At 42.3% G+C, this 230,686-nt stretch carries 177 protein-coding genes, 9 tRNA genes, 2 pseudogenes, 1 CRISPR repeat array and 4 riboswitches (2 of these 193 running past the window's edge); of the genes and pseudogenes, 57 read left to right on the top strand and 131 right to left on the bottom strand.

What is annotated here, in order from left to right:
* From cas6e to HXT39_RS02710, 18 genes are all read left to right on the top strand, one after another.
* Positions 1 to 424, top strand: the 3' portion of a protein-coding gene (cas6e, locus tag HXT39_RS02795) for a type I-E CRISPR-associated protein Cas6/Cse3/CasE (RefSeq protein WP_102703113.1). It extends 221 nt beyond the left edge of the window; only the last 424 of its 645 coding nucleotides appear in the window; its start codon lies beyond the left edge, outside the window; the stop codon is at positions 422 to 424.
* A 40-nt stretch (positions 425 to 464) separates the two neighbouring features.
* Positions 465 to 1,406 carry a type I-E CRISPR-associated endonuclease Cas1e gene (gene cas1e, locus HXT39_RS02790; protein WP_102703114.1) on the top strand — a complete coding sequence of 314 codons (942 nt, stop codon included), beginning with the start codon at positions 465 to 467 and terminating at the stop codon, positions 1,404 to 1,406.
* 1 nt (position 1,407) lies between these two features.
* Complete coding sequence (cas2e, locus tag HXT39_RS02785; RefSeq protein WP_102703115.1) at positions 1,408 to 2,490, top strand: type I-E CRISPR-associated endoribonuclease Cas2e; 1,083 nt, start codon at positions 1,408 to 1,410, stop codon at positions 2,488 to 2,490.
* Between the two features lie 107 nt (positions 2,491 to 2,597).
* Positions 2,598 to 4,089: direct repeats of the CRISPR family, unit length 28 nt; unit sequence GTCTTTCCCGCATACGCGGGGGTGATCC.
* 1,401 nt (positions 4,090 to 5,490) lie between these two features.
* A complete protein-coding gene (locus tag HXT39_RS02780; RefSeq protein ID WP_102703117.1) occupies positions 5,491 to 5,760 on the top strand; it encodes a hypothetical protein in 270 nt (89 codons plus the stop codon).
* Between the two features lie 1,149 nt (positions 5,761 to 6,909).
* Positions 6,910 to 6,982, top strand: a tRNA-Gly gene (locus HXT39_RS02775).
* 28 nt (positions 6,983 to 7,010) lie between these two features.
* Positions 7,011 to 7,081, top strand: a tRNA-Cys gene (locus HXT39_RS02770).
* Between the two features lie 30 nt (positions 7,082 to 7,111).
* A tRNA-Val gene (locus HXT39_RS02765) sits at positions 7,112 to 7,183 on the top strand.
* A 39-nt stretch (positions 7,184 to 7,222) separates the two neighbouring features.
* Positions 7,223 to 7,295: transfer RNA gene (locus HXT39_RS02760), tRNA-Val, on the top strand.
* A gap of 234 nt (positions 7,296 to 7,529) precedes the next feature.
* A riboswitch (TPP riboswitch) is annotated at positions 7,530 to 7,619 on the top strand.
* 173 nt (positions 7,620 to 7,792) lie between these two features.
* A complete protein-coding gene (locus HXT39_RS02755; RefSeq protein WP_103013869.1) occupies positions 7,793 to 9,034 on the top strand; it encodes a hydantoinase/carbamoylase family amidase in 1,242 nt (413 codons plus the stop codon).
* 339 nt (positions 9,035 to 9,373) lie between these two features.
* Positions 9,374 to 10,858 carry an allantoin permease gene (gene allW, locus HXT39_RS02750; RefSeq protein ID WP_082915470.1) on the top strand — a complete coding sequence of 495 codons (1,485 nt, stop codon included), beginning with the start codon at positions 9,374 to 9,376 and terminating at the stop codon, positions 10,856 to 10,858.
* A 1-nt stretch (position 10,859) separates the two neighbouring features.
* Positions 10,860 to 12,236, top strand: a complete 1,377-nt coding sequence (gene allB / locus HXT39_RS02745) for an allantoinase AllB (RefSeq protein WP_064621699.1) — start codon at positions 10,860 to 10,862, stop codon at positions 12,234 to 12,236.
* 60 nt (positions 12,237 to 12,296) lie between these two features.
* A complete protein-coding gene (gene thiS / locus HXT39_RS02740; protein WP_004106666.1) occupies positions 12,297 to 12,494 on the top strand; it encodes a sulfur carrier protein ThiS in 198 nt (65 codons plus the stop codon).
* Positions 12,495 to 13,118 (top strand): sulfur carrier protein ThiS adenylyltransferase ThiF, encoded by a 624-nt coding sequence (gene thiF / locus HXT39_RS02735; RefSeq protein ID WP_004106663.1) that lies wholly within the window; start codon positions 12,495 to 12,497, stop codon positions 13,116 to 13,118.
* Positions 13,108 to 13,875, top strand: coding sequence for a thiazole synthase (locus HXT39_RS02730; protein WP_004108959.1), 768 nt, complete (start codon positions 13,108 to 13,110; stop codon positions 13,873 to 13,875). Before thiF ends, HXT39_RS02730 begins: the two co-directional genes overlap by 11 nt.
* Before the next feature lie 143 nt (positions 13,876 to 14,018).
* A tRNA-Gly gene (locus HXT39_RS02725) sits at positions 14,019 to 14,094 on the top strand.
* 201 nt (positions 14,095 to 14,295) lie between these two features.
* Positions 14,296 to 17,739 (top strand): tetratricopeptide repeat protein, encoded by a 3,444-nt coding sequence (locus tag HXT39_RS02720; RefSeq protein ID WP_103013883.1) that lies wholly within the window; start codon positions 14,296 to 14,298, stop codon positions 17,737 to 17,739.
* Positions 17,740 to 17,872: 133 nt separating this feature from the next.
* On the top strand, positions 17,873 to 20,761 hold the full coding sequence (gene ligA, locus HXT39_RS02715) for an NAD-dependent DNA ligase LigA (protein ID WP_064621698.1): 2,889 nt from the start codon (positions 17,873 to 17,875) through the stop codon (positions 20,759 to 20,761).
* 3 nt (positions 20,762 to 20,764) lie between these two features.
* The gene (locus tag HXT39_RS02710) at positions 20,765 to 21,892 is read left to right on the top strand and encodes an Mrp/NBP35 family ATP-binding protein (protein ID WP_004108951.1); all 1,128 of its coding nucleotides are present in this window, start codon (positions 20,765 to 20,767) and stop codon (positions 21,890 to 21,892) included.
* Between the two features lie 93 nt (positions 21,893 to 21,985).
* On the opposite strand, the gene HXT39_RS02705 is transcribed toward HXT39_RS02710, so the two are convergent.
* A complete protein-coding gene (locus tag HXT39_RS02705) occupies positions 21,986 to 23,356 on the bottom strand; it encodes a DUF349 domain-containing protein (RefSeq protein ID WP_064621586.1) in 1,371 nt (456 codons plus the stop codon).
* A gap of 96 nt (positions 23,357 to 23,452) precedes the next feature.
* Here HXT39_RS02705 and hisS point away from each other — a divergent pair, with 96 nt between their 5' ends.
* From hisS to HXT39_RS02645, 12 genes are all read left to right on the top strand, one after another.
* The gene (hisS, locus tag HXT39_RS02700; protein WP_004108947.1) at positions 23,453 to 24,853 is read left to right on the top strand and encodes a histidine--tRNA ligase; all 1,401 of its coding nucleotides are present in this window, start codon (positions 23,453 to 23,455) and stop codon (positions 24,851 to 24,853) included.
* A gap of 88 nt (positions 24,854 to 24,941) precedes the next feature.
* Positions 24,942 to 26,738: an aspartate--tRNA ligase gene (gene aspS, locus HXT39_RS02695; RefSeq protein ID WP_103013868.1), complete on the top strand. Its 1,797-nt coding sequence runs from the start codon at positions 24,942 to 24,944 to the stop codon at positions 26,736 to 26,738.
* 146 nt (positions 26,739 to 26,884) lie between these two features.
* On the top strand, positions 26,885 to 27,697 hold the full coding sequence (locus HXT39_RS02690) for an amino acid ABC transporter ATP-binding protein (protein ID WP_012914189.1): 813 nt from the start codon (positions 26,885 to 26,887) through the stop codon (positions 27,695 to 27,697).
* Between the two features lie 70 nt (positions 27,698 to 27,767).
* Positions 27,768 to 28,601 carry a glutamate ABC transporter substrate-binding protein gene (locus HXT39_RS02685; RefSeq protein ID WP_102155150.1) on the top strand — a complete coding sequence of 278 codons (834 nt, stop codon included), beginning with the start codon at positions 27,768 to 27,770 and terminating at the stop codon, positions 28,599 to 28,601.
* A 1-nt stretch (position 28,602) separates the two neighbouring features.
* Positions 28,603 to 29,280, top strand: coding sequence for an ABC transporter permease subunit (locus tag HXT39_RS02680; RefSeq protein WP_004108938.1), 678 nt, complete (start codon positions 28,603 to 28,605; stop codon positions 29,278 to 29,280).
* A gap of 5 nt (positions 29,281 to 29,285) precedes the next feature.
* Entirely contained in the window at positions 29,286 to 30,371 is a 1,086-nt protein-coding gene (locus tag HXT39_RS02675) for an amino acid ABC transporter permease (RefSeq protein WP_004108936.1), read from the top strand.
* Between the two features lie 209 nt (positions 30,372 to 30,580).
* Positions 30,581 to 32,020, top strand: a complete 1,440-nt coding sequence (locus HXT39_RS02670; protein WP_064621583.1) for a UTP--glucose-1-phosphate uridylyltransferase — start codon at positions 30,581 to 30,583, stop codon at positions 32,018 to 32,020.
* Positions 32,021 to 32,312: 292 nt separating this feature from the next.
* Positions 32,313 to 34,232 carry a helix-turn-helix transcriptional regulator gene (locus HXT39_RS02665; RefSeq protein ID WP_004108930.1) on the top strand — a complete coding sequence of 640 codons (1,920 nt, stop codon included), beginning with the start codon at positions 32,313 to 32,315 and terminating at the stop codon, positions 34,230 to 34,232.
* Between the two features lie 2 nt (positions 34,233 to 34,234).
* Positions 34,235 to 34,576: a hypothetical protein gene (locus tag HXT39_RS02660; RefSeq protein ID WP_064622067.1), complete on the top strand. Its 342-nt coding sequence runs from the start codon at positions 34,235 to 34,237 to the stop codon at positions 34,574 to 34,576.
* Between the two features lie 27 nt (positions 34,577 to 34,603).
* Complete coding sequence (locus HXT39_RS02655) at positions 34,604 to 37,237, top strand: DEAD/DEAH box helicase (protein ID WP_064622069.1); 2,634 nt, start codon at positions 34,604 to 34,606, stop codon at positions 37,235 to 37,237.
* Positions 37,238 to 37,346: 109 nt separating this feature from the next.
* Positions 37,347 to 37,694: an RNA polymerase-binding protein RbpA gene (locus tag HXT39_RS02650; protein WP_004106625.1), complete on the top strand. Its 348-nt coding sequence runs from the start codon at positions 37,347 to 37,349 to the stop codon at positions 37,692 to 37,694.
* Positions 37,687 to 38,421 carry an HAD hydrolase-like protein gene (locus HXT39_RS02645; RefSeq protein WP_012914194.1) on the top strand — a complete coding sequence of 245 codons (735 nt, stop codon included), beginning with the start codon at positions 37,687 to 37,689 and terminating at the stop codon, positions 38,419 to 38,421. Before HXT39_RS02650 ends, HXT39_RS02645 begins: the two co-directional genes overlap by 8 nt.
* Positions 38,422 to 38,678: 257 nt before the next feature.
* On the opposite strand, the gene HXT39_RS02640 is transcribed toward HXT39_RS02645, so the two are convergent.
* The 20 genes from HXT39_RS02640 to uvrA form a co-directional block, all read right to left on the bottom strand.
* A complete protein-coding gene (locus HXT39_RS02640) occupies positions 38,679 to 38,948 on the bottom strand; it encodes a hypothetical protein (protein WP_231130938.1) in 270 nt (89 codons plus the stop codon).
* A 118-nt stretch (positions 38,949 to 39,066) separates the two neighbouring features.
* The gene (locus tag HXT39_RS02635; protein ID WP_102703127.1) at positions 39,067 to 39,672 is read right to left on the bottom strand and encodes a MerR family transcriptional regulator; all 606 of its coding nucleotides are present in this window, start codon (positions 39,670 to 39,672) and stop codon (positions 39,067 to 39,069) included.
* Complete coding sequence (locus HXT39_RS02630; RefSeq protein ID WP_004108920.1) at positions 39,650 to 40,090, bottom strand: FHA domain-containing protein; 441 nt, start codon at positions 40,088 to 40,090, stop codon at positions 39,650 to 39,652. The genes HXT39_RS02635 and HXT39_RS02630 overlap by 23 nt, the downstream gene beginning before the upstream one ends.
* An 18-nt stretch (positions 40,091 to 40,108) precedes the next feature.
* A complete protein-coding gene (locus tag HXT39_RS02625) occupies positions 40,109 to 40,945 on the bottom strand; it encodes a DUF881 domain-containing protein (RefSeq protein WP_004108919.1) in 837 nt (278 codons plus the stop codon).
* A gap of 3 nt (positions 40,946 to 40,948) precedes the next feature.
* The gene (locus HXT39_RS02620; RefSeq protein ID WP_004106615.1) at positions 40,949 to 41,281 is read right to left on the bottom strand and encodes a small basic family protein; all 333 of its coding nucleotides are present in this window, start codon (positions 41,279 to 41,281) and stop codon (positions 40,949 to 40,951) included.
* A gap of 2 nt (positions 41,282 to 41,283) precedes the next feature.
* Complete coding sequence (locus HXT39_RS02615) at positions 41,284 to 42,333, bottom strand: DUF881 domain-containing protein (RefSeq protein ID WP_081378935.1); 1,050 nt, start codon at positions 42,331 to 42,333, stop codon at positions 41,284 to 41,286.
* Between the two features lie 15 nt (positions 42,334 to 42,348).
* Complete coding sequence (locus HXT39_RS02610) at positions 42,349 to 42,957, bottom strand: CDP-alcohol phosphatidyltransferase family protein (protein WP_103013867.1); 609 nt, start codon at positions 42,955 to 42,957, stop codon at positions 42,349 to 42,351.
* 123 nt (positions 42,958 to 43,080) lie between these two features.
* Positions 43,081 to 43,746 carry a ribulose-phosphate 3-epimerase gene (rpe, locus tag HXT39_RS02605; RefSeq protein WP_103013866.1) on the bottom strand — a complete coding sequence of 222 codons (666 nt, stop codon included), beginning with the start codon at positions 43,744 to 43,746 and terminating at the stop codon, positions 43,081 to 43,083.
* Positions 43,747 to 43,825: 79 nt separating this feature from the next.
* Positions 43,826 to 44,743 (bottom strand): prolipoprotein diacylglyceryl transferase, encoded by a 918-nt coding sequence (gene lgt, locus HXT39_RS02600; RefSeq protein WP_103013865.1) that lies wholly within the window; start codon positions 44,741 to 44,743, stop codon positions 43,826 to 43,828.
* Between the two features lie 42 nt (positions 44,744 to 44,785).
* Positions 44,786 to 45,817, bottom strand: coding sequence for a phosphatidate cytidylyltransferase (locus HXT39_RS02595; protein ID WP_004108908.1), 1,032 nt, complete (start codon positions 45,815 to 45,817; stop codon positions 44,786 to 44,788).
* Positions 45,818 to 45,850: 33 nt separating this feature from the next.
* Positions 45,851 to 46,405 carry a ribosome recycling factor gene (gene frr, locus HXT39_RS02590; RefSeq protein WP_004106603.1) on the bottom strand — a complete coding sequence of 185 codons (555 nt, stop codon included), beginning with the start codon at positions 46,403 to 46,405 and terminating at the stop codon, positions 45,851 to 45,853.
* A 19-nt stretch (positions 46,406 to 46,424) separates the two neighbouring features.
* Positions 46,425 to 47,174 carry a UMP kinase gene (pyrH, locus tag HXT39_RS02585; RefSeq protein WP_004108906.1) on the bottom strand — a complete coding sequence of 250 codons (750 nt, stop codon included), beginning with the start codon at positions 47,172 to 47,174 and terminating at the stop codon, positions 46,425 to 46,427.
* Positions 47,175 to 47,348: 174 nt separating this feature from the next.
* Positions 47,349 to 48,200, bottom strand: coding sequence for a translation elongation factor Ts (gene tsf / locus HXT39_RS02580; RefSeq protein ID WP_004106601.1), 852 nt, complete (start codon positions 48,198 to 48,200; stop codon positions 47,349 to 47,351).
* A 100-nt stretch (positions 48,201 to 48,300) separates the two neighbouring features.
* A complete protein-coding gene (gene rpsB / locus HXT39_RS02575; protein WP_032842488.1) occupies positions 48,301 to 49,119 on the bottom strand; it encodes a 30S ribosomal protein S2 in 819 nt (272 codons plus the stop codon).
* A gap of 309 nt (positions 49,120 to 49,428) precedes the next feature.
* Entirely contained in the window at positions 49,429 to 49,917 is a 489-nt protein-coding gene (locus tag HXT39_RS02570; RefSeq protein WP_004108893.1) for a peptide deformylase, read from the bottom strand.
* A 62-nt stretch (positions 49,918 to 49,979) separates the two neighbouring features.
* Positions 49,980 to 52,019, bottom strand: coding sequence for an AMP-dependent synthetase/ligase (locus tag HXT39_RS02565; protein ID WP_076002885.1), 2,040 nt, complete (start codon positions 52,017 to 52,019; stop codon positions 49,980 to 49,982).
* A gap of 287 nt (positions 52,020 to 52,306) precedes the next feature.
* A complete protein-coding gene (locus tag HXT39_RS02560; protein WP_004108888.1) occupies positions 52,307 to 52,897 on the bottom strand; it encodes a hypothetical protein in 591 nt (196 codons plus the stop codon).
* 365 nt (positions 52,898 to 53,262) lie between these two features.
* Entirely contained in the window at positions 53,263 to 54,393 is a 1,131-nt protein-coding gene (locus tag HXT39_RS02555; RefSeq protein ID WP_064622111.1) for a GuaB3 family IMP dehydrogenase-related protein, read from the bottom strand.
* A gap of 38 nt (positions 54,394 to 54,431) precedes the next feature.
* Entirely contained in the window at positions 54,432 to 56,771 is a 2,340-nt protein-coding gene (gene uvrC, locus HXT39_RS02550) for an excinuclease ABC subunit UvrC (RefSeq protein WP_103013864.1), read from the bottom strand.
* Positions 56,772 to 56,873: 102 nt separating this feature from the next.
* Positions 56,874 to 59,765 carry an excinuclease ABC subunit UvrA gene (gene uvrA / locus HXT39_RS02545; protein WP_233186354.1) on the bottom strand — a complete coding sequence of 964 codons (2,892 nt, stop codon included), beginning with the start codon at positions 59,763 to 59,765 and terminating at the stop codon, positions 56,874 to 56,876.
* A gap of 284 nt (positions 59,766 to 60,049) precedes the next feature.
* Between uvrA and HXT39_RS02540 the strand changes: the two genes are divergently transcribed.
* On the top strand, positions 60,050 to 61,651 hold the full coding sequence (locus HXT39_RS02540; protein ID WP_004108881.1) for an ABC-F family ATP-binding cassette domain-containing protein: 1,602 nt from the start codon (positions 60,050 to 60,052) through the stop codon (positions 61,649 to 61,651).
* A 46-nt stretch (positions 61,652 to 61,697) separates the two neighbouring features.
* Positions 61,698 to 63,914, top strand: coding sequence for a beta-carotene 15,15'-monooxygenase (locus HXT39_RS02535; RefSeq protein ID WP_103013863.1), 2,217 nt, complete (start codon positions 61,698 to 61,700; stop codon positions 63,912 to 63,914).
* Positions 63,915 to 63,933: 19 nt separating this feature from the next.
* On the opposite strand, the gene HXT39_RS02530 is transcribed toward HXT39_RS02535, so the two are convergent.
* From HXT39_RS02530 to HXT39_RS02520, 3 genes are all read right to left on the bottom strand, one after another.
* Complete coding sequence (locus HXT39_RS02530) at positions 63,934 to 65,121, bottom strand: pyridoxal phosphate-dependent aminotransferase (protein WP_004108878.1); 1,188 nt, start codon at positions 65,119 to 65,121, stop codon at positions 63,934 to 63,936.
* 93 nt (positions 65,122 to 65,214) lie between these two features.
* On the bottom strand, positions 65,215 to 65,988 hold the full coding sequence (gene ppgK, locus HXT39_RS02525; protein ID WP_004108876.1) for a polyphosphate--glucose phosphotransferase: 774 nt from the start codon (positions 65,986 to 65,988) through the stop codon (positions 65,215 to 65,217).
* Between the two features lie 93 nt (positions 65,989 to 66,081).
* Entirely contained in the window at positions 66,082 to 67,116 is a 1,035-nt protein-coding gene (locus HXT39_RS02520) for a glycosyltransferase (RefSeq protein WP_004108875.1), read from the bottom strand.
* 72 nt (positions 67,117 to 67,188) lie between these two features.
* A riboswitch (FMN riboswitch) is annotated at positions 67,189 to 67,335 on the top strand.
* Positions 67,336 to 67,341: 6 nt separating this feature from the next.
* On the opposite strand from HXT39_RS02520, the gene HXT39_RS02515 reads away from it, so the two are divergent.
* The 3 genes from HXT39_RS02515 (at position 67,342) to HXT39_RS02505 (ending at position 70,779) form a co-directional block, all read left to right on the top strand.
* Positions 67,342 to 67,911: an ECF transporter S component gene (locus HXT39_RS02515; RefSeq protein ID WP_004108872.1), complete on the top strand. Its 570-nt coding sequence runs from the start codon at positions 67,342 to 67,344 to the stop codon at positions 67,909 to 67,911.
* 47 nt (positions 67,912 to 67,958) lie between these two features.
* The gene (locus HXT39_RS02510; protein WP_103013881.1) at positions 67,959 to 70,283 is read left to right on the top strand and encodes an energy-coupling factor transporter ATPase; all 2,325 of its coding nucleotides are present in this window, start codon (positions 67,959 to 67,961) and stop codon (positions 70,281 to 70,283) included.
* Between the two features lie 190 nt (positions 70,284 to 70,473).
* On the top strand, positions 70,474 to 70,779 hold the full coding sequence (locus HXT39_RS02505) for a YhbY family RNA-binding protein (protein WP_004108863.1): 306 nt from the start codon (positions 70,474 to 70,476) through the stop codon (positions 70,777 to 70,779).
* A gap of 13 nt (positions 70,780 to 70,792) precedes the next feature.
* On the opposite strand, the gene HXT39_RS02500 is transcribed toward HXT39_RS02505, so the two are convergent.
* The 4 genes from HXT39_RS02500 to HXT39_RS02485 form a co-directional block, all read right to left on the bottom strand.
* Entirely contained in the window at positions 70,793 to 72,181 is a 1,389-nt protein-coding gene (locus HXT39_RS02500; protein ID WP_102703135.1) for a replication-associated recombination protein A, read from the bottom strand.
* Between the two features lie 87 nt (positions 72,182 to 72,268).
* Positions 72,269 to 74,797, bottom strand: a complete 2,529-nt coding sequence (locus HXT39_RS02495; RefSeq protein WP_103013862.1) for a DEAD/DEAH box helicase — start codon at positions 74,795 to 74,797, stop codon at positions 72,269 to 72,271.
* Positions 74,798 to 74,847: 50 nt separating this feature from the next.
* Positions 74,848 to 77,052 carry a bifunctional cytidylate kinase/GTPase Der gene (der, locus tag HXT39_RS02490; RefSeq protein WP_102155121.1) on the bottom strand — a complete coding sequence of 735 codons (2,205 nt, stop codon included), beginning with the start codon at positions 77,050 to 77,052 and terminating at the stop codon, positions 74,848 to 74,850.
* The gene (locus tag HXT39_RS02485; RefSeq protein WP_041160499.1) at positions 77,049 to 77,822 is read right to left on the bottom strand and encodes a pseudouridine synthase; all 774 of its coding nucleotides are present in this window, start codon (positions 77,820 to 77,822) and stop codon (positions 77,049 to 77,051) included. The genes der and HXT39_RS02485 overlap by 4 nt, the downstream gene beginning before the upstream one ends.
* Before the next feature lie 246 nt (positions 77,823 to 78,068).
* Between HXT39_RS02485 and HXT39_RS02480 the strand changes: the two genes are divergently transcribed.
* The gene (locus tag HXT39_RS02480) at positions 78,069 to 79,040 is read left to right on the top strand and encodes an MIP/aquaporin family protein (RefSeq protein ID WP_004108851.1); all 972 of its coding nucleotides are present in this window, start codon (positions 78,069 to 78,071) and stop codon (positions 79,038 to 79,040) included.
* A gap of 8 nt (positions 79,041 to 79,048) precedes the next feature.
* Here HXT39_RS02480 and HXT39_RS02475 read toward each other — a convergent pair whose 3' ends face one another.
* The 15 genes from HXT39_RS02475 to HXT39_RS02405 form a co-directional block, all read right to left on the bottom strand.
* Positions 79,049 to 79,366 (bottom strand): hypothetical protein, encoded by a 318-nt coding sequence (locus HXT39_RS02475; protein ID WP_012914210.1) that lies wholly within the window; start codon positions 79,364 to 79,366, stop codon positions 79,049 to 79,051.
* A 141-nt stretch (positions 79,367 to 79,507) separates the two neighbouring features.
* On the bottom strand, positions 79,508 to 81,178 hold the full coding sequence (purH, locus tag HXT39_RS02470) for a bifunctional phosphoribosylaminoimidazolecarboxamide formyltransferase/IMP cyclohydrolase (RefSeq protein WP_103013861.1): 1,671 nt from the start codon (positions 81,176 to 81,178) through the stop codon (positions 79,508 to 79,510).
* 33 nt (positions 81,179 to 81,211) lie between these two features.
* On the bottom strand, positions 81,212 to 82,585 hold the full coding sequence (locus HXT39_RS02465) for a DUF6350 family protein (RefSeq protein WP_102703138.1): 1,374 nt from the start codon (positions 82,583 to 82,585) through the stop codon (positions 81,212 to 81,214).
* A gap of 89 nt (positions 82,586 to 82,674) precedes the next feature.
* Positions 82,675 to 83,256, bottom strand: a complete 582-nt coding sequence (locus HXT39_RS02460) for an adenine phosphoribosyltransferase (protein ID WP_012914213.1) — start codon at positions 83,254 to 83,256, stop codon at positions 82,675 to 82,677.
* A gap of 140 nt (positions 83,257 to 83,396) precedes the next feature.
* Positions 83,397 to 83,798 (bottom strand): preprotein translocase subunit YajC, encoded by a 402-nt coding sequence (yajC, locus tag HXT39_RS02455; protein ID WP_004108823.1) that lies wholly within the window; start codon positions 83,796 to 83,798, stop codon positions 83,397 to 83,399.
* Positions 83,799 to 83,857: 59 nt separating this feature from the next.
* Complete coding sequence (gene ruvB, locus HXT39_RS02450) at positions 83,858 to 84,862, bottom strand: Holliday junction branch migration DNA helicase RuvB (protein WP_233186352.1); 1,005 nt, start codon at positions 84,860 to 84,862, stop codon at positions 83,858 to 83,860.
* Positions 84,863 to 84,956: 94 nt separating this feature from the next.
* Positions 84,957 to 85,586 carry a Holliday junction branch migration protein RuvA gene (ruvA, locus tag HXT39_RS02445; protein ID WP_004108817.1) on the bottom strand — a complete coding sequence of 210 codons (630 nt, stop codon included), beginning with the start codon at positions 85,584 to 85,586 and terminating at the stop codon, positions 84,957 to 84,959.
* 87 nt (positions 85,587 to 85,673) lie between these two features.
* Positions 85,674 to 86,255, bottom strand: coding sequence for a crossover junction endodeoxyribonuclease RuvC (ruvC, locus tag HXT39_RS02440; RefSeq protein WP_012914216.1), 582 nt, complete (start codon positions 86,253 to 86,255; stop codon positions 85,674 to 85,676).
* A 6-nt stretch (positions 86,256 to 86,261) separates the two neighbouring features.
* A complete protein-coding gene (locus HXT39_RS02435) occupies positions 86,262 to 87,020 on the bottom strand; it encodes a YebC/PmpR family DNA-binding transcriptional regulator (RefSeq protein WP_004108813.1) in 759 nt (252 codons plus the stop codon).
* 62 nt (positions 87,021 to 87,082) lie between these two features.
* Entirely contained in the window at positions 87,083 to 87,739 is a 657-nt protein-coding gene (locus tag HXT39_RS02430) for a CDP-alcohol phosphatidyltransferase family protein (protein WP_004108811.1), read from the bottom strand.
* A gap of 183 nt (positions 87,740 to 87,922) precedes the next feature.
* Positions 87,923 to 89,953, bottom strand: a complete 2,031-nt coding sequence (thrS, locus tag HXT39_RS02425) for a threonine--tRNA ligase (RefSeq protein ID WP_033888440.1) — start codon at positions 89,951 to 89,953, stop codon at positions 87,923 to 87,925.
* Positions 89,954 to 90,135: 182 nt separating this feature from the next.
* Positions 90,136 to 91,029 carry a metal ABC transporter permease gene (locus HXT39_RS02420; protein ID WP_004108805.1) on the bottom strand — a complete coding sequence of 298 codons (894 nt, stop codon included), beginning with the start codon at positions 91,027 to 91,029 and terminating at the stop codon, positions 90,136 to 90,138.
* Positions 91,030 to 91,986, bottom strand: coding sequence for a metal ABC transporter permease (locus tag HXT39_RS02415; protein ID WP_004108802.1), 957 nt, complete (start codon positions 91,984 to 91,986; stop codon positions 91,030 to 91,032).
* A gap of 6 nt (positions 91,987 to 91,992) precedes the next feature.
* Positions 91,993 to 92,715 (bottom strand): metal ABC transporter ATP-binding protein, encoded by a 723-nt coding sequence (locus HXT39_RS02410; RefSeq protein ID WP_004574322.1) that lies wholly within the window; start codon positions 92,713 to 92,715, stop codon positions 91,993 to 91,995.
* A 144-nt stretch (positions 92,716 to 92,859) separates the two neighbouring features.
* Positions 92,860 to 94,041, bottom strand: coding sequence for a metal ABC transporter substrate-binding protein (locus HXT39_RS02405; RefSeq protein ID WP_004108796.1), 1,182 nt, complete (start codon positions 94,039 to 94,041; stop codon positions 92,860 to 92,862).
* Between the two features lie 473 nt (positions 94,042 to 94,514).
* On the opposite strand from HXT39_RS02405, the gene HXT39_RS02400 reads away from it, so the two are divergent.
* From HXT39_RS02400 to HXT39_RS02385, 4 genes are all read left to right on the top strand, one after another.
* Positions 94,515 to 95,654, top strand: coding sequence for an ADP-dependent NAD(P)H-hydrate dehydratase (locus HXT39_RS02400; RefSeq protein ID WP_103013859.1), 1,140 nt, complete (start codon positions 94,515 to 94,517; stop codon positions 95,652 to 95,654).
* A 98-nt stretch (positions 95,655 to 95,752) separates the two neighbouring features.
* Entirely contained in the window at positions 95,753 to 96,403 is a 651-nt protein-coding gene (locus tag HXT39_RS02395; protein WP_012914222.1) for an HAD family hydrolase, read from the top strand.
* 180 nt (positions 96,404 to 96,583) lie between these two features.
* Positions 96,584 to 97,516 (top strand): LysR family transcriptional regulator, encoded by a 933-nt coding sequence (locus tag HXT39_RS02390; RefSeq protein WP_012914223.1) that lies wholly within the window; start codon positions 96,584 to 96,586, stop codon positions 97,514 to 97,516.
* A 215-nt stretch (positions 97,517 to 97,731) separates the two neighbouring features.
* On the top strand, positions 97,732 to 98,181 hold the full coding sequence (locus tag HXT39_RS02385) for a Panacea domain-containing protein (RefSeq protein WP_064340324.1): 450 nt from the start codon (positions 97,732 to 97,734) through the stop codon (positions 98,179 to 98,181).
* A gap of 381 nt (positions 98,182 to 98,562) precedes the next feature.
* Here HXT39_RS02385 and HXT39_RS02380 read toward each other — a convergent pair whose 3' ends face one another.
* From HXT39_RS02380 to lepA, 3 genes are read right to left on the bottom strand one after another with little or no spacing between them, the layout of a single operon-like run.
* Positions 98,563 to 99,018 (bottom strand): hypothetical protein, encoded by a 456-nt coding sequence (locus HXT39_RS02380; RefSeq protein WP_004108771.1) that lies wholly within the window; start codon positions 99,016 to 99,018, stop codon positions 98,563 to 98,565.
* A gap of 57 nt (positions 99,019 to 99,075) precedes the next feature.
* Positions 99,076 to 100,398 (bottom strand): radical SAM family heme chaperone HemW, encoded by a 1,323-nt coding sequence (hemW, locus tag HXT39_RS02375; protein ID WP_004108768.1) that lies wholly within the window; start codon positions 100,396 to 100,398, stop codon positions 99,076 to 99,078.
* Complete coding sequence (gene lepA / locus HXT39_RS02370) at positions 100,395 to 102,275, bottom strand: translation elongation factor 4 (protein WP_012914227.1); 1,881 nt, start codon at positions 102,273 to 102,275, stop codon at positions 100,395 to 100,397. Before lepA ends, hemW begins: the two co-directional genes overlap by 4 nt.
* A gap of 262 nt (positions 102,276 to 102,537) precedes the next feature.
* Here lepA and rpsT point away from each other — a divergent pair, with 262 nt between their 5' ends.
* Positions 102,538 to 102,798: a 30S ribosomal protein S20 gene (rpsT, locus tag HXT39_RS02365; protein WP_004106518.1), complete on the top strand. Its 261-nt coding sequence runs from the start codon at positions 102,538 to 102,540 to the stop codon at positions 102,796 to 102,798.
* A 97-nt stretch (positions 102,799 to 102,895) separates the two neighbouring features.
* On the opposite strand, the gene HXT39_RS02360 is transcribed toward rpsT, so the two are convergent.
* The 6 genes and pseudogenes from HXT39_RS02360 to HXT39_RS02335 form a co-directional block, all read right to left on the bottom strand.
* The gene (locus HXT39_RS02360; protein ID WP_033888441.1) at positions 102,896 to 103,174 is read right to left on the bottom strand and encodes a hypothetical protein; all 279 of its coding nucleotides are present in this window, start codon (positions 103,172 to 103,174) and stop codon (positions 102,896 to 102,898) included.
* Position 103,175: 1 nt separating this feature from the next.
* The gene (locus HXT39_RS02355) at positions 103,176 to 103,733 is read right to left on the bottom strand and encodes a hypothetical protein (protein WP_102703143.1); all 558 of its coding nucleotides are present in this window, start codon (positions 103,731 to 103,733) and stop codon (positions 103,176 to 103,178) included.
* 309 nt (positions 103,734 to 104,042) lie between these two features.
* A pseudogene (locus tag HXT39_RS02350) lies at positions 104,043 to 104,438 on the bottom strand (transposase-like zinc-binding domain-containing protein); the annotation flags it as partial.
* Between the two features lie 154 nt (positions 104,439 to 104,592).
* Positions 104,593 to 105,306: a trimeric intracellular cation channel family protein gene (locus HXT39_RS02345; protein ID WP_102703144.1), complete on the bottom strand. Its 714-nt coding sequence runs from the start codon at positions 105,304 to 105,306 to the stop codon at positions 104,593 to 104,595.
* A gap of 142 nt (positions 105,307 to 105,448) precedes the next feature.
* Positions 105,449 to 106,618 (bottom strand): branched-chain amino acid aminotransferase, encoded by a 1,170-nt coding sequence (locus HXT39_RS02340; protein ID WP_004108753.1) that lies wholly within the window; start codon positions 106,616 to 106,618, stop codon positions 105,449 to 105,451.
* 248 nt (positions 106,619 to 106,866) lie between these two features.
* Positions 106,867 to 107,490 (bottom strand): 50S ribosomal protein L25/general stress protein Ctc, encoded by a 624-nt coding sequence (locus HXT39_RS02335; protein ID WP_012914231.1) that lies wholly within the window; start codon positions 107,488 to 107,490, stop codon positions 106,867 to 106,869.
* A 326-nt stretch (positions 107,491 to 107,816) separates the two neighbouring features.
* On the opposite strand from HXT39_RS02335, the gene HXT39_RS02330 reads away from it, so the two are divergent.
* Positions 107,817 to 109,865: an AMP-dependent synthetase/ligase gene (locus tag HXT39_RS02330; RefSeq protein ID WP_012914232.1), complete on the top strand. Its 2,049-nt coding sequence runs from the start codon at positions 107,817 to 107,819 to the stop codon at positions 109,863 to 109,865.
* A gap of 180 nt (positions 109,866 to 110,045) precedes the next feature.
* Here HXT39_RS02330 and era read toward each other — a convergent pair whose 3' ends face one another.
* The 6 genes from era to HXT39_RS02300 form a co-directional block, all read right to left on the bottom strand.
* Positions 110,046 to 111,107 carry a GTPase Era gene (era, locus tag HXT39_RS02325; protein WP_004108744.1) on the bottom strand — a complete coding sequence of 354 codons (1,062 nt, stop codon included), beginning with the start codon at positions 111,105 to 111,107 and terminating at the stop codon, positions 110,046 to 110,048.
* A 22-nt stretch (positions 111,108 to 111,129) separates the two neighbouring features.
* On the bottom strand, positions 111,130 to 112,629 hold the full coding sequence (locus HXT39_RS02320; RefSeq protein ID WP_103013858.1) for a hemolysin family protein: 1,500 nt from the start codon (positions 112,627 to 112,629) through the stop codon (positions 111,130 to 111,132).
* Between the two features lie 20 nt (positions 112,630 to 112,649).
* A complete protein-coding gene (gene ybeY, locus HXT39_RS02315) occupies positions 112,650 to 113,210 on the bottom strand; it encodes an rRNA maturation RNase YbeY (RefSeq protein WP_064340645.1) in 561 nt (186 codons plus the stop codon).
* 3 nt (positions 113,211 to 113,213) lie between these two features.
* Positions 113,214 to 114,407 carry a PhoH family protein gene (locus tag HXT39_RS02310; RefSeq protein ID WP_064621624.1) on the bottom strand — a complete coding sequence of 398 codons (1,194 nt, stop codon included), beginning with the start codon at positions 114,405 to 114,407 and terminating at the stop codon, positions 113,214 to 113,216.
* A gap of 3 nt (positions 114,408 to 114,410) precedes the next feature.
* Positions 114,411 to 114,773: a histidine triad nucleotide-binding protein gene (locus tag HXT39_RS02305; protein WP_004108733.1), complete on the bottom strand. Its 363-nt coding sequence runs from the start codon at positions 114,771 to 114,773 to the stop codon at positions 114,411 to 114,413.
* 113 nt (positions 114,774 to 114,886) lie between these two features.
* On the bottom strand, positions 114,887 to 115,684 hold the full coding sequence (locus HXT39_RS02300) for a 16S rRNA (uracil(1498)-N(3))-methyltransferase (protein WP_103013857.1): 798 nt from the start codon (positions 115,682 to 115,684) through the stop codon (positions 114,887 to 114,889).
* Positions 115,685 to 115,778: 94 nt separating this feature from the next.
* Between HXT39_RS02300 and HXT39_RS02295 the strand changes: the two genes are divergently transcribed.
* Positions 115,779 to 116,873, top strand: coding sequence for a succinate dehydrogenase/fumarate reductase iron-sulfur subunit (locus HXT39_RS02295; RefSeq protein WP_103013856.1), 1,095 nt, complete (start codon positions 115,779 to 115,781; stop codon positions 116,871 to 116,873).
* A 1-nt stretch (position 116,874) separates the two neighbouring features.
* Here the strand turns inward: HXT39_RS02295 and HXT39_RS02290 are convergent, their stop codons facing one another.
* The 5 genes and pseudogenes from HXT39_RS02290 to HXT39_RS02270 form a co-directional block, all read right to left on the bottom strand.
* The gene (locus HXT39_RS02290) at positions 116,875 to 117,678 is read right to left on the bottom strand and encodes a TIGR00730 family Rossman fold protein (RefSeq protein ID WP_103013855.1); all 804 of its coding nucleotides are present in this window, start codon (positions 117,676 to 117,678) and stop codon (positions 116,875 to 116,877) included.
* A gap of 72 nt (positions 117,679 to 117,750) precedes the next feature.
* Positions 117,751 to 118,989 (bottom strand): annotated as a pseudogene (locus HXT39_RS02285) (Na+/H+ antiporter NhaA); the annotation flags it as partial.
* Positions 118,990 to 119,156: 167 nt separating this feature from the next.
* A tRNA-Arg gene (locus HXT39_RS02280) sits at positions 119,157 to 119,230 on the bottom strand.
* Positions 119,231 to 119,382: 152 nt separating this feature from the next.
* Positions 119,383 to 120,057, bottom strand: coding sequence for an ATP-dependent Clp protease proteolytic subunit (locus HXT39_RS02275; RefSeq protein ID WP_004108705.1), 675 nt, complete (start codon positions 120,055 to 120,057; stop codon positions 119,383 to 119,385).
* A gap of 2 nt (positions 120,058 to 120,059) precedes the next feature.
* Complete coding sequence (locus HXT39_RS02270) at positions 120,060 to 120,671, bottom strand: ATP-dependent Clp protease proteolytic subunit (protein ID WP_004108703.1); 612 nt, start codon at positions 120,669 to 120,671, stop codon at positions 120,060 to 120,062.
* A gap of 214 nt (positions 120,672 to 120,885) precedes the next feature.
* Between HXT39_RS02270 and HXT39_RS02265 the strand changes: the two genes are divergently transcribed.
* Entirely contained in the window at positions 120,886 to 121,674 is a 789-nt protein-coding gene (locus HXT39_RS02265; protein ID WP_004108702.1) for a hypothetical protein, read from the top strand.
* Between the two features lie 129 nt (positions 121,675 to 121,803).
* Here HXT39_RS02265 and HXT39_RS02260 read toward each other — a convergent pair whose 3' ends face one another.
* From HXT39_RS02260 to HXT39_RS02230, 7 genes are all read right to left on the bottom strand, one after another.
* On the bottom strand, positions 121,804 to 123,099 hold the full coding sequence (locus tag HXT39_RS02260; protein WP_233186345.1) for a chloride channel protein: 1,296 nt from the start codon (positions 123,097 to 123,099) through the stop codon (positions 121,804 to 121,806).
* A 257-nt stretch (positions 123,100 to 123,356) separates the two neighbouring features.
* Entirely contained in the window at positions 123,357 to 124,706 is a 1,350-nt protein-coding gene (gene tig, locus HXT39_RS02255) for a trigger factor (protein ID WP_012914242.1), read from the bottom strand.
* A gap of 53 nt (positions 124,707 to 124,759) precedes the next feature.
* The gene (locus tag HXT39_RS02250) at positions 124,760 to 126,190 is read right to left on the bottom strand and encodes an HRDC domain-containing protein (protein ID WP_102703149.1); all 1,431 of its coding nucleotides are present in this window, start codon (positions 126,188 to 126,190) and stop codon (positions 124,760 to 124,762) included.
* A gap of 191 nt (positions 126,191 to 126,381) precedes the next feature.
* Complete coding sequence (locus HXT39_RS02245) at positions 126,382 to 126,762, bottom strand: hypothetical protein (RefSeq protein WP_012914244.1); 381 nt, start codon at positions 126,760 to 126,762, stop codon at positions 126,382 to 126,384.
* A 147-nt stretch (positions 126,763 to 126,909) separates the two neighbouring features.
* On the bottom strand, positions 126,910 to 127,791 hold the full coding sequence (gene pflA / locus HXT39_RS02240) for a pyruvate formate-lyase-activating protein (RefSeq protein WP_004108692.1): 882 nt from the start codon (positions 127,789 to 127,791) through the stop codon (positions 126,910 to 126,912).
* A 110-nt stretch (positions 127,792 to 127,901) separates the two neighbouring features.
* On the bottom strand, positions 127,902 to 130,277 hold the full coding sequence (gene pflB / locus HXT39_RS02235; RefSeq protein WP_004108690.1) for a formate C-acetyltransferase: 2,376 nt from the start codon (positions 130,275 to 130,277) through the stop codon (positions 127,902 to 127,904).
* A 117-nt stretch (positions 130,278 to 130,394) separates the two neighbouring features.
* Positions 130,395 to 132,107 (bottom strand): NAD+ synthase, encoded by a 1,713-nt coding sequence (locus HXT39_RS02230; RefSeq protein WP_004108689.1) that lies wholly within the window; start codon positions 132,105 to 132,107, stop codon positions 130,395 to 130,397.
* 221 nt (positions 132,108 to 132,328) lie between these two features.
* Between HXT39_RS02230 and HXT39_RS02225 the strand changes: the two genes are divergently transcribed.
* The 4 genes from HXT39_RS02225 (at position 132,329) to thiC (ending at position 137,724) form a co-directional block, all read left to right on the top strand.
* The gene (locus HXT39_RS02225; RefSeq protein ID WP_004106340.1) at positions 132,329 to 133,162 is read left to right on the top strand and encodes a MetQ/NlpA family ABC transporter substrate-binding protein; all 834 of its coding nucleotides are present in this window, start codon (positions 132,329 to 132,331) and stop codon (positions 133,160 to 133,162) included.
* A gap of 205 nt (positions 133,163 to 133,367) precedes the next feature.
* Entirely contained in the window at positions 133,368 to 134,216 is an 849-nt protein-coding gene (locus HXT39_RS02220; RefSeq protein ID WP_004108686.1) for a methionine ABC transporter ATP-binding protein, read from the top strand.
* A 2-nt stretch (positions 134,217 to 134,218) separates the two neighbouring features.
* Positions 134,219 to 134,899 (top strand): methionine ABC transporter permease, encoded by a 681-nt coding sequence (locus HXT39_RS02215; RefSeq protein WP_004108684.1) that lies wholly within the window; start codon positions 134,219 to 134,221, stop codon positions 134,897 to 134,899.
* 64 nt (positions 134,900 to 134,963) lie between these two features.
* Positions 134,964 to 135,069, top strand: a riboswitch (TPP riboswitch).
* Positions 135,067 to 137,724: a phosphomethylpyrimidine synthase ThiC gene (thiC, locus tag HXT39_RS02210; protein WP_012914246.1), complete on the top strand. Its 2,658-nt coding sequence runs from the start codon at positions 135,067 to 135,069 to the stop codon at positions 137,722 to 137,724. Its footprint overlaps the riboswitch before it by 3 nt.
* Before the next feature lie 330 nt (positions 137,725 to 138,054).
* Here thiC and HXT39_RS02205 read toward each other — a convergent pair whose 3' ends face one another.
* The 7 genes from HXT39_RS02205 to hrcA all read right to left on the bottom strand — a co-directional run bounded on the left by HXT39_RS02205 (position 138,055) and on the right by hrcA (position 150,109).
* Positions 138,055 to 138,591 carry a peptidylprolyl isomerase gene (locus HXT39_RS02205; RefSeq protein ID WP_102703150.1) on the bottom strand — a complete coding sequence of 179 codons (537 nt, stop codon included), beginning with the start codon at positions 138,589 to 138,591 and terminating at the stop codon, positions 138,055 to 138,057.
* A 235-nt stretch (positions 138,592 to 138,826) separates the two neighbouring features.
* Positions 138,827 to 144,580 carry a GA module gene (locus HXT39_RS02200; protein ID WP_421793292.1) on the bottom strand — a complete coding sequence of 1,918 codons (5,754 nt, stop codon included), beginning with the start codon at positions 144,578 to 144,580 and terminating at the stop codon, positions 138,827 to 138,829.
* A gap of 481 nt (positions 144,581 to 145,061) precedes the next feature.
* On the bottom strand, positions 145,062 to 145,892 hold the full coding sequence (locus HXT39_RS02195) for an inositol monophosphatase family protein (protein WP_004108666.1): 831 nt from the start codon (positions 145,890 to 145,892) through the stop codon (positions 145,062 to 145,064).
* 226 nt (positions 145,893 to 146,118) lie between these two features.
* On the bottom strand, positions 146,119 to 146,772 hold the full coding sequence (gene serB / locus HXT39_RS02190; RefSeq protein WP_004108662.1) for a phosphoserine phosphatase SerB: 654 nt from the start codon (positions 146,770 to 146,772) through the stop codon (positions 146,119 to 146,121).
* A gap of 25 nt (positions 146,773 to 146,797) precedes the next feature.
* Positions 146,798 to 147,781 (bottom strand): methionyl-tRNA formyltransferase, encoded by a 984-nt coding sequence (fmt, locus tag HXT39_RS02185; RefSeq protein WP_004108659.1) that lies wholly within the window; start codon positions 147,779 to 147,781, stop codon positions 146,798 to 146,800.
* A gap of 69 nt (positions 147,782 to 147,850) precedes the next feature.
* The gene (gene dnaJ, locus HXT39_RS02180; RefSeq protein ID WP_004108655.1) at positions 147,851 to 149,002 is read right to left on the bottom strand and encodes a molecular chaperone DnaJ; all 1,152 of its coding nucleotides are present in this window, start codon (positions 149,000 to 149,002) and stop codon (positions 147,851 to 147,853) included.
* Positions 149,003 to 149,092: 90 nt separating this feature from the next.
* Complete coding sequence (gene hrcA / locus HXT39_RS02175) at positions 149,093 to 150,109, bottom strand: heat-inducible transcriptional repressor HrcA (RefSeq protein WP_165845982.1); 1,017 nt, start codon at positions 150,107 to 150,109, stop codon at positions 149,093 to 149,095.
* A gap of 219 nt (positions 150,110 to 150,328) precedes the next feature.
* On the opposite strand from hrcA, the gene tkt reads away from it, so the two are divergent.
* Together tkt and tal are read left to right on the top strand one after the other, a co-directional pair.
* Positions 150,329 to 152,428 carry a transketolase gene (tkt, locus tag HXT39_RS02170; protein ID WP_004108651.1) on the top strand — a complete coding sequence of 700 codons (2,100 nt, stop codon included), beginning with the start codon at positions 150,329 to 150,331 and terminating at the stop codon, positions 152,426 to 152,428.
* A gap of 220 nt (positions 152,429 to 152,648) precedes the next feature.
* Positions 152,649 to 153,752 carry a transaldolase gene (tal, locus tag HXT39_RS02165; protein ID WP_102703155.1) on the top strand — a complete coding sequence of 368 codons (1,104 nt, stop codon included), beginning with the start codon at positions 152,649 to 152,651 and terminating at the stop codon, positions 153,750 to 153,752.
* Positions 153,753 to 154,275: 523 nt separating this feature from the next.
* On the opposite strand, the gene HXT39_RS02160 is transcribed toward tal, so the two are convergent.
* The 17 genes from HXT39_RS02160 to efp form a co-directional block, all read right to left on the bottom strand.
* Complete coding sequence (locus HXT39_RS02160) at positions 154,276 to 155,649, bottom strand: AMP-dependent synthetase (RefSeq protein ID WP_369827456.1); 1,374 nt, start codon at positions 155,647 to 155,649, stop codon at positions 154,276 to 154,278.
* A 546-nt stretch (positions 155,650 to 156,195) separates the two neighbouring features.
* Positions 156,196 to 157,032, bottom strand: coding sequence for an HAD hydrolase family protein (locus HXT39_RS02155; protein ID WP_103013852.1), 837 nt, complete (start codon positions 157,030 to 157,032; stop codon positions 156,196 to 156,198).
* A gap of 147 nt (positions 157,033 to 157,179) precedes the next feature.
* Positions 157,180 to 157,428: a preprotein translocase subunit SecG gene (secG, locus tag HXT39_RS02150; RefSeq protein WP_004119067.1), complete on the bottom strand. Its 249-nt coding sequence runs from the start codon at positions 157,426 to 157,428 to the stop codon at positions 157,180 to 157,182.
* Positions 157,429 to 157,489: 61 nt separating this feature from the next.
* Positions 157,490 to 158,296: a triose-phosphate isomerase gene (gene tpiA, locus HXT39_RS02145; RefSeq protein WP_004108638.1), complete on the bottom strand. Its 807-nt coding sequence runs from the start codon at positions 158,294 to 158,296 to the stop codon at positions 157,490 to 157,492.
* Positions 158,297 to 158,460: 164 nt separating this feature from the next.
* A complete protein-coding gene (locus HXT39_RS02140) occupies positions 158,461 to 159,666 on the bottom strand; it encodes a phosphoglycerate kinase (protein WP_004108635.1) in 1,206 nt (401 codons plus the stop codon).
* A 684-nt stretch (positions 159,667 to 160,350) separates the two neighbouring features.
* Entirely contained in the window at positions 160,351 to 161,298 is a 948-nt protein-coding gene (gene whiA, locus HXT39_RS02135) for a DNA-binding protein WhiA (protein ID WP_012914259.1), read from the bottom strand.
* A gap of 289 nt (positions 161,299 to 161,587) precedes the next feature.
* Positions 161,588 to 162,463 (bottom strand): RNase adapter RapZ, encoded by an 876-nt coding sequence (gene rapZ, locus HXT39_RS02130; RefSeq protein ID WP_100066708.1) that lies wholly within the window; start codon positions 162,461 to 162,463, stop codon positions 161,588 to 161,590.
* 80 nt (positions 162,464 to 162,543) lie between these two features.
* Positions 162,544 to 163,737 (bottom strand): shikimate dehydrogenase family protein, encoded by a 1,194-nt coding sequence (locus tag HXT39_RS02125; RefSeq protein WP_076002916.1) that lies wholly within the window; start codon positions 163,735 to 163,737, stop codon positions 162,544 to 162,546.
* Positions 163,738 to 163,759: 22 nt separating this feature from the next.
* Complete coding sequence (locus tag HXT39_RS02120) at positions 163,760 to 166,180, bottom strand: primosomal protein N' (protein WP_103013851.1); 2,421 nt, start codon at positions 166,178 to 166,180, stop codon at positions 163,760 to 163,762.
* A gap of 72 nt (positions 166,181 to 166,252) precedes the next feature.
* Entirely contained in the window at positions 166,253 to 167,470 is a 1,218-nt protein-coding gene (metK, locus tag HXT39_RS02115; protein WP_102703158.1) for a methionine adenosyltransferase, read from the bottom strand.
* Positions 167,471 to 167,608: 138 nt separating this feature from the next.
* Positions 167,609 to 167,893: a DNA-directed RNA polymerase subunit omega gene (rpoZ, locus tag HXT39_RS02110; protein ID WP_004108619.1), complete on the bottom strand. Its 285-nt coding sequence runs from the start codon at positions 167,891 to 167,893 to the stop codon at positions 167,609 to 167,611.
* Positions 167,894 to 167,975: 82 nt separating this feature from the next.
* On the bottom strand, positions 167,976 to 168,584 hold the full coding sequence (gene gmk, locus HXT39_RS02105; protein WP_012914263.1) for a guanylate kinase: 609 nt from the start codon (positions 168,582 to 168,584) through the stop codon (positions 167,976 to 167,978).
* Between the two features lie 15 nt (positions 168,585 to 168,599).
* Positions 168,600 to 169,511 carry an orotidine-5'-phosphate decarboxylase gene (pyrF, locus tag HXT39_RS02100; protein ID WP_004106386.1) on the bottom strand — a complete coding sequence of 304 codons (912 nt, stop codon included), beginning with the start codon at positions 169,509 to 169,511 and terminating at the stop codon, positions 168,600 to 168,602.
* 3 nt (positions 169,512 to 169,514) lie between these two features.
* Positions 169,515 to 172,910 carry a carbamoyl-phosphate synthase large subunit gene (carB, locus tag HXT39_RS02095; RefSeq protein ID WP_076002918.1) on the bottom strand — a complete coding sequence of 1,132 codons (3,396 nt, stop codon included), beginning with the start codon at positions 172,908 to 172,910 and terminating at the stop codon, positions 169,515 to 169,517.
* Between the two features lie 32 nt (positions 172,911 to 172,942).
* Entirely contained in the window at positions 172,943 to 174,154 is a 1,212-nt protein-coding gene (gene carA / locus HXT39_RS02090) for a glutamine-hydrolyzing carbamoyl-phosphate synthase small subunit (RefSeq protein ID WP_102703159.1), read from the bottom strand.
* Between the two features lie 474 nt (positions 174,155 to 174,628).
* Positions 174,629 to 175,108 carry a transcription antitermination factor NusB gene (gene nusB, locus HXT39_RS02085; RefSeq protein WP_102155096.1) on the bottom strand — a complete coding sequence of 160 codons (480 nt, stop codon included), beginning with the start codon at positions 175,106 to 175,108 and terminating at the stop codon, positions 174,629 to 174,631.
* A 168-nt stretch (positions 175,109 to 175,276) separates the two neighbouring features.
* Positions 175,277 to 175,840 carry an elongation factor P gene (gene efp / locus HXT39_RS02080; protein WP_004111770.1) on the bottom strand — a complete coding sequence of 188 codons (564 nt, stop codon included), beginning with the start codon at positions 175,838 to 175,840 and terminating at the stop codon, positions 175,277 to 175,279.
* A gap of 129 nt (positions 175,841 to 175,969) precedes the next feature.
* Here efp and HXT39_RS02075 point away from each other — a divergent pair, with 129 nt between their 5' ends.
* Positions 175,970 to 176,359 carry a YccF domain-containing protein gene (locus HXT39_RS02075; RefSeq protein WP_102703160.1) on the top strand — a complete coding sequence of 130 codons (390 nt, stop codon included), beginning with the start codon at positions 175,970 to 175,972 and terminating at the stop codon, positions 176,357 to 176,359.
* Here the strand turns inward: HXT39_RS02075 and pyrE are convergent.
* The 22 genes from pyrE to leuS form a co-directional block, all read right to left on the bottom strand.
* Complete coding sequence (gene pyrE, locus HXT39_RS02070) at positions 176,335 to 177,027, bottom strand: orotate phosphoribosyltransferase (protein WP_102703161.1); 693 nt, start codon at positions 177,025 to 177,027, stop codon at positions 176,335 to 176,337. The two genes, HXT39_RS02075 and pyrE, sit on opposite strands and share 25 nt — an antisense overlap.
* 96 nt (positions 177,028 to 177,123) lie before the next feature.
* Positions 177,124 to 178,125 carry a dihydroorotate dehydrogenase gene (locus tag HXT39_RS02065; protein WP_102703162.1) on the bottom strand — a complete coding sequence of 334 codons (1,002 nt, stop codon included), beginning with the start codon at positions 178,123 to 178,125 and terminating at the stop codon, positions 177,124 to 177,126.
* Between the two features lie 5 nt (positions 178,126 to 178,130).
* Positions 178,131 to 179,027: a dihydroorotate dehydrogenase electron transfer subunit gene (locus tag HXT39_RS02060; protein ID WP_102703163.1), complete on the bottom strand. Its 897-nt coding sequence runs from the start codon at positions 179,025 to 179,027 to the stop codon at positions 178,131 to 178,133.
* A gap of 94 nt (positions 179,028 to 179,121) precedes the next feature.
* The gene (gene pyrF / locus HXT39_RS02055; protein ID WP_103013850.1) at positions 179,122 to 180,165 is read right to left on the bottom strand and encodes an orotidine-5'-phosphate decarboxylase; all 1,044 of its coding nucleotides are present in this window, start codon (positions 180,163 to 180,165) and stop codon (positions 179,122 to 179,124) included.
* 34 nt (positions 180,166 to 180,199) lie between these two features.
* The gene (locus HXT39_RS02050; RefSeq protein ID WP_103013849.1) at positions 180,200 to 181,612 is read right to left on the bottom strand and encodes a dihydroorotase; all 1,413 of its coding nucleotides are present in this window, start codon (positions 181,610 to 181,612) and stop codon (positions 180,200 to 180,202) included.
* A gap of 55 nt (positions 181,613 to 181,667) precedes the next feature.
* Entirely contained in the window at positions 181,668 to 182,903 is a 1,236-nt protein-coding gene (gene pyrB / locus HXT39_RS02045) for an aspartate carbamoyltransferase (protein WP_103013848.1), read from the bottom strand.
* A gap of 141 nt (positions 182,904 to 183,044) precedes the next feature.
* Positions 183,045 to 183,242 carry a type II toxin-antitoxin system RelE/ParE family toxin gene (locus HXT39_RS02040; protein WP_231130979.1) on the bottom strand — a complete coding sequence of 66 codons (198 nt, stop codon included), beginning with the start codon at positions 183,240 to 183,242 and terminating at the stop codon, positions 183,045 to 183,047.
* Positions 183,243 to 183,377: 135 nt separating this feature from the next.
* Positions 183,378 to 183,611, bottom strand: a complete 234-nt coding sequence (locus HXT39_RS02035; RefSeq protein WP_004108587.1) for a hypothetical protein — start codon at positions 183,609 to 183,611, stop codon at positions 183,378 to 183,380.
* An 80-nt stretch (positions 183,612 to 183,691) separates the two neighbouring features.
* Positions 183,692 to 186,880, bottom strand: coding sequence for a bifunctional [glutamine synthetase] adenylyltransferase/[glutamine synthetase]-adenylyl-L-tyrosine phosphorylase (locus HXT39_RS02030; protein ID WP_102703165.1), 3,189 nt, complete (start codon positions 186,878 to 186,880; stop codon positions 183,692 to 183,694).
* Between the two features lie 724 nt (positions 186,881 to 187,604).
* Positions 187,605 to 194,525, bottom strand: a complete 6,921-nt coding sequence (locus HXT39_RS02025) for an FIVAR domain-containing protein (RefSeq protein ID WP_103013847.1) — start codon at positions 194,523 to 194,525, stop codon at positions 187,605 to 187,607.
* Between the two features lie 870 nt (positions 194,526 to 195,395).
* Positions 195,396 to 196,250, bottom strand: coding sequence for a methylenetetrahydrofolate reductase [NAD(P)H] (gene metF, locus HXT39_RS02020; RefSeq protein WP_102703166.1), 855 nt, complete (start codon positions 196,248 to 196,250; stop codon positions 195,396 to 195,398).
* A 3-nt stretch (positions 196,251 to 196,253) separates the two neighbouring features.
* Positions 196,254 to 198,608: a 5-methyltetrahydropteroyltriglutamate--homocysteine S-methyltransferase gene (gene metE, locus HXT39_RS02015; protein ID WP_102703167.1), complete on the bottom strand. Its 2,355-nt coding sequence runs from the start codon at positions 198,606 to 198,608 to the stop codon at positions 196,254 to 196,256.
* 457 nt (positions 198,609 to 199,065) lie between these two features.
* The gene (locus HXT39_RS02010; RefSeq protein ID WP_004108244.1) at positions 199,066 to 199,623 is read right to left on the bottom strand and encodes a SixA phosphatase family protein; all 558 of its coding nucleotides are present in this window, start codon (positions 199,621 to 199,623) and stop codon (positions 199,066 to 199,068) included.
* Between the two features lie 9 nt (positions 199,624 to 199,632).
* The gene (locus HXT39_RS02005; RefSeq protein WP_076002925.1) at positions 199,633 to 200,769 is read right to left on the bottom strand and encodes a tRNA (adenine-N1)-methyltransferase; all 1,137 of its coding nucleotides are present in this window, start codon (positions 200,767 to 200,769) and stop codon (positions 199,633 to 199,635) included.
* A gap of 60 nt (positions 200,770 to 200,829) precedes the next feature.
* Positions 200,830 to 201,873: a tRNA (adenosine(37)-N6)-threonylcarbamoyltransferase complex transferase subunit TsaD gene (tsaD, locus tag HXT39_RS02000; protein WP_076002926.1), complete on the bottom strand. Its 1,044-nt coding sequence runs from the start codon at positions 201,871 to 201,873 to the stop codon at positions 200,830 to 200,832.
* A 21-nt stretch (positions 201,874 to 201,894) separates the two neighbouring features.
* The gene (gene rimI, locus HXT39_RS01995; protein ID WP_102703168.1) at positions 201,895 to 202,425 is read right to left on the bottom strand and encodes a ribosomal protein S18-alanine N-acetyltransferase; all 531 of its coding nucleotides are present in this window, start codon (positions 202,423 to 202,425) and stop codon (positions 201,895 to 201,897) included.
* 25 nt (positions 202,426 to 202,450) lie between these two features.
* Positions 202,451 to 203,278, bottom strand: a complete 828-nt coding sequence (tsaB, locus tag HXT39_RS01990) for a tRNA (adenosine(37)-N6)-threonylcarbamoyltransferase complex dimerization subunit type 1 TsaB (protein ID WP_004108251.1) — start codon at positions 203,276 to 203,278, stop codon at positions 202,451 to 202,453.
* A gap of 113 nt (positions 203,279 to 203,391) precedes the next feature.
* Positions 203,392 to 203,964 (bottom strand): tRNA (adenosine(37)-N6)-threonylcarbamoyltransferase complex ATPase subunit type 1 TsaE, encoded by a 573-nt coding sequence (gene tsaE, locus HXT39_RS01985; RefSeq protein ID WP_102703169.1) that lies wholly within the window; start codon positions 203,962 to 203,964, stop codon positions 203,392 to 203,394.
* Between the two features lie 111 nt (positions 203,965 to 204,075).
* Positions 204,076 to 205,074 carry a DNA polymerase III subunit delta gene (gene holA / locus HXT39_RS01980; RefSeq protein ID WP_102703170.1) on the bottom strand — a complete coding sequence of 333 codons (999 nt, stop codon included), beginning with the start codon at positions 205,072 to 205,074 and terminating at the stop codon, positions 204,076 to 204,078.
* Between the two features lie 66 nt (positions 205,075 to 205,140).
* Positions 205,141 to 206,850: a ComEC/Rec2 family competence protein gene (locus HXT39_RS01975; protein ID WP_233186344.1), complete on the bottom strand. Its 1,710-nt coding sequence runs from the start codon at positions 206,848 to 206,850 to the stop codon at positions 205,141 to 205,143.
* A 7-nt stretch (positions 206,851 to 206,857) separates the two neighbouring features.
* The gene (locus tag HXT39_RS01970) at positions 206,858 to 207,646 is read right to left on the bottom strand and encodes a ComEA family DNA-binding protein (protein ID WP_102703452.1); all 789 of its coding nucleotides are present in this window, start codon (positions 207,644 to 207,646) and stop codon (positions 206,858 to 206,860) included.
* Positions 207,647 to 208,239: 593 nt separating this feature from the next.
* Positions 208,240 to 211,224, bottom strand: coding sequence for a leucine--tRNA ligase (leuS, locus tag HXT39_RS01965; RefSeq protein WP_004108262.1), 2,985 nt, complete (start codon positions 211,222 to 211,224; stop codon positions 208,240 to 208,242).
* Between the two features lie 209 nt (positions 211,225 to 211,433).
* Here leuS and HXT39_RS01960 point away from each other — a divergent pair, with 209 nt between their 5' ends.
* From HXT39_RS01960 to HXT39_RS01950, 3 genes are all read left to right on the top strand, one after another.
* Positions 211,434 to 211,892 carry a hypothetical protein gene (locus tag HXT39_RS01960; protein WP_102703171.1) on the top strand — a complete coding sequence of 153 codons (459 nt, stop codon included), beginning with the start codon at positions 211,434 to 211,436 and terminating at the stop codon, positions 211,890 to 211,892.
* 82 nt (positions 211,893 to 211,974) lie between these two features.
* Positions 211,975 to 212,790 (top strand): fructosamine kinase family protein, encoded by an 816-nt coding sequence (locus tag HXT39_RS01955; protein ID WP_033888453.1) that lies wholly within the window; start codon positions 211,975 to 211,977, stop codon positions 212,788 to 212,790.
* 123 nt (positions 212,791 to 212,913) lie between these two features.
* Positions 212,914 to 214,623 carry a hypothetical protein gene (locus HXT39_RS01950; RefSeq protein WP_004108269.1) on the top strand — a complete coding sequence of 570 codons (1,710 nt, stop codon included), beginning with the start codon at positions 212,914 to 212,916 and terminating at the stop codon, positions 214,621 to 214,623.
* A 122-nt stretch (positions 214,624 to 214,745) separates the two neighbouring features.
* On the opposite strand, the gene HXT39_RS01945 is transcribed toward HXT39_RS01950, so the two are convergent.
* Positions 214,746 to 216,557 (bottom strand): AMP-dependent synthetase/ligase, encoded by a 1,812-nt coding sequence (locus HXT39_RS01945; RefSeq protein WP_102703172.1) that lies wholly within the window; start codon positions 216,555 to 216,557, stop codon positions 214,746 to 214,748.
* A gap of 142 nt (positions 216,558 to 216,699) precedes the next feature.
* Positions 216,700 to 217,317 (bottom strand): M23 family metallopeptidase, encoded by a 618-nt coding sequence (locus tag HXT39_RS01940; protein ID WP_233186343.1) that lies wholly within the window; start codon positions 217,315 to 217,317, stop codon positions 216,700 to 216,702.
* A gap of 206 nt (positions 217,318 to 217,523) precedes the next feature.
* Between HXT39_RS01940 and HXT39_RS01935 the strand changes: the two genes are divergently transcribed.
* A tRNA-Asn gene (locus HXT39_RS01935) sits at positions 217,524 to 217,599 on the top strand.
* Positions 217,600 to 217,780: 181 nt separating this feature from the next.
* On the top strand, positions 217,781 to 218,629 hold the full coding sequence (locus HXT39_RS01930) for an ATPase (RefSeq protein ID WP_102703173.1): 849 nt from the start codon (positions 217,781 to 217,783) through the stop codon (positions 218,627 to 218,629).
* A gap of 116 nt (positions 218,630 to 218,745) precedes the next feature.
* Here HXT39_RS01930 and HXT39_RS01925 read toward each other — a convergent pair whose 3' ends face one another.
* The 4 genes from HXT39_RS01925 to HXT39_RS01910 form a co-directional block, all read right to left on the bottom strand.
* A complete protein-coding gene (locus HXT39_RS01925) occupies positions 218,746 to 220,137 on the bottom strand; it encodes an amino acid permease (protein WP_162861137.1) in 1,392 nt (463 codons plus the stop codon).
* A 149-nt stretch (positions 220,138 to 220,286) separates the two neighbouring features.
* Positions 220,287 to 220,473, bottom strand: a riboswitch (Lysine riboswitch).
* A gap of 114 nt (positions 220,474 to 220,587) precedes the next feature.
* Positions 220,588 to 220,660: transfer RNA gene (locus tag HXT39_RS01920), tRNA-Ala, on the bottom strand.
* A gap of 166 nt (positions 220,661 to 220,826) precedes the next feature.
* Positions 220,827 to 221,903, bottom strand: coding sequence for an ATPase (locus HXT39_RS01915; RefSeq protein ID WP_102703174.1), 1,077 nt, complete (start codon positions 221,901 to 221,903; stop codon positions 220,827 to 220,829).
* A 190-nt stretch (positions 221,904 to 222,093) separates the two neighbouring features.
* Entirely contained in the window at positions 222,094 to 223,101 is a 1,008-nt protein-coding gene (locus HXT39_RS01910) for a DMT family transporter (protein WP_004108292.1), read from the bottom strand.
* Between the two features lie 344 nt (positions 223,102 to 223,445).
* Between HXT39_RS01910 and HXT39_RS01905 the strand changes: the two genes are divergently transcribed.
* Complete coding sequence (locus tag HXT39_RS01905; protein ID WP_004106472.1) at positions 223,446 to 223,850, top strand: pyridoxamine 5'-phosphate oxidase family protein; 405 nt, start codon at positions 223,446 to 223,448, stop codon at positions 223,848 to 223,850.
* Positions 223,851 to 224,092: 242 nt separating this feature from the next.
* Here the strand turns inward: HXT39_RS01905 and HXT39_RS01900 are convergent, their stop codons facing one another.
* The 9 genes from HXT39_RS01900 to HXT39_RS01860 form a co-directional block, all read right to left on the bottom strand.
* Complete coding sequence (locus tag HXT39_RS01900) at positions 224,093 to 224,542, bottom strand: DUF3021 family protein (protein WP_004108296.1); 450 nt, start codon at positions 224,540 to 224,542, stop codon at positions 224,093 to 224,095.
* A gap of 90 nt (positions 224,543 to 224,632) precedes the next feature.
* Complete coding sequence (locus HXT39_RS01895; RefSeq protein WP_004108298.1) at positions 224,633 to 225,142, bottom strand: LytTR family DNA-binding domain-containing protein; 510 nt, start codon at positions 225,140 to 225,142, stop codon at positions 224,633 to 224,635.
* Between the two features lie 149 nt (positions 225,143 to 225,291).
* On the bottom strand, positions 225,292 to 226,110 hold the full coding sequence (locus tag HXT39_RS01890) for a histidine phosphatase family protein (RefSeq protein WP_064621533.1): 819 nt from the start codon (positions 226,108 to 226,110) through the stop codon (positions 225,292 to 225,294).
* Positions 226,111 to 226,134: 24 nt separating this feature from the next.
* Positions 226,135 to 226,557: a ribosome silencing factor gene (gene rsfS, locus HXT39_RS01885; protein ID WP_102703175.1), complete on the bottom strand. Its 423-nt coding sequence runs from the start codon at positions 226,555 to 226,557 to the stop codon at positions 226,135 to 226,137.
* Between the two features lie 36 nt (positions 226,558 to 226,593).
* The gene (gene glmU / locus HXT39_RS01880) at positions 226,594 to 228,003 is read right to left on the bottom strand and encodes a bifunctional UDP-N-acetylglucosamine diphosphorylase/glucosamine-1-phosphate N-acetyltransferase GlmU (RefSeq protein ID WP_102703176.1); all 1,410 of its coding nucleotides are present in this window, start codon (positions 228,001 to 228,003) and stop codon (positions 226,594 to 226,596) included.
* Positions 228,004 to 228,117: 114 nt separating this feature from the next.
* Positions 228,118 to 228,188 (bottom strand) — tRNA-Gln (locus tag HXT39_RS01875).
* A 91-nt stretch (positions 228,189 to 228,279) separates the two neighbouring features.
* Positions 228,280 to 229,302, bottom strand: a complete 1,023-nt coding sequence (locus HXT39_RS01870) for a ribose-phosphate diphosphokinase (RefSeq protein WP_032837849.1) — start codon at positions 229,300 to 229,302, stop codon at positions 228,280 to 228,282.
* A gap of 96 nt (positions 229,303 to 229,398) precedes the next feature.
* Entirely contained in the window at positions 229,399 to 230,211 is an 813-nt protein-coding gene (gene nadD, locus HXT39_RS01865) for a nicotinate-nucleotide adenylyltransferase (protein WP_064621531.1), read from the bottom strand.
* On the bottom strand, positions 230,201 to 230,686 hold the 3' portion of the coding sequence (locus HXT39_RS01860) for a hypothetical protein (protein WP_004108325.1). Its footprint extends 33 nt past the window's final position; 486 of the gene's 519 nt are visible here — the last part of the coding sequence; its start codon lies off the right edge, out of view — the gene reads right to left on this strand; its stop codon occupies positions 230,201 to 230,203. Before HXT39_RS01860 ends, nadD begins: the two co-directional genes overlap by 11 nt.

Genomic DNA, 230,686 nt, shown 5'->3' with positions numbered 1-230,686 from the left:
GTATGGAGTTGCTGGAACAGCTTCAAGCAAGAATTATGATAAGTTCTTGTCGTCTTTAAAAAATGGTATGAAAATGCAATTTAGAGTAACTCTTAATCCTGTTGTTTCTATTTCTGATACTTCTGAAACTCGCACTACTAGAGGTAGGGTAGTACCACATGTTACTTATGATCAGCAGATGAATTTTTTGCTTAATCGTGCGCAAAAATTAGGTTTTTCATTGAATGAAAGTGAATTTACTATTGTTGAGCGCGGGTATAGCTTATTCACAAAGTCAAAAAAACCTATTCGTTTGAGTAAAGCTGTTTATCAAGGCGTTTTAACAATTAGTGATGAGGATGTTATGCGTAAAACTTTACTAGACGGTATCGGTAAAAAGAAAGCATATGGTTTCGGAATGATGACTGTTATTCCATTGGAATAGCTTGAGTTAATGAATCTTTTGTGTCAAAGGCTGTAGGAGTATGAAGAAGAAGTGTGGTGCTAAGAAGGCTGAAATTCAAGAGCTTCCGCGCATAAGTGATAGAGTAAGCTTTATATACATAGAGCATGCAAAAATCAATCGTCTTGATAGTGCTATTACAGTCTTTGATGCAAACGGAACTGTGAGAGTTCCCGCTGCAATGATTGGCGTTTTACTTTTAGGACCTGGCACTGAGATTACTCATAGAGCTATGGAATTACTTGGAGATGTTGGCGCAAGCATAGTTTGGGTTGGCGAGCATGGTGTTCGCAATTATGCTCATAGTAGAGCATTGTCAAGGAGCTCAAGATTGTTGGAAAAACAGGCAAAACTTGTTACTAATAGTAGATCAAGATTGAGCGTTGCAAGAAAAATGTATCAAATGCGTTTCCCTAATGAAGATGTATCCTCATATACTATGCAACAATTAAGAGGTCGAGAAGGAGCTCGCGTAAGAAGCATATATAGGGAGATGTCTAATAAATACAATGTCCAATGGAATGGTCGCGATTATAAAGTCGATGATTTTGAAAGTGGTACTGTCGTTAATCAAGCATTGTCTGTAGGCAACGTATGTCTTTACGGTTTAGTTCATAGCGTAATATCTGCCTTAGGTTTAGCACCTGGATTAGGTTTCGTGCATACTGGACATGATCTTTCTCTTGTATACGATATTGCAGACTTATATAAAGCTGAATTAACTATTCCTGCATCTTTTGAAATTGCCGCTCGGTGTGAATCCAACGATGACATTGAACAGTTAATGCGTTTGAAGATGCGCGATTGCTTCGCAAATTGCAACATAATGTCTCGTATCGTTAATGATATACAAAATCTTCTTGAAATCCCGATTGACAACCAAATTACTGTTGATGTAATACATCTTTGGGACGATAAGGAACTTCTAGTAGCTTCTGGCGTAAATTACAGTGAGGTGAATTGATATGCCGTTAACTGTGATTACGATGACTAATTGCCCATTATCTTTAAGAGGTGATTTAACCAAGTGGATGCAAGAAATCGCTACAGGCGTTTACGTCGGCAATTTCAATAGTAAAGTTCGAGAGGAATTATGGAAGCGTATAGAAGACAGTGTTGGAAATGGTGCTGTAACAATGAGTTTTTCTTCCAGAAATGAAATTGGCTATGATTTTAAGACTATACATTCGCATCGTGAGGTGGTTTATTCGGATGGATTACCTCTGGTACGTATTCCAACAGTTGATACATTAGAAAACGATATTAAACATGGATTTAGCGATGCTGCTAAGTTTCATAATGCAAGGAAATTTTCAAATGATAGTAGTAGAAAAAATATTAATACTTCTTCTAATTTAATTGAAAATGATTTAGTAAATGAAAATATTAGTTCTGTAAGTTCTGATAATTCTATGCAATCTACGATATTGTCCGTGAATGATGAAGAAATTACTTGTAATGACTATTGGAAAGATTATATAGGCAAAACAAGTAAAAAATTTGTTGTGTTAGATTGTGAAACTACAGGTTTAGATAGCAAAGTTGATAAAATTATTGAAATTGGGGCTGTCAAGTTTATAGATGGAAGAATTGAAGAATTTCAGACTTTAATAAATATTAATGATTGCAACAATAATATTTGTAGAAAAAATAATATAATTCCCAATGAAATTACCGAGTTAACTGGTATTACGTGCGACATGCTTGAGTCTAATGGCGTAAGTTTAGACTTAGCATTAAAAGAATTTATCGATTTTATAGGGAAATTACCACTATTAGGATATAACGTATCGTTTGATATTGGTTTTTTTAATTCGGCTTTATTCTCATTAGGTGAGAAGTTCAGCAGCGCTTTTTCTATTAATAAAGTTATTGATATTTCACGTTTTGTGAAGCATGATAGGAGATTTTTGAAAAATTATCAGTTGAAGACGGTTCTTCAGGAGTACAACATTTCTGAGTCAGTTCCTCATAGAGCTCTCATAGATGCTAGGCTAACGGCGCGTCTTGTTTTTCACTTGAAAGGATTGTTAAAATTTATTTCATAAAAATAAAGCACTATTGTACTACTCTATGTGATAGTTTGAATTTGAAAAGTAAATGAGATTTGACTGTTTCTGTTATAGAAATGGCCATTTTATTAGGATTTTTAAGTGTCTTTCCCGCATACGCGGGGGTGATCCTCAAAGTGCTAGACGAACAGTCACAGAAAGACAGTCTTTCCCGCATACGCGGGGGTGATCCTGCAAAGGATGCAAAGCACACAAAGGATTATGCGTCTTTCCCGCATACGCGGGGGTGATCCCCAACAAAGGGGACGGCACCAACACCGTCCCCTGTCTTTCCCGCATACGCGGGGGTGATCCCGCTTTGTGTTTCATGCGCGCATTATGCAAAAGGTCTTTCCCGCATACGCGGGGGTGATCCTGTAGCTGAGTACACCAATTGGGTTGAAAGCTGGTCTTTCCCGCATACGCGGGGGTGATCCTTAAAGAGTTTTCCAAACCACGAACAGACAGCAGTCTTTCCCGCATACGCGGGGGTGATCCCAGTCTCCTAGTCCGCAAACCAAACAAAAACAAGTCTTTCCCGCATACGCGGGGGTGATCCCGATATTCGAGGTTCCTGGGCACGCGTTAAACAGTCTTTCCCGCATACGCGGGGGTGATCCCAAGCAGTAAACAACATGCACATGCCAATAGTAGTCTTTCCCGCATACGCGGGGGTGATCCTGGGTACCGGTTAATTTTGGCTTTAGAAATGGCGTCTTTCCCGCATACGCGGGGGTGATCCTTTATGGACATATGCACCCTTGTTGCGAGAATGGTCTTTCCCGCATACGCGGGGGTGATCCCATGATTAACCGTGTGCAAGGTCAAACAGCAACGTCTTTCCCGCATACGCGGGGGTGATCCTGTTATTTCCCTTAAAAGATCCGTAAGTTTCAGGTCTTTCCCGCATACGCGGGGGTGATCCTTTCTGTATCAACATCATTATACTGTTTTAATTGTCTTTCCCGCATACGCGGGGGTGATCCTAGTCCCACAACCACAACGGTTCACCCCAAACAGTCTTTCCCGCATACGCGGGGGTGATCCCTTTTCTATTACATTATGTAGAAGATAAAGAGTGTCTTTCCCGCATACGCGGGGGTGATCCTAGCCTTTGCTTCAGGCGCGCACACTTTAGTAGGTCTTTCCCGCATACGCGGGGGTGATCCCAAAACGCAAGTGTTTTTTTAAGTAATCGCGTAGTCTTTCCCGCATACGCGGGGGTGATCCCATCTTCTACAAAATAGCAATATTTGTAAATTCGTCTTTCCCGCATACGCGGGGGTGATCCTGGAAAAATATTAACACCACTGATATTAGAAAAGTCTTTCCCGCATACGCGGGGGTGATCCCAATGTCACCTTTTTTCACACCTTGCAAACGATGTCTTTCCCGCATACGCGGGGGTGATCCCACCGGCTCGATGTGGGGTGAACTCACAGCCGCGTCTTTCCCGCATACGCGGGGGTGATCCTAATATTGCGAACACTACTAAAAATAACGCTAGGTCTTTCCCGCATACGCGGGGGTGATCCTAAACATTGCGTGCGATGAGAAGTAGCGTATCAGTCTTTCCCGCATACGCGGGGGTGATCCTAATCCTTGGTGTTGGACATCGCACGCGCTAAAACAATGGCAAGATACAGTAAATAAAAGCATCGAAGAGTACAATAAGAAGAGCATCAATAAACAGAAAGAAAGGAACAGCTCATGATGGGCACAATAATGGTAATCAGCATAATACTATTCATTGCAATGTTGATATTTGGATTTGCGGCTTGGATCTATGACTTGCTCCATTGCAAACCACACAGTGAACTCGGGCAACGTATCCTACGACTCGATGAAAACAATAATCCAATTGAAGATAAGAAAAAATAGTAAAGGAAACGAATGCACGATAGTAGCGTCTTTCCCGCATACGCGGGGGTGATCCTCACTGTTTACTTCTGCTAGTAGAGTACACAAGGTCTTTCCCGCATACGCGGGGGTGATCCCCTACACATGCAGCAAGTGCGGTTGCAGTAGTAGTCTTTCCCACATACGCGGGGTGATATCAACACCATAAGGGTTTTTATTAAAAAATTTCATTTCTACATTTTCTATGATATACTAAAGGAAAGCACAGAGCGTAGGGGCTAGCTACGCTCCATGCAATCCGCTACTTGCCTTTCTTTATGACATATAGTGCGACCATTGAAGTAATTATGACGCCAATAATTGCGAATATTTTATAAGTGACGTCAATAATTGTGAGTATGGTCTTTCACGCATTGCTGAGCGCTATGACATAACTGAATAGTTAAAGCATAGCTCGCGAAGGCAATGCGTGTCTTATAGCGAGCGTAATAAAGTGCGAACACTTTAACAATTACTGTAAAACACAACATATAAATCTCAAACACTATACGACCTGCTTGAGCGATTATTCCTCACGGCTTCGTAGCGGCTGATTTGGGAGCTTGCAATCCCATTGATTTCAAGCTCCTGCAAAGCACGCGAAAGCACTTTAGAATGCCGAGCGTGCTCAAAGTCGAAAGCACAGTGCGCTTTCAATGCAAGCGAGGACTGACTTCGTAAAACTAACAAAGTCAGTTGTTCTACACAAAGATTTATGCAAATGTGTTTACATTCGATATGTATAGTGATAGCCTAGCAAAGCCGTGACGCAAGGGCGGTTTTCCTTTTCATCCTCTTGACAATGACGCGCCATGGCACTTTAGATCCTTTCTGAATATGTGTGTGATTCCTAGAAGTTATAGCCATCTAGGTTGACTGGAATCGTCTTTTTCACCTATGGGGTGATCTTAATGCGCGTGTGATCCTCGACAACCAGCTTTTAAGACTGGAACATTAGTCTGAGGAGTACCATTTTCAATATTTTCTTCAAAGGTTGAATGAAGAAAAGAAAAAGTGTGCGTGTTAATACTGCGTTCACAGTTGTAGAAGATAAGAGAGGAGTCAAAAGCTGATGAACATGATGAAATTTGTTATGACATGGTTGAGAAACTTCGACCTTATGCTGAGCCATACATGGATAAACTTTGCAAAGAAGCTGCTAGTAATGCTACATGCGCAGGAGAGCCTTATGAAGCGTTAGCAGATTACTTAAGCTTTGCATGGGAACACCAAAATACTCCTCGCAAACTTATTATTGAAGCATACAATCTTATTGACGATGACTATCTTGATTCATATAACGAAATGGCAGATAAACTAGGGATTCCGCGTCGCCAACATTCTGCAGACTACGACGAAGATGAATAAATATTATATTAAAACGAGGGTTCCAACCAATTGTGCTGGCTAGAACCCCTAGTCCTCAATCTTTCCACACGATTATAAGCAAAGCAAGAGCATTAGTCGTTATTCCGTCAATATGCGTTATTAAAGCTGCAACAAACGCTATCCTGCAAGTAGTACCATTCACTAGTATTAGATTCACTCTAGCCACTGGCATCGCTGGCTTAACAGGCAACAGTAAGAAAAAATAAAGTAGCCTATTATGTCAGGCTAAAACAGGAAAATTAACTATTACAAAAGAGCTGGTCATTCCCCCAAACCTACCCCGTGAAGGGTCAAGGGTAGGGGGAGCCCCAGCTCTCAATTCGGTTCTATCATATATATGGGCGCCTTCCTTATACGCAAAGAGTCACCCATATTCTTGTTATTGTTTAGCTAGATTTATCATACGCAATAAGCGCGTATCAAAACTGTTTCCTTAACGCAACAATTTTGATACAAGATATAAATAAAAAAACGACTGAAATAAACTACATCTTCTATATTTATACTTATTTTTTCCATAAAAAATTATTAGTACAATTTATGTTACAGGTATAATATTTTGCAGTATTTACTATTTTGGTGAATACAAAATATGAGAGTTGGGAAGCATGACATGGAGAAATTAAAGGTTATGGCGTAAAAGTCTATCCAGAAAAGGAACCTTATTGATTGAGCGAGAATAAAAAGCAAAAAGCTCTAGGCATAACACCTAAAGCTTTCGCTGACCGAGTACTCCCAATCCATTTGTTCCATCATTGTATCATATATAATCTTATTTACTAAATTATTTAATTTAAAAATGTAGGGTAATCAGAAAGAGTCCGTAAAGATAATCTTGTGAATACTCTGGTCTATAAGCCACAATCCAAACACTGTTAAAAACTTAGTAAAGTATCGGAGAAAGTAACTGTAATCACCCAAACACTGTTAAAAACTCAGCTAACAAACTGGGAAAGTAACACTTGCGCTCGCAAATGCTCCAATACCATACGCATAACAAACTTCCAACCAACACGCGCAAACACCACAAAACGACACGCCAAATAGGCGAAGGCTTGCATTTGAGAATATTTCGGGTATAGTAGTTACTCGTGCTTCGGCGCTGACATTGTTCAGTAAAGTTGCATTGCGGACATAGCTTAGTTGGTAAAGCGCAACCTTGCCAAGGTTGAGACCGCGGGTTCGAGTCCCGTTGTCCGCTCTAGGTCCGATGAGTTATTCGACCTTACGGTGGGTTAGCCAAGCGGTTAGGCAGCGGCCTGCAAAGCCGTATAGATGAGTTCGACTCTCGTACCCACCTCGATTAAGCTTCAAGCTTAATTAACAACCTGGGCGGTTGGCGCAGTGGTAGCGCACTTCCCTGACACGGAAGGGGTCACAAGTTCGAACCTTGTATCGCCCACTCGAAAGGATTGCCTTTCACGCATAATTAAAAAATTTTGGGTGATTGGCGCAGCGGCTAGCGCACTTCCTTCACACGGAAGGGGTCATAGGTTCGATTCCTATATCACCCACAATATGTTCGCAGTGTAGAAGCACTGCGTTTTTTGTTATCTGGCTATTTTTTATTTGCTAACCTTCATATGAAAATTTTTCGCAGCCGAACACACATGCAACCACAAATGGAAGCAATATCTCATAGCAGTCAACCAATCAGTCAACCAACCAATCATTTCTTCACAGAAACACACATGATAATGTTCATTTTGAGTTCATTTAATATCGTGCTATACTCATCCGAGTACAAGTGAAAATTGCAGGGGTACTGGAAACAGTTGAGAAACACCCTTTGAACCTGTTTTGTTAAGACATGCGTAGGGAGCAATTACAGTAAGTGATTTCTTTCTATCACGATTTTCGTGATATCTTGCGTTGCCACAAAGTAGTAGCAATTACACGAGTATCAACTAAACAATTAAAAAAAAACTAAACAACCAAAACCAAAACCAAAAAATATCCGCCTGAATGTCACTTTTGGGGAAACTTGCACAAGTGAGGAGGAATACTGCAGATGATTAATAGCAGCATAAGTGCTGAAACTATAGAATCAGCCATAAGCTGGCTTGCAGGATTCACAGAAAAACCAGGAGAACAAGGAGTTACTCGACCTCTTTACACAAAATCTTGGAAACAGGCTCTTTTTGCTCTTCGTCAACGATTTGAAAAACTCGGTATGACTGTAGAATTCGACCAAGTTGGAAACCTAATTGCAACTGTTGAAGGATGCGAAAAGCCAGAAAGCATAATAGCTTGTGGATCGCATATTGACACAGTTTCAAGAGGAGGTCGTTTTGACGGTCAACTTGGAATAGTTGCAGCATATTTAGCAATTAAGAATTTACTTACTAGATATGGAAAGCCAAAGAAAAGTCTTCGCATTATCTGCTTAGCAGAAGAGGAAGGCTCACGTTTCCCATACGTATTCTGGGGTTCAAAGAATTTCTTCGGACTAGCCAAAAAAGAGGACGTAGAAAATATTTGCGACAGTGAAGGTGTTCCTTTCGAAACAGCAATGCGTGAAGCTGGGTTCAATTATCAAACAACTCAACCTAAGTTCGCAAATCTTGAAGCCTGGATTGAGCTACACATTGAGCAGGGACCAACGCTTTACAGCAATCACGAAGATTTAGGTATTATCACTAGCATTGCTGGTCAGCATCGTTGGGATATTCATCTTAAAGGCGTACAAAATCACGCTGGCACAACAATGATGTCCTACAGGCACGATGCAGTAGATTGCATGTCTCATATAATCGCCAAGAATCTTGACAAAGCTAAGCAAGCAGGCGACCCACTGGTACTTACTTTCGGTAGAATCAGCGTAGTTCCAAATCAAGTAAATATTGTTCCTGGAGAAGTTACTTTTTCAATGAACTGCCGTCATACAGATAAAGCTTTTCTTGATAAATTCTTGCAGGAACTCGACGAGGACATTCACGAAACTGCCAAGTCTTATGGCATTACAGCGCAGATTGATAAGTGGATGTCTGACGATCCTACACCACTTAGCAACGATATTATTAATCTTTTGAAAGATCAAGCTAATAAGCAAGGTTATGCGTACAGAGTCATGCATTCAGGTGCTGGTCAAGATACGCAAATTTTTGCTCCGTTTGTAAAATCCGGAATGATTTTCGTTCCTTCAAAAGATGGTATTAGTCACGCTCCAGAAGAGTACACAGATCCACAAGACGCTGTTCACGGAGTAAAGCTTTTACGAGATGCTCTGCATAGTTTGGCTTATGAGGACTAACGAAAACCAACTAAAAGATAACGGAAACCAAACGAAAACCAAACGAAAACCAAACGAAAACCAAAAAGAAATAGAAATTTAGGAAGGACGTAAAAGGCATATACGATGCAAACTTCACTGCTTAATTAATCGCAGCGAAGAAAAGTGAATATCGAATGAGAGTACAACGCTTATTCACGAATAAGAGGCTGATACGAAGGGGCGCACCACCACGGGTACGATATCCTTTCGTATCTTTTTTATTTTTGAGCAAAGTTGCGATTATTACTTTCAAAAAACTCAAAACACAAAACACAAAAAAGAATCAAATTTACAAACAAGAAAAGTAAGGAGGTGCGCATGCAAATTAGTAAACTGCTACAAGACGAGCCAGTAGCTAGTAAAAACTTGGAATGTTACCGCGAGCGCGGCTACACTAACGAAGATTTACTGCCAAAGCCGCAAGAAAAACGCACAATGAGCGCTCTTAATTTCTGCACTTTGTGGATGCAGTCTGTACACAATATTCCTAATTATGCTGCAGTTGGCGCATTCCTTTTAATGGGATACTCTCCAATTTACGTAATGATTGGTATCATGCTTGGCGCAATTCTTACAGCAATTGTCATGGTTGCTAACGGTGTTGTAGGTTCCAAATACGGCATACCGTTTTCTATGCATTTGCGCGCAACATACGGAAAAGCAGGCGCTCAACTACCAGGATTCCTTAGGGGAGTAGTTGCTGCAATATGCTGGTATGGCATTCAAACATATATAGGCGCGAAAGCTTTAGAGATTCTAGTTGGCAAAATTTGCCCTGAGTTTCTTACGCTTGGAAGCAAAATACCATTTGTAGGTTCGCACATACCTATTATTATCTCCTTCGCAATATTTTGGTTGCTTAATTTGGCGATTGGCTTAGGTGGAGGAAAGACTCTTAATAAGCTAACTGTAGTATTAAGCCCACTTATTTACGTTGTTTTTGGTTGCATGAGCGTATGGGCTATTAGCTGTGCTGGTGGATTATCTGCAATCATGCAATATCATGCTACTGTTCAAGCGCCAACTAATTGCGGTCTTGGGCTTTTCATGATGATGGTTGTAAATTCTGTACTGGGCGTTTGGGCTGCTCCTGCCGTTTCTATTGCTGATTTTACGCAAAATGCAAAGTCAACTATGGCTCAACTAAAAGGTCAAATTGCTAGCTTCTTGCTAAGTTACGCGCTTTTTGCCTTTACAAGCGTAGTTATTTTAGTGGGCGGATCGCTTTTTTACCATGAAACCATTACAGATGTTCTTGTTATCATAAACAAGTGGGATAGTCTTCCTGCAATTGCAATAGCTACTGGGTTGCTTCTACTTACTACAGTTTGTACAAATGCTACTGGCAATATTGTTCCTGCAGCATACCAGCTAACTGCTTTAGCTCCGCGATTTGTAAATTATAAGCGTGGCGTAGTTATTGCAGCTCTTGTAAGCACTGTGTTAATGCCGTGGAAGTTTATGGCTAATATTACAGGCTTCTTGAATCTTATTGGCATGCTTTTAGGCCCTATTGCAGGTGTTCTACTTGCCGACTATTACGTAGTAAAGCGCACGCATATTGATCTTGATCAAATTTATTACGATACAAATAGCTCGTCAAAATCTGCTTATTCTGGAACTAACTGGATATCTTATACTTCTACGATACTTGGGCTTTTATTTGCTCTTTCCGGGCAGATAATTCCTCTACTTTCACCACTTACTCAAATCTCATGGATTGTGGGATGCGCTGTAGGCTTCGTGTGTCAAATATTACTATCAAAAGTTTTTCAGCCAACAATGGCTAAAGAAAGGAAATAATATGAACTACAATGTAGTAATCACAAACGGTTTGGTTGTATTCGATAATGAAGCCACCAAAGCCGATATAGCAATTAAAGACGGCAAGTTTGCCGCTTTTGGAAGCAACTTTACAGCCGATAAAACTATTGATGCAACTGATTTAATAGTTGTTCCTGGAAAAGTTGATTCTCACGTTCATATTAACGCTCCAGGCGGCGGCGTTCGCGACGATTGGGAAGGTTTTGTAACAGCAACTTCTGCCGGCGCAAAAGGCGGTATTACTACAATGCTGCAAATGCCTTGCAATCAGATTCCTGCTACTACTGATGGAAAGTCATTTGAAGCAGTGCTTAAAGAAGCCGACGGAAAGCTCAAGGTTGATGTTGGTCAAACTGGTGGCTTGGAACCACAAAACCTCAATGGCGGAATATGCGAGCAAGATAAGCAGGGTGTCGTTAATTACAAAGCATTCCTTGGAACTACAGGCGACAAGGATTTGCAAGTTGATTTATACAATTGCGACGATTACTCCTTGTACACAGGTATGCAGCAGATTGCAAAAACCGGCAAAATTTTGATTATGCATTGCGAAAACGCTCCTATTACAGACCAGCTTGGAAAGAAAGCTCATCAAATGGGAGCTAGAAAGCTTTCTGAGTTCGTAGCAACCAGACCTGTTTTCACTGAAGTTGAAGCTATTGAGCGCGCTTGCCTTTTTGCTAAAGAAACTGGATGCAGAATTCATATTGTTCATGTTTCTTCACCAGAAGGTGCTCAAGCTGTTGCTGACGCTCGTAAGAATGGCGTTGACGTAAGCTGCGAAACTTGCAACCATTACCTGTATTTCGACACTTCTGAGCTTGACGAGATTGGAAATATCGCTAAGTGCACTCCGCCAATTCGTGACAAGGAAAACCAGAATGGCTTGTGGGAAAAGGTTTTTGACGGTTCTATTAACTTCATTGTTTCCGACCATTCGCCAGCTCCTTTGAGTTTGAAGCAAACTGATGATGCTTTCACAGCTTGGGGTGGTATTGGTAGCGTTCAAAACGATGTTGACGTGTTCTTTGATGAAGCTGTGCAAAAGCGCGGAATGTCATTAACTCAATTTGTGGCATTGAATTCTAGCAATTCTGCAAAACGCTTCGATCTGAAAGGAAAAGGAAGCATACGTTTGGGTTACGACGCAGATCTTGCATTCATTAAGCCAAACGCTCCTTATGTTCTTAAAGCTGAAGACCTTGAGTATCGAAACAAGTTCAGCCCATACGTTGGTCGCACTATTGGCTGCCAGGTGGTAAGAACTTTGCTTCGCGGCGAAGAAATTTACAGCCAAGAAAATGGCGTTTGCAAAGGCTTCAAGGGCAAGTTTATTCTTCATCCAGCTAAGGATTAGGTAGAATCTTTAAACGTAATATTTAAAACTTAAAGCATATTCTACAGAAAGGAGGTAAGTGTGCTGAAACTTAATCACGATACTGTGGATTATGTTGAGAACGAGAATTTACTTGAACTACTTAAGCGCGAAGGCTACGACAGTACTTTTGTTGCAATAGAAGTTGATGGTGAATTAGTAAAACGCAAAGATTTTGAAACTTTCATAGTTAAAGATAACGCAAAAATTGAAGTATTTAGCATTATGGGAGGAGGATGAATGGAAAGTGACGATATTCGCGCAAAAGTTCTTAAACGTCAGCTAAAGGAAGATAATGATTTGTTTGCTCAACAATCAGTTTCAATACTTGGCTGCGGCGGTTTGGGATCAAATATTGCGTTAATGCTTGCGCGAGCCGGCGTAAAAAAGTTGTACATTTACGATTTTGACAGTATCGAGTATTCGAATTTAAACCGTCAAAATTATACGATTAACGAAATTGGACAACACAAAGTATCTGCTACTAAAGCGCGGCTTAATGAAACTTTGCCGTACGTTGAAGTAGAAGCTTTCGTGCAAAAAGTTACGCCGGAATCGTTAGATGAGATTGCTGAGCGCTCCGACTTGTTTATTGAAGCATTCGACAATCGCGAATCGAAAGCAATGGTTCTTGACTATTTCATGAATCATCCTAACAAATATGTTATTACCGCTTCTGGCTTATCTGGACTAGGAGATATTAAGAACGTAAAAATTAAGCATCTTTCAAACGTGTGCTTAGTAGGTGATTTTAAGTCTTCTCCTGAAGAAGGCTTGTATTTGCCTTATGTTTCGATTATCGCAAGTTTAGAAGCGTTAGAAGCGTTGAAATGGATAAAAAATGGAGGAAATTATGGAGAATGAAGATTATTTAGAATTAGGTGGTAAGAAGTTTACTTCTCGATACATTTTGGGTTCTGGAAAGTATTCTGAGGAGCTTATTGATGCCGCAGTAAATAGTGCTAAAGCTGAAATGATTACTGTAGCAATTCGCTATAGCGAGAAAGCTGCAGGAATTTTAAAGCATATTCCAGAAGGCGTTACCATTTTGCCTAATACTAGCGGATGCGTAACTGTAGAGGAAGCAGTTAACACTGCACATATTGCTCGCGAAATGGGTTGCGGAAACTTCATCAAGCTTGAGATTATTCCTGATCGCAAGTATTTGTTGCCAAACAATGAAGCTACTTTGCAAGCAACAAAGATTTTGGCTGACGAAGGTTTTACTGTTCTTCCTTACATGTATCCAGATTTGTACTTTGCTAAGGCAATGCGCGACGCTGGAGCTGCCGCAATTATGCCTCTCGGCTCTTTGATTGGCTCTAACAAGGGTCTTGAAACTAAGAAGTTTATTCAGCTTATTATCGACGAAATCGATCTTCCTGTTATTGTCGATGCCGGCATTGGCGTTCCAAGCCAGGCTGCTGAAGCAATGGAAATGGGTGCTGCAGCTGTAATGGCAAATACTGGAGTTGCTACTGCAAACGATATTGTGCTTATGGCTAAAGCATTCAAGCTTGGTATTGAAGCAGGCCGCGCAGCTTATCTTGCAGGCCCTGGTCGAGTGCTTGAAAAGGGTGCAACACCATCTTCTCCAAAGCGCGATGACGAAAGCAAGTAAGCAAACAAATAAAATAAGTTTTCAACTTAAAACACTAAAAATCTGAAACAAGTAAGCCTTACAAGTGCAGCAAATACTTGTAAGGCTTGCGACATACCTAATTTGCACTTTTTATGAAAATGATATAAGGTATTCATTTGTTTGCGGACATAGCTTAGTTGGTAAAGCGCAACCTTGCCAAGGTTGAGACCGCGGGTTCGAGTCCCGTTGTCCGCTCCATTTTTTCTCAATATTCGAAGTCGTCGTATTCTCTTATTAGCAATCTATTGATGAAATAATTTCGATAAATAATGTCGCGCATTTTATAACATGCATAATTTCTTATATACTAAAATAATGTGATTAAACGCCACATTATGTGCGCTAAAAATATAAAACAAAAACTCACATGCCACAAAGCAAAGTGAAAGAATGGGGATTATGACTAACAACATGCAAACTACTGAAAATTCAGAATCTCAGGAAGATAGTATGTTGCAACTACAAGAATCTCTTAACTCGTTGTGGGCAGAAGGCAATCCAATAGATATTTCGTCGCGCGCTAAAAAGTACGTTATTAAAGATTTTCCACAAACAAATATCAACAATCAATTAGGCTGGGTTCAACTTAACAAGAAAAAAGAATACACATCAATTGGATTATTTAAAGAAGACGGAAAAAAATTCCTTCAACTAGCAGTAGCAGATTCAGAAGGGCGAATATTTCTCGGCAGCAAACTTAGCTACGAAGATATTCAAGACATGAGACCGCAACTTTCATTTGTAGAAAAAAATAATTCTTCACTGAAAGATTTACACCGTTTTTATGGAAAACAATATAAAAAAACAAAAATTACTCTAAAATGTGCATTTTTGGAAGCGTTTGACGAAACATACACCAAACATACAGACTATGACGTGGATAATATCGTAGAATCCTATTTAAATGGCGACGCAACCGTAGAAGATTTTCTCGCTTCTTTAGAAAGCAGTAAGTCTAAAAGCGCATTAAAACCAGAACAACGCTCTAAAACTTTTGCCGGAAAAATAAACCACTTTTCTAAAACTTTTTCAAAAATTAGAAAAGAAAACGTATTTTGCGTATCAAACGGAGACTTAGTTTTACAACTTTCAGAAGATAACGGTTTAATTAAAATCGGATCATGGATCTCACACGGGTTCGGAACTAAAAAAACTTATACTCTCGAAGAGTTACGAACTAAACTTCCAGAAAACTTACGATGCAATCTTACATACAGAAATGCAATAACAATAGCATTCTTTGCAGCATTATTCATTCCAGACATGCACAAGTCTTTAACTGGATTTGGTTACAGCAATGTACTTCGCAGACTAGAACACGAAGCACCTTTAGGAGCAATACGAAGAAGTGTAGAAGACATAAAAATAGCGAAAAAAGAAAATTTAAGAGTTTCAGGTTTAGAAGAATATTTCGAAAAATTAATGCGCTCAACTGGAGCTTTAGAAACAGAACGCAGCCTGGAAGCAGTGCATGGTGCAGAACGCCTACACATGCAAAAATCTCAGCAAACAGAAGCAAACTACTTACTTTGGGATGATGCTTTGGAACCAAATGCTGCACTCAAAGTACTTAAAATAGAAGGTGCTATTAACCGTTTATATTCAATTTATGATTGTCTGCAAATTAACTCCATCGTGGGAGGAAAAACTTGCGAAAATACTATAAAAGAAGAGCAGGCATCACAAATCGACATGGCAATGATTAAAGATGTTGCTTTTGCAGCAAGCGGTTCAATAGGTATGCAATTTTTTGGCAATCCTCTGATGGACGACAAAATAAGACCTATTTTGCACATGTGGAGAAGAGCAAAGCAGGTAAAAAATAACGATAAGTATTTCAATAAGATAGATAACGACAGTGAATGGTCCTATAGACAGCGTCTTTCTAATCTTATTAGAAGCGTATACTTGCCGTTCCGTTTTGACGCGGAATTTAGATCTAATTTAGAAGATGGTAACGTGGCAATAAACCTTACTACAGCTGGAGCTGCACTTATGCCATCTGTAGCTTACGTTAATGAGGATAAATCTTGGAAAAATCTGAACGACGACGATAAAGAAAAACTAGCTACAAACTACAATCTTCAAGTTGGAATGATAATGTCTACTCTAGCTTTTGGAGCAAGCGGTAAAGTAAAAAATGTTTCTATACGCTTAGATTCAATAGGCTTAGAAGAGATGGTTACAGCACAAAACAATGCTATGAACAATCTTGTAAATCGTACTCTTAATGCGCTTAACGTTATGAATAGTGACGCTGCAAATAATGATTCATCCAAGCCAAAAGGAGATCCAAAAGACGGTGACATTCATGGAGACCCGTCTAAATTGCAAGAAATGCAGCAGACTAATATTAGTAACGCAAACAAGACAAACAATAATGTCATATCAATGCATGCGAGCGCAAGCAGCCAAGAATTAAACTCAGAAACAGGCACAAACGCAGATTCTAACGAAAATCAACTGTCCGAAAACAGCATGGATAAGTCTAAAGAAGAAAATTCATTTGCAGCTTTTACTACAGCACCATCCATACGAGCTCTAACTACAGTTACGTTTAGCAGAGACAGATTTATAAAACTTATTCACCAAAACGGATTAAATAATCCTATAAAAACATACGAAAAATTTAATGCCAAATTAAACATTGATTCTCATGGAAAATTAAATACCATCGAACCAGATTTTGATGTTCACAGTAGCCGCTTTTCTCCTCATGGATCACAAGAAGAACCTGAATTTTCTGACAAAATTTTTACAGCAGATCAGGAAAGCATACTGGGAACACAATACGCACAAGGGCTTTCTATACAACGTGAAGATCTTCTGCAACAAGCTGTTGCCGACTTCCATCATATTGCTTCAGAACTTATGCCAACAACTGCACAAAAAGCTCACGAAGCTATGAGTATTATTGAAAGCATTGACGATCCTGAACTTAACGCTCAAGCAGATTCAATAACGCGAGCGCTAATTGACGAAACAGATTTACCTAATCTTTCATTTACTACAGCAAAACGTATAAGAGATATTCGTACAAAAGCTCACGAACAGTTTATGAATGGGGACCTTAGCGAGGCTTTAAAAGAGTACGAAAATTCTGTAGCACAATTCGATACTATGTTTACTAGCAGCGAAGCTGTACCAAGATACTTTAATTCCTACGCTGAGAGAGTAATTTATAATCATCTATTTGCAACTAAAGAAGAACGAACAAGACTTATTCCTGACGGTCTTTTCTACGCGCATATGGAACTTGCTGATTTACTTTCGCAATTAAACCAACATGACGAAGCTTTACGCCATTTAAATATTATGGTTTCGTACGCTCCTACTTACGCTCTTTCTCATTTAAGATTAGCTGATATACTTGCGCAAAAAGAGGATTGGTCATCTGTTATTGCAGCTTGCATTAACGCTTTGAATGTGTCTCTCGATAGGGATGATGCTGCTTTTGCTTACTATAAGCTCGCTTATGCGGAATGGATGCAGAATAATTTCCTCATTGCTGCATCTTCATATAGAATGGCACAATACTTAGCTCCAGGAAAGATTGAGCCGCTAGAAATGGAACTTGATGAGCTTCTTTCTAGAATGAGATCGCAGTGCAAGCTAATACCGAGCAATATACATGAAGCACAGATGGCTCTTCTTTCTGAAGACGTACCAGCTTGGCCTGATATTGAAGCAGAAGAGATTATTGATAAAGCAGCAAAATTAACTGTGAACGATGGAATGTTTGTAATTGCAAGAACTTTATGTGTTGCAAATATTCGAATGACTTCTAACGAAGATCTAAGTAGCACAGTACAAACACAGTTCTTAAGATCTTTAAACGCTTAAGAAATAGAGCAAGCAGTTTTAAAATTTATTAGCTTAATACTCAATACATCATTGAATAGTTTTTACTGTGCTTATACAGTCTTATTAGATACTGTTTATAGGCATTAGTAAAACGTAGCTGAAGGGAATATTCATGAGTGAAAATAGTATTCGCGAAGAGTCAACAGAGAGCGAACAGTTATCGCTTTTTTACGATTTTGACGAGCAAACTATATCTCATGAAGCGCCAAAAAACGAAACTAATAGCATAAGTACAGTTAAAACAGGGACTGTTACTCAGGCTGATAGCAAAACTGATAACAAAACTGACATGCATGAAGCGAATGAGTGGAACTCTACAATAGACACCGAAAAGTGGATTGCAAACTTGAAACCAACAGACACTGATGCGTTGACTCTTGGAAATTTGCAGCCAGCGACACTTACTATAGAGCAAGCTGCGAAGCTTTGGGCGAAATTGGCAGCTTGGGCACAATCTGATCAAATTGCTTATTATGTAGAAGATTCTCCAACTAGTTCAGACGCAGCATACGATGCAAGAATGCGAGCGCTAAGCTCTTTAGAAGCTGCCTTCCCAACTTTAGATACTCCTCAATCTCCAACACATCGCGTAGGTGGAACTTTTTCTAATGATTTTACTTCTGTAAAGCATCCGTCTCGAATGATGAGTTTGGATGACGTATTTTCAATTGAAGAATTACATGATTGGTATAACAGCGTAATTCGCGATTTACAATGGGATGAATCTCAACCTCTTCCTATGACTTGCGAAGTAAAAATTGATGGTCTTGCTTTAAATCTTATTTATCGCAACGGTACTCTTGAACAAGGTCTTACTAGAGGCGATGGCGTAACTGGCGAGGATATTACATTAAACGTAAGAACGATTGAAGCAATACCAACACAGCTTCATTCTGACAATACTGACGATATTCCTGAGTTCGTGGAAATTCGTGGCGAAGTTTTTATGAAATGGGAAGACTTTAGAAAATTAAATGATGAACAAGAAAATGCTGGACGAGTTGCTTTTGCAAACCCTCGTAACGCTGCAGCTGGCTCTTTGCGCCAAAAAGATCCACGTATCACGGCCACGCGTCGATTAAGCTTTTTTGCACACGGACTAGGTGAGCTTCGTTGGAAAGAAAATACAAGCCATAACAATAGTGAAACAAAATTTAATCAGTCTGACGCATATAAGTTCTATCAACAGTGGGGAATACCTGTTTCTCCATACACGAGAAAAGTCACAAATTTTTCTGAAATAGAAGAAATGATTGACTATTACGGAGAGCATAGAGCAAATATTTTGCACGCTTTAGACGGCATAGTTGTAAAAGTTGATGACAGAGCATTACAGCATCAACTAGGAGCTACTTCTAGAGCTCCACGATGGGCTATTGCATACAAGTATCCTCCTGAAGAAGTTAATACTTATTTGAAGGATATTATTGTCCAGGTTGGAAGAACTGGAAGAGTAACTCCTGTAGCTGTTCTTGAACCTGTTACTGTAGCAGGATCGACAATTTCGCGTACAACTCTTCATAACGCTTACGAAGTTGAACATAAAGGTGTGCTAATTGGCGATACTGTCGTAGTTCGTAAAGCTGGGGATGTTATTCCGGAATTAGTCGGACCGGTACTTAAAGCTAGGGAAGGGCGAGAAAATGAACTTAGAAAGTTTGTTATGCCAGAATACTGCCCATCTTGTGGAACTAAGCTAGCTCCTGCAAAAGAGGGAGATAAAGATATTCGTTGCCCAAATGTAGAAAACTGTCCAGCTCAACTTACAGAACGAATAATTCACTTGGCTTCCAGACAAGCTTTTGATATTGAAAATTTGGGCGATAACGCTGCGCTAGCTCTCACAAATCCTGAGGATTGCAGGCCTACAACTGCAGAAGTTTACTGCCCAGATATGGATAAAATTATAATTCAGCGAGGCGCAACTCAACAACCATATATACCTTCACCAGATTTAACGCTACCTGAACCACAAACTCCAGTACTTAGAAATGAAGCTGGATTATTTAGTATTACTGCCGACGATTTACAAAATGTAATGGTTTGGAAAGAAATTCCTCTTGTTGAAGAGTGGAAAGAAGTTAGTAAAGACGGTAGCTTTAAAAAGCGTACACGCAAAATAGGCGGATCTGGTCTTTGGCATCAAGTTAGAGCATTTTGGACTCGCACAATCGAAGCAAAGTTATCTACAAATTACGAAGCAGCAGAAACTTCCGAAAAAACTACTTCACCAAACGAACAATGGGATCCTCAATATCCTAAATTCCAAGTTCCAATTGACGCTAAAGTAGTACTTTGGAAAAATAAGCGCATTACTAGAAATGCTAAAACTAGCGACAACGCTAAAGAAACAATAAATGTGCCATGGTATACAAGACCTTCTGAAACTACTCGTAGTATGCTTGAAGAAATAACTCAAAAAGGCAAAAATGCAGCACTGTGGCGAGTTTTGGTTGCTTTATCTATTCGTAGACTAGGTCCACCAACTGCACGTCTTATAGCGGCAAATTTTGGATCTTTAGACAATATTTCCAAAGCATCTATTGAAGAACTTACACAAATTGATGGAGTTGGTCCTGAAATTGCGCAAGCAGTATACAACTGGTTCCAGCAAGCTAAAGACCCTGCTAATTGGCAATTTGAAGTATTAAAATCGTGGCAAGAAGCAGGTGTAGTAGGGAAAGTTGAAACATCATCTTTCGCTCAAACATTAGTAGGTAAAACAATAGTTGTTACAGGATCTTTGCAAGGATTTACACGAGACAGCGCAAAAGAGGCTATAGTCTCAAGAGGCGGCAAAGCATCAGGATCAGTAAGCAAGAACACATATTGCGTTATTCTAGGCGAAAATGCAGGATCCAAGGCAACTAAAGCGCAAGAACTTGGCATTCCTATGCTTAACGAACAACAGTTTAATACTCTTTTAAAAACTGGGAACTTAGAAGAAATACTACAAATTGCAAATAATACTGTGCCAAATCTCATTGCTGAGGAATCATAACGCATGAATACAAGTGAACTCGAAAAACAAGTTTACGATTTGCTGGGTAGCGTTATTGATCCAGAATTAGGTCGCTCTGTTACCGAATTAAATATGGTAACCGGAGTGCATGTGATAAAAAAAGCTGAAACCATTGATGCAACAAAGTTTGCTTATGATGTAGAAATAAATCTTGAACTTACTGTGCCAAATTGCCCTCTGGCAGAAGTGATTACAGGACGAGTTCAAGAAGCTATATCTAAATATCCTCAAGCAATACTCATACCGCACGTTAACGCTACTGCAATGAGTAAAACTAAATTAGAAAAGTTAGTTGCAGATTTAAAAGCTGAACGCAAAGAAAATCCATTTAATAAAGCTGGCACTCGCACGAGAATTTTTGCTATAGCTTCTGGAAAAGGCGGAGTGGGAAAATCTTCTATAACTGCTAATTTAGCTGCAACTTTTGCAGCATTAGGTTACGATACTGCAGCTATCGACGCCGATATTTACGGCTTTTCTTTACCGCGAATGTTTGGAGTTAATTCTCAACCAACAAATTTAAACGGAATGCTTATGCCTGTAGTTGCTTGGGGAGTAAAGCTTATTTCTATTGGAATGTTTGCTGGAACCGATCGTGCTATTTTGTGGAGAGGACCACGATTACAACGTTCTTTAGAACAGTTTCTTTCCGATGTTTGGTGGGGCAACCCCGATGTTTTACTTCTTGATTTAGCTCCAGGCACAGGAGATATGGCATTAGCTGTAGCACAATCCTTACCAAATGTAGAGCTTGTTGTAGTAACAACTCCACAGCCTAGTGCATCAGATGTGGCAGTTAGATCAGGTCTTATGGCTTTGCAAATTCCTGTAAAAGTTCGCGGAGTTGTTGAGAACATGAGCTGGTTTGAAAATAACGGCGAGCGCTTAGAATTGTTTGGTTCAGGAGGAGGAAAGAGAGTAAGCGAACAACTTTGTAACGCTCTTGACACTAATGTGCCTCTTTTAGCTCAACTTCCTTTAGATCCTGCGCTTAGAGAAACTGGTGAAGCAGGGCGACCTGCTGTTCTAACCGAAGATGGAAAATTGGCAGATTCTAATTTAGCTAATACTTTTATTCATTTAGCTAAATCTTTAATAAAAAACTCTTAAAAGCAAATAAATCTTAAAATACAGCCGAAAAATAAGTATGGGGTCGCTTGATTTTTAAGCAACCCCATACTTTTAATTAGTTATAAAACTAATTTACTTAACAGCGTTAAGCCACTGCTCTTTAGTAGCCTTTTCAGCTTCCAACTTAGCTTTACGCTTATTATCGGTTTCCTTAGCAATAGCAGCGTTAAGCTCTTCGAGTTGCGCTTCCAACTGTAAAGCAAAACTGGATTTACGAGCATTAGCTTCAGGATCAGCCTCACGCCAAGCAGCGTCTTCAACAGCCTTAATCTTTTTATCAACGTCGTTCAAGCGAGACTCAATACGACGCATATCTTCACGAGGAACGAAACCAATAGCATCCCATTCTTCCTGAATCTGAGACAAAGCCTTACGAGCCTTCTTAGCAGCTTCTTCATTTTCTACTGGCAACAAAGCCTCTGCTTTTACGAGCAAAGCTTCCTTCTTAGCAAGATTTTCGTGTTCTCCAGCATTAACCTTTTCACGGTCATTTTGACGAGCATGATAGAAAGCATCAGCAGCTTCGCGGAACTTAGCCCACAAAGCATCATCGTGCTGACGACCAGCATTGCCAGCTTTCTTCCAACGATCCATCAAAGCATTGAACTTCATAGAAGTTTCACGCCAATCTTTTGAATCTTTTAAGCTTTCAGCTTCTGCAATAATAGCTTCCTTAAGCTGCTTAGCAGTATTACGCACATGCTCACGTTCTTTAACCCAAGAATTGCGAGCCTGAGAGAACGCAGAACGAGCCTTTGAAAAACGCTGCCACAAAGCATCGGCATCAGACTTATTTAAGTGAATAGTAGTACGCTGATGCTCCTGCCATTCGTCAAATAAAGCACGTAACTTATCGTTTAATTCACGCCAGTTTGTAGATTCATTCATTTGTGCTACTAACGATTCTGCACGTTCTACAATATTTGTACGTTCTTTCAAAGCTTTTTCTAGAGCTTCTTTTCGAGCTTTAGAGATTGCTTCCTTCTTTTCATTACCTTTTGCAGCCAATTCGGCGTGTCGCGCACGTAAAGCAGCAATATCGCCTACGGCAGCAGGATTTTCCAATTCAGCTTTCAAAGTATTAAGCGTTTCGTCAATTTCTTTTGCTTTTACATTGGAAGCTTCCAAGCGCTTAGCGAAAAGATCAAGCTTAATCTTCAAATCAAGATAACGATGAATATAGAAAGTCAACGCTTCTTCAGGAGTGCCAGTGGAGTATTGACCAACCTCACGCTCAGCACCGTTTTCAGTAACGTAAACAGTGCCATTTTCATCAACACGGCCAAAGGTTTTTGCGGCTTTAATATCCTCTTCACTATAAGAAATGGTTGGTGCTTGAGCAACAACACGAGTCTTATGCGCGAAGCTTGCTGGAGATGGAGCAACTGGCTTTGGCGCGGTAGTAGTTTTAGTAGTTTCTTCAGGTTTAGTCTGTTCGGTCACGGGACGACTCCTTACAGCAGATGCACGGTAACATTGTTACGAATAAGTATGACGGTAAGCCATGATTTTTCCGCAACACCACCTATTATAGTGGACATGGTACAAGGCTCATCAATATCGGGTTTCCCTGAATGGCTTCCTAGTGAACGCGCTGTTGAACAGCAAGTAATTGACACACTAAGAGAAGTGTTTGAACTCAACGGTTTTATTGGAATTGAAACACGTGCAGTAGAACAGGGTTCAAGCTTATTAAAAAAAGGCGAAACCAGTAAAGAAATTTATTTATTGTCGCGTTTACAAGAAGTTGGTCACGAATCCGACACTCCTGTAGAAGAACGCATTGGTTTACATTTCGATTTAACAGTTCCGCTCAGCCGTTACGTCGTTGAGCATACTGGTGATTTGACGTTCCCATTTAAGCGCTGGCAAATGCAAAAAGTTTGGCGAGGGGAGCGTCCACAAGAAGGTCGTTTCCGTGAGTTTGTACAAGCTGATATCGATGTAGTAGGAAATGGCGAATTACCTTCACACTACGAAGTTGAACTTCCACTTGTTATGGTTGAAGCTCTTGAACGTTTACGTAAGTTCGGTCTTCCTAAGGCAACTGTTCATGCTAACAATCGAAAGCTTTCTGAAGGTTTTTATCGCGGTATTGGATTAAGCGATATTGAGGGAGTTCTTCGAGAAATCGATAAGCTAGACAAAATTGGTGCTGAAGAAGTATCTAAGCTTTTGGTAAAAGAATGCGGCGCTACGGCTTCTCAAGCTGATGCATGCTTAGAATTAGCTGAACTTACTGCCGAAACAGGAGATGAGTTGAAGTCTCGTTTCGACGAATTATGCGATAAGCATAATATTTCTCGAAGTGATGATAACGAGTCTTACGTTTTAGCTTCTCAAGGTGTTGAAACTCTTGCGATGATTGTAGACGAAGCAGCACGTATCCGCCCAGGCGCTGTTGTTGCTGATTTGAAGATTGCTCGTGGACTTGACTACTATACTGGTTCTGTTTACGAAACTTTCCTTGACAACGCAGAATCTCTTGGTTCAATTTGCTCTGGCGGTCGTTACGATAATTTAGTTTCACAAGGCAAGAAGAAGTATCCAGGCGTAGGACTTTCAATCGGCATGTCTCGACTGCTTTCTTATATGCTTCACACTGCAGGTGCTACTGTTTCTCGAGTTTCTCCTGCTGCAGTACTTGTTGCAGTTTGGAATGAAGAAGATCGCCCTGCATGCAATGCTATTGCTAAAACTTTACGAGATCGAGGCATTGCAGCAGATGTTGCTCCTAGCGCAGCAAAGCTTGGTAAGCAAATAAAATATGCTGACAAGCTCGGCATTCCTTATGTGTGGTTCCCTGCTGATAGCACTGAATCAGAGTCATCTCACGATGAAGTAAAAAATATTATTACTGGCGAACAGGAAACCGCGGATGCCACGTCTTGGCAACCGGATACTGTTTATGCCCGGCAGACAGTTTCTTGCGCTAAATAATGTCTTGCAAATTTGCTTGAATATTGTGCGCAAAATCATGTCAATAGAAACAAATGAATATCAATTAGATTGTAGAGGAAGTGGACTTATGAGCCAGACGGCGTATCGCACACATCATGCCGTTGAAGTGACTGAAGAATTAGTCGGGCAAAAAGTAACCATCGCTGGTTGGGTTGATCGTCGCCGCGATCATGGTGGAGTTGCCTTTGTTGATGTCCGTGATAACACAGGCTTAGTGCAAGTTGTTATTTACGATGAAGAAACTGCACGACCATTGCGTAGTGAATTCGTTGTGCAAGTGACCGGCGAAGTTCGCTTGCGCCCAGATGGCAACGAAAACGATCATTTAGCAACCGGTAAAATTGAGATTGTTGCAGAAACTGTTACTATTCTCGCAAAGTCAGACGCTTTGCCATTCCAGGTTTCAACAGCTTTGGAAAACGAGTCCGAGAACAAGCTTCCAAGCGAAGATGTTCGTTTGAAATATCGTTACCTTGATTTGCGTCGCCCATCTATGCAGCGCAATTTGAAGCTTCGCTCTGATATGGCTAAGGCTGCCCGCCATGCTTTGGAAGACATGAACTTTACTGAAGTTGAAACACCAACTTTCATTAAGTCAACTCCTGAAGGTGCTCGCGACTTCGTTGTTCCAGCACGATTGGTTCCAGGCTCTTGGTACGCACTTCCACAGTCTCCTCAGCTTCTAAAGCAGTTGCTCATGGTTTCTGGCGTCGAGCGCTACTATCAGCTTGCTCGTTGCTATCGCGACGAAGACTTCCGTGCAGATCGTCAGCCTGAGTTCACTCAGCTTGATATGGAAATGAGCTTTGCAAGTCAGGAAGACGTTATGGCTATGGCAGAGCGCGTTATTGCCGCTATTTGGAAGGAAGCCGGTCACGAGATTACTCTTCCTTTGCCTCGTATTACTTGGCAGGAAGCAATGGATAAGTATGGTTCCGATAAGCCTGATTTGCGTTTTGGAAACCCACTTATTGAGTTGACTGACTACTTTAAGAACACTCCATTCCGCGTGTTCCAAGCTTCATACGTTGGCGCTGTGCTCTTTAAGGGCGGTGCTGCAACTCCTCGTCGCCAATTTGACGCTTGGCAGGATTGGGCTAAGCAGCGCGGAGCTAAAGGTTTGGCTTACGTTGTGTTTGGTGAAGATGGCGAGTTAAAGGGTCCTGTTGCTAAGAATCTTAGTGAAGAAGAGCGCGCAGGTCTTAAGGAAGCTGTTGGAGCAGAAGATGGCGATGCAGTGTTCTTCGCAGCAGGTTCTCGCGAGTCTTCGCAGCTTTTGCTCGGCGCAGTGCGCGTTGAACTTGCTAACCGCGCAGGATTGCTTCACCCAGATGAGTTTGCTTTCACTTGGGTTGTTGACTTCCCACTATTTAAGCGCACTGATGATCCAGATGATGACGACGTCGCCGTTGGCCACTCAAAGTGGACTTCTATGCACCATCCGTTTACAATGCCATCTGCTGATTGGATCGATAAGTTTGATAAAGATCCAGAGCACGCTATGAGCGATTCTTACGATATTGTGTGCAACGGTAATGAAATGGGCGGCGGATCCGTTCGTATTCACCGCGACGATATCCAAGACCGCGTTCTTAACGTTCTTGGAATCGACAAGGCTGAAGCTGACGAAAAGTTCGGCTTCTTGCTTGAAGCTTTCAAGTACGGTGCTCCACCTCACGCTGGTATTGCTTTGGGTTGGGATCGTACTGCTGCAATTTTGGCAGGTGCAAGCTCAATCCGCGACGTAATCGCATTCCCTAAGGCTGGCGGCGGTAGAGACCCTCTAACCGGTGCTCCTGCTCCAATTTCTGACGAGCAGCGTGCTGAAACTGGTGTTGATTATGATCCAGAAGAAGACGAGTAAATAAAAATACTTGTAAAAAATGTTATTGATAAGCCGTTGATTGTTGATTTTATAATCACAATCAACGGCTTTTTTGTAACGTAAGAGTTACAAAACGTAACGATAGTGATAAATAGCTGTAACACAGATTAGCTAAACTTCTTGTTATGGATAAGCAAGTATCAAAGTCAAATCCAAACGCCGAGGATATGACTAATCGCACTATTTCAGTGCAAAAAGCGGCAAATCCCCTCGTAGAACTAAGTCATGTCGAAAAGCATTATGGAAAACTTCATGTGCTTAAAGACATCAATCTGACTGTTAACAAAGGCGAAGTACTAGTTATTATCGGTCCATCTGGTTCTGGTAAATCGACAATGTGTCGCACAATTAACCGTCTCGAAACTATTGATTCAGGTGACATACGTATTGACGGTGAGCCACTTCCTCAAGAAGGAAAAGAACTTGCAGCTTTGCGAGCAGAAGTTGGTATGGTATTCCAGTCCTTTAATCTTTTCGCTAACAAGACTATTTTGGAAAATGTTACTCTTGCTCCAATGAAAGTGCGCCATATGGATCAGCAAAGTGCTGAATCTCTTGCTATGGAATTGCTCACTCGAGTCGGAGTTGATAATCAAGCAAACAAAATGCCTTCACAACTTTCCGGCGGCCAGCAGCAGCGTGTTGCAATTGCTCGAGCTCTTGCTATGCAGCCAAAAGTTATGCTTTTTGACGAGCCTACATCTGCACTAGATCCGGAAATGGTTAATGAAGTTCTTGATGTCATGGTTGAGCTTGCAAAAGAAGGCATGACTATGATTTGTGTTACCCACGAAATGGGATTTGCACGCAAGGCAGCTGACAGAATTGTATTTATGGCAGATGGTCAAATTCTTGAACAAGGCACTCCTGAAGAATTCTTTGAACATCCAAAAACTGATCGTGCAAAAGATTTCCTTTCCAAGATTCTTACGCATTAATCTGCTTTTTTGTTTTATCTTTCAGTAAAAATTCTGAAACTTTAAAACAGTTCTTACGAAGGGAAAAGATATGAAAATATTACAAAATCGCATTTTTCGTGCGATACTAGCGATGCTTTGTACCGTATGCTGCGTTATGCCGCTTACAGCTTGCGATCGTAGCGATGGTAAAAAAGTCATACGCATTGGTATTAAATTCGATCAGCCTGGTATGGGTTTCAAAAAATCAGGAACTTACGTTGGATTCGACGTTGATGTTGCTAAGTACGTTGCCAAAAAGCTCGGCTATTCAGAAGATCAAATCGTATGGAAAGAATCACCATCTAAACAGCGTGAAACAATGCTTCAAAACGGTGATGTAGATATGATTGTTGCAACATATTCCATTACTGACGCTCGCAAGAAAATGGTTTCGTTTGCAGGACCTTACTTTATTGCCGGTCAGGATTTGCTAATTCGAAAAGATGAGCATAAAGTAAGCGGTCCAAATGATTTGGACGGAAAGCGTTTATGCTCAGTTTCAGGCTCAACATCTGCAATTGCTATTAAGGAGCGTTACTCTTCAAAAGTACAGCTTATGCAACAGCCTGGTTATGCAGAATGTGCAACTGCATTATTCTCAGGAATTGTAGATGCTGTAACTACCGACGACATTATTCTTGCTGGTTTAGCAACCGCTTCTCGAGGTCGTTTAAAGCTTGTAAACAAGCCATTTACCGCAGAATATTACGGAATTGGCATTAAAAAAGGAAATACAGGCTTAGCTAAGAAAATTAATGCAGCCTTAAAAGACATGATTCGTAACGGATCATGGAAAAGAGCTCTAGACGACAATTTACGAGGCACTGGCTTTAAGCCGAACGCAAAGTATAATCCGCCAATTCCTCAAGAAGGAGAGAAGTAATATGCAAGATTTTATGCAGCTATTTACCTCCTACAATATTCCAGGAGCATTCTTGGTTAATATTGAAATAACTTTATGGAGTGTACTTTTTTCATCAATTATTGGCGTAATTCTTGTTACTATGCGCATTTGCCCTGTTTCATCATTACGCATGATTGCTACAGTTTATGTTGAATTGTTTAAAAACATGCCACTTACCATCATTATGGTTTTCATGGTTTTAGGCGTTTACGCTCAGCTTAAGATAGGATTCTCCTCAATTTTTGAAGTGAATTTCTTCTGGCTGGCAGTTGCTGGATTGTCGCTTTATACTGCAGCATTTGTTTGCGAATCTTTGAGATCTGGTCTTAATACCGTACCTGTTGGTCAAGCAGAAGCTTGCCGCGCCCTTGGATTAAATTTCTTCCAATCTGCAACACAAGTAATTCTTCCACAAACTTTCTGCGGTTCAGTAGCACCATTAGGTAATACATTTATTGCTTTGCTTAAGAATTCTACAGTTGCTGCTGCTGCATCAGTTGCCACTGAGACTTCAACAATGATGAGCGAAATGATTGAGAAACATGCAGATTTGATTGTTCCAATCTTCTTAATTTTCGCTTGCGGATACATTATGCTCATCATTCCTATCGGCATTTTGACTACTTATTTGTCAAATAAACTTGCTGTGAGAAGGTGATAACAATGGCTAAACAACGTGAACAATCATTATTATTCGATGCTCCAGGTCCAAAAGCTCTTAAGAAAATTCGCATAGCTAATATTATTGCCGGTTGCATTTTTGTTATTTGCATTATTGCTATTCTCGTTCGTTTGAGCAATCCTCCAGAGGGAGAAAACCAACTTTCTTGGACGCTTTGGAATCCTGCACTCGAATCTGAGGCCTGGGTTGATTTTTATCTTCCTGGATTATGGATGACACTAAAAGCATCGTTACTTGCAGTAGTTGGTTCTATTGTATTTGGCTTATTCTTCGGACTTTGCCGTTTACTACCTAATTTTATTATTCGTAGTATTTCCGCAATAGTAGTAGAATTTTGCCGCGCAGTACCAGTATTGATGCTTATGATTTTCTTGTGGAGAGCATTCGCACTTTCTGGTATGAAAGAATCATCATACTGGGCTGTTGTTTTGGCACTGATTATGTATAACGGTTCTGTTGTTGCAGAACTTGTTAGATCAGGTGTTGGCAACTTGCCAAACGGTCAAAGAGAAGCTTCACTTGCATTAGGATTGAGCGAGTACCAATCATTGACACAAATTGAAATGCCTCAGGCAATTATTGCTATGATGCCTGCAGCAGTAACTCAGCTTGTAGTTGTTTTGAAGGATACTGCACTTGGTTCAATTATTATGTACACTGATTTGCTTCAGGAATCGCGCAGACTCGGATCAATGTACTTTAATATTTTGCAAACATTAAGTGTTGCAGCAGTAATATATTTCCTTATTTGCTTGGCATTGTCTTGGTTTGCACAATGGTTGCCATCGCACTTGAAGAATCGAACTGCCGCTCCAACAGAACCAGAGCCTGTTGCTCCAATTGCTATTATGGATCCTTCTAATGTGAACCAAATGGCAGTTGCTAGCGAAGTTAAAGAGCTTCCTTATGGCGGTACTCCACGTAAGTATCACGTACATCATCGCGGTACGAACGCTTCTATTCACCATTGGCGCCACACTCGTTACTTGCAAGGCTACGACGAGCATCATCTAAAAACTGGCGATGAACCGGAAGAAAATGATGACAACAATGCAGAAAATAACTAAATTTCATATTTAGTGGTGTTTAGTAGCAAATTTTCTCATAAGCGCAGTCGGTATTTATTATTGGCTGCGCTTATTATTTTCTATCTTGCAATTTCTAACTTTGGTAGAATCATAATAGTATTTCAAAATAACCGTTAAAAGCAATATTTGCGCAGCAACGCACAAATCGCTAAACTATTAAGGTCACATGCATACGAGGAGGCTTTTACATGGATGACGCGTTTGAGTTGTCCGCTGCAAAGATGCGCGAACAAGGCATGAGCGAAATTGCTATTGAACAATTTAAACACTTATATAATGCTTGGAATTTAGATAAATCAGGGGATAAGTCTGCGGAGTTTATTCGCGAGAGCACGGTTGAGCCTATTAAAAGCGTTCCAACTTTCCACGAAATTTACGAAACTATTGATCACGACAAAGCTGTTAACGCATTCGCAAAAACTGCTTTTATTAAATTAAATGGCGGTTTGGGAACATCTATGGGCTTGTCTTGCGCAAAATCTTTACTACCAGTTCGTAGGCATAAAGCTCGCCAAATGCGCTTTATTGATATTATTATTGGACAAGTTCTTACAGCTCGTCAGCGATTAGGAGTTAATCTTCCGCTTATTTTCATGAATTCTTTCCGCACGTCTCATGATACTTTGCAAGTACTAAAACGCAATCGCAAGTTTGTGCAAGACAATATTCCTGTAGAAATTATTCAACATCAAGAACCAAAATTAGCAGAGGAAACTGGAGAACCGGTTTCTCACAAGGAAGATCGATCTCTTGAATGGTGTCCTCCAGGTCACGGCGATATTTTTTCAACTCTGTGGGAATCTGATTTATTGCATACTCTTAAAGAAAATGGAATTGAGTATTTGTTTATTTCAAATTCTGACAATTTAGGTGCTAGACCGTCGCGCACTCTTGCTCAACATTTTGAAAATACTGGCGCACCTATCATGATTGAGGTTGCGAAGCGAACTCAAGCAGATCGTAAGGGCGGTCACATTGTTAGGGACGCGAAAACAGGAAGACTAATGCTACGAGAAATGACACAGGTTCATCCTGAGGATCGTAGAAGCGCACAAAGCATTAAAAAACATCCATACTTCAACACAAATAATATTTGGGTTCGTGTAGATGCTCTAGAAAAAAAGTTAAAAGAGCACAAAGGGATTTTGCCTTTGCCTGTTATTTTTAATCACAAAACTGTTGACCCAACTGACGAAAGCAGCACTCCGGTAGTGCAATTGGAAACAGCAATGGGAGCAATAGCTTCACTTTTCGATGACGCAATTTGCGTAGAAGTTGATCGCATGCGTTTCTTGCCTGTTAAAACAACCAATGACTTATTTATTATGCGATCAGATAGATTCCATCTTACTGATTCATATGAAATGGAAGATGGTAACTATATATTTCCTGATATTGATTTGGATCCACGTTATTACAAAAACATCAATGATTTCAACGAAAGATTCCCATATTCTGTTCCAGCTTTAGCTGCTGCAAAATCAGTAACTATTAGGGGAGATTGGACATTTGGAAACCAAGTTTCAATGTTTGCTGACGCTGTTTTAGAAGATACAGGAGAACCAAGTTATGTGCCAAATGGAGAATTCGTGGGACCGCAAGGAATTGAACCAGACTCTTGGGTTTAAAGCAGATTTCTTGCAAATATGCGATTTTTATTGATAGTAAATAAAATTATCTATAAAAAATTATATGGCGTGTCGCGAAAAAATGGCGTATTTTCAACGTTGTTGATGTTCGTGTGAATAAAAAATATATAATTATTAGAAGTTTTTTAAAAAAATGTCCACACGTACCGCAAAACACCATTAAAATAGAAAAGGTGTGCGCAATATTGCAACACAAGTTTTGCTGCATTTCGTAGTCGCTTGTATGCAAGGCGCATAAGTAAATTGATACAAACATGATACGTGAGGACTAATGGTAGAAGGAAGCAACGGAAGGCGACGTTTTTCCGACAAATGGGGCAAACACGAGTTAGATGTACTCGCTGTATTGTCTTCCGCATTCCCGCAATGGCTGACTTCGCGTCAAATTGCACAGCGCGTAAAGGCATATGCAGATTCATACGGTGAGCTTGCAGATCAAGCAGCTAAAGCAGCATTCGCAAAACAGTTCCAGCGAGATCGCGCAAAGCTTGCTGCTATGGGTATTGCAATAGAGTCTAGGCAGCCAGAATATTCTTCGAAGTCCGAAGGTCAAGACTTTGCGTCTTATCGTTTGCAATTAGGCGATGAGCCTCGCGTACGTTTACGTTTCGACCAATCTGAATTACCAGTTTTAGCTGCAGCAAATTATCTTGCTCGTTCAATGTCTATTTCTTCTCTTGATTCAGGTCAACACGAGCAACAGCGCACTTCTCGCACTGCTCCTAGAGTTCCACAAACTCCTATTCCTGGCTTAGGATTAGATTCAATCGCACCTGGTCTTGGAACACAAATGCTACCTGATTCATTGGTAAAAGTTATTGATTCTCGCAGATTTGCCGCAACTGTGGATGTCGATGGTGAACATTTAAACGTTGCTTATACTGATGCTGATGATTTAGCGATGTTCGTGCTAGAACATCCTGGATCTAGCGTAGTAAGCCCTCAAGAAGCAGTTGATGCTTTCCATCGCCGTTTGCACGCAGCAGTTAATTTTGCTCAATATGACGAAAATGAGCAAAAAGATGAAGAAGGTGCTATACAAGAAGCGCAAAATATTGAAGAACAAAATAGCAACACTGATAAATCGCATACCAAAAAAGGCTCTTCATTCCAAACTGGAAGTGAAGTAGATCGTAGGCTTCGATTGATGCTTTTCTTGTCTGCTCATCTTGGAGAGGAATTCCCATTAGACGAGCTTGCTGAGCGTTTTATTGGTAGACCAAAAAGCGATGATGAACTTCGTCGATTTGTTACAATTCTTCACAAGGATATAAATACTCTTACTACTGTTTCTGACGATGGGGAAATGGCCGGAAGCCAATTCTTTGATATAGATTGGACTCTTCTTGAGAACGAGGGAATTGTTTCTGCTACTAACTCTTTAGGATTGGAAAGACTTGCTGGAATTTCACAGCAATATTTGAGCATGCTTACTGCGTCTGCTAATTATTTGGCGCATTCCTTGCTTTTGCCTATTGAACAGCGCACACAAGCTGAATCCTTGTATAAGCGTCTTCGCCGTCATGTTCTTCCTGGTCAAACTCCATGGCTGAGTTTAACAGGTTATGAAATTGAGCCTCGAAATTGTTCTATTGTTCGCAGTGCTATTAACTCTGGATCTTTACTAGATATGGAATACACTGACGGGGCAGGACGTATTCGTCGCAAGATTGTTGCGCCGTCGAAGATTTACGTTGATGAAGGCGTTTACTATGTTGCAGTATGGACTGATGTAGAGCAGCAAACACCAGAAGATAAACGTGAATTTGTTGCTAAAGATACGACAATTAATAAAGCGAATGGATTGCCTCGCATTTGGCAAGTTCTTCGCGTAGCACGTATTGAACGTGCAGAAGTTGTAGAGCCTGTATCTCAAGTTAAAATTCCAGATGTGCCAGTTAGTGAACTTCGCAAGTGGAGCTTTGATAACGGAACTGAAACTTGCTTCATTACCGATGAAACAGAATTGAACTTTTTGAAGAATCTTTCTGGAGCCACTATGGAAACTTGTGGCAGCGGAGTAAAAGTCCATCTTACTGTTTCTTCTGATTCATGGTTCGTTGCTTTTTGCATTGCTCACGCACGTCATATTACAGCTGTTGCTCCTGAAACATTGCGCAGTATGATTATTGCTCGCGCTCAACGTGAATTAAGCGTTAATCACGCTGATAATGCGAATACAGAGGAATAACAATGCCTTGGTGGATTTGGCTACTCATAACAGTTTTTATGCTGATAATGGTAGCGCTAGGAGTTGTTATTGTCATTTTAAGCGCAATAAAAATAGCTAAGGTCTGTTTTGGTATTTCCGAAGACGTTTCTTCTAGATTTGAACGTTTGCATGAACCAAATAAAGAAGATAATGAAAATCCTCGAGATCCATTATTTACACTTCCTATTAAAGATGCAACGAATCGATATGAGCGAACGCACACAAAAGTTATTGAGCGTCATCAAAAAATTCGCGAAAATCACCGTAAAATATGGCAGCATTGGGATAAAAAATCTCTTCGCGAAGAAGACATTCAGCTATAGCATATAAGAAAGCGACTAATACTTTTTATGTCTCATTTATCACAGAAAAAAGACTGCAAAAATAAATCAGGCAATCCAACTGACTGCAATGAGAATGATGTAGTATTATCTCCTTCACAACGTTTCGCAGCTTTTAAAAATATAATGAAGCACGAGCACTCGATGGCATCTAAATTTGAGCGTTCTTTGTCTTTTGAACTTGATGATTTTCAACTTGAAGCTATTGATGCACTAGAAAATGGCAATAATGTTTTAGTTGCTGCTCCTACTGGAGCTGGTAAAACTGTTGTTGCGGATTTTGCTGTATTTCTTGCGCAAAATCGCAATGTAAAAGCTTTTTACACAACACCTATTAAAGCTTTAAGTAATCAAAAATATCACGATTTCTGCGAACTGTACGGCTCAGACAGAGTAGGGTTATTAACTGGCGATACTTCTGTAAATCCTGAAGCAGACATTGTTGTAATGACTACTGAAGTTTTAAGAAATATGCTTTACGAGCATTCGATTACGTTGCAATCTTTAGGTTTTGTCGTTCTTGACGAAATTCATTATCTTGCAGATAAATTCCGCGGAGCTGTGTGGGAGGAAGTTATTATTCACCTTCCGAAATCGGTGAAAATTATTGGGTTGTCTGCAACTGTTTCAAATGTTGAAGATTTTTCTGCATGGCTAGAATCAGTGCGTGGAGAAACTCATTTGGTTGTCGACGAACACAGACCTGTGCCTTTAGAAAGACATGTTGTTATTCAAGAGGATTCTGCAACTGAGCCTGAGTTACTCGATTTATACGACCATGACAATAATGGAAACGTAACTAAGCGCGTTAACCCTGCATTGACTAGGAAACTTAATGAATTCGAGTACCGAGCTCGTCGCCGTAAAGAATCTTACAGCGATAGCAAATACCGTTACAGAAAAGGTAAGAAACACAGAGTTAACGGGGGAGTTGCACAGTTAGATAAATGCGCGAAACGACATACTCCTCGCCGCTGGGCTGTTATTGACGAATTAGATTACCTAGGAATGCTGCCAGGAATTTATTTTATCTTCTCTCGTTCCGGATGCGATCAAGCTGTTCAACAATGTTTAAACGCAGGATTAATACTTACCTCTGATGAAGAAATGTACGAAATACGTAAAATTGTCGACAGTATGGTTGCAAATCAACTTTCTAAAGAAGATTTACACGCTTTAAGCTTTGAACGTTTTCGTTTTGCTCTCGAACAAGGATTTGCAGCACATCATGCCGGTATGATTGCATTATTCCGTCACATTGTTGAAACACTATTTGAACGCGGACTTATTAAAGTTGTTTTTGCAACAGAAACACTTGCTTTAGGCTTAAATATGCCAGCTCGAAGCGTTGTTGTAGAAAAGCTAGTAAAATTTGACGGCACTGGGCATGTACCTCTTACGCCTGGAGAATTTACGCAACTTACAGGTCGTGCTGGAAGACGTGGAATTGACGATATTGGTTACGCAATTCTTGTAGATCATGCTGATTTCGTCCCTCAACAAGCTGCAGCACTTTCTAGTAAACGCGTATACCCGCTACATTCCAGCTTCGTTCCTACGTTTAATATGGCAGTTAATTTGCTGAACTCAAGCGATGCAGACACTGCTAGAACAACACTAGATTGTTCTTTTGCTCAATGGGAAGCTAATGCTTCTGCTGAACGTTTACATAATCGCATGAACGAACTTGAAACAGCTCTTAAAGGCTATGAAGAAGCATTCCACTGCGAACATGGAGATTTTGCTGAATTCTTACAATTACGCATGAAGCTTAAAGAAGCTCAACACGATCAACGCCGTAAACTTAAACATACTTTATTCCGCACAGATGCAGAACGCACAGCAGCGTTTAAAGCGTTGGATGATGTTATTGCAAATCTTAGAGAAGCTGAGCGAACGCATCCGTGTGCAGGTTGTGCAGATATTCAACAACATTTGCGTTGGGGCTACCATTGGATTAGAGAACATAAGGAACTTGATCAAGTACGTGAACGCTACGAATCTCGTACTGGTTCTGTTGCTAGAACTTTTGACCATATTTGTGACGTATTGTACAGTTTGGATTATTTACAATCTGAAGATTCTTCACAAAACCAAATTTTGCACCTTACTGAGCGCGGTCAATTGTTAAGAAGGTTGTATAACGAACTAGACATTGTATTTGCTGAAGCTATTTGCGAAGGAATTTTTAATGATCTTTCGCCGCTTGAATTATTATCGTGCTTGTCTGCATTAGTTTATGAATCTAGAGGACCTGCAGGGGGAGAACCTAGACGATATCCAGGCGGCAAAGATGGCGCGATATTTAATACAGTATTGCGAATGAAAGAATTATTTATGCGTACTAGCGCATTATGCGCAGACGCTCATTTGCCAGCGTTAAGACCGCTTGAATTTGGTGCTGTAGATATTATGTACGATTGGGCTAATGGTGCTGATCTAGCTGAAGTTTTGCGCAATACCGACAGCACTGGAGGAGATTTCGTGCGTCAAACTAAACGTCTTATTGATTTACTTACTCAACTTTTTGCAACAGGAGAATATTTACAAGCTATAGATGGCGTAGATAAAAATCTTGCTTCATGCGCTTATGAAGCTGCAAAACTATTAAACCGTGGAGTTGTAGCATACTCAGATGTATAAGTATGAGCATATACAAATAAAACGCATGTATTTTGTATATATAAATCGTTTTTATATATATAGTCCGTGCAATTCGGTAATTTTATAAAGTACTACACAAGGAGATACTATGGCAGAACGCAGTTTACGCGGTATGAGCATTGGTGCGAAATCATTGGAATCTGACGATAATGTAGATTTCGCTGCACGAAATGATGTTGTGTATGTGTGCCCAAAGGGGCATCGCACGATTCTTCCTTTTGCTCAAGGCGCAGAAATTCCTGAAGAGTGGGAATGCCGCTGCGGCACGATTGCACATCGCGAAGGCGACGATGATCGCCCAGATGATGATTTCAACAAGCCGTCTAGGACGCATTGGGATATGCTGCTTGAACGTCGTAGTGAAGAAGAATTAAAAACTTTACTAGACAAGCGTCTAAAAATGCATCATGAGGGCTGGATTCCTGACTATGAGTGAATTCTCAGTGTCTTCAGGATGTACTAGTCGTCACATTATTCTGCTTGATCTTGATGGCACATTAACAAAGTCAGATGCTGGTATTATTACTTGCGCAAAGCTTGCATTGAAAGAGTTGAAACAGCCTATTCCGGACGATGCTGAAATGCACCGTTTTATAGGTCCTTCAATTTTAGAATCTCTTCAACGCAATAATGTGCCTGAATCGCTGCTAGCAAAGGGACTTGCTACGTATCGCAAGTATTATTCTGAAGTAGCAACTTTTGATGATCCTAATAATCCTGGTAAAAAAATTCCAGGATGCCTACTTAACAAAGTATACGATGGAATACTTGAGCAACTTACAAAACTTCGTGAAGCTGGATATTATTTAGCAACCGCATCTTGCAAGCCAGAATATCAAGTAAAGCCTATTTGCGAATATTTTGGTTTGACGAAGTATCTTGACGGAATTTATGGCGCGAGTAAAGATATGTCGCGTATTAGCAAAACTCAAGTTATTCGTTATGTTTTTGATGTGATTGATTACAATCCAGAAAAAGGCGACAGAGCTTTGATGGTTGGAGACCGCTGGACTGATGCTGACGGAGCAAAAGATTGCGGCTTGGATTGCTTGGGATGCGCTTGGGGCTATGCTGAGCCTGGCGAGCTTGAAGCACACGGATCTTACAGAATTATTGATAGCGTAAACGAATTAAACACTGCAATTTGCGAATATTTCGCTTAATCTAATCAGAATTTTTGTCGTAACGGCTTTTTCTTTACACCCTCGTAAAGTTTCGGTCGTTTTTTAGTGAGAAAACGACAGTTTCTTTACAACGCTGCACAGTTTCTGCCGGTTGAGCTTATTATTTGACTAGATTTACTTGATATTTATCCGATAATGTACGTTATGTCAAATTAGAGATAATAATCAAACGCAACCAACAAAGTCTCACACTACTATCAAATAATATCCCTACGATATACTTCTTGCTAAATAATCTAAGACTTGCAACTTCGGTACGCACAAAATAGCATTGCAAAAATATTAGCAAAAATAAGCGCGATAATAATCGCATATGACGCAATCAGCGTTGATCTCATTAATAACCAATAATCATCACAAACAAATCCAAAATCGCGAACAATATGCAAAAGCATGTATGCAAGCATTGCGCAAGGAAGCCCACAACAATGCGTAATAACAATACTCCAAGGCATTAAACCAATAGAACTTCTCTTATCACTATTGCTAATACTATTTGATTTCAAATAAGCATTTTTTCGAAATTTTACTAAAAAACGTACGCAAGCAAATAAACTATATAAAAACAATGATACTGAAGCAAACCAGCAAATAACAGCGATAATAACAACTACGAACATGCCATTATCCCCACGTTTCCTGAACAAGACTCCATGAGTTTGAAGATGTATGAGAAGTAGGTTTTGAACAAGATTTGCGAGTAGACTTACTACTTTTTTCTTCAACTTGCGTAGCATCAACAGAATTTTCAGAAGATAAGTCCTCTTCCACTCTAGAAACAATGCGACCAACAGCAATAGCAAATACTGCTAAACCAGAAGCAAGCATACGACGCATATTATCTTGATTCTCATCGCACTCTTGAACAGATTGACCATCACAAATAATAGTCATACTTCTCAAACGTTCTTCTGAGTATCGATTAAGAAAAATAATAGCCGTAGTAACATTAACTAAATTAACACCAGCATCAAGCAGCCTTTTAGCTACAGCCATAATCGCAATATCTTTAAAAGAATACAAACGACGAGAACCAGAACCGCTAGATGCATGAATTGAAGGCTCTATAATGCTTTTACGAGCCCAATAATCGAGTTGCCGGTAAGTAATACCGGCAACCTTCATAGCGACACTACCACGGTATCCTGAAGCGTGATCAGCAGACAAGGAAAAGTTAAAAAGCTCCCCCTGTACTGCATTAATCACATTATCGGACTGTGACTGCGTCATGTGCGAAAAATACCAGTCTGAATTTGCCAATCATAATTTCATCGCCATTATGCAGCACTGATTCATCAACACGTTCACGATTTACATACGTACCGTTTAGGCTTCCAGAATCTGAAATGCTAAACACGCCATTATGGCGCTTAAACACTGCATGCGCACGCGAAACGGTAGAATCGTCTAACAAAATATCAGCATGCGAATCACGTCCAACTGTTACTAAATCTTCATCGAGAAGATAGCGAGAACCAGACACTGCTCCCCTAGTTGAAATCAACAACGCAGTACCAGGAAGTAATTTCGCTATAGTATCAAAATCATCCTGCTGCATAGGACGATCTGAAGTTGTATTCATTGGAATATGAATAGCTGGCATACCAATAATAGTGGTTTCGCCAGCTGTAGGAATCGGTTCAGTCATACTTGCTATTCTACCTTGTTACTCGACTGGTTTTGCATATTCGTACTGTTTTGGTTCGCGTGTCGAAGTAATTTCTACTTCATCAGGCACTGAAACCATTACAGAAGAACCAAATTTAATTTTTAAACGCGACCCAACACCGCCTGCAATATTAACAGCATTTTGCAAATTCTGAGGGTCACCAATTGCTTTCACAATATAAGGAGGATCAATTATAATATTGTCGCATATAAGACCATGTTTAGTTTGCGAAATATAGCTTGAAGTAACTATTCTTACATCGTTAATAGACATAACTTCTACGCCAGCATTTCGCAATTCCTCTATTAGCTGAAACATCGTAGCGGCATCAATATTCTCTTTTTCACCTGCAGTAATGTGAACTACAATACCTTTACCTACTGCCGGCAGACGTCCAGAAATAAGACCATTTGCTTGAGCATTCTGCTGAGCAATACGACGAGCTTCATCTTGTTTATCTACTGCTTCACGCAACGAATTAAGCTGACCTGTTAATTCACTTTTTCGGCTTTCCAAACTCTGAATTTGAGAATGAGTTTCTGTAATAAGACGAGTCAATTCTTCTTCGCTCATTGTTTCATACAAAAGTGAGTTGCTACGATTAACTTGAATCATGTACGCAAAACCTAATAAAGCGCAGAGCAACATCATTAAAAAACCCGTAAATATACGCGCTCGAGTAACGTGACCGCTTAGTGAAGATTTTACTTTACGATGAACTGCTGGGAAAGATCCAGTTTGAGTTTCATCACTTTCACGATCATGCGATTTTTGACGACGCATTTTATGAAGAATATCATCATCTTGTGGAGAATGAGAAAACATTGAAACCATATGCTAACTCCTGAAGATGAAACGACGAATTGCAGAAACGTTAGAGAAAATACGAATTCCTAAAACAACGATAACTGCAGTTTGTAATTGCGCACCTACGCCAAGCTGATTTCCAAGCAAAACAAGCAACGTAGCTGCTATAACATTTGAGAAGAATGAAATAACAAAAACTTTATCCGAAAAGTTTCTTTCAAAATATGCACGTGCAGCACCAAGCAACGCATCTAGTGCTGCAACGACCATAATAGGTAAATAAGGTTGAATGACAATAGGAATATCTGGATGAACAACAACTCCAATTAATACTCCCAAAATTAATCCAAAAATCGCTGCCATGCTTATCTCCTAATTCTCTCATTGGCAAAACTAATATCGCCTGTGTTTGCTGCACTGAGTCGTATAACTCTCGAAGGTGAAACCTGTGGATTAATGCCTGCATTAACTAAAGATGCGTACCATTTCATGCGTTTCATATCATTACATTGTTTAATTAAATCATCAGAATCGCCAATAACTTCAATAACATATGGACTTTGAGTTTGATTAACTCCAATAAGAATAGTTTGACCAGCAACACGAATAGAAGTTTGCGCTCCAAGTCTATGCCCGTTAACAGAAATAGCTTCAGCACCTGCTTCCCACAATAATGACACAAATTGTTGAATATCACGATCTGTAACTAATCGCATTCTTGCGCCATTACTTTCGCGAGGTAAAGAACCGCTATTCACATCGCTCGAAGCAGAAATAGGATTAGCAATAGTCAAAGTAATCCCAGAACCTTCTACAGCATGAGTGCCATTAACCATATCATCTGATTTACTAACTTCATCCTCTTCAGGCGTAGTAATTTTTTGCGACTCATGATCTACGTTATTTCTCAATGACGTTACTTCTTCTACAAGCTTATCGAAACGAGACGTATAGCCAGACAACTCATTAGCTAATGAAGAACGTATTGCTTTTCTAGGATCAGTGTGCAATTTGCGAACAAACTGGCTCCCAACAGTACCAATAGAAACACACAATAAAAATACTATAGCTCTAGTGAACCACAGATTAAACGGTTTAACAGGTTGTTTACTTAATCTTGCATCCATAAACATTGGATCAACTGGACGATTAGTTAAATCATCAATAAGACGCAAAGCATAATCGTCAATATAACGTCTACGATCATGATTGTGAGCAAAACCACTGGAAGACATTACAACATGATGCGTTGAAATACCAGTAAATGAGTGCGAAAATAATGCCCTACGCCTAGTCAGCGACATCCCATCAGGAGCAGCAAAAGACATTGGCATAGTGCTTTTATGAGACGTATGTTTTACATCTAAATCTTTGATACTATCTTTTAAACTAACAAATTCATCTTGCTTAGTCATATGTGCGTACACGCCTTATTTAGTTTTTGTTGACTTAGCAAGTAACAAATAAGCTTGCATATAGTAAAGCAGACCAGCATACCAATATAGAGCAATACCCCACACTCCACATGCAAGTGCAGCAGCATAAAGTACGAGCATAGACTCAGTAGGTACAGCATAAACAATCATTAAAGAAACAATTGAAAGCATAAGAAGTGCTGTGCCAGCTTTACCTACAAAGTTAACAGGCAAAGGACCATAATCTCTTTGCGCAAGTACTATTACAAGTACAGCCATAATAGCATCACGCAATACTACTAATAAAAGTGCCCACCAAGGGATAATCATTGCAACAGCTAAAGCTAACGTACTGCAAAAAATCAATAGACGATCAGCTATAGGATCAAGGATTTGACCCAACTTACTAACTTGATTCAAAGTACGAGCAATATAACCATCAAGACAATCAGAAAACGCAGATATTGCTAAAACAATAAGAGCAAAAGTCATCTGATGCTGTGTAATAAGCCAAGCAATGTAAGGAATTGAACATATGCGCAAAAAACTGATTAGATTAGGTATCGTCAAAACTCGATTCATTGCTTCAGGACTATATTCCTGATTAATAGCGAACTTAGTCATAATATCTTCCTCATACGAAATCACTCAATTAATCAGCATATATTCGCATCAAAAAAACTCGCTTGTTGTGCAATACTTAACATGTTGGGGACATATTTCATGTCCCCAACATACATCTAATATTTATTCGCGCCAAGCAGCCTTTGCAGTATTACGAATAGCTTCAATCGCTTCTTTAGGACTTTCTGCTCCATAAACTGCAGAACCTGCAACAAGCACATCAGCACCAGCTTCAGCAACTATTGCTGCAGTCGAAGGGCTAACTCCTCCATCAACCTGAATATGAGTATTAAGACCACGACGAGTAATTTCGTCGCGTAAACGGCGAACCTTATTCATTTGATTAGCTAAGAACTTCTGTCCACCGAAACCAGGCTCAACAGTCATAATAAGAACCATATCGAATTCATCAAGAATATCGAAAATAGGTTCAACTGGTTCCGCAGGGCGCACAGCAAAGCAAGCTTTACAACCCATATCGCGAAGCTGACGAGCTAATCTCACTGGAGCATGAGTAGCACCCATATGGAAACTCACAGAAGCAGCTCCAAGCTTAGCGTATTCTGGAGCCCAACGATCTGGATCCTCAATCATCAAATGTACGTCAACTGGAAGTTTAGTAACCTCACAAATTCGCTTAACAATTGGTTCACCCAAAGTCAAATTAGGTACAAAGTGATGATCCATTACATCGACATGAACAAGATCCGCATTAGATATTGCATCAAGGTCACGCTCAAGATTACAAAAATCTGCGGAAAGAATGCTAGGTGCTATTTGTATATTCATGTGTACTATTCTAGAAAATGCAAGCGACTAGTTTTATAAAAACAAAATTTTTAAAATTGCTTTTTCAAATACTTGAATCTTATTTACTAGAAGTATTCTGAGACTCACGTTCTCTTTCGTCTGAAGTTATATCTATAAGTCGTTCAACAAGAGACTCACGAGTACTAGCACTCTTTTGCAGCAAAGCAAAAACAATAGTTGCACAAATAAATACGATAATAGAAACCCAAACATTAATGCGAACACCTAAGAAAACATGTGAAAAATCAATTCGCAATGCCTCAATCCATACTCGTCCGATTGTGTACCACATAACATAAAGTGCGAATACGGAACCGGCTTTTAATTTCTTAGCTATAACTTTGCCAAAATAAATAAGCAATGCAGCACCGATGAAATTCCAAATCATCTCGTATAAAAATGTTGGATGGAATAATGTGCCTTCTGGGCACGTTAACCCATCATAACATCTTTCGCTATGACCTATTGCTTGAGTGGTATCATAATTTAACTTCAAACCCCATGGCAAGTTAGTAGGAGCTCCGTAAAGTTCTTGATTAAACCAATTCCCCAATCTTCCTATACCTTGAGCAATAAGCACTGCAGGAGCTGCACAATCAGCTAGTAATCCAATAGGATATTTACGATACTTGCATAATACACAAGCAGCCAATGCGCCTAAGAATATGCCGCCCCAAATTCCTAGACCACCATTCCAAATTCTAAAAATTTCTAAAAAATCACCATTAGAGCCAAAAAACTTTTCTGGAGTTGTAATAACGTGATACAAACGCGCACCAATTATTCCAGCAGGAAGACTGACTAAAACAAGATCAAGTATCTGGTTAAAATCTCCTCCAAGACGCTTCCATCGACGCGTAGTAATCCACATTGCAATCAAAATACCGGCAAGAATACTAAGAGCGTAAAACTTTATGTTTACAAAGCCAAGAGAAAATTGCGAAATACTTGGCGACGGAATAAAACAGACTGTCATGGCGTCGATATTAGTCTAAGCCCACGATTGCGACAGATAAATTCAGAAATGAGCAAGTTGCAAAAGCACAAGCAGCACAGGACCGCACAGCAAAATAGAATCTACTCGGTCAAGAACACCACCATGACCTTTTAGCAAATGTCCCATGTCTTTAATACCAATATCTCTTTTAAGCATAGAAGCACACAAGTCACCGAATGTGCCAATAATTCCAGAAGAAATACCCATGACTAATGGCATCCACCAGAAATTGAACCAAGAGGAACCATAAAAACCTGCAATAATTGCATATGCTCCTATAATTGCAAAAAGCATTGAGCCTATTAAGCCTTCTACAGACTTCTTAGGAGAGATTCGCGGAGAAAGCTTATGTTTGCCCAACCATGCACCAGCAAATAATCCGCCAGTGTCACTTAATGCAGGTAAAAATACCAAAAGCATAGCGTGAGCAACTGCGTATTTTGTATTTGTAAGAGCTAATACGATGCAAGAAGCTAAAAGTGGAATGTACAACACCACGAATAGCGAAACAGACGTATTCGTAAATAAAGTATGTTCGTATGATGAGCGGTTAGAACCATCGAGCTTTTTTTCTACAGCTTGCATCGTTCTATCTGAAATAGTACTGCTAAGAGTCGCACAAATTACTGTAAGAAGCAAAGATGCAGTAATTCCACTAGCCATAGCAACAGCATGCCATTTTGCATAGTATGTTGCAAAAATAGTTACAAGCGAACATATTGATAACGTCACGAAAGGAATACGCAAACCGAGAGTTGCAAAATCAACATGTAATTCCCACAATGCCAGAACCATAAAAATGGCCATAAGCACGATAAAGACATCAATGCTAATAATTAAGCAAGAAACAATTGCAACAACTAGTATTGCGGCGGTAGCAACTGCCTGAGGCATATTCCTGCCTGTGCGACGATTAATATCACTTAAAGTTTCATGGGTGCCATGTGTAGCAGTATCTGCTTTGTCAGAAGACAATCCTACTTCTGATGCAGTTTTTTCAGCATTTGCTTTACTGACTTCATTGACAAAATTATGCTGTTTTATTTGACTCATACGGCACCCATTCAGTTTGAAACTACAAAAATCTCAGACTTCCATAATTTCTTTTTGCTTACCTTCAAGCAAAACGTCTAAAGAATCAGTAACTTGCTTAGTTACTTTATCAAGCTCTTTTTGTAAACGATCGCCTTCATCTTCGCCAAGTTCACCATCTTTAACAGACTTGTCAATAGATTCCTTAGCTTTGCGACGAATATTGCGAACTGCAACTTTGCCTTCTTCTGCTTTATTCTTAGCAAGCTTGACGTATTCCTTGCGACGCTCTTCCGTGAGCTCTGGCATAGTAACACGAATAACATTGCCATCACGATTAGGGCTTACACCTAAATCAGAATCGCGAATAGCCTTTTCAACAGCATTCGCTTGAGAAGCGTCAAAAGGCGTAACTGAAAGAGTTCTAGGCTCTGGAACACCAATAGATGCAACAGCTTTAATTGGAGTTGGAGCACCATAATAATCAACCATAATTCCGTTTAGCAAAGCAGGATTAGCACGACCGGTGCGAATACCCATAAAATTCTCTTTAGTAGCTTCAACAGACTTATTCATCTGTTCACGGGCTTGATCAATTATTGCTGACATGTGTTCTCCTTTATAATATTTAAGCAAATGTTGGCTCTGCATTAGACACTAATGTGCCAATAGATTCTCCAACAAGAGCACTAGTTACGTTACCTTCGCCCTCAAGACCAAACACACGAATTTTTTGATTATTATCGCGAGCCATAGAAAGCGCAGACGCATCCATAACAGCTAAACCATCAACGATAGCGCGCTTGTAGTTTAATGTTAGGAACTTACGAGCAGTAGAATCTTTACGAGGATCAGCACTATATACGCCATCCACACCATTCTTGCCCATAAGAACTTCATCGCAATGAATTTCCAATGAACGTTGAATAGAAACAGTATCAGTAGAAAAATATGGCATTCCGGCACCAGCACCAAAAATAACCACACGACCCTTTTCAAGGTGACGAATTGCTTTCAACGGAATATAAGGTTCTGCAACCTGACCCATTGTAATAGCAGTTTGTACGCGAGTTGCTTGCCCTGCTTGCTCAAGAAAATCCTGAAGAGCCAAGCAGTTCATTACAGTGCCCAACATACCCATATAATCGCCACGGCTACGATCAATACCTGCTTGCTGCAGTTCTGCTCCCCTAAAGAAGTTACCGCCGCCGACAACAATAGCAACCTGAACGCCTTGATTCACTGCAGCTACTATTTCGCCAGCAATCCTACGAATGACATGAGTATCAATACCAACAGCACCACCACCGAATGCTTCTCCAGAAAGCTTTAATAAAACCCTACGGGACTTTCCTTCATCCGTTTGTGCAATAGCCATACAGATTCCTCCAGTCATAACGGCGAATGAGGTATATCTTTGTCAGTTTATCTATCAATAACGACACTCAAAACGCACGTTAAGCTGGACAATGAATATAAAAATGGGTTGCGCACAACTTGTGCACGCAACCCTATATACAAGAACAAAAATAAATTCTCATATAATTAGTGCTTATTCAGCAGCACCTTTGCCAACCTCAACGCGAGCAAAGGCAAGAGCGGTGCCACCAACTTCCTTGAACAAGTCACCAACGCTCTTGGATGGATCCTTAACGTATGCCTGCTCGAGAAGTACAGTTTCCTTGAAGAAGGCGTTCATACGTCCTTCAACAATCTTTGGAACAATCTTCTCTGGCTTGCCTTCAGCTAAGGACTTCTCGGTTGCAACGCGACGCTCAGATTCCAAAACTTCTTCTGGAACATCTTCACGGCGAAGCCACTGCGCACCCATAGCGGAAATCTGCAAAGCAGCTTCGTGAGCAACCTTTGCACCAGCTTCGTCAGTAGCAATCATGGAAACGATGCTTGGAGGCAATTCCACAGACTTCTTGTGAGCGTAAATCTCAACGTGTGGACCGCTTACCTTAGCAACCTGACCAACCTTGACATGCTCGCCGAACAAAGCTGCTGCTTCTTCAACAGATTCCTTAACAGTTGCACCATCAGCTGGGGCTGCAAGTACTTCTTCAGCAGTAGAAGCATTAGCTTCAACAGCATGGTCAAGAACAGTGTTTGAGAATTCCACAAACTTTGGTGTCTTTGCCACAAAGTCAGTTTCAGAATTCAACTCAACTGCGTAACCAGTTTCGCCTTCAGCAGACTTAACAACCTTAGAAGCGATGGTACCTTCCTGAGCCTTACGACCTTCACGCTTACCAGCTGCCTGAATACCCTTAGCACGGATGATTTCCTTAGCGCGGGCAACGTCGCCTTCAGCTTCAGTAAGAGCCTTTTTAACGTCCATCATGCCGGCGCCAGTTTCTTCGCGCACCTGCTTAATCAACGCTGCAGTAATTGCTGCCATTTTGTTCTCCTCGTATCAATATGATTCTTAAAAGCTGCAAAAAGCAAAATCAATTGGATTTTGCAGCTTCTAAATAAGAATCTGGTTGCAAATTAGCTTATCAGGCGTTTGCCTCAGTATTTTCTTCCTTGGCAGGCTTAGCTTCAGCTTCGCCTTCCTTGGTGAGCAATTCCTTCTCCCAAGCTGCCATTGGCTGAGCATCATTACCTTCAGACTTAGCGCCCTTACCGGCATGCTCAAGCAAACCTTCAGCTACAGCATCAGCCATCAAGCTAGTCAATAACTCAATGCCACGAATAGCATCGTCGTTGGCAGGAATTGGATACTCAACAGCCTCAGGATCAGTGTTGGTATCAACAATTGCTACAACTGGGATACCAAGCTTATGAGCTTCTTCAACAGCCAAAGCTTCCTTGTTAATATCAACAACGAACATGGCGGATGGAGTGCGGTTCATGTTGCGAATACCACCGAGCTGCTTGGAAAGCTTGTCCTTCTCGCGCTCGAGAAGCAAAAGTTCCTTCTTAGTCAAGCCGGATCCACGAACATCGCTAAAGTCCATTTCCTCAAGTTCCTTCAAGCGCTTTACGCGAGTAGAAACAGTCTGGAAATTAGTCAACATACCACCAAGCCAACGCTCGCAAACATAAGGCATGTTTACGCGAGTTGCCTGATTCTGTACAGCTTCCTGAGCCTGCTTCTTAGTACCCACGAAGAGAACAGTGCCGTTGTGAGCAACAGTCTGCTTGATGAAGTCATAAGCCTTGTCGATCATGTCGAGAGACTTGAACAAATTGATGATATGAATACCATTGCGCTGGGTAAGAATGAACTGCTTCATCTTTGGGTTCCAGCGACGAGTCTGATGACCGAAGTGCAAACCAGCCTTCAGCATTTCGCTCATGGTAATCTGTGCCATATCTATATACCTTTCTTGTCGGTTATTTCCTGGCCATGTCTGTTCGCATGCAACTTGGTTAACACATGTCTAAATCCAAGCCGACCGACACGAACGGACGCGTACATGGCGCGTATTTGCGAATCCGTGTAGACAATAAAAAGCGAGCAATCATACAACGCGGCAATACTCATGCTCAAAATGGACACGCAAAGAGCGATTATATCAGATGCTCAATACTAAAAATCGGCATTCTTGTAGTGATAAAAGCAACAAAAACGCCGATAATTTTTAAAAAATTATTTACGCATAAAGCATAAAAACTAAAACTTAGTTACGCATATTATTGCGCAACTCACGCAACGCTTGACGGCGCACGTCCTTTTCAAGCCTATCTAAATAAATATGACCATCTAAATGATCACACTCATGCTGAATCATTCTAGCCATAAGACCTTCACCTTCAAGCACTACAGTCTTACCATCTAAATCAATTCCACAAGCTCTAGCATAATTTGCACGCCTAGTTTTGTACCATAATCCAGGAACAGAAAGGCAACCCTCGTCGTCGTACTGTTCACCTTTTAGCTCTTCAATTACGGGATTTAAAATATAGCCGATTCGACCATTTATATTGTAAGAAAAAGCTCTAAAACTTACACCAATCTGATTAGCAGACAATCCAGCTCTACCTGGGTCATTTACCGTTTCCAATAAATCATCAACTAAATGTTTCACAGCTGGCGTAATTTCACGAATCTCATCACAAGGAGTTCGCAATACGGGATCCGGAACAATACGAATTTTTCTAATAGACACTCGATTACTCTTTCTTTTATGTAAGTAGAAATAACGAAAACAACTACAAATATGTAAGCTTTTTACTCGACATGTTCATTATGATCACTATGCGATGTCGAAGAGGAATCTGATGAAGATTCTTCACCAAAACGCTTCAAATGATTCGCAGCTTGATCGATAGCTTGACGTACTCGAGGAGTTACAGCTTCCTGAGCTTGCTTAACAGTCTCCTGTGCTTGCTTAACAGTCTCAGTAGTTTTATCGAGAATCTTTACAGTTGCTGGCAAAGGACGAGTATTAGGCTTTGGAGCATACAATTGCGTTTCGATAATATCAGCATAGCGAGCAAGAATCTTCGGACGAACAATCTTCATACTTGGAGTCAAGGTTCCAGCATCTTGAGTAAATTCATCTTGCAAAATAACAAACTTACGAACAGACTCAGCGCGAGAAACAGTACTATTAGCTTGGTCAATAAATTGCTGAATTACTGAACGCACTGCTTCGTTAGTAGCAATCTCACTCATAGTAAGGTTAACATCCATACCCTTATTCTTTAGCCAAGAACGAACCATATCTGGATCAAGCTCAATTAAAGCAGAAACGAATGGCTTACCATCGCCCACTACTACAGCATGAGAAACTAATGGGCATTGAGCAATAATACCTTCCATAGGAGCAGGACTTATATTCTTGCCACCGGCAGTAATAATAATATCTTTTTTGCGACCAGTAATAGACAAGAATCCTTCATCATCTATTGAGCCAAGATCGCCTGAATGCAACCATCCATCTTCATCAATAACTTCTGCAGTGAGCTCAGGCTTATTGAAATATCCCATAAATACGTTAGGACCTTTAATAAGCACTTCATCGTCGTCAGCAAGACGGATAGCTATACCAGGACCAGGTCGACCTACAGATCCAACTTGATTTGCATGCTCAAAATTAACTACACAAGGAGCGGCAGTTTCAGTCATTCCATAGCCTTGAATAAAAGTAATGCCATCAAGACCATTAAAGAAATGAGCCAAATCAGCATCCATTGGAGCTCCACCGCAGGCCAACCATGAAAGATTAGGGCCTAAAGCTGAGCGAATAGACGAGCCAACTGTTTTCATATACATCGCATGATTCATGCGTGCAGCAAGAGAATGAGTTTTACCTTCAACATTGTCGCGAGACCATTGAATGAAATGTTTTACAGCTTTAGCAAAGATACGACCCTTTATACCAGCACCAGCTTTTTGTGACGCAGCATTATAAACTTTTTCAAAAACTCTAGGCACGCCAAGTAAATACGTAGGCTTAAAACTACGCAAATCAGCCAAAAGATGCTTAGCATTAGGCACATATCCAATAACACCGTGAGCACCAATAGCAACATATTGAATGTACCGAGCAAAACAATGCGCCAATGGAAGGAATAAAAGCAAACGATTTGGCTTGCATAACATATCGTTAAGAACATCATAACCAGCAAAAACAATATGCGTAAAATTACGATTTGAAAGCATTGCGCCTTTAGGTCTACCAGTCGAACCAGAAGTGTAAACAATAGTAGCTAAATCATCTGCCTTAACAGCATCAACAGCTTTATTAAGCTCATCATCAGTAGTAGATTTACCAAAATCAACAACGGCTTCCAAGCCACCAGCTTTGAAATTAAATACGGTTTTCAAAGTTATATGTTTATGATCCTGACGAACACGCTCTAAGCATTGAGCATGCGCATCGTCTCCAGCAAAAGCAATAACTGGCTTAACTTCATCGATAATGTCAGCTGCCTGCAATGCTGAATCTGTTTCATAAATAGGAATGCTTACAGCACCAATACATGCACAAGCAAAATCGACAACACCCCACTCATAGCATGTAGCAGAGTAAATAACAACTTTGGAGCCATGCTGAACTCCGAGCGCTATTAAGCCTCGAGCTACTGCACGAACTTTCGCGAGCATTTCAGATGAAGTAACATCATGCCAACGACGAGTTTCATCGTCTTGCCATTGAGCAACCAAGTCTTGTGGGCTACGCATAGCACGATTGGCGAGTAAGGAATAAATGGTATCACCGTCTTGAGTTGGGTGAATGGCTTCTACAGCAAATTCTCGGAGCATATTATTTATTGTACTTGATAACAGAATCGACACGACTGCACGAAGTACAAAAAATAATACTTAATATTGTCATTTACAAACAAACACTGGGAAAAAACTTAGATTCTACAAGTCGTACAAGTTAGAATGTTTAATCTTACAAAAGTGAACCCCTTTATTGCTAAAATTGTTGAAAAATCAGCAAATCAAGCAATAAGGGGCTCATATTTATTTGAATATATGTACATAAGTCTTCAAACGCATTATCATAGATGTCTTATTTCAGCTACCTACTATAAGCGACGATTTTATCCTAGATCTGCATACGTGCAAATCCAACGATTATTTTTCAATTCCAAAGATAACGACGCCCAGTATTTCACAGGTCCTGCACAAATGCGCACAACACCTTCAAAATGATTCGGGCTGACTAACATTCCATTAAACAAACTCGGAACTGCAGGAAAACTACGCACAGCAGAGCGAGTTTCCGAATCGTTATTATCAGTGAAATACTCATCCATCAGTTTCCACATGTTAGTTAATTTAGTAATACAACTTTTTGTTAGAAGCTGCGACATTGCTGGAGAAATAGGCCTACCTCTCGAAATATCTGCAGCTATACAAGCAATTTGACAAGTTTTTAAAGCTAAATTAACAAAAGCCTGCTCATCTCTACTGTCGAAATAACACATTCCAACATGGTATTTCAAGCATTCACGAGAAAAACCAACACTAACTTCACCCTCATATACAGGCAAGCTAATACGAGGTCTACAGAAAACATGTGGAGGATCCTCGTCATTGTTTTTCTTAGTCTTTGAGGACTTATCTTTCAGCTCATCATCACTGTAATCGTTATCATCCATGCCATAGGCATCAGCAAAATCTATCTTCATATTTCTCTCCTGTTTTAACAATTATTTAAAACTGTTGTTATTTAAAACTTGTTAAGTTTATATTTCTACAAACTAAACGAGTTTAGATAAAAGCTTACAACGTAATTTTTCTCTAACTGCGTAATTAATAAAAATGTGGATAAATTACAAAATATTCGTCATTTTTATTGAAAATAAACGATTTTATGCGTGTTGAATTATACACATTACGGTTTAAGAGAATAGCAAATATAGCTAAAAATCATATTTATGCATAAATCAATAGAATGTTCATATAGATATAACAATTTTGAAAACAAAAATGGCGGCTCAGAACAAATTACTGAACCGCCATATTTTATGCAATAAGCATCATACTTATAACACTAACGAATATCCTGATGGAATGGGTTAAATACTACGCTACAACGCTGGAAGCTCTTAACATCAACATAACCTGTAGAAGCCATTGTTCTGCGCAATGCACCAACAAAGTTTGTAGTACCATCTGCTTCATGACTTGGGCCAAAAAGAATATTCTCTAACGGAGCCACAGTGCCAACATTTGAACGCATCCCGCGAGGAAGTGATGAATGACGAGCCTCAGCACCCCAATGAGTGCCATGACCAGGAGCCTCAGTTGCGCGAGCTAATGGAGTACCAAGCATAACTGCGTCAGCTCCAACTGCAAGAGCCTTAATAAAGCTGCCGGAATTACCCATTCCTCCATCAGCAATAATTTGCACGTAACGGCCGCCGGATTCATCCATATAATCCCTACGAGCTTCAGCAACATCCGCAATAGCAGTAGCCATAGGTGCTTGCACACCTAAAGTATTCATGGTTGCGGATACTGCTCCGCCGCCAAATCCAACTAAAATACCTGCAGCTCCAGTTCTCATCAAATGAAGAGCAGAAGTATAATCTGCGCAACCTCCAACAATAACAGGAACATCGAGATCGTAAATAAACTTCTTTAAATCAAGAGGTTCATGATCTTTAGAAACATGTTCCGCAGATACTGCTGTTCCGCGAATCACGAATAAATCAACACCAGCTTCTAGAACAGTGTTATATAATTCTTGCGTGCGTTGTGGAGAAAGAGCTCCTGCTACTGTCACTCCAGCATCTCTGATTGTATGCAAACGCTTTGCAATCAATTCTGGTTTGATCGGCTCAGTATAAATCTCCTGAATGCGGCGGGTTGCAATGTTTGACGGCAACTCAGCTATTTCTTTTAACAAAGGTTCTGGATTCTCATATCGAGTCCATAAACCTTCTAGATCAAGAACTCCAAGACCACCCATTTGACCAATTGCAATCGCAGTATCCGGGCTAGTAACCGAATCCATCGGAGCAGCAATAATTGGGATATCAAACGTATAAGCATCTACTTGCCATGCAGTAGATACAGCTTGAGGATCACGCGAGCGACGCGAAGGAACAATAGCAATATCGTCAAGCGAATATGCAACTCGGGCTTTTTTGCCCAAACCAATTTCAATTTCCTGAGACATACTTCTTAGGCTAGTGCCCTATGCTGACGAGTTGCGACTCATAGTAATTCATCATTATTTTTACGCAAAGCACTGTATATAGCTTTTGCTTTATTCTCACCAATTCCAGGCACTTTTTGCAAATCTTCTAATGAAGCATTTTTCAAAGATTTTATTGAACCAAAAAATGCAAGCAAACGTTTACGATACACTGATCCAATTCCAGGAATAGCATCAAAAGTAGAATGCAATGAACCTTTTCTTCGCAATTTACGATGATACGAAATAGCAAAACGATGAGACTCATCTCTAGCGCGCTGCAATAAATACAATCCTTCTGAGCTTCTCTTAAAAATGATTGGATAATCTTCGTCAGGAAGCCACACTTCTTCAAGCTTCTTAGCTAAACCACAAACAGTAATATCACTTACGCCAGCATCTTCCATAGCTCTTTTAGCAGCTTTTGCTTGTTCTTTTCCTCCATCGACAATAATTAATTGAGGCTTATAAGCAAAATGCCGCGCACTAGTCAACGAATTACCTGAAAAATGCTTATTAGAAATACTGTTGGAATCACAAATATTAATGTCAGATGAGTCAGATGTATCTGATGCATCTAATGTATCAAGCTTATCTTCTGCATAAACATCTTTATGCTTAAACCTTCGCAATAATGTTTCATAAACAGCACTTAAATCATCTGTTTTACCATCACCGTGTTCACCTCGAACCGCAAAATGACGGTACTCACTAGGACGAGCAACACCATCTTCAAAAACAACCATAGAAGCAACTTGATAACTGCCATCAACTGTATTTGAGATATCATAACATTCAATTCGCAAAGGAGATTTACTCATTCCAAGCGCTTTTGCTATTTCATTCATAGCTTCTGTTCTCATATCTATGCTGTTAATACGGCTAGATTTTATGCGTTTCAATTCCTGACTAGCATTATCGTTTGCACGATCCATAAGAGCACGTTTTTCTCCGCGCTCTGCAACTCTAATACTTACTTGAGAACCACGAATATTGCTAAGCCACAATTCAAGCTCTTGCTTACGTTCTTCAGAAATTTTAATTGGAACTATAATCTCACGAGGAACAGGCGAAATAGGAGCAAGTAAATCCTCACGACCTGTTCTCTCTTGACGTTCACGACGAGTTTTAGTAGCTTGTGCTCGCAATATTACATCAGTTGCAGTAGCTTGTTGCGTAGAGCTAACAGCGTCGCGAACTTTCTCAATGCTAATAGTATCTTCATGGTTTTGTGTGTAATTTTGTTCATATTCTGCGTATACGCGAGTTAATAAATCAGCTATAAGATCACTGTCACTAATATGCTCATTTCGTTCTACCGACCAATTTTTCTCTCCACGAATCATTCCAGCTCTGACAAAAAATACATGAATTGACGCTTCAAGCTCATCTCCGCAGAATCCAAAAACATCTGCTTCTACATCATTGTCAAACACAACTGCATTTTGTTGCAAAATAGTGTTCAAAACAGCAATTTCGTCACGCAATTTAGCTGCACGCTCAAATTCTAGCTCTTCACTTGCTTCTTTCATCTCATTCTTAATTTGTGAAATATAAGACTCTCCAACACTGCCTGTAAGTATGCCAACTACATGTTCTACCATCTTGCGATGTTCGCTAGGATCTATGTTTCCTATACAAGGAGCTGAACATTTACCAATCGAAGCAAATAAGCAAGGTCTACCAGTCCTATGAGCTTTGCTAAAAACAGAGGATGAGCATGTACGAATAGGAAAAGTTTTAAGTAAAGAATCTAAACTATGACGAAGAGACCACACTTTTGCATACGGACCAAAATATCTAGCATGCCGCGCACTACGATTTCTAGTAATCCATACTCTTGGAAAAGTTTCCTCTAGCGAAACTGCAACATAAGGATATGTTTTATCGTCACGAAAAACTACATTAAACCTAGGGTTAAAAGCTTTAATCCAAGTATATTCAAGTGTAAGAGCCTCAAATTCAGTGCTTACAACAGTCCATTCCAAACTGCGAGCTGTAAGAACCATAGATTGAGTTCTAGGATGAAGTTGGTAAAGAGGTTGAAAATAATTCGCTAAACGATTGCGTAAATTTTTTGCTTTTCCAACGTAAATAACTCGCCCCTCGCCATCACGCCACTTGTATACTCCAGGTTGCGCTGGAATATCACGAGAAGCTGGACGGAATAAATCACGAGTATCACCAAGCAATGGAGCTCCTAATGCATTTACTCTTTCATCATCAAATGATGAATCTTTCGAAAACTGTTCATCTATTATTGCTTGCGTTTTACGCCATTTTTCACTATCTCTCATCCTATTTTCTTCTTGCAAATCATATGCTTTATAAGAATTTTTATTAAGATTATTATCTTTCATTTTCACCTCCTTTCCTAAACAAGATTTATGCAACTATTCATAAGATTTGTCGAGTAAATTTCTCAGTTCAGCAAATTACAGATCGGTAACTTTTTTGAACTTTTAATGTAACATTTGCTTAAGGAATTTACCTGTCCAACTCTCGCCATTACGCGCTACGCTCTCAGGACTACCTTCTGCAACTAAGGTTCCGCCTTTATCTCCTCCTTCTGGACCTAAATCAATAATCCAATCTGCAGATTTCACAACATCAAGATTATGTTCAATTACAATAACACTGTTGCCTTTATCTACAAGAGATTGCAAAACCGCTAGAAGTTTCCTAACATCTTCAAAATGCAGTCCAGTAGTAGGTTCATCGAGAATATAAACTGTTTTACCAGTAGATCTTCTCTGCAGCTCTGTAGCAAGCTTTACTCGTTGAGACTCACCGCCAGAAAGTGTTGTTGCGCTTTGACCAAGACGAATATAGCCCAAGCCAACTTTTACTAAAGTATCTAAATATCGAGAAATAGAAGGATATGCTTTGAAAAATATTGCAGCTTCACAAATAGGCATATTAAGAACATCTGCAACAGACTTTCCGTTATATGTAACTTCCAAAGTTTCACGGTTGTAACGTTTACCATGACAAACTTCACACTCTACGTATACGTCAGGCAAAAAGTTCATTTCTATTTTTAAAGTACCGTCGCCATGACATGCTTCACATCTGCCTCCTTTAACATTAAACGAGAAGCGACCAGGACCATAGCCACGAACTTTTGCTTCTGGAGTCTGAGCAAACAATGAACGTATTTTATCCCAAACACCAGTGTAAGTTGCTGGATTAGAACGAGGAGTTCTTCCTATAGGATTCTGATCGACATGCACTACTTTGTCACAAAGCTCAATACCATCAATACGTTTGTGCTTTCCTGGAACAATTCGAGCACCATTTAGTTTGTCTGCAAGAACAGGATACAAAATTGAGTTTATAAGTGTTGATTTACCAGATCCAGATACACCCGTTATGCATGTGAATACTCCCAAAGGTATGCTTATATCAATATTTTTTAAATTATGCTCATGGGCATTAATTATATGAAGCATACGATTTTCGTCTACACTACGACGTTGTTTTGGCACATCTATTGAGCGTCTGTGAGCAATATAATCTCCAGTAATTGAACGCTGAGCTTTAATAATTCCATCAGACGGACCTGAATATACTACTTCTCCTCCGTGCTCGCCAGCTTCTGGACCAATATCAACAAGCCAATCGGACTGACGTATAGTATCTTCATCATGCTCGACAACAATAAGCGTATTACCAAGATTTCGCAGATGATGCAATGTTGCAATCAAACGCTCATTATCTCTTTGATGCAATCCAATAGACGGCTCATCAAGCACGTACATAACACCAACTAAACCTGATCCAATTTGAGTAGCTAAACGAATACGTTGAGCCTCTCCACCAGACAAAGTTTTTGCAGCTCTTGAAAGAGTGAGATAGCTTAAACCCACATCGTTCAAAAAACCAAGTCGAGCACGAATCTCTTTTAATATTTCTGTTGCAATTACTGCTTGAGAACCATCCAAATGCAAAGCATTTACCCATGCTAGACTTCGCTCTACTGGCATATCGCAAACTTCAGCTATGGAAGTATTAGATACTGTAACTGCAAGAACTTCTGGACGTAAACGCTTTCCATTACATTTTTGGCATGGAACTTCACGCATATACGACTCATAATATTGACGCATTTGATCAGAATCAGTTTCGTCATGTTTGCGCATAAGCGTACGAACTACACCTTCAAAGCCAGTAGAATATTCACGCTGACGCCCCCACCTATTTGTGTAGGAAACTTGAACTGTGAAATCATGACCATACATGATGTCATGTTTAACGTCTTCCGCTAGATCCTTCCACGGAGTATTCATATCAAAATGCAAATCTTTAGCAAGTCCTGAAAGTATGTGCTGATAATACATTCCAGCTGACTTATTCATTGCCCACGGCTCAATAGCTCCTTGCGCAAGAGATTTGTCTGGGTCTGGGATAACAAGTTCAGGATCAATTTCGAGATTGTATCCAATGCCGGAACATTCAGAGCAAGCACCATAAGGAGCATTGAATGAAAATGTTCTAGGCTCAATCTCATCAAGCTCTAATTGATGATTGTTTGGACATGCACGATGTTCCGAAAATGATTTACGACGCGTTTGTGAGTCTTCTGGTTCGTCAACAAAATCAGCAATTACTACTCCCTTAGATAGTTTTAATGCTGTTTCAATCGAATCAGTTAATCGAACACGAATGCCATCTTTAATAACTAAACGATCTACTACTACTTCAATTGTATGTTTCTTCTGTTTAGTAAGAGTAATATCTTCAGAAAGCTCATGCATTTGTCCGTCAATAATCGCACGAGCATAACCATCTGAGCGCAAAAGCTCAAGCGTGTCTTTAAATTCTCCTTTACGACCACGAACTACTGGAGCAAGAATTTGCAATCTCGTACGTTCTGGCATAGCAAGCAATGAATCAGTCATTTGCTGAGGAGTTTGAGAACTTACTATTTGACCGCATTCAGGACAGTGAGGCACACCAATCCTTGCAAACAATAATCGCAAATAATCATATATTTCTGTAATAGTTCCAACAGTAGAACGAGGATTACGATTCGTAGTTTTTTGATCAATAGAAACAGCAGGACTTAGGCCCTCAATAAAATCAACATCAGGCTTATCCATACGTCCTAAAAATTGGCGAGCATAAGCACTAAGCGACTCAACATAGCGTCGCTGACCTTCTGCAAAAAGCGTATCAAACGCAAGCGAGGACTTACCAGATCCAGAAAGACCAGTAAAAACAACCATACGATTCCTAGGAATCGATAAACTTACATTTTTTAGATTATGCTCTCTAGCACCCTGGATAGTTATTTTCCATTCAGAAGGAATACTAGATAAATCAGCTATAAAAGTACCGCTGTTAGCGCTCATAGGAGCATTATCAAGCAATTCTTGCAACGAGTCATTTTGTTCATTCGCCTGTTTTGACACAATTACCTCCACACTTCCCCATAATCACTTGAATATTCCCAACCAATACCCAATTTTATTACCAACAAGAAAATTATAGAACAAGTGTTCGAAAAAGTAAAGTATTTGACTATCAACCACATGCTGTATTCGTTACCAGTAAGCAGTATAATAGTGAGTTTGGTTATGACTTTTATAAGTAATAAATACTAACAGCCTAAATTTTGGGGAACGGAACAGACATTATGCCTATTGACGCACAAGCTTTAACCATTCAGATTGGTGCGCGAACGCTGTTAAATCCTACCGATTTTCACGTCACAAAAGGAGATAAGATCGGTTTAGTCGGCAGAAACGGCGCAGGCAAAACTACGCTTACTCGCGTTATTACAGGAGACATGCTGCCAGCAGGAGGCTCGGTTAGAGTTAGTGGAGGTTTAGGCTACTTACCTCAAGACACGCACGCAGCAGACCCAGAGCAAAGTGTTATAGATCGCATTATGAGCGCTCGAGATATTGCTTCTATCGTTTTGCGTATTCGCAAAGCGGAAAAAGAAATGACAGATCCAGATCCAGACATAATGACTAAAGCTATGAACCGCTACGACAAAGCAATGCAAGATTTTGAAAAAGCAGGCGGTTATTCAGTGCAATCTGAAGCAATATCGATGGCAACCAGCCTGGGACTTCCACAAGAAGTTATGCAACAAGCTTTAGGCACACTTTCAGGTGGTCAACGTCGCCGCATAGAACTTGCTAGAATTCTGTTTTCTGACGCAGACACATTAATTCTCGATGAGCCTACAAACCACTTAGACGCAGACTCAATAATATGGTTGCGCAATTATCTTAAACGATTTGAAGGTGGATTCCTAGTAATTTCTCACTCCACAGAATTACTAGACGAAGTAGTCAACAAAGTATGGCATTTAGATGCTCAACTTGCAAAAATAGACATGTACTCAATGGGTTGGAAAGCATACTTGCATCAGCGCGTAGTAGACGAAGAAAGACGTCGTCGCGAACGAGAAGTTGCAGAAAAGAAAGCTGAACGTCTTATGAAACAAGGCATTCGCTTGCATGCTAAAGCTACAAAAGCAGTTGCTGCTCAAAACATGATGCGAAGAGCTGAACGCTTATTAAGCGAAACAAGTGAAGCTCAAAAACAAGAAAAAGTTGCAGATATTCGTTTTCCAGAACCAGCTGCATGCGGAAAAACTCCAATTATGGCAAAAGATATTTCCAAAGCGTATGGTTCTAATATTGTTTTCGCTGGAATTAACCTTGCTATAGACAAAGGTTCACGCGTTGTCATTCTAGGCTATAACGGTGCTGGAAAAACAACAACATTACGCATTTTGGCAGGAGAAGAAACAGCAGATACTGGTGAAGTTCAATACGGACACGGATGCAAAATAGGTTATTTTGCACAGGAACACGATACATTAGACTTGGATTCTACAGTTTTGGAAAACCTTCAGCACGTTGCACCAAACCTGGATGACACGCAAGCACGTTCTATGCTTGGCAGCTTCCTGTTTTCCGGCGACGACGCAATGAAGCCTGCAAGAGTGCTTTCAGGCGGCGAAAAAACGCGTCTAGCACTTGCAACACTAGTAACTTCCAAAGCCAATGTGCTACTACTAGACGAACCTACTAACAACTTAGACCCAGCATCTCGAGATGAAATACTTAAAGCTATTGCAAAGTATGAGGGAGCAATTGTTCTTGTTACACACGATGAAGGTGCAGTTCAAGCCTTACAACCTGAGCGAGTGCTACTCATGCCTGATGGCGACGAAGATTTGTGGAATGACGAATATCTCGATTTAGTTGCCGAAGAGTAAAATGTTGAACTGAATTACTTGAATTGTGCAATAGAATGGTTAAGCAGTGATTTCAACATACGCGTCTAAGACTTTGCCAAATACGGCGAATAGTGCCAACAGTCGTATAAGCAATCAAATTGACAATCATTGCATAAAACGTGCGCTACATTTTTTGCGAATACCATTCATCGTAATAATTCTTATAACCTTATTTGAATGTTCTATTGGAAATCTGCCATTTTGGAGTAGTGTTACAGGAAGTACAGATAGCATTTCTGCGCACAACGATATAGGTTCTGGAATTAGACGCTTAGATTCCGGCGGCATTCTTATAACGGATCCTTCAGAAGCATATTTAGAAGTAACATCCGACGGAAGTTCGCCTTATATTCGCTTAGAGCCTGCGATTATTAAAAAGAAAAGCAAAAATAATAATCTTATTTCAAACATCAATGTTTTAGTTGAAGCAAACAAATACTTAAGCAAACCTCAAAGCACAAACACTGCTTCTCTAAACCCATCTTTGCTTAAACTTCCAAAACAAGCAATAGGGAAATCTTGCATTGTTAGAGTGTGGCTGCAACATCCAATAGGATCAATATTGAATATTGAAGACTCAAGAGCAAACGTTCGAGTGCCTTTTAGATGGTCATGGGGTCGCGTATTAATACTTGCTATTTTTGCATTTTTTGTTACGCTTTGGAATCCTTGGTCCAAGCTTTGGAAAATTAAACTCAACACTCATAGTCTTATTCAATGTTGCTGCTTTGCTGCTTCTCTTCTTCCATTTATTGCTGTTGGTTTAATAACTATTTTTTGGAATTTACGAAACGCAACTCCTATGCATTTTTATACAAACGGTAATTATGCATATGATTTTGATCAATATGCTCACACTGCAGACGCATTGTTAAAAGGTCAAGTGCATTTAAATCTCCCTGTTCCTAATGAATTAGAACACTTGCAAAATCCTTACGATCCTACGGCTAGAAATAATTTGTTAAACCACTCAGTACAACATATGTATTGGGATTACGCATACTACAAAGGTCACTGGTATTCCTACTTCGGAGTTCTTCCAGCAATATTGCTATTTTTGCCTTATCGCATTATTTCAAGACTATGGACTCCAGAAGGCTCTATGCTTCCAACAACAGTAGCTACGATAATATTCTTAATTGGTTTTCTTATAGCAGGCTCCCTATTGGTTATTCGAATTATTGAGCAGACTTCAAAAAAAGTATCTTTAGGAACGACATCCATTGTTCTTGCTTTATTCTTCATTACTTCAAATACAGTGTATTTGTGGTTTAGAACGTCATTTTATTCCGTACCTATGGCAGCGTCACTTTTCTTCACATCTCTTGGATTGTGGTGCTACCTAGGTTTTAATAAAACACACTCTTTGCTAAATATTGTTTTAGGTTCTTTCTTTATTGCATTAAATTTAGGATGTAGACCTACTTTTTCTATAGCTGTTCTTTTTGCACTTCCTGCAATTTATTCGCATATAGAAAAAGATTTACCAAATATTTTGCGCAACTGGAAAAAAGTTTCTTCATGGCATAAGCCTTTTAAATATTTTGCAGCTTGGATACTGCCATGCGTAATGACTGCAATTCCATTTGGCGTTTATAATCTTTTGCGCTTTGGCTCACCGTTAAATTTTGGCAATGAGTATCAAATAACTATTACTGACATGACGACTATGCGTTTGCCGTCACAAAATATTTTGCCGTCTATTTTTAGCTATATTGCGCTACCTTTGCGTTTTATTCCAACTTTTCCTTGGATTGGTATTCAGCCTATCGCATTTGACCGTTGGCAATACGCAGAGCCTATGATTGGCGGAATGTTTACACTTTCACCATTGGCATTAGTTGGCATAATATGCGTATTTATTATGAAAAAACGCTGCCACACGCATATTGCTTGGCGCACAAGCGTAATAGCTATAATAGTTGGGCTTGTTCTCATTGTTTTCGACAGTTTAAAAGCTGGTATCGGATGGAGATATATCGCTGATTTTGCGTGGGCTTTTGCTATAGCTGCCGCAATTGGAATTAGCTTGCTTTTAGAGTATGCGTCCACCTTGCAATCAGAAAATTCTTTACATAAAAAAACTATTGCTTACACAATACGCTTACTTGTAGCAGTATTGCTATTTGCTTCTATTGCTATCGCTGTACTCAGTTGGTTTGTTACAGGACGTGAAGACAGCACGCTTCGTTTTAATCCAAACTTATGGTTCGCGTTTAGAAGTTGGATGACATTGTTTTAAATAATTATTTATATAATTACTATTCTTCTAACAATGCATCTACAGTTCGAAGAAGCGCATGTAATCCGCTAATAAACTGTTGCGGCTCTGGCAATAATGACAATGCTAAATACCCATTAACTGGCATATCGAAATAATATCCAGGTTGAGAAACTAGATTATAATCTTTCATCAATCTCAAAGCTAATACATCATCGTCAATGCAAGATGGTACACGCAATAAAATATTCCATCCGCCTTCTGCACGCAACGCGCTAACACAGCATTTAGGCGTGGATACCAATGTTTCTCGAAGCGTATGCAGATTATTAATAACACGATTCCGTACAATAGCGCTTTGAGAAGATGCATATTGCAATAATTCTGGTATTCGCTCAGAAACAGTATTACCAATAGGCAAAAAATCATCCGCTATAACGTCAAGCCTTTTTTGTGCTTCATAAACATCATCTTTAGGACCTGAAACTTCAATCCAACCAACTTTGGCGTGAGGAGCAGCAAGCATTTTGGAGAATCCATCAAGCGCAAAAACTAAAGTAGAAGATTCTCCAGCAAAACGAGCATTGCCAGCAAAAGATTCAAGCGAATATTCATAAAATACTTCGTCTGCAATAATCGCAACACCATTATCACGACATAATTGCAATAGTATTTCACGTTCTTCAGGCTTAACATATGAGCCTGTAGGATTATTTGGATTAATAAGCACAAGAGCTTTAATACGCAAAGACGCATCTTCTAAAAGTTCTCTAACACGCGCAATATCAATAGTCCAAGAACCATCATAGTGCAAAGGATACGGTATTGCATTCACGCATTGCAAGCGTGCAATAGACTCTATAAGAGGATATCCAGGAGTTGGTCCCATAACAGCATCCCCTGCATCGCATAAAAGCATCATAAGCCATGCGTAAGCTTGAGAAGTTGAAGAAAGCACATAAAGCTGATCTGGATTAAGCTTTGGTGGAACAGACTTTTCAGTGCGGTTATCTCGCTTATTGATGAAGTTTGAAAGAATATCGCGAATTTCCTTAGGACCTCTAGGGTCTGCTGTGTAACATCCGCTTAAACATTGAGGAGCTAAGCCGTGAGACGTTGGATTGGAATCGTTTAATTTAGTAAGCTTTACGCCATTAAAAATAGCTTTTCGCTGAGCTAAAATAATAGGATTTGGCTCACTCACATCTACTCTAGAAGAAAATCGCACGAAACTACCCTAACACTTGGCATAACAAAAGCTGGGCTGCAGCATAAACTGCTCACCCAGCTCAATAGATAACAAATAATATTTAGTTATTTTTTAGTTTTGCTGCATTTTTTGCATTGCATAGTAAGCTGCACCAATAATTCCAGCCTCATTATGCAATGTTGCAACAACAATAGGAGTTTTAATATCGATATGCGGCAAGAACTTTTCGCTTACGCGGCTAACACCACCACCGACAACAAACAAATCTGGGTTGAAATACTTTTCCATCAAGCCGTAGTACTTAGTCAAACGCTTAGCCCACTTCTTATAGCCCATATCCAACTTTTCACGAACAGAAGAAGCAGCGTACTTTTCAGCATCGCCTTTACCTTTTTCAAGCTGAATATGACCAAGCTCAGTGTTTGGAATAAGCACACCGTTGTAAATCAAAGCCGTGCCAATACCAGTGCCCAGAGTAGTAGCAATAACCAAGCCATCCTTGTCTTTTGCTGCACCAAAACGCTGCTCAGCTAAACCAGCAGCATCGGCATCGTTAACTACTGTTACAGGACGACCACAAGCCTCGCTAAAGACTTCAGTAACATCAACACCAATCCAAGACTGGTCAAGATTTGCCATAAAATCAAGCTTCTTACCAGGCTTAATTGGAGCAGGGAACGCAATTCCAACAGGAACATCTGCAGGTACTTCAAAATGTTCAAGCTGCTGACGAACAATATCTGCAACTGCTTGAGGCGTAGAAACCGCAGGAGTGAGAATTTTGTATCGAGGTTCTGCGAACTCTCCCTTTTCCAAATTTACTGGAGCAGCCTTAATACCGGATCCACCAATATCGACGCCAAATGCTTGTGCAGTGTCAATCATTTCACTAACACTCCCCTCTGAATGTGTGCTGTATGGACAATTACCAGTATTCTATCGTATATCTGATACGACACGCTTACTGTTTACTAACTTCTACTTCAACGAAGGCATAGGTTTCCAGTCTTGATCGTGCAAAATTTTTCGAGAATCAATCCAACCGGTAAACAATTTACCAATACCCGAAATAATATGCTCACGATCGACAGCAATCAAACGAATAATCTCTTTAGCAGCTGTTAAAGCAGTTCCAAGCGCAAACATAAACGGACGAAAATCACCATAAACCATAAAGTAGCGAGCCATAAAGCCTCTATTTCGCATAATATGATAACGATTCATGTCCGATGTTGAATTTAGCTGACGCACTCCTGCAATATCCCAATTAGGAATATCACGAGTGCGACGAAGAATAATATCCGGAACAACAATAGGGTTCGTAACCTTACTCGCAAGATACCCGTAAGTAGTATCATCCCAGTAAATAAAGTAGCGCGAATCCGGGAAGCCGATTTTTTCAACTATATCTCGACGAATCAAGCCGCCCTCAAAACACATCGTATTCATAACTTTGTATCCAGCTCTGCCGAAAGCAGCAGGAGCAATAGGATTTGGAATACCAAGCGGAACCAAAAAATCATACTGCCAGTAGAAATTACCGCCGTCGTAATCTAAACGACTTCCTTGAACAACAGCGTGACGCTTAGTCCAAGGAGCAAGACGCTCAATAGATTCAGGCACTGTTTCAACATCGTCATCCATAACCCAGAACCACTTAGCTCCAAGTTCATAAGCTTTTTTAACACCAGCACTAAAACCGCCAGCACCACCAAGATTTTCATCTTGCGGAGCATACACAACATGAAGTTCATTGCCTTCACAATCTTTTTGAGCTTTACCCCAACGATTAGTTAAAGAAGCTTCAAGACGAGCAACCATTTCGCCGGTTTTGTCACTGCACTCATTGTCAACAACGACAATACGCCAAGGGCATTCTTTTAAACATTCAAACGAATGGAATAAATTCTCCAAAAGCTCTTGACGCTTATAAGTGACAACAACAATAGCTAATTTATCAATGCTAGTTGCGTTATTAGTACTAATTTTTTTTGATGCACTCGTATTGCTCATACTTGTATTCTCGCACCTACCCTCGCCACACAATTATCACAACAATGTTCTTAGCATGAGATACAAAAGAATAGTTAGTTTCAGGGAAGGTGAAAATCCTTACTGGCGGTAACAAAATACGTGTTTCATGCGTTTTTGAAGCCCGCGAGCAGCTTACAAGCTGCTGATTCGGTTAAATTCCGAAGCCAACGGTTACAGTCCGGATGAAAGAAACGGAGACCCATCATGGGCATTTCTAATACAAATAATCACCAAACTTATGCAAAGAATTCTAACTGGTCTAGTGAAAAAATAGCAAAATACGCTCTATTCGTGGCGCTTTCAATGGCGGTAAGTTTCATAGAATTCCCGCTTATTCCAGACCTCAGCTATCTTAAATACGATCCTTCTGGAATCGTGTGTCTCGTAGCAGGATTCGCGTATGGTCCTGCAGCTGCAGCAATCGTAAGCATACTCGGCTTTGCACCACACTTATTTACCAATCCACTCGGCACAGTTATGGCAGTGCTAGTATCTTTAGGAGCTAGCGTTACAGCAGCAATCGTATACAAAAAAATGCATACCAAAAAAGGCGCAATCATTGCACTTTTGGCAGGCTCGATTGTTGCTATTGCTCTTGCAATAGGTGGAAATCTTGTTATTACTCCTCTTTACGCTCACATAACTGTTTCGCAGGTTGCGGCTCTTATTCTTCCAGCATTACTGCCATTTAATATTATTAAACTTGCTTTGCACGTAGTAGTAACTATGCTTATTTACAAACCAATTTCTAACCTGCTACACGAAAATAAATAATTATCCCAAACGGAATAGTTATGCATAATATCAGCACAAGTAATAGCATGAACGAAGCTAAGAAGCACATGATTGAAAACAATTCGCAAGTAGTGTTGCGAAATATTTGCTTTAGCTACGATGATGGAAAAACTTGGACGCTTAATAATTTAAGTCTTACAATTAATCCTGGCGAACGCGTGGCAATTGTGGGATTAAACGGTTCTGGTAAATCAACCTTAGCAAAAATTATTGCAGGTTTAACAGCTCCAGATAGCGGTTATGTTACATTGTGCGGCGAAAAAGTTTTTGAAAATACTACTGCTTGTGCTGAATCATATAAAAATGCACGAAAATATATTGGTGCACTTTTCCAAAGTCCTGAAGACCAGATTATTACCACAATTACTGAAGAAGATGTTGCTTTTGGACTAGAAAATTTGCAATTCCCTCAAAAAGCAATGTATAAGCGTATCAGTGAAGCTTTAAAAACTGTTCATATGGAAGATAAACGTTATGCTGACCCTAGCACTATGAGCGGCGGACAGCAGCAACGAGTAGCTTTAGCAAGTGCTATTGCTATGAATTCTAAACTGCTTGTTCTTGACGAACCTACTTCTATGCTCGACTCGTTCGCACGTAAAGACGTTGATGCTTTATTTGATAATTTGCACAAAAATGGCACTACTATCGTTCAAATTACACATAATTTTGAGGAATGCAAACGCGCAAATCGCATACTTTTACTAGAAAATGGTAACCTGAAAGAAATAAGCTTTAATGGTTTAAAAACTTACTTTTCTAATATTGAATCAGCAAATAATCATGTAACTAAAATTAGCGAGAACAAGAACTTAACAGATAGCAGATTCAAAGAAAATAAGTCAGATATCGCTGTAGAAATTTCCGGACTAACTGTTCAATATGATAAAACTTCTCCAGCTGTTATTGACGATTATTCACTAACTGTTAAAAGCGGCGAAACAGTTGCAATAATGGGCGAAAACGGCTGCGGTAAATCAACTCTTGCTAAAACAATGTGTGGATTGTTAGAAGCCAATTCAGGAAATATAACAGTACATGGCATATCTGTTAAAGGTAAAACATCTAGAATAATACGACAAAAACTACATCAAACAATTGGCTACGTTATGCAACTGCCAGAACAACAGCTTTTTGCTGATACAGTACGGAACGATGTCGCTTATGGGCCAAAAAATTTTGGGCTAAAAGACAGTGCTCTTAAAGAACGTGTGGATGAAACACTACGCTTACTGAACCTTGAGAATTTGGCTGAAAAATCACCTTTTGCGCTTTCTGGAGGTCAGCAGCGTCTTGTTGCAATAGCTGGCGTTTTAGCTTGCAAGCCACGCGTACTCGTACTGGATGAGCCAACAGCTGGATTAGATTTTGAAGCTGCGTTACGTATCCGAAAAATTCTTGGAATGCTACATAATCAAGGCGTAACCATAATACTTATTACGCATAATCTTCAAGAAGCAGAAAATTTAGGCGCAAGACTAGTAACATTAAAAACAAGGAATAAAGCAAGCAATAAAGAATGCAGCACAGCAAAAAATATTGAAAATACCAAAAACAAAGAAAGTTCCACAAAAGCAAAAACAACTTCGTTACTTCAATCTTTTGACCCACGCGCAACGCTTCTATCATGCTTTATTCTTATGCTAAGTGCTTTTAGTATTACTAACTACATACAGTTAGCTATTCTTGCTTTTGTAACATTTACTCTAACTGTTGCTGCAAAAATACCATTCGTTAAACTTATTGCTTCGCTGCACATGATTATTGCAATATTTGTTTTCTCCGGACTACTTAATATTCTCGCAGTGCGAACCGGCACAGTGCTAGCAAATATTGCAACTATTCCTATTACAACCGATGGAATTAACTATGCAATACTTTTTGCAACACGATTCTCGCTTGTTATTATCATTGGAGCAGTTCTAGTACTAACAATGAGCCAAACAACGCTTAACGAATCTTGCACACGATTACTATCACCACTTCGACATATTGGAATACCAACGCAAGAAATAGCACTTATTATGAGCCTAGCGCTACGATTCTTACCAACGCTTAGCGCAGAAGCGCACTCTGTGGCACTAGCGCAAATCGCTCGCGGAAGTAGCATTCGCGATGGTTCTTTTAAACAACGAGTACACGCTATAACAGCTTTAATTGTGCCAGGTTTTGCAGGAGTAATTCGCCATGCTGACATTCTTGCGCTCGCATTAGATGCACGCTGTTACACGCCTGGAGCTGAAAGAACTCACTTGCACTCATGGAAAATGCGTATAAAAGATGTACTGCTATTAGTAGTTACTCTTTGTGTTGTAAGCGCGATTATTGTGTGCAAAATGCTACCTTTGTAATAAAAAATTTTGAAAATATTTCACCTTTTGCAGCAAGCGCAATAAATACGGAATAACTACGGAATAAATGCGCAATAAATAAATTTGTATTATCACATGCAACAATGCGCAATATACTGTATAATCCGTTAAGCACTATGTAATTTATGTAATATTTGCGTTATAAAACTTGCATTTGAAAGGACTCCTTATGGCATTGACAAAGAAGCAGATTAAGCAACTTCGCGCGCTCGCTAATACGCTTAGCCCACTTTTATACGTTGGCAAGAACGATATTACTGATGCAGCTGTGAAGCAAGCAGACGAAACCATGCAGTACCACGAGCTCATGAAGTGTGCTGTGCAAGATGGTTCCGGATTAAGCGCCAAAGAAGCTGCTGATGCACTTGCTCAAAAGCTCGGTGCCGAAGTCGTGCAAGTAATCGGCAATCGTTTTGTTTTGTTCCGCGTATCCCCATTAGACAGCGTTGAACACATTATGCTTGTGCGTGAATAAATAAATAAAACATTTACGAATTAGTTTTATTATTTTTATTTTCAGAATTGTGAAGAATGGCACGGATTTGAGATAAGCGTTGAGTAAGCTCATGCTCGTAGCCACGATTCGACGGCTGATAGTATTCGCGACCAACTAGCTCATCTGGCATATACTGTTGCGATGCCACAGCACCCGGATAATCGTGAGCATACTTGTACCCATCATGGTTTCCCCAACTTTTCATCAAAGCAGTCGGGGCGTTTCGCAAATGAAGAGGCACTTGACCAATATTTCCAGCATCAACATCTTGCAAAGCCTGATTAATAGCATTATAGCTTGCGTTTGATTTAGGAGCGGTTGCTACAGCAATTACAGCTTCCGAAAGAATAATGCGTGCTTCCGGCATTCCTATTAAAGCAACAGCTTGAGCTGCAGCAACAGTTACTTGCAAAATTTGCGGAGCTGCCATGCCAACTTCTTCTGCAGCAGCAATCATAATTCGTCTGGCAATAAAACGCGGGTCTTCCCCAGCTCTAAGCATTCGCGCTAAGTAATGCAAGGACGCGTCAACATCACTTCCGCGCATCGACTTAATAAAAGCAGAAATCACATCGTAATGATCGTCGCCGTCTTTGTCATAGCGAACTGTGGTAGTGTCCATTACGTTAGAAACAACATCGGCAGTAATAACAGGTTTCTTTTTGCCATGCTGTAACGCAACATCTCCTGTTACTGCCCCTGCAGCCGCCTCTAAAATAGTGAGAGTTTTGCGAGTATCTCCCCCACTTAAGCGAATAATAGAATCAATAGCGTCATCGTCGATTTTAAGCTGATTATTAAGACCATTTTCGCTAGTTAGTGCACGTTCTATAAGAGTGTGTAAATCTTCAACGCTAAGTGACTCAAGTTTAACAACTATTGATCTGCTAAGTAGCGGCTTAATGATTGAAAAGCTCGGGTTTTCAGTAGTAGCACCAATAAAAGTTACGTCGCGATTTTCAACGCTTGGAAGCAAAGCATCTTGTTGAGATTTAGAAAAACGGTGAACTTCGTCAATAAATAAAACTGTTTCTTGACCATTACTAACTAAACGCTCATGCGCGCGATCAAGTACCGCTCGAACGTCTTTAACTCCAGAAGTTACAGCAGAAAGCTCTTCAAACACGCGACCAGACTGACGAGCAACAATATAAGCGAGCGTAGTTTTGCCAACTCCCGGAGGACCAAACAACACAACAGAACTTGGAGCAGTAAGAGAACCTTTAGATTGCGGATTTGCAAGCCTGCGCAAAGGAGAACCTTCTTTTAGAGCATGCGACTGCCCTAGCACGTCTTCAATACTGCTCGGGCGCATACGCACTGCCAACGGACGAGTTACATCACTCGGCGCGCTACTTGCTGCAAATAAATCCTGCTCCATAAATACCAGCTTACACTACATATAGAACAAACGTTCGATTGCATTTTGCGTCTTGCATTTCGTATTCTGTTAACACATTTTTAAAAATCACACGTGCGAAACTTGGTAATCAAAGAACACAACTTCACCTTCGTCTTGAGTTGTATCTAAATCGACAACGCCAGTAATAGCCCAATTATGATCCCCATCTGAATCGTCAATAATCTGCCGAACTTTCCACGAATGTTCACTTTTCTCAAGCGAATCATCCAAAATAAACAAGTCGCCACTTCGAGCCTTAGCATCTATTCCAACATACTCGTGCTCATCGTAATAGTCGTCAAGCACATCATTCCACTCGTGAACGCCATAACCCCAAGCTTTGTCAAGCTCTCCTAAAGTATCCGCATCTTCCAAATCCATAAGTTGCACACGTCGGAACATTGCATTCCTAATCAACACAATAAGTCCACGACGATCCTCAACCACAGACTCAGAAGTTCCAGGCGCAGCCGTAGTTACAGCATTAGCTTCAGCGTCCGAACCTCCTGCACTCTCCCACTCGTCAACAAGACTAGAATCAATAGAGCGCACAACAAGACGAAGCCACGAAATAATATCACGCAATTCTTCGTTAAGCATGTCTTCTGGCACAGTGCGAGCGAGCGAACGGTAAGCGTCCGAAAGGTAGCGAAGAAGCGTTCCCTCACTTCTAGCAATGCCATAACGAGAAATGTATCCAGTAAAATCAGAGACGGTTTCAACCATGTCTCGAAGCACAGATTTAGGCTTTAGCCAGTAGTCGTTTGCCCACGGCACGTCCTTGCGGTATTGCGCAAAAGCAGGAGCTAGCAAATCCTCAAGAGGCTTAGGATAGCTAACTTCAGCTAAGCGTTCCATGCGCTCCTCGTAATCAATGCCATCATCCTTCATACCAGCCATTGCAGCATCGCGAGCCTTACGCTCCTGCGCGCGAAGAACAGGCTTAGGGTCATCTAAAGTTGCTTCAACCATAGAAATTACGTCAAGCGCATAGCTTTGAGATTCTGGGTCAAGAAGTTCCAAAGCTGCGAGCAAGAACGGAGAAAGCGGCTGATCCAGCGCAAAGCCTTCAGGCATTGCAACATCAAGCTCATAATCGCAAGAACCGTTCGCGCGCTTTTTAGATTCAATAACTTGAGTATCGAGCAGAGTTTGGAAAATATCGTTGCAACGCTCAAGCAATTTCTCTTTATCTTGCGGCTTTTGCGCACTATCTTCAATAAGTTTTTCAACGCGTGCTCTAGCGTCTCCGCCTTGCGTAACTTCGTTCAAAATCATTGAATGCGTTACAACCATATGAGGATTCAAAGTTTCTGGAGCACTTTCAATAAGCTTAGTAAACGTTGGTTCGCCCCAAACAACAAAGCCCTCTGGAGCCTTCTTACGCTTAACTTTTTTAAGCTTCTTAGGGTCATTGCCAGCTTTTGCAACAGCGCGCGCGTTTTCAATCTCGAACTCTGGAGCCTCTGCAACTACTAAGCCCTCTGTATCAAACCCCATTCTGCCTGCACGACCTGCAATTTGATGAAACTCGCGAGCGCGAAGCTTGCGACTACGATTCCCATCAAACTTTGTTAGCGCTGTAAGCACAACAGAGTGAATTGGCACGTTAATACCAACGCCAAGAGTGTCTGTGCCGCAAATAACGGGCAACAATCCTTGCTGAGCTAGCTGTTCAACAAGCCTGCGGTAGCGCGGAAGCATGCCAGCGTGATGTACGCCAACGCCTGTGCGCAGTAGCCTTTGCAAAATTTTGCCGAAGCCTGTAGTAAATTTAGTGCCTTTAATCGCTTGAGCAATTTTGTCTCGCTGCTCTTTGCTAGAAACTCCCGTACTAGCTAGCGCTTGAGCTGTTTCTAGAGCTGCGTCTTGCGAAAAATGAACTACGTAGATTGGCGTTAAACCCTTGTTAAATAAGAGTTCTACAGTTGTGGCAAGTGGCTTATCTGTGTACTCATATTCGAGTGGGATTGGTCTTGGAGCGTCTGCAATAATATCGACGTTTCTTTTTGTTGATTTTTCTAAGCGTTCCGCAATATCCGTTACGTCTCCAAGAGTTGCACTCATAAGTAAGAATTGCGTATTTGGAAGTGTAAGCAGCGGAACTTGCCAAGCCCATCCACGCTCTGGATCACCATAGTAGTGGAATTCGTCCATTGCAACGCAATCAACTTCAGCATTTACGCCTTCACGTAAAGCTTGATTTGCTAAGATTTCCGCCGTGCAGCAGATTATTGGAGCATCCGCATTAATATGCGAGTCGCCTGTAATCATACCAACGTTGTCACGCCCAAAAATAGCTACTAAATCGAAGAATTTTTCGGATACGAGAGCTTTAATTGGCGCAGTATAGTAGGAGCGTCTGCCGGTGGCGAGTGCTGTGAAATGCATGCCGAGTGCTACTAGAGATTTTCCAGAACCTGTTGGAGTGTTTAAAATAACGTGGTCTCCTGCAAGCAAATCCATGATGGATTCTTCTTGATGCGGCCACAAATCTACATGTTTGTTATCTTTAACCCAATCAACAAATGCTTGAAAAATCTCATCTTCGCTAGCATGATGCAAATCGAAAGCTAACTCGCTCAAACCAGCCATATACGCTCCTACTTTACTTAACACCAACTTACTTGTGACTTAATCGCGCTTTATTTGCGCTTCTTCTTATCTCGTACTTTTACGGAGATTTGAATAGGAGTTCCCTCGAATCCAAATTCTTCTCGAAGTGATCGCTCAATAAAGCGACGGTATCCGTGCTCTAAGAAGCCAGTTGTAAATATTACAAAACGCGGTGGGCGCGTAGAAGCTTGCGTGGCAAACAAGATTCTCGCTTGCTTTCCGCCTCGCAAAGGATGCGGATGAGCAGACTGAATACGCCCTAAGAAAGCGTTGAGCTTGCCTGTAGGAATGCGCTTATCCCAGCTGTCTAAAGCTGTTCGCATAGCGCGCGCAAGACGATTCGTATGCCATCCTGTTTTTGCAGAAAGATTTACGCGCTCAGCCCAAGTTACGCGCTCAAACTCAGTTTTCCATAAGCGTTCCATGCGCTGTCTGGAAAATTCGTCCATCAAATCCCACTTGTTAAACACAAGTACGATTGCGCGACCTGCATCCACAGCCTGGCTCATAACTTTCAAATCCTGCTCTGCAATAGGCTGGGAAGAATCGAAAAGAATCAAAGCAAGTTCCGAGCGTTCAATCGCAGCTTGCGTACGAAGTGAAGAATAGTATTCAGCACCCGTAAGCTTGTGCTGCCTGCGCTTAATACCAGCAGTGTCAATAAACAGCCAATCCTCGCCGTCAACTCGCACAACCTCATCAACAGGGTCACGAGTAGTTCCAGCCAAATCGTTTACAACAGATCGCTCTTCATGAGCTAAATGATTCAAAAGCGAAGACTTACCAACGTTTGGACGACCTACTAAAGCAACTCTGCGAAGTCCTTCTGGAGTTAAGAATCCTGAAGTTTTATTCGCTTTCTTCAAAGAATTGAGAGCTGCATCAAGCAAATCTCCAACGCCTCTGCCGTGCATTGCAGAAATTCCGTAAGGCTCACCCATTCCGAGCTTCCAAAACTCTGCAGTCAAATACTCGCTTCTAGCATCGTCAACCTTGTTAACTGCCAGAGTAATAGGCTTACCTGCAGCACGAAGCATTGAAACAATACGCTCGTCTGTAGCTGTTAAACCAACTTGACCATCTACTAGGAAAATCACAGCGTCGCTTAAACGCACTGCTATTTGCGCTTGTTGAGCAATAGAAGAATCAATGCCTTCAACATCTGCTTCCCAGCCGCCAGTGTCAACCAGCTTAAAGTTAGTTCCAGCCCACTCAGCGTCGTAGCTTACGCGATCTCTCGTAACACCTGGAGTATCTTCTACAACAGCTACACGATGGCCCAAAATACGATTGACAAGCGTTGATTTTCCAACGTTTGGTCGACCTATAATGGCGATTACTCCAACAGCTTTAGAGTCTTTTGCATCGTCTTGACTTACTTCGTCGCCTCGAAGAAGCGCACGGTCTTCATCGTCAAGATCGTAGCCTTCAAGATTAGCAGCATAGCGGTCGTACTCATCTTGCTCGATAGCAGCGTCAACCATTTCAACAAGAGCATCGAGAGTCTGCTCAAAAGTCAAATCAGAATTATCTAGCGTTGTAACACCGTCTGCTGCTTGAAGAAAATGCGTAACTTTAGCATCTTTAGCGTCACGAGCGTGAATATCGTCTTCTTCAGATTCATTATTTTTAGATTCATTATTTTGCAAATTTTCTTGCGCAATATTCTGCTTGTTTCTGCGAGCTTGACGCACTTCTTCGCGTGCAGTAAGAAGCACTCGAACTTGAGCATTAGGAGCAACAACAGTAGTAATATCGCGTCCTTCTGCAACTATTCCCTCTCCGCCTGAGAAAGAATCTTCATCTGACTCTGAAGCAATATACGCTCGCTGAGCAGCAATAAGCATACGGCGAACTGCAGGAATCGAAGATACAGTAGACACATGCGAAGAAACTTCGCTGGAACGCAATTCTTCGCTAATATCCTCACCTTCGACAGTCACTACAGGATTCTTAGGATCAACACTAAAGTCAGCGTCACTTTCAGTAAATAAGGCTCCAACAGCTTCAATAATTTGATTAAAACGTTCAGTATCCGCTGGATTTACAGGATTTCCTTCTTCATCCAATTCAAGCTTCGTGCTTAAATCAATACCTTGTTTCAAGCACCACCAAGCAGCAGCTCTATACATTGCACCCGTATCTAAATACGCAAAACCGTAGTATTGTGCTAAAGCACGAGAAGTAGAAGACTTACCTACTCCTGCTGGTCCATCAATTGCTACACAAATCACAGGCCAACCTCCTTAGAAAGCGAACGCACTTCTGTTTGAGAAAGCACGCGATACGATCCAGCTTTTAAGTCGCCCAATTTAATAGGGCCAATTTGCGTACGAACAAGACGCTTTACAGGGAAACCAACGGCTCCAAAAATCCTGCGAACAATACGATTTTTGCCAGAATGCAACACAATTTTTACCATGGTTGTGTCGTGATTCTGGTCGATTATTGCGCAACGGTCGAGCTTAATCCAACCATCTTCAAGATTCACGCCTTGCGAAACCAAGCGGCGGCAAACCATACCGTTGATTTTGCCTTCAACAGTTGCAATATAAGTTTTCTCAACCTCATACTTTGGGTGCATTACGTGCTGGCTTAGCTCGCCATCGTTGGTCATTAAAATAAGACCTTCAGAATCGTAATCCAAGCGTCCCATGTGGAAAATTCGCTCGTACTTGTCTCCAACAATATCTCTTAAAGTAAAGCGACCTTTTGGATCGTCCATTGCGCTAAGAACTCGCTTAGGCTTATGCAATGCGAGCGTTACTAGCTTTGTGTTGAACTTTACGCGAGATCCATCAACGCGCACTTTTTGACGTTTTGGATCTACTCGAGTACCAAGTGTTGTAACCAATTCGTCGTCTACTTCAACACGCCCGTCAAGAATAATCTCTTCACACTTGCGTCTTGAACCAAATCCCGCTTCAGCAAGCAGCTTTTGCAGTCGAATGGCGTTGTTGTCATCTGAATGCGCCTGATTGGCGCGGGAATATGCGTTTGGCATCGTTCTCCCAACGTGACCTAAAGAATTACATACATACTTGCGCCAGAATTTACTTAAGAATACGCAGTATAAGCAATTCATTACTCATTAACTTACTAATTTATGTGGCAATTTATTAAATTTGCAATAAATCAAAAAACACCACGTCTTCCTATGTTACCGTATGGCATAGCCGTGATAGTATAGCCTAGGTTTCATTGTGTTGCAATCATTAACAAAGCGGCACAACTAAAATTAAGGAAAGTTATGATTAAAACTACAGATACACCGTGCAGCACAACTAAAACTGCTGCGCCACTTATTGTTCGTATTGGTACTGAATTTATTGCTACAGCTTTAGCGATGTTCGTTGTTTACACTTTTTATTCTCTTACTACTGTAATGTACGGAATCAATGTTTTAATGATTGCCGCCGGCACTGGTATCGCTTATGCTGCAGCGACATATATTGCATCTAAAGTTTCTGGAGGCCATCTTAACCCTGCAGTAACAGTTGCTTCGATGCTTACTGGACGCACTTCATACACTGCAGGATTATGCTACATTGTTGCCCAAGTTCTTGGTGCTATTGCAGCTGCAGGATTGTTTATTCTTATTATTCCTCAGCAGAATTCAAGCATTAATCCATCACAAGTTGGCCAAGGCTCAGGTTTTGACAAAAAGTATTGGTTTGTTTCAATAGTAAACGGATTCGAAAAGGCATCTCTTTCTGCACGTCAACTAAAAGAAATAAACTTGTCTTTCGGAATAGTATCTGCGTTATTAGTTGAAGTTATTGCTGTTATTTTGATTGTTGCCACTGCATTGCGCAGCACAGACCATGAAGGTAATACTAAATGCGGTTATGCAACACACATCGGTATTGCATACGCAGCTGGTGCTTTCATTACATATCAAATTACAGGAGCTGGTTTGAATCCTGCTCGTTCTACCGGCATTGCATTATTCGCAAACTCTCATGATTTGGAAGTTAAACCACTAAGTCAATTGTGGGTATTCTGGATTGCTCCAATTTTTGCTGCAGCGCTTGTTAGCCTAGTTTTGCTATTAACAAAGCTTCTTTCAAACTCAGCACAAAAACCTGCTGTATCAAATGAAACAAATCCTGCACCAATACAAAACTTTGCAGACACAAAAGCAGATGCTCCTGTAGCACCAGATATGAGCTATGAATACGTTCAAAACGTATCTGACAATAACGTTGCGAACAATCTTTAAGAATAAAATTATAGCAAAAATATAATTGAAGCGTATGTTATAAGCAAACCTATGCCGAGCGTAATACTGATGAAAGAATCAAAGCCAACTGAGCGAACTTTCCAAGGGCTACGCTGACGCATAATTAAGCGCATAACTCCTAGAAGTACAGCCGTCACAGAAATAACAACTGTGGCGGCTTTTACATATCCTATAAATGCCAATAATGCGCAAAGTCCAATAATAATTGCTACAATCCATTCAGCATAAGGTTTACCCTCACGTTTTTCCGACACGTACGGATGTTCCGTTTTAGTGCTTCTAGTCTGATGCTCACTATCTGTCATACTTGTATCATACCTGCTCCGCGATAAGAAAACATGAGTTGTTTTAGGTACTAACACAAAGATGCAGCGCTTGAAGTACACAAACGCTGCATCCATAATATTGATTAATTTATTTGTCTATGAATCTTAGCTAAAGCAATTTTAGTGGAAGAAGTGACGAGTACCGGTAGTGTACATCGTTACACCAGATTTGCGCGCAGCTTCGAACACTTCTTCGTCGCGAATAGAGCCACCAGGCTGCACGATTGCGCGAACGCCAGCTTCAATCAAAATTTGCGGACCGTCAGCGAATGGGAAGAAAGCATCCGAAGCCGCAACAGCTCCACGAGCACGTTCAGCACCATCAGCCAAAGTATTCGCACGTTCAACAGCCAAATGGCACGAATCCACGCGATTAACCTGCCCCATACCAATGCCAACAGTAGCATTATCATGCGCAAGTAGAATTGCGTTAGACTTTACACAACGAAGCGAACGCCAGGCAAATTGCAAATCGCGCAAAGTATCAGCATCAGCAGGATCTCCAGAAACAAGCGTCCAGTTTTCAGGATTATCACCAACTGCATCAATCTTATCTGCAGACTGAACTAAAGCACCGCCGTCAATAGGATGAACTTGCAAACCTAAAACTGGCGGAGTTGCAACCTTCAAAATGCGGAGGTTCTTTTTTTTAGTGCGAAGCAATTCCAAAGCTTCAGGCTCATAGTCTGGAGCCACAATAACCTCTGTGAAAATTGGACGCACACTTTCTGCCATTTCTAAAGTGACTGTAGTATTTGAAGCAATCACACCACCGTAAGCACTTACAGGATCGCAAGCGTGAGCTTTCTTGTGAGCTTCAGCTGCATTAGTTCCAATAGCTAAACCGCATGGATTATTATGCTTGCAAACAGCAACTGCAATTTGTGGAGCAAAATCCCAAACCGCACGCCAAGCAGCATCCGCATCCACATAATTGTTGTAGCTCATAGGTTTTCCGCCAAGAAGCTCAGCTTGAGCTAAACCGCCCTTATGCAGAGGATCTAAATACAATCCTGCTTGCTGATGAGGGTTCTCGCCATATCGAAGCGTATGCTCTAAGCTCCAAGTGCGCGTGTAGTTTGCAGGAAGCTTTACAGATTCAGCATTTTTACTATCTTCTTCATCATTTGTGTTCAAACTTTCAGGCTTCTGCCATGCTTTACTTGTCCACTCAGATATAGAAGCATCGTAAGCTGCTGTATGAGCAAATGCTTTACCAGCCAAATATTCGCGCTCTTGCAAATTAAAGCCTTCACCTGAAACGATTCTATTAGCTAAAAGCTGGTAATCTGCAGGATCTGTAATAACGGCAACAGACTTATGATTCTTTGCTGCAGCACGAATCATAGAAGGTCCACCAATATCAATTTTTTCAATAATTGCGTCACTATCAGCACCGCTCATTACAGTGTCTACGAACGGATACAAATTAACTACTACAGCATCAAACGGCTTTATGTTTAGCTTTTCAAGTTGCTTTACATGATCAGCATTACTCATATCTGCAAGAATTCCAGCGTGAATATGCGGATCTAAAGTCTTCACCCTTCCATCAAGACTTTCTGGGAAACCAGTAACGTCAGAAACTTCAGTAACACGAACGCCAAGTTCCGCCAATTTAGCAGCAGTAGAGCCGGTTGAAACTACTTCAGTATCAGCCTTTCTAAATGCTTCAGCTAATATTTCAAGTCCTTCTTTATGAAAAACTGAAACAAGAACTCTACGAATTTGCTTTTCACCTGTGGTTATCAGCACATTTGCGTTTGATTCTTTGCTCTGTGTCTGTTGCACGGCGGCCTTCCTTCCCAAAATAGTAGTGAGGAATTATTTTCTTTTAGCCTTCGATGAAACCGTCCTAGGAGCGGCTTTTTTCAAAGGCAAAGGTTGATTATTTTTATTACTAGCCTTATTTTCGATTAATTCTGCAAATTTTACAGGTTTATTCGACTTACTAGCAGCAATAAGATTTAAGCAATATCTCGCACCACAAATAAGTAGAATACTAAAAATTGAAATAACCAATGCTACAGCAGAAGCGTATAGAGTAAGATGACCAACAGCTCTAGTACTTTCAATAATGTCAACTCCAATATAAGAAAGTCGACATTCCCCTAATGAACCATTTGCTATTGAAAAAACAACAGTCCACATAATTGTAATTAAAGCGGATACGCCAACACTATCAGTTGCAGCTTCTATAGCGTTCAACATAAAAGACTCACGCTCAGTTTTATCAATAATATTTTTTATGCGCAAGCCACAGCCGCTTTTATGCAATAAAGCTACAAGCATTACAATAAAGCATAAAGTTGGAACTATAGAGTAAAAAACAGTGCGATGCACAACGTCAATAACAGCATCAGGAAATATTCCAAAAACCGGAATAGGCGGCAAAGATTTACGTTGAGAAACTGTTAAAGTAAATTGTGCAACAGATCCAATATTAAATCCAGATCCACAAATCCAAGATAATGCCCAAATAGCAACATTAGGCAACCAAACTAAGCAAGCAATAGTTGTAAGAATACGCGAACCATTTTGCATGCCTAATTTATTGAAATATGAATTAACATAACCAAAATTTGTACAAGCCCAAACCACAACAGTTATTAGTGCAACAAAAGCATATAAACCGAACAAAATTACCGCAGTTCGCTTAGTAATACGAATATTTTTTTGAATATACTCAGGACATATTTGCTTATAACGCTGCTTAGCAGATACAAACAGTGAGCTGCTTGGAAAAACCGCTATAAGTAACGAAATTAAATAAACACAAGAAGATTTACAAGCAACAATAAAAGTAGAATCAAGTAAAGTAACATGCGTATTTTGAGAAAGTATCGCATTAATAGCAGCCCAGACTACAAGCCCAGTAAAATATGCTATATTCCCACCTTTAATACGACGAATTAAGCATACAAGCGTTGAAATAAGTAGAAAAGTAAGGCCTAAAGGAATAATCGTAAGAATGCAATTTCCAAAAGTAAGACCCACGCCTTGAGCAAACATAAACACAGCCCAAGTCATAGACATTGCAGATTCAGAAAGATTACCTGTTCCTTCTTCGATAGAAACCACAAGAAGTGTGAGAGATAAGAAAAGACCTATCGTAAGAGAAAAAATAAGAATAACAATAACAGGAGTTATTACACCTTTAGACATGTTTATTAAGGATGACTTAAGCTTTTCAACCATGCCTTTTCCTTTCAATTCTTTTAGGTGCAAAACCAATATATTGTTTTAAATAGGATATTACTTTAATAATAAGCGATAATAATAAACTTTTAAGCTGGCATAGTAATTAAACTGCTGCAAGGATAATCGCATAATTCACTCATTCCACTAATACCAGTAAGTTCAATAACAAAACTAAAACCTGCAACTATTCCTTGAGCGCGCTTGACAATATTTGCAGCAGCTTTTGCAGTGCCTCCAGTTGCAATAAGATCGTCAACAATAAGCACACGTTGACCTGGCTTAATAGCGTCGCTTTCAATTTCAATACTTGCCTGACCATACTCAAGCATGTATGACTCAGTAATAACTGGAGGAGGTAGCTTACCAGCTTTACGAATAGCAAGAAAACCTTTGCCTAACCGAGATGCCAATAATGGTCCAAAAAGAAAGCCTCGAGCTTCAAGCCCAGCAATCAAATCAATTGAATCAGCTGGCACAGGCAAGGCATCAATCAAAGAATCAATAAGAATTCGCGAAGAGCGCGCATTTGAAAATATAGGAAGAAAATCACGGAATATAATACTAGGATTGGGGAATCCTGGAACGGTACGAATCAAAGAAGCAAGATAAGCGGCATCATCGTTGCTTACTGTTTTCAACGTTTTCACTGTAATATCCGTTGCTGTCATAATCCTAACGTTCTTTTCTTCACAAGACTTGTTATTGGAATATGGAAAGAATGTCACATATTCGCGTGATGCGTGAGACATGTGCTGACTCACACATCACGACTTAAGTATTAAATTATAAATTTATGAGATAAAAGTTATTACTTTTCAGAAGCTGCAGATTCTGATACTGGCTCGTTATCTTCGTTTACAGATTTATTTGCATCATCTTGCTTAGCTTCTTCAGCTTGTGCAGCTTCTTCTGCTTCTTCATCGCTAATAAATGCTGGACGCACATACAATCTGTTCACAGCGCGGAAAGATACTCGCATCAAGCTACCTTCTGAATCGATAACAATCTCTTCATATTGAGTATCTACGCTTACAATCTTGCCGATAATGCCGCCGATTGTAATAATTTCAGTACCTGGTTCCAAAGATTCATGGAAGGAACGCATTTCAGCTTGACGCTTCTTAGCATTGCGAGTCTGGAACATCATCATGCAAACCATTGCTACAACGAGAATAATAAGCATGCCATACTGCTGGAAAAATTGAGGCAAAGTAAACTCCTTAAGTATCCAACCCTAAGACGGTCGAAATGCCGTCCAATTTAATTATTTTAGGCTAGCTCACTGACATTACTAGGCTCTTTAAAGCCCAAATGTTTCCAAGCTTTACTAGTTGCAACACGACCTTTAGGAGTGCGAATTAAGAATCCTTCACGCACTAGATATGGTTCACATACTGTTTCAACAGTTTCAGCTTCTTCACCAACCATTGCAGCTAGATTATTAAGACCAACCGGTCCACCGTTAAACTGACAAACCATAGCCTTCAAAACTGCAATATCAAGTCGATCAAGACCTTGTGTATCAATCTGGTATAAAGCTAACGCTTCAACAACAGCTTCATGATTTACTTCTGACAAATCATGCACAATAGCCCAATCTCTGACACGTCTCAACAAGCGATTCGCTATACGAGGAGTGCCACGAGAGCGTAACGATAGCTCTTTAGCAGCTTGATCTATAAGGCGAATTCCTAAGACTTTAGCAGATCGCTCAATAAGTTTTTCAAGCTCTTCGTGAGGATAAAAATCAAGGTGAGCAGTAAAACCAAAACGAGCGCGCAATGGAGAAGGCAACATTCCTTCCCTAGTGGTAGCTCCAACTACAGTAAAACGAGGAAGAGTTAGCGGTATTGATGAGGCACCAGGACCTTTGCCGACCATAACGTCAACGCGAAAATCTTCCATAGCAATATAAAGCAACTCTTCTGCAGCACGAGGCAAACGATGGATTTCGTCAATAAACAACACCTCACCTGCGTCAAGCGCGCTTAGTATAGAAGCTAAATCTCCAGCATGCTGGATAGCAGGACCTGAAGTAATTCGAATAGGAACTTGCAATTCATTAGCAACAATCATTGCTAATGTAGTTTTTCCCAATCCAGGAGGGCCAGCCAATAACATATGGTCAGGCGCAATATCACGCTTTTTAGCAGCATCTAAAAACAGTTGCAATTGCGCTTTTAAAACTGGTTGACCAATAAAACCTTCTAATGCGCGAGGACGAAGTTCCTCATCACTGAGTTGCTCATTTCCTAAAGGCGTTGAAGAAACCATGCGTAAGGATTCTTCAGCAACACCAGTATTTAGCGCAGAAGTATACTCTTCACTCACTTCAACTCCCCCAATACTAGATTCTTTACAAACATGATTACCTACCCCTATCAAGTGAAGCTAATGCCATTCGTAAAACATTAGGCAAATCTGCATCAGATATAGGAATTGAAATATTATTCTCTGCACAAACTTGCTCAACTGCTCTTTGAGCGTCAACTTGTCTCCAACCCAATGAAACAAGACCCTCTATTACGCATTGCACGCTAGAATCAACAATCTGCTTATTAGATTGAGTAGAATCATTAGAACTATCTGCCAGTATTGAAGAATCAAGAGAACCCTTCAATTCCAAAATAATCTTCTGCGCACCCTTTTTCCCTAAACCAGGAGCAGAAGAAAGAGAAGTTACATCTCCCTCAGAAATAGCTTGTAAAAGACGATCAACATTCAAAGTTGAAAGCATAGAAAGAGCAACTTTAGGACCAATTCCACTAACTTTTTGCACTTGCAAAAACATTCGTTTAGCAGCTTGAGTTGTAAAACCATAAAGAGTTAAAGCATCTTGCGAAACTTGAAGCGACGTATAAACGCGAACTTCCTGGCCTTCATGCAAAGAAGACAAATCTTGAGAAGGCATATAAGTCTCATAGCCAACTCCAGAAACAACAATAAGAGCAGAACGAGCATCAATTGACGCAACTTGTCCAACAAGCATTCCAATCATAAACTCACTCCCACTTAACAAAAACTCATAGCTTAAAGCACATAAAGTCAAATACAATTATAATAGAACATCTGTTCTATTAATATCCTACATGCCTCGAACGACAGAAGAAGATTTACGCGCCTGAGCTTGAGCTAAAGCCCACTGTTTCTGCGCAGCAGTTAGATGCTGCTCGCGCTCGCCACCTTGTAAAGCACCAGAAGGACGAAGAGCATGACAAATAGCTTGAGCTAAAGCGTCGGCAGCATCAGCAGGAGTAGGCAAAACATTAAGTCCAAGTAGTCGCGCGACCATGCGCTCTACTTGAGGTTTTTGAGCTTTTCCGTTTCCAGCTACAGCAAGTTTAACTTCAGTAGGAGTGTGTAAAGCAACAGGAATATTGCGCTGAGCTGCAGCAAGCATTGCAATACCTGCAACCTGTGCAGTGCCAAGAACAGTATTTCGATTTTCTTGCGCAAAAACACGTTCAATAGACACAGTATCAGGCGAAAAACGCTCAATTTTTTCAACTAATCCATTATAAATCTTTAAAAGTCGCAAATCTTGCGAAAGATCAGGCTCAGACCTCAACACATCGACGTGAATAAAAGAAAGCCGACGCGAGACGCCGGCTTCAATCACGCCGACCCCGCAGCGAGTAAGCCCGGGGTCAACGCCCAAAATCATCATAGGAGACTATTCAGCTTCCTCAAGCTGAGCCATAACTTCATCTGAAGCGGTCCAGTTGCTGTAAATATTCTGAACATCGTCCAAGTCATCGAGATTATCGATTAAGCGAGAAACCTTTTGAGCATCTTCGAAGCTCAATTCAACCTCATTATTTGGATGCATAATAATATCTGCAGAATCATAGTCGAAACCAGCTTCCTGCAAAGCCTTACGCACAGTTACCAAATCACTGGAATTGGTGTAAACAGAATAAACATCGCCATCATCAGCAACATCTTCAGCTCCAGCTTCAGCTGCAACTTCGAAAAGCTTATCGTAGTCAACACCTTCGGATGGAACTTCAATCAAACCTTTACGTTCGAAGTTGAAGCTCACGGAACCGCTTGTTGCCAAAGAACCGTTGCCCTTAGTAAGAGTTGAACGCACATCAGCAGCAGCACGATTACGGTTATCAGTAAGGCATTCAATAATCAATCCAACACCTGCAGGAGCGTAACCTTCGTAAACAATCTCTTCATAGTTTGCGCCGCCAGCTTCTTCACCAGAACCACGCTTTACAGCGCGCTTGATATTGTCAGCAGGCATGGAAGCCTTCTTAGCTTTAACGATGGCATCGTACAGCGTAGGGTTACCATCAGGATCGCCACCACCCAAACGTGCAGCAATTTCAATGTTCTTAATAAGCTTGGCAAAAAGCTTGCCACGCTTTGCGTCGATAGCGGCCTTCTTGTGCTTTGTAGTCGCCCACTTGGAATGACCTGACATGATACTCCTAAAACGTACAGTTAATCAAACGAAACGATTTTATTGCGCTTTCGCGACAAATTTTATTTATCTTTTATATCAAGCCCATGCTTTACTTCAAAAATACGCTGGAAAACTGTAATAATACCGCCAATAGCAAGCAGAATCATAGCAAAACTTAACCAAAAAAGTTGATTTGTAAGACCAACAAGCCCCATAGCAACAAGAATCACAGCAACTCTATCTGCACGAGTTATTAAACCTTTTTTAGGATCTACATTTATTGACTGACCGCGAGCGCGAGTGTATGAAGTTACGAAAGCTGCCATAAGAGCAACCAAACAGCTTAATAATCCCACACACTTTATTGCATTGCCATTCAAAGTTGAAATCCAAGTGCACATATCTTTTTCGTGAGCTTCATACAAACAAATGCATACAGAGGAAAATAATGACCAGTCTGCAATGCGATCGAGAGTTGAGTCAAGAAATGCACCAAATTTTGTGCCGCCTGTTGTCAAAGCAGCAACAGAACCATCTAAACTGTCTGCAAGCACAAAAATAGTTAAAAATATAGTGCCAACAACAAACTGTTTAGTAAAAGCAGTAACAAAAGCAATAATAACTACAGCTATTGTGCCGACAATTGTTACACAGTTAGCACTTATGCCTAATCGGACTAGCAATTTTGCAATTGGAGAAATAGTGCGCTTAAACCCGCTGCGTAATGATTCCAACATTGAATGCAACCTTCCTAGCGTAATCAAGCAAATAAAACTTGGATTCAATAAACAATCCCATATTAGTCAACCATACTATCCAAGCGACTGTAAGAAGATAGTAAAAACCCACACAACGCTAAGAAGTGTGGGCTTTTTATTTACGATTCAGCTTACATTTAGATTTAGGCTAGCCAGCTTAAATCACTTAGTGTAACGCTCGAAATCTTCTGCAGTATTGACCTGAACGCGCTGCTTAATGATGGACAAAATCCACTCTTTAGCTTGCGAAACAGGAACGCCATTCAATTGGCTGCCATCGCGGAAGCGGAAGCTCACAGCATTGTTGTTCACATCCTCTTCTCCAGCAATCAAAGTGAAAGGCACCTTAGACTTAGAAGCGTTACGAATCTTCTTGCCGAAGCGATCGTCAGAGTTGTCCATTTCGCAACGAACCATATTCTCTTCCAAATCGCTAATCAATTTTTGCAAGTGTGGAGCGAACTCGTCTGCAACAGGAACGCCAGTTACTTGAACTGGAGCCAACCATGCTGGGAATGCACCTGCATAATGCTCAAGCAAAATAGCGAAGAAACGCTCAATAGAGCCAAAGAGTGCGCGGTGAATCATCACAGGACGCTGGTGGCTACCGTCAGCCGCAATGTACTCCAACTTAAAGCGCTCAGGCAAGTTGAAGTCGAGCTGAATAGTAGAAACCTGCCAAGTGCGACCGATTGCATCGCGAGCTTGCACGGAAATCTTCGGGCCGTAGAATGCAGCTCCACCTGGATCGTCCACGAGTTCCAAACCAGACTCTTTAGCAACCTCTGCCAAAGTATTAGTTGCTTCTTCCCAAATCTCGTCGGAACCGACGAACTTATGCTCATCCTTAGTGGAAAGCTCCAAGTAGAAGTCGTTCAAACCGAAGTCTTTAAGAAGACCAAGCACAAAGTTAAGCAAGCTCTTCAGCTCATCGCGCATCTGCTCGCGAGTGCAATAAATGTGCGAATCATCCTGAGTCAATCCACGAACACGAGTTAAACCATGCACAACGCCAGACTTTTCGTAGCGATACACAGTACCAAACTCAAACAAGCGCAAAGGAAGCTCGCGATAAGAACGCTGGCGAGACTTGAAGATCAAGTTATGCATTGGGCAATTCATTGGCTTCAAGTAGTAGTCAGCACCTTGGCGAGTTACGTTACCATTTTCGTCGCGCTCTTCGTCAAGCTTCATTGGAGGATACATGCCATCCTTGTACCACTGCAAGTGGCCGGAAGTCTCATATAAGCCACCCTTAGTAATGTGCGGAGTTTGTACGAAGCTGTAGTGATGCTTTCTGTGCTGCTCGCGCGAATAATCTTCCATTGCGTTAATAATTGCAGCACCCTTTGGATGGAATACGGCTAAGCCTGGGCCAATCTCGTCTGGGAAGGAGAACAAATCCATCTCTTGACCAAGCTTGCGGTGATCGCGCTTAGCAGCTTCTTCCATGCGAGTTGTGTAAGCTTTAAGTTCTTCCTTGCTAGGCCAAGCAGTGCCGTAAATGCGCTGAAGCATAGGATTCTGCTCCGAGCCACGCCAGTAAGCTGCAGCCACACGCTCAAGCTTAAAAGCCTTAATGTAACGCGTGTTTGGAAGGTGAGGTCCGCGGCACAAATCGCTCCAAACCTTGTTTCCTTCGCGATCTACATTGTCGTACATGCTAAGCTCATGCTTGCTGATTTCGCCAGAGGCAGCAGGATCAAGAGCTGCTTCCTTATCCCCAATCAACTCCAACTTATAAGGTTGATTTGCTTCTTCTTCGCGCGCTTCGTCCTCTGTTACAACGCGACGACGGAAGCTTTGAGACTCTTTAATAATGCGCTGCATATGCTTTTCGATTTGCTTCAAATCGTCTGGCGTAAATGGAGTATCAACATCGAAATCGTAGTAGAAGCCGTCTTTAATTACAGGACCTACGCCCAACTTTGCGTCTGGTCGAATTTCTTGAACAGCTTGAGCCATCACGTGAGTAGCGGAATGACGCATGATTGCGATGCCATCTTCACTATCAAGGGCCACTGATTCCACGGTATCGCCGTCATGAAGAGACGTGTACAAATCACGCAACTCGCCATTTAAACGCACGGCAATAATATTTTTATCTTCCGCGAAAAGTTCAACGCCAGTGAAGCTTGCATCCACCTCCTTGCGTTCCTCGTTTACGGTGATGGAGATGGTATTTTCAGCCATAATTGTCCTTTTCTATCGGGGTCTTGCGTTACTAATGTGCAGACCTGGACTTGTGTGGCGTCGATAAACTTACGCGATTAAACAATCAACAAAACGCGCAAAAACGACGTCAATCGCGCGCATTTTTCACGCGCAATTCGTTGACATTTTAGGACAACAGAGCGACTTTTAAAACTCTTTTGCTAAATAGCGTTTTCGGCTACTTTTTCTCGCCTTGCATGCAATCTTGATGAAAAATCATTAATTTTTATAAAAATGCTTTCGCCAATCTTGACTATTAAGAAGAAAGCTCCAGCGCAAATAGCAATAGTGCCACCGGCAGAAAGCTTCAGTATTACAGCTAAAGCTAGTCCAATTAAAGCAATCGAAACAGCAGTAATTACGCATGCAAGTACGAATTTATTTATAGAAGCAATTCTTCCCTTTAATGCTGCAGCAGGAGCAGCAATAAGAGATACTGAAACAACTGTACCAACTGCTGGAATAATGACGGAAACAGTAATAATAATCAAAGCAAGAACCATGCCTTGTATAAAACCTGATCTTCCGCCTGCAGCACGGTAATTAATAGGGTCAAACGAGCAATGCACAAGATTAGCAGAATTAAAAATCCATAATCCCAAAACAAGCAAGAAAGCAACAGATGCTGAAATCACGTCTGCAGGAGTGCAATTAAGCAATGATCCAGTTAAAAATCCCTCAATACGCAATGGCAATGGAGCAAACCACTTATTTAAAAAGTATCCACTAGCAAAGCCGACAGTTAAAGTAATACCAGCTGCAGCTTGCGAAGAAATGCCCTTAAGATGCGAAAGTGCATACATTACTAAGGAAAGTACAACGCACGCAACAGCAGCACCGACAAAAAGCCCAAGCGACAAAATATTTTGATCTATTGTATAAGCAGAAGTTAAAACTACACCTAATACTGCTCCAGGAAAAGCTGCATGAGTAATAGATTCAGTAAAGAATATTCGCTGGTTAAGAAGCGCAAGAGAGCCAACGAAACCGCATAGAGCACCTACAACAATTGCTTCAACTATAGGTAGAGCGATAATTTGCCAAATACTTACCATCTATTCCCTACCTTTATAAGATTTTGCTAAAACTTTTATATCGCTACCGCCTGTATGAGTTTTATGCGCAAAAACTATAGATGAAATAACTTGGAACAGCCAGCGCACAATAAGCACAACTACGAACATTGCACACATGCTTAATGCAATTGCTGCTTGAGGAGAAATAGGATGATCAAGCTCCAAATTCATAACGTACATACCAAGAACAACTCCAGCAATACCAACAAAGATACCAACTGCAACCATACGCCCAACTGTTCTAGACACTAAACGAGCACTAGCTCCTGGAATAATAAGGTACCCGATCACAAGAAGAACACCAACAGCTGAAGATGCAGAAACAACAACCGCAGCAATGCCAACGTTAAGAACAATATCGACAAAAAGAGTATGCACTCCCATTAATGGAGCACTTGCTCGATCGAAAGCAACAATAATCTGCTGTTTCCAAGTTGCCAAAAGCACAATAATTGCAAACAAGCAAATCCACATTGCTTGAGTCATTCGCTCATCAGTGACATCAAGCAGCCTACCAAACATCAATGCCTCGAGCTGACCTGACATATCACCTTTTTTTAGTGAAATTACTACGCCAAGAGCAAAGAAAGTAGTTAAAACAGTTGCGATAATCGATTCATTTATGCGAGTTGAACGAGAAGCCCACACTAATGCAGCAACTAAAAATACTGAACAAATTGCAGCACCAGGAATAATTTGATCTATGCCACCGTATAAAGCGCCTACAACAATTCCAGGAAATATGCCGTGCACAATAGCTTCCGCATTAAATTCAGTACATCTCAAGTTCACAAATACACCAACGATTCCGCTAGCTATAGATAGAACTATAAGTAAGCAGAACGGGCGAAAAATATAAGGAGCAGAAGCAATAAAATCAAAACCAGGAATTGGTTCCAGAACTTTTCTTAATGACTCAACTAATTGGGCAAGCATTGAAAATCAGCCTTCCGCAATTTCCGAAAAAGTAAGACCTGCAGAAGCAGCAGGCATGCTTCCACCATATGCGCGAGTAATATTTTCTTTAGTCATTACTTCTTTAAGCGCGCCAAAAGCAATCTGCTTACCAGCTAAAAGTAGCGCTTTTTCACAAATAGCATCTGCAATAACTAAATCGTGCGTAGACACAACAAAAGCAATACCTTCTTGCTTTGCTGATTTCATAATATTAAGAAGTTCTCGGCGATTCGGTTCATCAAGACCATTAAAAGGTTCGTCAAGCAAAATAAGCGTTGGCTTTGCAACAATCGCGCGCGCAAGAAGAATGCGCTGGCGCTGACCGCCAGAAAGGTCACCAAATCGCACATCTGCGCGATTTAATAAACCAACATGATTAAGAGCATCCTCAACAGCTTTTTTCTGATCTTTTTTAAGCAATCCAAGAAAACCTGTCTGTCTACTTAAGCCCATTGCAACAACTTGCCGTGCAGTAATCGGGAACGTTAAATCCAAATCAACCTGCTGTGGAACATATCCAATAGACAAAGCCTTAGGCATTTTCAGTTCACCGCGACTTACGCGCACGATACCAATAATAGCCTGCAAAAACGTTGTTTTCCCAGAACCATTTGGACCTATTAAAGCCAAAGCTTCCCCGGCTTGCACACTGCCATTAATACCAGTCACTACAGTTTTATAACCGTATGCCAGGTCGCAATTTTTCATTGCAAGGACGCTCTTATTCACTATATTTCCAGTCTTTTCAGTTTATTAATAAGTATTCGTAACAGTAACTTCTTGCTTTCGCTATTAAACTTTCGCTATTAAAGTTACTGTTACGATACTATTATTTTTACTGTTATTTATATGTTACTTCTTCAATGCAGTCTTAACTGAATCTGGAAGTTCAGGAACATTACCATTCCAAGCTTTCACCAATGTTTCAACATTGTGAACAATCGAACCGATGTAAGTTTCGCCTGCAGATCCGACTGGTCCAAGCGAATCTCCATAAAGTGCGTCGTCGCCAATAACAGCCTTTACTCCTGCTGCTGCAGCAACAGCCTTGATAGACTTGGAATTGTTAGAATTCTCAGCAAAAATCGCAACAGCTCCGGACTTCTTGACATCTTCTGCAGCTTTCTGAATATGATCTGCAGTAGCATCCTGCTGGCTGTTGAAATCAGAAAGTGCTGCACCAATGAACTTCACATTGTAGTCACGAGAGAAGTAACCGAATGCATCGTGAGAAGTGAAGAGAACACGATGCTTTTGTGGCACACTATTCAAAGCTTTAGTTGCCCAAGCATCCAAATCAGTCAAAGACTTAACGAACTTTTCAACATGCTCATCGAAAATAGATTTGCTCTTAGGAAGAGCTTTTCCGAGGAAATAACCGATATTCTTAACCTGAATCATCGTGTTCTTCGTGCTGGTCCAAATATGTGGATCGTACTGGAATTCAGGCTCCTTCTCGCCTTCTTCTGGAGGGAATGGCCACTTTTCAGCATGCACCTTAGCGATACCGCGATCAACCTTGTATGGAAGATCCTTTTCCTTAGCAGTCTCAGCCTTTGGATCCTTGATTTCGTCAGCAGTGAGAATACCGGAAGTTACACCCATAGTGCCCTTAAAACCGGTAGCTTTCACAGCTTGATCCAAGAAGTGCTCGAGATCTACACCAGAAACAAGCATCAAATCAGCCTTAGAAAGAGCTTTAGATTGAGCTGGAGTCATTTCATGCTCATGAGCAGAAGCGTTTGGCGCAAGCAAACAGGTCAAATTAATTGTTGACTTTGCTTTGTCTTGAGGAGCTCCGATTACAGACTTCTTGCCCTGAGAATCAGTCTTATTGAGGCTCAATCCAGATTTTGCGTCAGCAGTTGAAGCGATTTGAGTTACGTAATCGCAAATTTGAGTTGTAGTTGCCACTACATTTACTTGATTGCCCTTCGCCTTATTTTCGGCATTTTTTGCAGAGCCGCAAGCACCCATAGAAGTTGCTAATAATGCAACCGCAGCTGCAGTTGCGAAAATTCGTGAAGTTTTCACACTCGTTCCTTTCGGGAATCTTTAACTGTTATTGCATGGGTTGATTGTGAGAGGTACTCATGAAAGCTATTCATGAAAAAAATAATCATTCGCAATAACGCTTATAGCATAAGAAAAATATACGTGACGGTCAATAAAAAATGTGAAAAAATATAATTATTTTTGCAAAAATGCGTTTTGTGAATTTTTCATCTGCTATAATGCAAAATTTCAAAAAAGACCATGCTGCTTTCTGCTTTATCTTGCATTAAAAAACGTTAATATACCAACGAAAAAATAAATATGATTATAACATTTGGACAAATTTATTAATCAGGCATTTTTGTTTATTTTTTACGCAAAAACTAGTAGCGACACGCCATAATACTCACGACACGCAGAATAACAAAAAAATTACAAATATTTTCAAAATGTTTACAAATTGTAACAATACATAAGTTTAGACAGTAATACACATGTTTAGCCAACTCTGCATGTGCTTAACGACGATTACACTTAATACTATGTTTGGCAATACAGATGGTATGAATTACATTGCAAAACCTGACAGTTCGCACACTGACGATAAAAACTCTGCAAATAATGAAATATCAGTAGATATTCATCTTGCTTCCACACCATTGCGCACGCCTCATGCAAGCGATAATAAATATTCAAGAGGCGTTCTAGGCGTAATTACCGGTTCAAACGACTATCCCGGAGCAGCAGTGTTAAGCACAAGCGCTGCAATACATGCAAATATTGGAATGGTCCGTTATTCAGGTCCTCTTCGTGCACAAAATTTAGTATTGCAAGCATCCCCTGAAGTAGTAGCATACGAACAATTAAACGGAAAAATCGACGCAATAACAGTTGGATGCGGCATACCAGACGAAAGCCATTGCAACGACGAAACGGCTTTATCTCAAAGAAAATACATTGCTAGCATACTTGCAAAATACTCCAACGAAAACGAAAACGACAACAAAAACGACAACGCTGAAACGCAATTAAATAACAATCTTCCGCCAATATGCGTAGATGCTGGAGCATTAGACTTACTACCAAAACAAGTTTGCGAAAAAGTAGTTCTCACACCTCACGCAGGAGAATTAAGCTCGCTTTTTACTAGATACGATTTAGAAGTAAGCGCACAACAAATAGCCAGCAACCCAACACACTACGCTCAAAAAGCAGCCGATCTTACTGGAGCAACTGTGTTAGTTAAAGGCGCAACAACAGCAGTTGCATCACCATCAAAATTGCACTCTCCTATTTATATTGCACAATACGCTCCATCCTGGCTAGCAACTGCAGGTTCAGGAGATGTTCTAGCAGGAATTTTAGGAGCATTGCTGGCTCAGCACGAAAAAGATAACGAAAACAACGCGAACAACAACGAGAAAAACAATGCGAACAACAAAAATTACGCACTTATTGCAGCGAGCGCAGCTGTGATTCATGGAGTTTGCGCAGTATTTGCGTCACGCAGTAGCGGAGGAAACAATTACACTCAACTAGTGCAAGACATAGTGAAATCAAAGCGTGCTTTAACTTTGGAACATCCAATTGTGGCAAGCGACATTATAAATGCATTACCGCATGTTCTTGGGATTCTTATTAATATAAAGTAGCGCGCGGAATAATATCAGCAGTGTACAAAATTAACGCATGAAACAAAATACGCGAATTTAAAATAACGTATGAAACAAAATAGAAGGAGTAGAAATAAATGACTAACGCACAAAATATTGAGATCCATGACGTCATGTTTGATTATTGCAGAGTTCTACTCGAATGGAATTGCCGAAACTGTTTGCAAAACCAGTTCCCGAATTTAGTTGATACTATTTGCCCTAATGGAAGCTTTGGAAAGAACGATTTAGCCGGGTTCTATGAATTTGAGGACCGCATGGATGGCGGCGAGCTTTTGAAAGATCTTATGCCTGAATACGAACGTCGCTTTGGAAGCGAACTTGCTGAAGCTTTCCGTTGGTATTGCGCTCATTATGACCAAGTTTTGACACGAATGATGCCTGGAATGGTTGATTTATTGCATGATTTACGTAAAGCTGGATACGGCGTATGGGGCTTAACAAATTGGTCTAAAGAAACTTTCCCACTTGCGTTACGCAAATTCCCAGAACTTTCTACTCTTTTGCAAGGAACCATTATTTCCGGTGTTGAGCATTTGCATAAGCCAGAACCGGAAATTTTTGAACTTGCTATAAGTAGATTTGGATTAAATCCGCAAACAACTGTTTTCTTCGACGATAAGCCAGCAAATATTGATGGAGCTCATAGAGTTGGCATGCATGGATTTGTTTTTACAACTGCAGAGCAAGCGCGTAAGGATTTAGCTTCAATAGGAGTAAATCTTTAATAATTGCTTAAATATTTAGCTTATACTACTAAGATTATATATAAAACTATGGTTATGTGGAACTATGGTTATGACAACTAAGAATTAGGTTATGCCTATACCTTTTGCTAGATTCGTTAGCGGCTCATTTATGTGATTTTTGATGATTATCGTAACTTTTAGCTCACGAAAGAAGCTCGTATGACTTTGCTACAACTGAAGTATATTGTAAAAATCGTTGACTGCGGTTCAATGAATGAAGCAGCACGAGCACTATATATTTCACAACCAGCATTGAGCTCTTCTGTAAAAGAGCTTGAAAGAGAACTTAACATTGAAATTTTCACTAGATCCACTCAAGGAATTGCATTAACAGCTGATGGAGCTGAGTTTTTGACGTACGCTCGACAAGTAATTGAGCAGGCGGATCTTCTTGAAGAACGATACAAAAGTACGAAGCCTCGCCCACAATTATGCAGCGTTGCAACACAACACTACATGTTTGCTGTTGAAGCATTCGTCGATATGATTCGCAGTATTCATTCTAACGAATACGAGTTTTCAATTCGCGAGACGCGCACAAAAAATATCATTAAGCAAGTAAGCGATATGCGCGCAGACCTTGGAATTCTTTATCTTTCTGACTACAACAAGGATGTAATCGGCAAGCTGCTTCGTGAAAAACATTTGGAATTCCACCCGCTTTTCCGAGCAAAATTGCATGTTTTTCTTTCTAGAAATAATCCGCTTGCAGTGCGAAAAAGCTTGAGCTTGGAAGATTTGAAACCGTATCCGTTTATTCAATACGAACAGGGAGAAGAAGGAAGTTTCTTCTTCGCAGAAGAAGCGGTTTGGCCTACTCGCCCACCGAAAAAGATCAACGTTTCTGACCGCGCTACCATTTTAAACTTTATTATTGGGTTGAATGGTTACACTGTTTGCACTGGAATAGATAACGGCGATTTAAACAATGAAAAAATTGTCACTATTCCGCTTGAATGTGATGACACTATGCTTGTTGGCTGGATTACCAACGAGCGCACGAAGCTTTCAAGAGCTTCACTCGCTTATCTTACGCAACTTAAATCTGTGCTTGTAAGACATGGCTACGCGCTTATAGATTCACGAAATTAGTTTATTAACTTACTCGCTTATTAACTTATTGCATGTTGAACTATTAAATGATTAGTTCGCAAAACAACAATCAAATAAGTTGAACTTGCAAAATAACACAAACTAAAAAATAACTCATAATACAAGTTGTCCACATTTCTTTAATCGAATTGACGCTCACTTTTTCCATTCATAAAATCGCTATTAATTTGTTGCAAAGAAAAAGGAGATGCGTGATGGGCATTATTAATGTAGCGGCAAAAATATTGGAAATTATGGGACCAATGACAACTATGAAGCTGCAGAAGCTTGTGTATTATTCTCAAGCGCACAGCTTAGCTACAACTGGATTGTCACTATTTCCGGAAGATTTTGAAGCTTGGACGAACGGTCCGGTTTCATTGGAATTATTTAACAGGCATCGAGGAAGATTCACAATTCGCAAAGAAGAACTACTGATTTCTCTTCCAGAAAGATGCGCAACTTTAGAATATGAGCAGGTCAAGATTATAGAGGAAGTGTGCGCAAAACTTGGAAATCTTACAGGAAATCAGCTCAGCGAAAGAACGCATAAAGAAGATCCGTGGATTCGCGCGAGAATCGGCATATCTGCAAATCAAGGCAGCGAGGAAATAATTTCCAAGAAGTCAATGCGAGATTACTACATTAAGCATCCTATTGTGTAAATGCGCGAATGTCCGAAGAGCGCCAACTAGAGACCGTAACGCAGTATGCGCTCGCGCGCTTTGGCCGAGCTTGAAATCAACAGGATTTCAAGCTCTTTCAAAGCGTGATTTGGCTCAATTGTGAAGCACGGTGTGCTTCACATGCCAAATCAGCCGAACGGCTACCAATAGCCGTGAGGAATAAGCGCTCGCTTACGAAACTCGCGTTGGAAGTCCACTGGACTTCCAACTTAAGCGAGTTTCCGCTCCGAGTTGCTTTCGCGCGCTACGCTCTAAGCGCGAAAGCAGGTCGGAGCGCACACAAATAACTAAGGCGAGCACGTTGTTATTAGCAAGTGCCCACCTTAATCATTAAAAAACATTCTTATTTTATAAGTACATCTAAATCGCAGTGCCGTGCTCGTCAAGGCGCGGATTCTGCCTAGAATTACTAAAGCTAAAGAACAAGCCAAACACGCCTAATGCAAACAAAACGGAAACTACCACAACAAGCACAATAGGCTGGCTAGGAAGCCACATAATCACCAAGAAAGCAAGCGCGGAAAGCAAAATCACAGCCCAGGAAAACACTCCGACAACTTTACGAACAACATTCCAAGTATCATCGCCCACCTGAGATCGCTTAACATTGCGAGCCAGTCTCTCCTCCTCAGCTGTCACGTTAGAAGTTGGCTTCCAAGGACCAGTTCCCCTCTCTTGAAGTCTTCTAGAGCGTTCTTGTAAATTGTATTCGTCAATCATGCCTCCGCGAGCGCGACCTTTTGTTTCATCATATTGAGAAGGAATCCCCTTGCGGCTCTGCCTTTCCTTCGCGCGACGCTCTTTGCGGTTTGCCATGATTGTTCCTTTCTACATTGAATTTTCGTATATCAAGCATTTATGACACAATACGCACTATTTTAGCACGGTAAGGCCTTCTTCACACGCGTCGACAATTCTTTCTATTAATAAATCGTTGAGCAGCCTACCTTTGCGTGTTGCGATAATGCGATTTTCGTGCAACACTGCCAAATCTTCCTTACACACTTCGCGTAACACTTTTTGCAAATGCGAATCATCGAACACCTTATTAGTTTCGCGCATCTTTTCGCACAATTGCAAAATATTAAGACCTTCTTTAATGCGAAGCCCAAGCATTACTTCTTCAATAAGCGCATCTTCAGCATTTATACACTCGTAGTTTTGCCACGGCACATTTCCAAGATTTATAGCATGCGCCCATCGTTTTGGGTGCAAAATATCCCATGAGCGAAGGTTATAAAACTCGTTTGGATTAGCTAAAGAAGCACTATCATCCATGCTTTGTTTACTAATACGATTGGCAGCATTGTAGTGCGAATGTGCTCCAGGACCAATTCCAGCCCAATCAATATTTCGCCAGTAGCCAAGATTATGTTGAGATTCAAAACCCGGACGCGCCCAATTAGAAATCTCGTACCATTGTAATCCAGCAGAGTTAAAAAGTTCGTCTGCCAACTCGTATTTTTGAGCTTCATCATCGTCGTTTGGCGCTTGAATAGTGCCAGCAGCGATTTGACGACCCATTTTTGTGCGCGGCTCTACCGTTAGCGCATATGCAGAAATATGGTTAACACCTAGGCTTAAAGCCATTTCTACTGACTCTCGCCAATCGTCTAGACTCTCTCCCGGAGCGCCATAAATCAAGTCAACACTTGAACGCAAACCACATGCGTTTGCTGCTTTTACACCGCGAGTTACGTTTTCTGGAGTATGCGTGCGGTCAAGAGTTTTAAGAACATGCGGCACTGCTGATTGCATTCCGAAAGATATTCGCGTAAATCCGCCTTCTGCAAGCGTTTCAATATACTTTTCGTCTGCAGTATCCGGATTTGCTTCAGTAGTTATTTCCGCGTCTTTATTAAACCCCCACAAGTTGCGTATTTCTTGCAAAATTCGCACTAAATCTTGCGCTTTAAGAACTGTTGGAGTGCCTCCACCGAAGAAAACAGATTGCGCTTTAGGTTCGAAAATTCCGTGATATTCCTGCCATTTTTTTACAAGACGCATCTCTTGAATCGCAACATCCGCATAACCTTCGCGACTTGCACCTTCACCCAAATCGCGAGCAGTATACGTGTTAAAATCGCAATAACCGCAGCGGCGCAAGCAAAACGGCACGTGCACGTACACTTCAAAAGGCATACTTTCAGTTTGCATAGCTGATTTATTTAATTCAGCATCCAACTCTAAACTCATCCTTCAGACTTTTGCGCTGCGCGAATCTTATCTTTAGTATCGCGATCGTTTGCGCTCTCGTCTGTAGCCAAAGCCGCAACGAATGCTTCCTGCGGAACTTCAACATGTCCGAGCATCTTCATGCGCTTCTTACCAGCCTTCTGCTTTTCAAGAAGCTTACGTTTACGCGTAATATCGCCGCCGTAGCATTTAGCGAGCACGTCTTTTCGAAGAGCGCTAATAGTTTCACGAGCAATAATTCTAGAGCCAATTGCAGCCTGAATTGGAATTTCAAACTGCTGACGAGGAATAAGTCCACGAAGCTTCTTAGTCATCATAACGCCGTAAGAATAAGCCTTATCTCGGTGCACAATCGCACTAAAAGCGTCAACCTTATCTCCCTGAATAAGAATATCAACTTTCACTAAATCGGCAGCTTGCTCGCCATCTTCGTGGTAGTCAAGAGAAGCATAGCCTTTTGTGCGGCTTTTAAGCTGATCAAAGAAGTCAAAAACGATTTCTGCAAGAGGAATCCTGTAATGCATTTCCACGCGGTCTGCACTAATGTATTCCATTGTGCCCATTTCTCCGCGATGATCCTGGCACAAATCCATTACAGCACCAATAAATTCTTTCGGCGTAATAATATCTGCAGCAACCATTGGCTCAATAATGCGCTTAATCTTGCCTTCTGGAAACTCGCTAGGATTTGTTACGTGATGTTCTTTACCATCTTCGCTAGTGACGTCATAAGTTACGTTAGGAGCAGTGGAAATAAGATCCAAGCCAAACTCGCGGCTTAAGCGCTCTGAAACAATCTCCATGTGTAGAAGACCTAAGAATCCACAACGGAAACCAAAGCCCAACGCAACAGACGTTTCTGGCTCGTAAATAAGAGCTGCATCATTAAGTTTTAGCTTGTCGAGAGCATCTCGAAGATCTGGGAATTGAGCGTTATCAATTGGGAAAAGACCTGCGTAAACCATAGGTTTAGGGTCGCGGTAGCCATCCAAAGGCTCAGATGCAGGATTTACGGCGCTAGTAATAGTGTCTCCGACTTTAGATTGACTCACGTCTTTTGCGCCTGTAATTACGTAGCCGACTTCGCCAGCTCCAAGCGCCTTTGTTGGAGTCATATCTGGGCTAATAACGCCGATTTCAATAGGATCGTGCGTCATGCCGATTCCCATCATATGCAATTTTTCGCGCGACTTAAGTTCGCCATCAACCATACGAATATAGGTGACAATTCCGCGATACGAATCGTAGACTGAATCAAAAATGAGCGCGCGAGCAGGAGAATCAGGATTTCCGCTTGGGGCTGGAACTTCCAGCACAATTTGATCAAGTAAGTCTTTAACACCTTCGCCGGTTTTACCAGAAACGCGCAACACGTCCTCCGGCTTGCAACCAATTAATCCAGCTATTTCTTCAGCATGCTTGTCTGGCTCTGCGCTTGGCAAGTCGATTTTGTTAAGCACAGGAATAATCGTCAAATTGTGGTCGATTGCCATATAAAGATTAGAAAGCGTTTGCGCTTCAATGCCCTGAGTTGCGTCAACAAGCAGCACCGCACCTTCGCATGCTGCCAGCGCGCGTGAAACCTCGTAAGTAAAATCGACGTGACCAGGAGTATCAATCATGCCAAGCGAATACTCTTTGCCTTCAAAAGTCCACGGCACTCGAACAGCCTGAGATTTAATAGTAATACCGCGCTCTTGCTCAATATCCATGCGATCCAAGAAACGGTCTCGCATTTCACGCTCTGGCACGATTCCTGAAAGTTGTAAAATGCGGTCAGCTACAGTAGACTTGCCGTGATCGATATGCGCAATAATGCAGAAATTGCGTATCAACGATTGATCCGTAAATCCTGGCTGGTTATGCGGTGTAATCAAGGCAAATATCTCCTTTTAAGAATGCGAATACATGAAAACATGCAAACATAAATCAAGCACTATAACTAATCAATATTAGCAAATCTACTACCTTAGCGTAAAGTGCAAAATACGAAAGTTATTTATTAAATAGCATATTCAATAAGTTTTTAATTAAACCAACAATAACAAATTAATTATATAAACTACTATATTTATCTAATAAGCATGATACACTTATCATTTGTATGTCCTTATATAGCAAACGTCGTTTGGAGTAACAGTGGCAAACATTAAGTCGCAGAAAAAGCGTGTTCTCACTAACGAGAAAGCACATAAGCGTAACGTAGCAGTAAAGTCTGCTTTGAAGACTGCTATTCGTGCTACTCGTGAAGCCATCACCGCTGGTGATAAGGCTGCAGCGCAGGCCGCTTTCGCAGTAGCCGCTAAGAAGCTTGACAAGGCTGCAGGTCGTGGCGTGATTCATAAGAATCAGGCTGCAAACCGCAAGTCTGGTCTTGCTGTAGCGATTAACGCTCTGTGAAGTTTGTGCAGGTAACTGCATAACACAGCATGTAAGGAAAATCCCCAGTACCAATCGGTGCTGGGGATTATTTATATCACTCTATCGGCAACGTAATTTAGACGATATACGCCAATACGAGTACCACTACGAGTATAACTGCCACGGCAGCAGCAAACACCACGTAATCCATAGGCTTCACATGGTGATGCTGCAACAATGCATGGCATACAAACGCTGCGATCAGCAAGATTACCCCTGAAATAGCATTGGCATACCAAGGTAAATGATTGATGCACGAGAAAACAACACTCGTCAGCCAAATGGTAGCAAACGAAGCAAGCCATGACCGATGCCCTGTTGTGGCATGCTTCTTCGAAATAGTTGCATCATCCATATTAACACCCCAATGCTGCTGTCAAAGTGCCACCTGCAGCGCTACAAGCTATATCAGCCGAAACACCAGCAATTGGTGACGCCAATCCAGAAATACCAAGTGATAATGGAGTACAAACTGTTGCATCCCATAAAACATTCCATCCCACACCAATCCATTTAGGAATACAATGATGTTTCTTTCCACCACGTTCTAAAGCTGTCTCTAAGGAAACAGTAGGAGCAATCCTATGAAGAACTTTGCTATAACCAAAATCAACATGCTGCCCGTCATGAACTGTTAAATTGATAGTTGCTATAGTATGATTTGTTGCATCTCTCCAAGTAGCTATATTATTCTTTACTACGATAGTATCACCAGCTAGCGTATGCACATTCAATCCTTGTCCAGATACTGGAACAATTGAACGTCGACCATCTGGAGAACGCAATCCTCTCATTTCAGACTTAAAATTCCCATATTGTGATGTTGATTGAACTGCAAAAGATGGAGTTGCAAACACCATACTTCCAAGTAATGATGCTGCAGCTAGTAACAATGAACTAACTTTCTTCATCATAAGATGACCTCTCTAATATTGGCCTTATCAATTAGTGAGTAAGCGTATTCCAGTAAACAGCATGTTGGCCAAACATGTGGTGAGTGACTCACGTTGTTATGCTCACAAGGCGATAATATAATACTTGATTGATAGAAATGCCGTCATAATCAGGTAAGCGGCAAAAGTGTGTCTGTAAACGTGTTTATTCAGGCGTGTCGTTAGTGTAGTGTTCCTTTTCTAATTGATATATCTGGGTAGTAATCTGCCCTACATAAGTCAAAGCTTGTATCGAAACCCGAAGACCCAATTGATTGCTGGTCATCAATAATTTTCTTTGTTACACCATTGCAAAGCAATAACTTTACCCTTGCTTGCCGCGGTTAATAAACACCACCCGTATGGAAGGTATGTTCCATCGATTTGAACATAGTCATAAATTTCGCCTGTCTCGGGTAATTCTGGTTTAACATTCCAATACCATTCAATCCGATATCGCCATGTTCTATCAGAACCACTAGGACAGGCTTCACATTGAGTCTGGTTTCCCATAATCCAATGAATGAATTTATCAAATTGTGCTACATGTGTAATATCTTCACGTTTCCTTGTAAAAGACATTCCACATGCAGTACATCTCCAATGGATAGCACCTTTACGTGTTCTACCATTTCTCTTCATTGAATGAGAGCATATTGGGCAGCGTTTACTACTTAATCTAGGCATGTATTAAGCACATCGCACGCCTTATACCTCTATTTGTTTTCAATGTCAAGTAATACTAAATGTTAAGCTTTTTAGCTTAATGACAGCGAGCTTCCCTTGGTATTTCAACGAAAACTCGGGTTTTTAGACACACTTTTTTGCCGCTTACCCAATATTAACGATGACGACGATTATTAATACGACGAATACGAGGACGTCTAACCTTAATAGGTTCCGTGCGGTTCATTGCTCCAAATAAAGTTAAATCTAGTTTCACAGACAACAAACGCATTGCAACAACAAGAGCAACAATAAGGATATCAAGCAATATTTCAACAGTTAAACCAAAATAACCTGCATACCTTGCTTTTACAACACAAACGGTTAGTATACATCCCACTGAAGCAGGGAAAGCATACCAATGCTTATCCCGCACAATAACAGGAACTTGATTCAAAATCATGTCGCGAATCAAACCACCTCCTAAAGCAGTTGCCATTCCTAAAAATACTGAAGCCATACCAGACATGTGGAAGTCCAAACCTTTTGCTGTGCCATTCACAGCAAACAGGCCCAACGCCAAGGCATCAAGCGTAAGCATAAACCAACGCCATTTATCAATCTCAGGGTGAGCAACAGCCACAATAACACCAGAAAGCAGACCTGTAATAACAAAACCACGATCAGCAATACCAACAGGTGGCAATGCTCCAAGCAACACATCACGAACAATACCGCCACCCAATGCAGTTATCCAAGACGTAGTAATAATCGCAAAAACATCATAATTCTTACGAATAGCCCACATGCCGCCAACCATGCCACAACATCCCATAGCAACATACTCAACTATAAGAAAAAAGATGTTATCCCCTAACGCACCTTCCAAAGCATTTCCCTTCAAATAAATTCACCAAAACACTGCGCGCATAACAAACAAACGCGTTGTACTCTATACGATATCTAAATATATAGAGTACAACGCGCCATAAGCAACATTAGATTAGATAATATTAACTAACTTATATAAATCAGTCGCAAACTTTCCACATCCAGTTATGCTTATCTTCGACATCACCGAGCTGAATGCCAAGTAACTCATCGCGCAAAGCCTGAGTTAACTCACCAACGCCACCATCGGCAACCTTAAGATCGAATTCATCGGACTTAAAGCGACCAATTGGCGTAATGATTGCAGCAGTACCGCAAGCAAAGACTTCAGTAACCTCGCCAGAACGAATGTCGTCAAGCAACCCTTGAAGAGGAATCATGGTTTCAACAACCTTATGTCCTGCTTCCTCAGCAAGCTGAATCAAAGAACGACGCGTAACGCCAGGAAGAATACTGCCAGTAAGAGATGGAGTTTCCAAATGGCCATCCTTGTGGAGTGCGAACATATTCATGCCACCAAGCTCTTCCAAATAAGTCTTAGTTGCAGCATCGACGAAGCACACCTGCTCGCAACCGTGCTCAATACCCTTGTATTCACCAAGCAAGGAAGCAGCGTAATTTCCACCGCACTTAGCAAAACCAGTACCACCAGGACCAGTACGGAACCACTGATCTTCAACCCAAATGCTAACAGGCTTCAAACCACCCTTGAAGTATGGGCCGGATGGAGAAGCGATAACACAGTATTCAACTTCGTGAGCTTCGCGCACACCGAGGAACGGCTCGGAAGCAAACATGAATGGACGCATGTAAAGCGTATACTCTCGACGGCTCGGAACCCATTGCTTATCTCGCTTTACCAAGGCTGCAACCGATCCAATAAAATCATCAATAGAGAGTTCCGGCAAATACAAACGCTTAGCAGAATTTTGGAAACGAGCAGCATTAATATCTGGGCGGAAAAGCCAAATAGAGCCGTCGGCGCGCTTATAAGCCTTCAAACCTTCAAAGCACTCCTGAGCATAGTGCAACACAGATGCACCTGGATCCATTTTCAATGGACCATAAGGCTCTACACGACGATCAGACCATCCTTCGCCTTTAGTCCAAGACATATGAACCATATTGTCGGAGAAAATCTGACCGAAAGCAGGCTTATCAATAAGTTCGTTGCGCTTTGCGTCCGAAACTGGATTATCATTCGGCAGAACTTCAAAGTTGCCAGCCAATTTGTTCAACAGAGTTGTATCGCTATGATCATAAGACTCATAAGCGTCAGAAAACTCTGGAGCTACTTCTAAATCAGCCATTATGTCTCTTTTCTATGTGGATTATTTCTACTTGCCTTTTACCGCAATTAACGTATAGAATAATACGATTCTTGTTTTTCGCAAAACTTACACGCCAAAATATCTTAAGAAATATTTCAAAAAATATGCTTTAAAGTAAAAATTATTTAGCAAATTTGTTGATTTTATATGAAAAAAGCCGCATAAGAACTGACTTATGCGGCTTAAAATTTTAAACTATTTTATAAGTTATAAGTGAATACGTTAACTTACTTTTCTTCTGCAGCAGGAGCAGCAGCTGGAGCGGCGGCAGCAGCATCTGCAGCAGGAGCAGCAGCTTCGGCTGTAGCAGCATCTTCAGGAACAGTGACGCTCACAACGGATTCTTCGCCATCCATATCGAGCTCAACACCCTCAGGAAGCTTGACATCCTTAGCAAACACCTTGATGCCGTCGGTCAAACCATCAACGTTAACAACCAAACGCTCTGGCAAGTTAGCAACGTCTGCGCGAACCTTGAGCTCCTGGACATCCACGAATGCAACTGCAGCACCCTTTGGAGTGCCTTCAACGAAGACTGGAACTTCAACGTCAATCTTTTCGCCAGCCTTAACTTCGTAGAAGTCAATGTGTTCTACAATGCGCTTAACAGGGTTACGCTGAACATCCTTAACAACTGCAATGCGAGATTCCTTGCCAAACTTAATAGTGAACAAAGCATTAGCGTGACGCAAAGCCAAAGTGGTTTCGCGCATTGGAAGAGTAACATGCACTGGTTCAGCACCGCCAGCATAAAGGCTTGCTGGAATCAGCTTAGCTACGCGCAAACGACGAGCAACACCCTTACCAAACTCAGTGCGCAATTCGCCTTCAAGAGTAATTTTTGTAGCCATATCGGTCTCCTTATGGTCTGGATAGTTTAGTTTGTTAATCCAGCTTCAGGCGCACCGACGCGCCGAAAACCATAAGAGGCTATCAGCCCAGTCGATAACGGAACTCTGCCACAAAGCTAGCGGCATATTCCCTCGCCAAAGCAACTTTGCTATTCTAACGACAGGCTACGACTTATGGCAAATACAAAATTATTACTAATCAAATCGAATATAACTGCTACTTGAGCATACGAACGATTATTATAGTTAATAGTATGCAAGTGCATAGCATGATACTATGATGTGCGCTTAATCCGCAAGCCGTTTGGCATAATGAAGGAGCAAATGTGTCCGTTTTTAATGCACTCCAACAGCAAGCGTTTAATCTTGCCCGTAAAGCATTGCGTATTGGCAGTAACTTCGCGCACCCAGTCAGCGATGACCGTGCAGGCGAACCAGACTACCTTAATACGGATCAAGAAAACACAAATACTTTACTTTCACAAAAGCAACGCCTTCCACACGTAGAAGAGTGGGGCGCGCAAATGCCAACAACGACGTTTATCGATCCGGAAACAGGCTTGCTGACCACAAAAACCGAAAGCGCAGCACCTCTTGACGAAGGCACAAGCATTTATGACTTATATGCAGATCGCGCAGCACGTATGGGTGACGATCCGCTTTACACTTATAAAGAAAACGATAAGTGGGTCACAAAAACAGCTAATCAGTTCCTTCAAGAAGTACGCGATGCTGCAAAAGGTTTGATGCACTACGGATTGCGCAAAGGCGACGCCGTTGCCCTTATGTGCAAAACATCATATGAGTGGGACGTCACCGACGCAGCAGTTATGGCTTGTGGTGGTGTTCTTGCAACTATTTATGACACGGATTCAGCTGAGCAAATTCGCAATATTGTGAATAATTCCGACTCGCGTTTCCTTATTGTTGAAACAACTGACATGCGAGATAAAGCTGATGGAGCTATTGAAGAATGCCCAAGCTTGGAACGCATTATTTGCATTGAAACAGGCGGTTTAGCAGAACTTCAAGCTTTCGGATACGCTGTTAGCGATGAGGAACTAGATGCTCGCATTGATTCTGTAAAGAAAACAGACTTGTGCTCTATTGTTTACACTTCTGGTTCCACAGCTGCACCTAAAGGCGTGGAAATGACTCACGAACACTATTGCACTACAGCGTTGAATTTGCCTGTTTACTTGCCAAATTTGCTTAGCGAAAAAGACGGTTCTGTGCTTTTGTTCCTTCCTCAAGCACACTCTTTTGCAAGAGCAATTAACTATATTGTTGTTGCAAGTACGTTGCGCATTTATATTGCTCAAGGTATTCCTACTTTGATTTCTGATTTGCAAGTTGCAAAACCTACGGTTATGATCGTTGTCCCTCGAGTTCTTGAGAAGGTTTATAACGCAGCTTCGCAGAAGGCTGGTCACGGTGCTAAAGGCTTGGCTTTCCAGGGTGCTGTTGTGACGGCTCAACAGTATATGAAGGAAGTTCAGGAATTTGGTGATGCTAAAGCTCTTACTAAAGCTCGCCGCACTGCTTACGATCCGCTTGTTTATCGTCCACTTCGTCAAGCTCTTGGCGGTCGCGCACGCTGGATTGTTGCAGGTGGAGCTCCTCTAGATCCTGAATTGCTTTCATTCTTCCGCGGAGCAGGAGTTCCTGTCTACGAAGGTTATGGTCTTACAGAAACTACTGCACCATGCGCGTTTACTCCTATTGGAGTTCCATTCCGAGAAGGTTCTGTTGGCATCGCATTCCCAGCTTTTACTTTGCGAATCGCATCCGACGGCGAAGTTCAAATTAAAGGCACTTGCGTATTCCATAAGTATCACAAAAACGATGAAGCAACAGAAACTTCATTTACTAAAGACGGATGGTATGCAACAGGCGATTTGGGACGAATTGACGACGATGGCATGCTTTATATTACCGGACGTAAGAAGGATTTGATTATTACTGCTGGCGGTAAGAATGTTGCTCCTGGACCTATTGAAGAGATGATTAAGAGATGCGAACTTGTGTCTCAAGCTCTCGTTCTTGGAGATAAGCGTCCGTTTATTTCTGCACTTGTTACTTTAGACGAAGAAACTTTACGAAATTGGCTTAAACTCAAGGGTCTTGACGCCACTATGAGCATGGAAGAGGCTGCTAATAATGCTGTTGTTCGTGCTGAAGTGCAAAAATTTATAGATCTTGCCAATGAAGGCGTGTCACGCGCAGAATCTGTGCGAAAGTTCATTATTTTGCCAGAAGAGTTTACGCAAGAAAACGGCTTAATGACTGCGTCTATGAAGATTATTCGTCCACGAGTTATTAAGCGTTACACTACTTTACTTAATACACAAATGTATACGACGCGCAAAAAGTAGTTTGTTTAAATTAACTTAACTAAGTGCATATCGCAAAACCGCGGCTTAACTTGTTTTATTCAACTTGCTCGCCGCGGTTTTGCATTAATTTACGACAATTTTGTGCAAACACATTAGGCTTAAGGCACAATAAAATTAAGTAATTGTCCAATAATATCGAAATAAGCAAAATATGCTCTACTAGAACCCTAAACGCTCAAGCTTCTTAGGGTCGCTCTGCCATCCTTTTGCAACTTTCACGTGCAATTCAAGCACAGCTTTTGTTCCAGTAATACGATTTACCGCCGTGCGCAAACGCTTCTTTACGCGCACTAAATGCTCCGCACGATGACCAATAATAATCGGCTTTTGAGAATCACGCTCAACATAAACAGATACAAGCACATGCGCTTTGTTGTCTTCGTATTGAGTATCTTCGCCATCCCCCGGATACACAATATCGTCAACTACAACAGCTAAAGAATGAGGCAACTCGTCGTCCAACTCTTCCAAAAATGCGCCGCGAATAAGCTCCGAAATCATGCTTTCTGTGCTTTCCTCACTAAGCTGATCCGCCGGATACATTTGCGGACCTTCCGGCAAGTTTTGAATCAAAACATTCTTAACTTCGTCAACATTGTCACGTTCCAACGCACTCACAGGCACAATATCCGTAAAATCAGCAAACTGCTGAATTTGAAGCAAATGCGTAACTAACTCACTGCGACTAAGCGTATCGATTTTCGTAACAATACCGATAAGCGGAACTTTCCAAGTCCAATTGCCCTTCTCATCTTTTTTAGCAAAATCAGAGCGAAGACGGCTTAAAATTCGCCTATCTCCTGGTCCTATTTCCTGGTCTGCTGGGAGCAAAAATGCAATCGCGTCAACATCTGCAAGCGACTCGTCAACAATATCGTTCAAACGCTGACCAAGAAGCGTACGAGGACGGTGAATACCAGGAGTATCAACCAACACCATTTGTGCATTATCGGTAGTAACAATCCCTCGAATAGCCTTACGCGTAGTTTCCGGACGAGAAGACGCAATAGCAATTTGCGTACCAATAAGAGCATTCATAAGCGTAGACTTACCAACGTTTGGTCTACCAACTACAGCTACGAAACCGGAACGATAACCGTGAAAATCAGGAGTAGAAATCGTTGCGCAAGTTGAAGCGTCTAGATTTGCAAACATCTCGTCGTCAAAGTCATCAGTGTCATCGAAGTCATCAGTATCGTCAAAGTTGTTAATATTATTCACGTTATTCTTACCGTCCAGTTCTTTATTTCAGCATATTCGTTTGTTTCATAGTACTAGCTTGCTTCAAAGCATTGGTTTGTTTGCTTTCAGCAGATTTTTCGGAAGAGCTAATGTCATTTTGATTATCCTTAGACTCTTCCAAAACTTGCGCATCTCGTTCTACTAAAATAGTAGATACTTTCTTTCGCCTACCAGCTGAATCTACAGCAGTTAATTTTAGTCCTCTTGTAATAGCACTGGAACCAACAATCGGCACATTACCAATCAACTTCGTAAGCAAACCAAACACAGTATCCACATCGTCTTCGTCAATATGAACTTCAAAAATATCTTCCAAATCTGCGATTGACGTTCGAGCAGGCATCTTCCACACGCCGTCACGTATTTCTTCCGGATCTGCATGCTGAGTGCGATCGTGCTCATCTTCCAACTCGCCAACAATTTGCTCAATAGCATCCTCAATAGTAACCAAACCAGCAATTCCACCATATTCGTCAACCACTACTGCCACATGCTGGCGAATTCGCTGCATTTCGTGGAATAAATCGTCAACCGGCTTCGACTCAGGAACAAGCATAGGGTCTCGGCTAATTGTTTCAACTGCTCTAGAAGATGCTGCAGGATTAAACACAGTAGCGCGTACAGCATCCTTCAAATAAGCAACACCTACTAAATCATCTACAGAATCTCCAATGACGGGAACTCGAGAAAATCCTGAGCGAGAGCATAATTTAAGGAAATTTTCCAGCGTTTCGTCGCTTTTTACGCAAATCATATCGGTTCTAGGTACCATTATTTCGCGAGTCAAAGTATCTGAAAGCGTGAGCACATTGCGCATCATTTCCGAAACTTCCGGATCGAAATCATTCGCTTCAACAAGTCGGTCAATACTAGCCTTTGCTTGATCCAGCTGAATATCTTCCAAAGCTTCATCATCTGACGGATCAACATGCTTTTTCCTAGAAGTGACGTCAACATCGCTAGCAATATGCACTAAAGGATTAATCGCAATAGCAATAGACACAATGCGAGAAAGCCGCATCAACTTTGCTACAGGTTGAGCCGCACCAACCGAACGTGGGCGAACAAGAATAGAAATCACAGCTACAACTACTGAAACAACAACACCAATAATAAGAGTTACCCATAAAGGCGAGCCGAAAAATGCAGCTAAAGAAGCAAACAAAACTCCATCTAAAACGTTACATAGCACACGCACAAAAGCGCATGCTCCAGAAGTTGTATAACGGTCAGCAATCAGTTTTTTTACACGATGGATTCTAGCAATTCGACGCATACGCACTATGGCACTAGTTTCATCATCATGCGTTTGCGCTTCAATCATAAGATTATTTAAGCTTGCACGAGTAACTCTAGGCACTGCACCTTCTGCAGCAGCCATCGCAAGCGAAAGCCATACAAGCAGCATTGCCAGCATAAGCAATGCGGCTAAACCAATCCAGACATGCAACGGCAATTGCGGAACTGATATGCTAGAAAATATTCGTTTAATATATTCCATAATTATGCTCTTAATGCGCTTTAATGCTGTTTTTTATTTTTATTTTTGACGCTACTCGCTTCATGCTCAGCATCGTAACGCTCAAGCTCGTTTACTGCACCTTCTGGCAAAGTTGCATCATACAATTCTCCAGATCGAGCAGCGAAAAAAGTAAGCATTAGTTGACGTTGCAAACCAAACATTTGCTTTTCTTCTTCCGGAGTAGTGTGATCGTAGCCAAGCAAATGCAAAATACCGTGAATAGTTAGCAACAACATTTCTTCCATAGTACTATGCCCAGCTGCGAGCGCCTGCTGTTGAGCAACCCACGGGCAAATCACCAAGTCTCCAAGCATTCCTTCAGAAACTTTTTCATCGCTTCCAGGAGTAAGTTCGTCCATTGGGAAACTCATAACATCCGTTGGGCCTTCTAGGTTCATCCAACGTTCATGCAAACAGGCAATTGGCTCTGGATCAACAAAAGTAATTGATAAATCCGAATGCGTACTTACTTTCATTTGTTGAAGAACCCACATTCCAAGATCTGAGAAGATTTTAGCGTCAATATTCCACACTGTTTCATTCATGACTTCAATGCTCATGATTTATCCGTTATTCCTCTCAGTAGATTCTTTAGTACGTTCACGTTTTTTACGCTCAAGCATTGCATCGTAATTTTCGTATGCTTCCACAATACGACCAACCAAAGCATGACGCACAACGTCTTCTGCTTGCAAATGCACAAAAGCAATATCTTTAACTTCGCCCAAAATCTTCTCGATAGAAACAAGACCAGAACGTACAACTGCTAAATCAACCTGCGTGCTATCTCCTGTAATCACCATGGTTGTATTAAAACCAAGTCGAGTCAGGAACATTTTTAATTGCTGAACAGTCGCATTTTGCGCTTCATCAAGAATAACAAAAGCATCGTTTAATGTGCGCCCTCGCATATAAGCAAGAGGAGCAACTTCAACAACATTCTCGTCAAGATAGCGTTTTAGTTGTGCAGATCCAAGCATATCAGAAAGTGCATCATAGAGTGGACGCAAATATGGATCAACCTTATCGTTTAAAGTACCAGGCAAGAATCCTAAGTTTTCGCCAGCTTCAACAGCAGGACGAGTAAGAACAATTCTGCGGACTCTTCCATCTTCCAATGCACGAACAGCTTTAGCAACTGCTAAATACGTTTTTCCAGTGCCAGCAGGACCAATCCCAAACGTTACAATATTGCAATCCATTGCTTGCACGTACGCTGTTTGTCCAGCAGTTTTTGCGCGAACAGGATTTCCTCCAGCAAACGTAATCACGCCTTTACTCATTCGAGCTCTTCTACTCATAGCACGGCGATGCGCTTCTTCACTAGAAGGCAACAGCTCACTTGAATCTCTTGAAAACTCATTTTCAGTGCGCGAAACAGAATTATTAATTACATACGACGAAGAAGTAATACTATTCCCAAGCACTCCACCATCATGACCGATACGGTTTATACGCACATTGTGTTCACCGTTATGCAAAATATCACGCTCAAGCATGCGTCTTACTTCGTACGCATCCATAGGTTGTTCGTAAGCCGCATCAATCATGCGTCTAAACGCATACTCAGCTTTAGCTGCATCTTCATCTGCTCTAGCTGAACGAGCAACAATTTGAACATCTTTGCCTCGCACAGTAATATCTGCTTCTGGAAAAGCATGTTCTACTTCACGCAAACCAGCATCTGCAGCACCTAAAACTGCAACCGAGCTTAATTCGCTAGGAATTTGCACAAAACGCGTAGTACTTTTCGTCACGGTTTACAAGCTACCTTCTACAAGTTTTTCGCCAGTCAATACATGAGCATGAACATGAAACACTGTTTGACCAGCATCAATACCAGTATTAAATACGAGTCGATAATCACCGTTGAATTCATCATCAGCAATTTTTTGCGCAACACCAGCAATATGAGCCAAAGTTTCAGGAGCCTTACTAGCAAGCTCAGCAACATTCTTATAGTGATTGCGCGGCACAATCAGCACATGCACTTTTGCTTGCGGATTAATATCTTTAAAAGCAACTACCGAATCGTCTTCATAAACTCTGCTGCTCGGTATTTCTCCAGCAACAATTTTACAAAAAATGCAATCAGCATCAGTATTGTAAGTGATACCACTCATGGTTTCTCCCCTATTTGTTACTAAATGAAATCAATGCCTTAAGCTAAAAAGCAATCGACATGCTTCTTACTATTTTACACAATTATGAGCACTTTTAGATACGATTTATGCGATTATTCGTAACGTCCTAAAGCGCGCGAAAGAAGAGAAAGAGCTACAGGGCCTGCAGTAGATGCACGAAGAATATTACTGCCTAAAACGCAGCTTTTAGCACCAGCATCAATAAACATTGACACTTCATCGTCACTAATACCGCCTTCTGGCCCAACCAAAACGTAAACAGTGCGCTCTTTACCATCCTCCAAACAGCGCTCGCTAAGAGTATTTACTGCTTGTTCTATTTGATTCCAGCAATCAGTTGCGTCTTGATGCAATACAATTACGAGATTTCCGTAAACGCACGCACGCCTACATATTGCCACTATTTGCTTGCTTGAAACACATTCTTGAAGTTCAGGCATCCATGCGCGACGAGATTGCTCTGTAGCAGACTGTAAAACTTGGCTCCAACGCTTATCTGTGCGACCAGGTTTCCACTTTGCAATTGAACGATCCGCACACCAAGGGATTACTTCATCCACGCCAATTTGCGTAGCCATATCAATTGCTTGCTCATCGTGCCCTGTTTTTGCCAAAGCTTGAACAAGCGCAAGTCTAGTCATGCGAGGAGCTTCCCTAGTAAATGCTTCTACACAAACCAAGCCGTTTTCTACATCCGTCACCTTTGCGTGAATGCGCAAGCCTTTGCCGTCAGAAAGTTGCAAAGCATCGCCTTCTGATAACCGCATGGCGGATATAGCGTGACGTTTTACTTGAGATGGAAGCGCAATCGTCCACCCTTCTTCGATTCCTTCTGCAAGCACAGGAGCATTATCGTGATCAGTATCAAGCAAAAATAAAGCGTCAGTCATAGTTCAAGCCTAACGTGAGGATGCGCCAAGTACTAAAAAATGTTTCTGTGCAAGTATTGTGGCAAACTAGAACAGTACGTATTGGAGGTTTGCAATGAGTAATGAGCTTGGTGATAACACTGCGCTTGTTACTTTGCGTATTTCACGTTTTACTCCATTTGATAAATCTGAAGATAATTCAAACAGTAAACAGACGGAGCACAAGCGCAGAGAAAGTCCTTTTGCGCGCAGGAAGCGCAGTAATCCTTTCGCAAAACTAGATTCTTCAGAAAATAACATAAACAATTCTTCAGAATCTAGTGAATCCAGAATATCTAGTGAATCCAGTGAATCTTCCGAATCTTACGAATCTTCTCCAAAACGAATTCAAGGTAAGCATTGGGTTCAAGATTACAGTTTACGCGTTCATTCTACTGACACTATTCTTGACTGTTTACTAGCTATTAAACGCACAATCGACCCAACTTTAGCTTTCCGCTACTCATGCGGTCACGGCGTTTGCGGTTCTGACGCTGCAAACGTAAATGGCATGCCAACCTTACTATGCAGTGCAACTATTGGCGCAAACGCACGTCCTGAAAGCACAGATAGCGTGCAATCTCGAGGCTTTAGAAAAACTGGCACTACAAGCAGCTCCTCACAGCCGGCAAAATCGCCAACTTTAAAGCAAAAATCTAAAGAAACTACCACTTTGCAAAATGGCACTTTTGGTATTATTGAGCTTGCTCCACTTTCAGGATTTGCAGTTCAGCGAGATCTTATTTGCGATATTTCGCCTATGATTTCGCAAATAAAACGCTTAGAACCTTATTTGCAAGCATCTAACGTTTCTACGAGAAATACTGAAGGGAAACTCCAGCTTATTGAGTTTTTGCAACATCCTGAGGAACTTAAAAAATTTGAGCTTTTGAGCAATTGCATTATGTGCGGTGCTTGCGAAGGAATTTGCCCAATTTATGCAGGCGGAGAAGCCTTTATTGGGCCTGCAGCATTGGTTAACGCGGCTCGTTTTATTTACGATTCCAGAGACAACGCAACAGAGCATCGTCTTGATCTAATAGACAGCAGTGACGGTATTAGCGCATGCCAGTCAGTTAGAGCATGTTCAAGACAATGCCCTCGCGGAATTGATATTGGCGAAGAAATTTGGCAGCTTACAACGCTTGTAAACGAGCGCAAAAACTCTTAGATTATTCAATTCCAGATGCTATGCGCACCGCCTCTATTGGGTCGTCTGTAACAGCAAACAAGTGCGGATCGAGCGAAGAAATAAAACCTCGTTGAGTTACTGTAGACTTCAGCCAGTCAATCAAACCATTCCAGTACGAAGTACCGAAAAGAACAACAGGCACGCGCGCAACCTTATGCGTTTGCACTAAAGTCAAAGCTTCAAACATTTCATCCATTGTGCCAAAACCGCCAGGGCACACAATAATTCCAGAAGAATACTTCATAAACATTGTTTTACGCACGAAAAAATACCGAAATTGCATGCCAAGATTAATCCATTTATTCAAACCCTGCTCATGAGGAAGCTCAATCCCCAATCCTACAGACGTACCACCAGCTTCTGCAGCTCCACGGTTTGCAGCTTCCATAATTCCAGGACCGCCACCTGTAATAACAGCAAAACCACGTTTTGCAAGCTCTGAGCCCATAGTGCGCGCTAAAGAATACTCGGGATCGTTTTCTTTTATTCGAGCAGAACCAAAAATACTAACAGCTTTACCTAACGATGCAAGCGCGTCAAAACCATCAACAAACTCAGCTTGAATACGAAGCGCACGCCACGGATCCGCACTACGCCAATCCCATCTTTTATCTACTTCTACACCAACTCCAGAAACAAGCTGCTGATTGTTATCGTTACGAAGAAGCGTCTCTGTAGTGCTCTCCTTAGGAATCATAGAACCGCGCATCACAACAGAACCACGATGATACGTGTTATTCCAAGGTGGAACATCTACTGAAAAATCTTCTTTACTATTAAACATGATTTCTCCATTAGAAACTTACTTGCAAAGATGTTAAGAATATAATTGAAATTAGTCTTCAACTTCATCTAATTCTTCTTCCATATGCTTTGATTGCATAGAAAGTAAGAATCCAGAAACTCCTGCAGCAATAATAGAAGCAACAAGAACTCCAAAACGTGCTTCAGCAGACAAATCTGCGTCAGAATACGCAAGAGAAGCAATAAGAAGAGAAACAGTGAAACCAATTCCACACGCACATGCTGTAGGCATTAAGTCTACTACTCGAAGACCATCAGGAACTTTCAAGCCCAGAACACGCTTTGATATCCAAGCAGTTACCATAATTCCAACAGGTTTACCAACAACAAGAGCAATAGTGATGGCAATCAAAATTGGCGAGAAGAACAACTCCCAAGTCAATGTTTCAAAATGCACTCCTGTAGCGAAAAGAGCGAAAATTGGAAGAGCCAATAACGCAGAAACAGGCTGAATTTTTTCACGATAGCGTTCAGCCCGAAGCGTTTGTTCACCATGAACTAAATGCGCCGGAGTTAGCAAACCCACCATTACTCCAGCTAAAGTTGGATGCACACCAGCTTCATACATCATAATCCATGCCATAATTCCTACTATTACAACCAACGGCCACGGAACACGCTTTAAACGCACTAAAGTAGTCCAAACCAAACCACAAGCAACTACTCCAGCAAACCAATACCATGCGTTAAGAGACGAGAAGAACACAGCAATAAGTGCTATTCCAAGCAAATCGTCTACTGTAGCAAGAGTCATAAGAAATGCGCGCAAAGCATGTGGCAAAGTTTTTGCAAATAAAGCAAGAACAGCAAGAGAGAAAGCTATATCCGTTGCCGTAGGTATTGCCCACCCGTCACGAACCATATCAAGCGAAGGTAAAGCGCCAGAAGTAAGACGCATAATCTCCTGCCCGGCATGCAATTCAGAAAATACAGTTACCGTAGCAACAAACAGTAAAGGAGGTACAATCATTCCACCAACAGCACAAATCATTGGCATTGCAGCTGCACGAGGATCAGAAAGCGAACCAGCAATAAGTTCGTGTTTTAAATCTAAGCCAACTGACAGGAAGAAAATAGTAAGCACGCCGTCTTGCACCCAATGACCAATTGACATATGTATATTCGTCCACGGAATGCCTACATGAGTATGCGATATGGCTTCAAATATTGGCGCTGTTAAAGGAATGTTTGCAAGCAATAAGCCAGTAAGAGCAAAACCAAGCATAATTAATCCAGAAATTCGCTCATTATTTGCAATATTGCAAGCTATTCTCCAACTGCGTCGTATCATATTGTAAATATTTCCTCCACTAAATGCATTTATAGCATTTATAGCGTTTATAACGTTTTATAGTGCAAAATATGTGATTCGCACTTTCAAGTATAACTGAGAGGCATAAACCGAGCTAGTTGCATACGAATAAAAAAACGCGGAGCAAAAGCTTCGCGTTTTGTTTGTGCGCCAGACAGGATTCGAACCTGCAACCTTCTGATCCGTAGTCAGATGCTCTAATCCGTTGGGCTACTGGCGCATGTTTCCAGCCTCAAGAACCATGTCCTTGTTTCCGGCAACTTGACTAATATACAACCATCTGCACTAAAACACAAACCCCGGCGTGTCGACCGGGGTTTGTTGTTAAAAATACTGATATTGATAAATATCCGCTAAGTTGTAAAGATTGAATTATGCTCTACGCTCAAGCACTTCGTCAACCATTCCATAAGCTTTGGCTTCTGAAGCAGTCAAAATAGTATCAACTTCAATATCTTTACGAATACGCTCAATATCTTGACCAGTATGTTTTGCAAGCGTTGATTCTAACCAAGAACGCAAACGCAACATTTCCTTAGCCTGAAGCTCAATTTCAGTAGCTTTACCAAAATCTTGGCCCATTGCAGGCTGATGAATAAGCACACGCGCATTTGGTAAAATCATGCGCTTACCAGCAGCTCCAGCAGCAAGAATAATAGCAGCAGCAGAAGCAGCCTGACCCAAGCAAACAGTTTGAACATCTGGATTAATGTACTGCATGGTGTCATAAATCGCAGTCATAGCAGTCATCGAACCACCAGGTGAATTAATGTACATCATCACATCGCGATCAGAATCCATGCTCTCCAAAACAAGCAACTGAGCCATAATGTCATCAGCAGAAGTGTCATCTACTTGCACACCCATGAAAATAATGCGATCTTCAAACAGCTTAGTGTAAGGATCCTGAGTTTTCATGCCGTATGGAGTTTGCTCGCCAAACTGAGGCAATACGTAACGATTAGTAATGCGCTGAGCAGAAGTAACACCGCCAAAACCAGCTAAACGCTCGGCACGCGCAACAAACTTTGCTTCTTCACTTGCCATAATTACTCCTCACCGCGCATAGAAGCAGGAGTGGTCACAATCTTATCTACGAAACCATACTCCAAAGCTTGCTGAGCTGTAAACCAGTGATCGTATTCATTATCTCGGTAAATTTCCTCTACCGTATGACCAGTCTGCTTTGCAGTCAATTCAGAAAGCGTTTTTTTCATATCCATAATAAGCTCTGCATTAATTCGTACATCTGTAGCAGTACCACCGACACCGCCAGAAGGTTGATGCATAAGCACACGCGCATGCGAGGTAATATAACGCTTACCAGGAGTGCCAGAACTAAGCAAGAACTGACCCATAGATGCAGCCATGCCAACAGCAATAGTCGCAACATCTGGCTCAATTAATTGCATAGTATCGTAAATTGCCATACCAGCAGTAATTGAACCTCCAGGCGAATTAATATACAGCCAAATATCCTTCTTAGGATCTTCCGCAGCAAGCATTAACATTTGTGCGCAAATAACATTGGCATTCTCGTCTTTTACTTCAGATCCCAACCAAATAATGCGATCTTTTAGCAATCGATTAAAAATAGAATCAGTTGATGTAGACGCTTCAGCCTGTTCCATCACAGGAGAAGCTGTAAAAAGCTCAGTCACTATATCTCCTTGTTACCACGTAATTATTTCTACATTACCTTGTGCGCATGACCACATAGAAAATATTGCGAATATGATTTGAATTGAATGTTTTACACCAAATTTCTAGAATTTTATTCATATCAACAGATGTAATTTTTACTTATTATCCTACACTAGTATGCATTATTGAGTATATTTTTATCGGATTATCAATTCATTATAAGGAGTAATTATGGATTCTAACCAATTGCCAGATAACAACTACTCGCCTGCTCCGATGCCAAATAACGAGTATCCAAATAATGGTTACCAAAATAATACATACCCAAATAATGTAAATCCAAATAACGGATACCCAAACAATGGTTATGAAAACAATGAGTATCAAAACAACGTATACCCAAATAACGGATACCAGAACAACAATTACCCTAATAATGTAAATCTAAATAATGGTTACCAACCAAACGTATATCAGAATAATCAACAACCAGTCAACAACTATCCTGCAAACGCTTATCCAAATGCAACAAATACAAGTGCTCATAAGTCAAAATACACTTGGCTTATTGTTGTCATAGTAGTAGCAATAGTTGCAGTAGGTGGCTACGTAATTTCAAAACCACATTACAATTCAACTAATCTTAAGCCACATTACAATTGCTCTGCACCTAAAAGCGCAAATATTGAAGAATACGTACATTGCCATTCAGAAGAAGCTAAAAAACTCACTAATGGATTTAATGATGCCACTAGCAGCTCACCATTCAACATAACGTTTGCCACTAAAGGTGATCAGCTCAATATAAATGCAAAGTTCAAAAAGCACCTATCTGATTTAGAAATTACAGCGTTAAAGACTGGAATGCAAACATACGGCGATAGCCTCTCGAACTTGATGCCACAATCAGCATCGGATGAAATGAAAGAAAAAATTATTGCACCAGTGCGCATACATTTCTCCTTCTCAAACGATGATGGAACTTTTATTGCAGATAAAGAATTCAGTTCTAATAATTAATTAAAAAATAACTAAAATAACCAACATAACTAAAAAAATATTTACTAATAACAAATGCGCCTTTGCTAATACTGAACTAGCATAGGCGCATTTATTTTGCATATATTGTATTTTCTATACTAAAAAAATTTAAACATTATTTGCGGCTAAAAATTTTGGTATCATCGTTATGCTTCTAGATACAGCACAAGAAACAACCATTGGAATAATCATAATCATAGGCAAATTCACTAATTGTGCTACCAAAAAAAGCGCAAACCACAATGACTTTCGACTTGCAGTTAGCATACTTGCAGCACCAAAAATAGCAGCTATTACCAATATTTTGGGCTGACTTGATAACATGCCACCAACAACTGGAATGTTCATACTTATAAAACCTATAATCAGCCCTACGCAAGCTCCAGACGACATACTCGGCTGAAGCACACCACCACTTGCGCCAGCTCGAAGAGTGCAACTTGTTAAAATTATTTTTGCAACAACCAGTAGAAGCAAAGTTACCAAAGAGTTTTTGTCAATTGCAATACTTGTTTTTGCAATGTTATATGCGTATTGCGCTAAAGCTCGACCATTGCCCATAATGGCTGGATTCCATGATGCAACTAATCCTGTTACTAAGCCCATTAATGGCAAAAAATATAAAATTTGGTAATTGCGAGCACACTTAGAGCGAGCCCAACGAATCATCTTATGGAAAAGAGTGCCAACAATACCACAAGGAATGCCAACTATAATTGCAAGCAGCAACACAGTCGTATTGACAATATGGATGTCATCAAGACTTGACAAACAATAGTAAGGCTCATACCCAAGCACAAAAATAGTAGTCAATGATGCAATTTCACTTATACATAACGCAATAGCAAAAATACTAAATTTTTGTATAAGCCAATACCATTTCAAACGCTTTAAAGAAGATTTCGAGTCATGAGAAAAACGTGGAATTGCAACCAAACCTAGCGTCATAATCGCACCCGCTATTGGAGCGCGATAAACTCCAGCTAAACCAGCACCAGCAGCACTTGCAACCAAAACGCGAGCTTGAAATTCACTGACTCGGATAAAGCAGAGTAACTTCTGAGTAAGCATTGCAGCCAATTCTCGAGGCGCAACTTCCCTACCTAAACTTGCGCCAGAAGCAACTATAAAAATTTGTAAACATACATGGATAATCGTTGTATGCCATGGCATTGATTGACCACGAACAGCATGAGCTATATCGACAATACGATTAGAAGATTTTGTCCATAACCACATCCAAATAATTGCAGCAACAGACATGACAATTAATACAACAGCAACGTAGTGCAATACTGGCAATCCAACTGGCGAAGGTTTAAGAGCAGATTCTGAAAATCCGAACATTACATTTTGCACAGCATGTAGTAACAGAGTTAATAATATTGCACCAACCCCAGCCATAACTGCAACAAAAAAAGCAATAAGACTTAATCGTAAACATGTAAAAACATAGCTCAAACACTTACTAGGTTTTTTACTGCCTACTATTTGCAAATTGCGTTTTTCCATTAGCGGCAGCCTTCCTTATGTTATTTGTTTTTCATTTTATTTGTTTTTCACTTTCTTTAAAGTATAACAACAACACAAAAACCCAGAGCAAAAGCCCTGGGTTTTTAGCGAATATGAGAAAGTATAAACTTTTTCTTGTTTGAAAAATACTACTTAGAAAGTTCGTCAGCAACTTCTGCAGCAGCAGAAGCAGCCTTCACGCTTTCGTCTTCGTCATCATCCTCAGACAAGAATGCACTCAAGTCAAGAGCTTCTCCGCCAGAAACGAACTTTACAGCACGCATACCAGCAAGCAAGCCCTTAGAGCGAGCAACTTCCTGCACAGCAGAACCAAGCTGACCGTTGTTAACGATTGCGTTAATGAACTGGTTTGGATCCATACCGTACTGCTGAGCAACAGAAACCAAGAAGTTGGTGACATCAGCCTGGGAAACAGTCACATCCATCTGTTCAGCTAAAGCGTCAAGAACCATTTGGTCGCGAAGTTCCTTCTCAGCAGCCTGCTGCGCTTCGTCCTTCTGCTTCTTGGTAGCTTTTTCAGGATCAGGGGTCATGCCCTTCAAATGCTCTGAAACAGCCTTATCCAAAACACCCTTTGGTACAGGAATTTCAACTTCTTCTTGAAGCTTAACAAGGAATGCGTCACGGGCATTAGTTGCCTGACGACCTTCAGCAGCCTGCTCGCAAGCCTTGCGAATATCTGCCTTCAAATCCTTCAAAGTATCAAACTCGGAAGCTTCCTGAGCAAAATCATCATCAAGCTCTGGCAATTCCTGAGTCTTTACGGAATTAACCTTAACCTTGATTTGAGCCTTCTCGCCCTTATGCTTGCCGGACTCGAGAGTACCTTCAAAGGTGGTTTCTTCGCCGGCAGAAAGGCTATCCAAAGCCTCATCCAAACCGTCAAGCAACACACCGGAACCGATTTCGTAGCTTACGCCCTCTTGTGCATCAACTACTTCGTCATCGATACGAGCTTCCAAATCAATGTTAGTGTAATCACCCTTAGCTGCAGGACGGTCAACACCAACCAAAGTAGCAAAACGCTGACGGAGACTTTCCAAGCGCTCCTTGACATCCTTGTCGGAAACCTTTGGCTTCTCAACTTCAATCTCAACGCCCTTGAACTTGTTCAACTTGAAATCTGGACGACGCTCAACTGTTGCTACAAACTTAAGACTTGCATCTGCATCAGTCGACGTTGGAACTTCCTGAACGTCAAATTCTGGCTGATCCATTGGGCGAATCTTCTTTTCTTCCAAAGCCTTGGAATAAAGCTCTGGTACAGCGGAATTTACGGCTTCGCCGGCAACAGCTGCGAAACCGACGCGCTGATCTACAATCTTGCCTGGCACATGTCCCTTACGGAAACCTGGCACGTTAATTTGCTTAGCAATCTCCTTACGAGCTTCTTCCAAGAATGGCTTGAAGTCTTCGAGATCTGCGGTAATGGTGAGCTTAACTTTAGTTGGCTCAAGATTCCTGACGCTGATTTTCACGCTTGCGCTCCTGAAATTACGTTTTTTCTAGCTTCTGCCGTATGGCACAACCGTTACATGATAGCGCGAGTTACGGACTCAGCTACCAATCGGGTTTGCCATTCGCGAGCACCATGCTCACTTAAGAATGTTTTAACATCAATATCTTGCGCATCATCATGCCAGCAAAGATTACGAATAATCTGTGGTTTGATAATAATTTCTGCAGGAGTATGAGTGTATTCAGAAATTTGATTTAACTCAGCTTTTACTCTTTGTAAACGCTCGTAACGCTTAGGGTGATGTTCTCGCCAATATTTCATAGATCTAGGAGCGCTTTGGAAATCTTGCATATCCTGCAAGTACTGCGAATCCGATAAATCATGGCAATCCTGACAATCATTAGAACCTTGCGACTCGTCAGTATCTGTTGACTTAAGTACGTTCGTTTTACGAGATTCGCGCGAATTAAGTTGAATAGCTCCATTCGGTAATACTTGATGCACATCATCCATAGCCGTTTCACCAGATTTAGCGCGCAAAATAGCATTCTCTATAACGTTTTTCCAAATAGATGGTTTAACTTTGCGCTGAATTGGAGCGTAACGCTCGAACATTTTGTCTTGCTCACTGCCAGTGTGCATTCGCACTCGCTCATTCAAAGAACGAATAGCACGAAACGCACGCGCATTACTAGGTTTACGCTTACCAGCTTCAATAATCGCAGCGTCAGAAAGTAGCAGAGTTGGCGCAATATCATATTCACGCGCTAAAGCATCTCGCTTTTGCCACAATGCTTTCGCAATAACTAAACCAACACGATCGTGCATAAGTACGCTAATATGCGATATTTTAAGCCATGGACGTGGATGCGGAGCTTTCTTTTGTGCACCCTTACTAAGTAAGTGTTTAAATTCTTCTTCCGCCCAAGAAAGTTTACCTTGCTTTTTAAGTTCGACGCGCATTACTTCTTCTAGCTCAATAAGTAATTCAACATCTAAAGCTGCGTAATTTCGCCAATCTCTAGGAAGTGGGCGGTAAGACCAATCTGCTGCAGAATGTTCTTTTGCAAGAGTAAGACCCAAATAATATTCAGTTACAGAGCTTAAACCAAAGCGCTTTCTGCCAAGTAATTTAGCTGCGATTTCGGTATCAAATAATGCAAGTGGGCGCAAACCAATATTGAAAAATCCTGGCAAATCTTGCATCGAATCGTGAATAATCCAAGGCACATCCCCTACTGCCTTGTTAAATTCGTTCCAATCAGCTCCAAGTTTTGTAAGTTCTATAGGATCTAATAATCCAATTCCTGCACCCTTACGTTTGAACTGAATCAACCAATCTTCATGACTGTAGCGGAAACCGGAAGCTCGCTCAGCGTCTGCAGCTAAAGGACCGGAGCCTGCCGCCAACAAGCTGCAATAATCTTTATATGCTTCAAGCGTATCAATGACTTCTGGAACTCCTTCTCTAGGCTCTTTTAAAAGCTTTGGTTCCTCGTTCAAGTACGCCTCCCGATTGCATGCTTTACCCAAATTCTTACGCTTTTTGCAACTTATTCTGTACTTTTTGCAAAATATCCGTAAAAAATATTTAAGCCGTGTTACAGATTATGCATCTTTAACACGGCTTCAACTTTCGCACACAACTACGACTATTCAAAAATAAAAAATCAAATAAATAATCAATTAAATAATCAATCTGTTTTATTGTTTGCTACTTCGTCATTTATGCGCTTAACAAGCCTAGTTTTAAGGAATCTAGTAAGAGTAAATGCGACTGCCGAAGCTAAAACTGTTGGAACAACGTAGCCAGCATGTAAACCTAAATCCGAAAAGTTGACTATTGGAAAAGTGACAAGTTCTGTAACAACAGCTATAACAATAGATATTATTGGCACTTCAATAAGAAGTTTCTTATCGAAAGATGCAACAATGTTTATTGGCAATAAAATTATTGGCAAAATAACGAAAATAGTAAGCGCTGTAGCAAAACCAAACTGATCGTTACACCGCACAAAAACAGCTAACGCTAATGTAAAAGCTAATGCAATCCAACAACCTATTCTGCGCTTCATTGCGTATCCTTTCTCTAAAAAAGAGTATTTGTATAATTATACAAAAATCCTTCAAAAAAAAAACAATACGATACGCAAAGATTGCCTAAATTACAGTTACATTTTTGACGCAATTTAAATGCAGTCTAAATGCAATCTAAACGCAGTCTAGTACACAACAAAACCGTGATCTTTGAACTGGTTTACAACTCGTTCTTTAAGTGCTCTAGAAGGCCCTTTTTGATTCTCAAGAGGGTACGGAATCCTAAGCTCATGCCACTTTGGACGTCCTAGTTGATGGAATCCAAGCACGTCAATATGCTCAACAGCATCACCAAACGAATCGCAAATCTCGGCAACTTTTTCAACGTTTTCTTCACTGGAAGTCAAACCTGGAACAAGCACAAAACGCACCCAAATCTTCTTACCAGCCTTCGCCAAGCGCTGACCAAAGTCAATAGTTGGCTGAAGCAAGCCGCCGGTTACTTTTTTATACGTTTCTTCAGTTCCTGATTTAACGTCAAGCAAGCAAAGATCAATGTCGTCAATCATTTCATCTGTATAATTGCGATTCAAAAAGCCCGAAGTATCTAAGCAAGTATGAACGCCCATCTCTTTTGCAGCGCGAAATACTCTAGATACAAAAGCTGGCTGCATCATGGACTCGCCGCCAGAAAATGTGATTCCTCCACCTGTTGCTTTAAAAAGACTTTGATAGCGGTCAACTTTTTTAATCATTGCATCCAAATAGACTGGCTTGCCGTCACGCATTTTCCAAGTATCAGGATTTTGGCAATACTGGCAACGAAGTGGGCAACCGCTCATAAACACCGTCATACGAGTTCCAGGACCATCAACAGAAGTATTGATATCCCACGAATGCACAAATCCAATATCGCCAGTTTTAAGAGCAACTAAGCGATCTTTACGATCCAGCCCAATTGGCGACTCAAATCCAGAAAGTCCACCCATTAAAGTTTGGCGAGCATACTCTTTTGACTCCTTCAACATATGCTGAGTTGTGGTACGAAACGCTGTGTTTTCAGCCATCTAACTACCCTCCAAACTATTTATAAATAAATAATAAATAATATACGCAATTAACAAAAGCCGGGAGCGAAACTAGCCTCGCTCCCGGCGGTGTTTACTAATCAACCAAATCAGTCAGTAACTGAACCCTGGTGGAATGTACGAGAAATAACGTCGAGCTGCTGCTCCTTAGTGAGCTTTACAAAGTTCACTGCGTAGCCGGAAACTCGAACCGTCAAATGCGGATACTTTTCTGGGTGCTCAACAGCATCTTCAAGCTGTTCCTTACGCAACACGTTGATGTTTGCGTGGTACAAGCCGTGACCGTTGCCAGCATCCAAAATGCCAACCAAGTTGCTGATGCGCTCGTCTTCGTCACGACCCAAACCGTCAGGAGTAATGGTGTTCGTAAGCGAAATGCCGTCAAGAGCATCATCGTAATCAATCTTTCCAACGGAGAACATCGAAGGAAGCATACCGTGCGAATCCATGCCGTTTTCTGGGTTTGCGCCTGGAGCGTACGGAGTACCCTTCTTGTGACCGGATGGGAAGGAACCAGTGTTCTTGCCATACTCAACGTTAGAAGTAATAGTCAAGATGGACTGAGTTGGAACAGCATTACGGTACACAGGCAAACGCTTTACCTGACCCATAACAGTGCTTACAACCCACTTTGCTAAGTCGTCTGCACGATCGTCGTCGTTACCGTAAACTGGGAACTCGCCAACAGTCTTGTAGCCAACGATTAAGTCGTCGTCGCCGCCCTCGATGTACTCGTACTCGTGGCCTTCAGTGGTCTTAGCATCCTTGTTGTAGATTGGGTAAACCTTTGCATACTTCAAAGCAGCCAAGGAATCTGCAGCAATAGACAAGCCGGACATGCCGCAACCAAGCGTACGGTAGACTTCCCTATCATGCAAAGCCATTTCGATGGACTCGTAAGCGTACTTATCGTGCATGTAGTGGATGATATTCAAAGCCTCAATATAAGTCTCGGAAAGCCATTCCAAAGCCTTCTCGTAGTTAGCCTTAACCTTCTCGTAGTCGAGAGTGCCGTCAGCTTCTGGCTTGATTGGGTCAATAACACCCTTATCGATAACTTGCATGCCGGTCATTTCATCGCGGCCGCCGTTAATAGCGTAAAGCAAAGCTTTTGCAGAGTTCACGCGAGCTGCGAAGAACTGCATTTGCTTACCGACGCGCATTGGAGAAACGCAGCAAGCAATAGCAGCGTCGTCACCCCAGTGCTCACGAATGTCTTTATCGGACTCGTACTGGATTGCAGAAGTGTCGATAGAAATTCGTGCGCAGAAACGCTTATAAGCTTCTGGAAGCTTTGGATCCCAGAAAATAGTGATATTTGGCTCAGGACCAGGTCCCAAATGCTCAAGAGTCAAAGTGTTGAGCAAACGGAACGAAGTCTTGGTTACGAAAGTGCGGCCATCCTCGCTGAAGCCTGCATCGGACCAAGTTGCCCAGTAAGGATCACCAGAGAAGATTGCGTCGTAATCCTTAGTACGCAAGAAGCGCACAATACGAAGCTTCATAACAAGAGCGTCAATAATTTCCTGAGCGTCGGTTTCGTTAATTAAACCTGCCTTCAAATCGCGCTCAAAGTAGCAATCGAAGAATGCGGAAACGCGACCGAAGCTCATTGCAGCGCCATCCTGGCTCTTAACAGAAGCAAGATAGCCCATGTAAGTCCACTGAACAGCTTCCTTAGCGGTCTTAGCTGGACGAGTCAAATCCAAACCGTACTCGTTACCCAAGTTAATAAGCTGCTTCAAAGCCTTAATCTGCTCGTCATGCTCTTCGCGGAAGCGAATCCAATGCTCAATTTCGGTCTCGGTAAAATCGTTACGGTATGGAATCGAATCCTTGTCGCGCTTCTTAAACTCAATAAGCATGTTCACGCCGTAAAGAGCAACACGACGATAATCGCCAATAATACGACCGCGGCCGTAAGCATCTGGCAAACCGGTCAAAATCTTGTTGTGGCGAGCAATCTTAATATTCTTGGTGTAAACGCCAAACACGCCATCGTTATGAGTCTTACGGTAGACGGTGAAAATCTTCTTGATTTGAGGATCTACTTCCTTGCCAGCTTCTTTAATAGCTTGCTCAACCATGCGCCAACCGCCGTTTGGCATCATAGCGCGCTTGCAAGGCTCATCAGTTTGCAAACCGACGATTACGTTATCTACTTCTGGGCTTTCAATGTAGCCTGCTGGCATTGCGTCAATACCTGCTGGGATATGAGTTTCAACATCATAAACACGACGCTCACGTTCAACAGCTAAGTAGTTGTCGTCGAGATACTTCCACATGTGCTTCGTTTTTTCAGTGGCATTTGCCAAGAAACTTTCGTCACCTTCATATGGCGTATAGTTCTTTATTATAAAGTCGCGTACGTCAATGTCTTTCTTCCAATTGCCGTCAGTAAAACCATTCCACGCTTCGGTACGAAGATCCTCTTCACTGAGAACTGGCGCATCAACTGATGTCATGTTTAGACTCCTTTTGTACCCGCAACGCATCTTCACGCTGCCTTAATAACAATGTTAGAGCATAAGTAAACGCATACACGAGTAGTTTTGCAAAAAATCTAGTGAAATATATCACATTTATTCACGAAAAGCTGTGGTAACAGGCATTCTGCGATCCCTGCCAAAAGCAATAGCACTTACTTTTGGTCCAAGCGGATACTGCCTGCGCTTCCATTCTGCGCGATCAACTAAACGCATAACCGTGTCAACAGTATGCTCGTCAAAACCATCTTCAAGCAAATCCGCTCTACCATGAGCAAGCTCAATATGAGCCTCTAAAACACGATCAAGCAAATCGTACTCAGGTAAAGAATCAGAATCCTTTTGCCCTGGACGCAACTCTGCACTCGGAGGCTTAATAATAGAATTAACCGGAATAAGCACACCATCTTGCGGAGCTTTCGCTTTCGTAACTTCTGTTTGCTCAGAATCCTCATATCCAACAATTGGCAGCATACCAATGCCTACTCCAGCATTCGCAGCGCGATTCCTCCAACGAGAAAGTGCCCAAACGCGCGTCTTAAACAAATCCTTAATAGGAGCATACCCTCCTACCGCATCGCCATAGATAGTAGAATATCCGCAAGCAAGCTCCGATTTATTACCAGTTGCGAGCGCCAAAACACCGCGCGAATTCGAGTAAGCCATTACGATTACGCCACGAACGCGAGCTTGCAAGTTTTCTGCTGCAACACCTTCTAATGAAAGTTGCGATTGGAAAGCTTTAAAAAGCGGTTCAATTGGTTGCACATCATAGTGAGCGCCAATTCGCTCTGCTAAATCGCGCGCATCGTCTTTAGAACCGTCCGAAGAGTACATGCTTGGCATAGAAATGCCATACACATTTGCTCCACCGCAAGCATCGGCAGCCATAGTAGCTACTAAAGCAGAATCAATTCCTCCAGAAAGTCCTAAGCACACACCCTTAAAACCATTCTTACGCATGTAATCTCTAAGACCTACAACACACGCACAATACACTTCTTCGTCTGCGTCAAGTTTTGGAGCAATGCTTGAAACTTTCTGCTTTTTCAGCGAGTTATCAAAATCAACAAACGACAAATCTTCATCAAACATTGCCGAGCGTTCAAGTAAAGTTCCGTCAGCATCAACAACAAAACTTCCACCGTCAAAAACCAAATCATCTTGGCCGCCGACTTGGTTCACATATACGACTGGCGCATTGACTTCAACAGCGCGCTTTTGAGCCAAACTCAAGCGCACATGAGTTTTACCTTCCTCATATGGAGAACCGTTCATAGTTATTAGCGCATCGATACCAAGTTTTGCCAAACGCGCAACAGGACCGCCGTCTTGCCAAATATCTTCGCAAATAGCAAAACCTAGACGCATTCCATCTACTTCCAGCAGCTCACACTTATTGCCAGAAGAGAAAATACGAAACTCGTCAAAAACACCATAATTTGGCAAGAAATGCTTGTCGTATTGCAACACAGATTTACCTTCATGCAATACGAGAAGCCTGTTTCGAGGCTTTCCAGCAGACTCGTCAAAGCCAACAGTTCCAACTACTACGTAAAGCTCCCCCAAGCCTTCTTCCGCAAGTTTTGTTGCAAGCAAGTCTGCAGCTTTTTGTGCAGTTGTGCGGAACGTGGCACGCAAGGCGAGGTCTTCAATAGGATACCCAGTCAAAGTCATCTCAGGAAACACAACCATGCGAGCACCCGACTGCTTTGCGCGCGCAGCATACTTCAAAACTTTTTCAACGTTGCTATCAATGTTCCCAACGCAGGTATCTATCTGCGCTAACGCCAATCGCAAAAAACTCATACATTACAGTCTAGTAGATAGCTTCATTGCAAGTAAGCGACGTGTTGAAAAACTTATTTTTTCTCTTTCCACACTGCAAGTATGCGAATTATTAACACGTCATAAATAATACTAATAAGCAAAGTGTAGAATTATTGATTTTTCTCGCCTATATTGATAATTCGTTACTCGCGAAGGGGATTTAACTTTAAACAAATTTCACCGAACAAGGAGCAGGAAATATGCGAAAAATTAAAGTTATTGCATCAATTACAGCACTGGCAGCATTAGCGACTTTCACTTTAAGTGGCTGCGGTAGCTCAAAAGCAGGCGCAAAGGATGACAAGACCATTACTGTTGCAGCTTCACCTACCCCGCATTCTGAAATCTTAAATAAAGTTGTAAAGCCAATCTTGCAAAAAGAAGGCTACAAGCTAGTAGTAAAGGAATTTACTGACTACGTGCAGCCAAATACAGCTACTGAAGAAGGCGAAGTTGACGCAAACTACTATCAGCATTTGCCTTATCTTGACAACTTTAATAAGGAAAAGGGAACTCACCTTGTTTCAGTAGGTGGAATTCATTTTGAACCATTTGGATTGTATCCAGGAAAAACCAAGACGATTAAAGCATTAGCAAACGGAGCAACTGTTGCAGTTCCAAATGATCCTACTAATGAGGCTCGCGCATTGCTTCTTTTGCAAGATGCCGGATTGATTAAGTTGAAGAATCCAAAGGATATTAACGCTACTACAAAAGATATTACTGAGAATCCTAAGAATTTGAAGTTTAAAGAACTTGAAGCGGCAACAGTTCCTACTGCCATTAAGGATGTGGATCTTGCTGCCATGAACGGCAATTACGCTATTCAAGCTGGTTTTAACCCAACTAAAGACCCACTTACTTCAGAAAAAGTTGGAGGCATTGCGGCTAAAACTTATGAAAATATTATTGTAGTAAAGAAGGGCTCTGAAAAGTTTGCAAAAATCAAAGCCTTACTCAAAGCTTTGAAGACAAGCGAAGTGCGCGACTATATTACTAAAACTTACAAAGGCGCTGTGCTCCCTGTTTTCTAAAAAATACTCACAATGTAGCCACCTAATGCCGCATGTGTATGCTTCGTGTATGCTTTGCGGCATTATTTTATAAGCGTGTAATATACGTAATGTGCGTGCTAGTTAATAATCTAGTTAATGACGCTAGTTAGTAACTCTAGTTAGTAACTCTAGTTAGTAACGAAGTATATTTCACACAGAAAGCAATAATCTGTTAAGGAAAAGCATGATTCAGATCGAACATCTTCACAAAAGCTACGGCAAAGGTAGCAAAGCGAACGAAGCATTACACGACATTAATCTGACTATTGAATCGGGAGAAGTATTCGGAATCCTTGGTTCTTCTGGTGCAGGAAAGTCTTCGCTAGTTCGTTGCATGAATCTGCTTGAGCGACCAACTTCCGGCAAAATTATTATTGACGGAAATGATATTAGCGAAGTAAAAGATAAAGAACTTGCAAAAGTACGCACTAATATTGGCATGATTTTCCAGAATTTTAGCCTTTTCCAGCAGCGTACAGTATTGCGAAACGTCACTTTCCCATTAGAGCTGAATCACACTGCAAAAAAGGAACGAGAAGAACGCGCAAACTACTTACTTGACTTAGTTGGTTTACAAGATTTTGCAAACCGCTACCCTAGCCAGCTTTCAGGCGGACAGCAGCAGCGCGTAGCAATTGCACGAGCATTGGCGAATAATCCGTCGATTATGCTTTGCGACGAAGCAACAAGCGCACTTGACTCCACAACTACTGCGCAAATCCTTGATTTATTGAGCCGAATTAACCGCGAACTCAACGTAACGCTTGTTATTATTACGCATTCGCTGGCTGTAGCACGAAATATTTGCGACCGAGTTGCAATGATTGATGGCGGACGCATTGTGGAATTAGGTGACACTGATACGCTTTTTGCAAATCCACAAAGCGATATTTTGCGAACTCTTATTGCAGATGAAAAACAGGAAAATCATCGCGCTAAAATTACAAGCACGATTGCAAGCGAGCTTAACAATAAGCCAGAAAACGCACAAACAGACGAACAAACAAACGCGCTTACCAACGAGGTGAAATAACAATGTTAGAAGCTGCTACACAATTTTTTAACGACTACGGCAACTTACTTATTGAAGGCGTGCAAGACACACTCGTAATGACATCAGTTGCAACACTTTTTGCATACCTTATTGGACTTCCAGTTGGCGTACTTCTCATTACATCAAACAAAAAAGGCATTTGCCCCAACGCGCCAATTAACGCAGTTCTAGGCTGGATTGTTAACATCGTGCGTTCTGTGCCGTTTATTATTTTATTAGTTGCAATAATTCCTTTCACTCGTCTCATAGTTGGCACTTCTTTGGGAGTTCCTGGGGCTATTGTGCCTCTGGTGATTACGGCTGCACCATTCGTTGCTAGAGTAGTTGAACAATCTTTAGCCGAAGTTGACGGAAGCTTAATTGAAGCAGCACAAAGCTTTGGAGCAAGCAAATTGCAAATTGTTTGCAAAGTGTTGCTGTGGGAAGCTTTACCTTCGCTAATTCGCGGAGCTGCGCTTACATTTATTACGCTTTTTGGATTCTCCGCAATGGCTGGAACAGTTGGCGCAGGCGGACTCGGAGATATTGCAATACGATACGGATACCAGCGTTATCAATACGATGTGATGACAGTTGCTGTTATCCTTTGTATTATTCTCGTGCAGATTGTGCAAAGCTTGGGAGATTTTATTTCACGCGCAATCAATCATCACGAACGCTAAAGAAATTCGCAACATACCCACCACCAATTAAATGCACATAATCGTGTAAACTTGCTGGTAATTCGACATTTTGCAGGGGTGCTTTCGAAAGAAGGCTGAGATGGTATTAGTTTGCCTAACCCTTCGAACCTGTTAGTTAATACAACGTAGGGAGCAACGATTTTAGTATGACATCGAATTATCCGTACGCATCAATGCGTAATCAATTTAATCTAAGCGCCTGCTTTATTGCAGACCCACAAGCTTGTAATAATCGTCCGCTTACCGATATTGTCGATGATGCTTTGCGCGCTGGAGCGACTTTTATTCGTCTTCATTGCAACAATGAAAACGCTAAAGAAATCACTACTATTGCACGCGATATTGCACAAATCATCGAAGACAATAACAAATGCGATTCTGTAACTTTTGTTATCGACGAGCGTGTTGATGTCGTTTGGCAAGCTCGCAATCAAAGCATCAAAGTTGACGGAGTGCATTTAGCACAAAGCGACATGGAGCCTAGAGAGGCTCGCGCTCTTCTTGGCGAAGATGCTGTAATCGGCTTATCTGTTGAAACCGAAAGCTTAGTTAAAGTAATAAACGAACTTCCAGATGGATGCATTGATTACATTTGCGTAACAGCAATGCGCAATCCTGAAGAAGGATGCGAAAGCACTACTGCCGCTTACGAATTGGAAGCAAATCACACAACGCTGGACGAAGCGAAAATTAATACGATTTGTTCCGCAAGTGATTTTCCAGTTCTAGTTGGCGGAAGAACTGCACTCGACGATATCGATACAATCGCTCACACCAAGGCTGCAGGATGGTTCGTTTCTGAAGCATTGTATTCTTCAGAAACACCAGAATCAACTATGCGTGAATTTGTTGAACATTGGAAAGCTGTGCGAGGTGAAGAAAAGCACGGCTACGCTAAGCGAGTGATAGTTGCAGAAAATTCTGAATCAAAATCTTCAGAAACTCAAGAAAAGAAGCCAACTTTTATTAATGCGAAAGAAGCAAAGGATGCTGCGAAATTAGCTAAACAACAGCGAGTTGACATTGCAGCTCGCGGATGCACTCAGCGCGATAAAGCTCATATTCGCAAAACAACTCCAATTCATTTTGAGTATGAATATGGTTCTTATGATTTGGAAGTTCCTTATACGGAAATTAAGCTTTCGGATACTCCTGGCGTAGGTCCTAACCCGCCTTTTAAGGATTACAATACAGAAGGTCCAAAGTGCGATCCGAAGGAAGGTTTGGCTCCGCTTCGCCTTGACTGGATTCGCGACCGCGGTGACGTTGTGGAATATGAGGGTCGCAGGCGCAATCTTCAAGACGACGGCAAGCGCGCAATTAAGCGAGGCAAAGCTTCTAAAGAATGGCGTGGACGCACGCATAAGCCAATGAAGGGCGCGGATCATCCGATTACACAAATGTGGTACGCTCGCCACGGAATCACTACTCCGGAAATGCAATATGTTGCAACGCGCGAAAATTGCGATGTAGAGCTGGTTCGCGAAGAAGTTGCAGCCGGACGTGCTGTAATTCCTTGCAATATTAACCATCCTGAAGCTGAACCTATGATTATTGGCTCGCGCTTCTTGACTAAGCTCAACGCAAACATGGGTAATTCTGCTGTTACGTCATCTATCGACGAAGAAGTAGAAAAGCTTACGTGGGCCACGAAGTGGGGTGCGGATACCGTTATGGATCTTTCCACCGGTAACGATATTCACACAACGCGCGAATGGATTTTGCGCAACTCCCCTGTGCCAATTGGAACAGTGCCAATGTATCAGGCTTTGGAAAAGGTTGAGGATGATGCTTCTAAGCTCAGCTGGGAGCTTTTCCGCGACACTGTTATTGAGCAGTGCGAGCAGGGCGTTGACTACATGACTATTCACGCTGGCGTGCTTCTTCGCTACGTGCCGCTTACTGCAAACCGCGTAACCGGTATTGTTTCTCGTGGTGGCTCAATTATGGCTGAATGGTGCTTGCAACATCATCAAGAGAGCTTCTTGTATACGCACTTTGAAGAATTATGCGAGATTTTCGCAAAGTACGATGTTGCATTCTCTTTGGGTGATGGTTTGCGTCCAGGTAGCTTGGCTGATGCTAACGATGCGGCTCAGCTTTCCGAGCTTATGACGCTTGGCGAGCTTACGAAGATCGCTTGGAAGCATGACGTACAGGTGATGATTGAAGGTCCTGGTCACGTGCCATTCGACACTGTGCGTATGAATATTGAGATGGAAAAGGCAATTTGCCAGAATGCTCCATTCTATACGCTTGGTCCTTTGACTACGGATACCGCACCTGGCTATGACCACATTACTTCCGCAATTGGTGGCGTGGAGATTGCGCGATACGGCACCGCAATGCTTTGCTATGTGACTCCTAAGGAACATTTGGGGTTGCCTAACAAGGATGACGTGAAGCAAGGCGTGATTGCGTATAAGATCGCTTGCCACGCAGCTGATCTTGCTAAGCATCATCCACATGCTATGGATCGCGACAACGCAATCAGTAAGGCTCGCTTTGAGTTCCGCTGGTTGGATCAGTTCAACTTAAGCTATGATCCAGATACCGCAATCGCCTTCCACGACGAAACACTTCCTGCAGAACCGGCAAAAATGGCGCACTTCTGCTCGATGTGCGGACCAAAGTTCTGCTCGATGGCTATTTCGCAAAATATTCGTAAGCGTTTTGGCGGAGCAGCTCAGCAGGAGCAGCTCGTTGAAGAAGCACGCAGTCAGGCAATTGCCGATGGTATGAAAGAGATGAGCAAAAAGTTCCAAGAATCCGGCTCATCGTTGTATCAAAGCGTGAAAGCATAAAATGATGAGGTACGGAAGTGCGGAAGCAAAAACTGAATTGCAAGTGCTTCAATAACAATACTTACAACGAATAATAATAGAAGAAGGTTGATATGAACCAAAGCGAGTTTTATAGTGAGCTATTATGCTTGCTATAAGACTCGCTTTCTTTATATCCGCATTTAAATTCTATTAATACAACCTTTCCGTTGCATGCGTTGTAAAGTTTCTGCCGCCTTACAGCAAAAATCCGACATTTTCTGTACACAAGCGTATAGAAAATGTCGGATTAGCAATTAAGAACTTTAGTACTAAAGAATATTAAAGAGTATTAAATCAAATAACGTTTAATCACAAAACTTCAATAGAAATAATACCTACAAGCTCAAGAGGAGCATCAGATCGATCCGTTGCGACAGCCTCGAGCTTATCGACAACCGCCTTCGATTCATCGTCAGCAACTTCGCCGAAAATTGTATGGTGGCCATCAAGCCATGGAGTTGGCACAGTTGTAATGAAGAACTGCGAACCGTTAGTGCCATGCAAACGACCGTCACGACCGCGACGCTTTCCAGCATTTGCCATAGCGAGCAAATAAGGCTTATCGAACTTCAAGGATGCGTCAATTTCATCGTCAAACTCGTATCCAGGACCGCCAGTTCCATTGCCGAGTGGGCAGCCACCCTGAATCATGAAATCCTTAATGATGCGGTGGAAAGTTAAACCATCGTAGAATGGCTCATGCGAAGGTTTTCCACTGAATGAGTCAAGCCACTCGCGCTCACCAGTAGCTAAGCCAACAAAATTTTTGACGGTTTCAGGCGCTTTACTGTCAAACAAATTGATTTTTATATCGCCTTCAGAAGTATACATAATAACTGTAGTCATGTGGTAATTCTCCCATATTTTCACGACTGTTTCAATTCGTGTTAGATAAAAATATTCGCATACAAAAATGCCTCACTTTGCGTAGTAAAGAAAGACGCAAAGTGAGACACTTTTACATTAACTTCATTATGCTAATTAACTCAATACTCAGCAAACTTACTGAATACAATTAAGCAAACATTAAGCAGCTCTAAAACTAGCTGATCTGCAATAACCAGACCAGCTAGCAAATATTCTACTTACTACTGTGACGAGAAGTACCACGACGCTTAGCTGAGAAAAGCGCAGCACCAGCAGCACTAAGAGTTGCAGCAAACAAGCCAAACACAGACACGTCACTACCAGTCTTACTAAGCTGAGCAACACTACCACTCTTCAACACCTGAGCGCGCACAGAAGCACGAACCTCAGCCGCATGAGCCTTAGCAGACGCCAAAGCCTTACGAGCAGCAGAAAGATTCTTAACCGCAGCATCAACCTGAGCCTGAGTTGCGTTAGGATCAGCAGCAACCTTCTTAGCCTCAGCCAAAGCAGCATCCAAAGCCGCCTGAGCCTTAGAAACTTTAGTATCCGCCTGCTTCACAGCAGGATTATTCTCAACAGCAGCGTTCACAGCAGCAGAACTTGCGCCATTAGCATTATTAGCGTTAGCGTTGGCAGCATTGGTGTTAGCAGCGTTACCTGCATTACCCGAGTTTACGCCAGCACCAGCGTCACCATTACCAGCATTTCCAGGCTGTGAATCAGACTCAGCACCCTGAATCTGAACATTCAACTCACCCTTATCCACAGTAGTAGGCGCATTATCATTCACACCATAACCAGCTTCAGAACCAGAACCAGGAGTTGGTTTCTTACCGTCAAGAGCCTCTTCAGCTGTCTTAAGCTTTGCAAGAGCATCATCAACAAGCTTCTGCTTTTCAGCTTGAGTCTTAGTTGTTACATCTTCCTCGCCTGCAGCAGCCTTCTTCGTACCAGTTAGCTTATCGATAAGATCCTTAGCATCTTGAAGAGCCTTATCAAACGCAGTCTTCTTTTCCGTCGTAGTAGAATACGTATACCTATCTGAGTTCTTAACGTTGCTATCCTTATCAATCTCATCTTGCAACGGCTTGGTATCAACACCATCAAGCGCCTTACGCGCATTTTCAAGCTTCTGAAGTGCGTCGTCTACCGCTTGTTGATCTTTAGCCTCTTGCTCGGGAGTGCGCGGAGTAGAGTCTAGATTCTTATCGTTTTCGTTATCTTCTTTAGCTTTCTTCAATGCCGCTTCCGCGTCAGAGAGTGCCTTGTCAAATGCTTCTTTCTTCTCCTTAGAAGCGGTCGTGTACAGAGGATCGCCAGGTGTAGCCGGCTTAGTGGAATCGTTAGGATCAGCTGGCGTTGGCTTAAGCTTAGAATCGTTATCTACTTCAGCCTGAAGTAAATCAGTGCTTACGCCCGCACCCTTAACTTTGTCATCAATCGCCTGCATTGCCTTAAGAAGATCCTTATACAGCTCATTAACCTGATCCGCATCCTTAGGATCGCCATTAGCTTTGTCTAGCACGGCTCCAGCAGCAGTAGCAGCATCGTCAAACGCTTTCTTTTGCTCATTGCCTTCTTGCAGACCCTTATACTTGTCGCCCTTAGCGAACTTATCAGCGATCTCTTTCAGCTTTTCAAGACGAGCCATGGCAGTATCGGTTGCAGTAGCATTGGCAAGCGCGTCGTCGATGTCGTCAGAAGTTGTACCGTCAGCGTTCTTGTGATCAGAAGCATCAGTATCTTCAATAATCTTCTTGAAAGCTTCCTTCTGCGCATTGTTCAAATGATCAAGCGCAGCAATCTGCTTCTTAGCATCCTCTATCTTCTTAGCCTTCAAAGCGCGATTAGCAATAGCAGTTGGGTCGCCAATCTTCTTTGCATCATTGATGTCATCAATAGCCTTCTGCTTTTCAGCATCTGGAAGATCACTATCTTGAATGCGTTTCTTCTGATCTTCCTTTTCTTTATTAAGTACAGACTGATCATCGTATGTGTTCTGAGAAATATCGCGCTTACCCTTAGCATCTTCGATTGCCTTGTTTGCGTCATCAAACGAAGTTTTCACGCCATCAACAGCATCCTTGATTTCAGAAGGCTTTGTTGCACTGTTAACAGTGTTCTTAGCATCATCGATTGCCTTAGTGGCAGCTTCATACTTATCTTTAGCTTTTGCTTTCTGCTCATCATTCAACGCCTTGTATGCTGCATCAAGTTCTGCCTTCTTAGCATCAAGCTTGGCAATACCAGCATTCTTAGCATTCTGCTCGTTAATCGCATTCTGGCGCTTGGCTGCGTCAAGATCATTCTTAATCTCTTCTGCAGTAGCAGCAGGATCCTTCTTTGCAAGAGCATCTTCCAAAGCAGTGAGTGCTGCATCCTTCTTGCTTGGATCAGAACCAATTAACTCCTTAAGAGCCTTATCGTCCTCGCTACTAGAATTGCCGTGGCTTAGGAACGGAAGCGCGCCAGCACTAACATCCTTGTGCGCTTCATTAAGATTATTAGCTTCATCTAAAATCTGCTGAACTTCTTCAGGAGTCTTAGCACCAGGCTTGGTAGCATCCCCACTCTTTCCATTCAGCTTTTCCTTGAGCTTATCCTTTTCATCTTGAGTCAGATTGCCAAGACCATCAATTGCATCAGAAGCTTTCTTTTTCTTATCCTGTAGCTCTTGCTTCTTCTGGTCCTCCTGCTTTTTATCTTCCTCTTTTTTCTGCTCTTTTTCCTTATTTTCTTTGTCTTTCTTTTCTTTTTCCTTTAACTGTTCAGGAGTTACATTATTCTTGCCAGCCTGCTCGTTGGCCTTCTTAAGAATATTCTGAATATCATCAGCACCTTTAGCATTATCAATCTCATTCTTATACTGGGTTTTTTGCTCCTCAGTAAGCTTTGGATTGCGGTCGATAAGCTTCTTCGCATCATCCTTCATCTGCTGGAGTTGCTTATCATCAGGCTTTGGAGTTGGCTTGGTTTCCTCCTTACTATAGGTAATAGGAACAGTGAAGAGCTGCTTGCCATTCTGATCCTTAAAGACGATAGACTTATAGTCTTTCGCCCCACTGGTTTCGCTGGAAGTAACTGACTTGATATTATCGTCAGCAATCTCCATGTAAATAGTGTCAGACTTTGGCTTAAGATCAGAAGCAGATGGAAGGTAAGGAATATTCATGCTTTCCGTTTTTATTTGGAAGTTATTCTGCCCATCATAGTTAGCGTCAAAGAATGCCTTAACAGCCTTCTTGAAATCTTCTTCAGTAGGCTTATTCGGATCTTTAACCTTAATTGCAGCAGGTTCGTTATACTTGCGCTCAGCTTTCTTGGCATCAGTAAGCTTGCGAATAAGGTCGCGAAGAGCCTTTTCATCCATACCATTGATGGCGTTATCCAACTTATCTGCATCGGTGATTCCAGCGCGCTTCAAGTCGTCATTGGTAAGCCCATCATCTTGACGCTGCTTCAGCAAAGCTTTTGCTTGCTCTTTGAGCTTATCAATTGTATTATCCTGAGATGGTTGAGTATTTCCCTTTTTAACATACAAATCTTTGGCTTGGATGGTAAACAGAGTCCCTTCCATGTCAGCAGCCCAATCGCCTGCACTACCATCATCTTCCATCCACTGGTGACCATGAACTGTAATAGCGTAACCGTTAGTATTATCTATACTAAATGAAGTCATTGGTCCATCATTCTTACCAGATGCACCGTAAGGACCCATATTCTCAGTACCGGCTTTTGGAGTCCAAGTTGTTTTAACAGCAACATCGCTCGTAACAGCTTGCAAATCAGAATCAGATACATTATCGTAATTGTCTTTTACAAACTGCTTTAAAGCCTTTACAGCCTCTTGAACAGTTGGTGTATCGCCTTCAGTCTCCGTCTTTGTAACATTATACTTAAAGGTAATTTTCTGATTATCTGGATCGTTATATGTCTTAGTTTCCGTAGAAGGCGTCTGAGACGTTTGCGTATTTGCTGTCTGCTTGAAGAACACGCTCATGGGATAAGTAGCGTCTTTATAGCCATCCGCCTTAAACGTAATGTAACCTTTACCGTCTTTCACGCTATACGAAACATCAGTAATAGTTACATCTGAATTATCTTTAGAATCCTTACCCTTAACCTTCATTAAGGCTTTTTTATTTGCATCAAGAGCTTGGCTGTTAGTTGTTAAATCTGCTTCTTTCATATTGAATGGATCAAATTTAACTCTTGTTTGGGTTGCAGGCGCTTCAACGATGAACTCTTTTTCAGCAGCAGGAGTTGGAGCAGGCGGCTTTGGAGTTGGATTTTCCTCAGCAGCCTTTTGCTTTAAGAATTGCCAGGAAGGAATCTCTGTTGTTGAACCGTCTGCCCAAGTGATGATGGCGTTCTTGAAGTCTTTATCGAAGCTTACAGGAGTTTTGCCATCCTTCTTGGCTGCATTATAAACATCCAAGTCAGCGTTTGCTGCGTCGAAGGCATCGGTTACTTTCTTTTGTTCATCTGCATCTAATTTTGCAGGATCTTTAACCTCAATCGCGTCCGGCACAACATACGGCGCCCAATCGGAGATTTTTGGCCCTTGGAACACAAGCTCAGACGCAGGAATCGTAGCCTTTGAGCCATCTTCGTAAGTCACAACAAGGTTCTTGCCGTCTTTATCGAAAGCAATAGCATTATCCTTGGCAAGATGCTTGCTAAATTCGCTGCTATCAGGGTTCGCCTTCTTGAACGCATCAATAACAGCCTTTTTATCATCATCACTTAACGAATCAGGCTTTACAACAGGTATGCGATCTGGCATAACTGGCTTATATCTGTCGCTGTCGGATTCATCTTGTGCAACAAGAAGGCTTGCAGGAATCGTGCGAGTCGTCTTGTCTTTGAAAGTGATAGTTGCAGAGCCATCCTTATTTACCACAACACCATTATCAGCAACTAATTCCTTGAAGTACTTGGTGTTTTCATTCGCTTTTTCAATTTTTTCTTTAATAGCCTTTTGCTCGGCTTCACTCAAATCGTTAGTCTTCTTAACCTTTGTAACCTCTGGATACGCAAGCGTCAAATGATCCGCAATCTTTGGCGTATTGTGCTTTTGACCTACTGCATAATGCCAATTACCTGCAAAACGGTAAACGCCAGCGGCAAAACGAAGCGGATTGATGTCACGCTCTTTCCATGCATTGTCTTCCATCTCGGAAACGTAAGTCATGTCATACCAACGCTGACCAGCAGACTCCCAGTCTACGAAAATACCCTTAAGGCCTTGAGTTTGCTTTTGGTATTCTTCCCATTGTTGTGCGGTATTGCCCGCATTATCGTAACCTTTATTGTCTTTGGTACCCAAGCCCATAAGCTGTTTCCAGCCTTTGCTGGCGAGAATATTTTCGTCACTAAAATAATAATTAGAAATATTAGTCCATTCCTTAGGACTATTAAAATGTTTGTCAGAAACAGCGCCATAACCGTTTGCGTCGGTTGTAATATATTGCGAAGAACCAGCAGGTTTAACCTGCTCCTTGCCATTTTTTGTTAACTTTTCAATACGCTTAAATTGAATATCTTGAGGATCTTTCAAACCAGCAGGAACACCAAACCACCACATTGGACGGAATCGCCAATCGTCAGCTGTAGCATTGTTGTGGCAATTAGAAAGATAATGAACGCGAACAAATTTACCAAGAGGGTCTATGCCTTCAGTACCGCCAGCTTTGGCGTGATCTAGAGTATCGTAATATTCAACGTCAATGTTGAAATGAGCCTCGGCATATTTTGCATCAGTTTTGAAACCGTAATAAACATTGTTGCCAGTGCCGTCTACATAACCGTCAGCATAGGCAGGCGAGGAAACGAATACCCCCCCCCCCGAGCACCATTGCGCCTGCGAGCATAGCTGCGCACACGCTCTTAGAAAGTGGCGCGTAAATAACGCTGTTACTCGACTTTTGCATAGACTTTTGCAAATCGGCAAGATGCTTCGCACTCATAATCTTCTTCGTCATTATTCCTCACTTCAATAATGTGTATTCTTTATGTTTCTGCTTATGCATAACTTGTAATATGCAATAATGCAGCAGCCAAACAAATTAGCATTCGCTTCTTTGTTTCATACCAATTTGCTATTTACACAACGCTTCATACTCTCTTAATACATTTCAAGCATGCATAAAAATGTGCAAACTGACATTCCTACAAGCTATATGGTACTCAACTATTCATACATTGCAAACCTTTTCATGCAATAATTTGTGTAGCGTAAATCACATAATTCGCAAATCACGCATGAATACGTATAAATTACATGTTAAGACGTCATAATATTTATGAAAAAAAATTACGACACGCCGCAAGATAATTGAATGCTTACGCAAGGCTATTAACTACTTACGCAAGATTATTAGCTACTTACGCAAGATTATTAGCTACTTACGCAAGATTATTAGCTACTTACGCAAGAATATTGCTTATTTAAGATACGGCTTTAACTCGTTAATAAGCAAACCGTTAGAAGCGACTACGTCATTTTCGCGTCGCCAATGAATAGGGTTTCCATCCCACTGGCAAACCTGACCCTGCGCTTCTAGCACAACCACGGCACCAGCAGAAACAGCTGGAATATCCCAATGATGCAAGTGAGGCTCAAAATAAGCGTCATAAGTGCCATCCGCCACCTTGCACAAGTCGAGCGACGCAGGCCCAATACGCTTAATATCCGCAGGGCAGCCCTCTTCAACAGAAGCGACTACGTCAAGCGCGCGCTTAGATTCACCAGGTATATAAGACATTCCATAACAAACCACAGATCCTTGCAAAGTAGAAGTTGTGGAAGGCGTAATCTTCTCACGCTTCTCTCCTTGCGGAGTTCTACGAATACGAATAGCACCCTGACCCTTTGCAGCCAAATAAGTCAATCCCAACGCAGGAGCGTGCACAACACCAAGAACCGGACGAGCGGAGCCTTCATCGTTAAACTCAAAAAGCGAAACCGTAAGAGTCCACTCAGCCATATCGCGATTAAAATTAATAGCACCGTCAACGTTTCCAACGCACCAAAAACGTTCTCCCGGATTGCACTGCTCCGGCTTAGTTTGCCAAAAACCTTGGAAAGGATTCACATAAGTCAAACGATTTTGAATAAAACGCACGAGCTTATCGCCAAAACCAGATTCAGATTTATTAGGATCACCCAACGCAATCGACGTCATATCTTGAGGGCTTAATTGATCCTGATACGCATGTTTACCAACATCTTCCAAAATACGCGCAACTTCAAGCGCAACTTCTCGTAAATTCAACTTACACTCCCTACCCTAAATGCATAAATTCCCGTATTTATGCACACTCTCTCTCCCATAAATTAACTTTATTTTACTCAACAATAGAAAGATTCACCAACACATTTAAGCTCTGCGGTTAAAAGATACAGAACTTTCACAAAAAATTTAATCATTAATCTTTAATCATCATTCGCAATTTTACATTGCCTACGTACATTACTCAACTTTTACTTTTAAAAACGTATTAATTCGCATTCAAAAAACGCAAGACAGCGCTTAAATCGCGAGTAAGAATGCAGTAAGGAGTAGCCGCTTGAACTGTTGGTTTTGCGCAAAAAGCTACGCCTAATCCAGCGAATTTAATCATTGAAATATCGTTCGCTCCATCCCCCACTACAACAGTTTGTTCGCGATCAATTCCAAGATTAGTTACCCAAGTTCTAAGCGCTTCAACTTTTGCATTAGCATTAACAATATTTCCAAGTACGTTGCCAGTAAGCTTGCCGTCAATAGACTCTAAATGGTGAGCCGCCCAAAAATCAATATTCAAACTCGGCAAAAATTCGTCCAAAATCTCATGAAAACCGCCAGAAACTGCGCCAACTTTCCATCCGTGCGCATGAAGCGTGTCAATTAAAACATTCGCGCCTTTAGTTACATGAATTTTAGAAATAATACGCTTTTTGCACTCGTCAATATTCAAATCGCGAAGCATACTCACGCGCGAACGCAAGGAAGTATCGAAAGTAATTTCGCCACGCATTGCTCGCGCTGTAATCGCAGAAAGCTCATCGCCGCATCCAGCTTCTGCACCGAGCAAATCGATAACTTCTTCCTCAATAAGCGTTGCATCAACATCCATAACCAAAAGCCCTGGTTTAGACAAAGTTGGCAACATCGAAGAAAAGTTCATAATCATAATTTTATGCGCAGTAAGCTGCTGCCGAAAGCCTAGCTCCGCGCGCCCAGTCTGCCGCTTTCATAGCTTTCTTTCCCTGCGCTTTTACTTCCAAAAGTTCAAGTACGCCGCTTAAAGTACCAACCCAAACTTGCTTCTTGCCAGCAAGCAATTTTCCAGGATCAAGCTTCATCAATTCCTCACCATGCGGATCGTTAGCATCTGCCGGAACTGCACGTAAAACATGCAAAGTAATCGGATCCGCATTATGTTCATCGTCCGCATGAAGCTCGCACCACGCGCCCGGATTTGGCGTACAAGCGCGAATTTGACGATCGACTGCAAAAGCTGGCGCATGAAAATCAATATGAGCATCTTCAACAGTGATTTTTTGCGCAACTTCTTGAGGAGTTTGATCTTGCTCAACCGGCACAATTTCACCAGTTTCCATGCCACGAAGAGATGCTGCAAGAAGCGGCGCGCCGTCGTTTGCAAGTCGTGCAAGAAGATCGCCAGAATTTTCGTGAGACTCAATTTTTGTAGTAAACTGCGCCAAAATAGGCCCACAATCCATGCCGCGCGTAATGCGAAAAACCGTAGCACCTGTAATATCATCCCCAGCCCAAATGGCACGCTGCACAGGAGCTGCACCTCGCCATTGCGGAAGAAGCGAAAAATGAAGATTATACCAGCCGAGCGGCAACGCGTCTAAAACATTCTGTCGCAAAATCTTGCCGTATGCTACAACTGCTGCAGCTTTTGCACCGGTTGCCGCAAGCTGTTCAAGAAACACATCTTCATTTTTAGGATCCGACTCAAGCACTGGCAAGCCGAGCTCAAGAGCAGCCTGTTTCACAGGGCTTGGCACAAGCTTTCTACCGCGACCAGTCGGAGCGTCCGGTCGCGTAAGAACAGCGCGAACATCAAAATGCTCACTATCTTTAGTTAACTCGCGAAGAGACGGAACCGCAACTTCCGGAGTTCCAGCAAACAATATTGGTAATGCCATATTTCCCCACTATTTTAAATCAAAGCCGTAAATTAAAGCCGTTTAAAGCAGTAAATTAAATCCGTAAAATCAGCCGGCAAAAGCTTCCTTTAATTTACTAAAGAAACCTTTACGCTCACTCGACTGCTCACTTAACGAATGCTGCTGCACTTGCTTCATAGAACTATCATGCAATTTAGCAAATTTTTCAATCAAAGCACGCTCTTCATCATTCAACTTAGAAGGCGTTTGCACTAGCACATGAACCACGATATTTCCGCGATCTTTAGAACGAAGCTTCGTCACACCAAGATTTGGCAAAGTAATAGTGTCTTCATTTTGGCAGCCTGCAGGAATCGTTATTTTCTGAGCACCATCAAAAGTGTCGATTTCAAGGCTACGACCAAGAACAGCCCAGCTCATAGGAACTGTAATCCAACAATGCAAATCATCCTCGTTACGAGTAAATTGCTTATCTGCACGAATATGAATATCAACGTACAAATCGCCGGCAGGACCGCCGCACTCACCAACGCTTCCTTGGGAAGCTAAGCGCAAACGACTACCGTCACGAATTCCAGCCGGCACGTTCACTCCAACTTCACGAATTGAACGCACACGACCATGACCGTGGCAGTTTTGGCAAATATTCTTAATAATCGTGCCGTGACCTTCGCAATGCTCACAAGGCATCGAAGACATCATTTGACCGAGCATAGTGCGCACAACTTTTTGGCAGAAGCCAGAACCGTGACACACAGAGCACTGTTCTGGAGCGGAATTGTCGGCAGAACCGGAACCAGAGCAATCCTTGCAAACGCCAAAAGTAGTTAACCGTACGCTAACATTTCCGCCAAAAATAGCGGTTTTCAAATCAATACGAGCCTCAGCTAACGCATCATCGCCAGGCTGCACACGCGAAATTGGTCCTTGCGAATTACCGAAAGAACCGCCAAAGAACTGGCTGAAAATGTCGCCCATGCCCATATCTGCAAAACCAGCACCTGAAGCTCCGGCACTTCCTGCAGAAGGATCGTTAGGATCAACACCCATGTCTACCATTCGACGCTTTTCAGGATTAGAAAGCACGTCGTAGGCAGCATTTACTTCCTTAAACTTTTCTTCAAACTCAGCGCCTGCAATATCAGGATGATATTTGCGGCTCATTTTGCGATAGGCTTTGCGAATTTCGTCGTCGCTAGCATTGTGATCAACGCCTAGAACTTTGTAGTAATCAGTCAATTAATTCCCCTTTTACCTTTTTCTAAAATCATTCTTGCATAAGGCACAGCCAGACATAAGCCGAATAACCAGCCATAAACCAGCCACGTTTTATGAATTTTCGGATATAAACGAATTAAGGTAGCGCGCAACAGCCTTAACAGCAGTCATCGTTGCAGCATAATCCATATGCGTAGGACCAATTGATCCAATAAACGCAGAGTCAGAATCAGCATTGTATCCGTAAGTGCTTGTTACAACAGAAGCGTTAAGCAAACCAGGAGTGTGCGTTTCCGATCCGATTGCAACACTAACACCACTTGCACAATCGCTTGCTTCCTCACTTAACGAAGTCATCAGTCGCATAATAACAGCCTGTTCTTCGAGTGCGTCAAAAAGTGAAGCAAAATCAACAATACTTTGTCTATGCGCAAGTTGAGAAGCTCCAGCCATATATAAGTCGTGAGTATGCTCACCGTCATGCATATCTTCTAAAGCGTTAGCAAGTTGACTAATAATTTGCAAAGCTGACGCTAAATCCTTGCGATTTGCGAGCGCATAAACGCGTTGTGAAGCAGATGAAAGAGATAGCCCAATGCAGCACTCATTAACCATATTAGTTAGATGCAATAAGTCATTTGAATTTATAGTAGTTGCTTGAATCATGTGCTGAGCTACGCCTCCAGTATCTGTAATCACAACAACCAAAAGCGTAGAAGACGATACTTGAACAATCTCAATTCTTTTTACTTTTGACTTAGACAATGCTGGAGATGCTACGAGAGCGACTTGACCCGTAATACTTGCAAGAAGACGCGCGGAACGTTGCAAAGTATCTTGCAAACTAACAGATCCGCTTAAAAAGTTACGTATAGCGCGACGCTGCGGTTCAGAAAGCGGAATAACAGAAGCCAAACCGTCAACAAAGTAGCGATAGCCTTTTTCAGTAGGAATACGACCTGCAGAAGTGTGCGGTTGAACAAGGTATCCCTCCTCTTCCAAAGCCGACATGTCGTTACGAATAGTAGCTGAACTCACACCAAGCTGATGATGCTTTGCAAGAGCCGCAGAACCAACAGGCTCTTGAGAACGAATATAATCCTCAACAACTGCGCGCAAAATCATCATGCGTCGTGACTGCATTACCACTCCTTACAAACACTCTAAATACTATATTCCTATAGTAGTCTATTTCTTAGCACGCAACAGAACATAAAAGCAAACTTTTGACACACTTTGTAACATATTCGTCGCGCGCGAAAGATAGGATTGAAGGGCAATGAGAGGGTAAAAAGCCAGCGTAAGCTGTGCTTAAAAACCCGGATTATTGGAAGGAAAGTAGATCACATGACCGATTTCAACTGGTCTGCATTAGACGAGCGCGCCGTAAAAATGGCGAAGGTTCTCTCGGCTGATGCTGTTGAGCGAGCAGGACACGGACATCCTGGCTCCCCTGTTTCATTAGCACCGATTGCGTACACATTGTACCAGCATTTCATTAAGCACGATCCAGCTGACCCAAAGTGGGCTGGCCGCGATCGTTTTATTCTTTCTGGCGGTCACGCTTCGCTTACGCAATACGTGCAGTTGTTCTTCTCTGGATACGGCTTGACTCTTGACGATCTCAAGTATTTCCGTGGCGGTGCAGACACGCGTACTCCAGGTCACCCTGAATACGGCTTGACTCCAGGCATCGAAATGACTACTGGCCCACTCGGTCAGGGTCTTGCTTCTGCTGTTGGTTTCGCTTACGGCCAGCGCTTTGAGCGCGGTCTTCTTGATCCAGAAGCTCCAGCTGGCACTTCCCCATTCGATCACAAGGTTTGGGTTATCTGCGGCGAAGGCGACGTTGAGGAAGGCGTTTCTTCTGAAGCTGCTTCCTTGGCTGGAAACCAGAAGCTTGGCAATTTGACTGTAATCTTCGATGCAAACCACATTCAGATTGAAGGTGACACTAAGCTCACCTTCTCTGAAGATATTCTTGCTCGTTACCGTGCATACGGTTGGTACACCGATGAAGTTAGCTTCATCCAGCCAGACGGCTCCTACAAGGAAGATGTTCAGGCTTTGGCTGCTGCTATTGAAAAGGCTCAGGAAGTTACCGATAAGCCTCACTTCATTAAGGTTAATACTTTGATTGCTTGGCCAACCCCAGGCAAGACTAACAATGAAGCTTCCCACGGCTCCAAGCTTGGCGAAGAAGCTGTTAAGGGCTTGAAGGAACTTTGCGGTTTCGACCCAGAAGTTCAATTCCCAATCGACGAAGAAGCTTTGGCTCACGCTCGCAAGGTTGCAGAGCGCGGCTTGGCTGCTCACAAGGCTTGGGACGAAGCTCTTGCAAAGTGGGCTGCCGCCAACCCAGATAAGGCTGCTCTTTACGAGCGTCTTAAGGCTGGCAAGCTTCCTGAAGGCTTCGACAAGGCTATTGACGACTTGGTTGCTGGCTTCGAAGTTGGCTCTAAGGTTGCTACCCGTAAGGCTTCCGGCGCAGTTCTTAACGCAATTGCTGCTGTTATGCCAGAACTTTGGGGCGGTTCCGCTGATTTGGGCGGCTCCAACAACACCAACATTAAGGGTGCTGACTCCTTCGGTCCATCCGAGGATGCAACCCGCACTTGGCCAAACGTTTCCGAGCATGGCCGTCAGCTTCACTTCGGTGTGCGCGAGTTCGCGATGGGTGCTATTACCAACGGTATTTTGCTTGGTTCTGACACTCGCCCATTCAACGGCACCTTCTTCCAGTTCTCTGACTACGAGCGTCCAGCAGTTCGCTTGGCTGCTTTGATGGAGATTCCAAACCTCTACGTTTGGACCCACGATTCCGTAGCTTTGGGCGAAGATGGTCCAACTCACCAGCCAATCGAACACTTGGCTGCATTCCGTGCTATTCCTCAGCTTGAGGTTGTGCGCCCTGCAGATGAGTACGAAACTGCTGAAGCTTACCGTTACTTCTTCGAAAAGAAGAACAGCTACCCAACCGCTATGATTTTGACCCGCCAAGGCGTTCCAACCCTCGCTGAGACTGCTGAAAAGGCTCGCGAAGGCGTGAAGCACGGCGCTTACGTTTTGGTTGATTGCGAAGGCACTCCAGACGTAATCATCATGGCAACCGGTTCCGAAGTTCAGTGGGCTGTTGCTGGCGCCAAGACTTTGGCTGCTGAAGGCATTAAGGCTCGCGTTCTTTCCATGCCATCCCTCGAATGGTTCGAAGAGCAGGACGAAGAGTACAAGGAAGCAATCTTGCCAAAGTCCGTCAAGGCTCGCGTTTCCATCGAAGCTGGCTTGGCATTGCCTTGGTACAAGTATCTTGGCGATTGCGGCAAGGCTGTTTCTATCGAACAGTACGGCTTGCAGGGTGACGGCGGTCAGAACATGATTGACTTGGGCATTACTGCTGAGCACGTAGTAGAAGCTGCTAAGGCTTCTATCGAAGAAGCTCGCGCCTAAGATAGCTTGGCAAAAAGCAAGTAAGCAAAATAAAGCTTGATGTATCAAAATAAAATTGGTATGTCACAAAACTAGAAGTGCTAACGAAACACTTCACAAGAGACAGCGACGGCGTGTTGATGCCGAGCTACCGTTGGTTCGACATCAACCGCTGTTTCTTGTAAAAACGCCAAACTACCGACGTGCCCCAATTGGTGGAGCACAGTGTTAAGGAGATAACATGACTGAAGCAACGCAGCGCACCAGCGATTCCGGCGTTTCTATTTGGTTGGACGATTTGTCCCGTACCCGCATTGAGTCCGGCTCTTTGCAGGATTTGATTGCTAATAAGAATGTTGTTGGCGTTACCACCAACCCATCCATCTTCCAGAAGGCTTTGAGCCAGGTTGGCCCATACGATGCGCAGCTTAAGGAACTCGGCAAGGTCGACGTTGAAACCGCTATCCGCGAGTTGACCACCACCGATGTTCGTAATGCAACCGATATCTTCCGCGAGATCGCTGAAAAGACCAACTTCGTTGACGGCCGCGTCTCCATCGAAGTTGACCCACGCTTGGCTCACGATACTGCTAACACTGAGAAGCAGGCTGAAGAGCTTTGGGCAAAGGTTGATCGTCCAAACGTTATGATCAAGATTCCAGCAACTTTGGAAGGTCTTCCAGCTATCACCGCTACCCTTGCTAAGGGTATTTCTGTGAATGTAACCTTGATTTTCTCCCTCGAGCGCTACGAGCAGGTTATCGACGCCTTCATCGAAGGTATTGCTCAGGCAGATGCTAACGGCCATGACTTGAAGCACATTGGTTCCGTAGCTTCCTTCTTCGTCTCCCGCGTTGATAGCGCTGTTGACAAGCTCCTCGAAGCTAACGGCTCCGATGAAGCTAAGGCTCTTGAAGGCAAGGCTGCTGTTGCTAACGCTCGCTTGGCTTACGAACTCTTCGAGAAGAAGTTCGCAGCTGACCCACGTTGGGCTGCTCTTGAAGCTAAGGGCGCTAAGAAGCAGCGTCCACTTTGGGCTTCTACCGGCACCAAGAACGCAGCTTACTCCGATTGCAAGTACGTTGACGAGTTGGTTGCTGAGCATGTTGTGAACACCATGCCAGAAAAGACTTTGAACGCTCTTGCCGATCACGGCAACGGCGCTCCTTCCGTCAAGGGTACTTACGAAGAGAGCCACGCTGTTATGAATAAGCTCGCTGAACTTGGCATCAGCATCAAGGACGTTACCGACAAGCTTGAGGCTGACGGTGTTGCCGCCTTCATCAAGTCTTGGGATTCCGTGATTGCTGACGTGCAGTCCGGCATCGATCGCGTAAACGCCTGATTTTGCTAATCGTCTGATAGCGAAACTGCTAATCAGCGAAACTGCTAAATAACATAAACCGCACATGTTCGTGGATTATAATTCACACATGTGCGGTTTTTGTTTTACGTTTTTATCAATCGTAATAAAATAATCTACCCACTATTACTTTCTCAGCTAATAAACTGAGAAAGTAACAGTAATAACCAAAACACTGTTAAAAACTCAGCTAACCAACTGAGAAAATAACGGTGATAAGCACAACACTGTTACTAACTCAGCTAACGAACTGAGAAAATAACGGTGATTACTTGCCAGAAAGAGTTCGCCAGCGAGATTTGGTTAAAACGTTGCGATGGCGCACGCGAGTTTCGTAAGCGAGCGCTTAGAGCGCGAGCATCATCTCGCATTTGGAGGGTTGCGGAGGGTTAGACGCTCCAAACGCGAGGAAATTTCCCCACAATTGAAGCGCTCGACGTATGACTCCGCCCAACTGCGCCAGTAACGAAAAAAGGTAAAGCGTGCGCGCTTTAAGCGCTCGATATTATCCAACGCGCATAATCCGCGGCACGCCAGCCTCAACAAGCTTCCGCTCAAGATTCTTAACGCCAACAACATCCGCAAAATTAAAGCGCACAATCTTACTCACTCCGCACTCCCTAAAAAGCACCGACTCGCGCTCCGCCTGCCTATCAATATTGCGATTAATAGCGGCCTGATTGTAGGAATTACGCAACATTTGAGTATCAGACGAAGAATTGAAGTTGATATTCGCATGCGTAGAATTAGTCGAATCAACAAAATACTTCCCATACCCATCAAGCTCACCAACAATCAGACCACCGCCCGAAACCCGCCACAAAAAATCACACCTATACTTAACCCTAGAATTTGACGCAACAAACTCATGCTGCAACTCAGGCACCATAAACCCAAGATCAATCATCGTGCCGCGCGCAAAAGACTCGCCGCCATTCTCACTTAAACCATTCTTAAAAAGGCAAAGGCGGCGCAGCATAAGAAGCGAATATTCCTTACTCCCATATTTTCCGAACCCGCCGCCAACGAATGCATTCGCAAACGACTCCGCAGAATTAGCAGTAACTACACTCTTCTCACGAGTACGCAAATCTTCATACTCTTCATTGAATGAATCGTACTCATCATAAACGTCGTCCGCGTATTGCAACTTATTAGCGCAACCATTTCTATGTCCGCCAGCAGAAGTCCCGTATCTTCTTCCGCAAATCTCAAGAACCTTGTTAAAATTCACGTTATCGCGCGCAGCAGAATCAAAAATCGGCAGCGCTGTCCTAAAATTCACAGTATTCGCAACATCAAAAAGCATCGTGCTCTTGTCAACAATATGACTTCTAATCTCATAACTTACCCTGTCACTTGAATGCGGAAGCGTAACGAGACGTCTACCATGATTTCGACTCGGCTGCACAATGCGCACGTCATCACTTGTACCATCCTGTTCTTTGCATGTTCGCATAATCCTATGCAAATACGGATTATCGTTAGCAGACTTGTGCACAGAACTACGAATATAAATCTTCGTTGAACTTACAGAAGAACTGAAGTTGCGCTGAATATTATCACTGCCATCTTCTACATCATCATAATTTTCCACAATATCATAGCCAAGTAGCGCAGCAGCAGTAGGACCAGTGAACTTCCATTCTGGATAAATCTCCATTAAAGAAATAGCTATGTGACGCATTTTTTCAGACGGATATAGCTTCTGCCAATACTCAGTTCGCGCGTAAAGATTGCGGAAAGTGCGCACAAAAGTGCCTTTCTTCACGCACCTATACGCATACTGCTTTTGCGCACCAGTAATTGGTCGTATGCACTGATGATTACTTTCTGCATTTTCGATCATGCGTATTATTTCGTTACTAGTATTGCTCATACAAATTATTATTCAAAGATACAATATTTGCGCAATAAATTTTGAGCGTTGTGGATAAGAGGTATTACAGGAAGGTAGTGAGCGTTACTAACTCAGCTAACGAACTGAGAAAATAACGGTGATAAGCTCAACACTGTTACTAACTCAGTCAACAAACTGAGAAAATAACGGTAATAAGCTCAACACCGTTACTAACTCAGTCAACCAACTGAGAAAATAACAGTGATAAGCAAGACACTGTTAAAAACTCAGTCAAGTATCTGAGAAAATAACGGTAATAAGCAAGACACCGTTACTAACTCAGCTAACGAACTGAGAAAATAACGGTGATTACTTGCCAGAAAGAGTTCGCCAGCGAGATTTGGTTAAAACGTTGCGATGGCGCACGCGAGTTTCGTAAGCGAGCGCTTAGAGCGCGAGCATCATCTCGCATTTGGAGGGTTGCGGAGGGTTAGACGCTCCAAACGCGAGGAAATTTCCCCACAATTGGAGCGCTCGACGTATGACTCCGCCCAACTGCGCCAGTAACGAAAAAAGGTTGGTTATTCACAATCTAGTAAAAAGGGTTGAATGAAGCCAGCTGGCAACACCGTCGTCATTGTTGGAATCGCAAACTTCGTCCGCAATCGCAAGCAAACGCGGATTACTATTCGCCACCGCTACCCCATAACCACCGGCATGGAACATGTCGATATCTATAATATCGTCTCCAAAAACGACTGTGCGACTAGGCTTTACACCCAAACGATTGCAAATAACGTTCAAAGCATGCCCCTTGTTCGCAAGGGGATTCGTAAGCATCCACAAAACATCTTCGCTAATATGCAAGGAAAAATCATCCGGAATAATACGCTGAAGCTGTTCCTTCTCGCAATCTCGCGGCACAATAATGATTTTGTCTGCTATGCCACTTGGAACATTGGAAAAATCTGTAATAATAAAATCCTGCTCGTTCCAAAGCATACGAACATCAAAATTAGTGTAACGAACGTCGTTCATCACAATACCAAGACGGAGCGTAGGTATTTTATCAAGCAATCGCAGGCAAACATCAGCAGCAAGATTAGAGTCAAAACCAAAGCGAGTAAGAGTATCAATGCTTCGCTGCGAAGTAAGTTCAGAAATAGTGCTGTGAACGCAATCAAAATCAATAAGCGCACCGTTTAGATACGCGCAAACTTGAGCTTTTAAATCGTGAACAAAATCAAAAGCGCTTCCAACAGGACGAGCCGTAATAATAGCAAGCGGAATACCAGATTCGTGCAAACGCTCAGCAGCCTGCACAGTTTCGCTGCTTAAAAAGCGGCCTTCAAAAGTATCGGAATCATGAAGCATTGTGCCGTCAAGATCAGCAATTACTAAAGAAGGAGAAAAACGAAGCATTATAGTTACCCACTATTTTTAATGTGCATAATGAATTTGTAAATCGCACAAATGCAAGCGCGTACGCAAGATCACACACAAGCCCATAAATTTTGATTTATAAAATAAAAAGCGCGCAATCTTTCGACTATGCGCTTAAAAGAATACTTAGATAAGTGAGAACTTAGTCATAAGGTTCAAGGCAACAATAACAGCCACCCAAATCAACGCTATAATAACCGTCCAACGATTTAAGTTCTTTTCTGCAACACCAGAGCTACCAGCGTTCTTCGTTAAACCGCCGCCGAACATGTCGGAAAGGCCGCCGCCCTTGCCCTTGTGCATCAAAATTAACAATGTGAGCAAAATGCTAGTGAGCACAAGCAACACCTGCAAAATAATCTTCACAGTGGACACAACCAACCTCCTGTTTTACAGTACTCAATTAAGTTTAATAATAACCTTTGACCGCTTAAGCTTATTTAGTCTCTAAACGTGTTTGCGCAGCCGTTAGTCGCACAATATTAGCAAGTTCTTGCGCATCAAGAGAAGCACCACCAATTAAGAATCCATCGACATCTGGCTCCGCGATAAGACTTGAAGCATTAGAAGAAGTTACAGATCCGCCGTAAAGAATACGAACAGTATCTGCAACATCGTCACCGAACGTAACGCGCAAGTCTTCACGAATAGCCAATGCAGCTTCCTGAGCTGAGTTAGCAGTGGCAACCATACCCGTACCAATTGCCCAAACTGGCTCGTACGCAATAATTAAACGCTTAGCTTGCTTCGCATCCAAATCGCGCGTTACATCATGCACTTGCCCTACAGCAAAATCCAGCGCAACACCCTGTTGACGTTCTTTAAGACTTTCACCAACGCAAAGAATTGGCTGCATTCCTGCGGCAAGAACAGCTCGAACTTGATCAACTATATTTGCATCATCTTCAGGATGATACTTGCGTCTTTCAGAATGACCAACAATAACCATTGAACATCCAAGACTTGCAAGCATATCTGCAGAAACATCACCAGTAAAAGCACCTTGAGCAGTAACAGAAACAGCTTGAGCTCCGTACAATATTGGCAAATGGTCAGACTCAACAAGAACTTGCACGCTTCTTATTGAAGTAAAAGAAGGCATAAGTGCAATTTCACAATCGTGATAGTCGTAATGCGCGTCACGCAGTAGCCACGCAAATTTTTGTATAAAATGCGTTGCTTCGCGGTGATTGAAGTTCATTTTCCAATTACCTGCGACTAGCGGCTTTCTTTTAACAACCATAATCACCCTTAAAAATTGAGGATTGAAGATTAATAGTATTGCGCAAATTAGTGTTATGCCGACCTCGATTTACAAAACGGATTCATAAAATCGAAAGTCGGCATAAGCGGAAATATTTAGTTTATACTTGCTCGCGTAAATACTACTTACTCAAGCAATATTACTTACTCAAGCACACTCAAACCTGGAAGAGTCTTGCCTTCCAAGAACTCGAGAGAAGCGCCGCCGCCAGTAGAAATGTGCGAGAAGCCATCTTCTGGGAATCCAAGGTTGCGCACTGCAGAAGCAGAATCACCACCGCCGACTATAGTGAAAGTGCCGTTCTTAGTTGCATCGACCAAGCCCTGAGCTACAGCGCGAGTACCGGCTGCAAACTCTGGAACCTCGAACACACCCATAGGACCGTTCCAAACAACAGTCTTGGAGTCAACAATCTTGTCGTGGAAAAGCTTCTGAGAGTCAGAACCAATATCCAAGCCCATCTTGTCTGCAGGAATAGCGTCTGCTGGAACTACTTCTGGAGCAACTGGAGTATCCCCTGCTGGGAAGCCAGCATTCACAACAATATCAGTTGGAAGCACAAGCTCAACGCCATTCTTCTTAGCGGTTTCAATGTATCCCTTAACCTTCTCGAGTTGATCCTCTTCAAGCAAAGAAGTACCAACTTCGTGACCCAAAGCCTTGAGGAATGTGAACACCATACCGCCGCCAATAACAAGACGATCAGCCTTAGAAAGCAAGTTTTCAATAACGCCGAGCTTGTCGGAAACCTTAGAGCCGCCGAGAACAACAGTCAAAGGACGCTCTGGGTTTTCAGTTGCGCGAGAAAGTGCCTTAACTTCCTTTTCAACAAGCAAGCCTGCAGCTGCTGGAAGATCGGCAGCAACATCGTAATTTGAACCCTGAGCGCGGTGCACAACACCAAAGCCGTCGGAAACAAACACTTCGCCAAGAGAAGCAATCTTCTTAGCGTAAGCTGCGCGCTCGGAAGCATCCTTGCTGGTTTCTTCCGCGTTGAAGCGCACATTTTCAAGCAAAACAACGTCGCCATTATTCATGGCAGCTACCTTAGCTTGAGCATCTTCGCCGTAAGTGTCTGCAGCCAAAACAACATTTGTGCCGAGCAATTCACCCAAACGCTGCGCAACTGGAGCCAAGGAAAGCTCTGGAACAACCTGACCCTTTGGACGACCAAGGTGAGCCATCAAAATCACCTTAGCACCCTGCTCACGCAAAGCCTTAATGGTTGGTAAAGCAGCACGAATACGACCATCATCAGTAATCGTCGTACCCTTGAGAGGAACGTTAAAATCAGCGCGAACCAATACGCGCTTACCACTCAAATCTCCCAAATCTTTCAGTGTCTTCATTGGTATCCTTTCCAAACCATATTGGCTTACCATATTTGACTTACATACTGGCTTACCGTGCCGGCTTACTTCGTTCAACAAAACGCAAAATCAGCCTCAAACATCAACACATTGCCGGGTGCAATTATACCGCACATCTTCAACAATCCCTATGAACAACGCAGCTTTGCACCAGTGCTCTGCTGACGTTGCGTCTGTAGCTTTGCAGTAATGCTTCTGCGAAAAGTGGTTTTGTAGCTTTGCAGTTGCGCTTTGCAAACGTTGCGTCTGAAGCTTTGCAGTAATGCTTTGCAAACGTCGACTATATGTTGCTTAGTGAACTTTGACATTAATGCTCTGCAGACGTTGAGTATTTATTGCTTGGCGAACACTAACATCGGTGCTGCTGCACACTCCACACCAATCACTCTTCCTACCACACCAAAAACAACTGCGATTGGAATTAACGAGTGAGGGGTGGGTGTTGCTTGGTCGAGCAATATAAAAGCGGAACGATAGTAATAATCTTGTTGACGAATACTATTTTTGCAGAGAAAGTAAGTAAAAAACTAAACTTAACTACGCAACCGCTAAGTCCAAGTAAGGTATAAGAGCGGAGCGCTGCGAGACAAGTAACACCCGCCGCTCACAGCCACATAAAAAAACCCGCCAGCCAATACAGCTACAAACCACGCAAAATCAGCATTAAAGCTGCTGCATACGCGACTTCTCAACCTTCGCTGAAAGCTGCAAAAGTCTACGAATTCGCCCTGCAATCGCATCCTTTGTAATAGGAGGATCAGCCAAGTGACCAAGCTCTTCCAAACTTGCGTCGCTATGCTCAAGACGAAGCTTTCCAGCCATCAACAAATTATCTGGAATATCGTCGCCCAAAATATCGAATGCGTGACGAACCTTTTCGCATGCCTCAGCAGCAGCCTTAGCACTACGACGCATATTCGCATCGTCAAAATTAGCCAAACGGTTTGCTTTTCCGCGAGCTTCACCGTCCGAACGCTTACCGGTCCATTCGCGAGCAGAACGAGGAGCACCAATCAAAATCAACATTCGCTCAATTGCGTCAGAATCGCGCAACGTCACTCGCTCAGAGCTACGAACCTGACGAGCCTTGGCGCTAATGCCAAGTCGCGCCGCCATAGTTTGCAAAGCATTTGCAGCCTCATGAGTTGGGCAAACAACTTCCAAATAGCTAGCTTTGCCAGGGTCGGAAATAGCACCGTGAGCCAAGAAAGCACCACGCCAAGCTGCTTTGATTTGGGCGATACTTCCACCAACAATCTCAGGTGCAAGACCTGCAACAATTCTCATACGTCGATCAAGAAGACCAGATTGCAAAGCCAGTGCTGCAGCACCACGCTCAACTACCACGTCATAGCGAACTACAGTGCCCGTAGGAGTTTGCCGAGAAACTTGAGCAATTGTTGCTTCCCTCTGGAAATAAGTTTTCAATACCTCAACAAGCCACTGAGCTGCGCGCTGAGAATCCAACTGAGCGCGAATAACAGCTTGATTATTTACTGGCCTTAAGCCGCCAGCAAAGCGCATCATTGCTGCAGCTTGAGCCATAATGACAGTCGGGAGCTCATTGTTGTTTGAAACGAGTTCATTTTTGACGTCGTCAAGAAGAGCCAAGGGACAACCTCCTACTTTTGTTCTTCTTAAAATATGAGTGCTGTTGGGTACTTGCATGATGCTGTGGCACACGACATGCCCGGCTTTCTGTGATACAGAATACGTTGGACATTTTACCGGTTTTTGCACATGCTTTACATGCTTTTAGTACAAGATTTTTTATATTTTATATAATTTACACAATTTTTATTTAATTTTTTAATTAATTTTAATTGATTAGTTTCATAATCGCATTTCACTACTTTACTTTTTCACTACTTTACTTTTTGCTACTTTACTTCTCCACTTATTATGATCTTCTCTGTAGCTCTCTTGCAGATACTGTAACTTGCAAACCGTGCAATCTCAAACGTCTAGCAAGCTCAATACTTACGGCAACAGAACGATGCTGACCGCCAGTACATCCTACAGCAATAGTCACGTAATGCTTGTCTTCTTTAGCAAATCCGTCGATAGCTGTAAGAAGCGCATTTTCGTAAGAATCTAAGAATGTAATTGCCGCAGAATTCGATAAAACATAATCTTGCACAGCTTGATCCTTACCTGTAAGCTCCCTTAATTCAGGAACCCAGAAAGGATTCGGCAAAAATCGCATATCGGCAACAAAATCAGCGTCCATTGGCATGCCGTATTTAAATCCAAAGCTGAAAATATGCACAGAAACAGTAGAAGAGCCTTTTCCAAGCAATCCTTCGTAAAGCTTTGTAGAAAGTTGGTGAATACTAAGTGCAGAAGTATCGATAATAATATTTGCGCAATCTTTCAGATGACTGAGCAGCTCTCGCTCTTCTAGAATACCGTCAATAAGTCTGCCACCGCGCTGCAAAGGATGCGGTCTACGCACAGACTCGTAACGCTTGATAAGCACAGCATCTGAAGCATCTAGAAACAGAATTCGCGTTTTTACACCAAGGTCATCAATATGCGCAAGAACTGCAAACAGGTCGTCGAAATATCCTCTAGAACGCACGTCAATAACAGCAGCAAGCTTATGCACTTTAGAACCGGATGAAGTCATCATATCTACTAGCGGTATGAGCAGTTTTGGCGGAAGATTATCGATAACATACCATCCCATATCTTCCAACGCGTTAGCAGCGTGCGAGCGCCCAGCTCCGCTCATGCCTGTAATTAGCATAACTTCAAATCTGTCAGATAGTTGCATACTAGTCGACGCGGAACGTTGCGTAGTATGTTGCGCATCACGTTGCACATCACTTTGCGTAGTATGTTGCGTATTATCGCTCATAATGCCTCCTGTAAGGCTTTTCGCATGAGACTACTTAAGTCATCGTAATATCTAGCCTTGTCAGCACTAGGTTTATAACCAAGCTCAGAACCAGTCTCAGCACAATCCTCAGCGCCAGTCTTAGCACAATTCCCAAAATTTTCTTTAGATTGCCTGTACTCAATCGTCATAAGACTTACTTGTGCTAAAGCTTGTTGCAAAAGCATTTCTTCTCCGCCAATAGCGCAACCGTATTGTTGCCATACACTAAGTAGCATGCTTGGGCGAGGATCGTAAACTACGTCAAGCAATGTTCCTAATTTCGTTTGATTATTCGCACTATCTTGACAGTACGCTTTCAACGCAAGCGCAATTGGATCTGCTACATGCGCTGGAACTGTGCTTATGACTATGTCTGCTTCTGCGATTGCACGAACAGCTTCGAGTGAATTTAAAGATTTCAAAATGAGAGATTTATCACATTCTGACAATTTTTCTGCACTCAATTTTTCTGCGCTATAGTCTGCAAATTTTGAAAATACTTCTTCGCTTATTGTTGGGAACTCAATACCTTGCACAGGCTCATACATAGCGTCATTTTCTTCGCTTTTATTATTTTGACCTATGCTTATTTTATTTGGAAAATCAGCGCAATACTTTTGTATAAGATTATTAAAACGTTCAACGCCTTTTACACTACCGTCATCTTCAGTTCTAGCAACAACTTGCACTTGCTCAAGCTTTGCTACTTGCGCAATTTCAATTAAAGCTGCCAATGCAGAGGACGCAGTGTTGCCACTGCCAATAATAACAGCCTTTTTTACTTCGCATATACGCTCATGTAATGCTTGCATAAATGTTATTAATATGCCACTTACGTCAGTGTTGTATAGCTTTATTTGCGATTGCGAAGCGGTTGCTGGGTTGCTAGTAAAAACTGCAGTATTTGCCACGTTAAGCGCGCGCGACCAGTAGTCGCAAGGTGTACCGAGTTTCATTACGGTTTTTTTAAGCGGCATAGTAAGGCTTAAGCCTTTCCAAGAATCGTCAAGATGCGCAATAAAATCGCGAAGCTCTGTTTCGCTTACTTTTTCCTTACTATATTGCCAATTTGTAAGACCTAAAACCTTATAAGCCGTGTTGTGAAGCACAGGAGACAGCGAATGCGAAATAGGATCTCCCAAAACTGCGCAATGATATGTTTTTAACATTTTTCTCTCCCCTATTAGTAAGTTAGTACGCTAATAAATCTTTTGGATCAACACAAAAACGCAACTCTCCTGCAGCACGTGTTGCTACGTGACGAGCTACTTCCTTGTGCAATCGGTTCACTAATTCTTGTCTTAAATAAAGCGGAACTCTTACTACAGCTTTTACACGGTCGTAAATATCGTCAAAATGCTGGTATCTGTCTGTAACAGGCGGATGCATTGGAACAATTCCTAATAATGGAGAAATTGCTGAAAAATCAGCATCTTGACTACTTTCGCACCCAAGATTTTCTTGCATTGCACCAATGTTTTCAAGCGCACGCATAACCGCATCACGAGCACCCCATACGCATGCTGCAGTTACACAAGGCGGCAATATTGCTTGAGCTCTTTCTGAAAGCTCATTGCAAGAAAGTTGAGTCGTATCCCACAATGTAAGCGCACGCGCAAGAACAGGATACGTTTCGCCAATCAAAAGCACACTTCCTCCGCGCGCTCTAGGAGCACATAAAGCAGAAGCTTTCATCCACGAATTAAGTGTATCTATTCGCGCATCAAGCCCCGAAGCGTACAAACTTACCCACGTATCGAGTATTGCTACAACACCATATTCTCCGTTACAATTTGCGTCTTGCGTTTGTACGCGAGGCTCACATCCAGGAGTTGCAACAACAATTACAGGTTTTTCATCAATACACTGGATAATTCCGTTCGGTTGGTGTTGTGACGAAATAATAATAGGCACGTTGCGAAATAGTTTAGATAATTCTTCTGCAACACCAGCAGCGCCAACTTGTATAACTCGCATATTGCTACTGCCACAATTAGAACAAGACCAATTTATTGCACTAGCACCACACCACGAGCAACGTGCTGTTTGCTGACTATTTGCAACATCGAGAGGCCCGGTACATCGTCTACAGCGCGCTTGACGTTTGCAAGAAGAGCATATAGCCGATTGCGTCACATCATCTTGCGCAATAGAAAGCAGCACAGGCTTACCATCCGAAAGAGCATCATTAATAGCTCTTACTGCGCTATGCGGTATGCGAGCGCCAATACTTGGGTCAGCTAATTTCAATAAAGCTTCACGATTAAGCCAACGAACCCACGGAACTAACTTTTCGCGAGCAAGTTTACTCGCACTTACAGGGATGCTAGATCCGCTTATTGTTTCAGCAGTTTTAGCAGATTGAGTAGTTTGAATAACTTTAGTAGTTTGAACAGATTGCTCACCTTGCGCATCTTGCGCATTCGACATATAGCAGTCTACTTCACTTTGACTAAGCGCGCTTCTGGAATACGACATTGACACAAATACGCCGCCATGCCTTTTCGCACGAAGCCGCATAACTCCACGCGCTTGAGCATACGGCATCATGCCATCAGCATATTGGTACGCGCAATCTTCAACAATCGCAAATAAAGCATCTCCCTCAACTGGAGCATACATTGCAGCTCTAGTGCCAAGAACGCAAGGAACTATTCCGGACGCGATTGCACGCCAAGCTCTATATCTATCAGCTGGAGGATCCGCAGCACAAAGTCGAGCTACATCGCCATCAAAACTTCCAGCAGAAAAACCACGATGATTCTCACTGACGCGCTTATATGGCTTTAATCCGTAAACCATTAGCGCGCGCATTACATCATTTACTTCTCTTAGCGTCGGCAAAACTACAACAGCTTGCTTACACGCGCTTAAAGCAGTGACAATCATCCACGCTAAATCTTGTGCAAGTCGGCAAGAACCTGGTAAAGCGTCTACAATAAAAGATTGAGAAGAATTATTTTCTGCTTGCTTGACTAATTGATTTTCTGTTTTATTTTCACTAAAACTTGCGTCAATAGATTTTTTGATTAATGCATTGTATAAAATATTTGCATTTTCGTAATCATAAATCATGCGAGAAGTTGTAGCGTAACCTGGGTTTGTATTGTTATCGTTTTGCAAACGCTTCTTAAGATTTTCACGCCACTGTTTTCTGCGTTGCAAGCGTATGTTGTCAAAAACTTCCTCATGCTCAACACGAGCTACGCGTTGAGGCACAGCAAGACGCAAAATATTTGAGCTAGTTCCACCATAAGCTTTAGCTATGGCGTCAATATCGTCTCGCAAAGATTTAGAAAGCAAAACATCTGAAGGAAACACGCGCTCTAAAAATCTTAAAGCAGTATGAGGGGTGTCTGTATGCGAAGAACGAGACCAAATAACTCCAGTGAGCTTTTGTGCTCCAAAACGAACGCGTACAAACGCCCCAGGCTGAGCAGATTCATCTTGATCTTGCGATATCAAGTAATCAAAAGTACGACCTAAATGTGAAGCTTGAACATCAAGCATCACATGCGCAATAGGGCATTCATTAGCAGGCACTAGAGAAACAGCATTGCGCTTACGTCTTGTTTTACGCGCTAAGCCGTCTAGCGAAGGTTGCTCTGCCATAAATAACCCTTAGTTTTACTTGAATTACATCACATAATTACTGTTATTTTACAGCAAAATTTATCAATAAAACTACTTTTTTAGCGCATCTTTCAATTGCTCAATACGATTCGTTTCTTCCCAAGGGAATTTGACATCCGTACGACCAAAATGACCATAAGCTGCGGTTGGAGCATAAATTGGCTTAAGCAAGTTAAGCTCATCAATAATCGCAGCTGGACGCAAATCAAATACTTCACGCACAGCACGCGCAATATCTGCACGCGTAATACCTTCAGCTTCAGTTCCGAAAGTTTCTACGTTTACGCTTACAGGATCAGCAATACCAATAGCATAAGCAACTTGAACTTCTGCCTTATGAGCTAAACCAGCTGCCACAATATTTTTTGCAACCCAGCGAGCTGCATAAGCTGCAGAACGGTCAACTTTGCTAGGATCCTTACCGGAAAAAGCTCCACCACCATGATGAGCAGCACCACCATAAGTGTCAACAATAATTTTTCGACCAGTTAAGCCCGAATCAGCTGCAGGACCTCCCAAAACGAAGGAGCCAGTAGGGTTTACAAGCATACGGTACGAATCGTGCGCAACTTTTTGAGCAAGAACTTCGTCCAACACAGGATTAACAACATGTTCAACAAGCTGATCTTGTAACCAGTCTCTAGAAACTTCTGGGTCATGCTGAGTAGAAATAAGCACAGTATCCAAACGTTTAGGCGATCCTTTTGAATCATACTCAATCGTTACTTGAGTTTTCCCATCTGGACGCAAATGCGCAACAGTGCCATCTTTACGAACTTTAGCAAGCTTTTGAGCTAAACGATGAGCAAGATAAATCGGCAAAGGCATTAAAGTATCTGTTTCGTCGCTAGCGTAACCAAACATAACACCTTGATCGCCTGCACCTTGAGCAGCGTAGCGCTCCTCACGAGAAGATGCACTCTCGCAAGAAGCATCCAACCTAGCAACACCTTGATTAATTTCTGCACTTTGCTCAGTTAAAGAAACCATAACACCACAAGAATCAGCATCAAGACCAATTGTGGAGCTCGTGTAGCCAACATTACGAACAACTTGACGCACGATTCCCGGAATATCGCTATAAACTTCACCACGCACTTCGCCAAAAACCACAAACTGACCAACGGAAGCACAAACCTCTACAGCAACATGCGCATGAGAATCCTGACGAAGCATATCGTCCAATATAGCGTCAGCAATTTGATCGCATAACTTGTCAGGATGACCTTCAGTTACAGATTCTGCAGAAATTAATTTACGTTCTTCCACATTTCCCCCTTACGTTTATAGTCGATAAGGCTAAATACAGGCTAAATAAAGTGAAAAACGCAGCCGTGCATCCGCTTTATTGAGCACGGATGATACGCGACTGCGAATACCCATAAAGACGTTTATTAGCAAGGCTTATTAATTACCTTCGCTTAAATCGTCCTCACCAAGAGTCTCTTCAAGCAATCCAGCATTAATTTCGCGGAAAGCAATAGCTAAAGGCTTTTCTTGATTTTGATACTCAACTAGTGGGCCAACATTTTGAAGCAAACCTTCATTAAGCTGAGTAAAATAAGCATTAATTTGACGTGCTCGTTTTGCAGCAAATAAGGCAAGCGCATACTTGGAATCCGCATGTTGCATTAAATCATCAATCGGTGGATTCGCAAGACCAGTAGGTGTTGGCTGAGTGCCTAATGCCATAATATTCTCCAAATTCTATGGTGCCACAATAGTTCCAAAAGGCTTATTATATGCTATCGATTGGATATTGCGTAAGTTTTAACTATAAGTCGTATTCGCTTGCAATAACATTCCACAGTTCATCTGCGGCACGCTCAGCATTATCGTTCACAATAACAACATCAAACTCTTTAGCTGCAGCAATCTCAACTTTAGCGGTTTCCAAACGTTTTGCTTGCTGCTCAGGAGTTTCAGTACCACGACCAATAAGACGACGCTTAAGCTCTTCAAAGCTCGGAGGCGCAATGAACACGTACACGACTTCTAATCCAAGACGAGCTGCCTCTTGTTTTACACGCCTAGCTCCTTGCAAATCTATTTCCAACAAAGTAGGAATATCTTGCGTAAGATGATCCAAAACAGGCTGAAGAAGGGTGCCATAATGAGCCATGCCATGAACCAGCGCAGTTTCCAAGAATTCGCCATTACGCTTACGACGCTCAAATTCTTCTTCATCTAAGAACCAATAGTGAATACCATTAAATTCACCAGGTCTAGGCGCACGAGTGGTAGCAGAAACAGATAGCCAAATATGTGGATGCTTCTCACGAAGTATGCCTTCTACTGTGCCTTTACCAGCCGCAGTAGGACCCGTTAATACGATTAATCGACGTCTAGACTGCGAAACTGCAGTCTCATCCGTGGCACCCATTTGTTTACCTCTCGTTTACACACATTCGCCTGAATCAACAAGAGCCTGACGAATATCCAATGCTATGCGTTCAGTTGCAGCCGAAAGTTCACCAATATTTGGACCATGCGACGCAATCGAACGCGAAACAGTTACCAATACATTACCATGTGTACCAGCAAAAACACGCTTTAAATCGTCAGCTTCTGCACCTTGCCACCCATAACCAGGAGAAAGAATTGGACCAGTAAAACTGGTTACGTCAATTCCACCACCGTTCATCCAGTCGCCAATAGTCGCTCCAACAATTAAACCAACAGAACCCATTCCTTTAGTTTTATTGTTAAAACTTTGAGCCGTTTGAGCAATTCCGTGAGCTACAGTAGTTCCGCGGTAAGTTCCGCTTTGCCTAATAGCAGTTTGCAAACTTGCGCCTTCGCGATTAGAAGTTAGAGACGCAATAAAAACACCGCGACCGTTATTAAGAGCTTCGTTAATTAAGCCGCCCATAGAACGTGCGCCATAATAAGGAAGCAAAGTAATAGCATCAGCAAGAAGCGGAGCTCCAGGCTTAAAATATGCGTCTGCAAGCGCAGAAATAGTAGTAGACAATCCTCCATGACCGCAATCAACAATAGTAATAATATCCATTTGACGAGCGGCATACAGCACACGCTCAAGCGCTGCGAAACCCTTAGAACCATAGCGCTCAAACATGCTGGATTGGAATTTAACTGCCGCTGCCCTACCATTCATAGCTTGCAGCATGCGCATAGAAAAAAGTTCAGCTCCAAGAGCATCCATGTTGTATCCCCAATTAAGCAGCATTTTGCGATGAGGATCGATTCCAACACACAATGGTCCATATTTTGCCATAGCGTTCTTCAAACGCAAACCAAAATCGGATCGTTGCGCCTGCACTTCTTGATCACGAATGCTCTCGGTCATGTATTAAGCCCGACTTTCTTGACTTTCTGCCTGTTCAATTGCAAACAACTGCTGAGCATGTTCTTGTATGCTCATCACCTGATAATCGTTGTTCTTAACAGCTTCAATAGCCATTAATACTGGTGCGAATTCGGTAATAGTAGTGAATTGCGGAAGATCAGCTGCTACAGCTGCTGCACGAATGGCATAACCATCAGTGCGCGATCCCCTTGAATTCGGCGTATTCAATACCATATCAATCTTACCATTTTCGATAAGCTCTACAACATTCTTACCGATTCTTTCATGTGCTTTCTCACTATTTGGCATATCCTTCGCCGTGTCGCCCTGACTAGAAAGCTTATCGACAATCACGGAATCAATACCATAACGACGAAGCACAGAAGCTGTACCTTCAGTAGCCCAAATCGTAAAACCAAGCTCCACTAATCGCACTGCAAGAAGCGGAAGTTGACGCTTATCTGCATCACTTACAGACACAAACACGTTGCCGCTGGTAGGCAAACCACCCTTGTATGCTGCAAGCTGGCTCTTAGCAAAAGCATGTGGGAAGTCACGATCGAAGCCCATAACTTCGCCGGTAGAACGCATTTCTGGTCCGAGCAAAATATCAACCGTACGACCAACAGGAGTGCGGAAACGCTTGAACGGCAGCACAGAAGCTTTAATAGCAACTTGCTGACCTGGATGAATATCACCACCATCGCCTTGCGGAAGAAGAAGTCCACGCTTGCGCTGCTGTGCAATTGTTTCACCAGCCATAATTCGAGCAGCAGCTTTAGCAAGAGCAACACCAGTAGCTTTAGAAGCAAACGGAACAGTACGAGACGCTCGAGGATTTGCTTCAATTACATACAAAGTGTTTGCCATAAAAGCGTACTGCACGTTAATCAGACCGCGAACTGAGCAGCCGCGCGCAATCGAAAGCGTGCCTTCGCGAAGGCGGCGAATTTGATCGTCCGAAAGCGTGCTTGGAGGAAGAGTACAAGCAGCGTCACCAGAGTGCACGCCAGCTTCCTCAACATGCTCCATAATGCCGCCAATATAAAGCTCGTTGCCGTCGTAAAGCGCGTCAACATCAATTTCAATAGCGTCCTGAAGGAACTTATCAATCAAAAGCGGCGAAGGCAAGCGGCCAGAAACAACAGTGTCTGCTCGAGCTTCATCCAATGCGCGATCAACATACTTTGCAAGCTGAGCGTCGTCGTACACAATCTCCATTCCGCGACCGCCGAGTACGTAGCTTGGACGCACAAGAACCGGGTAGCCGATTGCGTGAGCTGCATCTTTTGCTTCCTCAAGGCTTAAAGCTGTGCCGTATCGAGGAGCGTTCATGCCTTCTTGACGAAGAACTTCGCCGAAAAGCTCACGATTTTCAGCCAAATCGATAGCCTCAGGAGTCGTTCCCAAAATTGGAACTCCTGCAGCTTTAAGACGAGCAGCAAGCGAAAGTGGCGTTTGGCCACCAAGCTGCACAATCACGCCCTTAACAGGTCCAAGCTTCTTTTCTGCTTCGTAAATTTCAAGCACATCTTCGAAAGTAAGAGGCTCAAAGTAAAGGCGGTCAGACATGTCGTAATCTGTAGAAACTGTTTCAGGATTGCAATTAACCATAATGGTGTCGTAATCCTTGCCCAATTCCTGAACAGCGTGAACGCAAGTGTAATCAAACTCAATACCCTGGCCGATTCTGTTTGGACCAGAGCCAAGGATAATCACAGCTTCGCGATCGCGCTTCTTCAACTCGCTTTCGTCAGCGTAGCAAGAATAGTAGTACGGAGTTGCTGCGTCGAACTCAGCTGCGCAAGTGTCAACAGTCTTGTAAACAGGGCGCAAACCGTAAGCCCAACGAAGCTCACGAACCATGTTTTCGCCTTCGTCGCCAAGATTACGCAAATGCGCAATCTGCACGTCCGAAAGACCAGCAAGCTTAGCACGCTTCAAAACTTTAGGAGTTAAGGTTTCAGCTTCACGAACTGCGAGCGCAGTTTCGTTAATTTGAGCCAGCTGCTCTACAAACCAAGGGTCGATTTTTGTTGCTACAAAAATTTGATCTGGCGTTGCTCCACCCCAAAGCGCGCGCTGGATTTGCAAGTAGCGATGCTCGGTTGGAGTATGCATTTCTTCAAGAAGCTTATTAACTTCTTCCTTGCTTGGACGCTCGCCATCCCAGCTAAAGCACGCGTGACGCTTGTCGATTGAGCGCATTGCTTTTCCAAGGGATTCCTGGAAGTTTCCAGCCAAAGCCATTGCTTCGCCAACCGACTTCATAGAAGTTGTAAGCGTGGTGTCTGCTCCTGGGAACTTTTCGAAAGCAAAGCGCGGAATCTTCGTTACAACATAGTCGATTGTTGGCTCGAAGCTTGCAGGAGTTGAACGCGTAATATCGTTTTGAATTTCATCCAAAGTGTAGCCTAAAGCAAGTTTCGTTGCGATTTTTGCGATTGGGAAGCCAGTTGCTTTAGATGCGAGCGCGGAAGAACGAGACACACGCGGGTTCATTTCGATTACGATAATGCGACCAGTTTGAGGGTTGATTGCGAACTGAATATTGCAACCGCCGGTATCGACGCCAACGCCTCGAATAATAGCGATACCGATATCGCGCATCTTTTGATACTCTCGGTCGGTAAGCGTAAAGCAAGGAGCTACTGTAATCGAGTCGCCAGTGTGCACGCCTACAGGATCGACGTTTTCGATTGGGCAAACAACTACGACGTTATCTTTTGCGTCGCGCATAAGTTCAAGCTCAAACTCTTTCCAGCCTTCAATGCCTTCTTCAATAAGCACTTCGTTTGTTGGAGAATAGTGAATGCCGGCTCCTGCAATGCGGTGAAGCTCTTCTTCGTTATGAGCAATACCAGAGCCCAAGCCGCCCATTGTGAAGCTTGGACGTACTACTACCGGGTATCCTAAAGTTTCAACAATTTTGTCTACTTCTTCAATCGAGTGAGCAATAAAGGATTTTGCTGACTCAGCTCCGGCTTTTTCAACGACTTTTTTGAAAAGCTCTCGGTCTTCACCGCGGTCGATTGCTTCCAAAGAAGCGCCAATAAGCTCAACGTTATATTTTTCTAGGATTCCTGCACGACCCAAATCCATTGCAGCATTAAGTGCAGTTTGACCACCAAGCGTTGGAAGAAGCGCATCCGGACGCTCCTTTGCAATAATTCGCTCCAAAATCGAAGTGTCAATTGGCTCAATATATGTTGCGTCCGCAAGTTCCGGGTCGGTCATAATCGTAGCCGGGTTAGAGTTGACCAAAATTACGCGAATGCCTTCTTCGCGAAGAACTCGGCAAGCCTGCGTTCCGGAATAATCAAACTCTGCAGCCTGACCAATAACAATCGGGCCGGAACCAATTACCATAACCGACTTAATATCAGTACGTTTTGGCATAGTAAACTTCTCTTTCCGTAAATCTTAAAATCTTACTTGCTTTTTCGAGTGTTTTCGCGCATCAATTGCACAAAACGGTCAAATAGATAGGAAGCATCGTGCGGGCCTGCTGCAGCTTCCGGATGATATTGCACTGAGAACGCTGGAATATCAAGGCATTGCAAGCCTTCTACAACATTGTCGTTCAAGTCAATATGCGAAACTAGCACGCGACCAAAGTGACCGTTTCCATAAGGAGATTGGACAGGACCGTCAAGAGGAGCGTCCACTGCAAAGCCGTGATTATGAGCTGTAACTTCCACTTTTCCGGTTGTAACGTCTTTTACAGGCTGATTAATACCGCGGTGACCAAACTTCAGCTTGTAAGTGCCAAAGCCGAGCGCGCGACCAAGCAACTGGTTTCCAAAGCAGATACCAAAGAACGGGTAGCCCGCATCCAAAACTTTACGCAAAAGCTCAACTTCACGATTTGCTTGGCCAGGATCTCCAGGACCATTCGAGAAGAATACACCGTCTGCGTTAAGAGCTTGCAGCGATTCGAAGCTTATTGAGGAGCTCACGACGTGCACACGGCAGCCGCGCTCAGCCAAACGGTGAGGAGTCATGGATTTAATACCAAAGTCAACTGCTACAACCGTGTAAAGCGGATCTTTTCCTTCAAAATCACCGCAAGGCTCAATCGTATACGTTTCTTTAGTGCTGACTTCATCCGTTAAGCGCAAGCCTTGCATTTGAGGAGTCTGCTTAATTTCGTCAACGAAAGAAGCAACGGTACGAAAAGCCCCGGTTGACGGATCAACCAGGGCCTTATTAGAAAAAATGCCGGCACGCATAACGCCTACCGAGCGTAAATGACGTACCAGCTTTCGAGTATCAATACCACTAATGCCAACGATACCTTGCTTTTGTAAATCGTCTTCCAAGGAACCTTCAGATCGCCAATTGCTAACTACTGGGCTTGGCTCCTTAACCACGTAACCTGCAACCCAAATGTGGGCAGATTCTGGATCTTCATGATTCATTCCCGTATTACCTATATGTGGGAATGTTTGAACTACGATTTGTTGATCATAACTTGGATCAGTTAATGTTTCTTGATAACCAGTCATGCCCGTGGAGAACACAATCTCAGCGCGCGTAGAACCTTGCGCACCAAAAGGCTTACCAACGTAAACCTGACCATCCTCCAACACCAATACTGCATCATCACTGCCGAATCCGGCAAAGGTGTCGTTGTAATCCACCTTAACCCCCTTATGGCTTTAGGATATTCGTGGTAAGTCTACTCAGCTTGGCGGACGGGCGACGCGCCGGCAATAAGTTATTGCGCGTTATGTGTTCTTGAGTATCGTCTATGAGTTTTGTAACTGATTTAGTTTTTTGGTTTTGACGAGGCTGGAAAAATTGTGTTTGCGTGCGTTCCGTCCTTCGTGCGCTCTGGTTGCTAAAGACGCTTATTGTGTTCGCCTATATTTAAAGAATGTAGCTTCTCAGTCCTCTTTTAGCACTGAACACAATTTTTCCAGCCTCTCAACACACTAACCAACAACACAAAACTCATAGACTCGTGCAAAAAGTTACGCAAAGTGCGTGGAATAGCGCAATAACTTACACTTTGTCTTGTAATTGATAGGAATGTTTAGCGTGGCGTAAGCAGAGCATTAATGCTAGTGTTACCCAATCAACAGAAATCGATGTCTGCGAAAATACTAACTCAACTACTCCTGAGTGTCAGCAGTAGGTTCCGCAGCCTCGTCGCTAGAGTCTTGAGATTCGCCATTAAACTTTGCCAAGCAAGCATCTTTATCTGCCATAATCGCGCTTAGTAAGCCGTGAATAAACGCAATAGCTTCGTCATCGCTATACATTTTTGCGAGCGCAATCGCCTCGTCAATAGCAACTTTATCTGGAATCTCATCGTTAAGAAGCATTTCCCACACCGCAATGCGCAAAATATTGCGATCGATAACAGCCATTCTGCCAACTTTCCAGCCAGTCGAATAGCGGTTTAGCGTCTTGTCGATTCTGTTACGTCGCTCTCCTACGCCTCGAACAATCTCAATAGCGTACTCTGGGAGCGGAGTTTGAGCGCCAGGCTCCTTAACTCGCTCCTCAAGCAAAGAAAGAATATGCTGATTCTTCTCATCCGCCTCATACAGCGTATTCAAAGCCCTTTTACGAGCGGTAGAACGTGCCATCGTAACGCCCTTCTGTGTAACGTATAAAAATTACTTAATAAAGTTGTATCAAAAAATTACGCGACCCAGCAACGAATAATCGCCACCGGGTCACTCTATAAAAATTATTGAGAAATAAATAGCTAATTTAATTAGATAACTAATTATTTTAATTAGATAATTAATTCTTTAGTTTTCACGACCAAGATAAGAGCCGTCACGAGTGTCGACCTTCACCTTTTCGCCTTCACCCACAAAGAGTGGAACCTGGATTTCAGCACCGGTTTCCACTGTTGCAGGCTTAGTACCAGCGTTAGAACGGTTGCCTTGCAAGCCTGGCTCAGTGTGAGTAATAGTCAAAATCACTGAAGCTGGAAGCTCAACGCTCAAAGGAGTACCGTCATGGAAGCTTACGATGCAGTCGGTGCCCTCAAGCAAATACTTGCTCTGCTCGCCAACTAAAACCTTAGGAATATAAACCTGGTCGTAAGTGGTCATATCCATAAAGACGAAGTTGTCGCCATCTTCGTATGAATATTGCAACGTGCGGTTATCAACGGTCTCGAACTCCATCTTCATGCCGGCATTAAAAGTCTTGTCGACAATCTTGCCCGAGAGCACGTTCTTAATGGTGGTACGCACAAAAGCAGGACCCTTGCCTGGCTTCACGTGCTGGAACTTAACGACGGTCCAAAGCTGACCGTCAAGGTTCAAAACCGATCCATTCTTAATATCATTGGTAGTCTGTGCCACGAGTTACCCGTTTCTTTCGCTAATAGGCTGCAAATTAAGCAGCTAAGAAATAAACCTTGCTTATTATGCCACAAAGTGTCAACTTATGCATTCGTGTACCGATAGCAGCGAAATTATATACTTAATAATATGAAACTTCTTGGCAATATTGTGTGGCTGATATTCGGCGGTCTCTTCATTGCTGCAAGCTGGTTACTTATAAGTTTCCTTCTTTGCATAACCGTTATTGGCGTACCATTCGGTATTCAAGCATTCAAAATGGCAAAGCTCACACTCACGCCATTTGGAAAACACGTTATTTACCGAGGCGGCACTAGCACAATTTGGAACATATTATGGATTGTATTTTTCATTGGGCCAATGCTTGCATTAGGTTATATCGTTTCAGGATTCATTTGCTGCTGCACAATTGTTGGCATTCCATTTGGCATACAATCTTTCAAAATGGCAAAACTTGCGTTGTGGCCGTTTGGTTCCGAAATTGTAGAAGATAGTTACGCACCATACATACGCAAGTAATCTGCAGCGCGCGAAGCTAATTCCTCATCCATAACTGGCTTACCGTCACTATTAGTGAGTTTTTGAGCTGCAGCGAAAATTTCGCGCACATTTGCAATTGGCAAAACTGGGAATCCAAACTCCTGCTCTACTGCTTTTACTGCAGAAAGCTCACTGTCTTTCGTGCGTTCCATTCTGTCTACTGCCAAAATCAAGCCAACAACTTGCACATTTGCTTCCGCTTTAAGCTTTGGCAAAGTTTCGCGAACTGCAGTTCCAGCAGTCATCACGTCGTCAACTAACAGAACTTTCATGCCGTCTTTTAACGGTTTTCCAACCATCATTCCGCCGTCGCCATGATCTTTTCGCTCTTTTCTATCAAAAGTAAAACCGACTGGCATATTGTGATTATTCGTTAAAGCCATAGACGTAGAAACTGCCAACGGAATGCCCTTATAAGCAGGACCGAAAACAGTGTCGATATCTTGCGGAAGTTTGCCGTCTTCGATTGCTGCAACAACGCGCTGAGCATAGTACGCGCCTAAGCTCGCGATTTTCATGCCGTCGTCAAAAGCGCCAGCGTTAATAAAATAAGGTGATTGACGACCAGATTTCAGTGTAAAGTCACCAAATTTAAGCGCGCCTGAATCAAGCAAAAACTTTGTAAAACGTTCGTCTAATTCTGCCATAATTAGCTCTCTTTCTTAAAATATTTTTAAATACTTTCTAAATAATTTCTTAAATATTTTCTAAATACTTTTTAACTACCTTTTAAATACTTAATTTCAGCGCCAAGTCTTTCCTTCGGCAAGTAAAAACGCAAGCTTTGGACGAGAATCAAGCAAATCATCAAGCTCGCGAGCAATGCGAATAGGAGCAGTAGGATCCACCAAAGCGGCAGCACCAACTTCTACAGCATTAGCGCCAGCATACAAGTATTCCAAAGCTTTTTCGCCGGAATCAATGCCGCCAATGCCAATAATTGGAATATCTGGCATAGCTTGACGAACTCTCCACACAAATCCAAGTCCAATCGGGAAGATTGCAGGGCCGGAAACGCCGCCCGTACGGTTTGCAATAATCGGCTCGCCGGTTCGAATATCAATTCGCAAACCAACAAGCGTGTTAATCATGCTAAGAGCATCCGCACCAGCGTCAACAGCAGCTTTGCAAATCGAAACAATATCCGTCACATTTGGCGTCATTTTTACAATCATTGGCTTATCTGTCATTGCGCGAAGTCGCTTAATTAAGCGGTGAAGCGCCACAGGATCCGTGCCAACGCTCATTCCGCCGTGAGTTACGTTTGGGCAGCTTACGTTAATTTCAAGCATGTCTGCAGCAGAATCTGCAAGCTTTTCAACAACTTGCGCATAATCGTCGTCACTGTGCCCTGCAACATTAGTAATAACAAGCGCTCCCATTTTCTTTAGTTTCGGAAGCTCGTCTACTAAGTAGTGGTCAACGCCAGGATTTTGCAATCCAACTGCGTTTACCATTCCAGAAGGAGACTCTGCAGTGCGCGGAGAAGGATTTCCTTCCCACGGAACAGGTGAAACGCCTTTTGTGCAAATTGCGCCGAGTTGGCTTACGTCGTAAAAGCGTCGGCAAGCTGCAAGCTGGAAAGTTCCAGAAGCTGTACCAACCATGTTTTTCCACTTAACGCCTGCAACTTGAGTTGGATGTTTCCAAACGTGGCTAGTGTCAAAGCCAAAAGTTTCAGCGGAATTTGTTGCAGAATTTGCGTTATTTACAGAATTATTTTCGGCATTATTTACAGCACTCATATTTTTTACTCCCAACCCAAACGATTCGCATCAAAAACAGGACCGTCGTTGCAAACTTTCAGCCTGCCTTCCAAAGTGTCAACAACGCAAGCAACGCAAGTTCCGTATCCGCAGCCCATACGCGCTTCTAAACTGAGCTGGCACTCAATATTTCTTTCATGCGCCCAGTGAGCTACAGCTTTCATCATAGGCAAAGGTCCGCAAGACAAAATAACCGTTGGCAAATCGTCTCCAAAATTAAGATGCTGACTTTCTTCAAGTTCGTCAAGAAGTGTAATAACAGTTCCTTCAGCATTTGTAATACTGTGTACGTCTGAAATATATTCTTTCATTAAATCATCCGCAAAACGCTTGTTACGGTAGCCAAGCACTGCCGTTACGCTAGAATCTTCACGCTTTGAAAGCGTTTGAGCAGCACACAAAATAGGTGGCACGCCCAAGCCGCCACTGACCAACAGATAATGTGCAGGTTTGGAAATATTAAAGCCAAGTCCTAAAGGTCCAAGAGCGTCAATGCTATCTCCTGGCTTAAGCTCAGCAAACTTAGCAGTGCCTTTGCCAATCACAGCAAAAATCAAAGTAAAAGTATCGCCTTCTACGCTTGCAACTCCAAAAGGACGCGGAAGCATAGCAGTTGGATCAGGGGAATACAAGTTCACAAATTGCGCAGGAGCAGCTTTTTTAGCAATCTCAGAATCTCGCAAAGTCAAACGGTACACGCCTTCGTCTAGCTTCTCATTATTGAGTACTTCTACAGCTCTACGCCCCCAAAGGCGCGAATATTTTGCATTATTGCTTTCGTCTGCAGAACTTGAGCCGGAAGAATCAAAAGCGTCTTCACGTAACGTAATTATGGCGTTTCCAGAGGCTTTTCGCGTTGGAATAAACATGCCATCACTCATGTGGTTTCCCCTACCCTTGTATGTGTTTTGTACCGTTGCGTTTTATTTTTAATTTTAATTATATTTTTAGTTATATTTATTTTAGTTATACATTCTAGCGATACACTGCATTTCGCAAGTCGTCACGCATATTTTTCGCAGCAACAGCTGCAGAATCACGCACAATATCAAGAATGTCATCGAGAGACATGTGCCCTTGATTTTTAGCGTAATCTTCAGACTTTTTCCAAGCACCAATAATACCGCGCGAAGAATTGACAATAGCACCTTCAGAATTTGCATCAAACATTCCAGCAACATCTTGAGCAGTACCGCCTTGAGCACCATAGCCTGGAACCAAGAAGAAAGTGTGCGGCATAATCTCGCGCAAATGCTTGCCCTCCTGCGGATGCGTGGCACCTACAACTGCACCAACTCTTGAATAACCGTGCTTACCAATGCTTGAAGCACCCCAGTTCTCAATCAAATCAGCCATATGCTCATACACTGGCTTGCCATCTTGCAAAATAAGCTCCTGCAGCTCTTTGCTAGAAGGATTCGAAGTGCGAAGCAGCACAAAAATGCTTTTATCGTGCGCTACTGCTTCATCGATAAAAGGCTTCACACCATCCGAACCCATATAAGGGTTTACTGTAAGCGAATCTTCATGCCAAACGTCAAGATTTTTAGAGCTTTTTAGAAGATTTTTAAGAGATTGAGGAAGCACGTTACCAGTAGTATTTTCGTCTTCAAAATATGAAGAAAGATTAGCAAAACCGCTTAAATGAGCAGCATATTGACCAGCTGTAGAGCCAATGTCTCCGCGCTTTGCGTCACCTATTACAACTAATCCTTGCGATTTCGCATACTCGCAAGTCATTGCGTAAGTATCGATACCAGCAGGACCAAGTGCTTCGTACATTGCAATTTGCGGCTTTACTGCAGGCACAAAATCTGCAACCGCGTCAATAATAGCGCGATTAAACTCAAAATAGGCTGTAGCTAAAAGCGTTGGCAGCGCATCCTCGCCTTCTACTTCCTGTAAAACTTCGTCCGCAAGAGAGCTAATAATTTCGGCTGGTACAATACCTGGCTTAGGGTCCAAGCCAACAACGCTAGGATTTTGCTTGGCTGCAATCGCTTCAATAAGTTCGTCCATAATTTACTACCATTCCAAATTTATATTTAATCAATCACATTCTCGAGAAAGCAATTTCTGAACCAATAATCGTCGCAACAGGCCTTCCTGTAAGTTGCCATCCATCAAAAGGAGTATTTCGAGCTTTTGAATGGAACGAATTTGCATCAACCGCCCAATTTTCGCGCATATTAATCAGCACTAAATCAACGTTTTCAGGGTGCTCAGTAATACTTAAACGCAGCGTTCGCTTGTTTGCGCATCGCGAAGAAACGTTAAGCAAAGCCGCAATATCAGTAGGTCTTCTGCTCATCAATTGCATTGGATTTACTGCCATTAATTCGATTAAATGCTTATCGTCCGTATATCCTGCATCAACAAGCACTTTACGGCACACACCATACGCGCACTCAAGCCCAATAATTCCGTTAGGAGTGCTTGCAAAATCTCCTGACTTTTCTTCCGCAGTGTGAGGCGCGTGATCTGTTGCAATCATGTCAACTGTACCATCCGCAATAGCAGCGAGCGTTGCTTGCCTGTCTGCTTTTGAACGAAGAGGAGGATTCATCTTAGCCATCGCGCCATATCGCAAAACATCCTCATCACACAAAGCTAAATAGTGAGGCGCAGTTTCGCACGTAATCGGCAAACCCTCTTTCTTTGCCTTACGAATAGCTTCAAACGCAGCAGCAGTGCTCACATGCTGGAAATGCACATGTACGCCAGTTTCGCGGGAAGCATCAATATCTCGCTGAACAATTGCAAGCTCAGTAGAAGCTGGAATTCCACCAACACCAAGCATTTTTGCGATCGGACCCTCGTTCACAGCTCCCGTATCATGATGCTCACAATGCTCCACGAATGGCAAACCAGTTTGTTTTGCCATAGCTAACACATCTCGCAAAATCGGTTCAGGCACTGCAGCACCGTCGTCGCTTATAGCAGTAATCGGGTGCTTTTTCATAGGAGAAGTTTTTTCGTCATCGTCGATTCCAGCAACATACTTTTTCCAAAGCTCAATATTGCTTGGTTCTAAGCCTTTACGCCCCAATGATGCGCACACGCTCAAATCGTAGCGAACTGGCAATTTTACGCCGTAAATGCAACCATAGCGCTGCAAATAGTCAACTACATTATCTACATCAAATGGAGCATCTTCCCAAGGCTCGCCGTCAAGAGCTGGAACAGTATTTGGCATAATCAAAACTTGCGTATAACCGCCAGCCGCAGCAGCCTCACTGCCGGTCATCATTGTTTCTTTTGCTGTTTGACCTGGATCTCTAAAATGCACATGCGGATCTGCAAAGCCAGGAGCAACAACCCAATCGCTTGCGTCAATGTCGCCAGTAACGCGCGCATTCCGCTCTATAAGGGCATCCTGACGAACGCCATCAACAATAAGATCAATACGTTCGCCAGTATCCCACACAGAGATATTGCGCAAAGTTAAGGTGCCTGATTCGTTCATTTCACTCCTGGTTTTGCGTAATTTTTACAGTTATATAATAATATTATTAAATTTTTTATTTAGTTTCTGCTTCTTCGTCGCAATACATGCAGCGATACTCGTGCCTTACGGAATCAGCTTTGTAGAACTTGCGTTTAAGAGTTAGTTCGCTGTTTGTTATGCAACGAGGATTCGGGCAAGTAAGATCTTCAGGCACATTCACGTCCGTTACGTGCACGCGAGGATCCGCCAAAGAAATTCCGTGTGCGTCAACTGCTCGCAATTCGTCTTCTGGCACGTTTACAAAATCAGTTGGCTCGTAGCCGCAAAGCTCGTCTCCAAGAACGGAACTTTCCAAAGCCATACGCATAAGCATACCGTTTTTAACCTGCTCAAAGTATGCTGCGCGAGGATCATCATCAACGTCAAGAGCAATCTCGTTAATTCGAGGAAGCGGATGCAGCACAGGCATATGCGACTTTGCTTTTTGCAATTTTTCTTCAGTCAAAATGTACGTGTCACGAAGTCGCAAGTATTGCTCGCGATCCGTAAAACGTTCTTCTTGCACGCGAGTCATGTAAAGCACGTCAAGCTTGCCAATAACTTCCATCAAGTCGCGAGTTTCTTCATAAGTGCACGAAGGAGTGTCAATAATACGGTCGATTACGTACTGCGGAGTTTTAAGCTCATCCGGGCTAATCAGCACAAAATGAACGTTTCCAAAGCGGCACAAAGTTTCAATAAGCGAGTGAACTGTGCGTCCATAAGTTAAGTCGCCGCACAAACCGACAGTGAGATTATTAAGGCGACCAAAACGCGCGAGAATAGTTGCCAAGTCTGCAAGAGTTTGAGTTGGGTGCATGTGGCCGCCGTCACCTGCGTTAATAATAGGCGTGCTCACAGCTTGCGTTGCAACAAAAGCAGCACCCTCCTTTGGGTGACGCATTGCAACAACATCAACATAGTTAGACACGACTTTCAAAGTATCGTTTACAGTTTCACCCTTGCTTGCACTAGAAAGTTGCGCACCTGCAAAACCGATTACCTTTCCACCTAAACGCAGCATTGCTGTTTCGAAGCTTAAGCGAGTGCGCGTGCTCGGCTCATAAAAAAGAGTGGCCAACACTCTGCCATCGCAAGTGTGAGCCACTTCTTTACGGTGCGAATCAATGTATCGCGCTTTGTCTAAGAGCATTCGTATTTGCGCAGTTGAAATATCATCTAATGTAACAACACTTTTGCCAGCTAGAGAATTTGCAATTGTGCTGCGAGAAAAAGTTTGATGCAAAGAACTAGAAATTGCGTTCGTCATAATAAGTACCGCTCACCTTCCGTCAATTGGCAAGACGGTCGCAACCACACGCGACCTACGTAATTCTACTGATTAGCGTTGACGAATTTATATACGGAGTGGCGAACAACTATAACTTATTATGCAACATTTAATAAGCATTCAATCCAATAAATCTATTTGTTCCAATACAGTTTGTTGATTACGTTTACCATAAGTAACCTTCAAAATATAAACTGTATTTTCTTCTAAAACAACTCTGTAATAAACAAGAAAATTCTTTACAATAATACGACGCACACCAAGTGAATTCCAAGGCTCATACTTAACTACAGGTGCAAACTGAGGAAAAAGAGACAGTCTTTCGATACTAGATTTAATAAAATTAATAAATTCTTACGGAAGTTTTCTTAGAGATATTAGATGCAATATAGTCTCTTATATTTTTTAAATCGTTTTCTGCATCTTGAGTAACAAGAATATCAAAGGAACTCATTACAAGCCCTTTTCTAACTCAGCAAAAACATCCGCATACGGACGCACTAAACCAGAAACTGACTGCTTATAACTATGCATAAGTTTTGCAGCAAAACCAGTAGATAATAATTCGTCATTTTCTTCTAAATTTTCACCACTGACTGCTTGTTTTATAGGCGCAGAAACATCAGCATAAAAAACTGAAGTGTTGGCTCTTTCTTTTACATTATTACTCATTACTGCATTTTTCATTAAAATCACCTCCCGTCCTGCAATTATAACCTAAAGAAGAGAATGCAACAATAAATGTGAAGCGACTAAAGATTGAGAAATTAGCGAGCGTAGAAAAGACGAGACATGATTTCACGGCACTGACGCATAGTTGCTAAAAGATCGTTTTCAAAAACGCGGCCCTGGTTCGGCTCGTAGCCAAGGTAAGTTGCAATTCCGCCCAAAGAATACGAGTCAGTTGGAATAATATCTGCGCGAGCCATTGAGCCAGACCACAAGAAGTTTGCGTTGCGCACCGCGGAACACATATGCCAGCAGCGGCTTAAAACTTCAGCATCCTCGTCGCTTATAAAATGCTCAGATTGCAATGCTTTCAACGCTTGCATAGTTCCAACTACTCGTAAAGACTCATGCTTTGAAGCATATTGCAATTGCATCAATTGCACAGTCCACTCAACATCGCTTAAACCGCCACGACCAAGCTTCAAATGCCTGTCCCTACTCACACCTCGAGGCAAACGCTCCGCTTCCATGCGAGCTTTAAGCTTACGAATTTCAGCAAGCTGAGATTCACTAAGAGGATTTGCAGCGTAACGCAATTCGTTTACAACTCCGTTAAGCAAAGCATCCGCCAACTCCTTAGAACCTGCAGCAAAACGCGCTCGCAACAACGCTTGATGCTCCCAAGTGCTAGCCCATTGACGATAATACTTTTCGCAAGATTCTAGCGAGCGAACAAGCGGACCGTCTTTTCCTTCCGGACGCAAATCCAAATCGACCATGATTTTTGGTTCAAGTGTAAGAGGACCTTGCAAAATATTACGCAAAATATCTACAGTTTTTTGCGCAAAGCGGTGAGCTGCGTTTAAATCGCAATCTTCACCAACCGGCTTGTAAATTACCATAATATCTGCGTCAGAACAGAAGTTTACTTCTTTACCACCGTAGCGACCTAAAGCAATAATAGCAATTTCAGCTTGAGGAGCATTCAAATTCATGACTGACACAGCTTCACGCATGGACCATTGCAAAGTCGCATCTAAAATAGCATCAAACACATCACTCATTGCAAGCATAGAAGTATCGTCATCAATTAGACCACACATCCAAGCTAAAGCAACTCGCTCAATTTCCTGCCGGCGAAGCGCGCGCAAAGACTGCGCAAAATCCTCAATATTACTTGCATAACGCGCAACCATAGCACTAGTTTGCATGTCGAGACTTGCCCTATCGCGAGCAGATAACGCTTCGTCGTCACCAAGCCAAGTAATAGACTGCATCGACTGCATCATAGCGTCGCCAAGATAGCGCGAATCCGCCAAAACGTGGCAAAGACGCTGAGCTGCAGAAGGAGAATCACGCAAAAAACCAAGATACGTGTTCTTTCCGCCAAAACGCTCAGCAAGACGCCGCCACGCAAGCAAACCCATATCTGGATTCTGCCCATCGCCAAGCCACTTCAACACTGCTGGAAGCAAAATTCTGTGAATTTTAGCAGCCCTAGAAAGCCCCTCCGTAAGCGCTTCAACATGCAACTGTGCTGCACGAGCATCCGCAAAACCAATAGAAGCAAAGCGCGCGCGAGCAGCCTCCGGCGAAAGCACAATAGGATCCGCATCCGTTTGAGCGTTAATAGGAAGCATCGGACGGTAGTAAATATCCTTATGCAAGTGCCGAATTTCACGACGAGCTTTATCAAAACGCGCAACTAACTCTTCCGGACGAAGCCGCACAGCACGAGCAAGACGGCAAATCTGCTCATTATTATTAAGCTGCTCTGTAGAAATTGTGCGCGCACGATCCAAGCCGCCGTTTCCTTGCGCACCCAAATCTGGGAACAAATGCGTGCGATGCATACTCCACATTTGCTGACGATGCTCAAGAACACGCTCAAAACGGTAGTGTTCTGCCAAAAGCGCCGCCTGAGACCTAGAGACGTAGCCACCTTGAGCCAACGTTTGCAAAGCGGAAATAGTATCCCTTACTCGAAGCAACTCATCCTCACTTCCGTGCACAAGCTGCAACATTTGCACAGTAAACTCCACGTCACGCAAGCCGCCGCGACCAAGCTTCATATCCAAATCGCGTTGAGAAGCCGGAATAAGCGACTCCACACGCTGACGCATATGCTGACAGTCAGCTACAAAATGCTCACGACCAGAAGCCTTCCAAATAAACGGCTCGACCATATCGCGATAAGCTTTTCCAAGATCCGCATCCCCTGCTGCAGGGCGCGACTTCAAAAGCGCTTGAAACTCCCAGCTACTCGCCCACTTCTCATAATATTCCCTATGAGAATCAAGCCTACGAACAAGAGGGCCATCCTTACCTTCCGGGCGAAGCGCAGTATCAATCTGCCAAAGTGGAGGCTCCACAGAGCCCATAACCACCGACTGGCATACTTTTTGCAAAACCATCGCCATAGAAGCACCAACACGCAAAGCAGCATCCTGGTTCTGCTTGTTGCTTAAATCCGCAGGCTCCACAACGTAAATCAAATCAATATCGGAAACGTAGTTAATTTCTTGCGCGCCAAGCTTACCCATAGCAATAATCGCAAATCTGCATGCGGAAGAACCAGTAACCTGTCCGCGCGAAATAGACAACGCTGCCTCTAAAACAGCATCGGCAGCGTCGGAAAGCTTACGACTAATATCTGGCTGCACTTCAACAGGGTCAGTGCTCGCTAAATCAGCTGCCATAATTGCAGCAACATGCTCACGGTAGCGCGCACGAAGCGCAGAAACTGCTTGCGCAAAGCCGAGTGATGTTAAGTAAATTGTGTTGGAATTGCTGCTTTCAGAAGAAACAACTGTTGCAGTATACGCTTGTATTGCCTCGAGTAAGTCTTTTACACGCTCTTCCCTAGTCATTGCAAAAAGATGATTCGGGTCGTTTGCAGCGGCTTTTATAAGATTAGGTCTTGTGCGCATAAGCATTGCCAACGCGTTAGACGCACCTAATACTTGCATTAGGCTTGTTAATGAGTCAGATACTTGCGAATTTGAAGTTGAAATATTATTTATTATTTCGGGGTATGCTTCACTTAAATCTTGCAATGAAAGCAATGCAGAATCTGGATCTTCAACTGTAAGCGCGCTTCTTAGTAGTGTTTCAAAAGATATTTTATTGCAGTTTTTGCATATTGCTATCATTGCGCAACGTGCGGCATCCGGGCGAGAAAAACCGGCTTTAATAAGGCTTCTTGAGGTGAGTGCGGAAGAGTTTGTGCAGCTTTCGTTGCAGTTGGTTTCAGTAGTTGCACTATCTGTTATGTTCGCACTTTCCATACCGCAACTTTACATTGTGGTGGTGTACAAGGCTGCGAAACTACCTGCTTTCGCGCTCATAGCGTGGCGAGTTTTAGGCATCATTCTTAACGTGGCGCAAGTTTTGGGGGATTTCTCTCCTCGCACGTCCCGTCCTTCAGTCGCTTTGGCTGTTAAAGACTCTCATGCATACTTTGTTCTCTACGAACGTTGCTCCATCAGTCCTCTTTTAGTGCTCGTAAAGAAATCCCCCAAACTCTGCGTATTTAATCGTTAATAACCGTGTCTATCGCAGAGATTTTTCGATTTTTCTTCTTCGCTTGGCGAATCAGCAGCCTGCGGCTCTGACGTTCGCCGCGCTCAGTGCGAAAAATCTCAAATCTCACCACGCTAATATTCCTGCAACTAAGCTGATGCGGAGTGTGTAGTATGAGTGCCTGGCGTGATGTGTGCGACGACCTGCTTTCGCGCTGCGATTTAGCGCGCGAAGGCAACTCGGAGCGGAAACTCGCTTAAGTTGGAAGTCCAGTGGACTTCCAACGCGAGTTTCGTAGCGAGCGCGTTACCCGCGCGAGCATGTCTTCGCTCAGCACGGACGCTAGTGTTCTTTAAGCAACAAATAGTCACCGTTTGCAAAGCACTGGCGCAAAGCTACAGGAACAGCATGTGCAGCAGCATGAAGAAACAAAAATCCCTCGCGGATTATCGGAAGATAACCTGCGAGGGATTTTAGTTACGCGATAGACTACTCGTTAGAGTGCTTACGACGGCGAGAAGCTACGCCAGCAGCACCAAGACCGGAGAAGATTGCAGCAAGACTTGCAAACAAGCCAGTTGCAGCACCCGTCTTAGCAAGACCACTAGCATTAGCAGAAGCATTACGCCACGCAGCCTTAGCGTTCTTAAGATTCCTCAAAGCGGCATCAACCTGAGTCTGAGTAGCATTCTTATCAGCAAGCACACGCTTAGCCTCAGCCAAAGCACTCACATAAGCTCTAGCAGCAGCAGTATTCGCCTTAGACGCAGCAGAAGAATCTGCTTCAGAATTATTAACCTCAACTCTCAAAGCAGTCTTATCAACCGAAGCACTCTGAGAATCACTAGCATCAGCATCATAGCCGCTACCGCTTCCAACACCACTGCCTATGCCAAACGGGTGATTAATCTTATACTTAGCCGCCTGAAGCTTCTTCAAAGCCGCGTCAACCTCAGCCTGAGTAGCATTCGGATCCTTAAGCACACTGTTAGCCTCAGCCAAAGCCTTGTTATAGGCGTCAATATCCTCAGTCATTCCAATCATAAAGAATACAGAATCACGGAACTTAGCATCAGCATCTGCTTCTGTTTTCAGCTTGGAAGAATCAGTCTTGTAATCATCGGCAATCTTCTTCTTGGCGGCTTGGAGATCCTTTAGAGCATCGTCAAGTTGCTTTTGAGTTGGGACTTTAGTACCATCTGGAAGATCAGTCTTTGGCTTTCCAGTAGTGCGATCAAACTTATCAAGAAGATCCTTGGCAGCCTTGAGCTTCTTGTTATAGTCGTCAAGAGCTTTCTTAGCAGCGTCATCACCCTTAGCAGTCGCATTCTTGAACTCTGGAGTATTCTCGAACACGTCGGTTCTGGTGTCAGTATCTCCGCCCTTCGACTTATCAACTTCTTCTTGCAAGTCATGCGGGCTGGTGACGTAGTTCTTAGTAATCTTATCCTTAATTTCCTTCAGATTCTTAAGAGCCTCGTCAACTTCTTGCTGAGTTGGGAGTTGCTTTCCAGCTGGAATGTTGGCTTTTGGATTGCCACTCTCGTCGAATAGATCAAGAAGTTCATTGGCTTTCGCTAAAGCGTCATTGTACGCTTGTATGTCTGCGTTATCCTTGCTGTCAGCACCCTTCTTGGCAAGAGCATTCTGGTACTCGGTAGACTTTTCGAACTTCTCGGTGTCTGGCTTAGCTCCGCCGTCGTCCTTAAGCTCTTTCGTTTCTTTCTTAAGAGCGTCGACTTTGGTCTTGAAGTTGTCGTCGATATCCTTCTTGGCCTTCTTCAAAGCCGCAAGAGCATCATCAACCTGCTTCTGAGTTGGACGATCTTCTGGCTTTGCGTTTGGATCAGGATTCTTGACCTTTTCAATAAGCTCGTTTGCTTTAGCAAGCTTCTCGGCATAAGCTTTAAGCTTTTCCGTTGCAGTAGCGTCACCAGCGTTCTTCTTTTCAAGCGCATTCTTGTACTCAACCGACGCCTCGAATGGAGGTGTTACAGGTTGACCCTGTGCGTCCTTATCGCCGACTTCGTTTTCAAGAAGCTTTGCATCAGTCTTGTAGTTGTTAGCAATCTTGTCTTGAGCTGCTTGCAGTTTCTTTAGCAAGTTGTTTACAGACTTCTGAGTTGCTGTCTTCTTCCAGTTATCATCATTAAGCTTCTGCTTGATTTGATTGAGAACATTCTCGAAGCCAGTGTCTTTGCCAGTTTCACCCAAGTCATTTGTAGCACCTGGATCACCAGCAGTCTTCTTAGCAAGAGCATTCTTGTACTCAGGCGTCTTCTTGAAGCCATCATCTGCAAAGTCTTTGGCAGAAGTCAACGCTTCAAAATTCGTCTTGTAGTTGTCAGTAATTTGCTTCTTAGCTGCAGTAAGAGCATCGAACGCATCGTTAATCTGCTGTTGCGTTGGACGTTCGCTGTTCTTCTTGTTTGTATCCTTTGCATCACTTACTAACTTGCGAGCATTTGCAAGAGCATTCTTGTAAGCAGTAACGTCTGCATTTTCATTACCATCGCTTGTCTTAGCTTGAGCATTCTTGAACTCTGGAGTAGCTTCAAAGTCGCCTTCAGTAACAGCAGGAGCATGTTCAGCAGTAGACTTGTTAATTTCTGTCTCAAGACCAGTAGTAACAGTCTTATAGTTATCCTCAAGCTTCTTGCGAGCTTCGTCAAGAGTCTTCAGTGCGTCGTCGATTTCTTTTTGAGTTGGCTGCGCGTCTAGTGGCGTGTCTTTATCATCATGCTTCTTCAAAAGCTCCTGAGCTTTTGTTAAAGCTTCATCATACTCCTTCTTAGCCGCTTTGGCATCATCATTTTTCTTAGTATCAGGCTTGCCATCAGCAGTTAAGAAGTGAGGATCAGACGCATTGCGATACGCATCAGAAGTTTGCGTGCCTTCCGTAGGCGCAGGACCCTCTGTAGAACCGTGCTTTTTTACGCTTTCCGCAAGCTTGGTGGTGTCGGTGTTGTACTTGTCAAGCTCTTTGCGAGCGTCGTCAAGCTTCTTCAACGCATCATTGACTTCCTTTTGCGTAGCATCAGGCTTCTTGAGCAAGTCTTTGGCTTCGTTGAGTGCTTTGCCGTAGGCATCTGCTGCCGCTTTAGCAGCAGCGTTCTTGGCATCATCCGGTCCCGAGCCATCAGGCTTTTGGAAGCTTGGCTGCGACGCGTTCTTAAACGCAGGGCTTGGATGAGTGGTTGCGTCCTCGTTAATCGACTTAATCAGCTCGTCGGTCTTAGTCGCAAACTTATCCAGCGCCTTCGCTGCTTCGTTCATTTCCTTAAGGATTGTGTCAACATCCCTGTTCAGCGGCTCACCGTTTTTGTGCGCCTGAATGTCTTTCAGGTAGTCCTTATCGTTAGGGTCGCCATCTTCCTTTGGGATAATGTTATCAGGAATATCATGACCATTTGCTTGATCCTTCGGAAGCGTGTTAGTAAGCGCAGCTGTTAGTTTCGCTGCTGCCTTTTCATACGCTTCCTTAGCCTTTTTAGCAGCTTCTACCTTAGCTTTTTCTTCTTCACTAGGATTTTGCTTTTCGGCAAGTTCTTTCAAATTCGCGTAGGCTGGGCTGTGTTGTATTGCAAAGTCATTAAGCGCAGCAGCCGAAAGTCTGCTGGTGTCGGTTGCGTAGGTGTCAATAATCTTGCGAGCAGCGATTAGCTGCTCTTTAACCGCATCAACCTTTTTCTGATCTACGGTGCTCCCAGGCTTATTTAATTCATCCATCAAGTCTTTTGCAGCGTGATAAGCGTCGTTATAGGCTTTGAAGTCTTTCTTAGCCTGCTCGTCGCCTGCTTGCGCTTTATCAAACGCGTTGAAGTAGGCTGGCATCAAATAACCGCTGAAGTTGTCCGCAATAGCTTTACCAAGATCGGTTTTATCGGTAGAGTATTTGTCGGCATGAAGTGCTGCTTCAGCGTCTTCAAGCGCTTTCTTAGCGTCCTCAACGTCTTTCTTGGTAGCGTTTTTGTCTGCGAGGACGTCTTTAGCTTTCTTTAGCGCGTTGTCATAATTTGTGACAGCTTGCTGAGCAGCAGAATCGTTAGTCTTAGCCTTAGCGTTCTTGTAGAACACACTTTGCTTGGTAGCATCGTTTGGATCAGGATTATCGAAGCTCTTTTGCACCGCAGCGGCAAGAGGAGCCTTGTCGGTTGCGTTGGCATCAAGCGCTGCCTTAGCTTTCTTAAGATCATCAATAGCCTTGTTTACTTCTTTTTGAGAAGCGTTTGGATCCTTGGAGACCTTATCTGCTTCTGCTACAGCGTCGTCGTAGGCTTTGCGCTCTGTCTCGTTAGAGTTCTGGTAAGTTGGGTCGGCGGTCTTAAGCTTCTCGTCGCCTCGCTTAGACGCATCGCCCGTGTTCACCTTACCATGCTGAGCGATGGCATTATTCAACTCATCCTTGTTGGTGGTAAAGTCGTTAAGCTTTTCGCGCGCAGCATCAAGCTTAGCCTTAGCGTCGTCAACAGCCTTCTGCGTGGCGTTCTTGTCTTCCTTTACCTTATTAGCTTCCTCAAGAGCCTTGTCGTAATCTGTCTTTGCCTTCTTAGCAGCTTCGTTTCTGTCCTTATCATCAGAACCGTCTGCCTTCTTGAAGTCAGGGTCGCTTACGTTCTTGAACTGGTTCGTTGCTTGTGTACCAGTTGCGGCAGTACTACCTTCAGCGGCCTTGCCGTTGGCTTCAATCGAGGCGTTCAGCCCGTCCTTGTTGGTGTCAGGACCATCAAGCTCGGCGCGTGCCTTATTAAGGTTAATCGTAGCGTTATCGATTTGCGCCTTCTGCTCTTCGGTAAGGTCTTTTTCTTGCTTGTCCTTAACAGTTGCAAGCAAGTCTGTTGCAGTCTTTAATGCCTTTTCATATGCCTCTTTCTTATCAGCAGACGCGTTGTAATACTTCGACTGTGTTGGAACATCCTTGCCCTCAACGTTTTCGGTCTTGTGCTCGCCAATCGAATCCGAAAGGTCTTTCGTCTTATGATTCGTCTGCGGCACAAAGATAACGTTAATTGCTTTTGCTGTATTGCCTGGATTGCGGCCTTGCTCCAGATAAACATGCTTATAGTATGTCATTGCATACGGCTCAACAAACAGACGCGCCTTGAAAATCTTGTCCTTTTTGCCAGCTACCGTTACAGAGCCAGCCTCTGTATCCCATGAATACGAACCAGCTATTGATAAATTATCACCGAGGTCTACGTCAGAATTAGAAACTTTCTGATTCCCAGACCAATAAGCGCCACCCATATTGCCAAGCGTAAGCTCGCCCGTTGGCTCGCCATCTTTATTAAGCGCATAGTTCATGTGCGACTTGCGCGAATGAGTACTTGTACCTTCATAGGCAAGCGTCTCGCCGCCTGTAAGGTCGCGCAAACCAGACTTTGGATCCTTTGGTTTAGCTTTCAGCAAACCAAGAATCTTTGTTGTATCAAATTCTTCTGCTTTAGTTGGATCGTAACGGTAGATAATAGTGGTCTTCTGATCATTACTCCAAGAAATACCTTCGTCGGTATCGCGACCATCAATCTTGGTTTTAGTCCAAGTAACGTCGTAATCCTTGCGGATGTCTGGAAGCTTGGTGAGCTTGCTCTCTTTTACATTAGATGTAAACTCAGCAACTGACTTGTCAGTCTTGATCTTAACGGTAATCTTGTTTTCCGCCTGACCATTAGAGATACCCTTATTAGCATCACCAGATGCAGTAAGATCGCCAGTAAGGTACGAAAGCGAAATCTGATCTGTGCTGGTAAGACCAAGCTCTTTATTGCCTTTATTAGCTTCAAAAATAGCTGTTTTAATTCGGTCAAGTTCGGCATTGGAGTAGCCAAGTGGATTAGCAACAAAGACTGCCTTATCGCCAGTTGGAACAGTAACATCCTTTTCTTCAAGCTTCTTCAACACAAGGTCACGCAAAGCAATCTTAGGAACGTCCTTTTCATCAACACCATCAAAGTGGATTACAGCTTCGCCTTTGTCGTTGATACTTACCTTGTCTTGGGCAACATTGTTAAGCGCCGCAAATTTTTTGATGATGTCGGTTTTTACTTCTTGCGAAACGTTAGTTGGATCTTCAACAGTTGGCTTGTCGATACGCGTGTCGTAGCGCGCAACCGTAAGCGGAATAGCTTGCGACTTAAAGCCCAAATCCGTAACCATATAGGTGTTAAGCGTCTTCGCGCCAGCTACGTAAGTCTTATCCGTTGCGCCTTGAGCTGAGGTTTCCTTATTAATAGCCTCAAATGCAGTCTTGTCGTAAGCACCATCAGCTTTTACGTTAATATTTTCTGTAAATTTATCAGAAAGCTGATTATTTACAGACTTCTTATCACTACGCGCTGTCTCAATATTGCCAGCGGCAGTAATTGCTGATTGAACCTTTTCAGGAGTAAGCTGCTCGTTATACTTAAGCACCACAGAGCCGGAAGTTTTTGGCGGCACAAGCGTTACAGCACGGAATACGTTTGTTTTATAAGCAACAGTTTCGTTATTATCTTTAGTTACGTACACGAAAATAGAGCGACTGGCTGTATACTTCTCAGCGCCTCCATTAAGGTTACCATCCCTAAAAAGAGTTGTCATCTTAAGGTCAGCAGAACCATCATTATTCGCAGTAAACTCATATTCGCCAGAATAAGCTTGGTGTTTACCTGAATTTTTCGAGTAAAAATCAATACCTCTCTCACTTTTCTCATTATTGAAACCATTCGTCTTAGCAGGGAAAATAGCGATACTGGTAATATTGCCATCTTTTGGCTTTGCAAAATGGAAAGTAATAGTATGCTTTTCACCATCTACGCTGTATGTATTGTCTGAGCTTCCCCAGCCATACACGTTCGGCATAGTGTCAGCGTTATTCTCGTCAATATCAATCTTGGTATTAGAGGTATCCGTTGTGTCTGGATTAATTTTATTAGGATCTTGACCTGCTGAACCATCAGAAGCGCGATCTTGATTTTCAGTTGCAGTCTCGTCGGTTGGCTGAGCATCAGGCAACGAGCGCTTACCACGAATCTTTACAACAGTCGATTTATTTTCAGTACCATCAGTATTTACAGTATTCTCGGATTTCTGCTCAGCCTGCTTATTGGTATTCTCAGCCTTATACCCAGCCTCTTTATTAGCTTCAGTCTGATTCTTATCGCCAGCTTCAGCCTTCTTACCAGTCCCAGCATTCTCACCAGCAGTCACAGGCGTCTGAGCTACATCCGGCTTAGTATCAGGAGTACCACTCACCTCCGCCGCCATTGCCGGAGTTGCACCAAAAGCGAACGACGCACCAGCTAACACGCCTGCAGCGCCAACCGTAAACGCCGCCACCTTGCGAGCATCCACAGCCTTCGCAATCGCGTTACTTACTGCAGCATCCAATGTAACCTTGCGTGCGTGCTTTCCGGAATTTGAATTTATCATAATGATATCTCCTTAATATCGATTCTCTCTGAATAAGTCTTTATGAATTTATTAGTGAAGAGCTTTATGTAGTAATCAAACGCTGATTGAACTACAATCAGATACATATAAAACTTCCACTCAGCTTTCAAAAGCACGAATCCCTTGTTGAGATTTATGTTCAATAATACCTAATATATGAATATTTTGCAATGTATCTGTTATGATGCATAGCCTACTAACCCCCCCCCCGCGAGACTTTATTTCAACGTTTTCGGCAGGTTTTTGCGGTCAAAATTAATATAGCAAATGTAAGCTAGATTACATTTTTAACGTCGATTCTAAACACATGTTTAGAATAAATTGCATTTATTTTGTGCATATATACATAGATATACATTTATATACACTCACACACTCTATGTTAAATTTCAATACTCACTGCCCTTCAGTCGTGTGGATATTAGCGTGGTAGAGATTTGAGATTTTTCGCACTGAGCGAGGACGCATGCACGTTTATGAAGTTTTGCAGTTGCGCTCTGTGCAGACGCTGATTCCTGTTGATTAGTGAACACTAACATCCGTGCTACTGCATGTGCCACTCCAAGCACTCTTCCCACCACAACAAAAACAATTGTGAGTGAATTAACGTGTGAGTGATAGGAATTGCTTAGTCGAGCAATATAAAAGCGGAACGATAGTAATAATATTATTGACGAATACTATTTTTGCAGAAAAAGTAAGTAAAAAACTAAACTTAACTACACAACCGCTAAGTCCAAATAAGGTATAAGAGCGTAGCGCTGCGAGACAAGTAATTCCTATCACTCACCTTTGCATAAAATAAAACCGCAAATAAAGAAATCCCCCAAAACTCGCAAACGCTACCACCTACCCAATCTTCGTAAAAAGCGGCTTCACATTCGCCCAAATCCTGCGCGCAATGCCCGGGTGATTCATGGTATACAAGTGAATGCCATCCACACCTTCGGCAATTAAATCGTTAATCTGCTGCGAAGCAAAAATGCTACCGGCATCGCGCAAGCACTCAGCGTTACTACCCCAGCGATCCATCATTGCGGAAACTTGCGAAGTAATGCGAGACGCACACAAACTCGTCATGCGCTTAACTTGCGAAGCGTTCGCAACAGGCATCACGCCAGCTTCAATTGGCACATTAATACCAGCGGCACGAGCTAAATCACGGAAACGCAAAAAATCCTCGTTATCGTAAAAAAGTTGCGAAATTAAATGCGTAACACCCGCATCAACCTTGCGCTTCAAATTATCAATATCCGCTTGCAAACTTTCCGCTTCCGGATGCTTCTCCGGGTAGCAAGCACCCAAAATCGGCAAATCCGGGTGCTTTGAACGAATATAATAAACCAAGTCGCTAGCGTGCTCAAAAACGCCTGCCGCTTCCTGGCCTGCAATCACGTCGCCGCGCAAAGCCAAAACACCGGAAACACCAGCATTATCAAACATTTCCAAAGCTTCATCAACAGCATCGTAATCAAGGTATCGAGCTGTTAAATGAGCAACCGCATCAATGCCGTATTCGGAGCGAATAGTATTCGCAATACGCGCAGTAGCAGTGCGATCCTGCAGCTTTCCAGTGCCGTAAGTAACCGAAATAAAATCCGGGTCAAGGCCTTTCAACCCATCCAAAGTATCGTAAATCGTACCAATAGGAGATGTGCGCTTAGGTGGGAAAACTTCCAGCGAAAACTTTGGTTTATATGGCATAACTCACCCCTTGCACTGAGAATTGCACTGCTGATTGCTTAGCTTGTTAGCTTGCAATTGCGCGCGAACCTCTTTAGCTGCAGAAACAAGATTCTCCAAGCTTGGCCAAGTTTCAGCGTCACCTCGAGTTTTAAGACCGCAATCCGGGTTAATCCACAGCTTCTCGGCAGGCATCTTGCGCAAAATCTCGTGAATACGCTCCACAAGCTCCGTCTCACTAGGCACGCGAGGAGAATGGATGTCGTAAACGCCAGGGCCAGCCTCAGTCTCAAAATGCGCGTCGTGAATAGCGTCAAGCACAACCAAGTCACCGCGAGAAGCCTCAAAAGAAATCACATCCGCATCCATAGCGTCAATGTCACGAATAATGTCATTAAACTCCGAATAGCACATATGCGTGTGAATTTGCGTAGTCGCAGCCACAGCAGAATGAACCAGGCGGAAAGCAGCAATAGCCCAATCCAAATACTTCTTATGCCAATCAGAACGACGAAGCGGCAACTTTTCGCGCAAAGCAGCCTCATCAATCTGAATCACGCGAATACCAGCGCGCTCCAAATCCAACACCTCATCGCGAATAGCAAGAGCCAACTGCTGAGTCTGCTCCTCGTGCGTAATATCCTCGCGAGGCCAAGACCAGTTAAGAATCGTCACAGGACCTGTAAGCATGCCCTTAACAATATGCTTCGTGCAGCTTTGAGCATAAGCACTCCACTCCACAGTAATTGCAGACTCGCGAGAAACATCCGACCACACGATTGGAGGCTTCACGCAGCGAGTGCCATAAGACTGCACCCAAGCGTTCTTCGTAAACTTAAAGCCGCGCAAATGCTGGCCAAAATATTCAACCATGTCGTTTCGCTCAAACTCGCCGTGAACAAGTACATCCAAGCCAATTTGCTCCTGATGCTCAATGCACTGAGCAATGCGATTGCGCATAAACTCGTCGTAAGCTTCGCGAGTAATTTCACCCTTACGAAGATCAGCACGAGCGTTACGAATATCCTTAGTTTGTGGGAAGGATCCAATAGTTGTCGTTGGCAAATCCGGCAAGCCAAGCGATTCCTTTTGCAGACGCTGACGCTCCGCCCTCTTAGGCAATCGCACAAAATCAGAATCTTTAAGATTCGCAAGACGATTAGCAACAGCAACATCCGCTTTCACGCGTGAACCGTCAAACAAAGCCTGATTTTTAGCCAAAACGTTACTAGATTTGCGGCTTTCGTCGCCTTCTGCAGAAAGATTGGCAATATCGCGAATCTCTTGCAACTTTTCAACAGCAAAAGCAAAATGTTGCAACACATCCGCACCCAAAGCATCCTCACCAACAGTGCTAAAAGGCACGTGAAGAAGCGAGCAAGCAGTAGAAACAGCTACGCGATCCGTAATATTCTCGCGCAAAGCATCAACCAAACCAAGGCTTACAGCATAATCGTTGCGCCAAATATTACGGCCGTTCACAACGCCTGCAAAAAGCGTAGTTTTTTCGTTCACACCATAACGCTCAATGGCTGCAAGATTTTCTTCCTTGCCTTCCACTAAATCAACGCCAACGCCGTCAAAACCAAGATTATTCACAGTTTCGTAAGCGTCAGCAATATTGCCAAAATACGTGTTAAGAAGAAGCTTAACTTCCGCACTCCTGACTTCAAGCAAAGGCTTATACAAAGCTTCAAAAAGCTCCAAATCGCCTTGCTCTTTATCCAACGCCAAATAAGGCTCATCAAATTGCAACCAAGTTGCGTGAAGCTCGCCAAAACGCTTAACAATACTCGCATAAGCAAAAGCCAGAGCCGAAATCACAGACTCTGTTACTTCCAACTCCTGAGCTTCAGGAGTACGAGCCAACTTCAAAAAAGTGTAAGGACCAATCAACACAGGCTTCGTTTCCAAACCCTGCGCGCGAGCCTCCAAAAACTCGTCAAAAGGCTTAGTTCCAGCCAAATGCAAGCCTTCCGGATTCTCAACTTCCGGAACAATATAGTGGTAGTTCGTAGTAAACCACTTCTTCATTGGCAACGCCGTCACATCGCCGCGCTCACCCTGATAGCCGCGCGCAATAGCAAAAAGCGTATCCTCAGCATGCTCAAAATTCAATTTACGATAACGCTCAGGCACAGCACCCAGCAAAATAGCAGTATCGAGCATTTGATCATAGTAGCTAAAATCGTTACTTGGAATTAAATCAATCCCAGCTTCAGCTTGCAAACGCCAATGCTTAGCTCGCAAAGACTGAGCAACTTCACGCACTTCATCCAAAGAAGCATCCTGCTTCCAGTAACGTTCAATAATCTTCTTCAACTCACGATTAGCGCCAATACGTGGAAAACCGGAAACCGAAGTAAAAACCGTAGACATACATCCTCCAAAAAATTTCTTTGACTCGCTTTAGCCTAGCAAAGAAATGCTTGAATGCGGTCATTCAAGAACTTGGGGTGTCGTTATAAGATTAATTTATATGCTTAATTGCGTGCGCGTTTCTTTTCCTTGGCGAAATGTGAGCAATGGAAATTACTTGTCTCGCAGCGCTACGCTCTTATACCTTATTTAGACTTAAAGGTTGCATAGTTAAGTTTAGTTTTTTACTTACTTTCTTTCAAAAATAGTTATTTATCAAAAAGATATTACTATCGCTCCGCTTTTATATTGCTCGACCAAGCAATTTCCATTGCTCACAACAAACCAATCAAAATAACATAAACTATGCAATTAAGCTACGGGTGGGTGCGCAGCGGGGGGATTATTTTTTGGCGTGGTGTGGGCGGCAGCACTGATGCTAGTGTGCCTTGAACAACAGAAATCAGCGCATTCTTAGCTAGGCAAAGGATTTGGGCGTAAGGATTGCGAGGGCCGTGGCGCCGCGCAAGCCGCAAGTCGCGAATGGACGATCAGACACAAGCACCACAACCGACGCATTAGCAAGCCCCAAACGCATCGCCCCAAGCACATCCGGATCCGAATCAGGCGAAGAAAGCCACTGCGCAGCCATCGACATCGTCGGCTCATGCCCAACAATCATCGTCGTATGAACATCGCCTCGAATCGCTTGCAACTCGTCCATAACAGATTGCATGCCGCCATCATAAAGACTTTTGCGCGACTCAACCACAGGAGAGTCGCCAAAACGCTTCAACATGCGTTTCAAAGTTTGCTCAGTGCGATTCGCACTAGAACACACAATATAATTCGGCACAAGCTTCAAAGATTCCAAGCCTTTTGCCATAATTTTCGCCTGCTTCAAGCCCTTATCAGTAAGACCACGACCCCAGTCGTCGCCCATTTCAGGAGCTTCAGCCTTCGCATGACGCATCAGCAACAAAACGTACTTACTATGATGTGCTTTCTTCATAAGCTTTTTCATTGGTGATGCCATAATGCTCTCCTACTTAGCTTGATTATGCGCTGATTGTTGTGCAGACTGCGAATCTTGCAAATCTTGCGACTGCGAATCTTCCGGCAATTGCGCAAGTTGCACGTCTAAATCACGTAAAACTTTACGCAATTTACGATCCGAAATATCGCGCAAAGACAAGTCTTCCAACTGTTCAGCGCGCTCTTCTGCTGTCATATCGTCAATATCGCTCACAGTATCTTTAGTACCGTGTTCACGCTTCTTCAAAGCACTAAAACCTTCAGCCATTGCGCGTGAAACAATCAAAAATCCAGTGTGACCAATCATCGCGTGATCCGGGCGCACAGCCAAACCTTGAGCTTTCCAAGTGCGCTCCAATGTTTCTTGAATTTCTGGCTCAGTCCACATGCCACTTTCTCGCAAAGCTTCAGCCATGCGAGACATTTGCGTAGTAGTCGTAACATACGCAATAAGCACGCCTCCAGGCACAATAACGCGATGTGCTTGTTCAAGGCGATTCCAAGGGTCAAGCATGTCTAGCATAATGCGATCCACGCTGTGCGCATCTAAGGTTTTTGCAACAGAATCAAAATCGCCAGTAAGCAAATTCCACCATTCTGGTCGCTTTCCGTAGTACAAAGTTGCGTTAGATTCAGCAATTCGTGCAAAATCCGGGCGAAGCTCAATCGTAGTAAGCTTTCCGCACTCCCCAACTGCGTCCAAAAGGCTTAAGCTCATCGCGCCAGAGCCTGCCCCCGACTCCAAAACGCGCATGCCAGAACGAATATCTCCTAAAGCGATTACTTGCGCAATATCTTTCGGATACATAATTTGCGCACCCCTAGGCATAGAAAGCACGTAGTCAACCATGCGCGGCCGCATAACTACATAATCCCAGCCACCAATAGCGCGCGCCGCCTTCCAAGGTTTGTTGGACGATTTAGAAGGATCAACAATAGTTTGTTGCGTTTCGCGCTTTGCGCTAACAGTAGTAATTACAACGCCTTCGCTTTGACCAATCACGTCGTCGTGACAAATAAGACCGTGCTCAGTTTGCGTAACCCCGCCTGCAACAAGCTGTGCAGTAATTCGCTTACCTTTACGATCGGTGAACTGAATCTTCTCACCTACTCGTAACACTCCACTACGCGAATTAACTGACTGCACAAAACACCTCACTTATTTTTAGAGCACGATTTCTTAGCGCGACTTTTATTATTTCTACTATTATAAGCTCACCGTCGTAAGCGGCATAGCAGAATCGATTGCAAAATCAGGAGCAGAAGGACGAACCCCTGCTTCTACCAAATTCACGCCTAGCATTGCAACCATCGCACCGTTATCCGTGCAAAGCTTAAGCTCTGGCAAACGCACTTCAATTCCATGCTCCTTGCCGCAAGCCAACAAATGCTCGCGAAGCTGCGAATTAGCGGAGAATCCGCCACCAATCATAAGCGTTTTAGAACCGTACTGCTCGCAGCCCATCATAGCTTTTCTAGAAAGCACTTCCGCCACAGAATTAGCCAAAGAAGCACACACGTCATCAACTGGAATTTCAAGACCCTGAGCTTCACGCGCTTCAACCCAACGAGCAACAGCAGTTTTTACACCCGAGAAGCTGAAATCGTACGGATGCTCTTTGCCGGAACGACCTTGCGTTAAACCTTGCGGAACTTTCAAAGTATTCGGATTTCCAAGCCTTCCATGCCTATCAATATGAGGACCACCCGGGTATGGGAATCCAAGCAATCGCGCAACCTTATCAAAGCACTCGCCGGCAGCATCGTCCAAAGTTGTGCCAACAACGTCAATACTTTTAGCAATATCGTTCACGTGAAGAAGCGAAGTGTGACCGCCGGAAACAATTAAAGCAAGTACATCTTCCGGCACATCGCCGAATTGCAATTGCGTTACTGCAATATGCCCAATTACATGATTAATACCATAAATCGGCTTATTTGCAGCCCAAGCTAATGCTTTAGCTCCCGAAACTCCCACAGCTAAGCAGCCAGCAAGACCAGGACCTGCGCTTACTGCAATCGCGTCAACATCGCTTAAATCCATGTTTGCGTCTGCTAAAGCTTTAGAAACAACCGGCACAAAAGCTTCAGCGTGCGCACGAGAAGCAATTTCTGGAATCACACCGCCGTAGCGCGCATGCTCTTGCATTGAAGATGCCACCACATTTGACACCAGCGTGCGTCCGCGCACAATAGCTGCGGCAGTTTCGTCACAAGTTGATTCAATTCCCAATACGATTGCTTCGCTCATTTTATTCCTCGTTATTCCTCGTTATTCCTCAGTTCCGTTATTTTTTGCGGTTAGATTAGCGCACATTGTGTACGCATCCACACCTTCCGGCTGATAGTAACGTTTTCGCAAACCCATTTTCTTAAAACCAAAACGTTCATACAACGCGAGCGCAGGAACATTGTCAACTCGCACTTCTAGCAGCATGCGTTTGGCACCAATTTTTTCTGCGGTTTTGATCATAGTTGATAAAAGTTCCGCCGCTAAGCCTTTTCTTTGATATTTTTTCGCAACGCCAATTGTCATTATTTGCGCGTCGTCGCCGTCAAACCAGTAGCCAGCATACCCGCATAACGTATGCGTATTTTCGTCGATTTGAGCGTAATACGCGCGCATAGGAGCTTGTAATTCTTGCGAAATCATGCTCTCATTCCATGAGCCTTTGCCAAACAAGTCAGCTTCAATAGGCGCTATTTTTTGCGCTAACTCATCGCAAGTAAAATCGCACTTTGGAACTATATTGCAATTCTCGGCTACTGCTGGAAATTGAGAACGCGTTATATCAACAATCATAATTACTCAAATCGTTAAAACGCTTCTATTTCTCTTTTGCCTTATTCGCTTCGCCAGAGCCAAGCACATGCTTAAGCGGATTTGGCACAGACACGTCCGGACGGCGCAAATACAGCGGTTCAACAGCTTTTACGTACTCATCTTTATTTGCACATTCCAAAGAGCATTGCTCGAAAATTTGCAAACCTTGCACACCCAAGTCAAGCGCGCAAACTTCAGCAATAACGCCAACATTGGCAATATTGCGCCAATCTTCAACGTATTTTTTAGCACCGTGACCGAGCACATCCACGCAATAATTTTCGCAATTTTTGCTTGCTAAATACTCATTCACACGAGCCACAACATTTTGCGGATAGTCAATATCCATATTTATCAGCGCATTGCCTTCGCCGTCATACAAGGACATGTACACTTGGCGACGGCGCGCATCATTTAGTGAAAGCACGTAGTGACGAATATTAGAGTCGCAAAAATCCACAGAATCCGGAATATTTAGTAGCAAATCCTTGCAAATAACGCCATTTTTGCGAGCTTTTTCAAACGCACCAGAGCGCATCATCAAACTTTGAGGAAGAAGACTATCACACCCCAAAATTTCAGCATTATTTGCAAACGCGATCGCTTTCGCTGCAACCAATCCCGCGCGAAGACCAGTAAAAGGAGCAGGACCTACGCCCACAACCACGCGATCAATATCCGAAGGCTTAAGCCCTGCGTCCTCCACAACTTTCGCAATATTTACTTGTAAACGCTCCACGTGAGTGCGCGAGTCGGTTTCAACAATCGGCTCATGACCCACAATTCCGACAGTAGAGCCAAATGATGTGTCAATAATCAGCGTATTACTCATGTTCATTCCTCGAAATCACGTACCAGACTAGCTTACTCGCTTAGCACAACTTGCGTTATTTATTGCGATATTTACTTATGTATTACTCGCGTATTACTCTGCCTATTTCTTAATTACAATTTTGCAAGTCGATTAAGCCAATCCTTGCCGACAGCTTTCAAAGTTACGATTCGCTCACCGTCGCTAGTAAAATCGTCTACTTGCGAAGAATCAATAGGTCTTGCAATATGAACTTCTAAACGCTCAGCAGCAAGCACTCCAGCCATTTGCTCACCCCACTCCATAAGCACAACAGTGCCGTCTCCCGGCTCTTCCAAAGCTTCGTCAAGCCCCAAAGATTCAAGCTCGTCAAGCAAACGCGAAACAGTATCTTGACCCGGAGCAAAATCTTCGCCACCCAAACGGTAAGCGTCAACGTGAATTAAAGTCGCAGGCTTGCCATCCGCAAAAGTGCCATGCAATTCTCGCGCAATCGTAAAAGTTGGAGACACAATCGGCTCACTAATTGAAAGCCCTGCGCCAAAACCTTGCGCAAACGTTGTTTTACCAGCTCCAAGAGGGCCAGAAAGCAGCAGAACGTCGCCTTCTTTAACTAGTTTTGCCACAGCTTTGCCAAGCTCACGCATATCAGCATCCGTAGGCACAGTACAAACTTTTTGCTGTTCTGACACCGTTTCTTCTTTCATACTTAACACAATCTTTCTAATTTGCAGTTATTAATTTACGATTTTTAATTTACGTTTCCTATTTACGATTCCTATTTGCGATTCTTAATTACGATTCTTAATTTACGCTTTCTAATTTCCTCGAGCCGCAATGAGCATAATACATTTTTCAAGCGCATAATTCGCGTCACTAGATCCGCCTTTGCACTGCTCATCCGCCCAAGCTAAAGATTGTAAACATTGAGAAACACCTGCACTATTCCATCCAGCAAGCTGACGCATTGCCATTTTAAGCGCCCACGGGTTTACTTTCGCTTCAGCACTAGAAATCGTGCCGTTGCGAATTGCCATTGCGAGCGCAATTACGCGTACTTTTGCAGCCAAAGCACCTATTAATGCTATGGCGTCAACTCCTTGAGCAATTGCAGTTCTTGCTGCAAGCACAGCAGAACCTGCATGACCTGCAACAGCTTTATCCGCAACAAAAAAGCCGGTAACTTGCGGATCTGCAATCAAGTATCGATCGACAATATCAAGCGTTATTGGATTATCATCATAATCGAAGCATAATTGCGAGCATAATGCTGCAAGCTCTCCTGTTTTACTTCCCAAAACTGACACAAGACGTTGTGCTGCTTGAGGCTCAACGCTTCGATTGTGACGCTCAAATATGCTCATAACAAAGTTGAGTTTTGCATCGTCTTTTTTAAGATCCGGCACTGTAATTGTGTTTGCGCCAGCTTTCGTTAGGCGCGTAATAATAGACTTTCCTTTAAGCCCACCTTCGTGACGTGCAATAACCCAAGTTGCAGAAGAGTCTACAAAATTATTTTCACTATTTTGCGCTTGTTTGCAGAAATTTTCGATTGCGTCTACTAAAGACTCGTCTGCTTGTTGCAAATTATTTATTATTACAATCGTTCCGTCACCGAAAAGCGAAGGACCTACAGCTTCGTCAAATGCGTACTGATCCGCAGTTGACGCATCGAGTTCAATAATTTCAGCATCCGGAGCACTTTCTTGAACTTTTTCACGCACAGTTCGAGCATTAAGCTCGTTTAAGTAAGCGTCACCTCCAACTACCAGCGTAACTGGCATAACGCGTTGCGCGCGCTTATTATTTGCTGCCATAATGCTCCTTAAACCAACCAACTCTTAACCATCATAATATTGCATTCGAATATGCGTGCGTGTTTGCTACTCTTCGAAAATTTTCTCTGCTTCTCGTAGCGTTCGCTTTGCAGAAGCAGACCACAGTTGACCAATTATGTTAGCTCTTTGAACATAATACTTATTGCGAAAAGCTCGCAAAGTTAGCATAGACAAAGCCAATATCACAAATTCTGCGCACAACATTGCCCACGCTCCTGCTGCACCTTTTATCCATGGAAACACGCCAAAAGATACTTCATCGCACCAACACGCACACTTTTGCATAAAGCTTGTTCCAATTGATGAAGCTCTCGCAAAAATAAGCGATAATCCATCGTTAAAGCTCGCACAAACTAGCGAAATTAAGCCGAACACTGTTGCCCAATCCATAAGAGGCGCAACTATTAAGTTAGCTGGCACAGACATAAAAGACACTTCCGGTTGCATAAGAATTTGCACTGGCATAGTCCAAAATTGTGCAGAAAGCGTTATAGCTAGCGCAGAAGCAACACAAGATGGCATATATTTTGCAAACGTTTTAGAAATCGGCACTCCCATAACAACAATTCCCAAAGTTGCTGCGGAAGAAAGAGCAAAAGCATAGTCCCAAGCGTATGAGGGATTTACCACAAGCACGCCTATAACAGTCCAACTTAAAGCACTAGCTGACTGGTATGGTCGTTTACAACACCATGCAACAGCGGATATTATTCCCATAATTAACGCTCGAAGCACAGATGCAGAAGGGTAAACTATTGCAGCCAAAGCAATTTGCAACGTAATTTGTATTAAAGATGTAGACCAACGAGGCAACAGTAATCGTGCGCAAAACTTGCGAATAATCATACTAAGTAGCAAAAAGTGCCCACCTGAAACTGCCATAACATGCATGATTCCAGCATGTTGAAAATGTTGACGCGTCATATTCGCATAAGTTTCGTCGACCGGCTCAAGTGAACTTGCATCCTCTACTGGCACATATTCTTGTCCAAGCATGCCAACAGTTACTCCAGGAACCAACATTCTGCCTTGCATATCGAGCTTATTTGTTACGTCATAAAACGATTTCCACAAATTACTAACAGCTTTATGCCAAAAGTCTGAGTCTTGTACAACATGCAAGTTTCGTTGAGTTTTTTCTACATGCAATTCAGGCTTACTACTATCAAATCTCGAAGCTTTCACGCTAACAGGAACGCTTAGGCTCGAACCATAGCTAAGTTGCTTGCATATTGGCGAATACGCATACAGTCGCGCTTGAACGTAACTTTTTTGCGCATCAAACTTATGCACTTGAACATTAGCTTGGCAATCTCCTTTAAAACTTCTAGACGAGCGCACAGGAGCAACTACTGTAAATTCTGCAAATCGCGCGCGCTCGGCATTATTTCCTTGAAAATACAGTGCTTTAGTAGGATTATTGCCGCGTATTTCTCGCATAATAACGTCACCAGATATCACATATTGAGTTATGTACGAAAGCATGCACGCAGCTACAAAAACGTTTATTATTACTAAAACTGTTCTGCGCCATATAAAAAACTTAAATTTTTTGCAAAATATAAAAATCGAAACTATAGTTGCATTGAATAAAACTATTGAAATGCAATAAATTATAGTAAAATTGCATAAGAATTTTCCAATTAAGCACCCAGCCCAGCACGCTGCAGCAACAGGAATCATACGAAAGTCACGACTTCCAGAAACTTTTTCTACTTTTTCTACGTTTTCTACTATCTCTACGTTTTCTCGCATAATTCACCTATTTGACGTCAACATTCCCACGGAATTTATTCAAGGTTTTAGGCCCGATTCCTTTAATTTGCATCAAATCTTCTAAACTGCGAAAATAACCAACTCTTTTACGTTGAGCAATAATGCGCGCAGCAGTTTTGGGTCCGATTCCTTTTAAGGTTTGTAGTTGATCAAGCGTTGCAGTGTTTATATTGATTCTGCCAGTGTTACTTTGATGAGAAGCAGTATTTTCGTTGCTTCTGTCGCTTTTGTTGCTTCCACTGTCGCCTTTACTGTCGTTGTTGCCTTTACTTACATCACCTCCGTCGCTTCCGTCACCTCCGTTGTTTCCGTCACCTCCACTGTTTTCGTCGCTTTCATTACTTACGCTTTTTTCTTCATCATCATTTTTATTCTTATCTTTTACATTATTAAAAGAAGACTTTTCGCGACTAGTATCGTCGTTTTCTATTGCAAACGCGCCTGCTTTTTCGTTCTGAACTCGTTGATATGTTAAGGATTGAGAAATGAGCATTGTCAGGCTTGCACAAAGAGCTGCAACTAGTATCAGCATTAAAGCAAGCGTATGTACAGGCTTCATGTGAAATCTAGGAGAAGTTTTGCTACTTATAATTTCTTCATCAAAAGAATTACAAGCTTTTTCGCAATAGTCGTCACTAAAATTTTTACCAACATTGCTGTTAGAAAATTCTTCTAAAGACGTTGCAATTCGTCTCCGAGGCAAATCAGACGCAGGCTTATTAAACCTAAAATTATGCGCATAATTCTGCCCAAAATTCTGCCCAAAGTCTTCCATAAATCCCCCAACTCTTAAAGTTCTTAACTTAACTATTGGGCAACTTATAACACTTCGCAACAAAAATACGCGCCTGTGGTTAAAACCTTTAACAGCCAAAGCGACTGAAGGAACGCTCGCGCGGTTAACGCGCTCGCTACGAAACTCGCGTTGGAAGTCCACTGGACTTCCAACTTAAGCGAGTTTCCGCATTGAAATGCCTACGCGCGCTACGCTTTGAGCGCTCCGGCAAGTCAATGCGCAGCTTAATTAAGCGACTTTAGTTGCACTTAGTAAACCACGCACTTTACGTAACTTTCTGCACGAGTCTATGAGTTTTGTGTTGACGGTTAGCGTGTTGAGAGGCTGGAAAAATTGTGTTCAGTGCTAAAAGAGGACTGAGAAGCTACATTCTTTAAATATAGGCGAACACAATAAGCGTCTTTAGCAACCAGAGCGCACGAAGGACGGAACGCACGCAAACACAAATTTTCCAGCCTCGTCAAAACCAAAAAACTAAATCAGTTACAAAACTCATAGACGAAACCCAAGAATAACAAAAAATGCTGTAAAGCGCGAAAAATCGCGCAATACAGCATTAATTAAGCCGAATCTTACCTCTCGTCTGGTACAATAGACACAATCTTCGGAGCCTTCACAATCACCTTGCGCGGAGCCTTACCGCCCAAGCGATCAGCTACAGCTTCTAGCGCAAGCTTTTCAAGCTCAGAAGCGTCAATATTTGGATCAACTTCAAGCTTTGCACGAACCTTGCCCTTTATTTGCACAACGGCAGTAACAGTATCCTCACCAACGTAACGAGCATCTGCAACAGGCCAATCTGCGTGAGCAATAGACTTATCATGCCCAAGCTTGCTCCACATTTCTTCGCAAATATGCGGCGCAATTGGAGCCAACATAAGAACCAGCGGCTCAACAGCTGCTCTCGGCACGTGAGGAAGCGAAGTCAAGTGGTTGTTAAGCACAATCAGCTTAGCAATTGCAGTATTTGGACGCATTGCTTCCATTTCCACAGTCACTTCTGCAATTGTGTTGTTAAGAATCTTCAACGTCTTCTCATCCAAAGCGTCGTCAGTTACCACGCAAGCTCCGGTTTCTTCGTTCACAACGTTACGCCACAAGCGCTGCAAGAATCGCATGCCACCAACAACGTTACGCGTGTTCCACGGACGAGACTCAGAGAGCGGACCCATGCTCATTTCGTACAAGCGGAACGTATCTGCACCGTAGTTTTCGTACATGTAGTCTGGGGTCACAATATTCTTTAAGCTCTTGCCCATTTTGCCGAACTCGCGGTTCACAGTTTCGCCATGCCACGTAAAGGTTGGCTCGCCAGTGCCGTTTGAAGCACCTTCTTCAACCTCGTCAGCAGGAACGTACTGTCCGCGCTCATCCGTATAAGCGTAAGCCTGAATCATGCCCTGGTTAAACAAGCGGTGGAATGGCTCAGCAGAATCCACGTAACCCAAGTCGTAAAGCGCCTTATGCCAGAACCTGGAGTAAAGCAAGTGCAAAACTGCGTGCTCTACACCACCAACGTAAAGGTCAACGCCGCCAGAAACATGCTCTTTGCCTGGACGGTTTGTGCCCATCCAGTAGTCATATTCATCGCTGTCAACCATATGCTCAGCGTCGTTTGGATCCAAGTAGCGCATGTAATACCAGCAAGAACCAGCCCAGTTTGGCATAGTGTTGGTGTCGCGATAGTAGGTTTTTACGCCGTCACCAAGGTCGAGCTGAACTTTTACCCAATCCTCGTTTCGGCTCAAAGGTGCTTCAGGCTCAGAATTTGCGTCGTCTGGAGCGTAAGTTTTTGGCTGATAATCAGGAACGTCCGGCAATGCAATTGGAAGCTCACTATCTGGCACTAAGTGAGCAACACCGTCCTCATCGTAAACGATTGGGAATGGTTCACCCCAGTAGCGCTGACGAGAGAACAGCCAGTCGCGAAGTCGGTAAGAAACTCTACCTTTTCCTACGCCTGCAGCTTCAAGCCAAGTCGTCACCTTTTTAATAGCTTCATCTACACGCAAACCGTTAATAGACAAAGCATCGCCAAGCTTATGAGTATGTTCTACTGCTGAATTAATAACAATTCCGTCGTGAGAAACAAACGGAGCTTTACCCTCGTAATCCTCCAACTTTTCTTCGGAATCAGGCAAAGGCTCAACAGTGTAAATTACTGGCAAACCGAATGCTTTTGCGAAATCATAATCGCGCTGGTCGCCGCCAGGAACTGCCATAATTGCACCTGTGCCGTAGCCCATAAGCACGTAGTCAGCAGCAAACAGTGGAAGCTTTGCTCCAGTTACAGGATTAATTGCATAAAGACCCGTAAACAAGCCTGTTTTTGCTCCTGCGTCTTCCGTGCGATCTTTAGCAGTCTTCGCGCGAGCTTGAGCTTGATACTCTGCCAAGCCTTCTTTAAGACTTGCGTAACCGCCCTTCCAGCCTTCTGGAACGTCCGCACCCCAAGCTTCTGGAACATGCTCAAGAATTGGGTGATCCACAGAAACAACAGCAAAAGTTGTGCCAAAAAGCGTGTCTGGACGAGTAGTGTACACTTCCAAATCGCGCGTTTCGTCATCCGCACATGGCACTTCAAAGTGCACAGATGCACCGTGAGATTCGCCAATCCAGTTTCGCTGCATAAGCTTAACTTTTTCTGGCCAATCAATAGTGTTCAAATCTTCCACCAAGCGGTGTCCATAATCGGTAATTCGCATGGACCACTGGCGAAGGTTGCGCTGGAATACTGGGAAGTTTCCGCGTTCAGACTTACCTTCTGCAGTAACTTCTTCGTTTGCGAGCACAGTTCCCAAGCCTGGGCACCAATTTACAGGAGATTTAGAAATATAAGCAATACGGAAATTGTTTAATACATCCGCTTGCTCTACTTTATTAAGCTCTTCCCACTTTTTGCCTGCAAAACCAGGAATTTCGCGCTTTCCGCTCTTAAACTCATCAACAAGCTCAGCAATTGGTCGAGCAGAACCTTTTCCGCCGTCTTTGCGCACAAAATCAGGGTTGTACCAAGCGTCATAAAGCTTGGAGAAAATCCACTGCGTCCAACGCACATAATTCGTATCAATAGTTGCAAAAGACCTACGATCATCAAAGCTCAAGCCCATGCGGTGCAGCTGCCTGCGCATATTAGCAATATTCGCTTCGGTAGTAATGCGAGGGTGCTGACCAGTTTGCACAGCGTACTGTTCAGCCGGCAAACCAAAAGCGTCATAACCCATTGCATGAAGAACATTCTCACCCTTCATGCGATGGTAGCGGCTTACAACATCCGTTGCCAAATATCCAAGAGGATGTCCAACGTGTAAGCCTTTGCCGGAAGGATACGGGAACATGTCCATTGCAAAGAAAGAAGGACGACCGTCAGCATTCCTGCCTTCGCCATCCTTCAAATTGCCCTTAACATTAGCGGCCCAAAATGTGCCCTGCTCGTCCCAGGTTTTTTGCCAGCGCTGCTCAATATCTTGTGCGAGCTGCGCGTTGTAACGAAAAGCTGGCTCAGCAATAGTAGCTTTGTTGTCAGCTGTTGCATACTGTTGATCGTTGTCGTTCATACCCTAGGACTATAGCGTCTAATATCGTCATTACGCAACACTTTTTACAAGTTTTGTTAAGAAAAATATGCTTTTTACGAAAGTTTTACTGTTTAATGCAATAAATTTATGCAAACAAGCTTTTTCATAAAATCCATTATTACAATAGTAAACAAAACAATAGTAAACAAATTATTATTAAATAACTTTTTAATACAAGAGGTTAAGAATTGAAAGTACCGAAGAATACACTACTACTTATTGCTTGTTTAGTTTGGGCAGCAGCAGGCTTTAATATTCTCAATATTGGGTTGTTAGCATACCAAAATTATTTGCAACCACTTAATTATGCTTTGTCTATTCTTGTTTTTGGCATATTCCAATTCCTAATTTTTGGCAAACTCGTAAAAAAGCATACTCAAAGAATTAACGGCTATGCTGAAGAAAAGCAGTTTTTCCTTAAATTCTTTGACGTAAAATCCTTCATAATTATGGCTTTTATGATGACAGGCGGAATTGCTTTGCGCGCAACTAACGCAGCTCCAGAACAGTTTATTGCAGTGTTCTACACAGGCTTAGGAACTGCACTATTTTTAGCAGGATTACTTTTTGGTTATCAATTTGCAAAAACGCTCTGCCCTGCACTTAAACACAAAGCATCTGATTGTGCTAATACTTCAGTAAAATAGTGAGTTTGGGAATAAATTAATAAATATTTTATTAAGTATGTAGCGCATGTTTCGTATGCGCTACTACGTTAAGAAGGCTTCTATGAACAACGCTGTATATAAGAAAAGTAGATTATATGCTCCTGAGCGTTTCTTTGAATGCGAAGGTAAAGGCTTAAAATGGCTTTCTGAAGCTCACAAATATGGCGGTCCTAGAGTGGCTGAAGTATTTGATTGGAGAAACGGTTACCTTAATATTGAGCGCATTGACACTCACTCAGCAACACCAATGGCTGCATTTGAGTTTGGTGCATCGCTCGCTCATATGCACGATTACGGTGCAAAATATTTTGGTGAGGCACCAGCAGATTACGATGGAAAATGCTATTTTGGACCTTTAAGCGATCCAGTTGAAATGCCAACTGGCACTTGGAGTAATGTTATTGACTACCTTGCGGACGGACGATTGCGTCCTATGGTTGAGCTTGGTATTGCTCGCGGAGAGCTTACTCAAAGCGATTTAGATCTTACAAACGAAGTTATTGATGCGCTGCCTGATTTATTAGGAAAAGCTGCAGAAGATAAGCCTGCTCGAGTTCACGGAGACTTGTGGAGTGGAAACGTGTTATGGACTAAAAGTTCAGACGGCGAACACACTGAAGCTGTTCTTATCGACCCTGCAGCACATGGTGGACACCGCGAAGAAGATTTAGCTATGCTTCATCTGTTTGGAATCAGCTATTTTAAGCAGATTTTAGACGGCTATCAGTCTGTTCATCCACTTAAAGCAGGTTTTGAGCAGCGCATGATTATTTGGCAGCTCTACCCTATTGCAGGACATTGCGTGTTCTTTGGTGGAGGTTACGTGAGCGAATACCGTAATATGTGCGAAAGTCTTATAAAAAGTTCTATAAGATAATTTTGCTCACTAAAATAGCAATGTAAGTATTTAGCACATGGCTATATACAATGTTAGAAGATAGTTACAAGTAGATCACATATAGACAGCAACAGATAGACCACGAAACGAGAGGTCACTACTATGATTCGTTTGTGCAACAGAACTATGCATCGTTCTTTAGTTATGCTGGCAGCATTAGTTACGATGCTTTTTGTTGTTAGCTCGTGCGCAAGTTCAACAAAAACTTCTTTAAAATCTGAAAATAAAGAACAAGCGAATCACGGTAACGTTATTGTTTTTACTCCATCAGACGGATTAGCAATAACACGTAATAAGCCTCTAAGCACGTGGGACATATTGGTTCCAGAATTAATAAAATCGTTAAAAGATAAGGGATTTGACGATAATTCTATTACTACTAAAACTTCTTCTAGCCTTTCAGAACAAAGCCGCGATGTGCAAGATTATGTAGTAAATTTGCTAAGCTCATTGAACAATGCAAAACAGAATAATTCAGGAAAGCACAATTCTGTTTCTGAAAATTCAAAAATCAAAAAACAATTAAGTAAAACGACAATTGTTATAGCTCCATGGACTAGCAAAAACGGCAATAATAACTATGGAGATTATGCAACGTTGCCTGCGTCTAATTCTGAAAATACACAAAAATCAAATACTCAGGACTTAAATTTACAAAACGACGATAACTCTCAATCATCTAAAGATGAGCTTAATGCAGAAAAACGATTGGCATCCTCACTTCGCCTAGCAAAAAAGGCGGGAATCCACGTTGTTATGCTCTCACGGAATGTTAGCGGTTTCAAACCTGATGTGATGTTCCATTTATCTGACGCAAGAACCATTGGCGAAATTCAAGCAACAACTCTGATACAAAAAATCGCTCTAGATCGTGCAACTAAAGAAAATCCACGCTATATTGAAGTTCTTTTGCCATGTCACAATCAAAAAAATATTAATGCAAACAATAATAATCAACAAAATAACAGCGACGAAGCAAGCGAAGATGATGATTCTAACAACAATACGCATGCAAATAGCGAAACAGCATTCCATGATGATTTTGCTGAAGAAGCATTCGCTGGCATTTGGAAAGTTTTGAGACCATATTTTGCTTCTGGAACATTAATAAGCACTTCTGGAAGATTGAATGTGAATAGTAGCGAAAAAGACTGGACCAATGTTGCTTTCGACGCAGATGTAGCTGACTCTGTGAAAAATGAGTTAACAAAACGAATTACGAAAAGTACAAGTCTTTTTTCACACTCAAGGCATCGCGTTGATGGAATTATTGCGCTCGATGATCAAATTGCTTTACAAGCCGTACAAGCACTAAACAATCTCGGTTATGAAGGAAGCGCAGCAGATATAAACCCATCTTTCAATTTGCCGGACGTTATCGGAAACTTCATAGGGAAACGAGATCTTAATAAAAGACCAGTTCCTGCTCCAAAAGATTCTGCAAAGAAATCCGAAAAAGAATTACGACAACAGCAGAAAAAAGATGAGGAAGAAGAATCAGAAGCAAAGAAATGGCCAGTAATAACTGGTTATGGCGCGTACAAAAATATTATGCCAAACATTGTGAGCGGAAAGCAATGGATGACAACTATAGAAAATCATAAGCAGATTGTTCAAGATCTTACTGCTACTTGTTATTCTTTGAACAGAAACGGTAAACTTGACAAAAAAATCGCTACAGTGCAAACAAAAATTGAACACGGGGAAACTGTCCCTACTGTTAACGAGCGACTAGTGGCAGTAAGCGCAACAAATCTAAAGTCACGTTTAATTGACCCAGGTTACGTATCATTAGCAGACGCAGGCTTGTAAATACAATTTTTGAACGCAAGTTATGGAACGCAAGTTGTGAAATATAAGTTGTGGAACGCAATCTGCAGCTTGAATATAGCTTCAAGCTATAGTCAAGCTATATTCCACGAATTTACACACAGCTAACGTTTGCGTGGAGCATAAATAACGTGTTCGATAAGGTCGTTATAACGCTCTACAACAACTTGACGACGCGCCTTTAAACTTGGCGTAATCAAACCGTTTGCTTGAGTAAACTCATCTGGAACTATTTCGAACTTGCGAATAGACTCAGCTCTAGAAACTAGCTCATTTGCTTTGCTAACAGCACGTTCAACTTCTGCTCGCACAATACCGTTATGTGAAGCTTCTTTTAAAGACCGTACGGGGCATGCACCACGCGAAGAAAGCCAAGTATTTACTTCTGATAAATCGAGCGCAATAATTGCTGAAACAAACGGCTTCCTGTCTCCGATAACAACAGCTTGAGAAATAATAGGTGAAGACATTAATGAAGCTTCTAACGCATTTGGAGATAAGTTCTTACCACCAGCAGTAATAATAAGATCTTTCTTTCTGCCTGTAATACGCACAAAACCGTCATCGTCTAAAGATCCAAAATCTCCAGTATGCAACCAGCCATTTACAATCTGCTGTTTGGTAAGCTCAGGATTATTATGGTAGCCTTTGCACACTGCAGGACTTTTAATACACAATTCACCATCATCAGCAATAGCAACAGATACACCCTTTACAGGCAAACCAACGGTACCAATGCGATAACCTGTCGTAGGATTCACCATAGAAGGAGCACAAGTTTCTGTCATTCCATAGCCTTCTAGAAGAGGCAAACCAATGCCATTAAAGAAGTGTGCAATCGACAAATCTAAAGGAGCACCGCCCGAAATAGCGTATGAAACAGAGTCTCCAAATACGTGTAGTAGTGGAGCATACACTAATTTTTTACATATTGAATGGCTAAGAGCGAGCATTGGAGGAACCATTGAACTAGACTGCTGAGCGCGAGACCATTCGCGAGCAACCTTAGATGCATAAGCAAAAATAAAACCTTTTACTCCTCTGCCTGCTTTTTGAGAAGCAGCATTGTAAATCTTCTCAAAAATGCGTGGAACCCCAAGAATAAATGTTGGTTTAAAAGTTTGAAAATCAGACAATACAGTTTTCAAATTACTCGTCAAACCAAGAGTTATATTTCCAGCAAAGCAGAACAATTGCATAAACCTAGCAAAAACGTGCGCAAGAGGCAAGAACAGCAAAAGACGCGGGCTGCCTTTTAACGCAATGTCTGGCATAGAAATAACACCTGATTTAGCAATAAAGACAAAATTGCTATGAGTAAGTTCAATTCCTTTTGGCTCACCAGTTGAACCTGAAGTGTACACAATTGTTGCTATGTCACTTCCATTAACAGCGTGCACTCGCTCATAAAATTCAGCATCAGTTACTGCTTTACCGTATTCAATGCACGCGTCGATAGCACCACGATTCATCACATATACGTCGTGAAGAGTAGGACATTCTTCCTGAACAGCCTCTACTTTTGGCAACATTTCAGGAGACTCCACAAATATTGAACATACTTGAGAATCTTGAACAATATGTTGTATTTGCAACGAAGAGCTTGTTTCATAAATTGGCACTGTCAATGCGCCTATAGACATAATAGCCATATCAAGAATTGTCCATTGCCATGAAGTGTGAGCAATAATTGACACAGCGTCACCAGGCATTACCCCTCTAGCAATAAAGCCTTTAGCGACAGCTATTACTGTATCTCTAAATTCTTGAGCAGTATATGACTTCCAAACGCCGTCAGCTCCAACGTATTCAACCAAAGAACCATTAGGATTGCGCTCTGCTCGCTCTTCTAGCAGTGAGAAAACATTAACATCTGTATCAATAGACTCATCAAGTGGACGAGAATATTCTTGCATATTAGCTCCTCTATCTGCTGAATTGACGTATATCTTTACTATACGCGATTTGCAAGCCTTCGCATATGCGAATATCTACAAGATTGTAATAAATTTTGTTCATTTATCTACAAATATCTACGATATAAATATAGTATTTTGCTTATTCCACAGGCTTAAGCACAATGCGACGCTTAACAGTCATTCTTTCAGGATTAGCATATGTACGATTTTTACGTTTTAAACCCCACTGCACACAAGTTGTGCCGCAATGGTCCGAACCTCCTTCGACATGTGCAAAATTCTGGCCTCTTTTCACAAAAACACCAACGCTAAACTTTGTTACAGCAGGCTCAAAAGTGGATGTCAGTTCACCATGCCTAATAGTCACAACTGATTTACCAGCGACTTTACCAGCAAAACTAATAACGCCATCTGCAGGCGCAAATAAAGGAGTCCCTGTGCTTGCAGCTAAATCTACGCCGCGATGCCCAGCCATCCAAGGTTTAGGCGGAGGATTAAAAGCTTTTACTATTCGTGCAGGTTTTACAGGCCATTGCATAGCTGACTTGCATGTTTTTTCGCTATAAGCGCCTTTAGAAAGAGCACACTTGTGGCAACATGTCACAGCAGATTCTACAACATAATATTTAAGATGATGACTATTTTGCGAAATTTCGGGTTGTAAAAACAGCGTATCTAATAAAATAACTGAGATTATAAAAATCCCCAAACAGGCAGATATTTTGTAATATAATTCATAATTTTTGCGAATACACATATATTCCCCATCCGTATTTTTATAAAACGACTTTTATAAAAGTTTTGCAGCTAATTTGCAAAAATCATAAGCTTTTAAAGCATTGTGGATAAAACATATGCTTATAATCACTGTTTCGACACGCCAAAACACGCCATATTTGCATCTTTGAAAATTACGTGTAATATAAATGTCTTGTGCACAGCGCTTAGTTGAGTACAAGATATTCCTGCGTAGCTCAGTTGGCAGAGCGTTCGACTGTTAATCGAATGGTCGCTGGTTCAAGCCCAGCCGCAGGAGCCATGAAGCCACTGGTTTTCCAGTGGCTTTTTGCGTTAAATATTACGACTTGTATCCACAAGCAAAATCTTGATTGTTTAGCGCTCATGAGCGTGGCTAACATAAACATTTTGGCGTATTATATAAACAAGTTGCGTATTCAAATGCGCTAATGTTGAGCAGCAATAGATAACAGAGGACAAATATGAATCAACATAGCTCCGATAGTGTTGAAAAGAGTCAAAAGAAAAAGCTCATTATTCTCATTGTGGGAATTGTTGTGCTAGCTTTAGCTCTTGGCGCAGTTGGCACACTTTGGTATATGAAGCAGACTGAACGCACTAAAGCAGCTCGCAAACAGTGCGAAATAAAAGTTGCACAAATTTCTAAAGCCAAAGCCGTATGGAAAAGTTTAGTACACAACAGCGTAATAACAGATCTCACAAAAGGTGACTCTGATAACGCAAAAGAACTTGCTAAAATCATGAGCGAAAAGGTTCCTGACGCAGTATCTTGCACAGCAAACTCTCCTGAAGAACTTGGTTCCCAAAGCGTAGAAGCTTTAGCTGCTTCTGAATGGTATGCAGTCAAAGCAAAAAGAGTGCGCGAGTTGGCTGTTACATTAATCGATGAAAATAACAAAAAAGATAAAGACAAAGACAAGCAAGACGAAGAAACAAAGAAGCAAGAGATAAATGAATCGACTGGAATTGTAATTCAGCGTTCAAATGTTGTCCCACCAAAGCCAAAGCCAACACCAGCGCCGACGACAAATACTCAAGACACTAAGAAACAGAAGACTGAGAAGAATAAGAATAAAGACAAAGACAAGAACAAAGACAAGAACAAAGATAAGGAAAAAGAACAGGAAAAGAACAAAGAAAAAGATAAGGATACAAAAGGCAGCGAAGACGGATCTGGCGACGGAAACCATAAAGGAAATGATGGTCAAGAAGATCCGAATGATAAAGCAAAAAAGGGCGACCAAGATCCCTCTGCTAAAGCGGACCTAATAGGACCTCCACCATCTTCAGAATCTCCACAAAAACCATAAAACATATTCCTCTGTTATCTAACTCAATAATAAAAGCTCCCAGCGTATATCACTGGGAGCTTTTACATTATCTAACTCTACATCGTAAACGATGTTGAACTTTATAAACTATTCGTTCATTTTGCTACTCGAACATGAGTTAAATCGACTTCCTCAAGAGGAATTACTCGAGTATGATTTTTAATCTTGTAGCCAATGTATAGAACGATAAATAGCGGCACAGACATGTACGTGATTCCAATAGCCTGCCAGTTAAGCGTTGCAAATGAATGCAAATCCTGACCAACAATAACAAGAATGCATAAGAAGAACGCAACAATAGGACCAAACGGATACCACTTTGCTCGATAAACTAATTCATCTAAGGAATGACCTTGAGCCAAGTATGCTTTACGGAAGCGATAATGAGCTGCAGCAATACCAGCCCAAGCAATAAAACCAGTCAAACCACTTGCAGCAACCAGGAACATGTAAATTTGCGAACCAAAAATACTCATAAAGAAAGTAAATAAAGCAACTACAAATGTAGCAATCAACGCAGGAACAGGAATACCACGAAGACTTACCTTGCCAAATACTTTTGGAGCATTATCTTCTTTTGCGAGCGAATAAAGCATTCTTGTTGAAGCATACATGCCGGAATTTGCTGCAGAAATAACAGAAGTCAGAATCACTGCATTCATAACTGCCGCTGCAGCTGCAAGCCCTGCACGTTGGAACACAAGCGTAAACGGACTAATAGCAATATCAGTTACATCAGAACCAAGTAAGTTCTTGTCAGTATAAGGAATAATGCAAGCAATAACGAAAATTGCAAGAATGTAGAAGAGAAGAATACGCCAGAACACTTGCTTTACAGCTTTTGGAATACTCTTTTCAGGAGTTGCAGACTCTCCAGCAGTAATACCAATAAGCTCAGTTCCTTGGAAAGAGAAGCCTGCAATAGCGAACGCACACAACACTGCAGGAACACCGCCTGCAAATGGAGCGTCCTTATGAGTGAAGTTTTGCAAGAATGGCGCTTTGCCACCAACAATGCCAACAATCGTAAGCGAACCGATAACAAGGAATACGATTACTGCCAACACTTTAATAATAGAAAGCCAATACTCAGTTTCTCCAAAGCACTTAACTGTAAGCACATTGATAACCAAAATAAGCATAAGAACCGACAGTGAGAAAATCCATATTGGCACTGTTGGGAACCAATATTGCAGAACTATTGCTGCAGTACTAACGTCCACCGCAACCGTAATAGCCCAATTAAACCAATAGTTCCAGCCCATTGCGAAACCTAGTGCAGGATCAATAAAACGTCCAGAATACGATGCAAACGATCCACTAATAGGCATAAATGTTGCCATTTCACCAAGGGAAGTCATAAGGAAGTACACCATAATGCCAATCGCACCATAAGCAAGCAAAGCACCACCAGGACCAGCCATATGGATTGTTGCACCACTAGCAACAAATAAGCCGGTGCCAATGCTGCCACCTAAAGCAATCATGGAAATATGTCGGGTTTTTAATCCTCGATGGACATCGTTATTTTGATGAGTATTCTGCTGAGTATTCTGTGCAGCAGTAGATGATAATGAGCTACTCATTTTTCCTCCTTTCATGACAATCAGAGGCAAAACAAGCAAGCAAAAGCAAGCGTGTCGATAGCTCTCCGCAGCGGATGCCAAATCACTGCGACAGTCCTTGGTATATTAAGCCAAGTCCCAGCTCACTACTTTTGGGATTAAGCAGTAAACTTCGGCGCTCTCCCCTTTTGTAAGCAATTAACGCTTTCCCTGGCTCATGCTTACTACTCTTGTCGAGCGCAACCTCTGGTCGATGGTGTTCATTATTAGTACGACTTGCAGACAAACAGTAAAAAATACGGCGTGGCGCATAAAAATTAAAAAATAATAACAAAAAACGCCACCCCAAAAAGAGGTGACGTTTAAAATTTGTGGAGCTAGGGGGATTCGAACCCCCGACCCCCTCCATGCCATGGAGATGCGCTACCAGCTGCGCCATAGCCCCGTTTTTACTTATGCCGTTCAAACGAACCTTTGATAGGTTACAACAAATAGCCGTTCTATCCAAATGCGGCGTGTCGAATTCAACTTACAAATTCCAAAAATCCTGCGAATTCTACTAACAATTTAGTCGCCAATTCGGCAAACCAATTCAAGAACCAATTCGAAAATTAGTTACCATTGGCACTTCCAGATTGGTCACCATTACCAGGAGAAGTTACATTGTTTGAAGAACCAGTAGATCCCGAAGATCCAGCAGATCCAGCACCTGCATCAGAACTATCAGCACCCGATCCACTATTCCCACTAGCAGCATCACCTGAATTCGTTCCTGAATCATTGTTAGTGTCACTACCTAAATCATTATCGGAATGACCACCTGTTGAACTATCTGCATTTTCATTGCCATGCTCATCATTTTCGTCTTCATTACCATCTTTACTATTAGAATCATCATGAGATTTCTTATGGTCTTGATTAGTATTCGTATTAAGACGTTGCTTAGGTTGTGGTTGATTTTGCTGTTGCTCATGACTAATTTCTTCAGGCTTATCAATATTGTCTGTGCCTTTTCCTTGTGTAAACAAAAGAACAGCACCTGCAGTAACAATAACAGCTATAAGAGCACTTATAACAGCAACAACAATTGTTGTACGATGATCGTTTCTATTTTGGTAAGATCCAGAAGAGTAACCGTAGTTTTCACTAACAACCTTAGATAACGGCACCGGCTCTGGAATTGTGCCTTCCGACAGTTCCATGTCTTCTTCATGCTGTTCACGTAATTTCGACAATTCCAAAATACGCGTATTTTCTAATTCTGGATTACGGACTTGCGAACTAACAGTGCGTCCAAATCTTGCATCTTGAACAGCCATATTTTTGTCATCTGAAGGATCAGTATTACATTGCAACGAATTTGATGAATATTGCATATGAATATCATCTCCAATTCTTTTAGAATCAACATTCTCTAAACCATTTGAACGCACGCTAGAATCTGACACATTACTAAAATTAGACTGTTCTGTAGAAGTATTCGGATTTACTTCCGAAAGTTTACGCGATGAAGCGTGAATAACATTCTGATACAACTGTGATGCTACTGCTGAGACAATAGAACCAATAGCTACGCCAATAACTGAACCAGCAATACCAATTTTCGAAGCAAGTAAAAACGAAGTCACTGCAGCGAGCGATCCAGCTAATACTTGCGTAAACGATATGCCTTTGAAGAAATTCTTCACTTATGCACCTTAACTATTTATGCGAATATAATGCCAAAATGCATGGCAAATATGCAAATTCCACTACCAACATTATTACAACAATGATGGTATCACTCTACGCAAAAATTGCACAGTATTGCCAGAGCATTCTTACAACAAAATCACAAGTCTTATATACATAAAACTTAGCTACACAAAACTGAAATGCCTAAGACTTAGCAACCTCAAAATCTCTATCTTTATAAGAAAGCTCACAATTCGCTTTTTTATCACAATAATGCTCACCTAAGCTTGCAGTAATAATTGCAGCAAATATTAAAGCAAATCCCACAAAAGCCATGTTAGAAACATGCTCATGAAAAAGAACAGTAGAGAATAAAAGCGTGAACAAACTTTCAGTGCACATAATCACAGAAGCGTTTGCAGTAGAAAGATTCACCAAACTATAGTTTTGCATAATTTGTGCAACTACTGTTACTACTACTGTAAGGTAGAACATATTAGCAAAAATAGAGAAATGATCAGCAGCGTTAAAGTTTGGCAAAGGCTCACAAATAAGCGCACCAGCTACAAAAAGTACGCCTGAAACAACAAATTGCCCAAAAGTTAACGTAACTGGATTATATTTACGAGAATAATACGCAAGGAACGTAAGATTAAAAGCAAAAATTGCAGCACATAATAGAGTAAGAAAATCTCCATAAGACAATGTGAGCACAAGCATCCCAGGTTTTAATGCCACAAAACCTACTCCAGCAACGCACATAACTGCAGCAACTAATCCTAAAAGAGTTGGCTTTTTCTTGACGATTAACCAAGCAGAAAATGGCGTAATTACGCAATATGCTGCTGTCAAAAACGCGCTACGACCTGGATCAATTGAACGTAACCCTTCAGTTTGCAAAATTAAAGTAGCATAATACGTAATTCCAGTTAGTAAAGAAGGAACAATAAGCTTTTTTGTAAAAGTTTTACGAAGCGTACCGAAAAAAATAACAGCCATAATCGTGCAAGCGCCAACCATACGAACGCCCATAAGCCATTGCACAGGAAACACTTCAAGAGCATATTTTGAAGAAACATAGCTGCCACCCCAAATAGCAGCACAAATCAACAACATAATCTGAGCAGTATGAACACTTTTGCCTTGAGGCATGCCCGATTTATCCGAAAGCGGTTCAGCTATAGATTTAGCTGTTTCATATTTCACCTTCATAATATTCCCCTTCAACTATAAAAGTTGATTCTTTAAAATTTTTCTTTTATAAAGCGTTTTAGCTTATAAAATAGACAGAATAACCGTAAAATCGTGAAAAGTACAACTTTCTGGCGTTCCTTCGTAAAATTTCCGATATACGCTTCAGAAAACAGTGGCAATCAAGTATTTTGCTGTATAAATTTCGCCCACGAAACTATTGAAGAATTGGGTGATTTATATCACAACTTACAATTTTTTTACGCTACACGCTCGTATACACTTTTAAATCAGCGTAATGTAGCAATGTAGGCTTATAAATTGCGTACGAAGAAAGTGCGCAATCTTGTTAGGAAAGGAATATTATGGCAACTCTTAGCGCAGATATGAAAGAATTTATTGCGAATAATTTGGCTTGGATTGCAACAGTGAGCAAAGATGGCGAGCTTGATTTGGGACCAAAAATGTCTATGTTCGTACTCGACGACAACCACCTTGCCTACCACGAGCGCACTGCAGGTCAGCATTATAAGAACTTGCAAGACGGCAGCCAGCTGGTTGTAGCAGTTGCTAATTTGGCAGAAAAGAAGGGCTATCGCTTCCGCGGAACCGTTACCCTTCACACTGATGACGCGATTTACGAAGAGCAAGTGCGTGTGGCTGAAGAAAAAGGTACGAAGAAGCCGGCTGCAGTTCCAGTTATGGAAATCACTGAGATTCAGGACTTGACTTCTGGAGCTACTGCCGGCAAAACTATTGCAAAAGATTAGTGCATAGTTATTCAGTCGTGTGGATATTAGTGTGGTAGAGATTTGAGATTTTTCGCACTGAACGAAGGACGCTCGCTCGGTTAACGCGCTCGCTACGCTCTGAGCGCGAAAGCAGGTCGGAGCGCAAAACGCCGAATTAGTACGTCTATAGTAGGCGTCATACAATATCGAGTGGCGTTCGTCCTCAACGGCGAAGATGAACACCACTCAATTCTTTACTTGATTATTTAGTTGTAACTATTTTACTTGCTTTCTTTACGCAATGCTTGCAGTCTAGTGTTCATTTCTTCCGCTTTCTTCTTCTCGAAGTAATAAATTATTGCAGCAATCGCAATCGGGAAAATAACAGTGAACGCAATCCATCCGCAAATCACAGCTGGCTCATCTTTGAACGAAATCCACCCAACAATCACCGATACAATAAATTGAATAGCAATTGGTGGTACTAGTGCAAAAACGAACTTTGCAAGATTTGACATACGCTCATTCGACCAAAAAATAGCGAATACTCCATAGCTTATGCCTATAACAAACGTTGCTACAGCATAAGATGCAATTCTGTTTCCAACCGCAGTATTTGCTAACAAGCTCGACACAAAACTGATTGCAGTAAAAATAGTGCACCCTATGCCAATGCCATTAACAATGTTTTTTACCATTGTTTTACCAAAAGTTGTAACTTGCTTTTCCATAATAATCGTTTCCTTTTTAAGTATTAAAATCTTGTATTAAAAATTAGTATTAAAAAATTTTGATAGTTTTATATTCGACTACGCTTAAAACTACATTCCTAAGCGCTTTTTGAACCCTGCTAAGCATCTGCGACTAATCCACTCAACGCTTCCGTCGTCCATTTTTACGCTCATACTTCCGCCGAATCCTGGATCGACTCGAACAATGCGATTCAAGTTCACGATTGCGGATTTAGATATGCGCACAAACGACGCGAATTGCGGATTGTCGAAATCCATTAGGCGCTTGTAAGAAACGCACTCACCTTTATCACTGTGAATGATTACGCGCGAATTTTCAACGCAAATCATAATCACATCCGGCTCGTGCATAACAATAATCGAATCGTTAATATAACCGTATATGAATGGATTATTATTGCTTAATTTATCTGAAGTATTAATTTCAGTATTATTTTCAGCACTTCTTACATTTGCATCATTTGAGTCAATGCTTTGTAACTGAGCGATAATGCGCTTAAGCTCATCGTCAATATTGTGAATTGACAACTGAACTGACTGCTCTTCCTCAGGCGGAACAATAGCAATAGTTACTTTCATCAAGCCTCCTTTCCGTGCACTACTGTTAGCGTTTGTTAGCTTTTTGTTTTGTAATTTTGACTATACGGCACTGTAAATAGTCTGTCTTTACAAAATCGCTAAACGGTAGCTTTCGGTAATTAAGCGGTAAAAAGGAGATATTACGCAGATTAAGCCGCTCCCCAAATGCGAATAAGACGCTGGCTTGTAGGGTCAGCTGCAGGACCTTGATCATAAGCATCCAAACGCCAATGAATCGAACCATCCGCGTTAAGACTTGGAATTAAGCGCGCCCAGCGACCATTTCCCATGCCACCAATCGTTTTGTAAGAAGGATCTACTTTATCTAATCCAAGCAGCTTATGAACAGTTTGCGAAAGGCAAGAGCCATGCGAAAACACTAGCAAATCGCGGTCTGCGCCAGTTTTGCGAGTCCAATCTTCTACTGCAGTAGCAGCGCGCTCTCCTACTTCCTGCTTAGCTTCAGCACCATGACGAAGCTCCCCGCCTTTACCTTCGACCCAAGCTTTGAAATCTTCCGGCCACTGTTCGCTAATCTGCTGGCGATTCAAACCTTCCCACTCGCCAAAGAAACGCTCGCGCACACCATTTTCAACTTGCACATGAAGCCCAATCTTATCTGCAAAAGCATGAGCTGTCTGCTGCGCGCGAATAAGCGGAGAAGCAATCGCCACAAAACTCGCGTCCGCTTCTTCCGCTGTAATGCGCACATGCTCAGCGCTGTTCGGATCCTTTGGATCTTCTAAGTCAGAAGCACCAAAAAGCACGCGCAAAGCTTTTCCAGAGCGAGTTACCTGATCCATTCCAGACTCATCCAAAGCAATATCAATCATGCCTTGCAAACGGAACTGTGCATTATACGGAGTTTGACCGTGGCGAATAAGCATAACAGAGCGAGCAATTCCTTCGTGCGCACTATTAATGGAATTATTTACGTTACTCGCAACATTTTCTACGAAATCAACCATGGTTCGTACCGTACTTTCTTCTTATTATTCAGTTTTGCTAGAATCTTCAGTTTCGATAGCATCTCCAGTTTCGCTAGCATGCTCTGGCAGTTGCAAATCGATTGCTGGGCAATCATTCCACAGGCGTTCCAAGCGGTAAAATGCTCGTGCTTCCTCATGCATTACATGAACCACAAAATCGCCAAAATCAAGCAAAATCCACTGTGCTAATTCCAAGCCTTCACGAGATAAAGCCTTGCGCTTGTTGTCTTTCAAGTACAAGTCTTTTTCGATTTCTTCTGCAACAGCCAATACTTGACGCTCGTTTGAAGCAGAAACAACTAACATAGCATCCGTAATACCAAGCAAATCGCTTACATCAAAAGCCTGCTCGTTCGTTGCTTTCAAACGGTCTGCAGCAGCGGCAGCAATACGAATTGCACTAATTGAGCTTTCTAAAGCTGTCATAACGTTACTACTCCTTAATTCTCCAACAAACGCTTTTTAGCGTTCCCAAGCTGGCTTCCAATTTTCGACTACATGCTGAGTATTTTCAGAGTACACCATAGAATCAGCCGGAACATCGTGACGTACCACCGATCCAGCGCCGGTAGTAACATCATCTCCCACAGTAACCGGTGCTACAAACAGGTTTCCTGCACCGACGTGAGCACCAGAACCAATCGTAGTATGATTCTTATGCACTCCGTCATAATTTGCAGTAATCGTACCGCCGCCAATATTCGTATGCTCACCCAAATCAGCATCGCCAATATAGCTTAAATGAGGTACTTTAGTGCCATTTCCAATATGAGCTTTCTTCATTTCTACGAAAGCTCCTGCCTTACTTTCCTCACCAAGTACGTTTCCTGCACGCAAATACGTCCAAGGACCAATGTTTGCAGCTCTACAAATATGCGATTCCTGTACGCGCGAACGTTCAACCACAGCATCCTCATCAATTTGCGCATCAATAAGAGTCGTGTAAGGACCAACTACAGCACCACTTGCAACCGTAGTACGACCTTGAAGGAAGCATCCAGGAAGCACAGTAACATCTTGTGCGAGCGTAACACTATCTTCAATCCAAGTAGTATCAGGGTCAAGAATAGTTACACCTTCAAGCATCCATTTTTCGCACACACGCTTATTATGTGCTTTTGCGAGCGCAGCTAATTGCACACGATTATTTACGCCCTCTACAGTAAGCGGATCTGGAGCAGACATTGCACCAACATGACCAAACTTTCGAGCATGTTCCAAAGCATCAGTCAAATAGAACTCACCTTGAGCATTTTGAGAGTTAAGATCTGCAATTGCGTCACATAATACAGTCGCATCGAATACATATACAGAAGTGTTCACTTCATGAATAGCAAGCTCTCCAGCATTTGCATCCTTATGCTCAACAATACGCAAAACGTCACCGTTTGCTTCGCGCACAATACGACCGTATCCAGTTGCATCGTCTAATACTGCTGTAAGAACTGTTGCCACATTGTTATTATTATTGTGAAAATCAACTAAAGACTGCAAAGTTTGCGTATCAAGTAGCGGCATATCGCTTGCGGCAATCAGCACAGCTCCTTTTAATGCTTCACCAGTTTCGTTTTTAGCAATTTCGTTAAGATCTTTAATAGCACATTGCACTGCTCTGCCGGTTCCAGGAGTTTCGTCCTGATTTACAATATGCACATTTTCGTTATAGCTAATAGCAGCAGCAGCTACGCGTTCAGCTTGAGCATGCACAACTACAGCTAGTTTTTTAGGATTTACGCCATTCATGGCATCCATAACACGATTGAGAAATGTTTTACCAGCAAATGGATGTAGTACTTTCGGAGTTTCTGAACGCATACGCGTCCCATCGCCTGCTGCCAAAATTATTGCCGCAGTTACATCATGCTTTTCCACGCATACGCTCCTTATACTATTTTAATAAATTTCGCTGTATGTAATTCTATTACTTATTAGCAGCGTTCAAAACAAAAAACGCCACTCGATTCAACGAGTAGCGCTTCAAGTAAGCTCCCTCACCTGGATTCGAACCAAGACAAAGGGTTCCAAAGACCCGTGTGCTGCCATTACACCATGAGGGAACGGCGGAAAAACCGCCAAGTCACTATTATGCCATAATATCGAAAAACGTCAAATTGGCGTGCCGAAAAGCAAACCGTACGAAATCAATACTTAAGCAAATAAGAATCCTTGTCCGTGATGCTCAGGATAAGTGTCGAAAAGCTTAGCAACCGAACCATCCTCAAACACTGCTTTAATAGCGCTTGCAAGAAGCGGAGCAATTGAAAGAACAGTCAAACCATCCCAACGCTTCTCTTCTGGAATTGGCACAGTATCAGTCAAAACAACTTCCCTAGCACCACAAGACTTCAAACGCTCGACTGCGGGACCAGAAAGCACGCCGTGAGTTGCAACAACTGTAACAGACTTAGCTCCAGCTTCCTTCAACACATTGCAAGCTCCTGCAATAGTTCCTGCAGTATCGATCAAGTCGTCAACCATAACGCAATCGCGTCCAGCAACGTCACCAACGACGCGATTTGCAACCGTCTTATTAGGGCAAGTGATATCGCGAGTTTTGTGCACAAAAGCCAAAGGACCGCCACCTAAGCGCTGAGCCCACTGTTCTGCTACGCGAATACGACCAGCATCAGGAGACACAACAGTTACGTTTGCAAGATCATCGCGGAAACGATCACGTACGTAATCAACCAAAACTGGCATAGCAATCAAGTGATCAACAGGACCGTCGAAGAATCCTTGAGACTGAGCTGCATGCAAATCGACGCTCATAATGCGATCAGCACCAGCAGTCTTTAGCAAATCAAACATCAAGCGGCAAGAAATAGGTTCGCGACCGCGATGCTTTTTATCTTGTCGAGAATAACCAAGCAACGGGCATACTGCAGTAATTGAACGAGCAGAAGCCCTCTTCAAAGCGTCAATCATAATTAACTGTTCCATAATGGACTTGTTAACAGGATCACTGTGGCTTTGAAGCACGAATACATCTGTACCACGCACAGATTGCGTATAGCGAACATACATTTCACCATTAGCAAAATCGTATGCCGTAGTTTCAAGTACATCAATTCCAAGCTGATCAGCTACATCACGAGCAAGCTTCGGATGTGCGCGACCGGTAACGAGAACAAGGTTTTTATCTGGCTTTCCTTCAAGGACGATGCTCACCATATCTCCAAACATTAGTTCGCTTTAATTCGCGAAATGAACATAATCAATACTAACTTTTTGCACAGACGATAAACGACAAGCCTACAAAATCAATAATTACGCACGATATAAACCATGCTTAACTATGTATTGAACTACTCCATCTGGAACTAAATACCACACCGGCTCACCATGCTCAGCTCGACGACGAACATCAGTAGAAGAAATAGACAACGCTGGAATCTCTAAAATATCAACCGGCAAATGCGTAGAATCACAATGAACCATATCGTCACGATTCGCCGCAATACCAGTATCATTCGTATGCATTTGGCGAGGCATTAACGGAGAATTAGAATCTGCTAGCTTTTCTGGTCTCGAATAGCCAGGACGAGTAACAGCCACAAATCGAGCCAAATTCCACATTTCGCGCGCATTTTTCCATTGCATTATTTCAGCAATAGCGTCAGCTCCAGTAATAAAGAAAAGCTCAGCATCCGGATGCTGCGCGTGAATATCTTTCAAAGTATCAATAGTATAAGTAACTCCAGGGCGATCAATATCAACCCTAGAAACAGTGAACTTTGGATTTGATGCTGTTGCAATAACAGTCATTAAATAACGATCTTCTGCATTCGTAACTTTTTTATCAAGCTTAAAAACAGGCCTACCGGTAGGAACGAAAATAACTTCGTCAAGATCATAAACCCAAGCAACTTCTGAAGCAGCAACCAAGTGGCCATTGTGTATTGGATCGAATGTGCCGCCCATAATTCCAATGCGCTGACGCTCGTGCACATTGCCACGAGTAGAAGTACGTTTATGAACTGAATTCACAACCGCAGGAGGAGCCGCTTCTTTACCAGTAAACGCGCCATGAAATAGGTCAGACATGCGACGTTCTGCATCTTCGTGAATTTCAGGACTCATTCGCCTCAGATTCCTTGTCTTCCACTTGAGTTTCATTCACTAACCCAGATGCAACATTTGCGCTATCCGGATTAATATTGCCCATTTCTTCATCCCACTCATCTTTTACGACACGCTGGATTTCGGCAAAAGTTGGAAGAGGGAAATCTGGTTGATACGCACCACGAATTTTCGCTACAGATTCCGAAATTTTAGCAAGCATGGATGTCATGCCATCAATATCATGATCACGTTCTAATTCGCTAAACTTAATAATATTCTTTTCCATATTGCGAACATTTTTAAGAACATTATTAAACGAAGTTTCATCAGGAATAGTCACATCATTCGAATCAGAATCTGGCCAGCCCATCAACACTGCGTCAGCATACTCAAGCGATGAACGTTGCGATGCAGAAGCAATACCATCTTCAATTTGCACCAAAAAAACATATCGCACAATGGACAAACGTTCAGCAGCAACATCAAGCGCCTC

It is taken from the genome of Gardnerella sp. DNF01159 (assembly GCF_049244215.1).
Taxonomy (GTDB): Bacteria; Actinomycetota; Actinomycetes; order Actinomycetales; family Bifidobacteriaceae; genus Bifidobacterium; species Bifidobacterium swidsinskii.
This window is presented reverse-complemented; position numbering and strand designations above follow the sequence as displayed.

Excerpts from the sequence above, each read along its gene's own strand:
- cas1e (WP_102703114.1), top strand. The coding sequence starts at position 465 with ATGAAGAAGAAGTGTGGTGCTAAGAAGGCTGAAATTCAAGAGCTTCCG.
- cas2e (WP_102703115.1), top strand. The coding sequence starts at position 1,408 with ATGCCGTTAACTGTGATTACGATGACTAATTGCCCATTATCTTTAAGA.
- HXT39_RS02780 (WP_102703117.1), top strand. The coding sequence starts at position 5,491 with ATGGTTGAGAAACTTCGACCTTATGCTGAGCCATACATGGATAAACTT.
- HXT39_RS02755 (WP_103013869.1), top strand. The coding sequence starts at position 7,793 with ATGATTAATAGCAGCATAAGTGCTGAAACTATAGAATCAGCCATAAGC.
- allW (WP_082915470.1), top strand. The coding sequence starts at position 9,374 with ATGCAAATTAGTAAACTGCTACAAGACGAGCCAGTAGCTAGTAAAAAC.
- allB (WP_064621699.1), top strand. The coding sequence starts at position 10,860 with ATGAACTACAATGTAGTAATCACAAACGGTTTGGTTGTATTCGATAAT.
- thiF (WP_004106663.1), top strand. The coding sequence starts at position 12,495 with ATGGAAAGTGACGATATTCGCGCAAAAGTTCTTAAACGTCAGCTAAAG.
- HXT39_RS02730 (WP_004108959.1), top strand. The coding sequence starts at position 13,108 with ATGGAGAATGAAGATTATTTAGAATTAGGTGGTAAGAAGTTTACTTCT.
- HXT39_RS02720 (WP_103013883.1), top strand. The coding sequence starts at position 14,296 with ATGACTAACAACATGCAAACTACTGAAAATTCAGAATCTCAGGAAGAT.
- ligA (WP_064621698.1), top strand. The coding sequence starts at position 17,873 with ATGAGTGAAAATAGTATTCGCGAAGAGTCAACAGAGAGCGAACAGTTA.
- HXT39_RS02710 (WP_004108951.1), top strand. The coding sequence starts at position 20,765 with ATGAATACAAGTGAACTCGAAAAACAAGTTTACGATTTGCTGGGTAGC.
- hisS (WP_004108947.1), top strand. The coding sequence starts at position 23,453 with ATGGTACAAGGCTCATCAATATCGGGTTTCCCTGAATGGCTTCCTAGT.
- aspS (WP_103013868.1), top strand. The coding sequence starts at position 24,942 with ATGAGCCAGACGGCGTATCGCACACATCATGCCGTTGAAGTGACTGAA.
- HXT39_RS02690 (WP_012914189.1), top strand. The coding sequence starts at position 26,885 with ATGGATAAGCAAGTATCAAAGTCAAATCCAAACGCCGAGGATATGACT.
- HXT39_RS02685 (WP_102155150.1), top strand. The coding sequence starts at position 27,768 with ATGAAAATATTACAAAATCGCATTTTTCGTGCGATACTAGCGATGCTT.
- HXT39_RS02680 (WP_004108938.1), top strand. The coding sequence starts at position 28,603 with ATGCAAGATTTTATGCAGCTATTTACCTCCTACAATATTCCAGGAGCA.
- HXT39_RS02675 (WP_004108936.1), top strand. The coding sequence starts at position 29,286 with ATGGCTAAACAACGTGAACAATCATTATTATTCGATGCTCCAGGTCCA.
- HXT39_RS02670 (WP_064621583.1), top strand. The coding sequence starts at position 30,581 with ATGGATGACGCGTTTGAGTTGTCCGCTGCAAAGATGCGCGAACAAGGC.
- HXT39_RS02665 (WP_004108930.1), top strand. The coding sequence starts at position 32,313 with ATGGTAGAAGGAAGCAACGGAAGGCGACGTTTTTCCGACAAATGGGGC.
- HXT39_RS02660 (WP_064622067.1), top strand. The coding sequence starts at position 34,235 with ATGCCTTGGTGGATTTGGCTACTCATAACAGTTTTTATGCTGATAATG.
- HXT39_RS02655 (WP_064622069.1), top strand. The coding sequence starts at position 34,604 with ATGTCTCATTTATCACAGAAAAAAGACTGCAAAAATAAATCAGGCAAT.
- HXT39_RS02650 (WP_004106625.1), top strand. The coding sequence starts at position 37,347 with ATGGCAGAACGCAGTTTACGCGGTATGAGCATTGGTGCGAAATCATTG.
- HXT39_RS02645 (WP_012914194.1), top strand. The coding sequence starts at position 37,687 with ATGAGTGAATTCTCAGTGTCTTCAGGATGTACTAGTCGTCACATTATT.
- HXT39_RS02635 (WP_102703127.1), bottom strand. The coding sequence starts at position 39,672 with ATGACGCAGTCACAGTCCGATAATGTGATTAATGCAGTACAGGGGGAG.
- HXT39_RS02630 (WP_004108920.1), bottom strand. The coding sequence starts at position 40,090 with ATGACTGAACCGATTCCTACAGCTGGCGAAACCACTATTATTGGTATG.
- HXT39_RS02625 (WP_004108919.1), bottom strand. The coding sequence starts at position 40,945 with ATGGTTTCAATGTTTTCTCATTCTCCACAAGATGATGATATTCTTCAT.
- HXT39_RS02620 (WP_004106615.1), bottom strand. The coding sequence starts at position 41,281 with ATGGCAGCGATTTTTGGATTAATTTTGGGAGTATTAATTGGAGTTGTT.
- HXT39_RS02615 (WP_081378935.1), bottom strand. The coding sequence starts at position 42,333 with ATGACTAAGCAAGATGAATTTGTTAGTTTAAAAGATAGTATCAAAGAT.
- HXT39_RS02610 (WP_103013867.1), bottom strand. The coding sequence starts at position 42,957 with ATGACTAAGTTCGCTATTAATCAGGAATATAGTCCTGAAGCAATGAAT.
- rpe (WP_103013866.1), bottom strand. The coding sequence starts at position 43,746 with ATGAATATACAAATAGCACCTAGCATTCTTTCCGCAGATTTTTGTAAT.
- lgt (WP_103013865.1), bottom strand. The coding sequence starts at position 44,743 with ATGACAGTCTGTTTTATTCCGTCGCCAAGTATTTCGCAATTTTCTCTT.
- HXT39_RS02595 (WP_004108908.1), bottom strand. The coding sequence starts at position 45,817 with ATGAGTCAAATAAAACAGCATAATTTTGTCAATGAAGTCAGTAAAGCA.
- frr (WP_004106603.1), bottom strand. The coding sequence starts at position 46,405 with ATGTCAGCAATAATTGATCAAGCCCGTGAACAGATGAATAAGTCTGTT.
- pyrH (WP_004108906.1), bottom strand. The coding sequence starts at position 47,174 with ATGGCTATTGCACAAACGGATGAAGGAAAGTCCCGTAGGGTTTTATTA.
- tsf (WP_004106601.1), bottom strand. The coding sequence starts at position 48,200 with ATGGCAGCAATTACTGCAGCGTTGATTAAGCAGGTGCGCGAAGAAACT.
- rpsB (WP_032842488.1), bottom strand. The coding sequence starts at position 49,119 with ATGGCACAGATTACCATGAGCGAAATGCTGAAGGCTGGTTTGCACTTC.
- HXT39_RS02565 (WP_076002885.1), bottom strand. The coding sequence starts at position 52,019 with ATGCTCCGAGAATTTGCTGTAGAAGCCATTCACCCAACTCAAGACGGT.
- HXT39_RS02560 (WP_004108888.1), bottom strand. The coding sequence starts at position 52,897 with ATGAAGATAGATTTTGCTGATGCCTATGGCATGGATGATAACGATTAC.
- HXT39_RS02555 (WP_064622111.1), bottom strand. The coding sequence starts at position 54,393 with ATGTCTCAGGAAATTGAAATTGGTTTGGGCAAAAAAGCCCGAGTTGCA.
- uvrC (WP_103013864.1), bottom strand. The coding sequence starts at position 56,771 with ATGAAAGATAATAATCTTAATAAAAATTCTTATAAAGCATATGATTTG.
- uvrA (WP_233186354.1), bottom strand. The coding sequence starts at position 59,765 with ATGAGCGCTAACAGCGGTACTTTTATAGCTGATTTATCTAGTATTCCT.
- HXT39_RS02540 (WP_004108881.1), top strand. The coding sequence starts at position 60,050 with ATGCCTATTGACGCACAAGCTTTAACCATTCAGATTGGTGCGCGAACG.
- ppgK (WP_004108876.1), bottom strand. The coding sequence starts at position 65,988 with ATGATTGACACTGCACAAGCATTTGGCGTCGATATTGGTGGATCCGGT.
- HXT39_RS02520 (WP_004108875.1), bottom strand. The coding sequence starts at position 67,116 with ATGAGCAATACGAGTGCATCAAAAAAAATTAGTACTAATAACGCAACT.
- HXT39_RS02515 (WP_004108872.1), top strand. The coding sequence starts at position 67,342 with ATGGGCATTTCTAATACAAATAATCACCAAACTTATGCAAAGAATTCT.
- HXT39_RS02510 (WP_103013881.1), top strand. The coding sequence starts at position 67,959 with ATGAACGAAGCTAAGAAGCACATGATTGAAAACAATTCGCAAGTAGTG.
- HXT39_RS02505 (WP_004108863.1), top strand. The coding sequence starts at position 70,474 with ATGGCATTGACAAAGAAGCAGATTAAGCAACTTCGCGCGCTCGCTAAT.
- HXT39_RS02500 (WP_102703135.1), bottom strand. The coding sequence starts at position 72,181 with ATGGAGCAGGATTTATTTGCAGCAAGTAGCGCGCCGAGTGATGTAACT.
- HXT39_RS02495 (WP_103013862.1), bottom strand. The coding sequence starts at position 74,797 with ATGGCTGGTTTGAGCGAGTTAGCTTTCGATTTGCATCATGCTAGCGAA.
- HXT39_RS02485 (WP_041160499.1), bottom strand. The coding sequence starts at position 77,822 with ATGCCAAACGCATATTCCCGCGCCAATCAGGCGCATTCAGATGACAAC.
- HXT39_RS02480 (WP_004108851.1), top strand. The coding sequence starts at position 78,069 with ATGATTAAAACTACAGATACACCGTGCAGCACAACTAAAACTGCTGCG.
- HXT39_RS02475 (WP_012914210.1), bottom strand. The coding sequence starts at position 79,366 with ATGACAGATAGTGAGCATCAGACTAGAAGCACTAAAACGGAACATCCG.
- HXT39_RS02465 (WP_102703138.1), bottom strand. The coding sequence starts at position 82,585 with ATGGTTGAAAAGCTTAAGTCATCCTTAATAAACATGTCTAAAGGTGTA.
- HXT39_RS02460 (WP_012914213.1), bottom strand. The coding sequence starts at position 83,256 with ATGACAGCAACGGATATTACAGTGAAAACGTTGAAAACAGTAAGCAAC.
- ruvB (WP_233186352.1), bottom strand. The coding sequence starts at position 84,862 with ATGGTTTCTTCAACGCCTTTAGGAAATGAGCAACTCAGTGATGAGGAA.
- ruvA (WP_004108817.1), bottom strand. The coding sequence starts at position 85,586 with ATGATTGGAATGCTTGTTGGACAAGTTGCGTCAATTGATGCTCGTTCT.
- ruvC (WP_012914216.1), bottom strand. The coding sequence starts at position 86,255 with ATGATGATTTTGGGCGTTGACCCCGGGCTTACTCGCTGCGGGGTCGGC.
- HXT39_RS02435 (WP_004108813.1), bottom strand. The coding sequence starts at position 87,020 with ATGTCAGGTCATTCCAAGTGGGCGACTACAAAGCACAAGAAGGCCGCT.
- HXT39_RS02430 (WP_004108811.1), bottom strand. The coding sequence starts at position 87,739 with ATGTTGGAATCATTACGCAGCGGGTTTAAGCGCACTATTTCTCCAATT.
- thrS (WP_033888440.1), bottom strand. The coding sequence starts at position 89,953 with ATGGCTGAAAATACCATCTCCATCACCGTAAACGAGGAACGCAAGGAG.
- HXT39_RS02420 (WP_004108805.1), bottom strand. The coding sequence starts at position 91,029 with ATGGTAAGTATTTGGCAAATTATCGCTCTACCTATAGTTGAAGCAATT.
- HXT39_RS02415 (WP_004108802.1), bottom strand. The coding sequence starts at position 91,986 with ATGCTTGCCCAATTAGTTGAGTCATTAAGAAAAGTTCTGGAACCAATT.
- HXT39_RS02410 (WP_004574322.1), bottom strand. The coding sequence starts at position 92,715 with ATGAAAAATTGCGACCTGGCATACGGTTATAAAACTGTAGTGACTGGT.
- HXT39_RS02400 (WP_103013859.1), top strand. The coding sequence starts at position 94,515 with ATGTGCTTAACGACGATTACACTTAATACTATGTTTGGCAATACAGAT.
- HXT39_RS02395 (WP_012914222.1), top strand. The coding sequence starts at position 95,753 with ATGACTAACGCACAAAATATTGAGATCCATGACGTCATGTTTGATTAT.
- HXT39_RS02390 (WP_012914223.1), top strand. The coding sequence starts at position 96,584 with ATGACTTTGCTACAACTGAAGTATATTGTAAAAATCGTTGACTGCGGT.
- HXT39_RS02385 (WP_064340324.1), top strand. The coding sequence starts at position 97,732 with ATGGGCATTATTAATGTAGCGGCAAAAATATTGGAAATTATGGGACCA.
- HXT39_RS02380 (WP_004108771.1), bottom strand. The coding sequence starts at position 99,018 with ATGGCAAACCGCAAAGAGCGTCGCGCGAAGGAAAGGCAGAGCCGCAAG.
- hemW (WP_004108768.1), bottom strand. The coding sequence starts at position 100,398 with ATGAGTTTAGAGTTGGATGCTGAATTAAATAAATCAGCTATGCAAACT.
- HXT39_RS02360 (WP_033888441.1), bottom strand. The coding sequence starts at position 103,174 with ATGGATGATGCAACTATTTCGAAGAAGCATGCCACAACAGGGCATCGG.
- HXT39_RS02355 (WP_102703143.1), bottom strand. The coding sequence starts at position 103,733 with ATGATGAAGAAAGTTAGTTCATTGTTACTAGCTGCAGCATCATTACTT.
- HXT39_RS02340 (WP_004108753.1), bottom strand. The coding sequence starts at position 106,618 with ATGGCTGATTTAGAAGTAGCTCCAGAGTTTTCTGACGCTTATGAGTCT.
- HXT39_RS02335 (WP_012914231.1), bottom strand. The coding sequence starts at position 107,490 with ATGGCTACAAAAATTACTCTTGAAGGCGAATTGCGCACTGAGTTTGGT.
- HXT39_RS02320 (WP_103013858.1), bottom strand. The coding sequence starts at position 112,629 with ATGGAATATATTAAACGAATATTTTCTAGCATATCAGTTCCGCAATTG.
- ybeY (WP_064340645.1), bottom strand. The coding sequence starts at position 113,210 with ATGAGCATTGAAGTCATGAATGAAACAGTGTGGAATATTGACGCTAAA.
- HXT39_RS02305 (WP_004108733.1), bottom strand. The coding sequence starts at position 114,773 with ATGAGTGGTATCACTTACAATACTGATGCTGATTGCATTTTTTGTAAA.
- HXT39_RS02300 (WP_103013857.1), bottom strand. The coding sequence starts at position 115,684 with ATGACTGACGCTTTATTTTTGCTTGATACTGATCACGATAATGCTCCT.
- HXT39_RS02295 (WP_103013856.1), top strand. The coding sequence starts at position 115,779 with ATGAGTAATGAGCTTGGTGATAACACTGCGCTTGTTACTTTGCGTATT.
- HXT39_RS02290 (WP_103013855.1), bottom strand. The coding sequence starts at position 117,678 with ATGTTTAATAGTAAAGAAGATTTTTCAGTAGATGTTCCACCTTGGAAT.
- HXT39_RS02275 (WP_004108705.1), bottom strand. The coding sequence starts at position 120,057 with ATGGCAAGTGAAGAAGCAAAGTTTGTTGCGCGTGCCGAGCGTTTAGCT.
- HXT39_RS02265 (WP_004108702.1), top strand. The coding sequence starts at position 120,886 with ATGGATTCTAACCAATTGCCAGATAACAACTACTCGCCTGCTCCGATG.
- HXT39_RS02260 (WP_233186345.1), bottom strand. The coding sequence starts at position 123,099 with ATGGCTGGGGTTGGTGCAATATTATTAACTCTGTTACTACATGCTGTG.
- HXT39_RS02245 (WP_012914244.1), bottom strand. The coding sequence starts at position 126,762 with ATGAAGCGCAGAATAGGTTGTTGGATTGCATTAGCTTTTACATTAGCG.
- pflA (WP_004108692.1), bottom strand. The coding sequence starts at position 127,791 with ATGGCTGAAAACACAGCGTTTCGTACCACAACTCAGCATATGTTGAAG.
- pflB (WP_004108690.1), bottom strand. The coding sequence starts at position 130,277 with ATGACATCAGTTGATGCGCCAGTTCTCAGTGAAGAGGATCTTCGTACC.
- HXT39_RS02230 (WP_004108689.1), bottom strand. The coding sequence starts at position 132,107 with ATGAGTTTTTTGCGATTGGCGTTAGCGCAGATAGATACCTGCGTTGGG.
- HXT39_RS02225 (WP_004106340.1), top strand. The coding sequence starts at position 132,329 with ATGCGAAAAATTAAAGTTATTGCATCAATTACAGCACTGGCAGCATTA.
- HXT39_RS02220 (WP_004108686.1), top strand. The coding sequence starts at position 133,368 with ATGATTCAGATCGAACATCTTCACAAAAGCTACGGCAAAGGTAGCAAA.
- HXT39_RS02215 (WP_004108684.1), top strand. The coding sequence starts at position 134,219 with ATGTTAGAAGCTGCTACACAATTTTTTAACGACTACGGCAACTTACTT.
- thiC (WP_012914246.1), top strand. The coding sequence starts at position 135,067 with ATGACATCGAATTATCCGTACGCATCAATGCGTAATCAATTTAATCTA.
- HXT39_RS02205 (WP_102703150.1), bottom strand. The coding sequence starts at position 138,591 with ATGACTACAGTTATTATGTATACTTCTGAAGGCGATATAAAAATCAAT.
- serB (WP_004108662.1), bottom strand. The coding sequence starts at position 146,772 with ATGTTGCCAACTTTGTCTAAACCAGGGCTTTTGGTTATGGATGTTGAT.
- fmt (WP_004108659.1), bottom strand. The coding sequence starts at position 147,781 with ATGGCATTACCAATATTGTTTGCTGGAACTCCGGAAGTTGCGGTTCCG.
- hrcA (WP_165845982.1), bottom strand. The coding sequence starts at position 150,109 with ATGATGATTTTGCGCGCAGTTGTTGAGGATTATATTCGTTCTCAAGAG.
- tkt (WP_004108651.1), top strand. The coding sequence starts at position 150,329 with ATGACCGATTTCAACTGGTCTGCATTAGACGAGCGCGCCGTAAAAATG.
- tal (WP_102703155.1), top strand. The coding sequence starts at position 152,649 with ATGACTGAAGCAACGCAGCGCACCAGCGATTCCGGCGTTTCTATTTGG.
- HXT39_RS02160 (WP_369827456.1), bottom strand. The coding sequence starts at position 155,649 with ATGAGCAATACTAGTAACGAAATAATACGCATGATCGAAAATGCAGAA.
- HXT39_RS02155 (WP_103013852.1), bottom strand. The coding sequence starts at position 157,032 with ATGCTTCGTTTTTCTCCTTCTTTAGTAATTGCTGATCTTGACGGCACA.
- tpiA (WP_004108638.1), bottom strand. The coding sequence starts at position 158,296 with ATGGTTGTTAAAAGAAAGCCGCTAGTCGCAGGTAATTGGAAAATGAAC.
- HXT39_RS02140 (WP_004108635.1), bottom strand. The coding sequence starts at position 159,666 with ATGAAGACACTGAAAGATTTGGGAGATTTGAGTGGTAAGCGCGTATTG.
- rapZ (WP_100066708.1), bottom strand. The coding sequence starts at position 162,463 with ATGCAACTATCTGACAGATTTGAAGTTATGCTAATTACAGGCATGAGC.
- HXT39_RS02125 (WP_076002916.1), bottom strand. The coding sequence starts at position 163,737 with ATGTTAAAAACATATCATTGCGCAGTTTTGGGAGATCCTATTTCGCAT.
- HXT39_RS02120 (WP_103013851.1), bottom strand. The coding sequence starts at position 166,180 with ATGGCAGAGCAACCTTCGCTAGACGGCTTAGCGCGTAAAACAAGACGT.
- rpoZ (WP_004108619.1), bottom strand. The coding sequence starts at position 167,893 with ATGGCATTAGGCACTCAGCCAACACCTACTGGTCTTGCGAATCCACCG.
- gmk (WP_012914263.1), bottom strand. The coding sequence starts at position 168,584 with ATGGGTGCCACGGATGAGACTGCAGTTTCGCAGTCTAGACGTCGATTA.
- pyrF (WP_004106386.1), bottom strand. The coding sequence starts at position 169,511 with ATGACCGAGAGCATTCGTGATCAAGAAGTGCAGGCGCAACGATCCGAT.
- carB (WP_076002918.1), bottom strand. The coding sequence starts at position 172,910 with ATGCCAAAACGTACTGATATTAAGTCGGTTATGGTAATTGGTTCCGGC.
- nusB (WP_102155096.1), bottom strand. The coding sequence starts at position 175,108 with ATGGCACGTTCTACCGCTCGTAAAAGGGCTTTGAATACGCTGTATGAG.
- HXT39_RS02075 (WP_102703160.1), top strand. The coding sequence starts at position 175,970 with ATGAAACTTCTTGGCAATATTGTGTGGCTGATATTCGGCGGTCTCTTC.
- pyrE (WP_102703161.1), bottom strand. The coding sequence starts at position 177,027 with ATGGCAGAATTAGACGAACGTTTTACAAAGTTTTTGCTTGATTCAGGC.
- HXT39_RS02065 (WP_102703162.1), bottom strand. The coding sequence starts at position 178,125 with ATGAGTGCTGTAAATAATGCCGAAAATAATTCTGTAAATAACGCAAAT.
- HXT39_RS02060 (WP_102703163.1), bottom strand. The coding sequence starts at position 179,027 with ATGAGTGATGGCATGTTTATTCCAACGCGAAAAGCCTCTGGAAACGCC.
- pyrF (WP_103013850.1), bottom strand. The coding sequence starts at position 180,165 with ATGGACGAACTTATTGAAGCGATTGCAGCCAAGCAAAATCCTAGCGTT.
- HXT39_RS02050 (WP_103013849.1), bottom strand. The coding sequence starts at position 181,612 with ATGAACGAATCAGGCACCTTAACTTTGCGCAATATCTCTGTGTGGGAT.
- pyrB (WP_103013848.1), bottom strand. The coding sequence starts at position 182,903 with ATGACGAACGCAATTTCTAGTTCTTTGCATCAAACTTTTTCTCGCAGC.
- HXT39_RS02035 (WP_004108587.1), bottom strand. The coding sequence starts at position 183,611 with ATGAAAAATGCAGTAATGAGTAATAATGTAAAAGAAAGAGCCAACACT.
- HXT39_RS02030 (WP_102703165.1), bottom strand. The coding sequence starts at position 186,880 with ATGGAAAGTGCGAACATAACAGATAGTGCAACTACTGAAACCAACTGC.
- HXT39_RS02025 (WP_103013847.1), bottom strand. The coding sequence starts at position 194,525 with ATGATAAATTCAAATTCCGGAAAGCACGCACGCAAGGTTACATTGGAT.
- metF (WP_102703166.1), bottom strand. The coding sequence starts at position 196,250 with ATGCCATATAAACCAAAGTTTTCGCTGGAAGTTTTCCCACCTAAGCGC.
- metE (WP_102703167.1), bottom strand. The coding sequence starts at position 198,608 with ATGTCTACGGTTTTTACTTCGGTTTCCGGTTTTCCACGTATTGGCGCT.
- HXT39_RS02010 (WP_004108244.1), bottom strand. The coding sequence starts at position 199,623 with ATGGCATCACCAATGAAAAAGCTTATGAAGAAAGCACATCATAGTAAG.
- tsaD (WP_076002926.1), bottom strand. The coding sequence starts at position 201,873 with ATGAGCGAAGCAATCGTATTGGGAATTGAATCAACTTGTGACGAAACT.
- rimI (WP_102703168.1), bottom strand. The coding sequence starts at position 202,425 with ATGATTGTTGATATAACGCGTTCTCAATTTCCAGCAGTAGCCGAGAAT.
- tsaB (WP_004108251.1), bottom strand. The coding sequence starts at position 203,278 with ATGAGTAATACGCTGATTATTGACACATCATTTGGCTCTACTGTCGGA.
- tsaE (WP_102703169.1), bottom strand. The coding sequence starts at position 203,964 with ATGAAAGAAGAAACGGTGTCAGAACAGCAAAAAGTTTGTACTGTGCCT.
- holA (WP_102703170.1), bottom strand. The coding sequence starts at position 205,074 with ATGGCAGCAAATAATAAGCGCGCGCAACGCGTTATGCCAGTTACGCTG.
- HXT39_RS01975 (WP_233186344.1), bottom strand. The coding sequence starts at position 206,850 with ATGCGAGAAAACGTAGAGATAGTAGAAAACGTAGAAAAAGTAGAAAAA.
- HXT39_RS01970 (WP_102703452.1), bottom strand. The coding sequence starts at position 207,646 with ATGGAAGACTTTGGGCAGAATTTTGGGCAGAATTATGCGCATAATTTT.
- leuS (WP_004108262.1), bottom strand. The coding sequence starts at position 211,224 with ATGAACGACAACGATCAACAGTATGCAACAGCTGACAACAAAGCTACT.
- HXT39_RS01955 (WP_033888453.1), top strand. The coding sequence starts at position 211,975 with ATGAACAACGCTGTATATAAGAAAAGTAGATTATATGCTCCTGAGCGT.
- HXT39_RS01950 (WP_004108269.1), top strand. The coding sequence starts at position 212,914 with ATGATTCGTTTGTGCAACAGAACTATGCATCGTTCTTTAGTTATGCTG.
- HXT39_RS01945 (WP_102703172.1), bottom strand. The coding sequence starts at position 216,557 with ATGCAAGAATATTCTCGTCCACTTGATGAGTCTATTGATACAGATGTT.
- HXT39_RS01940 (WP_233186343.1), bottom strand. The coding sequence starts at position 217,317 with ATGTGTATTCGCAAAAATTATGAATTATATTACAAAATATCTGCCTGT.
- HXT39_RS01930 (WP_102703173.1), top strand. The coding sequence starts at position 217,781 with ATGAATCAACATAGCTCCGATAGTGTTGAAAAGAGTCAAAAGAAAAAG.
- HXT39_RS01925 (WP_162861137.1), bottom strand. The coding sequence starts at position 220,137 with ATGATTGCTTTAGGTGGCAGCATTGGCACCGGCTTATTTGTTGCTAGT.
- HXT39_RS01910 (WP_004108292.1), bottom strand. The coding sequence starts at position 223,101 with ATGAAGGTGAAATATGAAACAGCTAAATCTATAGCTGAACCGCTTTCG.
- HXT39_RS01905 (WP_004106472.1), top strand. The coding sequence starts at position 223,446 with ATGGCAACTCTTAGCGCAGATATGAAAGAATTTATTGCGAATAATTTG.
- HXT39_RS01900 (WP_004108296.1), bottom strand. The coding sequence starts at position 224,542 with ATGGAAAAGCAAGTTACAACTTTTGGTAAAACAATGGTAAAAAACATT.
- HXT39_RS01895 (WP_004108298.1), bottom strand. The coding sequence starts at position 225,142 with ATGAAAGTAACTATTGCTATTGTTCCGCCTGAGGAAGAGCAGTCAGTT.
- HXT39_RS01890 (WP_064621533.1), bottom strand. The coding sequence starts at position 226,110 with ATGGTTGATTTCGTAGAAAATGTTGCGAGTAACGTAAATAATTCCATT.
- rsfS (WP_102703175.1), bottom strand. The coding sequence starts at position 226,557 with ATGACAGCTTTAGAAAGCTCAATTAGTGCAATTCGTATTGCTGCCGCT.
- HXT39_RS01870 (WP_032837849.1), bottom strand. The coding sequence starts at position 229,302 with ATGGTGAGCATCGTCCTTGAAGGAAAGCCAGATAAAAACCTTGTTCTC.
- nadD (WP_064621531.1), bottom strand. The coding sequence starts at position 230,211 with ATGAGTCCTGAAATTCACGAAGATGCAGAACGTCGCATGTCTGACCTA.